Source organism: Streptomyces sp. NPDC050508, from assembly GCF_040655155.1.
In the GTDB taxonomy this organism is placed as follows: Bacteria; Actinomycetota; Actinomycetes; order Streptomycetales; family Streptomycetaceae; genus Streptomyces.
On the sequence record NZ_JBFAJJ010000001.1, the window covers coordinates 56,066 to 284,937 of the forward strand.

Sequence of the window (228,872 nt, forward strand, 5' to 3'; positions counted from 1 at the left end):
CAACGCGCCCACGGCCGACCGGAGTTCATCCGCCGTGATCGTCAGTGGCGGGGCCAGTCGGATCGTGGAGCCGTGTGTGTCCTTGGCCAACACGCCCTCCCGCATGAGGCGTTCGCTGATCTCGCGCCCCGTGCCGATCGCCGGGTCGACGTCGACGCCCGCCCACAGGCCGCGCGCGCGGAAACCGACCACGCCCTTGCCGACCAGCTCGGTCAGTCCGTCCCGCAGGATCACGCCCAACTCTGTTGCCCTGCGCTGGAATTCGCCGGTCTCCAGCAGTTCGACGACCGCTGTGCCGACCGCGGCGGCCAGTGGATTCCCGCCGAACGTCGACCCGTGCTCGCCCGGATGCAGCACCCCGAGCACCTCCCGGCGCGCGACCACCGCCGACACCGGCACGATCCCACCGCCCAGTGCCTTGCCGAGCAGCAGCACGTCCGGGACGACAGCCTCGTGCTCGACGGCGAGCGTGCGGCCCGTGCGGCCGAGGCCCGACTGGATCTCGTCCGCGATGAACAAGCAGCCCTTGCGGGTGGTGAGTTCGCGCACACCGGCCAGATAGCCGGCGTCCGGGATGATCACCCCGGCCTCGCCCTGGATGGGCTCGATCAGCACCGCCGCCGTGGTCTCGTCGACCGCCGCCTCCAGTGCGGCGAGGTCGTTGTACGGCACGATCCGGAAGCCCGGCGTGAAGGGACCGAAGCCCGCCCGCGCCGTCTCGTCCGTGGAGAAGCTGACGATCGTCGTCGTACGGCCGTGGAAGTTCTCCGCCGCGACGACAATGGTGGCCTGGTCGGCGGGGACGCCCTTCACGTCGTAGGCCCATTTGCGGGCCACCTTGATGCCGCTCTCGACCGCCTCCGCGCCGGTGTTCATCGGCAGCACCATGTCGAGCCCGGTCAACTCCGCGAGCCGCTCGGCGAATTCGGCGAGCTTGTCGTTGTGGAAGGCGCGGGAGGTGAGCGTCAGCTGGTCGAGCTGGCGGTGCGCGGCCTCGATCAACACCGGGTGCCGGTGGCCGAAGTTGAGGGCGGAGTAGCCCGCGAGCATGTCGAGGTAGCGGCGGCCCTCGACGTCCTCCACCCAGGTGCCCTCGGCGCGGGCGACGACCACGGGCAGCGGGTGGTAGTTGTGCGCGAGGACCGGCTCCTCCGCACGGATCAGGTCGGCGGACGTACGGGCACTGGCGGGTGCGGTCATGAGCGGATCTCCTGGGTACAGCACTTGATGCCGCCGCCGGCTTTGTGGAACTCCGACAGGTCGACGGGGACGGGGACGTAACCGTGGTCGGCGAGGCGCGAGGCGAGGTTCTCGGCCCGGGGCGCGATGAAGACGTGACGGCCGTCGGACACCGAGTTCAGGCCGAACGTCATCGCGTCCTCGCGGGTCGCGAGCACCGCGTCCGGGTACAGCCGCGCGAGCACCTCGCGGCTGCCCGGCGAGAACGCCTCGGGGTAGTAGGCGATGTTGTCGTCGTCGAGCACGAACAGCGCCGTGTCGAGGTGGTAGAAGTACGGGTCGACCAGCGTCAGGCTGATCACCGGGACGCCGAAGAACTCCTGCACCTCGCGATGCGCCTCGCGGGTCGTACGGAAACCGGTGCCGGCCAGCACATAGCGGCCGGTCGGGATCAGGTCGCCCTCGCCCTCACTGACCGACTCGGGGCGGTAGACGTCGTAGCCCGCCGCCTTGAACCACGTGTCGTAGTGCACGGACTCGGGGCGCCGCTCGGGCGCGTGGAAGAGGGAGCCGAAGACGCGGCCGGCGACGACGACCGCCGAGTTCGCGGCGAAGACCATGTCCGGGAGGCCGGGGGCCGGGGGCACGGTGTCCACGGTGTGGCCGTGGGAGCGGTAGGCGCCGATCAGCGTCTGCCACTGCTCCTGGGCGAGATCGACGTCCACCTGGGCGTCGGGATGCATCCAGGGGTTGATCGCGTACTGCACGGCGAAGTGTCTGGGTTCGCAGACGAGAAAGCGCCGCCGGCGCCGCACACGGGTGTCGGGCACAGAGGGGTCCCTCCGCTTCCTGTGATGACGACTGGGGTTGACACCACGGTAGGAAACGACCCATACGCCCGACAAGCGATGAGCGCTGCGTGTCTACGCAGGAATGCTGCGTCTTTCCTGCCCTCAACGCACGTCTGATGCGTCTCCCGGTGCCGGATGGGGTGCCGGATGGGTGGCGCCCGCTTCCGGGCTTTCCGGGAGGAGGTGGGACAGTACCATCACACTGATCGTCTTCCGGATGAACGGCTCCTGCCGGATGCGCTCCAGCACCTCCTCGAAGTGGTCCACATCGGTCGCCCGTACGTGCAGCAGCGCGTCCGCACCACCGGTCACCGTCATCGCGGCGGTGATCTCCGGATGGTTGCGCACGACCTCCGCGAGCCGCCTGGGGGGCGCGGCGCCCTCGCAGTACACCTCCACGTACGCCTCCGTGCGCCAGCCGAGCGCGGACGGCTGCACCGTCGCCGTGAACCCGGTGATCACACCCGTCTCACGCAGCCGGTCCACACGCCGCTTCACCGCCGTCGCGGACAGCCCGACCGCCGTGCCGATCTCGGCGAAACTGGTCCTCGCGTTCGCCATCAACGCGGTGATGATCTTCCGGTCGAGTTCGTCGAACGGGGTGGTCCTGCTGTTCATGCCCGCACTGTATCCAGCGCGAACGTCCACGCCCGGTACATGTCCAGCCGTACGAATTACTCCTACACTCCACGTTCATGCTGCGCGCCCTCGCCGTCGACGACGAACGCCCCTCGCTGGAGGAGTTGCTCTACCTGCTCAACGCCGATCCACGCATCGGCAGCGCGGAGGGCGCGGGCGACGCGACCGAGGCGCTGCGCCGCATCAACCGCGCCCTGGAGTCGGGGCCCGACGGACCGGAAGCCATCGACGTCGTGTTCCTCGACATCCAGATGCCCGGCCTCGACGGACTCGACATGGCGCGGCTGTTGACGGGATTCGCGCAGCCGCCGCTCGTCGTGTTCGTCACCGCGCACGAGGACTTCGCCGTACAGGCCTTCGATCTCAAGGCAGTTGACTACGTGCTGAAACCCGTCCGCAAGGAACGGCTCGCCGAAGCCGTGCGCCGGGCCGCCGAACTCGGCGGCGCCGCACCGCGGATACCCGTGCACGAACCCGACCCCGACCACATAGCCGTCGAACTCGGCGGTGTCACCCGCTTCGTGGCCGTCGACGACATCACCCACGTCGAGGCACAGGGCGACTACGCCCGCCTGCACACCGACAGGGGCAGCCACCTCGTACGCATCCCGGTGTCCACCCTGGAGGACCGCTGGCGCTCCCGCGGCTTCGTCCGCATCCACCGCCGCCACCTCGTCGCCCTGCGCCACATAGGCGAACTCCGCCTGGACGCGGGCACGGTGAGCGTCCTGGTCGGCGGCGAGGAACTCCAGGTCAGCCGCCGCCACACCCGCGAACTGCGGGACCTGCTGATGCGGAGGTCCTGACGGTGCCTCAGGAACCCACCGAACGCAGGGTCGTTGTCACCGCCCCGCCCCGTCGTACCCGACGCGCCTCCGGCTACTCCCGCCCCCGCACCGAGATCGACGAACAGACCACCCTCGGCCACACCTACGTCCGCTCCCTCATGCGCACCCAACTCCGCGCCGCCCTCACGGTGTTCGCGGTCCTAGTGCTGCTCGTCGGCCCGCTGCCCCTGGTCTTCGCGGCCACCCCGGGCTCCCGCCGCCTCGAATGGCTGATCCTCGGCTTCTGCCTCTACGCCCCGCTCGTCCTCCTCGCCCTCTGGTACGTCCGCCGCGCCGAACGCAACGAACGCGACTTCGTGCGCCTCGTCGAGGACCGCTGAGCCGGTGAACTCCAGTTACGCGGTACCGGCGGTAGCCCTCGTCGTCGTGGTCACGGTCCTCGTCGGCGCCTTCGGCCTGCGCATCTCCCGCACCACCTCCGACTTCTACGTCGCCTCCCGCACCGTCGGCCCCCGCCTCAACGCGGCGGCCATCAGCGGCGAATACCTCTCCGCCGCCTCGTTCCTCGGTATCGCGGGACTGGTCCTCGTCCAGGGCCCCGACATGCTCTGGTACCCGGTCGGCTACACGGCCGGATACCTGGTCCTGCTCCTCTTCGTCGCCGCCCCGCTGCGCCGCTCCGGCGCCTACACCCTCCCCGACTTCGCCGAGGCCCGCCTCGCCTCGCACGCCGTACGACGCCTCGCGGGGGCCTTCGTCGTCGGGGTCGGCTGGCTGTACCTGCTGCCCCAACTCCAGGGCGCGGGGCTCACGTTGACCGTCCTCACCGGCGCGCCGGACTCGCTCGGCGGGCTGATCGTCGCCGTCGTCGTGGTCGCGACCGTCGCCGCGGGCGGCATGCGCAGCATCACCTTCGTGCAGGCCTTCCAGTACTGGCTGAAGCTCACCGCGCTGCTCGTCCCCGCCCTCTTCCTGGTCCTCGCCTGGCAGAGCGACGGAGCACCCCGGCACGCCTTCGAGGAACCGGCCACCTTCCGCGAACAGCGCGTCGTCCGCGTCGACGACACCCTCGACCTGAAACTCGACCACCCCCTGACCGTCACGGTGAACGGCACGGTCGACGGCCACCACTACAGCGCGGAGAAGCTCCAACTCCCCACCGGCACCCACCACATCGAGCGCGGCACCCGCCTCACCTTCGCCAAGGGCACCCCCGTCCCCGTCGCCGACCGCGGCACCAACGGCGGCATGTCGACCTCCCTCGCCGCCAGCCGCGAGGAACGTCCGCTGTACGCGACGTACGGCCTCATCCTCGCCACCTTCCTCGGCACCATGGGCCTGCCGCACGTCGTCGTCCGCTTCTACACCAGCCCGCACGGCGTCGCCGCCCGCCGCACCACGGTCGCCGTCCTCGGCCTGATCGGCGCCTTCTACCTCCTGCCGCCCGTCTACGGCGCCCTCGGCCGCATCTACACCCCCGAACTCACCATCACCGGCGACGCCGACGCCGCCGTACTCCTGCTGCCCGACCGCATGATCGGCGGCGCCGGCGGCGATCTGCTCGGCGCGCTGGTGGCGGGCGGCGCCTTCGCCGCGTTCCTGTCCACCGCGTCGGGACTGACCATGGCCGTGGCAGGGGTCCTCACCCAGGACGTCCTTCCGTCGCGCGGAGTACGGCACTTCAGACTCGGCACGGTTCTCGCCATGGCCGTACCGCTGGTGGCGAGCGTCCTCGTCGGCGGGCTGCCCGTCGCCGACGCGGTGGGACTCGCGTTCGCCGTATCGGCGTCCTCCTTCTGCCCGTTGCTGGTCCTCGGCATCTGGTGGACCCGGCTCACCCCGCCCGGCGCGGCGGCCGGGATGCTGGTGGGCGGCGGGTCGGCGTTCGTCGCCGTGGCCGCGACCATGGCGGGCTTCCCGGGCACGGGCCCGCTGCACGCCCTGCTCGCCTGGCCCGCGCTCTGGTCGGTACCGCTCGGCTTCCTCACCATGGTGCTGGTGTCCCTGGCGACGCCGGGCCGGGTGCCGACGGGAACGGCGGCGATCCTGGCGCGGTTCCATCTGCCGGAGGAACTGCGGGCGGAGGTGAAGGCGTGAGAACCCTTCAAAGGGCGGTGGTGGGCGCATGAGCGGATTCCTGGCCGGCCTCTGCGTCGCCGTACTCCCGCTGCTCGCCGCCGGTTTCTGGCTCGGGCGGCGCACCGCACGGACCGCGAGCCTCGGCGGGCTCGGCACCCCCGTCGAGCACGCCACCTTCCAGACCCTGCACACCGCCTCCCTCGCCGCGCCCCCGCTGCGCGCCGGCCTCACCGAGGAGACGGCCCGCCGCTCCGCCCGGAGACTGCGCACCCTGCTCGGCACCGACGCGCTGTGCCTGACCGACCAGAAGCAGGTCCTCGCCTGGGACGGTGTCGGAGACCATCACCGGACCGAGATCATGGAACGGCTCGCGGGACCCCTGGAGACCGGCCGCGGTGAGGCGTTCCGGCTCAACTGCGACGCCCCTGACTGCCCGTTGCGCTGGGCGGTGGTCGCTCCGCTCACCGTCGACGACCGGGTCCATGGCGCGCTGGTCGCCTGTGCACCGCGCGAGTCGGCCGTCCTGGTCCGGGCTGCAGGGGAGGTGGCCCGCTGGGTCTCCGTACAACTTGAGTTGGCGGATCTGGACCAGTCCCGCACCCGCCTGATCGAGGCCGAGATCAAGGCACTTCGGGCCCAGATCTCCCCGCACTTCATCTTCAACTCGCTCGCGGTGATCGCGTCCTTCGTCCGCACGGACCCCGAACGAGCCCGCGAACTGCTCCTGGAATTCGCCGACTTCACCCGCTACTCGTTCCGCAGGCACGGCGACTTCACCACCCTCGCCGACGAACTCCACGCCATCGACCACTACTTGGCGCTGGTCCGGGCCCGCTTCGGCGAACGCCTCTCGGTCACCCTGCAGATCGCCCCCGAGGTACTGCCGGTCGCGCTCCCGTTCCTCTGTCTGCAACCACTCGTCGAGAACGCCGTCAAGCACGGCCTGGAGGGCAAGGCCGACAAGAGCCGTATCAGCATCACCGCGCAGGACGCGGGCGCCGAGGCACTCGTCGTCATCGAGGACGACGGCGCCGGCATGGACCCCGACCTGCTGCGCCGCATCCTGGCGGGCGAGGTCAGCCCCTCGGGCGGCATCGGCCTGTCCAACGTCGACGACCGGCTCCGCCAGGTCTACGGCGACGACTACGGCCTCGTCATCGAGACCGCCGTAGGAGCGGGCATGAAGATCACCGCCCGGCTGCCGAAGTACCAGCCGGGCGTGCACTCGGCGAGCCGACGGAGTGAGGAGTAGCCGGCGTCAGGTGCTGCGCGTCGCCACCATCCCGAGAGTGATCAGCCCCAGCACGACCCAGCCGAACCACAGCCAGCCGTTACTGCCGAGCGCCACCGTGTAGGCCGTCACCACCACGAGTCCGCCGACGGTGATCACCCCCATGGTCTTCGTGGAACCGGGCATCGCAACACCCTCCTCATGGTTCGTTCCCCTCCATGGTGCCCCCGTTCTGCTTCCGCACGGCGCACACGACGAAATGAGTGCCCGACTTCCACGGGCCCTTGCTGGTCCAGGAGGCGGACTCGTAGACCGACGGATCGAAGCCGTAGTCGGCCGGAGGCACGTCCCGGGCACACGCCGCGTCCGACTCCGTACGGGCCTGGGCCAGCGTGACGCCCGCGCCCAACCGGGTGAACCCGACGACTTCCTGGTCATGCTTGCCGGTGCAGGAGACCAGGCTCGCGGCCCGGTCCGAGGGCACGTCCAGACAGTCCCGCTTCTGCATGGTCGACGTGTCCGCGAACGCCGACCCGAGAGCGCGATGGCTGCCGAGCGGCCCGTAGACCGGCCCGTGCGCGCCCAGCACCAGGCACGCGGTGCGGTGTCCGGCGGTCCCGAAACCCGCGTCGGTCGGTACGACGGCGAAGCCCCGCACGTCCGCGAGCTTCTCCCGGATCTCCTGCGTCCGCTGCGCACACCGGTCCGCCCCGACCTTGCGTGCCTCGCCCGCGGACGCCGTGGAGACGAACGCCATCACCTGACCATCGGGCACCGTGCTCCGGCAGGCGGGGTCGACGGCGAGCCGCGGTGTCCCCTGGAACCGGTTCCCGCCGGGCCAGTCGGCGGTGACACAGTCGCCGTCCTTGAGCGGCGCGGAGAGCCCGACGGCCGTGCCGTACGGCCGGCTGTCCTTGCCGGTACTCGTGCTCGTGTCCGTGTTCTTGCCGGGCGGCTGGTGGGCCATCGCGTACCAGACGCCGCCCAGGGCGAGGGCCAGCCCGAGCAGACCCGCGAGGACGGCCTGGCGGAGACGGGGGCGCGGGCGGCGGCGCCGGCCGGTGGGGGAGGACGGGGGTGGTGGGGCGTAGGGCCCGTATCCGTCGGAACCCGAGGCCGGGGTCGAGGGGGCCGGCCCGAATCCGTACGGCCCCGCGGTCGACGTCGGTGACGACGGCGACGGCATCGGCCCCGCCTGGCCCTCCCACGGCGACTGCGAGCCCAGGTCCGTCTGGGTCCGGGCATACGCCTCGGCCTCCGTCTGCGGCGTCACGATCCGCGACAGCGCCGCCTCGGCCTCCGCCGCCGGAATCCGCCGTAGCGGATCCTTCTCCAGCATCGTGTCGAGCACCGGCCCCAGCGCGCCCGCACGGACCGGTGGCAGCGGGTCCTCCATGACCACCGCGGTGACCTCCGCGAGCGGCGACTCGCGCGTGAAGGGCCCGTGGCCCTCGACGGCGTGGTAGAGCGTGCAGCCCAGCGAGAACAGGTCGGCGGCGGCCGTCGGCGGCCCGCCCGTGGCCCGCTCCGGCGCCAGGTAACCGGCCGTGCCGACGAGCACGGACGTCAGCGTGTACCGCGTCTCCCCGGCGTCCGGCTGCACCGAGATGCCGTAGTCGGTGAGCAGGACGCGGGCGTACGGCGAACCGGTGCGGTCCGGCGCGAGCAGGATGTTCGCCGGCTTCACGTCCCGGTGCATGACGCCCCGTTCGTGCCCGGCGGTCAGCGCGTCGAGCACGGCGAGCCCGATGCGGGCGCACTCCGCGGGGGCCAGCGGGCCGCCCCGGCCGACCAGGTCACGCAGGTCGACGGCGTCCGCCACGTACTCCATGACGATCCACGGCAGCCCCTCGTGCTCCAGCACGTCGTGCACGGTCACCACATGCGGATGCCCGCGCAGCCCCGCCGCGTTCCGCGCCTCGGCCCGGGCCCGCGCGACCCGGGCCTCCCGCTCGGCGTCCGCGGAGGCCGGGTTGCTGAACACGATCTCCTTGAGCGCGACCTCACAGGCCAGTCGCTGGTCATGTGCGAGCCACACATGTCCCATACCGCCACTGCCCAGCCGGTTCAGGAGCAGATAGCGGCCGGCGATGACCCGGCCCACGCCCGACGTCGGTGATCCCTGTGGCATCCGGAGTCCCCCTCCCGGGTCCGCGTCACGTCTCGGTCGTGGTGGGTGAGTCGGTCACCGGGTCTCTGCTGGTCGACGCACTGCTCGTCACGGGCGCGCTGCTGGTCACGGGAACACTCGTCACCGGCGCGCTGCTGGTGACCGGTGCGCTCGTCGGGGGCGACTTGGTCACCGACGAAGGCGAACCGGTCGTGAAAGTGGCTGTGGCTGTGGCTGTGGAGGGGGTCGCAGTCGTAGGCGAACTGCTCGACGGAGGCGGCTCGTTCGTGGGCGAGGAAGGTGGCGGCGACGAGGACGTGGGCGGCGGTTTCGTGGGCGTCGAGTGAGGTGGCGTGGATGTCGGCGGGCCAAGCGTCGGCCCGGTGGTCGTCGGCCCGGAGGACGGCGAACTCGGGGGAGTGGAAGTCGCCCCTCCGCTCGTCCCGCCGGAAACGCTCAGCATCACGTACGCCCCGAACCGCAGCTCGGTCCCGGCCGGCGGATCGGTCGCCGTGACCTGCGCGTCGTCGGGCGGCAAGGTGCTCCCGCCGTACCCGACGGCCAGACCGCTGTCGACCAGTTGCCGCCGCGCCTGCCCGAACGTCGACCCCGCGAGGTTCGGCACCGCGTGCTGCTTCCGGGTGTCGAAGGCGGTGTCGTGCCTGCCCGTCGAGCCGACCGGACGCTCGATACCGCGGTTGGGATCGCCGACGTCGACGAGGGCGAGCCGCTCCATCTTCCGCGGCGCCGGACGCACGGCCACGACCGAGGACGCCTCATATCCGTGCCACTTCTTGTTGCCGTCCGCGAACTTGACGGAAATCCTCCCCGCGTCGCCCTTGAAGGGGCGCAGTGGATTTCCGCACGAGCACTTCGCGGCGGGTTCCCCCTGCTCGTCGACGAGAATCGCGATTCCCGCCTGGAGAAGGGAGTTGTAGGGCGTGGCCTTTCCCTTTTTGTAGTCGTGGTTCTGTACGAGAGTGTCGTGACGCAGGAGTACGGGTGTGAGTCGGTCCAGATAGGCCGGGATCCCGTCCGTGGTGATACCCAGCACGCTCGACCACGCGACCGCCTTCTGATGGTTCGCGGGATCGCTCAGGAACCTCTTGAGTTTCGCCACGTCACAGACGGTCGGTTTCTTGGTGCCCCCGTACAGGCCAGGCGTGTCCCCCTGCTGCAAGCTGCCCTGCACGGGCATCGAGCGGACGTTGGCGTCCTGCCCCAGTCCCTGTTTCTCGTCGAAGAAAGGCGCGAGCGACGGAACTGCGGCGGCGACCGCCTTCACGGCGAACATATGTGCGCCCCCGCCGCATCCACCCAGTCCACTCACGACCAGGACACAGACGAGCAGCGCGGCGATCCTGCGGATCACCGAAATTCCGGTCCTTTGCACAACTGCGCGAAATGTCATTACCGCTCCCCCCGCGGTTCCCCCATCGCGCTTTATGCTACTGAATGAAATTGCCGTTCAGTTGCCGCGTGTGTTCAATGAGGCCAAATAGGCGTTGTACGCCTGGAGTTCCTTGTCGCCGTCCCGGTCGGCGGCCCGGTCCTGACGCTTCGCCTGCCGCTGCTCCGAGCTGTACCACTGGAACAGCAGGGCGACCAGCACCAGCACGGACGGGATCTCGCTGAACGCCCAGGCGATACCACCGGCCGCGTTCTGGTCGGACAGCGCGTCGATGCCGAGCGAGGCGGGCGGGTGCTTGAACGTCTCGACCATCGGCTCCGACGCCATCATCAACGCGATGCCGAAGAACGCGTGGAACGGCATCCCGGCGAACAACTCCAGCATCCGCATCAGATAACCGGGCCGGTTCGGCCCCGGATCCACACCCATGATCGGCCAGAAGAACACCACGCCCACGGCGAGGAAGTGCACCATCATCGCGATGTGCCCGGTCTTCGAGCCCATCAGGAAGTCGAAGATCGGCGTGAAGTACAGCGCGTACAGGCTCGCGATGAACAGCGGGATCGTGAACGCGGGATGCGTGATGATCTTCATGTACCGGCTGTGCAGGAACATCAACAGCAGTTCACGCGGCCCCTTGCGACCCCGAGCCGCCGGAGGCAGCGCACGCAAGGCCAGGGTGACAGGAGCGCCGAGCAGCAGAAGGATCGGCGACAACATGCTGATGATCATGTGCTGCACCATGTGCACGCTGAACATGACCATGCCGTAGTCGTTCAGCCTGGTGCACATCACGAGCCCGATGGTCAGCACACCGATGACGAAAGAGATCGTCCGCCCCACGGGCCACGAGTCCCCGCGCCGCAGCAGCCGCACGACCCCCAAGGCGTACAGCCCGAGCCCGACCAGACAGGCGGTAAGAAAGAACGGATCGGCCGACCACTCAAGCCCCCGCCCCAGCGTGAACGGCGGCAGATCCATGGTCATACCGTGCCCGCCGTGATCCATCGAACGGCTCCTGATTCGTGGGGTTGTGCGTCGTCTGTCCGCACCAGAGTAGAACTGCCCCCGGTCACTTCTACGACCGGGGGCAAGCGCACCCACCCAGGGGCGCGGGGAACTGCGCGACCAGCCCCCACGCACCCGCACCCAACGAATCACCTAAAAGACGCTCAGAGCACGCACTCAGCCTCTTCATACCGATCAGCAGGCACCGTCTTCAGAGTCTCGACCGCATCAGCCAACGGCACCATCAAAATGTCGGTCCCCTGAAGCGCGGTCATCTTCCCGAACTCCCCCCGATGCGCAGCCTCCACCGCATGCCACCCGAACCGAGTAGCAAGCACACGGTCGTACGCAGTGGGAGTACCACCACGCTGCACATGCCCAAGAATCACCGGCCGCGCCTCCTTACCGAGTCGCTCCTCCAACTCAAGAGACAGCTGCCGCGCGATCCCCGCGAAGCGCTCGTGACCGTAGACGTCCTTCTTGCCCTCGTCGAAGTCCATGGACCCCGCACGCGGCTTCGCACCCTCAGCCGCCACGACAATCGCGAAGCGCTTGCCCGCCTCGAAGCGTTCGCCGACGCGCGCCGCCAACTCCTCGATGTCGAAGGGGCGTTCCGGGACGACGATGGCGTGGGCGCCGGCCGCCATACCGGAGTGGAGCGCGATCCAGCCGGTGTGGCGGCCCATGACCTCCACGACCAGGACGCGCTGGTGGGACTCGGCGGTCGTCTTGAGGCGGTCGAGCGCCTCGGTCGCGACACCGACGGCGGTGTCGAAGCCGAAGGTGACGTCGGTGACCGCGATGTCGTTGTCGATGGTCTTGGGGACGCCGACGATCGGGAGACCGGCGTCGTACATCAGCTTGGCCGCCTTGAGTGTGCCCTCGCCGCCGATCGGGATGATCGCGTCAAGGCCGAGCTCCTCGACATGGCCCTTGGCCCGCTCGACGCCGTCCCGGAGTTGGGAGGGCTGGACGCGGGAGGAGCCGAGAATGGTGCCGCCGCGAGCAAGGATGCCGCTCACCGCGTCGAGGTCGAGCTTGAGGTAGTCGCACTCCAGGAGGCCCTTCCAGCCGTCCCGGAAGCCGATGACCTCGTCGCCGTGGTCCACGACGGCGCGGTGCACGACGGACCGGATGACGGCGTTCAGGCCGGGGCAGTCGCCGCCGGACGTGAGGACACCAATGCGCATAGCCCGAAAGAACCTTCTCAACGTGGGCCGAAACCGGACCGCGTTGTCCGGTATGAACCCCGCCACCCTAGCGGCAGGAGGGGGCGGGGTCGTAGCGTGCGTCCGCCTGCTGGACGACCCCGCTCACCTGCGCGGACGTGCCGTCAGACGGGCTGGTTTCCGGTATCCGAAGAGAAGATGGACACCTGGTTCAGGCAGGCTGCTGAGCTGCGCCGATGCGCTCGTTGCGGAGCGCCTCGTACCAGCGGTCGTCGATCGGCGGCAGCGCGTTCACATCGAGGGCCAGCTTCAGCAGCAGGTCCGCGATCAGCGGGTTGCGGGCGAGGACGGGCCCGTGCATGTACGTCCCGAACACCGTGTCGTTGTACGCGCCCTCGGTGCCGTCGCCCGTGCCGTTGCCCTTGCCGAGACGGACGGTGGCGAAGGGGCGGGCGGTGGGGCCGAGGTGGGTGACGCCCTGGTGGTTCTCGAAGCCGGTCAGCTGGGGCAGGCCCAGGCGCGCGTCGATGTCCCCGAGGACGTCGCCGACGCACCGCTCGCCCTCGCCGCGCACCGACACCACGTCGAGCAGGCCGAGGCCGGGCTCGCGCTGGCCGAGGTCGTTGATGAACTCGTGGCCGAGGATCTGGTAGCCGGCGCACACCGAGAAGACGATCGCGCCGTTGCCGACCGCCCGGTGCAGGCCGCCGTCACGGCGCAGGCGCTCCGCCGCGAGCCGCTGCGGACGGTCCTCGCCGCCGCCGATCAGATAGATGTCGCCGGAGGTCGGGATGGGCTGGTCGCTGCGCACGTCCAGCCGGGCCACGTCGAGGCCGCGCTGCCGCGCCCGGCGTTCCACGACAAGGGCGTTGCCCTGGTCGCCGTAGGTGCTCAGCAGGTCGGGGTAGATCCACACCAGACGGAGCTGGTTGTCGCTCATGGTCATTCGTCCTCTGGGGGTTCTGGGTCTCAGTTGCCGACGCGGCGGCGCAGGTCCTGGAACGCGGTGTAGTTCGCGATGACCTCGATACGGCCGGGCGGGGCCATCTGCACGGCCTGGTCGAGGTTCTCGCAGACCTGGAAGTGCTGGTTGGCCACTTCCAGGCGGACCGCGAGGTCCAGCTTGCGGTCGCCCACGACGAAGATGGGGTGGCCGGTCAGTCGCGTGTAGTCGACGTCCCACAGCCACGAGGTGTCGGTGCCGTCGGCGCCGCGCGCGTTCACCGAGAGGATCACCGGGGTCGGCGGCGGGTCGATCAGGCTGAACGTTTCGAGCCAGCCCGCCGGGTTCTTCGCCAGCAGCAGACGCAGGTCGCGCTGCATGAACTGGACGACGTCATAGCGCCCGGCGACGGCCTGCACCTGGTACATGCGTTCCAGGGCGACTTGCGGAGGCACCCCGAAGACGGCGGCGACCGCGGCCGAGGAGGCGGCGTTGGCCTTGTTGGCACGCCCCGGCAGCTGGAGGTGGATGGGCCAGGCGGAGCCGTGCGGGTCGAGGACGTGGTCCCCGGACAGCGCCCAACTCGGCGTAGGCCGCCGGAATCCGCACTCGCCGCAGAACCAGTCGTCGCCCGGCCGCTGCATCACGCCACCGCACGAAGGACACGACCAGGCGTCGTCCTTCCACATCTGCCCGGCGGCGACCCAGATCACGTTGGGGGAGGAGGAGGCGGCCCACACGACGAGCGGGTCGTCCGCGTTGGCGACGACGACGGCCTTCGAACCGGCAAGCCCTTCACGCCAGTTCTCCGCGAGCATGCGGGTCTCGGCCGCGCGGTCCAGCTGGTCGCGGGAGAGGTTGAGCAGGGCGATGCACTTGGGGTCGGTGTCGCGGGCGACGCCGGCGAGGTACTTCTCGTCGACCTCGATGACACCGAACTTGGAGTCGGAGCCGCCGGCCAGTGCCGAGGTGATACCGGCGGGCATGTTGGCGCCGAGCGCGTTCGAGACGACGGGCCCGGCGGCGCCGAGGGCCTCGGCGATGAGCCGCGTCGTGGTCGTCTTCCCGTTCGTCGCCGAGACCAGGATCACGTCCAGGCTCTGGGCGAGCCGGGCGAGCAGGTCGGGGTCGAGTTTGAGTGCCACTCGGCCGCCGATCACCGATCCGCTGCCCCGCCCCGCGGCACGCGATGCCGCCGCGACCGCCTTGCCCGCCGTCACGGCCAGCTTGGCCCGCGGCGTGAGCGGGTCCGAGTTGCCTGCCATCAGTTCTCGATCCTCCTTGCGTACGCGCCGCGCCTCTGCCTCCGGCAACGTGGTGTGGACCTCAGCCTATCGAGATCCTTATCGGTGCCCGAACCGCGGCACCGCGAACCCCTCGTGGCGGGCGTGCGCCGTAGAGAACCGTACCCTTGCGGCCATGCGATACGGCTCCATCCCGGGCGCCCACGGGCGAGTCCGTCCCCTCACCCTGCTCGGCGACCCATTGCTTCACACCTCCTGCGCGGAAGTAACAGACTTCGGCCCAGAACTCGCCCGCCTCGTCGAGGACTTGTTCGCGACGATGTATGCGGCCCAGGGGGTGGGCCTGGCGGCGAACCAGGTGGGGGAGCCGTTGCGGGTATTCGTCTACGACTGTCCCGACGACGAGGAGGTCCGCCACCTCGGCCATGTGGTGAACCCACGCCTCGTCGAGACGGACGGTGTGGTGGTGAGGGGGCCGGAGGGGTGTCTGTCCCTGCCCGGCCTGGAGGCGGGAACCGAGCGCTACGACCATGCCGTGGTCGAGGGCTTCACGGTGACCGGGGAGCCGATCACCGTGCACGGGACGGGGTGGTTCGCGAGGTGCTTGCAGCACGAGTGCGACCACGTGGAGGGAAAGGTGTACGCGGACCGCGTGACGGGCTGGCGCCACAGCAGGTTGATGCGACAAGTCGGCCGAGCTTCTTGGTCCCGGTGAGCGAGGTTTTTCAGGGGCGCGGGGCTGTGTCGATCTGCGGCTCCGCCGCGTGGCCGCGACCAGCTCTCAGCACCGGTGAGCGAGGTCTTTCAGGGGCGCGGGGAACTGCGCGACCAGCCCCCCACCGGACGCGCACCCGAAACACAACCGGCTAAAACCCCGGCCCGCCAACCTTGTCCCCGGCGGCAGCCAACCGCCCCCACAACAGATCAGCCAAACTCCGCACCAACTCGGCCCGGGAGCAAGGCCGTTCGCCCAGCCACCAGTCCCCGGCCGCATGCATCATCCCGACGATCCCATGCCCCCACACCCGAGCCAACTGCTGGCTGTTGGGCCCGAGATCCACCCGCTCCTCGATGACCTGAGCCAACTCCTCGCCCATCCGCCTGAGCAGCGGAACGGAGTGATTGCCGGTGTCGAACCCCTGGTCCGCGGTCTGCCCACCCTCCACGGGATGCATCAGAAACCGATACACCTGAGGCAGCGCCTCAATCGCGGCGAGGTACGTGTCGAGCGTGGCCTCGACCCGCTCCCGCCGCTCCGCAGGCGCGTCCAACGCGGCCCGCAGCGAGGACAACAGGGCATCCGTATGCCGCTTGGCGAGGGCGGCGTACAGTCCACCCTTGTCCCCGAAGTGCCGGTACAGAATCGGCTTCGTAATACCCGCTTCCGCGGCGATCGCGTTCATCGAGGCCTGCGGACCATCACGCAGCACCACTCTGTCCGCGGCCTCCAACAGCTCGCGCCGTCGGCGATCGGCGGACCGTTGCTGATCGGTCCGCTGCGTGGTGTCCATGATCTCTCCCCACCCGTGCTGAATCGGTGACGCCTGCGCAAAGTAACACTCAATGCCCCCAACGCCTCGAACGGGCTGCCGAGTGGTCATCGGGAGTTGACTTTTCTTACCCGTCGGTAACAGACTCTGTCGTTACCGCAAGTAACATGCTAGTGCGCTGCTGGAGGAGTCATGGCCGAGTTCACCATGGAACTCAACGACGAACAGAAGGAGGTGCGGGACTGGCTGCACGGCTTCGCCGCCGACGTCATCCGCCCCGCCGCCGCCGAATGGGACGAGCGTGAGGAGACTCCCTGGCCGGTCATCCAGGAGGCCGCGAAGGTCGGCATCTACTCCCTGGACTTCTACGCCCAGCAGTACTTCGACCCCACCGGCCTCGGCATTCCGATGGCCATGGAGGAGCTGTTCTGGGGCGACGCGGGCATAGCCCTCTCCATAGTCGGCACCGGTCTCGCCGCGGTCGGCGTCCTCGCCAACGGCACCGAGGAGCAGATCGGCACCTGGATTCCCCAGATGTACGGCGACGCCAACGACGTCAAGGTCGCCGCTTTCTGCTCCTCCGAGCCCGACGCCGGTTCCGACGTGGCCTCCATGCGCACGCGTGCCGTGTACGACGAGGCCAAGGACGAGTGGATCCTCAACGGCACCAAGACCTGGGCTACGAACGGCGGTATCGCCAACGTCCACGTCGTCGTGGCGGTCGTCGACGCGGACCTCGGTTCCAAGGGGCACGCCTCCTTCATCGTCCCGTCGGGCACGCCCGGTCTGTCCCAGGGGCAGAAGTTCAAGAAGCACGGCATCCGCGCCTCGCACACCGCCGAGGTCGTCCTGGAGAACGCGCGCGTCCCCGGTTCCTGCCTGCTCGGCGGCAAGGAGAAGCTGGACGAGCGCCTCGCCCGTGCCCGTGAGCGCGCCAAAGCGGGCGGTGGCGAGCGGGTGAAGAACGCCGCGATGGCCACGTTCGAGGCGAGCCGCCCCGCGGTGGGCGCCATGGCGGTCGGTACCGCGCGGGCCGCTTACGAGGTCGCCCTCGACTACGCGATGACGCGCGAGCAGTTCGGCCGGCCGATCATCGACAACCAGGGTGTCGCCTTCCAGATCGCCGACATGCGTACGTCCATCGACGCGGCGCGGCTGCTCGTGTGGCGGGCGTCCTGGATGGCCGTCAACGGCAAGCAGTTCACCGCGGCCGAGGGGTCGATGTCGAAGCTGTTCGCGAGCGAGACGGCGAAGAAGGTGACCGCGCAGGCGATCCAGATCCTCGGTGGGAACGGCTACACCCGTGAGTATCCGGTCGAGCGGATGCACCGGGATGCGGCGATCTACACGATCTTCGAGGGCACGAGTGAGATCCAGCGGCTGGTGATTGCGCGGACGTTGTCTGGGATGCCGATTCGTTGAGTTTCGGGTGCGGGCCGGTGGGGGCTGGGCGCGCAGTTCCCCGCGCCCCTAGGGGCGCTCGTGGGCGCCGGAGTTCCAGTCCTCGGCCAGCAGCCCGAAGATCACCTCGTCCACGAACTCGCCGTTGACCCACGCCGCACGGCGGAGCCTCCCCTCCTGGACGAACCCGGCGCGGGAGGCGGCCCGGATCATCGCCGTGTTGTCGGCCAGGGTCTCCAACTGCAGCCGGTGCAGTCCGCGAACGGTGAAGCCGTATGCGCACAGCACCTCGACGACATCGACGGCCAGTCCGCGGCCACGGAACCCCGGCCGCAGCGACATGCCCAGGTGGGCGCTCCTGTTGTGGGTGTCGATGCCCCACAGCCCCGCGGTTCCCGCCAACTCGTCGTCGTCGAGGGAAACGACAGCGAAGGGGGCGGCATCGTCGTCAGGTTCGGTGACCGCGAAGGGTGAGGCCTCGGAGCCCGGTGAGACGGGGCGCCAGGGCCGTGAGTCCACTCGCGATCTCGTCGCCACGTCGTCGTACAACTCGGCGTGCAGGACCGGGACATCCGACTCGTGCCGGGCCCGGAGCCCGATCTTGGTTCCTCGTAGCATGGACCGTTCCTAGCCGACCCGCTCGGCGCCGATCAACTCGATTACCGCCCGCGTCGAACGGTCAACGGTGCTTGAGGGGCGTCAACTGCTCGATGTCGTACCGCCCCCGCAACTCCTCGATCGCCGCGTGATCCGGCGGCCCCCCGCTCCCGAGGATCTCCAACAGCTCCTCGAAATACCGCTCGTGGTCCGGCGGCGGGGACGCCTGGAAGAACATCTTCGCCGGCGTCTCCGTCGGGTTCGCGAACGCGTGCGGGCACCCGGGCGGTACGACGATCACCGTGCCCGGTGTCGCCCGTACCGCCCGGGTGCCCGAACTGGACTCCCAGCGCTGCCAGTTGTCCGGCGTCCGGATCCGCGGCTCGAAGGCGAGCACGTCCAACTCGCCTTCGAGGACGTAGAACAACTCCTCGCTGCGCGTGTGCACATGGGCGCCGACGTCGAAGCCCGGCGGCACCACCACCTCGAAGGTGGACGCCGTCCGCGAGTGCGAGCCGGTCACCTTGAACGTCACGTGCTGCGCGGGTGTCTGCACGACCCGGCCGTGGCCCGGCGGCACCAGCAGCCCCTCCGTCGCCGTCATCGGCACCTCACCACGTCACGGGCAGTGCCTCGGGCCCGCGGATCAACGCGCCCTTCTTGAACGGCACTTGATCGGCGGGGACCGCGAGCCGCAGCCCCGGCAGCCGGTCCAGCAGGGCGTCCACCAGCAGCTCGGACTCCAGCCTCGCCAGCATGTTGCCGGGGCAGAAGTGCGGGCCGAAACCGAAGGACACATGCGGGTTCGGGCTGCGCGAGAAGTCGATCCGGTCCGGGTCCGGGAACACGTCCGGGTCCCTGTTCGCGGCCAGGTACGACACGTACACCGGGTCGCCCGCCCGCATCCGTACCCCGCGGATCTCCACGTCCTCCATGGCGATCCGGGACAGTCCGACCGCGTTGCGGTGCGGGATGTAGCGCAGCAGCTCGTCGATGGCCTGGGGCCTCAACTCCGGCTCTGCGCGCAGCCGTTCGACGAGATCCCGGCGGGTCAGGAGCAGGTAGAACATCTGCCCGCTGTTGTTGGTGACCGCTTCGCCACCGATCTGCAGCAGCACCGCGAGCCCGACGGCCTCCTCCAGGGTGATCTCCTCCCGGCCCACGGCGGCACCGAGCAGCGAGGCGACGTCCTCGCCGTCGCTGCCCTCCCGGAGACCGATGAGATCAGCGAAGTACGCGCCCATCTCCTCCTTCGCCTTCTCGCTGACCTTGGCGCCGTGCGAGGAGGACAGGATGAGCTGGGTCCAGGTGTGCATGCCGTGCCGGTCGGCCGCCGGGACGCCCATCAGCTCGCAGATCACCGCGATGGGGAAGGGGCTCAGCACGGTCTCGGTGAGATCGGCGGGCGGTCCGTCCTGGAGCAGCTCGTCGATCAACTCGTCGAGCAGCAGCCGGGATTGCTCCCGTACCCGCTCCACCCCGCGCGCGGTGAACGCCGGGGCGACCGAGCGCCGTAGCCGGGTGTGGTCCGGCGGATCGAGGAAGCCGACCGCGCCGCGGGCCGGGATGAAGTGCGGGGCGAGCCTGGTCACCGGCTGGTCCATCACGGCCTCGCGGCTGAACCGGGGATCGTTGGTGACCATGCGCACGTCGTCGTGGCGGGTGACCAGCCAGGCCCAGCCCTCGCCGTTGGGCAGCTTGATCCGATTGACCGGACCCTCCCGCATCAGCTTGGCGAGGACCGGGTCGAAGTCCACCCCGGTCAGATCGAGGGCCGGCCAGGGCCGGACCGGGGGCAGGGTCTCGGTGAGCGTCTCTTCAGTCATGCCGTACTCAAGCCGTCTCTCGGTCGTCGCTGTGCCAGCGGCCCAGGGCCATCTCGGCGGTGATACCGGGTCCGAACCCGGCGAGCAGCCCGCGCGCCCGGTGCTCGGCGCCGCCCTCGTCGAAGAGCCGGCGCAGCGCGTCCAGGACGACGGCGCTGGCGATGTTGCCGTACTCGGTGAGGGTGGCCCGGCTGAACCGGAACGCGTGCGGGTCGACCTGCAGGAACTTGCTCAGGTCGTCGAGTATTCGGGGCCCGCCCGCGTGGACTATGTAGAAGTCCAGGTCGGCCGCGTCCCAGCCGTGCAGTCCCGCGAGGTCCTGGAGCGCCGGTGCGAGGGGCTCCATGGTGGCCGGCACCCGCTTGTCCAGCAGGAAGTGGAAGCCGGTGGCCCGGACGTCGTACATGATCCACTCTTCGGTCTTGGGGATCAGGTACGACCCGTTGCGCTCCAGCTGGATGCCGGTGCCGCCCCGCCCGCGCACGACTGCGGCGGCGATGCCGTCGCCGAACAGCCCGTTGGAGAGCAGGGAGCCGATGCCGAGGTCGGTCGGCTGGTAGCAGAGCGAGCAGAACTCGCAGGCCACGATGAGCGCGTTGGCGTCCGGGTAGGCCGTGCAGAAGTCGTGCGCCCGGTTGATCGCCGCGCCGCCGGCCGCGCAGCCCAGCTGGGCGATCGGGATCTGGCGGGTGGTGGCGTCGAACGCCATCTCGTTGATCAGCCAGGCCGTGAGCGAGGGCATCATGAAGCCCGTGCACGAGACGTAGATGATCACGTCGATGTCGGTGGTGAGGAGCTCCGCCTCGTCGAGCGCGCGCTGCACGACCGACGGGACACGGGCCTTCGCCTCGGCCGTGTAGATCCTGTTGCGGTCCTCGAACCCGGGGTGCTTGAGGGTCTCCTCGATGGGCTGCACGATGTGCCGGGTACGCACACCGGTGTTCTCGATCAGCCGGAGGGCCAGCGGCAGGTTGGGGTGGTCCGCGTGACGGGAGCGCGCCAGCTCCAGCGTCTCCTCCATCGTGATCACGTGCTCGGGAACCGACACCGAGGGCTTGCACAAAGTCGCCATGAACCGTCCCTGCTTTCGCCTTCCGGAAGGCCTTCGCCCGCCGGTCAGAAGGTGGTTCACCTCAGAGGGTGGTGCACCCACGATCACCCTTGAGAGCGACGATCTCTCGGTGGACTACTCCAATTCAGGGACCCTGTGTAAAGGTCGGATCAGTATCCGGACCCCCACCGACGGAGCACGCGATGACCACGAACCCCCTCGTAGCCCGGATCGCGACCGGCACCGCCCCCCGCGAAACCCTCGCCACCCTGGCCCTGGAACAACACCGGGTCATCCCGGCAGACCGCCGCGCCTTCCTGCATCTGGCGCAACGCGAGACGGCCACTCCGGAAGCGGCGGCGTTCTTCGAGTTTCTGGCGGAGGGCGAGGCAATGGCGGGGGAGAAGCTCATCGCCTTCGCGGAGGCATGCGGCGTGGACGAGACCCGCCTGCGCACGTACGAGCCTCTGCCCGGCTGCCAGGCCTATCCGGCATACGTCGCGTGGCTGGCCCTCAACGCCGAACCGACGGACGTGGTAGCGGCGTTGACATCCAACTTCGCGGAATGGGGCGGCTATTGCGCAACAATCGCCGGGGCACTCCGCAACCACTACGGCTTCACGGACGAGGCTTGCGGCTTCTTCGACTTCTTCGCGGAACCGGCACCGGAGCTGGAACTCGGGGCGACGGCGGCGATGCGGGCGGGCAAGGTGAATGAGGGTTCGGTGACCACGTACAGCACCCTGCTCAAGGCCTACGAGGCGAGCTTCTGGTCCACGCTCAGCGATCTCACCTAGGGGCGCGGGGAACTGCGCGACAAGCCACGACGTACCCGCACCCGCCGGACTACGACGACCCCCCACTGCTATGCGCAATGCACGCAACGTCAATACGATCCGCCAGCTTCGCAAGCTCGATCGTCAGGGCAGCCACCGTGTCCTCATCAAGCCCCTCCTCCCCGGCCTCGACAAGGTGCAGCCACCGCCCACCCACGGTACGCAAAAGCTTGCTGACATCGGCGGCAGCCACCTGCAAGGTCCCGCGGTCGTCGACGATCAGAGGCAGAGTCACTTCGCGGTTCACAGAGGGGATCGTAGCCGCGGAATGCTCACGCTCCGTGCCATACCGTGGTGATGTTGCAGAACTCGCGGATTCCGTGCCCCGACAACTCCCGCCCGTACCCGGACCGTTTCACCCCGCCGAACGGGAACGCCGGATGGGACGCGGTCATCCCGTTGAAGAACACGCCACCGGCCTCCAGGTCCCGTACGAACCGGTCGACCTCGGCGTCGTCCCGCGTCCACACGTTGGAACTCAGCCCGAACGGCGTGTCGTTGGCGACGAGGACGGCCTCGTCGAGATCGGCGACCCGGTACAGCGTGGCGACGGGCCCGAACGCCTCCTCGCGGTGGATGCGCATCTCGCGGGTGATGTCGGCGAGGACGGTCGGCGGGTAGTACCAGCCGGGCCCGTCGGGCCGCTCGCCGCCGCACAGCACGGTCGCGCCACTCTCCACCGCGTCGTCGACGAGTTCCTCCAGATCGCTGCGGCCCTGCTTGCTCGCGAGTGGTCCGACCTCGGTCTCCTCCGCCAGCGGATCACCGACCGTGAGGGCCTTCATGCCTGCCACGAACCGTTCGGTGAACGCGTCGAAGACGTCCGTGTGCACGATGAACCGCTTGGCGGCGATGCACGACTGCCCGTTGTTCTGCACCCGCGCGGTCACCGCGATCCGCGCGGCCCGGTCGATGTCGGCGGACGGCATGACGACGTACGGATCGCTGCCGCCGAGCTCCAGCACCGTCTTCTTGACCATGTCCCCGGCGACGGAGGCGACCGCACGCCCGGCCGGCTCGCTGCCAGTAAGGGTGGCCGCCTTCACCCGCTCGTCGCGCAGGATCTCCTCGATCGCGCCGGAACCGACGAGGAGGGTCTGGAAGGCGCCCTCCGGGAAGCCCGCGCGGTGGAACAGGTCCTCCAGGTAGAGGGCGGTCTGCGGGACGTTGGACGCGTGCTTGAGCAGGCCGACGTTGCCCGCCATCAGCGCGGGAGCGGCGAAGCGGATCACCTGCCAGAGCGGGAAGTTCCACGGCATCACCGCGAGCACCGGGCCCAGCGGCCGGTACCGCACCAGGGCCCGCGAGGCGCCGGAGTCCTTCACGTCGGACGCGGCGGGTTCCTCGTCGGCGAGCAGCTCCTGCGCGTGGTCGGCATACCAGCGCATCGACTTCGCGCACTTGGCCGCCTCCGCGCGAGCCTGCTTGACCGGCTTGCCCATCTCCGTGGTCATGGTCCGGCCGATGTCCTGCTGGTCCTCGTCGAGCAGGTCGGCGGCGCGGTGCATGAGGCGGGCGCGCTCGGCGAAGGCGGTCGTCCGGTAGGTGCGGAAGGTGGCCTCCGCGAGCCGGAGCCGGCGCTCGATCTCCTCGGCTCCCATGGCCTCGTACGTCTTGAGCGTCTCGCCGTTCGCCGGATTCACCGTCGCGATGGGCATGGCTGACCTCCTGGAGCGGGCTGTGCTTCGACCTTCCCGCGTGGCACGGGGGACCGCAACGCGTACGCGTACGCGGTTGCTCAGCCCGAGTGCTCCGCCAACCGGTCGAGAAACGTGGCCTGCGCCGTGACGACGACCTCCCGCGCCCGTTCGAGGCCCAGCCACTCCACCCGGTCCAGCTCCGGGAACTCCTGGATCTGCCCGGACTTCGGCGGCCACTCCATTCGGAAGGTGCCGGGAACCATGGTCGCCGGATCGAGATCGGCCTCGATCGCCCACGCGGTGACGACCTTCCCGTTGCTCTGCCGCACCTCACCGAGCTCGATCGCCTCGCCTTCGGGCGGCGCGAGCCCCAGCTCCTCCTGGAACTCGCGCCGGGCCGCGTCCCAGGCGGTCTCGTCGGGCTCGTACTCGCCCTTGGGCACACTCCACGCCCCCGCGTCCCGTCGCGCGAAGAACGGGCCACCCATATGGCCGAGCAACACCTCCAGCCCACGATCGGTGTGCCGGAACAACAACAGCCCGGCACTCCGCTTCCCTCTCGCGTCCCCCCTCACGGTTTCACCTCCGGATGCGCCGCCAGCAACGTCTCCACCGAGTCCGCCTCCTCCGCCCGCTTGTCCTCGCGATACCGCACGACCCGCGCGAAGCGCAGCGTGACGCCTGCCGGATACCGGGTCGACCTCTGCAGACCGTCATACGCGATTTCTACGACGAGTTCGGGCCGTACGGTCACCACGTGGCCGTCGCTCTCCACGGCCAGCTCCTGGAGGCGCTCGGTCTGCCAGGTCAGCATGGCGTCCGTCATTCCCTTGAAGGTCTTGCCGAGCATCGCGAAGGAACCGTCCGAACTCCGGGCGCCCAGATGGAGGTTGGAGAGCTTGCCGGTGCGGCGGCCGTGGCCCCACTCGGCGGCCAGGACGACCAGGTCGAGCGTGTGGACGGGTTTCACCTTCAGCCAGGAGGCACCCCGACGGCCCGCGCTGTAGGCCGCGTCGAGCCCTTTGACCACGACCCCCTCGTGGCCGCGCTTCAACGTCTCGGCGAGGAAGGCCTCCGCCGCCGGGACGTCCTCCGGGCCGGACACGAGAGTCCGGCGGACGCGCATCGGCTCGGGCACCAACCGGGCCAGTTCCGCGTGCCGTTCGGCGAACGGCAGGTCGAGCAGGTCGCGGCCGTCGACGGACAGTACGTCGAAGAACACGGGGGAGACGGGGACGGTCTCGGCGGCCGTGGCCACGTCCACCCGGGAGCCGACCCGGCCCGCCGTCTCCTGGAAGGAACGGGGCCGCCCGTCCTCGTCGAAGGAGATGACCTCGCCGTCCAGGATGAATCGCTCCCCTCTCAACTCCATTGCGGCGGCGGTGAGTTCGGGCAGGCGATCGGTGATGTCGTCGAGCGTGCGGGTGTAGAGCCGTACGACCTCGCCGTCGCGGTGGACCTGGACGCGGATGCCGTCGAGCTTCTCCTCGACCGCGCAGGCACCCAGCTTCTCGACCGCCTCCGCGACGGAGCCGGCGCTGTGCGCGAGCATCGGCAGGACCGGGCGGCCCACGGTCAGTTGGAAGCGGTCGAGGGAGGTCGGGCCGTCCGTGAGCAGGGCCTCGGCCACGGTCTGGAGCGAACCGGCCAGCATCACGGCGCGTCGAACATCCGTCGCGGGTACGCCCGTTGCCTCGGCCAGTCCCTCCACGGCGACCGCGTCCAGCGCGCCCTGCCGGACCTCGCCGGTGATCAGACCGAAGAGGAAGCGCTGTTCGTCGGCGGTGGCCGCGCCCATCAACTCGCCGACCAGACGGCCGCGTTCGGCCTGTGAACCGGCGCCCGACACCTTGCCGAGGGCGGTGAGGCGGGCGTCCACCTCGCGCACGGTCAGGGCGGGCTCCGGGGCCGGGTCGACCTGTCGGCTCAGCACCTTCCAGCCGATGCCGAGGCGGCCCTGCGGAAGGCGGCCCGCCAGATAGGGGATGACGATCGGGACGTCGTCGGCCTCCGCGTCCCGGAAGAGCTCCGCGAGCAGGGCGATCTTCCGGGACCGCGCCGAGGTGGCGGCGACCTCCTGGGACACATGCGCGAGCCGGGTCAGCAGCATGCAGCCATCGTGCAACGGAGGCGGGCGGTCTACACCCGGGCGACGGCGTCGAGGTCGGTCATCAGCAGCTCCCCGTTGATCGTGGCGCCCGCCCGGTAACCGGCGGAGGCCGCGTTCACGACCTGCTCCGCGAAGCCCATCGCGTTGCCGACCGCCCACACGCCGGGCACGGTCGTCAGACCCGTCGGATCGACCACGGGGTACGCGCCGAACAGGGTCTCCTGAAGCTCGGCGCCCAGCTTCTCCAGCAGCCCGGTCTGCGGGACGGCCCGAGGCGCTACGAACAGGGCCTCGCGGGGGTGCGTGGTGCCGTCCGTGAGGCGGACGCCGGTGAGCCGGTCGTCGTCGACGGTCAGTTCCGCGACCTCGCCGGGCACCACGGCGACCCCGGCGGCGGCCAGCCTGCGCAGGTCCTCGTCCGTCAGCTCGGACTCGGCGAGCGTGTGCAGGAACAGGGCTACGTCCTTGGACCACTGCGAGACCATCAGCGCCTGGTGCACGCTCATCGGCGTCGTCGCGAGCACACCGAAGGCCTGGTCACGGACCTCCCAGCCGTGGCAGTACGGGCAGTGGATCACGTCCCGCCCGAAGCGCTCGGCGACTCCGGGGACGGTGGGCAGCTCGTCCTTGAGACCGGTGGCGACGACGATCCGCCGCCCGTGCACGGTCTCCCCACCGGCAAGCGCTACGGCGAAGTCCTCGCCCTTCGTGACGTCCACCGCGCGGTCCCGGACCAGGTCGACGCCGTAGCGCGCGATCTCCTCGCGGCCCACGGCCAGGAACTCGGCGGGCGACATGCCGTCCCGGGACAGATAGCCCTGCATGTGCGCGGCGGGTGTGTTGCGCGGCTCGCCCGCGTCGACGACGAGCGTGCGGCGCCGGGCTCGGCCCAGGACCAGCGCGGCGGAGAGCCCCGCGGCTCCTCCGCCGATGACGACCACTTCGTAGGTTCCGGTGTGTGTCTCGGCCATGGTGACCACCTCCACCCCCGAATGTCGCCCCATCCCTGCCGTATTGACAAATGCCTTTGCCGAAACTGCAATATCGGTCATGAACGACGACACGGACGAGGTTCTGGCGGAGGTCGGCCCGCGACTGCGGCGGATCCGGAAGGAGCGGGGCGCGACCCTCGCCGGGCTGTCGGAGACGACCGGCATCTCGGTGAGCACGCTGTCCCGGCTGGAGTCCGGGCTGCGCAAGCCCAGCCTGGAGCTGCTGCTGCCGATCGCGCGGGCTCACCAGGTACCGCTGGACGAGCTGGTGGGGACGCCACCGGTGAGTGATCCACGGGTCCGGTCCGAGCCGATCCAGCGGCACGGCCGCACCTATTGGCCGCTCACCCGTCAGCCGGGCGGACTCCAGGCCTTCAAGGTGCTGGTGCCTCAGCGGGAGGAGGAACCCGATCTGCGAACGCACGAGGGCTACGAGTGGCTGTACGTGATGTCCGGACGCCTACGGCTCGTGCTCGCCGAACACGACGTGGTGCTCGCGACGGGGGAGGCCGTCGAGTTCGACACCCGGGTGCCGCACTGGTTCGGGTCGACGGGGGAGGGTCCCGCGGAGTTCCTGAGCCTGTTCGGCCCACAGGGCGAACGAATGCATGTCAGGGCAAGGCCCAAGCGAGGCCGGTGAAAAACGCCGCTCCTTGGAGCGCCCCTTTAGGGGCGCGGGGCTGTATCGATTTGCGGCTCCGCCGCGTGGGCGCGACCAGCCCCCACCGGCCCGCGGCCAAAGAACGACACGCACCGACCGGACCGTGACGAACCCGACTGTTCCCTGATCGACAAGCGACCGCTTAGTATGCGATCGACCCCGGTCAGACAGAGCAGTCCCGTGGAGGCCCCGCATGCAGGCATGGCAAGTGCACGAGAACGGCGAGCCGAGTGAGGCAATGCGCCTGGCGGAGGTGGAACGACCCACGCCGGGCGACGGCCAGGTCCTGCTGAAGGTGCGTGCCGCGAACATCAACTTCCCGGACGTCCTGATGTGCCGAGGCCACTACCAGGTCAGGCCCCCGCTCCCGTTCACCCCGGGTGTCGAGATCTGCGGCGAGACCGAGGACGGCCGCCGCGTGATCGCCAACCCCGCGCTGCCGTACGGCGGTTTCGCCGAGTACACCGTCGCGGACGCCGCTGGACTGCTGCCCGCCCCCGAGTCGTTGGACGACGCGGAGACGGCCGCACTCCACATCGGCTACCAGACGGGCTGGTTCGGGCTGCACCGGCGCGCCCACCTGGAGGCCGGCGAGACCCTGCTCGTGCATGCAGCCGCCGGCGGCGTCGGCAGTGCCGCCGTACAACTCGGCAAGGCGGCCGGTGCCACCGTCATCGGTGTCGTCGGCGGCGCCGAAAAAGCATCCGTCGCACGGGAGTTGGGCTGCGACGTCGTGATCGACCGGCGCACCGAGGACGTCGTCGCGGCCGTCAAGGCGGCCACCGACGGGCGCGGTGCCGACGTGATCTACGACCCGGTCGGCGGCGACGCCTACACGCAGTCCACGAAGGTCGTCGCCTTCGAGGGCCGGATCGTGGTCGTGGGCTTCGCGAGCGGTACCATCCCCAGCCCCGGTCTCAACCACGCCCTGGTGAAGAACTACTCGATCCAGGGCCTGCACTGGGGCCTGTACGCCACCAAGAACCCGAAGCTGATCCTCGACTGCCACGAGCAGTTGACCGAACTGGCCGCACGCGGCGCCATCAAGCCGCTGGTGAGCGAGCGCGTCCCGCTCGCCGGTGCGGCCGCCGCCGTGCAGCGGGTCGGCGACGGTGTCACCACCGGCCGGGTCGTCGTCGTACCGTCCTTGGAGAACGGAGCCGCCGTATGAGCGAGGAGACCACGGGAGCGGCCTCGGCCGCGGCCGAACTGCGCCGCCGCGCCCAGGAGTTGCTGGCCGCGCACCCGCCCCTGGAGACCGACCCGCTCGACTTCCTCAAGGCCCGCTTCGACGCGGGGCTCGCATGGGTGCACTACCCCGAGGGGCTCGGCGGTCTCGGCGCCCCGCGTGCCCTGCAGGCCGTCGTGGACGCCGAGTTGGAGGCGGCCGGCGCCCCCGACAACGACCCGCGCCGGATCGGTATCGGCCTCGGCATGGCCGCCCCGACCGTCCTTCGCTTCGGCACCGAGGAGCAGAAGCAGCGCTTCCTCAGGCCCCTTTGGGTGGGCGAGGAGGTCTGGTGCCAGCTGTTCAGCGAGCCGGGCGCCGGGTCCGACCTGGCCGCGCTCGGCACGCGAGCCGTACGGGAGGGCGACGACTGGATCGTCAACGGGCAGAAGGTGTGGACGTCCAGCGCCCATCTCGCCCGCTGGGCCATCCTCATCGCGCGCACCGACCCGGACGTGCCCAAGCACGCGGGCATCACCTACTTCGTCTGCGACATGACCGACCCCGGTGTCGAGGTCCGGCCGCTGCGCCAGATCACCGGCGAGGCCGAGTTCAACGAGGTCTTCCTCACCAACGTCCGTATCCCCGACGCCCATCGCCTCGGTGAGATCGGCGACGGCTGGCGGGTCGCGCAGACCACGCTGATGAACGAGCGCGTCTCCATCGGCGGCATGCGCATCCCGCGCGAGGGCGGCATGATCGGCCCGGTCAGCAGGACTTGGCGCGAGCGTCCGGAGTTGCGCACGCACGACCTCCACCAACGCCTCCTGAAACTCTGGGTGGAGGCCGAGGTCGCCCGGCTCTCCGGCGAGCGGCTGCGCCAGCAGCTCGTGGCGGGCCAGCCGGGCCACGAGGGCTCTGGCATGAAGCTCTCCTTCGCCCGCCTCAACCAGGAGATCAGCGGCCTGGAGGTCGAACTCCGGGGCGAGGAAGGCCTGTTGTACGACGACTGGACCATGCGGCGCCCGGAACTGGTGGACTTCACCGGCCGCGACGCCGGTTACCGCTACCTCCGCTCCAAGGGCAACAGCATCGAGGGCGGGACCAGCGAGGTCCTGCTGAACATCGTCGCCGAGCGCGTCCTGGGCCTCCCGGCCGAGCCGCGCACCGACAAGGACGTCGCCTGGAAGGACCTCGCGCGATGACGGATCTGCTGTACTCGGAGGAGGAAGAGGCGCTGCGCGCCGCCGTCCGGGACCTGCTCACCGACCACTGCGACGCGGCGGGTGTCATCGTTCGCACCGAGTCGGACGCCCCGCACGACCTGTCCCTGTGGAAGTCCCTCGCCGACGGCATGGGCCTCGCCGGTCTCCTGGTACCCGAGGCGCAGGGCGGCCAGGGCGCCACCCACCGCGAAGTCGCCGTCGTGCTGGAGGAGTTGGGCCGCGCGGTCGCTCCCGTCCCGTACCTCACGAGCGCGGTCGTCGCCACCGAGGCGCTGCTCGCGTGCGATGCCGAGGATCTCCTCGCCGAGCTGGCGTCGGGCCGGAAGATCGGTGCCCTCGCCGTCTCCCTGAGCGTCGCCCCGGGCGGCACCTACAAGGCGGTACGGCACGAAAACGGTTCCCTGTACGGGGAGTTGACCGGGATCGCCGACGCGGCCGCCGCCGACGTGCTGCTGGTGCCGGGTGAGGACGGCGGGTTGTACGCCGTCGACGCGGGCGCTGTGACCGTCGTACCGCAGGTGTCCCTGGACCTGACCCGGCCCCTGGCGCGCGTGGTGCTCGACGGGGCCGCGGGGCGCCGGATCGGCGACGCCGAACCTGCCGTACGACGCGCCCTGCGGGCCGGGGCCGGGCTGCTCGCGTCTGAGCAACTCGGGCTTGCCGACTGGACGTTGACCGAAACAGTCCGGTACCTGAAGGAGCGCAAGCAGTTCAACCGGCCCGTCGGCGGGTTCCAGGCGCTCAAGCATCGGCTCGCGCAGTTGTGGCTGGAGGTCGTCAGCCTGCGGGCCGCCGCGCGCAACGCGGCCGACGCCCTGGCTACTGGTGAGGACGCCGACGTGGCGGTGGCCGTCGCACAGGCCTACGCGGCGTCCGTCGCCGTCCACGCGGCCGAGGAGGCCGTCCAGTTGCACGGCGGCATCGGCATGACGTGGGAGCACCCCGCCCACCTCTACCTGAAGCGGGCCAAGGCCGACTCGATCGCCTACGGCACGGCGGGCGCCCATCGCGAGGCCCTGGCGGAACTGGTCGATCTGCAAGCCCCCTGACGCCAGTCGTTCATCCGGTGAAGCCCGTCCCACCTGGGGCGGGCTTTTCCGTGCGCCCCCGCCGAAGGAGTGAACAAGCGAGGGCGGTCCGGCCAACTCCTGGCATGTACAGGTTCGTTGGAGTCCCGGCAGACTCATACTCCCTGTGGTTCGGACCCGCCCCACAGGGAGGAACACCATGTCCTTCGTCACCCGCCGCAGAGCCCTCGCCACGTTCGGCGCCGCGTTCGCGGCCGTGCTCGCCCCGCCCGCGGGCAGCGCGTTCGCCGGCGAACAAGGGCACCACCGGCGCCCGTTGTGGCGCGCCCACGCCCACAACGACTACGAGCACCCCCGCCCCCTCTTCGACGCCCTCGACCACCGCTTCGGCAGTGTCGAGGCCGACATCTTCCTCGTCGGCGACCAACTCCTCATCGGTCACGACGCATCCGAGCTCGACCCGAGCCGCACGCTCGAATCCCTCTACCTCGACCCGCTGGCCGCCCTCGTGAAGGCCAACCACGGCTCGGTGTACCGGGGTTGGCGCAAACCGCTCCAGCTCCTGATCGACATCAAGACCGAGGGCTCCTCGACGTACCTCGAACTCGACCGCCATCTCCAGCGCTACCAGCACCTGTTCACGACCTACGCCCACGGACGCATCCACCCGGGCGCGGTCACCAACGTGATCTCCGGCGACCGCGCGGCCCGTACTCCCATGGAGGCGCAGACCGTCCGCCGCGCCTTCTACGACGGCCGGCTCACCGACCTCGGCAGCTCGGCGCCCGCCTCCTTCATCTCGCTCATCAGCGACAACTGGCAGACCAACTTCACCTGGCTCGGCGACGGCGCCTTCCCCGACGCCGAGCGGCAGAAGCTGCGCGACATCGTCCGGCAGGCGCACGCGAACGGACAGACCGTGCGGTTCTGGAACACCCCGGACGTGGCGGGCCCCACCCGTGACGCGCTGTGGGGCGAACTGTTCGCCGCCGGTGTGGACTTCCTCAACACCGACGACCTGGCCGGCCTGGAAGCATTCCTCGACGCGCACCGGTCGGCGTGACGGTGTGACACCACACGTTCGGGGGACACGTCAGTAGCCCGGACGAACCCTCCGCTACGCCACACTTGCGGCCGAACGCCGTGAACCAGACATGGCGGCGTGGCGGAGGAGGGTGACGATGGCCATTTCCATCTCTGTGGTGCTGCTGCTCCTGATCCTTGCGGTGATCTTCATGCGCAGCGGCGGGCTGAAGATCTCCCATGCGCTGGTCTGCGCACTGCTCGGGTTCTTCATGGCGAGCACCAGCATGGCGCCCACGATCCACAGTGGCCTCACTGCCACCGCGGATCTGGTGAGCGGCCTGCACCCGTGAGATCAGCCGGTTGAGAAGACCCCGACGCCGTTCGGTACGGGGCGCTCGGCGCCGCCGCTGGGATGGTTCCGTACCGTGACGGCGCTCGCGCCGGGTGCGCGGGCGACCAGGGTCGTCGAGCCGCCGCCGTCCAGGCTGAAGGCGTCGACCGAACCCAACTTCCGCATCTGGGCGGCGACTTCGGCGATCGTCAGGCCGCTGCGGTACGCGACCGCGCCGTCCGTCGCGAACAGCAGCAGACGACGGCCGCCGTTCGCGATGCCCACGGCGGTGCGCACGGCCGACGTCGAGTTGTCGAGACCGGCCAGCGGCTGTCCGTTCCGCAGGACCGGGTAGCCGCCGAGGGCGAAGCGGTACGCGATCCCGCTCCTGGACGCCACCAGCCGGTGCCGCACCAGCACCCGCTCGCCGGTGACCAGCTTCCGCAGCCGCTGCGCACCCGCCTCCCGGCCGACGAGGACGGTGGTGCCCGCGGCGATGGCACCACCGCCGGGAGTGTGGGACGCCGACACGACCCGGCCCCCGCGGACCGTCACCTCATAGGTGTCCGCACTACAGGCGCCGGCCCGGTTTGTGTCCGTGCCACATGTGGCACGCACCCGGGAGACGCTGCCCCACTGTGTGGTGAACGCACCGATGGAGTTCTCCGGCAGTGCGTACTGATTGAACCCGCCGAGCTCCGTCGACCCATGCGAGGTGCGGATCCACCCGTTGAGGGTGAGGCTGTCCAGCCGGGCGACACGGTCGACACCCACGCCCAGGACGTTTCGCGTGTTCGTGCCGGGCGGCAGCGCGGGCCCGAAGCGCTGGCCGTCCGGCACCGCCGCCTTGAGCGCGACACCGCTCGCGACGGCCGGTCCGTCGGTGGAGCCGGTGGCCTCGACACCCGGGTGCTGGGTCTCGGTGATGTTGAAGAAGTCACCGTTGACGCCTGCGACGGCACCCGCGGAGTCGGCCAGCTCGGAGACGGGCTCCCGGGCCGCCACCGCGCCCGGGTAAAGCAGGTTGACGCGCACATGGGTGTTGCGCAGATCCACGATGACCACATGGGCGTGGGTCACACCCTTGGCCGCCGTGATGTCGAACTGCCGGTAGGTGACACCCGGCGCGAGCTGTGTGGTGCCCGGCACGGCGCCGGCCGGTGCTGCCCCCACCAGGGCCGCACCGGCCAGCGCGCCGAATGCCGTGAGATACGCGAGTGCCGATCTCCCTGCTCTGAAACGCTCTGCTCTGAAACGCCTTTGACGGTGCGTCACAGTGCCCCCTGATGTCTCGTCAACTCTCTCAGGACTCAGGGGAAGTGCATCAGATGACGATGGCCGACGGGGCGGCTAGCCGCCGACTACACGGGAACGGGTGAGAAAACGCACCCCCTCGGGTGCCTCCAGCGAGAAACCGCTGCCGCGGCCTGCTACGACGTCCACGATCAAGCGCGTGTGACTCCACAGCTCGTACTGGTTGCGCGCGATCCAGAACGTCACCGGCTCCGGGACGCCCTCGACCTCCAGCTCGGCGAGCAGTACGTCCGAGCCGCCGGTGCGGAACTCGCCCTCCGGGTAGCACATGGGCGCACTGCCGTCGCAGCAGCCGCCCGACTGGTGGAACATCAGCGGGCCGTGCTGTGCGTGCAGTTGGCGCAGCAGGTCGGCCGCCGCGGGGGTGAGTTCGACGCGCGGGGTGTTCTCGTCCATGTCAGCCGTCCCCAGGAAGCCGGATGCGGGTCACTGGGCCTCGCCGGCCCGGTGACCCAGCCCACCACACGCAAGGTTGCGAGAGGGTTGCGCGTCCATTCGGCCCGCAGTGCGGTAGCCGTGCGGATGCGTGCCGCCCACCCGGCCGGCAGCAGCGAGCCGAGGACGACACCGCCCAGCACACCGAGTCCGGCGACGCACACCAGCATCAGGGTCAGCAGTGCCGTGAGCGAGTCTAGGACGGTGTCGGTGCCGTTCGAGTACTTGGTACTGGTCGCGCCGACTCCCAAGGGCTTCAACTCGGCGTCGAGCGCGGTGACATACGCGTCCGTGTCCGTGCCCGGCTTCAGATCGACGTACTGGACATGGGGGAGTTGCCGTTCCGGAAACACGCTGTGTGCGTTCGGCCGCAACCGGGCGTTCGCGGACCGCGTCGTAGGCGGGTGGGATCGGTGGCGGTGGGGCCGCTGTGCTTTGCAGACGGGCGGAAGCATCAATGAGCGGGATTCTTCGCACAGGGGCCGTGATGGCAGTCTGTGCGGCGGTGGTGGCTGTCGGCGGGGTGGCGGGGGCGTCGGGTTCCGCGCGGACGGCGTCGGTTGACGTGGTGCCCGGGTCGGTACCCGCCGCGGTGGGCACCGCCACGCGGGTGGGAACCGCGCCCGCGTCGCAGCGGCTGACGGTCCAGGTGTGGCTCGGGCCGGACGTGACGCACGCTGCCGCGTCCGCGGACGCGGTGGCTACGCCGGGCAGCCTCGAATTCCACCACTACCTGAGCCCGGACGCCTACACCGCCAGGTTCGGCCCTTCCGCCGCGCAGGCCAGCGCGGTGGCGGCGTGGCTCACCGGCAAAGGGCTGACGGGGGTCCAGGTCGACGGCGGTCGCGACTACGTGTCGGCGACGGGGCCGGTCGCGGCGGTCGAGTCGGCCTTCCAGGTGCGGATCGGGCGGTACCGGACCAGGGATGCCGCAAGCGGGTCTGCCGGCCGCTCGTCAGTGTTCACCGCGAACGACCGAGAGGTGTCGGTGCCCACCTCGCTGGCCTCCGTCGTGCTGGGTGTGACGGGGCTGAGCAGCGCGTCCGCCGCGTCGCGGAGCACCACGACGTCGGTCCCTCAGAGCCGCGCGGCGGCCAAGCCGGCGACGTGCTCCCGGTACTGGGCGCAGCACGCACATGCCCTGCACCCCGCTTACCGGGGGCTGACCCGGGTCTCGCTGCCGGTGTGCGGATACTCCGCCGCGCAGCTCCGCGCCGCCTACGGGGCGACGTGGCGGGACACAGGCAGGGGCCAGACCGTGGCGCTGACCGAGAGTGCGTCGCCGACCGCGATGTTCCGGACGTTGACGGCGTATGCCCGCAGCAACCGCCTGCCGCTGCCGAAGCGTTCCCAGTTCCGGCAGATCCGGGCCGGAGCCTGCGAAGCGTCCTCGGCGGCGGTGGACCGTGCGGCGCAGTCGCCCTCTGTGGACGTCGAGGCGGAGATGGACTCCGAGGCCGTGTACGCCATGGCGCCGAGCGCGAACCAGGTGATGGTGGTGGGCGACGGCTGCGACGAGGACCAGGCGTTCCTGAACGCGGCTTCGGCCGTGCTGACCGGGGACGGCCACCACCCCTTGGCCTCCATCGCGTCGAACTCGTGGCAGATCCCACTGGGATCGGTGTCGCCGCGGATCGTGCACGCCATCGACGTGCGGGCCGCGGCCGAGGGGGTCGGCATGTACTTCGCCTCCGGCGACACCCCGGGCCTCACTGTCACCGACTCCGACCCGTACGCGGTGGCCGTCGGCGGTACGACCCTGGGCATCGGGGCCGCGAACAACCGGGTGTTCGAGACCGGCTGGTCCGACGACTTCGGCTCGCTGAGCAGCGGCCGGTGGACCGACCTCGGCGTCAGCGGAGGCGGCGGGGGCGTCAGCGACGTCTACCGGCAGCCGTCCTACCAGAAGGGCGTCGTCCCGGCGTCGATGGCACGCGTCAAGGTGGCCCACAAGACGGTGCTCGGCCGGACCGTACCCGACATCGCCGCCGACGCCGACCCCGACACCGGCATGCTGACCGGCTACACCGAGACGGACAGCCACGGGAACCCAGGGCCCTACCGCACCGTGCCGAGCGCCGGCACCAGCCTGGCCACCCCGCTGGTCGCGGGCCTGGTCGCCGACGCCCAACAGGGCCAGAAGTCGCCCTACGGCTTCATCAACCCGCTCTTCTACCGGCTGGCCCGCACCCACGCGTTCCACGACGCCCTGCCCATGAACACGTCCACGCCGCAGCACAACCGGGCCGCGTACATCGCACCCGACGACACCTCCACCAGCGCGAACGTCGACGTCTTCGACGCCCAGAAACGCTCCGACACCCAACAGGTGACCGCCAAGGGCTACGACACCATGACCGGCATCGGCACCCCGAACGGTGCCGCTTTCGTCGCAGCCCTGCGCCGCGGCCGGTGATACACCCCGGCAGATCCGGCCACCGGGGTGCAGTCGGCGAGTGAGGTCATGCGCCGGGGCGATGGCGGCGTCGGCGGCCTGCAGCGCGGCGCCGCTTGCGGCCACCACGTGTGCGTGGGTCCTGTGCCGGTAGCAGCAGGACCTCGATCAGCGTGCCCATGCCGGTGCCCTGAAGCCGGGCGCTGAGTGGGTTCAGGCGGCTCGGGTGGCTCGCCGTCTGGCGGCAGCCCTACGAGAACTGGGCCTGGCCCTTGATCGATCCTGGGCGTTCAGTCCTGGGCGAGCGTGGGCGTAACCCCCTGCCCTCGCCACAGCCGACGGCGCACGCCTCCAGGCCGGACGTGACTCCGTACGCCGTATCGGTCGATGCACCACGTGGGGACAAAATGGACCATACCCACGGGAGGTTGCGTCATGGGCCACTACGCCCTCGACAACGTGGCTGCGCAGACAGCCGACCGATTCCTCGCCCTGGAGACCTGCTACGACCCGGTGACCCGGGCGCATCTGGCAGCGACGGGGCTGGGGCCCGGGTGGTGCTGCCTTGAGGTCGGTGGAGGCGGTGGCTCAGTGGGTACCTGGCTGGCCGAGCAGGCCGGCCCGGAGGGCAGGGTCACGGTCACCGACATCGCACCGGACCGGATGGCCGACGCACCGCTGCCCGACAACCTGCGGGTGATCCGGCACGACATCGTGCACGACCCGCTTCCCGAGGATACGTACGACCTGGTGCACGCCCGACTGGTGCTGCTGCACCTCCCCGAGCGGCTCGACGTGCTGGCCAGGCTGGTGCGCTCGCTGCGGCCGGGCGGTCGGCTGGTCCTGGAGGAGTTCGACTGCCGGTGGACCCCGGTCCTGGCCGCTCCCGACCCCGCGGCGGCTGACCTGTTCCACCTGGTGCACGACGCATTCCTGGCCCGGCTCGCCCACGCCGGAGCCGATGTCCAGTGGGGCAGCCGGATATACCAGGCGCTGCGCGATGCCGGACTGCACGAGGTCGCGGCGACCACCTACAGCCAGGCATGGCCCGGCGCGAGCCCGGCCATCGCCCTGCACCGGGCCAACTCTGTCCAACTGCGCGGCGAACTCCTCGACTCGGGCATCAGCGCACAGCAACTCCAGGACTTCTGGAACCTGTTGGAGAACCCCGCCTTCGCCGTCTCCTCCTACCCGCTCACCACCGCCAGTGGCCGCCGGGCCCCCTGAACAGCCCCCAGGAGACAGCTCCATGTTCACCGACACCGAAACCACCTCGTACCGGGAAGTGCGCCTGCCCGCGCCGGAGGACCCCCTGCGCGCCGTCACCGCACTGGCCGGATCCGGCCTGTTCGACCAGTACGTCGTCTACGAGAGCGAGGCCGAATGGTCGTTCGCCGGCGGCCGGCTGGCCGACCTGCGGGCGTCGCGCACCGGTGCCGTCGTGCGGCACGGAGGCGACAGCACCACCCTGTCCGACGACGAGAACCTGTCGGCCACCGTGCGCGGCTTCCTGGCCGCCGTGCCCGTGTCCGGATGGCGCGCCTATGGCTGGGCCGCATTCGAACTCGCCTACCTCAACAGCGAGTTGGCCCCTTTGGCCGGGGACGACGTACTGCTGCACCTGCTCATCCCGCACACCGAGGTGCGGATCACCGCTCAGGACGTCCTGCTGCGCTCTGCCGACGAGGCGACCCTGGAGCGGGTGGCCATGACGCTGCGCGACCCGCCCGACGTGCCATCCGTCCCCTCGGTCCGCTTGGAGGTGCCGGTCGAGGACACCGGCAACTACCGCGCCGTCGTCGCCGCGGCCGTTGCCGCGATCCGCGCCGGCGACCTCCAGAAGGTCATCCTGTCCCGCGTCCTGCCGGTTCCCGAGCCCGTCGACCTGATCGCCACCTACGCAGCCGGACGCGCCGCGAACACCCCGGCCCGCTCCTACCTGTTGAACCTCGGGCGGATCCGGGCGGCCGGCTTCAGTCCCGAGACCGTGGTCGAGGTCGGCGCGAACGGACGCATCGCCACCCAGCCGCTGGCCGGCACCCGCGCCCTGACCGGCAGCCCGGCCCAGGACCTGCGTCTGCGTGCCGATCTGCTCACCGATCCCAAGGAGATCTACGAGCACGCGGTCTCCGTCAAGACCGCCTGCGACGAGCTCTCCGCGCTGTGCGAACCCGGCAGCGTCCAGGTCGGGGAGTTCATGACCGTGCGCGAACGCGGCACCGTCCAGCACCTGGCCTCGACCGTCACCGGCCGGCTGCCCGCTCCTGCCGACACCTGGCACGCCTTCGACCGCGTGTTCCCGGCCGTCACCGCGAGCGGCATCCCCAAGCCCGCCGCCTACCGGCTCATCCACGACCTGGAGAACCAGGAACGCGGCCTCTACGCGGGCTCGGTCCTCACCTGCGACCACCTCGGCCAGATGGACGCCGCCCTGGTCCTGCGCACCGTCTTCCAACACGCGGGCCGCACCTGGCTGCAGGCCGGAGCGGGCATCGTGAGCCAGTCGCTCCCCGAACGCGAACACGAGGAAACCTGCGAAAAGCTCCGCAGCGTCGCCCAGTACCTCGTCCCCGCGGACGAACCCGGCCAGGTCTGCATCTGACGCCGACATGTCCGTCGAAGGAGTCCCGTGCGCGTCAAGGCTAGGGACAGCAGCAAGGCGGTGGACGATGAGTCCGGGTCAGGAGGGTGTCGTAGCCGGTGGGGAGCATGTCGATCGGGGCCGCTCGGTGGCCAACTTCGTCACCCCGTAGGGGGAAGAGGGCCGGGCCGAACCGTTCTCCCTCAGCAGCCCGCGCCCTCGATCACGGCTGCCAGCGGCATGACGGCCAGATCGCCGGGGGCGAAGGTGAAGGCGTCCGTGCCGAGGCAGGGGGCGAGTTGATCGGCTACGGCGGGGTCGTGCGCCGGGTCCCGCCGGTCCACGCCGCTCACATGCCGTCCCTCGGCGAGCAGTGCCTCCGCGAGAGGGGAGCCGATGAACCCGGCCACGCCGGTGGCCACCACATGTCTGCCGATCATGGCAGAGCCATCTTCGCCTCGATCATCCACTCCCACCTACCGCCTCGCGCAGCGCGGGCAGCCCGAGTTCCTCCTCGCTGACCTCCGCCCTCAGCACCCGGGAACAGCCGACGGTGCGCGCACCTCCGGGCCGCCGGCGAGCATCCGGGCCAGGCTCGCCCGGCGTCGCATACCGCCGGACAGCTCGCGCGGGTAGTGGCGACCGAAGCCGGTGAGGCCGACCCGCTCGATGAGATCCGTCGCCCGCTCCCGCCGCTCCTTCGCCTCAACGCCCTTGATCTCCATGGGCATTTCGACGTTGCGGCGGACGTCGCGCCAGGGCATGAGGGTGTCGGACTGGGTGAGGTAGCCGACCTCGGTGCGCGGTCCCGTCACCGGCTGGTCCCGGAACCTGACGACACCCGAAGTGGGCGCCATGAGCCCGGACATCACGTTCAGCATGGTCGACTTGCCGCAGCCGCTGCGGCCGAGCACCGTGACGAAGCGTCCTTCCTCGATCTCCAGGCTCAGGTCGCGCAGCGCCACGATCCCAAGGTCGTCCTTGACGAACTGCTTCGTCAGGTCGCGGACTTCGAGGACGCTCTTCACCGGACCGGCTCCGCCCCGGCGAGCCGGCGGGTGTTGTGCACCGCCATGGTCCGTATCTCCCGCTCGGTGAAGCCCGCGGCGAGCAACCGGTCGGCGAGCAGCGGCAGGCCGTCCTCCACAGGAGGGTTGAAGGGCTGGCCGAGATCGCTGGAGAGCACGGAGTGCTCCGGGCCGACCGCCCTGATGTTCTCCAGCCACAGGTCCCAGGAGACCTTGCCGGTGTACGGGGTGGTGAAGCACCGCTCCAACAGGGCGCCCCGGGCGGCGAGTTCACGTTGCCGCTCGACACCCACCCGCTGGGAGGTGAACTCAGGGTGGGTGACCACGATCAGGCCTACGCCCTCCTCCACCGCGGCGTCCACGACGACGGCGATCTCGTCGGCGCCGAGATGGCCGGTGGCCAGCGTCATGTCGTGCGCCGCGATCACCCTGAGCACCTGACGGGTGATCTCCAGCGCCTTGCCGTCGGGCCCGACCACCTCGACCGGGTCCGCGGCCATGCCGGCGGCCCGCAACTCGTCCTGGAGTTGGACCCACATGGGTGGCGTGGCGCCTTCCGGATCGTTCGCCGTACAGGCTCGCTGGTTCGCGCTGTCGACGGTCGGCAGCCAGACGAACTGCGCGCCGCCCCGACCGGCGATCTCCACGGCGACCGGATTCATGCCCCCTACCGAGGCGTTGAGGGTGATCGCCCCGACCGCGCCGAAGCCGGGCACCGCGCTGCGCACCACCCCGGCCCGTTCCGCCGTCGGCACGTAGTGCGACTTGAGCACGAACCCGCTGAGGCCGACTTCGGCGAAACGGGACGCGAGGGTCAGATCGTCGACCCGGCGCTTCATCAGGTCGGGTGCGATGTGGACATGGATGTCGTAGGCCCCCGCGACCAGGTCGCGGGCGAGGTTCGACGGTGTCGGATGCGTGGCTGGTCGGTCGGTCATACCCGCCCTCCCTGTTGCCAATTTGGTGACCCAGATTGTTAACAGTTGGTGAGAAGGCGTCAATGGGTTGCGCAACAGCGGTGACTGTGAGGTTTTTTGACGGATCTTCAGGTGAGTGCGGTAGGCGCGCTCGCGTCGCGGAGGGCTTCGATCACACTGCCCAGGTGGCTCCGGGCGGTCCGCTCCGCGGCGACCGGATCGCGACTGCGGATGGCGTCGATGATCGCGAGGTGCTCGGGCAGCGAGACGTACGGCCGCCCCGGACGCAGGGCGAGCCGGAACTGGTGCCGCACGGACTGGCCGCGCAACCGCTTGATCACGCTCCCGGCCGTGCCCTGCCCGCTCATCTCCACGATGCGCCGGTGCAGTCGGTTGTTCAGCCCCGAATACGCCATGACCGCCCCCGTGCCGACCGCCGCGATCATCTGCTCGCGGATCTCGCGCAGTTCGTCGATCTCCGCCTCGGCCACCCGCTGCGCGGCCTTGGCGGCGCACAGCCCCTCGACCGCCATCCGGACCTCGGTGATCTCGATCGCCTCGGCCGGCGAGACGGCGCGCACCCGGGCGCCCCGATGGGGGACGCGTTCCACCAGCCCTTCGTTGTCCAGTTGGAGGAGCGCGGAGCGCACGGCCCCGCGGCTGACCGAGAACCGCTCCGAGAGATCGGCCTCCACGAGTCGTTGGTCCGGTACGTAGTCCCCGCTCACGATCGCCGCACGGATGGCCTCGACGACCGAGGCTGACTCGAACGGGTCTTTTCGGGTAGCGGGCACGTGGTCCTCTTCCGTTTGCGGACAGCTCAATTGGCAACGATATTGTTGTCAATTTTGCACTGTGCTGTGGCTGCGCCGAAGACGGCGGGCAGGACGGAAACCGAGGAGAGGGGGAGCGCCCATGAGTTCCACGAGTTCCACTCCGGTCCAGGGCCCCCACATCGCCGTACTCGGCCTTGGAGAGGCGGGCGGCGCCATCGCGAACGATCTGGTGGCCGCGGGCGCACGCGTACGCGGCTACGACCCGAAGGTCCCGGCACCCCCGGGCGTGGTGGACACGGGCAGCGAGGCGGAGGCGGCCCGGGGCAGCGACCTCGTGCTGAGCGTCAACAGCGCCTCGGCCGCCGTGGACGCCCTCCGAGCGGGCCTCGCCGGCACGCCTCCCGGCTGTCTCTGGGCCGACCTCAACACAGCCTCTCCCGCGGTGAAGCGTCGGCTCGGCGTGATCGCCGAGGAGGCCGGGATCGACTTCGTCGACGTGTCCTTGATGGCGACCGTGCCCGGAAGGGGCCTGCGGACGCCGATGCTCGTCTCCGGCCCCGGAGCCCGACGGTACGCCGAGTTGCTCCGTCCGCTCGGCGCGCGAGCCGACGTCCTCGACGGACCGCCAGGGCTGGCCGCCGAACGCAAGCTGCTGCGCAGCGTGTTCTACAAGGGCCTGGCGGCGGCCGTCGTCGAGGCGCTCGAAGCGGCCAGGGCCGCGGGCTGCGAGGACTGGCTGCGCGAGAACATCGCCGAGGAGCTGACCCGCGCGAGCGCCGCGACCCTGGACCGACTCGTCGAGGGCAGCCACCGGCACGCCGTACGCCGGACCGTGGAGATGCAGGCCGCCGCCGACATGCTCGACGACCTCGACGTGCCCCCGCTGATCGCCACGGCCAGCAGGGACCTGCTGCGTCGGCTGGCCCGGGCGGTGGAGTCACCCGGGCCGCCGCAGTGACGGTCCGCGCGGAGCGGGACGGGCTCAGCTCTTGCCGGGACGAGTCACCCACTTCCCGTCGCCCCAGCCGCTGACCGTCTCGTACCCGGAGCGGAAGGATAGGAGAGGCTGGCGGCCTCGCCGTAGAAGCGCTCGACGATGTCCTGGGCGACGACGGCGAGTTGGTGCTCCGACTTGCAGCCGAAGCCGACCTTCAGGGTCGGGTCGGTGCCGAACAGGCCGGAGCTCATGGTGGTGCCGTAGTGGCCTTGGTTGTCCTTGGCCACCGCGAAGGTGCCGCTGTCGGCGGCGGCGAGGACGGTCGCCGAGGCGATCTGCATGGGGGCGCCGGAGATGCCGCCGAGATCGAGCGCGGCAACGCCGGTGCAGTCCATGGCGGTTGCGATGCTGGTAGCGGTGGTGGTCGCGTCCGCTTTCGCGGCGCTGCGCCGGGCGCGCGGGCGGGGATGGATGACGTCACGGGGGGTCTCCAGATCGTCCTGGGGTCACTGCGCGACGGTGAGGGTGAGCGCCCCGCTGTAGGTGGCGCCCGGGGTGAGAGCCGTGACCGTGCCGTCGACGGTGAGGGTGAGGCGCTTGCCGGAGGGTGCCCGTACCGCCGCGTCCGCGTCGACGACCAGCTTCGTCAGGTACGACGTGCCGGTGACCGTCCAGACCGATCCGGCGCCCAGCTTCACGATCACGCCGTTGTTGACCGTGGGCTTCGGGGTGTTGGTGACGTGGTTGATCTGCCGCCAATCGGCCGAGGTGATGGTGGAGACCGCGTGCCGTGACGTCGAGGAGGAGATGACGCCCTCGACGCGGCTGCGGCGGAAGGTGGCGACCAGGTTCTTGCCGGTGCGCATCGCGTTGTAGAAGTCGCCCGACAGGGAGATGTCGGTGAAGGAGGCGGTGGCGTCGGCGGTGTGCTCCGCGGTGGTGTCGAAGCCCGTGTCCCTGGCCGGATCGCCGGTGGGCTCGGTGTAGACGCCGGTCATGGAACCGGGGTCGTCGGTCTCCATGATCTGCACGAGGACGCCGTTGCCCGCGTGCAGGCGGGCGTCCTGCGAACCGTCCACGACGATCGACATCTGCTTCCCCTTGTCGAGGAACATCGTCTCGGCGGTGGTGAAGCGGGTGCCGCCGCCGACCGTGACCGAGCCGCCGTCGCCGCTGTGCCACATCACGCCGAACCCACGGGAGTCGACGACCGACGGCCGTGGCTCGATCGCGGCCAACTCGCCCTCGCTCAGCCGCAGATCCGCCTCCGTGTTCAGCGCGGCCACGGCCTCGCGGGTGCTGTCGGCGAAGGCGACGGAGCCGCCGGTGGAGATGGCGGCGAAGGTGGCCACGTCGAAACGGGTACCGAGGAAGACGTCCTGCTGGCTGCCACCGTCCGCGTAGGTGCCGTAGCCGGAGTCACCGGTGATGGTGACGGTGGAATTGACCGCAGTCAGCACCGAGTTGCGTACGGAGTCGGTGGACAGGACACCCCAAGCCTCGGAGGAAACACGGGAGTTGAGGTAGGTGGCCGTGGTGTTCTCGCCCAGGACGTTGGTGGCGCGCACGTTGCCGGACAGACCGAGCATCCACGGCACCGTCATCATGTCGGCGCCGAAGCCCGGTTCGTAGTCGGCGGGCAGCACGCCCTCGTGGGTGCGGATGCGGGAGTTCTTGACGATCACGTTGGCGCCGTCGCGGGCGATGAGCCCGGTGCGCACCGCGCCCCGGTTGTCGATGTCCGCGCCGTCCACGACCAGCCGCGTGCCGGTCCCCGCGCCGGTGACGGCGGCGCCGTAACTCGCGAAGTCCAGACGGCCGTTGCCGTCGAAGGCGATCCGAGGGCCCTCCAAGGTGTACGAGGCGCCGTCGGCGACGAAGAAGCCGTTGAACGCCTCGCCGGTGGAGGTCAGGGTGACGTTCTTCGCGTACGCGTCGGTGAGGCGGCCGCCTCGCACGTTCGAGAGCACCGAGTTCTCGGTGACGACGCCGTCGGCGCCGACGTAGACACCCTGACGCAGGTGGAAGGTGGCGCCCGCGAAGGACTCCAGGTGCTCGACGGCCGGGGTGAGGACGACGGCACCGCGGTAGACGCCCGCCGCGATCAGCGTCCACCAGCCGTACGTGCCGTCGAGGACGGAGCCCGTCTCCACACCGTCCACGGTCAGGGACAGGCTGTACCCCTCCGGGGCGGTGAGGACGGCACCGTCCTCCACGACGAGCTCGTCGAGCCGGGTGATCGCGGCGACCTCCCAGGTCTCCCCGGAGGCAACGGTCTTCCTGCGCAGGGCTGTTGCGGCCGGTGTCGCCGCGTGTGCGGTGCTCGGTGAGAGCAACGAGGGTGCCGCGACGATGCTCCCGACGGCGATCAGCGCGCGCACCCGCGACCGCATCGTCACGCCGCGCTCCGCGAGGGCCTGCTCCCTGGTGTGGGTGGTGACTTTGGACATGCACAACTCCCTTGCCGCCCATGGCTGTTCATGGGGCGATCGATCGAGGCGGTGTGGGAGGGAGTGAATCAGCGCCCCTGAAGCCGCAGAAGTGCGTGGCTCCTGTGAATCCGCCGACGGGGCATGGCAATTCGGGATACGAGCCATTTCGGGGCCGGACCGACGCACGGCAGGCCGTTCGCTACGACCGCGACATCCGCCGCGGTCGCAACGAAAAGCGCCTGACGCTGAAAGCCAACGTCAGGCGCCCTTTGTCGTTGCTCTAGAAGAAGCCCAGCTTCTTCGGCGAGTACGACACGAGGAGGTTCTTCGTCTGCTGGTAGTGGTCCAGCATCATCTTGTGGTTCTCACGGCCGATGCCGGACTGCTTGTACCCGCCGAACGCCGCGTGCGCGGGGTACGCGTGGTAGCAGTTGGTCCACACCCGGCCCGCCTGGATCGCCCGGCCGGCGCGGTACGCCGTGTTGATGTCGCGGGTCCACACACCGGCGCCGAGACCGTACAGCGTGTCGTTCGCGACCTTGATGGCGTCGTCGAAGTCGTCGAACGACGTCACCGAGACCACCGGCCCGAAGATCTCCTCCTGGAAGATCCGCATCCGGTTGTCGCCCTCGAAGATCGTCGGCTGGACGTAGTAACCGCCCTTCAACTCGCCGTCGTAGTCGATGCGTTCGCCGCCCGTGAGGACCTTCGCGCCCTCCTGCCGGCCGATGTCCAGGTAGGAGAGGATCTTCTCCAACTGGTCGTTGGACGCCTGGGCGCCGATCATCGTGTCGGTGTCGAGGGGGTGCCCCGGCTTGATCGACTCCGTGCGGGCGATGGCAGCCTGGAGGAAGTCGGAGTAGTGGCCGCGCTGGATCAGCGCCCGGGACGGGCAGGTGCACACCTCGCCCTGGTTGAGCGCGAACATCGTGAAGCCTTCGAGCGCCTTGTCGAGGAAGTCGTCGTTCGCCGACGACACGTCGTCGAAGAAGATGTTCGGCGACTTGCCGCCGAGCTCCAGCGTGACCGGCTTGATGTTCTCGGAGGCGTACTGCATGATCAGCCGCCCTGTCGTGGTCTCGCCGGTGAAGGCGACCTTCGCCACGCGCGGACTGGACGCCAGCGGCTTGCCCGCCTCGACGCCGAAGCCGTTGACGATGTTCACCACGCCCGGCGGCAACAGGTCCGCGATCAGGCTCATCCAGTAGTGGATGGACGCGGGGGTCTGCTCGGCGGGCTTGATGACGACCGCGTTGCCCGCCGCGAGCGCCGGAGCCAGCTTCCAAGTCGCCATCAGGATGGGGAAGTTCCACGGGATGATCTGCGCCACGACCCCGAGCGGCTCGTGGAAGTGGTACGCCACCGTGTCGTCGTCGACCTCGCCCAGCGAACCCTCCTGTGCCCGGATCGCCCCCGCGAAGTAGCGGAAGTGGTCGATGGCGAGCGGGATGTCGGCGGCGAGGGTCTCGCGGACCGGCTTGCCGTTCTCCCAGCTCTCCGCGACCGCGAGGGGCTCAAGGTGCGCCTCCATCCGGTCGGCGATCTTGAGCAGGATGTCGGAGCGTTCGGTCACCGACGTGCGGCCCCAGCCCGGAGCCGCCGCGTGCGCCGCGTCCAGCGCCCGCTCCACGTCCTCCGCGGTGCCGCGCGCGATCTCCGTGAACGGCAGCCCGTTCACCGGGGACGGGTTCTCGAAGTACTGCCCGCGAGCCGGCGGCACGTACTCGCCGCCGATGAAGTGGTCGTAGCGCGCCTGGTAGGAGACGATCGCGCCCTCGGTGCCGGGTGCCGTGTAACGGGTCATGCTGGTGTGCCTCCCGGAGCAGCGCTGCCCGCCGTTGGGCAGCTCTCGGCGCGAGGCTAGGGAGCGGGACGTTGCATGTACGTTGCGCCGGTGTCCCGGTTCCCGGCCGGATCCCAAGTGCCTTGGCCCAAGGGTGAGTTGCGTCAGCGGCTCGCCGGGCGCGACCAGATGGCCGGTGCCGCCAGCTCGGACTCCAGTGCGGCGAGGCGGGAACGCACCGGTGCCGTCGGACGAATCGCCGCGAGCGCCCGCCATACGTCGAGGTCGTCCTCGCCCCACGGCGCGTGCGCCCAGTCCGCCAGCAGATCGGGATCGCGGCGGGCGATCAGCGCCGTACGCAGGCCGTCCGCGAGGCGGGTCCTCAGCCGGACCACCGCCGGGGCCTGCGAACCGGGCAGCAGCGGGCCCGTGTACGCCGCCGCGGCTCTCGTGACCGCGCCCCCTTCCAGCCGCCGTTCTACGATCGCCACGTCGGACTCGACCGGCAACGTGAGCCGGTAGGGACGCGAGGCCAGCAGGCCGGGGCCCAACAGCCTGCGCAGCCTTGCCAGTTCGGCCCGCAACGTCACCGGTGGCACCGACTCGTCCTCGTACAGCGCGCACAGCAGCTCGTCGCCGGACAGCCCTTCAGGATGCCGGGCCAGCAGCACCAGGATCTCGCTGTGCCGACGGCTCAGCCTCATCTTGCGTCCGCCGACACACAGTTGGGCCTCGTCCCGGCCCAGCGCGGTCAGCTCCGGTCCGTCGACGGAGGTCTGCTCCGGGGCGAGCAGCGCCAGTTGGGACTCGGCGGCGCGCGCCACCGCCTGGACGAAGCCCAGGCTGTGCGGATGCGCCAGCCCGTCCCCACCGGTGATGTCCACGGCACCCAGCACCCGCCCGGTGCGCGGATCGTGCACCGGAGCCGCCGCGCACGTCCACGGCTGCACCCGCCGGATGAAGTGCTCGGCCGCGAACACCTGCACCGGCCGGTCCACGGCGACGGCCGTACCCGGCGCGTTCGTACCGACCGCGCTCTCCGCCCAGCGCGCCCCCGGCACGAAGTTCATCAGGCCCGCCTTCCGCCGGGTCGCCGGATCCCCCTCGACCCACAACAGCCTGCCCTGCGCGTCGCACACCGCGAGCAGATGCGCGCCGTCCGCGGCGAACGTGCCCATCAACTCCCGGATGAGAGGCATCACCCGCGCCAACGGATGCTCCGCGCGATAGACCCCCAGGTCGCCGTCCGTGAGCTCCACGTCCGCCGTGCCCTCGGGCCCGACACCGGCCCGTGCGGAACGCCGCCAGGAATCGGCCACCACCGACCGCACCGGCTGCGGCACCGTGCCCGCCAGGGCGAACGTCTCGTGCGCCCGGCGCAGCACCCGCACCCGCTCGGCAGGGTCGGCCCCCGGCTCCAGGGCCACCCATGGATCGGTCAACTCGACCTCCCGGAAGGCGATACAGCGGCGCCGGCACCGCGATACAGCGGTGACACGACCGCGATACGGCGGCGAAACGCCTGCGGACATCGTCACTCCGGGGAAGGGTACGGACAACCGTTTCGACCGGGGACGATCCGAACGAGGCGCATCCCGTTCGGGTCAGGCACGGACCAGACTCGGATCAGGCGAGATTGACCAGCCTTATGTAGCGCGCCCAGTCCCAGTTCGGCCCCGGATCGGTGTGGTCGGTGCCCGGCACCTCGTAGTGCCCGATGATGTGGTCCCGGTCCTTGGGAAGCCCGTACTTCGCGCAGATCGCCGCCGTGAGCCTGGCCGACTGCTCGTAGAGCGCGGCGGTGAAGTACGCGGGCTGATCCACCCAGCCCTCGTGCTCGATACCGATGCTGCGGGTGTTGTAGTCCCAGTTCCCCGCGTGCCAGGCGATGTTGGCCTCCCGCACACACTGCGCCACATGCCCGTCGGCCGATCGCACGAGGTAGTGCGCGGACACCTTCTTCTTCGGATTCTGGAAGATGGACAGCGTCGAGGGGTACGTCTCCTGGGTGACGTGGATGATCACGTAGTCGACGGAATAGGCCGTGGGGCGGTTGGACGCCGTGTAGTTGGAGGAGGTCGCCGGCTGCCACTCGGCCGACGGATAGTCGACGGCCTGCGGCTGTGCGTCGGCCTGTGAGGCGGGGAGTAACGCGTAGGGGACGGCAGCGAGGGCGGCGCCCTTCAGGAGCCATCGCCTGCTCGGGAGCGGTTTTGCCCGTTCCATGGTCGGGTTGCCTTTCGGTTCAGTGCCGGAGGGCCGAAGCGGTCTCACGCAACCGCGCGTGCAGCCCGCGGTGAGTTTCGCGCGCGGGCAGCCATTCCTTCCGGATCTTCGCCACACAGGTGTAGTTCGTGTCGCACACGTTGGCCAACGGCGATTCGACCGCCTGGGTCGCGAATTGGTAGGCGTCCAGTTCACTGAACCCGTAGTCGCGCACCAGCCACCGCACCAGGTCCAGCTGGGAGATCCGGAACGCGTCCTCCAACGGGCGTGCCGAACCCGTCGAGATGATGTGCGTGTCCGACTCGATGCGCGGCCAGGGCGTGGCGACCCCCTTGAGCAGCTCCACGATCACCACGGTGTTCATCGCGCACTCGACGGCGACTCCGCAGGTCTCGCCCTCGCCCTGCCGGGCGTGCCCGTCGCCGAGGCTGAGCAGCGCGCCCTCCACGTTCACCCCGAGATAGCAGGTGACCCCGGCCCGCATCTCCGGCGTGTCCATGTTCCCGCCGTGCGCGTCGGGCACCAGCGCCGAACGCACCTCCAGGTTGGCGGGGGCCACGCCCACCGTGCCGTGCATCGGGTCGAGGGGCAGCTCGATCTCGATGTCGCTGTCCCGCGCGCGGAACAGCGCCGTACGGCGGGTCCGGTCCAACTGCCAGATCCAGACGGTCTCCGGAAGCGGCGGCTGGAGTGTCGCCGTGGTGTGTGTCGAGGTGAGCGCGCCGAAGAGGGGAACCGTGGTCGAGGCCGCCCAGTCCCGTGCCGGTTCGATCGACACGAAGTGCACGGCGACCGTGTCGCCCGGCTCCGCACCCTCCACATGGAACGGGCCGGTCTGCGGGTTGAGGAACGGGAACTCGCACACCTCGGACACCAGGTCCTTCTCGGACCGTACCCGTCCGGCGAAGCAGTCCTCCGTGTACAGGTCGAGGACCGTGCCGGGCGCGATGCGGGCGATGGGCGGGGCGCCGCCGAACGTCCAGGCGTACTCGCCCGGTTCGGGCCGCACCGTCAGGATCCGGGGGTCGTTCATGGCTGTACTGCTCCGTTCTGCGGATGACCGGTTGAGGCGGATTCGTCGAGATGGACACGGGCGGTTTCGGCTATTCGCTCGGGGTGGCGTCGCAGCAGCACGAACAGCACCACGACCCCGGCCGCCATCCAGACGCCGACGACGGGTCCGGCGTAGGACACGGGAGCTGTTAGCTCGGTCACGAAGTCGAAGACCGGGAGGCCCGCCGCGGTGAGCAGGGCGGGGACGAACGCGACGATCCCGAGAAGGGGGACCAGCAGGTGCCGTACCGGCTTGAGCAACTCGCGCCTGCGGCGCAGGAAGTAGCCGGCACAGGCCAGGTTCACGACGATGTAGACGCCGATGACGACGGTGACGATCACCGTGGCCAGGAGGAGGAACGCGGTCACCGGGTCGTAGCCGAGGCCGAGTCCCAGTACGGCTCCCACCGCGACGACGGTCTGCACGGCGATTCCGGCGACGGGGGAGCGGTGCCGTGGGTGCAGTGTGGCCAGGACGCGGGGGAGTACCCGGATGCGGGCCAGGGCGAAGGCGGTGCGCGTCGAGACGGTGGCGCACGCGTTGGCGTTGGCGATCGTCGAGTTGACCACGGCCAGGAACACCAGCACCCAGAACAGTCCGAAGGATGCGCGTGCCACCCCCTCCCAGGACGCGGCGCCGGAGGCACCGAATCCGCTGAAGCGGTCCGGCCCGAAGTACACCGTCATGGCGTAGGTCGTCAGTACGTAGAACAGGCCGATGCCGAGGGCCGCGCCGAGCACCGCGCGGTGCATCGTGCGGCGTGGGTCACGGGTCTCCTCGGCGAGCGGTGCCGCGGCCTCGAATCCGGCGAACGCGAGCACGGTGTAGACCGAGCCGGCGAAGACCCCACCCAGACCTGAATACTCCTTCGCCGTGTGCGAAGTGCCGAACACCGACAGGGTGTTGTCGCCGCCCGCCTTGCCGATCAGCCAGATGGCGAACACCAGGAAGACCAGGATCTCGAAGACCCCGAGGACCGTCCCGAAGCGGGCGGAGGCGCGCGCTCCGAACCAGCCCGCCGCCGCGATGATCGCGGCGCCCGCGAGCGCCCACGGCCACCACAGGTTCTCCGGATACGAGGGCCATTCCTGGTGCAGGGTGCCCGCTGTGGTGAAGCCCAGTTGGAGGAGCAGCAGTGGCGGGACCAGTGCCTCCACGAAGACGTAGCCCCAGCCGACCAGGAAGCCGACGGCCGGATGCAGTCCCTGCGCGGCGTACGTGGCGACCGAGCCGGCGGCGGGCAGCTCGCGGGCCAGCTCGGCCACACAGGAGGCGGTGAACAGGCAGGCCACCAGCGCGATCAGCACCGACAGCGGCAGACTTCCGCCCGCGAAAGCCGCGCCCGACGGGATCGACGCGGCGACCGCGGCGGCCGGCGCCATCGCCGTGACGCTCTGGAACAGCACCTCACGCAGCCCGACGGCATCCCGCCGCAGCTCCCCAACCGTCTCCGGCCCTCGAACTGTCTCCCCCGACACGTGAATCCCCCCTCGGCCACCCGCGTTCACATCCACACCCGCACACCGTCGTCACGACACGACGGCTGCGCCTCGCGTGAATCACGGTACGGCGCTTGCGGGTTGGGCAGTAGGGCGTGGCGTGCTTCCGTGGACGACGGCGGAACTGTGGAAAACCCGGCCACTCGGACGAGTGACGGTCGAGTGAAGTCGGCTGTGTTTCAGGCCTGTTCGGCCACGATGTCCCCAGCCCGTTCGGCCACCGCCGCCGGATCGTCCAGGACGGCCCGCACCACCGAGTGCGCGGCGCCCAACAGCGGACCCTCGGGCCCCAGCCGTGACACCGACACCGGACAGGCGGGCCCCGCCGTGCGTCGCGCCAACTCGGCCTCCAGCGACGGCAGTAGCCAGGGTGCGAGCCCGGACAGAGCGCCGCCGAGCACCACCAACTGTGGATCGAGCAGGTTGACCGCGCCGGTCAGCGCGATACCGAGCGCCGTACCGGCGTCGTGCAGGGCGCGTCGTACCGCCTCGTCGCCGTCGGCGGCGCGCGTCGCGAGGAGCCCGACCCGGTCCGCGCCGGGCTCCAGACCGGCGGCACGCAGCACCGCCTCCTCGCCCGCGTACTGTTCGAGGCAACCACGCCCGCCGCACGCGCACTCCGGCCCGTCAGGACGCACCGGGACATGCCCCAACTCGCCCGCGAATCCGCGGGTTCCGCGCAGCAGCCCCCCATCGACCACGACCGCGGCGCCGATGCCGATCTCGGCCGACACATGAAGGAAGTCGCGCGGAGTGGTCTCGCCCAGCCAGAGTTCGGCGAGCCCGCCGAAGTTGGCCTCGTTGTCCACAGTGGGCGGGAGTTCGGCGGGGAGCAGGGCGCCGAGATCCGTGTCGTGCCAGTCGAGGTTCGGGGCGCGGACGACGGTACGGCCGTCGCGTGCCACCAGACCGGGTACGGCGACCGCGAGCCCGGCCGGCCACAGGCCCTCCGCGTCCGCCTCGGCGACGACCTGACGTACCAGCGCGGTGAGTTCCGCGAGCACCGGTTCGGGGGAGCGACCGCGGTTCACACCGTGTCGCACGGCCCGGGCCCGTATCTCGCCGCGCAGATCGACCGCGCAGACCGCGAGGTGGTCGACCCCGACCTCCGCGCCGATCCCGGCCGGACCGCGCCCGCTGACGGCGAGCGCCGATCCGGGCCGGCCCACCCGGCCGGGCCGCTCGGGGCCCAGCTCTTCGAGCAGGCCCGACCGGATCAGCTCGTCCACCAGCGTCGACACCGCCGCACGGGTCAGCCCGATGCGCGAGGCCACTGCCGCACGCGACAGCGGACCCTCGGCGCTCACCGCGTGCATCACCCGGGCGAGGTTGCGGCGGCGCATGCCCTGCTGGGTGTCGGGCAGGGCGCGGCCGGGCCCGGCGGGGTGCGCCTCGTGCAGCGGTGCGGTCATGCCTCCGTCAGTCCTCGGTCGGTGTGTGTCAACGGGCTTCCGGCCGCCGTTCGAGCAGCGGAGCCGCGTCGGAGAGTACCCCGGAGATCCTCGCCAGCGTCTCCTCGTCGCGCTCCACGGCGTCCAGCACCGGCCCGGCGGCCGTGTTCCAGCGCCGGGCGACCGCAGCCGGGTCCTCGCCGGTCAGCAGGCCCGCGGCCTGCGCAGCGGCACCGAGCGCAACCAGCTCCTTCGCCTCCGGCACCTGCACCGGACGCCCCGACAGCCGCCGTACGGTCTCCTGCCAGGCGGTGCCCCGGGCGCCCCCGCCGATCAGCAGCAGGGGCGTGGTGCGGTCCGCGTCCTCGTCGAGGACCAGGTCGAGCGCGCCCAGCAGCGCGTGCACGGCACCGTCGTATGCGGCCTGGAGGAGCTGGCCGCCGGTGGTGTCGTGGCGGAGGCCGTGCAGCAGGCCCGAGGCGTTGGGCAGGTTCGGGGTGCGCTCGCCGTCCAGGTACGGCAGCAGCGTGACCGAAGTGCCGGGCTCCACGGCTTCCCGGTCCAGGCCGAGCAGGGCCGCGACCCGGTCGACGGCGAGGGTGCAGTTCAGGGTGCAGGCCAGGGGCAGCCAGTCGCCGTGCGCGTCGGCGAAGCCCGCGACCGTGCCGGACGGGTCGGCGGGGCGGTGCTTCGACACCGCGTACACCGTGCCCGACGTGCCGAGGCTGAGCACGGGGACGCCGGGGCGCAGCCCGAGACCCAGCGCGGCGGCGGCGTTGTCGCCGGTGCCGGGGGCGACCAGGGTGCCCTTCGAGAACGGCAGGTCGTGGCCGTCGCGCACCGTGCCCGCCACCTCGCCCGGCCGTACCACCCGGGGCAGCAGCGCCGGGTCGAGCCCGACATGCCGGAGGATCTCCTCGTCGTACGACTCGGTGCCCGAGGCCCACCAGCCGGTGCCGGAGGCGTCGCCGCGATCGGTGGTGCCCTGCCCGCTGAGCCGCTCGGTGAGGTAGTCGTGGGGGAGACGTACGGCCGCGGTGGCGCGCACGGCTTCCGGCTCGTGCTCGGCGAGCCAGGCCCACTTCGTGACCGTGAAGGAGGCGCCGGGCACGCTGCCGGTGCGCTCCGCCCAGGCCTTCGGACCACCCAGCTCCTCGATCAGACGACGGGCCTGCGGCGCGGAGCGCACGTCGTTCCAGAGCAGCGCCGGGCGTACCGGCTCGCCCTGGGCGTCCAGGGTGACCAGGCCGTGCTGCTGGCCGCCGATCGACACGGCCGCCGCCTCGTGGGCCGCGTCCCCGCACTGGCGCAGGGCCTCGCACAGGGCGTCCCACCACTGGCGGGGATCGCTCTCCCGGCCCGCCCCCGAGGAGACGGTGTGCGGCGCCTGGCCACTCGCGACGATCTGTCCGGTGGACACGTCGACGACCAGTGCCTTGGTGGACTGGGTGGACGTGTCCACGCCGACGACGAGCGGACCCTCGGCTGCTGACATCGGGCTCTCCCTTTTTTCCGCGGCTCCGCGGGCTCTGACCTGGTGTTCTCAAGGCTGTCCGGGGTGCGGTGACCCGTACCCCACTCTTTCAGGGACACCTTGTCCCTTCCCAGAGCTGCGTGTGCATACTAATTTGTAAACCGCCATGACGAAATAGTCGCAGCGAAGCAACAAGGAGCCGCGTCATGAACTACCAGCCCACCCCCGAGGACAGGTTCACCTTCGGCCTTTGGACCGTCGGCTGGCAGGGAAGGGACCCGTTCGGCGACGCCACCCGCCGTGCCCTCGACCCGGTCGAGACGGTGCAGCGCCTGTCCGAGCTCGGCGCCCACGGTGTGACCTTCCACGACGACGACCTGATCCCCTTCGGGTCCTCGGACACCGAGCGCGAGTCGCACATCAAGCGCTTCCGTGAGGCCCTCGACGCGACCGGCATGAAGGTGCCGATGGCGACCACCAACCTCTTCACGCACCCGGTCTTCAAGGACGGCGCGTTCACCGCCAACGACCGTGACGTGCGCCGTTACGCCCTGCGCAAGACGATCCGCAACATCGACCTGGCGGTAGAACTTGGCGCCGAGACCTACGTCGCCTGGGGCGGCCGTGAGGGCGCCGAGTCCGGCGCCGCCAAGGACGTGCGCGTCGCTCTCGACCGCATGAAGGAGGCCTTCGACCTCCTTGGCGAGTACGTGACCGACCAGGGCTACAGCATCAAGTTCGCGATCGAGCCCAAGCCGAACGAGCCCCGCGGCGACATCCTGCTCCCCACCGTCGGCCACGCCCTCGCGTTCATCGAGCGCCTGGAGCGCCCGGAGCTCTACGGCGTCAACCCCGAGGTCGGCCACGAGCAGATGGCCGGGCTCAACTTCCCGCACGGCATCGCCCAGGCCCTGTGGGCGGGCAAGCTCTTCCACATCGACCTCAACGGCCAGTCCGGCATCAAGTACGACCAGGACCTGCGCTTCGGCAACGGCGACCTGCGTGCCGCCTTCTGGCTGGTCGACCTCCTGGAGAGCGCCGGTTACGCCGGCCCGAAGCACTTCGACTTCAAGCCGCCGCGCACCGAGGACCTCGACGGTGTGTGGGCGTCGGCCGCCGGCTGCATGCGCAACTACCTGATCCTCAAGGAGCGTTCGGCCGCGTTCCGCGCCGACCCGGTGGTCCAGGAGGCGCTGCGCGCCTCGCGTCTGGACGAGCTGGCGCAGCAGACCGCGGCGGACGGCCTCAAGGCGCTGCTCGCGGACCGCTCGGCCTTCGAGGACTTCGACATCGAGGCGGCCGCCAAGCGAGGGATGGCCTTCGAGCAGCTCGACCAGCTCGCCATGGACCACCTCCTGGGAGCACGCGGCTGACCGCACGCACGCGTGCGTCACTCAAGTCGCCGACTGTGACCGGCCCCCGTGCGGAATGCTCCGGAATCATGCGATCCATGGCATGAGCCCGTATCAACCACCGCGCGGGGGTCGCGTCATGACCTTCACGAGGCGACTCTTGACGGTATGGCCATGCCGCCCGTACCGCCTCAACCGCCCGGGCCACCGGGCGCCACCCCGCCTCAGGGAGGCGGCTTCGGACCGCCTCCCGCAGACTTCGGGCACGGATCGGGAGGGGACTACGGGGACTACGGACCGCCTCCCCGCAGGCGCCCCCGATTGCTGTTCATCCTGCTCGCCGTGATCGTGGCCGCGGGAGTCGTCGTTGCCGTCGTCGCTGTGCTGATGACCTCCGGGGGGCATGACTCACCGGACAAGAAGTCGCCCGCGGCGAGCACGAGCCGGAGCCCGTCCCTCACCCTCCCGACGAAACTCCCCAGCAGCCTGCCGACCAAGCTCCCGACCGCGCCTCCGTCGAACCTCCCCTCGGAACTGCCGAGCGGGGTTCCCAGCGACATCGGGTCCCTGCTCCCGTCCCTGTTCGGTTAGCCGCCTCAGGAGCCGACGGACGCTCAGATGCCGTGCGGCAGCTTCAGATACACCACGGTCGTCTTGATGCCGCTGTCGATCAGGCGCCCCTGCGCGTCGAACGCGCCCGCGCCGTCCGTCATCCCGAAGTCGTTGTCATTCACGAGGGCGAGCGTGCCGTGGTCCACGCGCGCGATGCCCTCGATCTTCTGCGGCACCCCGGAAACAGTCCCCAGGTCGACGACGAGCTTCTTGGCCAGCACCGGGACACCTGCGGCGGCCGGGTCGTCGAGCTGCTCCAGCGACGGGGACGTCGTGTCGTCGTCGTAGGGTCCGCCCAGGATGTTCGACTTGTGCCCCAACTTGACCAGTTGGAGCCGGGCCGCCTTGTCGGTGCGCTCCTCGACCAGCAGCCGGTCGTCGCCCACGGCGACCACCGAGGAGATCTTGAGTTCGGAGGTGTCGTCCTCGCTGGGGTCGACCACGTTCACCGGGTCGAAGCGGTACGCGTACTCAGCCGTGACTGCCTTCCGCTTCGGCGAGAAGCGCAGCAGACGGGTGTTGAGCGACGCGTCCCCGGCGTCCCCGTCCGGCAGCGACAGCGGGCTCTGCAGGGCCATCACCAGGTCACCGCCGGGCAGTTGGGCGAGCCCCTCGAAGCCTCGGTTGATCTTCCGGTGCAGCAGGACGGCCGGCAGCGCCTCCACCACCGGGTAGTCGGCGCCGGTCAGGTTCAGCCCCTTGGGCACGTACCGCGTGAGCACCTTCCCGCGCGCGGAGACATGCACCAGGGAGGGCCCGTACTCGTCGACGAGCCAGAACGAGCCGTCCCCGGCCCGCACGATGCCCTCCGTGTCCAGCCCGTTCGGGTTGTACGACAGCGCCGTCTGTGCGTTGTAGGAGTACGGCGCCTCGTCGCGTCCCTGCTGGTTCGGCAGCCCGGTGACCGCCTTCCCGGAGGACGTGGTGATCGGGATGGCGTCCAGGACCTTCACCGTGTCCCCGGAGACACGGACCTTGACGATCGCCGGGTCGAAACCGGGCACGGGGAAGGTACGGCGCTTCGTCCCGCTCACCTTGATCTGGCCGTTGGGCCCGCGGTCGGTGATCGTCCAGTACTCGCCCTTGCGGCCGGCTGGGTAGATGTCGCTGCCGATGCCCCCGAGGTCCACTCCCCGGTCGTTGTCCACCGTCCCGGGCAGCAGCGCGTTGCTGAACGCGCCGAGCGGGATGTCGCCGAGCGTCGCCGTACGCGTGACATGGGCCGCCTCGTCCCCGGAGGGGGCTCCGGCGGCCGTACCGGCCGCCATGAGGGCGACCACCATGGCGAGCGGAACACCCGCCGCGACGGGACGGACGCGGCGCCGGACGGGGGCGTGCGGGGACATCGGACCTCCTGAGGACAAATTCGTTGACAGCGGCCAGAGTTGGTCCCCATGAGGAACTGCGTTCGGCGGCCGGGTGAATCCAGGGTGTCGACCGCTCGTCGGGCAGGCGCCACCCGCAACACGCCGACCGTAATGCGATCGCGCCTCCACGCCACTGGCGGCGTTCCGTGCGGACCGGGAGCCGTTCTATCCGGGTGGCTGGCGTTCCCGGCGTACTGACCACAGTGGGTCGGGGAGCGTTCAGGAGGCGGCCCGGATCTCAGTGGCAGCGCCGAACCACTTGGGCAGCAGACCGAGCAGGTCCTCCTGGTCGTCACCGATCCACGCCACATGGCCGTCCGGCCGCAGGAGCACCGCAGGCACGTCCAGTTCCTCGCTGACGTCGACGACGTGGTCGACTCGATCCGCCCAGCCCGCCACCGAGAGCCGGCCGGTCTGGTCGAGCAGCAGCCCCCGCCCGCCGTGCATCAGCCCGTAGAGGCGCCCCTGCTTCAGCTGCACGTCCCGCAGCCGTCGGCCGAGGAGTTCATGCCCCTCGCCGAAGTCGTAGCGGATCCCCACCGCGGTGATCATCTCGGTCACGTACCGGTTCACCTCCTCGAAGTCCATCAGCGTCGCGAACAGCTCCCGGAGCGCGGTCGCGCCCGAGTCGGTCCCCAACAGGGTGATCTGCGCGCGCGTGTTGTCCAGCACGCGCGCGCCCACCGGATGCCGCTCGGCGTGGTAGCTGTCCAACAAGCCCTCCGGAGCCCACCCGTTGACCGCGGCGGCCAGCTTCCAGCCGAGGTTGAACGCGTCCTGCACACCGAGGTTGAGGCCCTGCCCGCCGGTCGGCGGATGGATGTGCGCCGCATCGCCGGCGAGGAGTACCCGGTCGACCCGGTAGCGCTCGGCCTGCCGGGTGGCGTCGCCGAACCGGGACAGCCAGCGTGGCGAGTGCACGCCGAAGTCGGTGCCCGCCACGGCCCGCAGCTGCTGCTTGAACTTGTCGAGGGTCGGCGCGGTCGCACGATCCTCGGCCACGCCGTCGGCGGGCACCACAACGCGCCACACGCCGTTCTCGCCGGGGCTGACGCCGAACCGCAGTTGGGTCTTGCGGACTTCCTCGACTACGGCGGCGATCGTGGTCGGATCCTCGGTCACCTCCATTTCCCCCAGCAGCGTCTCGACCGTCGCCGGCTCGCCGGGGAAACCGACGCCGAGCAGCTTGCGCACCGAACTGCGGCCGCCGTCGCACCCGACGACGTAGCGCGAGCGCAGGTGAGTGCCGTCCGCCGACTCGACGGTGACCCCGGCCTCGTCCTGGCTCAGCCCGACGACTTCCCAGCCGCGCCGAATCTCGGTACCGAGTTCCACTGCACGCTCGTGCAGCAGCCGCTCGGTCACCGGCTGCGGGGTGGCGACGCCGTACGGGTGCGCCGTGTCCAACCGGTCCGGCCACGGCTTGACGATGCCGCCGAAGAGACCACCGGCCTGGAACTTCTCACTGACCGCGAGAAACCGGTCGAGGAGACCGCGCTGGTCCATCATCTCCACGCTGCGCGCGTGCAGGCCCTGCCCGCGGGACTCCCCGGTCGGCTCGGCCAGCTTCTCCAGTACGACCACGTGCACGTCGTGCAGCCGCAGCTCGCAGGCCAACATCAAGCCGGTAGGTCCGCCGCCGACCACGATCACGTCAATCATCAGAACGCCCATCCAACGAGATTGGTTTCCGGCCGGCCGCCCTGCGGGCCTGCGCTTCGCGAGTCCACTGTTTCCGCAGGTCCTGGCCTCGGTCGGTCATTCTGAGGTACGACCCGGGCCTTGCCGCAAGCCCCCCGCTGCGCTATACCTTGGGTGTGGCAAGGAGTGGATGATCTCCTTGCCATCGCTCTTTTCCGAGTACTTCTCCGCCGACTCGATTTCTGCGGATCCGGTCGGCGAGGGTGTCGTCAACCCCCCTGGGAGGACCCGGGTGACCCCCGTACGGACACGGGGGGTGCCGCCATGGTCGCGACCGGTCACCGATTCGTACGTTTGCTCAGGTCACCCCGTCACCTGAGAGAGCCGGAGACCGGACATGTCCCAGACCACCGCAGTCATCGGCGTGCACGATCCCGGGGATGCCGTCGCGGCATCTCCGGGAAGCGAGTTCACGCCCCTCCTGCGCACGGTCAAGGACCGAGCCCTTCTGGAGCGGCGGCATGCCTGGTACGTACGCTGCATCTCCGTCAACGCCCTCGCGCTGGCCGGCATCGTCACCGGCATCGCCCTGATCGGCGACTCCTGGCTGACCCTGCTCCTGGCCCCGCTGCTCGCCGTGTTCGGCGCCCGCACGGCCTTCATAGGCCATGACGCGGGCCACTCCCAGATCGCCGGCGGCAAGGCCGCCAACCGCCTCATAGGCCTGATCCACGGCAACCTGCTGCTGGGGATGAGCTACTCCTGGTGGAACGACAAGCACAACCGCCATCACGCCAACCCCAACCACATCGACAAGGACCCGGACGTCGTCGCCGACATCCTCGTGTTCACCGGCGAGCAGGCCAAGGACCGTGCCGGCTTCCGACGCCGGCTCACCCGCAACCAGGCCTGGCTGTTCTTCCCCCTCACCCTGCTCGAAGGCATCGCCCTCAAGGTTCACGGTTTCCAGGATCTGCGACGGCAGCCCCGTCGTGAGCGGGCCGTCGAAGGCACTCTTCTGGTGGGCCATGTCGCGGCCTACGCCACGCTGCTGCTGACCTCGATGTCTCCAGGGAAGGCACTCGCGTTCGCCGCCTTGCACCAGGCCCTGTTCGGCCTGCACCTGGGTCTGGCCTTCGCCCCCAACCACAAGGGCATGGAGATGCCGGACCCGAACGGCGAGCGATGGGGCCATCTCCGTCGCCAGGTGCTCACCTCACGGAACATCCGCGGCGGCACCCTGACCGACTGGTTCCTCGGCGGCCTCAACTACCAGATCGAACACCACCTCTTCCCGAGCATGCCGCGGCCTAATCTGCGGCTCGCCCAGCCCCTGGTGCGCGCCCACTGTCAGGATGTGGGTATCCCCTACGTGGAGACCGGGCTCGTCGACTCCTACCGGCAGGCCCTGCGCCACCTCCACGAGGTGGGGGAGCCGCTGAGGCCGGAGTGGACGGAGTGACGGAGTGGCCGACGGTCCGGGTACCAGTAGGGGAAGCGCCTCAGGGAAGTCTCAGGGTCGCGATCCGGAACTGTGGGAAGCGCGGACCCGTTTTCAGATCAGAGAGCGGCCGTGGCCGCGGAGGAGGCGACACATGTCGATGAACGCGAAGATCGCTGTAGGAGGTGTGGCGGTCGGACTGATCCTGTTGATCTGGCTGCCCTGGTGGGTCGCATTCCTGATAGTCGTGGGAGTGCCGACAGCCGCGTATCTCACGCTGGACCCCTCGCAGCGGCGTCGGCTGCGCCGCGTCGCAGGCAAGGAGATCGGCCGCTGACACACCGATGCCCCACCGCGCTGTCGACCGGCGCACAGGGGCAGAGCACAGCACCGCCCGCGGGGCTGCCGGCAACGGTCCCGCGGACGGCGCCCGGCCGAGGAAGGTCCTCGGACCGAACAAGGTGAAGACCGGCGAGCCGCGCCAAAATCGATTGCGCCATGGATCACTCCGACCCCACCATGACGGGCATGACGTACCGAAAGGAGGCCCAGCGACTCCACGGTGAGCGCTGATGGCCGGACATGAGGCGTCCCGGATGCCCTCCCGACAGCCCGAAACCCCGCCGGCGCCTCTGACGCCCGCCTGGCTGAGGGCCCACTTCGCCCCCCTGCCGTTCCCGGCGCGCATGAGCGCCCTGGCCCGCTACGCCCGCACACTCACCCCGCACGCCTACGAGACCCTGCACCGCGCGCTGGACGCCGGTGACTCGGACGAGCGGCACACCGCCCTGTTCCTGGCCGTCGTACGACGCGACCTGGACCGCGTGACCGAGGCTCTCGACGATCCGCTGCTCGGCCGGCGTGCCCGCTCGGCCGCCGTCCGACTGCCCCTCCCCGAACAGGCCCTGGAACAGCTCGCCTTGAGCGACATCAGGGCGACGCGCCACGACACCTTCCGGCTCCTCAGGCTCAGCCGCCGCCACACGCTCGCCGACAGAATCCTGCCCCAGATCCACGAACGCCATGGAGCGCGGGACGCTGCCGCCTTGCTGCCCGCCTGTTCCACCCGGACCGCGAGAGCGTGGCTGCACCGCATCGACCCACCCCTGGGCGTGCTCAACTCCCTTGCCCGCACGGCACCCCGCGCCGTGGCCGAACACGTGGCCGCTCAGTACGAACGGTGCCCACGGCACGAGGCGTACCGCTTCACAGGTCAGTACCGCGCCGTCGCCTCGCTCGCCGCGCAGCGCGACCAGCACGCGGCACTCCTCCTGCTGGAACGCGCCCCGGACCTGCTCACCCCGCGCGGGGTCCTTTCGGCGCTGCGTCGGCCCGGCGAAGCACTGACCGTCCTGCGCGCGGCGAAGCCCGGCACGCACTGGGACACGACCTGGCGCACCGAACTCGACGCGCTGCGCGACCACGGCGACTCCGACACCGCCTTGGGAGCCCTCCTCGTCGACCCGGACGAGCGAGGGTGACCCCGGCCGCCCCCTCGGACGCCCGGAGTGACACCCAAGGGCTCAACTCGGCCGTACGGCCAGCTTGTCGAGCGCCTCCAGGAGACCGGGCAGCTCGGGGCCCCGGCCCACCGGCAGCACCTCGCCGGGCTCGTCGTCGAGCAGGACGAACGCGATGTCGTCGGTCCGGGCCACCATCGACCAGCCGGGGCCGTCGGCACGCAGCGTGCGCGCCTCGCCCGGCGCGAAGGACGATCTGACGCGGCCGAGAGGCGGCGGGGTGTCCACGTACGCGCGAGCCTCCGTCAGCACCCTGCGGACCCCGCTGTGGCCCGCCTGCGGGCCTTCCCCGGTGCGGTCCGACGTGACCTCGGACGCGCCTTCGGAGCTCTCCGCGTCCGGCTCCGGCTCCGAGGTCTCGCCCGCCTCGCCCTGAACCGGAAAGGCCGCGTCGTCGATCTGCTCCCGCCACAGGGCCCACTGCAGCGCGATCTCGTCAGCACCCAGACGGCGTTGTGCCGGACCCCAGGCGGTGGTGTCCGGCGGCGCCAGCGGGGGACGGTCCACGAGTTCGGGGTCCGGATCGTGCGGAGCGGGCACGTTGGGAGCCGCGACGGCGACCGCGAGCGGCCAGCCCGGCAGGGCGGCGACCACCGTGCGCTCGCTCGGCGACAGGTCGTACTCCATGCCACAGTCCCAGGACGCGATGGCGACCGCGACCAGCGACACGTCGTCGATGACGACCGTCCACCGCGCACCGTCGCCGTCCTGGCCGAGCACCAGGCCGTACCCGTCGGCGAGTGGCGCCATGCCGAGCGCCGCACAGGCCTCGGGATAGTCGTCACCCAGCACACTCGGGAACTTCGCCGGTGTCAGCAGCACCGCCGTGAGCACATAGAGCGCATCGTCCTCGGCGGCGACGGCCTCTTCATCCGTGTCGGCCATCCCAGCCTCCCCATCGTTCGTCCAACCGCGCGCACCCTAGTGTGCGCGGAAGGCGCTTGTCACGACTCCCAAGTACACCCGGAGCTGCAGTTTTCCGTCTGGACGGGGCGAAATGACCGCCGGTAACCCGAAGTGTCAGGCCGCGGGGAGCCCAAGAAGGGCACGGGCCACCGTCCGCGGCGACTCGTCACGCTCCCTCGCGAGCGCGACAACGGCCCGGCACGCCAGCTCACTCACCCCGAAGGACAACGCCTCCGGCGACACCCATCCCGTGGCCTCGTCGATCCGGTCCTGGTCGTCCTCCGCACGCGCCGAGACGTAGACGGCCGCAGCCTCGAACAGGTTGTGCGGGCGCCGCTCCGGGTCTCTGGCCGGCTCCGCGCGCGTGGCGGTGAGAAATCTGGCGAAGGTCTTGCGGGGCCTGTCGAACATGCTGACCACCTTCCCCCTGCGTGGTTCTCTGTCGCTGACCGTCCATCTACTGCTACCCAACGTAGAGTTGGAGCTGCGGCGACAGAAGGGGAACGGCGCGGTGAAGCGTCAGGAGCGGCCCGCGCGATGGTGAGGATGCCATGCACGCCTGCCCTCTTCGGTGAGTTTCAGGACGTGGCGCGGATCCGACCCTGTGATGCGCACGATCCTCGAAGGACTCGCGATCGACCGTGTGTATGTCCAGGGCGAGCTGAGCGGTGAACTTCCGGACAGTGAGGGCCTGGAGGCGGCGGGAGTGCGCGTGGTGACCGTGCCGGGTGCCGGTCACCACGTCATGTTCGACAACTCCGAGGCCACTCAGCCCTCGCGCACGGCCAGCGCCAGGAAGCGGGCGTCCTCGTCGGCGTACGACGTCATGCGCCACCCCGAACCGGCCAGCAGCGGACGGAGATTGGGCTCCGCACGCAGGTCGTCCGGGGTGATCTGCCGCCCCTGGCGCGCCGCGAGCGCCGCCCGGCCGATCGGGTGGAACAGGGCCAGCGTGCCACCGGGGCGCACTACACGCGCCAACTCCCGCAGATCCGCCTCCGGTCGGGGCAGGTGCGCGATCAGGCCCGCCGCGAACACGGCGTCGAGCGACTCCGAGCGCAGCGGCAGCGCGGCGACGTCGGTGAGCAGCAGGCGCCCGTCACGGCCGCGTCCGGCCCGTACGGCGGCCTCCAGCATGGCCGGGGTCAGATCGGCCCCGACCACCACCCCGGACGGTCCTACGGCCGCACGGAGCGGCGGCAGAGCACGCCCGGTCCCGCAGCCCGCGTCGAGCACGCGGTCTCCCGTGCGCAGCCCGAGTTCGGCGACCGCGGCGGCGTAGGCGGGGCCGTCGTCCGGGAAGCGGCTGTCCCAGTCCGCGGCGCGCGCACCGAAGAACTCCTGGACATGTGTGTGGTCGTCGCTCATGCTCCGCATGATCCCTCACCGACACGGATGACGCCTCGGTGCACATGTTCGAGCGGGACGCGGTCGTTCCCGTACATCTCTGCGTCATATTGCAACACCTTTCGAAATGCGCCCCCTTTGTGCGCCCATGCCCCCACTAGCGTCCCCTGGTCATGGGACACCTGGACCACGCAACCTTCGGCTGGCTGACACCCGTGCTGTCATACGTGATGGCCTGTATGGGCTCCGCACTCGGGCTGCGCTGTACCGTCCGCGCGCTCGGTGCCACCGGCCGGTCGCGCCGCAACTGGCTCGTCACCGCGGCCTCCGCGCTCGGCACCGGCATCTGGACCATGCACTTCGTGGCCATGCTCGGCTTCGGAGTCAGCGGCACCGACATCCGCTACGACGTGCCCCTCACCATGCTCAGTCTTCTCGTCGCCATCGTCGTCGTCTGCGCGGGAGTCTTCGTGGTCGGCTACGGCCGCGACCGGGGCCGCGCGCTCTTCCTCGGCGGCCTCACCACCGGACTGGGCGTCGCGAGCATGCACTACCTGGGCATGGCGGCGGTGCGGTTGCACGGTGACGTGAGCTACGACCCGATGCTCGTCGGTCTCTCGGTCCTCATCGCCGTCGTCGCGGCGACCGCGGCCCTGTGGGCGGCCCTCAACATCAAGTCGCCCATCGCGGTCACCGTCGCCTCGCTCGTCATGGGGGCGGCCGTCGCCAGCATGCACTACACCGGGATGTTCGCGGTCCGCGTGCATGTCACACCCTCCGGCGCGGTCCTGCCCGGGGCGACGGCGATGCAGTTCATCTTTCCCCTTGCCGTCGGCCTCGGGTCCTACCTGTTCCTGACCTCGGCGTTCGTCGCACTGTCGCCGACGACGGGAGAACGCGAGGCAACCGCCTCTGCCGAGCGGCCGGTCGAGAGTGTCGCCGGCTGACAGGCGGGCCGGGACCGACCACGGCCCACACGGCACGCCCCGAACCACTTCCGAGCGAGGAGGCCATGCGTAACCCCCGTAGGACCCCCAGAGCCGGCGCCGAGACGCCGCCGCCCGTGCGCGGTCGTCGCGCACATGCCGGACCACCCGCCGACGAGCTCTTCGACGAGCCCCTCGACGCCGCGTCGGACGAGGTGCCCCCGCGCGCGGGCCGATGGCGGATGCGCCCCCGCACCGTACGAGCCAAGATCGTCTGTCTGCTGATGGTGCCTGTCGTCTCCCTGCTCGCCCTGTGGGCGTACGCCACCGTCAGCACCGCCCAGGACGTCGCCCGGCTACGGCAGTTGCAGCGCGTGGACTCCGCGGTGCGCAGCCCCGTCGCGGCCGCCGTCGCCGCGCTGCAGGCCGAGCGGTCGGCCGCGGTCCGCTACGCCACCGACCCCGACGCCGAACCGAGCGCAGACCTGAAGAAACTGGCGGCGAACACGGACCGGGCGGTCGCCCGGTTGCGCCTCGGCGACAACAACACCGTCGCCGACGGCGAGGAACTGCCGGCCGGAGTCGCCCAACGCTTGAAGACCTTCGTCACCGGAGCCGAGCAACTGCGCTCACTGCGGGCCGACGTGCTCGGCCACCGCGCGGGATGGGACGAGACGTACGGGCAGTACACGAAGACCATCTCGACGGCCTTCGCCGTGGGTGGGGCGCTCACCGGAATCCAGGACGCCGACCTCGGTTCCGACGCGCGCGTGCTGCTTGAGTTCTCCCGGGCCGGTGAATCGCTGTCCCAGGAGGACGTGGTGCTCGCCGGGGCCCGGCTCGACGGCCGCCTCGACGGGGAGCGGCTGAGGCTGTTCACCGGTGCCGTCGACACGCGTCGTACCCTCACCGACTCCGCCGTCGCGGATCTGCGCGGTTCCGAAGGTGCCGCCTGGCGGAACCTCGCCGGCACCAGCGCTTACAGTGCGGTCGGCGCCGTCGAGGACAAGGTCCTCACCACCAACTCGCGTACCCGGGCAATCGATGCGGCTCCGGAGACCACCTGGAATGCCGCGCACGCACGCGTGCAGGACGGCATGCGCGCCATCGAGGCGGACACGGGCAGCGGGGTCGCGGACCGCGCCGACCCGTTCACGCGAGGACTGCTCACCCCGGCCGGTGCAGCGGTGCTGCTCGGTCTCGCCGCCGTCGTCGCGTCGCTCGTCATCTCGGTGCGCATCGGCCGCGGTCTCGTCGTCGAACTGGTGAGTCTGCGCAACGACGCCCTGGGGATCGCCCGCCACAAACTCCCCGAGGCCATGCGGAGGCTGCGCGCGGGGGAGGAGATCGACGTCAGGGCGGAGGCCCCGCCCGGGTCGCCCTCGGAGGATGAGATCGGACAGGTCGCCGAGGCTCTGGGCACCGTGCACCGAGCCGCCCTGCGGGCCGCCGTCGAACGTGCCGAACTCGCCAGCGGTATCTCGGGGGTCTTCGTCAACCTCGCCCGCCGCAGCCAGGTCCTGGTGCACCGTCAACTCAGCCTTCTGGACAGCATGGAGCGCCGCTCCGAGGACCCGAACGAACTGAGTGACCTCTTCCGCCTCGACCACCTGACCACCCGTATGCGACGGCACGCCGAGAGCCTCATCATCCTCTCCGGAGCAGCACCCGGCCGGGCCTGGCGCATGCCCGTCTCCCTGACCAACGTCGTACGCGCAGCCGTCTCCGAGGTGGAGGACTACGCGCGCGTGGAGGTACGCCAACTCCCCGAGTCGTCCGTCGTCGGCGCGGCCGTCGCCGACCTCACGCACCTGCTCGCCGAGATCGTGGAGAACGCCGCCCAGTTCTCGCCGCCGCACACACGCGTGCGTGTCACCGGTGAACCCGTCGGCAACGGCTATGCCGTCGAGGTCGAGGACCGGGGCCTGGGCATGGGCACGGAGTCCCTGGCCGAGGCCAACCGTCGTATCGAGCAGTCCGAGGCCCTCGACCTCTTCGACAGCGACCGACTCGGCCTCTTCGTGGTCAGCAGGCTCGCCGCCCGCCACGGCATCAAGGTGCACCTTCGGACCTCGCCCTACGGCGGCACGACGGCGGTCATTCTGCTGCCGACGGCCCTGCTGCACGGCGGCGCGGCGGAACGTTCCCCCCGCGCGGCGGTGGGGGACGGAGAGCGGGCCGTGGAACGCGAGTACGCGCGCGTGCCCACCGCGGCTCAGCACCAGGAGTCCGTCTCGGGACCGGCCGACCGACCCGCCCTGGCGTCCTCCCCCCGGGCTTCGGCGGAGCCGGCGAGCGACACCCCGCCCCCCGGAGTCACCACCTTGCGACTGCACCGTCCTCCAGAGGACACCGAAGGGCCCGAAGAAAGCGACGACCTCCCTCGCCGCGTACGGCAGGCGAACCTCGCCCCCCAACTCCGCGAACAGCCCACCGCGGACCGGGAACAGGCGCCCGCCGCCCCACGTGACGAGCACCGCACCCCGGAGGTCGTACGGGACCGGATGGCTGCCTACCGCGAAGGCTGGACGCGCGGCGGCGGCAGGCACCCGGGCCGTGGTGCCACCCCAGGCCCCGCAACGGGCAGTGACAGCAGCGAAGGAGACCCCGCATGATCCAGGACCCGAGTATGAGGGCCGCTCAGCGGTCCGGTGAACTCGACTGGCTGCTGGACGACTTGGTGCTGCGCGTGAGCGAGGTACGGCATGCCGTGGTGCTGTCCAACGACGGCCTCGCCATCGGTGCGTCCACCGACCTCAAACGCGAGGACGCGGAACACCTCGCCGCCGTGGCCTCCGGATTCCACAGCCTGGCCAAGGGCGCGGGGCGGCACTTCGGCGCCGGCGGAGTACGGCAGACCATGGTGGAGATGGACGACGGTTTCCTGTTCGTGGCCGCGGCCGGAGACGGCTCCTGCCTCGCCGTCCTCACCGCCGTGACCGCCGACATAGGCCTCGTGGCGTACGAGATGGCACGGCTGGTCAAGCGCGTCGGCGAGCACCTCTACACGCCGCCACGTGTCGGCGCGCGGCCACCCGCCGCCGGATGAGGCGAGAGGGTGGTCCGTTCCGATGACCGAAGACATGACCGGCGCCCAGCACGAGCCGGGCAGCCAGTGGTACGACCAGGAAGCCGGTCCCCTTGTCCGCCCCTACGCCATGACGGGCGGACGTACCAAACCAGGGCCTACGGGAGTGCGGTTCGACCTGATCGCGCTCGTCACGCTGGACAAGGGCGCCCCCGACTTCGACGACGACACCGGGCTCGGACCGGAACACCGGGCCCTCATCGACCTGTGCCGTACGGAAACGCAGTCCGTCGCCGAGCTCGCCGCCGGAGCCGACCTTCCTCTCGGAGTGGTCAGGGTGCTCCTCGGCGACCTCCTGGAACTCGGCTGCGTCACCGTCAGCCGCCCGGTGCCGCCCGCGCAGCTTCCTGACGAACGGATTCTGCGCGAGGTGATCGAGGGACTACGGGCACTGTGATGAAACTTCAGAACCACTCGAACGCGTACGACGCCGACTTGTGCACCCTTTCGCACACCGAACGGGTGCGAGGCGATCACATCGGGCAAATAGTGGTCCAACCCTCCGGGGTGAGGCCGCACTTGCCAAGATGCACACCTACGGACGTCGACCGTTGCCGGCACTCCCGAGAGAAGTGATCGATGGTCTCCGAGCACTCCGAGCACTCCGACGCCGAGGGCGGCGAGACGACCGCCCTGGCGTTGAAGATCCTGGTCGCCGGCGGATTCGGCGTGGGCAAGACCACCATGGTGGGCGCGGTCAGCGAGATCAGGCCGCTGCGCACCGAGGAACTGCTCAGCGAGGCCGGCCAGTTGGTGGACGACACCGACGGCGTGGACCAGAAGGTCACGACGACCGTCGCCATGGACTTCGGCCGCATCACCATCAGGTCCGGTCTCTCCCTCTACCTGTTCGGCACACCGGGCCAGGACCGCTTCTGGTTCCTGTGGGACGAACTGTCGCAGGGCGCCCTGGGAGCGGTGGTCCTCGCGGACACCCGGCGACTTGAGGACTGCTTCCCCGCGGTCGACTACTTCGAGCACCGGCACATCCCGTTCGTGGTGGCCGTCAACTGCTTCACGGGGGCCCGCAGTTACGGCGCCCACGACGTCTCCCGCGCCCTGGACCTCGACCGGGGAACACCGGTCGTCCTCTGCGACGCCCGGGACCGCGACTCGGGGAAGGAGGTGCTGATCCGACTCGTCGAGTACGCCGGGCGGATGCACACCGCCCGGATGCTCGACTCGGTGGGCTGACCGTCGGCGGCGGTCCTCAGTCGGCGATGCCCTTCTGTGCCAGCACCTTCTCGACCGGGACACGGACCAGGAGTTCGCCCGGCACCCCGTTGCGGGCGCCGAACTCCTCTGCGCGCTCCTCACCCATGTACCGGGCCGCGATCCGGGCGGCCCAGTACCGGAGTTCGGCCGGATCCTCCGACAGCCGGGCGCGCCCCTGCAGCACCACGAAGTCGAACGGCGGCCGATCGTCGTCCACACACAGGGCGACTCGCCCGTCACGGGCAAGATTGCGCCCTTTTACCGTTTCCTTCGCGGTGTTGAACACCACATCGTCTCCGTCCAGCAGGAACCAGATCGGCGCGACATGTGGGCTCCCATCGGCGCGGACGGTCGACAGCTTGCCGGTGCGCGTGCCGAGCGAGACGAACGCCCGCCACTCCTCGTCGGTCATCTTCTGTGCCATGCCCCTATCCTCCTTGCCCGGGCGACGGAGGTGGTGAAGGCTGACGGGAGATCCTCCGGCCAGGGGGAGACGCGACACGGGGAGCCGGAACATGGCGCAGAACCAGGGACTGAGCTGGCTGTTGGACGATCTGACCGAGCGCGTCGAGCACGTACGCCACGCTCTGGTCCTGTCCAACGACGGACTGGTGACGGGCGCGAGCACCGGGCTTCGCCGCGAGGACGCGGAGCACCTCGCCGCCGTCTCGTCCGGACTGCACAGCCTGGCCAAGGGCTCGGGACGCCACTTCGGCGCGGGTCAGGTGCGGCAGACGATGGTCGAGTTCGACGACGCCGTCCTGTTCGTCACCGCCGCGGGCAGCGGCAGCTGTCTGTGCGTTCTCAGCGGTGCGGAGGCGGACATCGGCCAGATCGCCTACGAGATGACACTCCTCGTCAACCGCGTCGGCGAGCACCTCGGCGTGGACGCCCGGCAACCCGAGCGAACCCCCGTCACAGACCTCTGACCTGCGAGTTCGTCAGTCTTCGTGGAGTTATCCACAGGCTCGCCACGAGATCCGCCGAACCGGTTACGGTTTGTCCATCGCGAACGCACACAGCGTGAGCAACGGACTCCACGGGGGAGATCGACCATGGCAGGCAACACCATCACCAAACCGTCCGGCCTCTCGTGCACGCCGAGTCGCGCGGCACGGGAACTGGGGCTCAAGCGAGGCGAGTTCGACCTCGCGGTACATCTCGGGCGCATTCGCACCACGCCCGACGAAGGAGGCGGCGGCCGACGCGTCGCCCGCGACGAGATCGACCGACTGTGCTCGACGGACGGGTTCCCCGAAGCGCTCCTGGAAAGCGTCAGGACCGTGGGCACGACCGACGGCGCGGCCCTCATGGAGGTCAGCTCCGCCAGGTTCACCCGCTTCGCCCGGCTCGGGCTGGTGGTGCCCGTGACGTTCTACCTCAACCGGTACCGGGCCGTGGTCTGGCTCTATCTCGCCGAAGAACTACGGCAGTTCGCAGCCGACAAGAACCACACCTCGCTGTTGAACGGCCGTACGCCCGAGGGGCTGCGGGACCAACTCCAAGCGGGCCTGGATCTGCGAGCCCGCAACTGGCGCGGACGACACCTGGGATTCCTGCTCCACCAGGCCGTCGATCCGTGGGAGCGCGCCGGAGCCCTGGCCGCTCTGCTCGACCCCGTCCAGGTCGCCGAAATCGTCCAGGACCCCTACGAGCGCGCCCACCTGAACCGGTTCCGGCCGGGCCCGCCCGCCCACGGGGCACCCGGCTCGCCCGCCGCCCACCTCGCCGAGCGGATCATGACAGCGGACGATCCGGACGAGATCAGCTGGCTGCGGGCGGATCTGACCCAGGTACTGGACGAGGCACGCCGCCATCGCCCCGCACCACGGCCGACCTCCGAACCGGCCGGACCACCACCGTCCCTGAGCGAGCACCCGCCCGAGCCGGCGCCGGAACCCGAGCGATCACGCGGCATGCTGGGCTGGCTGCGCCGCGGAAACGCCTGAGCCGCAGCGCACATCCACCGGTTACAGCGCTCTGAACAGCCCTTCCTGGACGACCGAGACGAGCAGGCGTCCCTCCAGGTCGTAGATGCGCCCGCGGGCCAGACCGCGCCCGCCCGTCGCGATCGGGGACTCCTGGTCGTACAGGAACCACTCGTCAGCGCGGAACGGCCGGTGGAACCACATGGCGTGGTCCAGCGACGCCATGTCGAAGCTCCGAGGACCCCACAGGGGTTCGACGGGGATCCGGACGGCGTCCAGAAGCGTCATGTCGCTGGCGTACGTCAGCGCACAGGTGTGCACGAGGGGATCGTCACCGAGCGGCCCGACCGCACGCATCCACACGGCGCTGCGCGGCTCGGCGTCCTTGATCTCCTCGGCGCTCCAGCGCAGCCCGTCCGCGTACCGGATGTCGAAGGGCTGACGGCGCGCCATCCGCTCCAACTGCTCCGGCAGCGCGCCCAGATGATCCCGGACCTCCTCCGACACCGTCGGCAGGGACTCCGGGTCCGGGACCTCGCGGGCCGGCGGCAGCTGGTGCTCGAAGGGACCTTGCTCAGGCTTGTGAAAGGAGGCGGTGAGATTGAAGATCGTGCGGCCCTGCTGCACGCCGGTGACCCGACGGGTGGTGAACGACCGCCCGTCCCGCACCCGCTCGACCTGGTACACGATCGGCACGCCCGGCCGGCCCGGGCGCAGGAAGTACGCGTGCAACGAGTGCACGGGCCGGTCGCCCTCCGTGGTGCGCCCCGCGGCGACCAGCGCCTGGCCCGCGACCTGGCCGCCGAAGACCCGCTGCAGGGACTCGTGCGGGCTGCGACCACGGAAGATGTTGACCTCGATCTGCTCCAGGTCGAGCAGGTCGACGAGCCGCTCTGCCGGGTTCGTCATGGGTGGGATTCTCCTGTGCTCACAGCTGGCCGACGTCGGTGACGCGGACGACCGCACGGCCCTCCTCGTCGGAGGCCGCGAGATCGATCTCCGCGCTGATGCCCCAGTCATGATCGCCGTTCGGGTCGGCGAAAATCTGCCGAACGCGCCACAGGCCGTGCTGCGGCTCCTCCTCGATGAGCAGGAGCTTGGGCCCGCGGGCGTCCGGGCCGGTGCCGAGGTCCTCGTACTCGTCCCAGTACTTGTCCATCGCCTCGCCCCAGGCATCCGCGTCCCAGCCGGACTCGGCGTCCATCTCGCCCAGTTCCCCGACGTGGTCGAGGGCGGCCAGCTCGACGCGGCGGAACATCGCGTTGCGGACAAGGACCCGGAAGGCACGCGAGTTCGCGGTGACCGGCTTGACCTGGTCGGCCTTCTCCTGGGCCTCCTCGGCGGTCATCTCCGCCGGGTTGGCCAGCTGCTCCCACTCGTCCAGCAGGCTGGAGTCGACCTGGCGCACCATCTCGCCGAGCCAGGCGATCAGATCCTGCAGGTCCTCGGACTTGAGGTCGTCCGGGACGGTGTGATCGAGGGCCTTGAAGGCGCCGGCGAGGTAGCGCAGCACGATGCCCTCGGTGCGGGCCAGCTCGTAGTAGGAGGTCAACTCCGTGAAGGACATGGCCCGTTCGTACATGTCCCGGATCACGGACTTCGGGGACAGCGGGTGGTCGCCGACCCACGGGTGGCTCTTGCGGTACGTGTTGTAGGCGTGGAAGAGCAACTCCTCCAGCGGCTTGGGGTAGCTGACGTCCTGGAGGCGCTCCATGCGGTCCTCGTACTCGACGCCGTCCGCCTTCATCGCGGCCACGGCCTCGCCGCGTGCCTTGTTCTGCTGGGCGGCCAGGATCTGCCGCGGGTCGTCCAGCGTGGACTCGACGACGGACACCATGTCGAGCGCGTACGACGGCGACTCGGGGTCCAGCAGCTCGAACGCGGCGAGCGCGAAGGTCGACAGCGGCTGGTTGAGGGCGAAGTCCTGCTGCAGATCGACCGTGAGACGCACGATGCGGCCCTCGGCGTCCGGGGTGTCGAGCTTCTCGACGATGCCGCCGTCCAGGAGCGAGCGGTAGATCGCGATCGCACGCCGGATGTGCCGCAACTGCTGCTTGCGCGGCTCGTGGTTGTCCTCCAGGAGATGCCGCATCGCGTCGAAGGCGTTGCCGGGGCGGGCGATCACCGACAGCAGCATCGTGTGCGTGACCCGGAACCGGGACGTCAGCGGCTCCGGATCGGAGGTGATGAGCTTCTCGAAGGTGCCCTCCGACCAGCCGACGAAGCCCTCGGGCGCCTTCTTGCGGACGACCTTCCGACGCTTCTTCGGGTCGTCGCCCGCCTTGGCGAGCGCCTTCTCGTTCTCGACGACGTGCTCGGGAGCCTGGGCGACCACGAGCCCCGCCGTGTCGAAGCCGGCGCGTCCCGCGCGGCCCGCGATCTGATGGAACTCGCGGGCGCGCAACGTGCGCACACGAACGCCGTCGTACTTGGCCAGCGCCGTGAACAGCACAGTGCGGATGGGCACGTTGACCCCCACCCCGAGCGTGTCCGTACCGCAGATGACCTTCAGCAGACCGGCCTGCGCGAGCTTCTCCACCAGACGCCGGTACTTGGGCAGCATGCCGGCGTGGTGCACGCCGATGCCGTGCCGTACGTAACGGGAGAGATTGCGGCCGAACTTGGTCGTGAAGCGGAAGCCGCCGATCAGCTCGGCGATCTGGTCCTTCTCCTCGCGCGAGCACATGTTGATGCTCATCAGCGCCTGCGCCCGCTCCACGGCCTGCGCCTGGGTGAAGTGCACGATGTAGACCGGCGCCTGCCTGGTCTCCAGCAGTTCGGTCAGCGTCTCGGTGAGCGGGGTCAGCCTGTACTCGTAGGACAGCGGCACCGGCCGGACCGCCGAGCGGACCACCGAAGTGGGGCGCCCGGTACGGCGGGTGAGGTCCTTCTCGAACATCGCGACGTCGCCGAGCGTGGCCGACATCAGGATGAACTGCGCCTGCGGCAGCTCCAGGATCGGGATCTGCCAGGCCCAGCCGCGGTCCGCCTCCGCGTAGAAGTGGAACTCGTCCATGACGACCTGGCCGACGTCCGCGTGCTTGCCGTCGCGCAGCGCGATCGACGCGAGGACCTCCGCGGTGCAGCAGATGATGGGCGCGTCGGAGTTGACGGACGCGTCGCCGGTCAGCATGCCGACGTTCTCGGTGCCGAACATCTTGCACAGCTCGAAGAACTTCTCCGAGACCAGCGCCTTGATCGGAGCGGTGTAGAAGGTGACCTCGTCCCGGGCCAGCGCGGCGAAGTGCGCACCGGCGGCGATCATGCTCTTGCCGGACCCGGTGGGCGTCGACACGATCACGTTCGCACCGGAGACCACCTCGATCAGCGCCTCCTCCTGATGGGGGTAGAGCGTGAGACCGCGCTCCTTGGCCCACGACTCGAAGGCTTCGTAGAGGGCGTCGGGATCTGCGGTCGGCGGCAACTGGTCGATGAGGGTCACGACCCCATCTTGCCTGGCGCCGTGGCCGATGGGGGAATCGGCTGCGGGGACGAAGATCGCTACCGCTACGCTGTGTCGCCGACAGAGTGTCAGAGCGCCCGAGCAACTGACCGGCGGCGTAAGAGGAATGGGGCGGGGAACGGCCATGATGGGACCAGCACACTCACTGTCGGGAGCGGCGGCCTGGCTCGGCGTCGGAGCGGCGACCGCCGCGGCCGGGCATCCGATGCCCTGGCCGGTGATCCTGGTCGGCGCCCTGATCTGCGCCGGCGCCGCGCTCGCCCCGGACCTCGACCACAAGGCGGCGACTATCTCCCGGGCCTTCGGACCCGTCTCCCGAACCGTGTGCGAGGTCGTCGACAAGCTCTCGTACGCCGTCTACAAGGGGACCAGGAAGCAGGGCGACCCGCGCCGCAACGGCGGGCACCGCACGCTCACCCACACCTGGCTGTGGGCGGTCCTGATCGGGGCGGGGAGTGCGGGCGTGGCGATCCTGGGCGGTCGCTGGGGAGTGCTGGCGATCCTCTTCGTGCACATGGTGCTGGCCATCGAGGGCCTGCTGTGGCGGGCGGCCCGCGGCTCCAGCAGCGACATCCTGGTGTGGCTGCTGGCGGCGACCAGCGCGTGGATCCTCGCCGGAGTGCTGGACAAGCCGGGCAACGGCTCGAACTGGCTGTTCACGGACCAGCACCAGTACCTGTGGCTGGGACTGCCGGTCGTGCTGGGTGCGCTGGTGCACGACATCGGGGACGCGCTGACCGTCTCCGGCTGCCCGATCCTGTGGCCGATCCCGCTGGGCCGCAGGCGCTGGTACCCGATCGGGCCGCCGAAGGTGATGCGGTTCCGCGCGGGCAGCTGGATCGAGCTCAAGGTGCTGATGCCGGTGTTCATACTGCTCGGGGGAGTGGGCTGCGCGGCGGCACTCAACGTGATCTGAGGCTCGGCCCCGGTTCCGGCGCGGGCAGTGGCCTACGCCCCGCCGGAATCCTGGCCCGCCCCGCCGCCGTAGCGTCGCTCGAACTGGGCGATGCGGCCTTCCGTGTCCACCGTCCGGGCCTTGCCGGTGTAGAAGGGGTGGCTCTCCGAGGAGATCTCCACGTCCACGACGGGGTAGGTCTCGCCGTCGTCCCACTCGATGGTCCGCTCGCTGGTCGCGGTGGACCGGGTCAGGAAGGCGTATCCGGCGGCGCGGTCGCGGAAGACCACGGGGTGGTAGTCGGGCTGCTTGTCCTGCTGCATGGCTGCTCCTCGTGCGGCGGGGGTGTGGGTGACGGCCAAGGGGCGGCGAGGTCAGCCGTAGAGGGAGTCCTCGTCCTCGTCGACGATGTGCATCGCGGCCTCCTCGGCGGAGGCCGCCGCGCCGTCGATGCCCACGTCCGTGGCGATCAGGCCGCTCTCCTCGTCCTCGTGTGCTCCTTCGTCGGGTGCCACGAGCCGGCCGGAGCGGGTGTCCCCGACCTCGATGTCGCGGAGCTCGCCGTCGGTGTCCTCGGAGTCGCCGAGGCCGTCTCCGTCGGACATGGCGAGATCCGGGACCTCGTCGGCGAGGCGCTGGTCGAGCGACTCCCCGTGCTGACGCACCGCGGCCGTGACATCGGCGCGTTCCACCGCCCAGGGGCGGTCCGGTGGGGACCAGCCGCGGTCGAGAGGATCCTCGACACCGTCCGCCACCAGGGTGTCCTCCGCGTCGAGCAGACCCGCGTCGTCCTGTACCTCGGATCCGTCGGGCTGGTAGACGTCGTCTCCCCATCCGTCGGCGCTGTTCACGGGTACCTCCAGGTGGTGGGGACCGGCCCGTACTCACCGCGGTCGGCGGCGGGCTGCCGCTGCACGGGGCACAGGCGGCGCCCGGCACGAACCGTGTGGTTCCCGGGCACTCCCCGAACCGGTGCCGCTCCCCAGCCTTCCACCCCTTTTCCCTCGCGCGCAACGGCACGGGCCCGGGCCGGGGGCGACGGTGCGCAAGGACCGTGCCCCGTCAGGGGCGCGGGGAACTGCGCGACCAGCCCCCACCGACCCGCAGGTACTCACCGACCGAGCCCAGTCACCGCTCGACCAGCGGAGCTACCCGTGCCACGACCGCCACAGCGCCGCGTACGCCCCCTCCGCCGCCACCAACTCGTCGTGGCTGCCCAACTCGCTGATGCGGCCGTTCTCGACGACGGCGATGACGTCCGCGTCGTGGGCGGTGTGCAGGCGGTGGGCGATCGCGACGACCGTGCGGCCGTCGAGGACGCGGGCCAGGGAGCGTTCGAGGTGACGGGCCGCACGCGGGTCGAGGAGCGAGGTCGCCTCGTCCAGGACCAGGGTGTGCGGGTCGGCCAGCACCAGCCGGGCCAGCGCGATCTGCTGGGCCTGCGCCGGGGTCAGCGCGAGCCCGCCCGAGCCGACCTCGGTGTCCAGGCCGTCGTCCAGCGCCCGCGCCCACCCGTCCGCGTCGACCGCGACCAGTGCCACCCACAGCTCGGCGTCCGACGCGTCGGTCCGGGCGAGCAGGAGGTTGTCGCGCAGGGAGCCCACGAAGACGTGGTGTTCCTGGTTGACGAGGGCCACGTGGGAGCGGACGTGTTCCGCGGTCATCCGGGACAGTTCGGCGCCGCCGAGGGTGATCCGGCCGTCCCGGGGCGCGTAGATCCCGGCGAGCAGCCTGCCCAGGGTGGACTTGCCCGCGCCCGAGGGGCCGACCAGGGCCAGTCGGGTGCCCGGCGCGACCTCCAGGGACACCTTGCGGAGCACGTCGACGCCCTCGCGGTAGCCGAAGTGCACCCGGTCCGCGTGCACGTCCCGGCCCTCGGGGGACAGGGCGGAGTCCCCGGCGTCCGGCTCGATGTCCCGGACGCCGACCAGCCTGGCCAGCGAGACCTGGGCGACCTGGAGCTCGTCGTACCAGCGCAGGATCAGGTTCACCGGGTCGACGAGCATCTGCGCGAGGAGGGCGCCCGTCGTCAGCTCACCCACCCCGATCCAGCCGTGCAGGACGAACACCCCGCCGAGCATCAGGACCGAGCAGAGCACCGTGACATGAGTGACGTTGATGACCGGGAAGAGCACCGACCGCAGCCAGAGCGTGTAGTTCTCCCAGGCGGTCCACTCCTTGACGCGGCGCTCCGAGAGGGCGATGCGCCGGTCACCGAGGCGATGGGCCTCGACGGTCCGGCCGGCGTCCACGGTCTCGGTGAGGGCCGCGGCCACGGCGGCGTATCCGGCGGCCTCCGAGCGGTAGCCGGCCGGTGCCCGCTTGAAGTACCACCGGCAGCCGATCACCAGCACCGGCACCGCGACCAGCACGGCGGGCGCCAGCGGCGGCACGGTCACGACCAGACCGCCGAGCAGCAGCACCGCCCACACCACACCGATCGCCAACTGCGGTACGGCCTCGCGCATCGCGTTGGCGAGCCGGTCGATGTCGGTGGTGATACGGGACAGGAGGTCGCCGGTGCCGGCCCGTTCGAGGACACCCGGAGGCAGCCCGACCGACCGTACGAGGAAGTCCTCGCGCAGATCGGCCAGCATGCGTTCGCCGAGCATCGCGCCGCGCAGCCGTACCTGCCGGATGAACACAGCCTGGACGGCGAGGGCGACCACGAACAGCCCGATGGTCAGGCCCAGATGGAGTTCCCGCGCTCCGTCCGACACCCGCTCGACGACGTCGCCGAGCAGATAGGGGCCCACCATCGACGCGATCACGGCGACCGTGTTCACGGCGACGAGGAGGAGGAAGGCACGGCGATGCCGACGGAACAGTTCGGACACGTAGGCGCGTACGGTCGCGGGGGCGCCGACCGGCAGGGTGTTGGCCGTGGTCGGGGCCGCGGGGTCGTAGGCCGGGGGCGCCACGCCGATCATGCGCTCTCCTCGATTTCTTCCAGTGCGCTCCGCAGAGCGGCTTCGTCGTGGTCCAGTGCCTCGCGCAGCGCGGACTCGTCCTCGGTCTCGCGCGTCACCACGGCCCGGTACCGGGGGTCGTTGTGGAGCAGGTCGCGATGTGTGCCGACCGCGACGACCTCGTCCTCGTGGACGAGCACGACCCGGTCCGCGTGGTCCAGGAGCAGGGGCGAGGTGGTGAACACCACCGTGGTCCGGCCGGTCCTCAACTCCCGTACGCCGTCGGCGATCCGGGCCTCGGTGTGGGAGTCGACGGCGGAGGTCGGCTCGTCGAGGACGAGTACTTCCGGGTCCGTGATCAACGACCGGGCCAGGGCGAGCCGTTGGCGCTGGCCGCCGGAGAGGGAGCGTCCGCGTTCGGTGATGCGGGCGTCCATCGGGTCCTCGGTGTCGAGCGACCCCTGGGCGAGGGCCACCAGCACGTCCCCGCACTGCGCGGCGGCAAGGGCTTCCTCGGCACCGACCGCACCCGAGGCGGGCACGTCCAGCAGTTCGCGCAGGGAACCGGACAGGAGTACCGGATCCTTGTCCTGGACGAGGACGGCGGTGCGTGCCGAGGCGAGGGGGAGTTCGTCGAGTGGTACGCCGTCCAGGAGCACGGAGGTGCCCGCCTCGGCGGGGTGTCCGCCGAGGCGTTCCGCCAGCCGCCCGGCCGCGTCGGGGTCACCGCACACCACGGCGGTGAACCGGCCGGAGGGTACGAGCAGTCCGGTGGCCGGGTCGTACAGATCCCCGGTGGGCAGCTCCTCCGCGCGCGTCCCCGCGGTGTCGGTGACCCGCTCCAGGGACAGCACGCGCGCGGCGCGTTTCGCCGAGGGACGGGAGAAGGAGTACGCCATGGCGATCTCCTCGAAGTGCCGCAGCGGGTAGGACATGACCATCACCGCGCTGTAGACGGTGACCAGTTCGCCCACGGTGATTCGGCCCTGGCGGGCCAGCTGCACACCGTGCCAGACGACCACGATCAGCAGCAGGCCCGGCAGCAGCACCTGGATCGCGGAGATCAACGACCACATCCGGGCACTGCGCACGGCCGCGTGGCGCACCTCCTGGGAGGCCCGGCGGTAGCGGTCGAGGAAGAGTTCCTCACCGCCGATGCCGCGCAGCACCCGCAGTCCGGCGACGGTGTCGGAGGCCAGTTCGGTGGCGCGGCCCGCCTTCTCGCGCTGCACGTCCGCGCGCCGGGTGGCGCGGGGCAGCAACGGCAGGACGGAGACCGCCAGCACGGGCACGCCCACGGCGACGACGACACCGAGCGCGGGCTGGTAGACGAACAGGCCGACGCACACGATGACGATCGTCAGCGCGGCGGCCAGGAAGCGCGACAGCGCCTCCACGAACCAGCCGATCTTCTCGACGTCACCGGTCGACACGGCCACGACCTCACCGGCCGCCACCCGCCGGGTCAGCGCCGAGCCGAGGTGGGCGGCCTGGCGGGCCAGCAGCTGCTGGACGCGGGCGGCGGCAGTGATCCAGTTGGTGACGGCGGCCCGGTGCAGGAAGGTGTCGCCCACGGCGATGCCCGCTCCGCACAGCGCCATCAGCCCGCCGGTCAGGGCCAGCCGACTGCCGGAGCGGTCGACCACGGCCTGCACGGCGAGGCCCACGCAGAACGGCAGCGCGGAGACGGACACGAAGTGCAGCAGCCCCCAGGCCAGGGACTTGAACTGTCCACCGAGCTGATTCCGGCCGAGCCACCACAGGAATCGGGGCCCCGAGCGCGCGTCCGGCACACCCGGGTCGGGATACGGAAGGTCTTGAATCTGCATGACGTCCCAGTGGCTCTTGTTCAGGCGGGAAGGGGGAGGAGGGAACCGCGGAGTGCGGCGACGAACCGCGAGCGGAGTGCGGCAACAAACCGTGAAAGGTTCGCGTCGCAGCGTGGTCGGAAGCAAGCGGTTTTCCCCGCCGGGGGTCGGAACCGGCGTTCACCCATCAGGGGTGAGATGTCCGTGACCTCACTCAATGTGGCTGAATGCGATGTGAGCATGGGCCGATGCAGAGTGGCGGCACACGACGTGCGACGGTCGCGATGGCGGCTCTCGGTTCCCTCCTGACGATGACGACCCTGTCCGCGTGCGGAAGCGCGCACACCGGACACCCCGGCGGCCAGAAGGGGAGACCCGGCGCACAGGCGACCCACCCGAGACCGGCGACCGCCTCCGCCGTCCCGGACCCGACCCGCATCCCGGACGTCGGGGACCGGCTCCAGCGCGGCATCCCCGCCGACACGAGCCAGGTCCTGACGGTCTACGGCGACGGCAAGGACTCCCCGGACTCCACAGCCGTACTGTTCACGAAGCACGGCTCCACCTGGGACCGGACCGCCAGTTGGCCCGCGCACAACGGCAAGAGGGGCTGGACCACCGACCACCACCTCGGCGACAGGCGCAGCCCCGTCGGCGTGTTCACGCTGACCGCGGCGGGCGGTGTGCTCGACGACCCGGGCACGGCACTCCCGTACTCCCAGGACGAGTCGTACGAGGCGCCGCGCGACTGGGACGAGTCGCACTGGCACGACTTCGACTACGTCATCGCCATCGACTACAACCGCGTCCCCGGCACCCCGCCCGACGACGCGGAACAGCCCGACGGCGAGGACAAGGGTGGCGGGATCTGGCTGCACCTCGACCACGGCAGCGGAACGTCGGCCTGTGTCAGCCTGTCCAAAGGGGCGATGGAGTACCTGCTGCGCACGCTCGACCCGGACAGGCATCCCGTCGTGCTGATGGGGGACAGGGCGGACCTCAAGGGGTAGAACACCGCCCATGAGAAACCGGATAGTCATGTCCATGCTCGCCGGGGCGACCCTCCTGGCGAGCACCCTCCTCGGGGCCGGCCCCGCTCAGGCCGCCGATGCGAAGGCCCAAGTCACCGACGTCCCCGCCGAGTTCGGCACCGACTGGCACGACCCCCTCACCGCCGCCCCGCCCATCTCCAAGCCCGCGACGAAGTCCTGCCAAGTCACCCTCGCCGACACCGAGTTCCGCGACTTCACCCCGTACAAGGGCACTTACACCCCGCCCAAGGACTGCGGCGACCGCTGGAGCAAGGTCGTACTGAGACTGGACGGGACGGTCGCCGGACGGCAGTACGACCGACTCGGCTATCTGCACGTCGGAGGGGTCGAGATCCTGCGTACGTCCACGCCGGAGCCCTCGCCCGACGGCATCACCTGGTCCGTCGAGAAGGACGTCACGCGCTACAGCGCCACCTTCCGCAGCGCGCAGGACGTCGAGATGCTCATCGGTAACGTCGTCGACGACACGTACACGGGTGTCATCGGCGTCAAGGCCACGCTGACGTTCTACGAGGGCAGACCCGCGGCGGCGCAGACACCCGACCGCGTCCTCACCCCCGCCGCCGACTCGACCGTCACCACTCCGCGCAACAGCGAACGCATCGTCGCCGAGGTCTACGCCACCGGGTCCGGCGGCGGCTGCGAGGAGTTCTGGTATCTCGCGGTGCCCGGCTCGGCACCGTACTCCTGCCAGGCCGACAAGGGCCCCTACCGCGAGGTGCAGATCAAGGTCGACGGCCAACTCGCGGGAATCGCCGCGCCGTTCCCGAACGTGTGGACCGGCGGCTGGTCCGACCCCTTCCTCTGGTACGTCATTCCCGGCCCGCGTGCCTTCGACGTGAAGCCGATCGAATACGACCTCACGCCCTTCGCCGGACTGCTCAACGACGGCCGACCGCACCACATCGACGTCTCCGTCGTGGGCGTGCCCGAGGGGCAGAGCGGTTGGAGCGCGCCGGTGAACGTGCTCGTCTGGCAGGACGCGAAGCGGGCCCACGTCACCGGGAAGCTCACCCTCGACCGGGCGGGTGAACTCGCCAACTCCTCGACGTACACGCCCGGTTCGGAGGAACGCGTGGACACCGACGCGGGCCATCGGCTGACCACTGCCGGGTACGTCGACACCTCGCACGGCCGGGTGCGGACCACCGTCGACCGGACGCTCGCGAACACCTCCGTGCACCGTTGGATCGACGGCGAGAACATGGACGGGCTCGACGCGACCTGGACGGACGACGAGTCGGTGACCGTCGACGGGCGTGGACCGGCCCGGACGACGGCCACGCATCGGACGTACACGATGAACGGCGCGACGACGATCGGGACGGACGACCGGCTGCGTACCGTTCTCACGCTCGGCGACCGTGCGGCGGTCGTCGACACGCGGGACGGGCGCCGGACGGGGTGGTCGCGGCTCGACGACACCTACAGCGGGGACGCGACCTACACGCTGAACGTGCCTCGTGACCAGCGGCACGCGGTCGGGACATCGAGCGAGCGCTACCGGCTGTACGGCTCGGGTGGCTGCTACGACCGTTCGCTGAGTACCGCGCAGGGGGTGCTCACCGAGGACCGCAGCGGCTGCTGAGGCGTTGTGCGTGCGATGCGTCACTCAGGTGCGTGATTTACACGGCCGTCACACGGAGGTTTTCCGGACGATCAACAACGGCTTCAAAGTGTCCACTCGGAAGCCGCTTTCCGTATCGCAGAAGTCGCCCCCCATCGACTTCCGCGAACGACCGTCCCCCCTCAAGGAGTGCCCGTGCCGCCGTCCGTCCCGCCCCTGCCGCGACGCGTCGCACGCATACTGCGTACCTCACTCTTCGCGCAGGTCGCCTGCGCGCTGGTCCTCGGAATCCTCGTCGGAAAGCTGTGGCCCGACGTGGCCACGGACCTTCAGCCCCTCGGCGACGGATTCACCCGGCTCATCAAGACGATCATCTCGCCGCTCGTGTTCTGCGTGGTCGTCGTCGGCATCGCCAAGGCCGGTGACCTCAAGGCCTTCGGCCGGATCGGCCTCAAGGCGCTGATCTGGTTCGAGGTCGCGAGTACTGCTGCGCTGATCATCGGTCTGGTCCTCGCCAACGTCGTCCAGCCCGGTTCCGGGATGCATGTCGACCCGGCCACGCTGAACACCTCGGCGGTGGACGCGAAGACGGGCGGCGCCGCGCTGCCCTCGACGACAGAGTTCATCGTCAACGCGCTGCCCACCAGCTTCGTCGGCGCCTTCGCCGAGAACTCCCTGCTCCAAGTCCTCATCCTGGCCTGCCTGGTGGGCGCCGCGCTGCTGCACCTCGGCAACACGAAGGTGCCGAAGGTCCTGCCCGCGATCGAGCAGGCCCAGGAGATCATCTTCGCGATCGTCGGCTTCGTCATGCGGCTCGCCCCGCTCGCCGTGTTCGGCGCGATGGCCGTCCTGGTCGGCCAGTACGGGCTCGGCGTCATCAAGACCTACGCGAAGCTGATCATCCTCTGCTACGTCGCCGCCGCGCTCTTCGTCGCACTGCTCTCCGTCGCGCTGCGGCTGGTCACCGGGCTCAGCCTCTGGAAGTTCCTCCGTTACATCCGCGAGGAGATGCTCCTCGCGCTCGGCACCGCCTCCACCGAGTCCGTCATGCCGCGCGTGATGCAGAAGCTGCGCAAGGCCGGCGCCCGGGACGACGCGGTCGGCCTGGTACTGCCCACCGGCTACTCCTTCAACCTCGACGGCGCCTCGCTCTACCTCTCCATCGGCACCCTGTTCATCGCCCAGGCCGTCGGCGTCGACCTCAGCCTCGGCCAGCAGATCACCGTGATCCTGGTGCTCATGCTCACCAGCAAGGGCATGGCCGGCATCCCCGGCTCGGCCTTCCTCGCCCTGTCCGCGACCGCCTCCTCGCTGGGAGCCATCCCGGCCGGCGCGGTCGCCCTGCTCCTCGGCGTGGACCGCATCATGGACTCGATGCGCGTCGTCACCAACCTCCTCGGCAACTGCGTCGCCGTCTTCGCGGTCTCCCGCTGGGAGGGTGCCCTCGACATCGAGCGGGCGAAGAGGGTCCTCGACGGCGAGATCACGGACGTAGAGGAAGAAGCCGTAGAGGAAGCCGTAGAGGAAGTCGTAGCGGAAGACGTGGACGAAGAAGTCGTACCGGAAGAGGCGGGGATTCCCGCTCAGGTCGTCAAGGAGACTGCTTCCGAGGCCAGTTGACCCCGTTGTGGCGGGCCGTGGCTCCTGTGTCCATCGGTACGGTGGGGGAGTCGCGGCCCGTTTTCCTATGCCTGGTCGACGAGGTCGACCGGGTAGTCCTGGTCGAAGTCGGCCGACCGGCTCACCTGTTCCCATGCGGCCGCCTGCGCGATCTGGTCGCGTGAGTAGCTCTGAGCCAGCTCGACGGCGGCGACTCCCAGGAGGAGATGGGAGGGGAGGTTCGGCTGCTTGACGATGCGGACCAGGATCTCCCCGGCGCGCTTCGGGTCGCCGGCGGCGGTCACGGGACCGTCGAAGTAGCGGATCAGCGCGCCGACGGTCTCGTCGTACTCCGGCGCCACCTCCGGGATCTCCATCGACGAACCGGCCCAGTCGGTCGCGAACCCGCCCGGTTCCACGACGAGGTACCTGATGCCGAACGGCGCGGTCTCGGCCGCGAGCACGCGCGTGAAGCCGTCGACCGCGAACTTGGCCGCCTGGTAAGAGCCGAGCCCGGGATTCCCGCCGACCCGGCCGCCGACGGACGAGAACTGTACGACCGTGCCCCCGCCCTGCGCCCTCAGGAACGGGAGCGCTGCCGTCGAGACGTTGTAGACGCCCCAGAAGTTCGTGTCGAACTGTCGACGGAAGTCGTCCTCGGGTGTCGTCTCGACCGGGGAGAGGTTGGCGTACCCGGCGTTGTTGACGACCACGTCGATCCCGCCGAAGCGGTCGACCCCGGCCTGTAGAGCCGCCGTTGCGGCTGCCCGGTCGGTGACGTCGAGTGCGACGGGGAGTACGTGGTCGCCGTACTTCTCCACGAGGTCTTCCAGCTGTTCCGGTTTGCGCGCCGTGGCGACGACTCGGTCGCCGGCCTCCAGGGCCGCGACGGTGAGGTTGCGGCCGAAGCCGCGGGACGAACCGGTGATGAACCATGTCTGAGTCATGCATCTAGCAAAACACTGTTTCGTTATTAGTGCAACCCGGTTGCGCTAAATTAATGCAACCGGGTTGCGCTATGCTCTGGGTCATGAGCACGCCCAGTCCCCAACGCGCCCGCAGCGCGGCGGCCAAGCAACAGCGCGAGCGGGCGATCCTCGACGCCGCACGATCCCTCGGTGCCGAACGCAGCGTGCGCGAGGTCACACTCACGGACATCGCCGCCGCCGTGGGCATGCACAAATCCGCCATGCTGCGGTACTTCGAGACCCGGGAGCAGATCTTCCTGGCGCTGACCGCCGAGGGCTGGGAGGACTGGTCGGCGGCGCTTCGGGTGCGGTTGAGTGAAGTCGCCGACGGAGATTCCGACGCGGTCGCGGCCGTCGTCGCGCAGACGCTCGTCGCGCGGCCGTTCTTCTGCGATCTGCTCGCTCAGGCGCCGTTGAACCTGGAACGCAACGTCTCACTCGACTCGGTGTACGAGTTCAAGACGGTCGTACTCGGTGAAGTCGCTTCGGTGGCAACCGAGTTGTGCCGGATGCTCGCGATCACCGAGCGTTCGGCCATTGATGTGATCGCCACGGCGACGAGCATGGCCGGGGCGCTGTTGCAGATGGCAGCCCCCGGTACGCGTCTCCGCACGCTGTATGAAACCCACCCCGAGTTGGCGCATGCGCTGGTCGACGTCGAACCCCAACTCGCCCGCATCCTGGCTGCGTTGCTGACAGGGCTGCGCGCTACTGCCACGCCGACGCAGCCTTCAGTGGAGGCGTGAGCGAAGCCGACAGTCCACGGCTACGGCATCGATGACTGGCGGTGCGTGCTGGCGAACCGGCTGCGATAGTGCGTCGGAGTCGTGTCCAAGTGGCGGGCGAAGGCGCGGCGGAGGGTCTCGTCGGTGCCGAGCCCGCTGTGGTGCGCCGCGGAGGTGACGCTGTGGCCTTCGAGGAGGAGATGCTGGGCGCGGTCGAGGCGGACCCGTTCGACCCAACGGGCGGGCGTGGTACCGAGTTCGGTACGGAAGAGCCGCGTCAGGTGCCGCGGGCTGACGGCGACGGCCGCCGCCATGGCGGACAGGCTGTGGTCGGCGGCGGGGTCGGCCAGCACGGACGCGATCAGCGACCGTAGCGGATCGGTGCGCGGTGGTGGGGTGGCGGTGGCCGTGGAGAACTGCGACTGCCCGCCCGGGCGTTGCATGAAGACGACCAGTTCGCGCGCGATGTCCCTGGCGACGTCCGCTCCGTGGTCGTCCTCGACGAGGGCGAGGGCGAGATCGATCCCGGCGCTGATGCCGGCCGAGGTGACGAAGTGCCCGTCGCGGACGTGGATGGCGTCCGGCTCGACGCGCACCCGGGGGTAACGGCGGGCGAGTGTCTCGGCGTGCCGCCAGTGCGTCGTGGCCGAACGGCCGTCGAGCAGGCCGAGTTGGGCGAGGACGAAGGCGCCCGTGCAGACGGACGTGACCCGTGCGGAGTGGGCGGTGAGGGTGCGGGTCGTGGTCAACAGTTCGTCCTCGGCGGGCTGTTGGGCCAGCCGGTCGCCCCCGGCAACCACGACGGTGTCGACCGGCCCGGCGTCGACCGCGGTCACCGTGCCCGTCAGCGTCAGCCCGTTGGACGCGGTGACCGCGCCGCCGCGGGGCGAGACCAGCACCAGCTCGTAGGGATGCCCCAGCTGGCCCGACTGGGCCAGCACCTCGGCGGGGCCGCTGACATCGAGCATGGTCACGCCGTCGAAGACGATGAACCCGACCCGATGCGTCATGCCGGAAGCCGCGTCTGAGGCCACGCCTGGAGCCATGTCCGAATCTGTGGTTTTCCTGGCTGTGAGGACATGGCTCCAGCGTACGCCGCTGACGATCCTGGAGGCATACGGCATCCAACGGCATCCAGGAGAGGCAAGAACGATGAGTGAAGTGATCGCAGGAGTGGAGATCCCGGACACTGCCCTGGTGCGGGAGGCGACCGAGCTGGTGCGTGAGGCGGCGTCGCCGTTGCTGTTCGACCACTCCCGGCGGGTGTTCCTGTGGGGAGCCCTGCGCGGCCGGGAGCAGGGGCTCGACTACGACCCCGAACTGCTCTACGTGGCCGCGATGTTCCACGATCTCGGGCTCACCGAGAAGTTCCGCCGCACCGACCAGCGCTTCGAGATCGACGGCGCCGACGAGGCCCGCCGGTTCCTGCACGCCCATGGCATCACCGGTGAGTCGGCCGACCGGGTCTGGACGGGCATCGTCCTGCACACCACACCGGAGATCCCGCTGCACATGTCGGCCGAGGTCGCCCTGGTCACCCGGGGGGTGGAGCTGGACGTCCTGGGTATCGGCTATGACGTCGTCTCCGACGAGCAGCGCGCGGCCGTCGTGGCGGCACACCCCCGCCCGGACTTCAAGAACGGGATCCTCGCCGCCTTCACCGAGGGCATCGAGGACCGCCCCGAGACCACCTTCGGCAACATAAAGGCGGACGTGCTGGCCCACTTCGTACCGGGCTTCGTGCGCGGCGACTTCGTCGAGCGCATCAAGGACTCGGACTGGCCGGAGTGACACCGGTCCGGCCTCCGGAGGGAACCCCGGCGCGGGTCAGCAGGAGTGCCCGTGCCCCTGTCCCGCATGCTCATGTCCCTCATGCGCGCCGGGCGCCCCGTCCACCAACGTGTCCAGCAACCCCCGCAACACCTCACGCTCCACATTCGTGAGCGGCGCCAGAATCTCGTCCACCGCCCCCCGCCGCGCACCCCACAGCTCCTGCAATGCCTTGCGGCCGTCGTCCGTGATCTCGATCCGGATCACCCGCCGGTTGGACGGATCGGGCACGCGCCGGACCTTGCCGCTCGCCTCCAGGCCGTCGACCAGCGTCGTCACGGCGCGCGGCACCACCTCAAGCCGCTCGGCGAGGTCGGCCATGCGCGGCGGGGAGCCGAAGTGTGCGAGGGTGCGCAGCAATCGGGACTGGGCGGGGGTGATGCCGAGGTCGCGCTGCTCCAGATGGCGCTTCTGGATGCGGCTCACCCTGCGGGTGAGCCGCAGCAACTGCTCCGCGAGCAGGCCGTCGGAATCGGGGGTGGTCATGCGGGAACAATATCAGGACCTGGTTCATTGTGAGTATAGGTAACAATGAGCTATGCTCCACCGGTCTTCATTGCTCCACCAGTCCTGATCGCCTCACCATCCGTAGGAGACCATGCCCCGCGACGAAATCAAGTGGACACCGTCCCCCGGCGCCTCGACCGACCAACCCCGGCAGGTGCGCCGCATCCTCAAGCTCTTCAAGCCCTACCGCGCCCGGCTCACGGTCGTCGGCCTCCTGGTCGGCGCCGCGTCCTTGGTCACCGTGGCGACCCCGTTCCTGCTGAAGGAGACGCTGGACGTCGCCATCCCGCAGGGCCGCACCGGCCTGCTGAGCCTGCTCGCGCTCGGCATGATCCTGAGCGCCGTCCTGACCAGCATCTTCGGCGTGCTGCAGACCCTGATCTCCACGACGGTCGGCCAGCGCGTCATGCACGACCTGCGCACAGCGGTCTACGGCCGCCTGCAGCGCATGTCGCTCGCCTTCTTCACCCGGACCCGCACCGGCGAGGTCCAGTCCCGCATAGCCAATGACATCGGCGGCATGCAGGCCACCGTCACCTCCACGGCCACCTCCCTGGTCTCCAACCTCACCAGCGTGGTCGCCACGATCATCGCGATGATCGCCCTGGACTGGCGCCTGACCGTCGTCTCGCTCCTGCTGCTCCCGGTCTTCGTATGGATAAGCCGCCGCGTCGGCAACGAGCGCAAGAAGATCGCCACCCAGCGCCAGAAGCAGATGGCCGAGATGGCCGCCACCGTCACCGAGTCGCTGTCCGTCAGCGGCATCCTGCTCGGCCGCACCATGGGCCGCTCCGACTCGCTCACCCGGTCCTTCTCCGAGGAGTCCGAGGGCCTGGTCGATCTCGAAGTCAGGTCGAACATGGCCGGGCGCTGGCGCATGGCCGTCATCTCGATCGTCATGGCCGCGATGCCCGCCGTCATCTACTGGACGGCCGGCATGACCCTCCACCTGGGTGGCCCGGATGCCTCGATCGGCACCATCGTCGCCTTCGTCTCGCTCCAACAGGGCCTGTTCCGCCCGGCCGTCAGCCTGCTGTCGACCGGCGTCCAGATCCAGACCTCGCTGGCGCTCTTCGCCCGCATCTTCGAGTACCTCGACCTGCCGATCGACATCACCGAGCGCGACAACCCGGTCCACCTCGACACCATCAAGGGCGAAGTCCGCTTCGAGGACGTCGAGTTCCACTACGACGACAAGAGCGGCCCGATCCTCGACGGCGTCGACATCACCGTCCCGGCCGGCAACAGCCTCGCGATCGTCGGCCCGACCGGCGCCGGAAAGTCGACCCTCGGCTATCTCGTGCCCCGGCTCTACGACGTGACGGGCGGCCGGGTCACCCTCGACGGGGTCGACGTCCGCGACCTGGACTTCGACACGCTCGCGCGTGCCGTCGGCGTCGTCTCCCAGGAGACGTACCTCTTCCACGCCTCGGTCGCCGAGAACCTCCGCTTCGCCAAGCCGGACGCGACCGACGAGGAGCTGTACACGGCGGCGCGCGCGGCACAGATCCACGAGCACATCGCGGGCCTGCCCGACGGGTACGACACGGTCGTCGGCGAGCGCGGCCACCGGTTCTCCGGCGGTGAGAAGCAGCGCCTGGCCATCGCGCGCACCATCCTGCGCGACCCGCCGGTCCTGATCCTGGACGAGGCGACCAGCGCGCTGGACAACCGCACCGAGGCGGCCGTCCAGGACGCCATCGACGCCCTGTCGGCCAACCGCACCACGCTCACCATCGCCCACCGGCTGTCCACCATCCGCAGCGCGGACCAGATCGTGGTCCTCGACTCCGGGCACGTGGCGGAGCGGGGTACGCACGAAGAACTGCTCGAACAGGACGGGCGGTACGCGGCCCTCGTACGCCGGGATGCCCAACTGGAACCGACAAGCTGAAGATATGCCGGGTTTGTGACGTTATGCGGGTTACCGTGCCCGCATGCAGATGAACACTCCGCCACGGAGCACGATTCGACTGACCCGCAGGGGCCGGGTCGCCCTCATCGCGACGGGGGCCGTCGTGGCCGGCACCGCCGTGGCGGTGCCGCTGCTGAGCCTGGAGGGTGAGGGGGACGCGCGGCCCACGTCACTGGTGATCCCGGAGGGCTGGCGCTCGGGCCAGATCTACGAAGCCGTGGACAAGGTCCTCGCGCTGCCGGTCGGCACCACCAAGAAGTCGATCGCGAAAGCCGGCCTGAAGCTGCCGAACGACGCGGAGGGCAACCCCGAGGGCTATCTCTTCCCGGCGACGTATCCGCTGGAGAAGAAGTCGACGCCCGCGTCGCTGCTGTCGTTCATGGTCAACACCGCGAACCAGAAGTTCAACGGCGCCCCGGTCGCCGCCGGTGCCCAGCGCAACGCGATGAACGTCTATCAGGCGGTCACCATCGCGAGCATCGTGCAGGCGGAGGCGGCGTCCAAGGCCGACATGGGGAAGGTGGCCCGGGTCATCTTCAACCGGCTGGAGCGCGGCATGCCGCTGCAGATGGACTCCACCATCAACTACGCCCTGAACCGCGCCACGTTGAAGACCACCAGCAGCGACACCCGGCTCGACAGCCCCTACAACTCCTATCAGCGCATGGGTCTGCCGCCCACCCCGATCGACAACCCAGGCGAGGACGCGATGCGCGCCGCGATCAACCCGCCCCCGGGCGACTGGCTGTACTTCGTCACGGTCAAGCCCGGCGACACCCGCTTCGCGGCCACCTACGAGGAACACCAGCGCAACGTCGCCGAGTTCAACGCGGCCCAGAGGAACAGCGCGTCGCCCACGAAGTGACCGGCGCGGGACGAAGTGGGGCGGCGCTCGGCTTTCCGGCCGGCGCCGCCCGATGTGTCGCGGGACCGTGCGGAGTTGATCTCGGACGGTCTGTGCGGTGGGCGGGGTGGCGTCAGACCCCTGTGCGCCTTTTGGGGTGGGTGACTTGTGTTTCGTTGGCGGGTGCGGGTTAGCTGTGGCTGGTCGCGCAGTTCCCCGCGCCCCTTAAAGGCCTTTGGCCGGCCGGTACCTTCCGGTTCTGCCGTGTTCGAAATCGCCTCGAACGGGATCGTGAATCCCACCGCTCGCGCGAGCGCCCCCTAACAACCTCAGATCGATACCGGCTCCCCGGCCAGCAACCGCCTGATGTCCCGTACGGCAGCCCGCCCCGCCCGGTTCGCGCCGATGGTGCTCGCCGACGGGCCGTAGCCCACGAGATGGACGCGCGGGTCGGCGACCGCCCTGGTTCCCTCGACTCGGATGCCGCCACCCTGCTCGCGCAGCTTCAGCGGTGCCAGATGGTCGATCGCGGCTCGGAAGCCGGTCGCCCACAGGATGACATCGGCGTCCACATGGCGGCCGTCGTTCCAGTCCACCCCGTCGGGCGTGATCCGGTCGAACATCGGCTGCCGGTCCAGGACCCCGTCCGCGAGCGCCTGCCGGATCGCGTCGTTCAGCGGCAGCCCGGTCACGGAGACGACGCTCTTCGGCGGCAGCCCCTGCCGCACCCGCTCCTCCACCAGCGCGACGGCCGCCCGGCCCACGTCCTCGGTGAAGGGACCCTCACGGAACACCGGCGGACGCCGGGTCACCCACGTCGTCGCGGCCGCGTACGGGGCGAGCTCCATCAGATGCTGCGTACCGGACGCACCCCCGCCCACCACGACCACCCGCAACCCGGCGAACTCCTCGGGCCCCGGATATTGCGCGGTGTGCAACTGCCGCCCCCGGAACGTCTCTTGACCCGGATAGCGAGGCCAGAACGGCCGGTCCCAAGTCCCGGTCGCATTGATCACCGCCCGCGTCGGCCACGTACCGTCCGACGTCTCGACGAGCAGCCGCCCGTCCACGCCCTCCCGGACCGCCTTCACGTCCACCGGCCGCCGTACCCGCAGGTCGAAGGCCCGCTCGTAGGCGGCGAAGTACTCGGCGATCACCTCGGCGGACGGTCGCGCCGGATCGGCGTCAGTGAGTTCCATGCCCGGCAGCGCGTGCATCCCGTGCACCTTGCCGTACGTCAACGACGGCCACCGGAACTGCCAGGCCCCGCCCGGCGCGGGCGCGTGGTCCAGCACCACGAAGTCGCGCTCCGGCTCGAAACCGGTGCGCCGCAGGTGATAGGCACCGGCCAGTCCTGCCTGCCCGGCGCCTATGACGACCACGTCGACCTCACGCGTGTTGTTCACGCTTCTACGAACAGCACCGAGGGCATGGATCTTCCCGCGCCCTCAGCGCCCGCTTCCCACGAGGAACGGCGAGCCGACCTTGGCGCCCTCGACCAGCCCGCGCGCCGCCAGCTCGGGAATCACGCCCTCGCCGAACCAGTACGCCTCCTCCAGATGCGGATAGCCGGAGAGCACGAAGTGCTCGACGCCCAGCGAGTGGTACTCCTCGATCAGGTCGGCGACCTCGGCGTGGCTGCCCACCAGTGCGGTGCCCGCGCCGCCCCGGACGAGGCCGACCCCTGCCCACAGGTTCGGATGGATCTCCAGTTCGTCCCGCGAGCCGCCGTGCAGGGCCAGCATCCGCTGCTGGCCCACCGACTCACTGCGCCCGAGCGCCGCCTGCGCAGCCGCGACGGTGTCCGCGTCGAGGTCGTCGAGCAGCCGGTTCGCGGTCGCCCACGCCTCGGCCGACGAGTCCCGCGAGATGGTGTGCAGCCGCACCCCGAACCGCACGTCCCGCCCCTCCCGCTCGGCGAGCCCGCGAATCCAGTCGATCTTCTCCTTGACCTGCGCCGGAGGCTCTCCCCAGGTGAGATACACGTCCGCATGCCGAGCGGCGACCGGCCCGGCAGCCGCCGACGACCCACCGAAGAACACCTGCGGCACCGGATCGGGCGGCAGCGCCGTCAGCCCGCCCTCGACCTGGTAGTGGACACCGTCGAAGTCGTACGGCTCTCCCCGCCACACCCCTCGTACGACCGACAGGAACTCGTCCGTACGGGCATACCGTTGGTCGTGGTCGAGATGGTCGCCGAAGCGTCGCTGCTCGGCCGAGTCGCCGCCGGTGACGACGTTGAGCAACAGCCGCCCGCGCGTGACGCGTTGATAGGTCGCCGCCATTTGCGCGGCGAGCGTCGGCGAGATCACTCCCGGCCGGAAAGCCACCAGGAACTTCAGCCGCTCGGTGTGCTGGGCCAGTGCCACCGTCGTCAACCAGGCGTCCTCGCACCACGTGCCGGTCGACGAGCGTACCGCCGTCGCCGCCGGTCGGCAGGAACCAGTGGAGACGGACGGTCATGTCACTTCTCCTTGTAGACGCGCGGCGCGGTCGTCGAGGTCGGAAGGCTGCCGTTGAAGCGGGTGTCGACGAACTTGGCGAAGTCGACCTTGCGCGGAATGAGCTTCAGACCGGTGAAGGTGTCCGCGATCTGCTGCTCGGAGGCGATCAGCGACGTGTCGACGGCGACCGCGACCCGGGAGGCGTTGGTCCGCTTCACCGAGGCCAGTGCCACCGCGTACGGCAGCCCGGTGTCCTTCGCCCACACCTTGGCCCACGCCTCGGGGTGGTCGTAGACCCAGTCCTGGGCGCGCCGCAGCCGCTCCAGATAGTCCTTGATGGCGGCGGCCTTCTTGCTGTCCTTGAGGGCGGAGAGCGCCGCCACCTGGAAGTTGAGCCCGTTGACCAGACCCTGACCGGTCGTCAGGATGCGGCCCTGCTTCGCCTGGAGGACCTGTGAGGTGTAGGGGTCCCAGACCGTCCACGCGTCCACCTTGCCGCTGGTGAACGCGGCCAGCGCGTCGGCCGGCTGCAGGTACTTGACCTTGACGTCGTTCAGGGTGAGCCCGGCCGCCTTGAGGGAGGCGATCAGCTGGAAGTGCGCGGACGAACCCTGCGCCACGGCTATGGACTTGCCCCTGAGCTGCTCGGGCTTGGTCAGCTTGGAGTCCTTCGGTACGAGGATGGCCTCGCCCTGGGAGTTGCCGTGCCAGGCGGCCACCACCGTGATCTTGGAGTTGGCGCCCGCCGCGAACACCGGCGGGGTGTTGCCGACGCCGCCGATGTCGACGGCCTTGGCGTTGACGGCCTCCAGCAGGGGCGGGCCGGAGGTGAACGTGGACCACTTGATCTTGTAGTCCAGGTTCTTGAGTTCACCGGCTGCCCGCAGCACCGCCTCCGAACCGCCTTTCTGGTCACCGACGTTGAGCGTGAGGGAGCCCTTGCCGTCGGTTCCCGTCGAGGTCTCGGCGGCCGAGTTCCCGCCGCAGGCGGTGAGCAGGAGGGCGAAGGGGAGGAGCAGGGCGGCGGGGACGAGGCGTCGTCGCATGACGGATGTTCCGTTCTCGGTAACTGGGTTGACGTGTGGGGGAGTTCAGGCAGCTTCGGCGGCCGTGTCGACGCCGAGGCGTTCCAGGAGTCCGGCGCGGAGTTCGGCGAACCGGGGATCGGTGATGTCGCGCGGCCGGTCGAGGTCGATGTGCCGCTCGTGCGCGATGACGCCGTTGTCCATCACCAGGACACGGTCCGCGAGCAGGACGGCTTCCTCGACGTCGTGGGTCACCAACAGGACGGCGCAGCCCCGCCGTTGCCACAGCTCGCCCACCAGTCGCTGGGCCTTGATGCGGGTGAGCGCGTCGAGCGCCCCGAACGGCTCGTCGAGCAGCAGCAGATCGGGTTCGCGCACCAGGGCGCGGGCCAGCGAGGCACGCTGGGCCTCACCGCCGGACAGCGTCTTGGGCCAGGCGTCGGCGTGGTCACCGAGTCCGACCTCCGCCAACGCCTTTTCCGCCACGGCCCGTTCGGGTCTGCCGGGGAGTCCGAGCAGGACGTTGCGCCACACCTTCTTCCACGGCATCAGCCGGGGTGCCTGGAACGCGACGGCCTTGCGACGCGGTACGAGGACGGTGCCCTCGATGTCCCGGTCGAGCCCGGCGAGGATGCGCAGCAACGTGGACTTGCCGCAGCCGCTGCGGCCGAGCAGCGCCACGAACTCGCCCTGTTGTACGTCGAGTTGGAGCTTGTCGATGACGGGACGGCCCTCGAAGGAGCGCGTCAGCCCCTCCACCCGCACCGCCTGCGAGGTCACCGGTGATTGCGTCACCGGTTGGGTGGTCACCGGCCCGTGAACGTCGGTCGCCATTGCAGCAACAGCCTTTCGAGGGTTCGGACGACGAAGTCGGCCAGCAGGCCGAGGAACGCGTAGACGATCAGGCAGACCACGATCACGTCGGTCTGCAGGAAGTCCCGCGCCTGCACCATGAGGAAGCCGATCCCGGCGTCCGCGTTGATCTGCTCGGCGAAGACGAGCGCCAGCCAGGCGATACCGAGGGAGTAGCGCAGCCCGGTCATCGCGTTGGGCAGCGCCCCCGGCAGTACCACATGCCGTACGAGTCCCCAGCGGGACAGCCCGAGCGACTCCCCGGCCTCGATCAACTGGCTGTCCACGCCCCGGATTCCGGCGTAGACGTTGAGGTAGAGCGGGAAGGTCACCCCCAGCGTGATGATGGCGACCTTGGGGGCCTCGCCGATGCCGAACCAGATGATGAACAGCGGGATGAGCCCTACGAAGGGGACGGTCCGCAGCATCTGCACAGGGGCGTCGACCAGGTCCTCGCCGATCCTGAACAGACCGGAGACGAGGGCGAGTCCGGTGCCGATGACGGTGCCGAGGAGTAGCCCGATGGCGACCCGCTGCAACGAGGTGGCCATGGCCGAGGTCAGCGAGCCGCTGTCGATCTGGTCCCAGCCGACCTGGGCGATCCGCCCGGGTGAGGCGAGTACGTCGGAAGCCAACACCCCTGTGCTGCTGAGGAGTTGCCACAGCGCGAGCAGCACGAGCGGGCCGGTGGTGCGGCGCAGCCAGCGGGGGACACGGGTGCGGCGCGAGGAGGTGGGGACGAGGGGGACGAGATCGAGCGCGGAAGGCTCGTCCGCGTCGGCCTTCGAAGCGGATATAGGGGAAATATCGGGCCAGGAAGAGTCGGGCGGGGCATGGCTGATGCTCATGGGTGCTCCACGGGAGGAGAGCGGCCGGTGAGGTGGGGGATACGCCTCAACGCCGCCGCGTCACGACGATGTGCACGGACGCGGCGGAGCGCAGAAAAAAGGAAGGGGTGAGGCGGAAGAAGACGTCAGCAGCCGCGGCGACACGCGGCGGAAGCCACCCGCAGCAGGTCGATGTGACCGCGCGTGGTGAGCAGAACTGAACGCAACATGCGGCCGAAAATAGGTCAGATGGCGTGGCACGGTCAACGGTGTCTCGCGGACTGGACCTCTCGTATCACAGGCCGGGCGATGGATCGGGTGGGGGAGCCGACGTATGGGTCAGGATGGGTGCATGCCAGCTGCCTTCACCACCCGTGTACTGAGCGTCGCCACCGGTTCCAAGGAGCGGGTCATGGACCTGACCCGCGACTGCGAGGCCTTCCTGCGGGAGGCGGCGGCCGGCCGTGACGGCCTCCTCAACATCTTCGTTCCCCACGCCACCGCGGGCGTCGCGATCCTCGAAACGGGCGCCGGCAGCGACGACGACCTCCTCGCCGCCCTGCACACCCTCCTCCCCGCCGACGACCGCTGGCAGCACCGCCACGGCAGCCCCGGCCACGGCCGCGACCACGTCCTCCCGGCCTTCGTACCGCCGCACGCGACGCTGCCGGTGCTGGGCGGGCGGCTGGAGCTGGGGACGTGGCAGTCGGTGTGTCTGGTCGATACGAACCGGGACAATCCCAACCGTCAGGTGCGGCTGAGTTTCCTGGGGTGAGCCGGGCCGTGACGTGGACCTGCTGGTGAGCCAGTGCCGGGACGGTGCCCAGGGGCGGGTGGCGACAGTGGCGCCACCCGCCCCGCACTCACCCCCGCTCTACCGCAGCAGCCAGCCGTCGGCCCAGTGGGCGGTGGCGCGGATGTGTCGGCGCATGCCGGGCGGAAGGTGGCGCAACAGCTCGCGGACGCTGTGGCGGATGCGGTGGTCGGCGGTGGTTCGCAGCAGGAGGCGGCGGGTGGGGCCGATCCGGCCGGGGCCGCTGACGGTGAGTCGGAGCTGGCCGCCGGGCCCGGCCCAGGTGGGGGAGACGAGGCGCGGGGGTGCGCCGACGGCGACCGTGCCGAGGGAGACGCGGGTGCGGTCCCGGGCGGGGGCCAGCCGGGGGCGGCGGCCGACGCCGAGCACCTGTGCGCTGGCCCAGACCTGGTGGGCGCCGGGGGCCATGGGCTCGTCGCCGGTGAGCGTCAGCGGGTCGATGACCGTCTCGCCGGTGACCACGACCCGGTGGCGGCCCCCGCCGAGCGGTTCCAGCGCGGGTGCCAACTCCCCGTCGGGGTACCACCAGTGGTTGTGGGTGGTGTCGTGAACGATGAGTTCGCCGTGCGCGTGCGTGAAGGGGTCGGGAACCTCCCAGCCCTCCGCTCCCCTGATGCCGTCGAGGAGTTCGGGGTCGAGCAGCATCCGTCCGCCACGCTCCACGACGGTCAGCGGCTCGCCGTCGGCACGGACCATGCCGATCCGGGTCCGGATCACCAGCTTGTCGTTCCGCCAGCGCATGTCGTCCACCTCGACGTGCGCCCTGATCTGCTCGGTGCGGCGGGCGAGTTCGACCAGGGAGTCCAGCCGGTCCTGCACGAGCAGCTCCGCCCGCAGCCGGCTGATCGCCGGGAGTCCTTCGCGTACCCCCGGCGGATAGCTCGTCATCGCCATTCGGCGGACGGTGGTGAAGTATTCCTCCAGGTCCTTCCCGGTACGCCGGAGTACCCGCGGTTCGCTCACCGGGCGCAGCAGCTCCACACGGTACGAGCGGCGCAGCAGCCGGTCCTGGAGGTCGCCCGGCCGGGTGCCCTCCTTGATCGCCTCGACGACCTTGCCGAGGTGGCCGTAGTAGTCGTCGGCGGTGATCCGGCGGCTGCTGTTGTTGCCGCCGTCCTCACGCCGATTCCACTGGTAGCAGGGGTAGTTGCCGAGTATCGACACCGTCTTGGCCCGCACGTAGGTGCGGGCCATGAACAACTGGTCCTCCAGCCTGACCCGCCCCTCCGGGAAACGGATCCCGTGCTCCTGGAGGAAGTCCCGGCGGAACATCTTGTGCGGCGTCAGGCTCTCGAAGAGCGGTGCGTCGGCGGCGGTGCACCGCTCGACCGTCCGCTTGAACACATTGCTGGGCCCCTGCATCGTGCCGTGGACCTTGCCCAGCACGATGTCCGACCTGTTGCGCTCCGCCATGGCGTACAGCCGTTCCAGCGCCTCGTACGACAACTCGTCGTCCTGGTCGACGAACTGGACGTACTTCCCCCTGGCCCGGTCGACCCCCACGTTCCGCGGCTTGCCCGGCCAGCCGGAGTTCTCCTGCCGGAAGACCCGGACGTGCGCATGCGCCTCGGCCAGCCGTCCGAGGCGTTCGGCCGAGTCGTCCGTCGACCCGTCATCGACGTACACGACCTCGTACGCGTCGGCGCCGAGGCTCTGGTTGACGAGTGAGGGTGCGCAACGGTCCACGTAGGAACCGGCGTTGTAAATGGGCACGACAACGCTGACCTTGATCAAAACATCCCCCCCGGGACAAGTGTTGTTGCCCAAACAGACACCTGTTGTTGGGGATAAGTTGTACGGCTCTTGGTGCGCATCTTGCGAAGTGCGGGCGGCGTGGAGGCCGTCGGGACACGCGACGCATCCGGCGTCGGCCGCCACGGTGCGCCGCCGACTCCCTTGCGGGCAAAGGAAGTTGTGAAGTACGAGCGATGATGCGAGAGGCTTCCGCATAGTGGTTCGCGCAGGCGTCGCACCGCACGTCTGCATCAGGGCAATACGTACAAGGGAAGATCCTTGCAGCAATCCTCGCGTAGAAGATCCCCCCGGAAGGTGCTGGCCGGGATCCTGGCCGGTGGCATCGTGACCGCAGGCTGTCTCGCCGCTCTGCCGTCGATGGCGCAGGCCGCCCAGACCTCCGCCGCCGACCGGCAGTCCTCCTTCGCCGACGCGGCCAGGGAGTTCGGCGTACCGCTGCCCGTGCTCCTGGCCGTGTCGTACCAGGAGTCGCAGTGGGACGACCACGACGGGCAGTACAACACCTCGGGCGGATACGGTCCGATGAACCTGACGGACGTCACCGCCAAGATGGTGTCCGGGGGCGCGACCGGTGCCGCCGGCCGCGGTGACCTCGCCGAGCTGACGTCCGACCCGGCCCTGCACACCCTCGACGCGGCGGCCGACCTCACCGGCACCCCGGCGGCGAAGCTGCGCACCGACGACGGCGAGAACATCCGAGCGGGTGCCGCTCTACTGGCCTCGTACCAGAAGGAGTTGACGGGGAAGGGATCCGCCGACCCGGCCGACTGGTACGGAGCGGTGGCCAAGTACAGCCAGTCGTCGGACAGGAAGGCCGCACAGCTCTTCGCCGACCGTGTCTTCAGGACCGTGTCCTCGGGCGCCTCGCGCACCACCGTCGACGGACAGCACGTCCGGCTCGCGGCGCAGCGCGCGGTCCACCCGGAGACCGGGCAGCTGTCCGAACTGAAGCTGAAGGCCGCCGCGACGGCCACCGACACGGAGTGCCCGGCCACGGTGGACTGCACCTTCCTCGCCGCGGCCGCCTCCAACGGACAGGTGGCGGGCCGGCCGGGCGACGGGGTGCAGATCAAGTACATCGTCCTGCACGACACCGAGTCGTCCTACGACGCCGCGATCGCGACCTTCCAGACAGCGGGTTCCGGCGACTCGGCGCACTACGTCATGCGGGCCTCGGACGGTGCCGTGACGCAGATGACGCACACCAAGGACATCGCGTTCCACGCCGGCAACTACTGGTTCAACATGCACTCGATCGGCATCGAGCACGAGGGCTACGCCGCGCACGGTGCCACCTGGTACTCGCAGACGCAGTACCTGGCGACGGCCGATCTGGTGAAGTACCTCGCCGCGAAGTTCGACATACCGCTCGACCGCGAGCACATCATCGGTCACGACAACGTGCCCGGCCCGCGGGACAGTTACCTCGCGGGCATGCACTGGGACCCCGGCCCCTACTGGGACTGGACGGCCTTCATGAACATGCTCGCCCCGGCGAACGCGGCCCGTGCGGACAGCGCCGCCCGACGCGTCCCGACGGTGGGTTCGGCGGTCACCATCAGCCCTGACTTCTCGACCAACCAGCAGACCGTCCAGGTCTGCCCGGCCGACGATCCCACCGGCGCCACCACCGCGTGCACCGACAGCACCGCACCCTCGAACTTCCTTCCCGTGCGCACCGCCGCCAGTGCAGACGCGCCCCTGTTCGCCGACCCGGCCATCCACCCCGGCGTCAGCGCGGGCACCGACTCGATCCACGACTGGGGCAGCACCGTCTCGGCCGGCCAGCAGTTCGTGGTCGCCGACGTCGACGGAGACTGGACCGCCATCTGGTTCAGCGGTGCGAAGGTGTGGTTCTACAACCCCGGCGGCGCCAACACCTGCGCCGCACCGGACGCCGTCGTCGTCCACTCCGGCGACCAGGCCGCGACCCTCTACGGCTCCGGCTACCCACAGGCATCGGAGTACCCCTCCGGCCTGTCCCCGTCCACGCAGAAACCCCTGACCCTCTACGCCTTCCCGGCGGGCCAGGCCTACGTCGCCACCCAACCCCCGGTCAGCGCCGACGACTTCTTCGTCTCGGGTGACACCTACGTCACCGGCGCGGCCAAGTACTACACGATCCAGTACAACCACCGCGTCGTCCTCGTCGACGCCTCGCAGGTCTCCTGAACCGGCCGGTGCGGGCAGCGCGGACACGCCCTGCCCGCACTGGTGGACGTCGAGATCCGGCGGAGCTCTCTGGAAGGATCTCCGCCATGAGCGAAAACTCCCTGCGCCTCGTCACCGTCGACCGCACCGGCCCCGGCCGGTTCACCGTGACCAACGCCCGCGGCGGCACGATCGACTTCGGTACCGCGGCCGACGGCGGCACCGAGTTCACCCCCGTCGAGCTGCTGCTCGCCGCGATCGGGGGCTGCACCGCGGCCGACGTCGATGTCGCCACCACTCGGCACACTGAGCCGGACGGGTTCACCGTCACCGTGACCGGCAACAAGGTCAGCGACGAGCTCGGCAACCGGATGACCGACCTCGCGGTCACCTTCGCTGTGACCTTCCCGGACGGCGAGGCCGGGGACCGGGCCCGCGCCATCCTGCCCCGAGCGGTCACGGTCTCCCACGAGCGGCTGTGCACGGTGAGCCGTACGGTCGAGACCGGCACGCCCGTCACCGCGACAATCAAGGACGCCTGATCGCGTCGGCTGTTCTCTGCGGGCCGGTGACAAGGGCGCCGTCGCACGCTGCGTTCTTGTGAGCACTGCCTGATCCCGCGGTCCCGGCCGTCCTACGGTCCGGCCATGAACACGAGTCGCAGCAAAGGAAGTTCGTGGCGCGGTGGCGCGCTCGCGGTGTTGTTGACCGCGGGCGCGCTCACCGTGGCCGCCCCACAGGCCCAGGGAGAGAGCGCCCGCACCGAGACCCCGGTCGCGTCGACGCATCCCGCCGACGGTGTGGTCGAGTCGGTGGTGCGGGTGAAAGTGCCGTTACCGCAGTCGTTCGGTGCCCGTCCGGCGGCGTGCGACTGGCTGTCGTATCTGCGCTACCGCGCCGCCGACGGGCCGAGCGCGTCGGCCGACGCCGACCGGATCCTCGTCGCCCAGCCGGGCATCCTGGAGGGAGCCGGAGCGTTCGACAGCGTCGCCCGCGACACGGTCGCCCAAGCCGCCGCGCAGGGGCGGCACATCGAGTTCTGGGCCCTGGACCGACGCTCCAACTGCCTTGAGGATCCGACCGGTATCGCCTCCGGCGACCAGCACACGGCCGTCGACTACTACTACCGGGGCAAGGCCGTCGGCGGCCGGACCTTCGCCGGGTTCGTCGGCAACGACCAGCTCGGCTGGATGGCCAGGCTCGGCATCGAGCAGACCGTCCGCGACGAATACGATCTGCTCGTGGCCGAGTTGCCCGACCCGACCCTGCGCAAGAACAAGGTGCTGTGCGGCGGGCACTCACTCGGTGGCGTGATCACCGGGTACTTCGCGGCGGCCGACTTCGACGGCAACCCGGCCACCACGGCCGACGCCGGACAGAAGCAGTGCGCCGGCTACTTCGCCCTCGACACCACGATCTCCACCGACCTGACAGACCTGAGCGGCAGCATCCCGGACGACACCAACCTGCCTGACATCGGGCTCGGTTACGCGGTCGTCCAGGCCGGGCTCGACAGCGGCGTCCTGTCCCGCTCGCTGTCCGCGCCCGTGCTGCTGAACCCCGAGACCATGATCCTGCTCGCCATCGCCGGCCTGGGCGCCGTACAGAACCCGGACGGTGAGGCGGACCTGCCGTCCTATCTGCCCTCCAACGTCAACATCGAGGCCACGAACCGCTTCCTGTTCTCCAAGGACGCCGCCACGTTCCTCACCGGCTCACCCGCGGTGAAGGACTTCCGGCTCACGAACGACGCGGTGCTCGGGTCGTTGATGGACGACAACTCCGTGCCCCTGGCCTTCCTGCAGAGCAGCGTCGGCTTCTTCGACGGCGGGCCCATCGTCGACAAGAACTTCCCTGCCGCCAACGGCAGTTCGGACCAGTCGCAGTTGTTCGGCGTCGAGTACAAGGCCATCCCGGCCCAGCCGCACGGGCCGCTCTACACCTGGCGCAATTACGACCGTGTCGGGGACGCCGACGACCCCGGGTACCGGTCGGCCGACGGCACCCCGTTCACCAACGCCTCCAAGGAGGTCACCGACATCCACGAGCTGGCCCGCAGTATGGGGGAGCAGCCGCTGGACTTCACCGAGCAGTACTTCCCGACCAAGCTGGTCACCGACATCGAGCTGGCCACCTCACCCCAGGTGAAGCAACTCCTCGTCCACCCGGGTGGGTTGACGGCCAACCCCACACTCACCGTGCTCGCCGGCGACGGCCTGCTCGCCGGACACATCCCGGCCGACCTGCACCCCGTGATCGCCCCCGGCTACCAGCACCTCGACGTGCTGACCGCGGCACCCGTCCAGAACGACGGCCGGCCCGAGGTCGTCTCCAGCAGCCTCGCGGCGTTCGCCCGGTCACCCAAGTAGCCGTCCCCGCAGCGCCGTTCCCGCACACCGGCAGGGCCCAGGAGGATCAACTCCCGGGCCCTGCAATGCTGTTACGGCTCAGATCCTGCCCGCGGCGAACGTCGCCGCCGCGTCGGCGTCGGCGGTGTAGCCGAGGTGCGCCCCCACGTCCGTTCCGCCGTTCTGGCAGATGGGGTCACCGTCGGCGCAGAAGTCGATGGTGCGGCTCTGATAGGTGCCGGTGACGCTCTTGCCGAGGGCCCGGATCGGGTTGCCGAACAGCAGCACCGCGGCGACCTTCGGCTCGACCGCGGCAGGGAGGGTCGCCACGATCGGACTGCCGACCACCGCACCGTCGCTGCTGATCCCTATGGAGTTGTCGATGACATTCGCGCCCTGCGAATACCCGACGAGAACGAAACGCTGATCCGGGCAGGCGGCGGCCTGCGCGTTCACATGGTTCACCGCATCTGCGTTTCCCTGCGCGGCTGATGTCAGGGAAAGGTCGGCGGGATAGTTCACCGCATAGCTGGAAAGGCTCTTTCCCGTGATTTTCTGCTGGAGTGCGGAGAACACCGGGTCGCCGACGATCAGGCCGAGTGTGCCCGGCTCGAAGGTGCCGCGAGCCGCCACGACGTCGATGTCCGAGCAGGTGGCGGCCGATGCCGTGGGTGAGGTGAGGGTGGCCAGCCCGGCTCCGCCGACCAGTGAGAGCGCGGCGAGGCATAAGCGGATACGCATGGGAATCCTTTGAGGGTGGGGCGCGTGAAGCGCCTGTGGAAAGGACATCCCGAAGGTATTCGCGTACCCGTGGCGGGTGTTATGGACGAGAATTCAGAAGTTCCCTCTGTTTTTGTCGGCGCGTGAGTCGTCGCCCTCTTCTCGCGACGCCGCGGAGCGCAGGGCGAGAATCAGGTTCAGGCGGGTCTCGGGATCGTGCAGGGACTCGCCGAAGAGCTTTTCCAGTTGGCGCAGGCGGTAGCGGACCGTCTGGGGGTGGACGTGGAGCCGGGCGGCGACGTCGGGGACGTTGCTGCCGCTGAGCAGCCAGGCGAGCAACGTCTCGGCCAGCCGGGCCCGTTGGCCCTCGGACGCGGCGTCGAGCGGCGCGAGGACCCGTGCCTCCAACTGGGCGAGCAGCGGCTCGTCGCTGTGCAGCAGCAGGGTCGACAGATGGTCGGCGCACAGCACCACGCCCTGCCGGGGCAGCACCCCGCGGCCCATCAGCCCCAGCGCCCGCGTGGCCCAGCGCAACGACCGGGCGGCCTCGGTCACCGGGACCGTGGGACCGATCGCCGCCGGGCGGCCGGCCAGGCCGAGGACGAACGACCGGCCGCCGAACCGGCCGTAGCCCTCCGGGTCCGGCACCAGCACCCGCGGCGGCCGTGACTCCATGTCCGCCAGCGCGCCGGGCATCGCCGGCGGCCGGTCGTCCGCGCGCGGGTCCGCCGGGCCCGCCAGCGCGACCACGGCGACCTGCGAAGGCACCCGCCACCGTGCTCCGTGCGCCAACTCCTGCACCGCCTCCGGGGACACCGGCCCCTCGCCCAGCAGCAGATCGAGCAGCCGTCCGCGCCGCCGCTCCAACTCGTCCGCGCTGCTCGACCGCGCCTCCGCGTAACCGGCCGCTGCCGCCTCCGCGACCTCGTGCACGGTCCGGAACGCCAACTCGCCCAGCGCGGCCACCACCTGGGAGTCCAGGCCGAGTTCCTCCGCCGTACGGCCCATCAGCCGCCAGGCGTGCAGCCCGCCCACCCGTAACGCGGACTGCACGGAGTCCAGGCTGCGGCCCTCCAGGGCCACGCCACGCCCGAGTTCGTAGTACGTCGTGGCCATCGCGGCCCGCTGGTCACGCGGGTCCGCGATGTGGTCGATGAACAGGGTGAGCGCCTGCACCACACCGGCCCTGAGGTTCTCGCGGTAGATCCCGCCGGACGGCAGCCCGTACTCGGGCACCTGTCTGCGGACCTCCTCCTCCACCTCGTCGGCGACGCGCGGCAGTTGGACGCGCAGCAGCTCGGCCAGCTCGGGCGGAACCGAGGTGGTTCCGGGATCGACGGGTACTCCGCGCGGGGTGGGGACAGCCACGACGGACACTCCTTTCCCCCGGAGGCGGCTCGCCCACGGACTGTTGCCCGTGGGACGAGGGGGACGTCCCGTGTTGGACGGTCGTCCCCTGCGCTCCGTTCCGTGCCCCGGCTGCACCGACATCACTCCGGCAGCCCCAGCGCACCGGCGAGCATCGGCCAGGAGGCCGTGAACTCCCCTTTCCAGTAGGCCCAGCTGTGTCCTCCTCCCGGGTAGAAGTGCGCGGTGACCGGAATGCCGAGCAGCGCGAGGATGCCGGTGAAACTGTGCGCGGAGGGCCACAGCAGACTCTCCAGCGCCTCGGGCAGCCAGTCACCCGAACCTCCGGCCACACCACTGCCGTTGGACACGTACAGGGGTGTGCCGCGCAGTCCGGCGGCCTGGGCGCGCGGGTTGAACGCACGCCAAGTCAGCGCGTCCAGCAGGGGGTTGCCCCAGAGGGAGCGGGGCGTCAGGTTCTCGCGGGCCACGATGGCGGCCACGAGGGAGGGCACTCCGGGGGCCGTGGTGTCGAGGATGCCGCTGTAGGACGCGGCGGCGGTGAACGCGCCCGGGTGGCGGGCCGCGTGCGCCATCGCGCCGTAGCCGCCGGTGGACACCCCGGCGACGGCCCGAACGCCGGACGCCCGGTAGTCGCGGGCCAACAGGGCCGGGACCTCCTGGAGTTGGAAGGTCTCGTAGTCGGGGCCGTCGCGCCAGGTGCTGGGGATGCCGGTGGGGCCCGCGTCCGGCATCGCCACGATCAGCTCGCGGCCCTCGGTGAAGGCCTCGATGTCCGTCTCCCGGGTCCAGGACGTGTAGTCGTCGTGCGCGCCGTGCAGCAGATAGAGCACGGGGTAGGTGCGGGCGGGCTGCGCGGCGAAGTCCGACGGCAGGATCAGCCGCACCGGTGCGCTGCGGCCCAGCGCGGGCGAGGACACGGACACGTCGAAGGTGCGCGCCGAGACCCGCGTCGCGGCGCGGGCGCGGCCGACGGAGGCCGTGGCGCCGAACAGGACGGCCAGTCCCGTGGCCGCGGTGGCCCTGGTGACGGCGCGTCGGGACAGTCCGCTGGTGTGGTGGTGCGACATGGCGGCTCCTCAGGCTGGTTCGGCGGGTCCGTCCGGCGTGGCCAGCACCCGCCGCAGATGGGCGGCGATCTCGTCGACGTGCGGCGGGTCGAGCAGCGACAGGTGATGCCCCGACACCGGTACGACCGTCAGACGCGGGCACACCTCGTCCCAGCCGAGCGCCTCGTCGTCCCGTTCGTAGGCCGGGTCACGCACGGTGTGCGGAGCCGGTTCGCCGGCCCGGTACAGGACCACCCGGCCCTCGTACCGGCCCGGACGGTGTGCCTCGCCGATCCTCAGGTCCAGGTAGGAGGCACGCTGGTGCTCCAGCGCGGCGGGCGGTACCCGCACGGCCCCGCGCAGGGCCCGCAGCACGCGGTCGATGCGCTCGTGGTCGTCGTCCAGTGCCACGAGATCGTCGTAGGGCAGGGGCAGTTGGACGCCGTACGTGTCGGCGACGTGCCGGGCGAAGCCCGTGAGGTGCGCGCGGATACGGTCGGCGGGGGTGCGGCCGGGCTGGGGGAGGGGGCGTACGGAATCGATGAGCGCGACGAGTTCGACGTCCCGTCCGGCGGCGGTGAGTTGACGTGCCGTCTCCTGGGCGACGAACCCGCCGAAGGACCAACCACCCAGCACGTAGGGCCCGTTGGGATGGAGAGCGGTGATCGTCTCGGCGTGGCGGCGCGCCTTCTCGGACACCGTACGGGCGTCCTCGATCCGGTCGAGGCCGTGCACCGGGCGGTCTTCGCCCAGACGCTGGGCGAGTGCGTGGTAGACGTCGGTGGTGCCGCCGGCGGCGTGGAAGAGGAAGAGCGGGGGACGGGTGCCGCCCTTGTGGAGCGTGCGGAGAGGGGCCGGCGCGTCGGTCAACTGCCTGATCCGGTCGGCCACTGCGTCGACGGTGGTGGCGTCGAACAGGTCGCGCAGGTGCAGTTCGATCCCGAACTCGCGGTCCAGGGCGGTACGGATACGGACGGCCATGAGGGAGTCCAGGCCGAGGTCGGCCAACGCCGTCGCGGGTGTGATGCGGGACGTCGGATGGCCGGTGACGGTGGCGATGTGGTGACTCAGGCGGGCGACCACCGAAGCAGGCGTGCTCACCACGGCAGGGGCAGGCTCCGTCGGCCGGCCCGCCGTGACGCGGCTTCGGCCGTCGGTCCACCAGTACCGGACGTGCCGCCAGCGCGGAAGAGGAAGGTCGATGACCCGGCCGGACGGCAGCGGCAGGTCCAGCCCCGCCGCGTACAAGGCGCCCAACTCCGAGAGGAACGCGGTGGATCCGTCCGCATCGCGGCGCAGCGTGCCGAGGGCGAGGGCGCCGGGCAGGTTGTCGGCGATGGAGCGGGTCAGTACCGGGTGCGGCGAGATTTCCAGGAAAGCGGTGTGGCCGTCGGCCGCGGCTGCCGCGAGGGCCAGGTCCAGACGCACCGGCCGGCGCAGGTTGGCGGCCCAGTGACCGGCGCCGAACTCGCAGGCGCCGCGCGGGTCGTCGAGGACGGTGGAGTAGACGGGGATGCGCGGAGGCCTGCCCCTGACGTCCGCGAGGGCCTCGATCAGCTCCGGCAGCAGCGGATCCACCTGGGGCGAGTGCCCGGCGCCGACGACCCGCATGGCCCGGGCGGCCCGCCCCCGCTCCTCCAGCCCGCGCACCAGCCGGGCGACCGCCATCTCGTCACCGGTGACGACCTTCTGCCGGGGCGAGGAGTGGACGGCGACCTGAACACCCGGGAAGTCCCGCTCCAGCGTAGGCAGTTCGGCGTCGTGCAGGTCGACGACGGCCATCGCACCCCCGTGCAGTCGACCGAGCAGCCGGGCCCGTACGGCGACGACCCGGGCCGCGTCCGCCACGTCCAGCGCGCCCGCGCAGATGGCGGCGGCGACCTCGCCGAGGGAGTGGCCGATCACCGCGGCCGGTTCGACACCGTACGACCGCCACAGCTCGGCGAGTGCCAACTGCACCCCGAACAGGACCGGTTGGGAGACATTGAGCGGATCGAGGTCTCCGGCGGAGGCCAGGTGGTCGTGGAGGGAGAAACCGAACACGTCGGCCAGCTGTGCGTCGAGTTTCTCCACGGCGGCGGCGAAGGCCGGTTCCTCCACGAGCAGTTGACGCCCCATGCCGGTCCACTGGCTGCCGTACCCGGAGAACACCCACACGGGACCGCGTCCCACGAGATCCCGGTCGCCGGTCACCACCCGCACATCCCGGCCGCCCTGCCCCAACGCGTCCAGTGCGTCGGCCAGTTCGCGCCCGTCGCGGGCGACGACGGCGCCGCGCACCGGCCCGCGCCCCGCACGTCCCGCGAGCGTGCGTGCCACGTCGGCGGGGCTGGCGGTGCTCCCCTCGGGCGTGCGGAGCCACGCCGCGAGACGGGTCGCGGTGTCGCGGACCCGCGCGGCGTCGACGTCCGAGAGGAGATGGAGGCGGGCGCCGGACTCCTCGACCGGCGGGGGCGCGGACCGCCATTCCTCCAGCACGGCATGGGCGTTGGTGCCGCCGAACCCGAAGCCCGAGACGCCGGCGGTGGCCGTACCGCCGTAGCGGGGCCATGGCTCGGGCTCGGTGACCACGCGCAGCCGTTCGTCGTCGAGCGGAGTGCCGTGCAGCGACGGTGGGAGGAGGTCGTGGTGGAGGGCGAGGACCGTCTTCACCAGGCCGGCGAGACCGGCCGCGCATTCCAGGTGACCGAGGTTCCCCTTCACCGAGCCGAGCAGCAAGGGCTGTTCGGGGTCACGGCCCGTGCCCAGCACCGCGCCGAGCGCGCCCGCCTCGATGGGGTCGCCGAGCGGGGTGCCGGTGCCGTGCGCCTCGACGTAGTCGATGTGGGCCGGAGAGAGTCCGGCCCGCCCGTACGCCGTGGCCAACAGGGCTTGCTGCGCTGCGGGGTTGGGGGCGAGCAGGCCGTTGGAACGGCCGTCGGAGTTGACCGCGGTGGCGCGGATGACCGCGAGGACACGGTCGCCGTCCCGCTCCGCGTCGGACAGGCGCTTCAGCAGCACCGCCGCGCAGCCCTCACCGCGGCCGATGCCGTCGGCCGCCGCGGAGAACGGCTTGCAGCGGCCGTCCGGTGCGAGTGCCCCCGCCCGTGCGAAGGCGACGCCGACGGCGGGCGACAGCAGGACGTTGACGCCCGCGACGACAGCGGTGTCGGTCTCGCCGCTGCGCAGGCCGACGCAGGCCTGGTGCAGGGCGACGAGGGAGGACGAACAGGCGGTGTCCACGGCCATGTTGGGACCGCGGGTGTCCAGGACGTACGCCAGCCGGCCGGACGTCACGCTCAGCGCCGCGCCCGCCGGGGCCCAGGGGTCGACGGCGTTCGCGTCGGCGCCGGTGAGCCGGCCGTACTCCGGGGCCGAGACGCCGACGTAGACGCCGGTGGCCGTGCCCGCGAGGGCCGTGGCGGGGACGGCGGCGTGGTCGAGCGTCTCGCGGACGACCTCCAGGAGGATCCGCTGCTGGGGGTCCATCACCGCGGCCTCGCGCGGGGTGATGCGGAAGAAGTCGGCGTCGAACCCGGCGATGTCGTCCAAGTAGCCGCCGTACAACGGTGTTTCGGGGGGTGGGAACGGCGTGAAGTCGCCCCATCTGTCCTCGGGGACGCGTCTGATCGCGTCGACGCCGTCGATCAGCAGGCGCCAGTAGTCGGCAGGTCCGCGCACCCCGCCGGGCAGCCGGCAACCGACCCCGATCACCGCGACGGGCTCGCCCGGCGCCACCGGCACGGGGGCGGCCTGCGTGACGTGCCGCTCCGCGGTACCGCACAGTCGAGCCACCAGCGCGTCCACGGTCGGTGCCTCCCACAGCAGGGTCGCAGGCAACTCGTGCCCCGTCAGGAGCGACAACTCGCCCGCCAGCACGACCGCGTTCCGCGAGGACATGCCGAGGTCGGCCAGCGGCCGGTCCAGCGGGACGTCGTGGACCGGAGTGCCGTTCCACTCGGCCACCCGTTCCGCTATCCGGCGGCGCAGCGCGTTCTCGTCGGCGGCCGTCATCCCGCGCTCTCCGGCGCGTAGACACCCTGGAGATACCGTGCGCGGGTCAGGGCCCGTGACACCTTGCCGCTGGAGGTGCGGGGCACGGTGCCCGGGGCGACCAGGACGACGTCGGCGAGCCGTAGCCCGTGCCGCGCGGAGACGGCCGCGCGCACGGCCCGCGTCAGGGCCGGTACGTCGATGTCGGCGAGGCTGGTGGTCCGCGCGTGCTCGGCCACCAGCACCACCCGCTCACCCGCGCCGCCCGGCACCCCGAACGCGGCGAGCCGGTCCCGCCGTACCGCCGCGTGCGCGTCCTGGGCGGTGGCCTCCACGTCCTGCGGGTAGTGGTTGCGGCCGTCGACGACGATGAGGTCCTTGAGCCGGCCGGTGACGATCAACTGCCCGTCCAGCACGGTCCCGAGGTCGCCGGTGCGCAGCCAGTCACCCGGCGCGTCCTCGCCGAGCGTGGCACGGAAGACGCGCCGGGTCTGCGCCGGGTTGTTCCAGTAACCGCGCCCCGCATTGGGACCCTGCACCCAGATCTCCCCGACCTCCCCCTCGGCCAGCACGGCGTGGGCGACCGGATCGACGATGCGCACGCGCTGCCCAACTGGCGTTCCGCAGCCCGCCAGTAGCACGGCCCGGGGGTCATCGGGCCGCGCGGGCAGGGCCTTCCCGGCGGCGAGGGCGTCCCGGTCGAGGGCGAACCGGCCGAGCGGTCGGCCGGGCCTGGCGGCGCTGACGAAGACGGTGGCCTCGGCGAGCCCGTACGACGGACAGTGCACCTCCGCCGCGAGCCCCTGGGCGGCGAACGCGGCGTGGAAACGGTCGGCGGTGCCGGGCCGGACGGGTTCGCTGCCGTTGATCAACGCGGTGACCCCGTCCAGCCGCAGCCCCTCCTTCTGCGCCCCGGTGACGGCGGAGGCGCAGAAGTCGTAGGCGAAGTTCGGCGCCGCACTCAGCGCGCGCGGATGCGCGGCCAACAGCCGTAGCCAGCGCGCCGGTTCGTGCAGGAATGCGGCCGGGTCCATGAGGACCGACGGCAGGCCCCGTACGACAGGGGCCGCGACGCTCAGCACGAGCCCCATGTCGTGGTAGAGCGGCAGCCAGCCCACACACGTCACCGGATGCGCGTCGGCGCCGTAAGCGGCAAGCGCCTGGCGGGCGTTGGCGACGACGTTGGCGTGGGTGATCTCCACGCCCGCCGGAGCGCGGGTGGACCCGGAGGTGTACTGCAGGTAGGCGGTCGCGGCTGAATGCAGCGCGGGTGCCTGCCAGTTGAGGGCCGCGGAGTCCGGTACCCGGTCCGCCGCGAGGACCGGCACCTGCGCGCGCTCGCAGAAGTCCGTCACCTCTTCCAAAGTGCGGCCGGTGGTCATCACGACGGACGGGCGCGCGTCGCCCAACACCCCGACGAGCCGGTCACCGTGCCCCGGCAGACCTGGCGGATACAGCGGCACGGCGACCATCCCGGCGGTCAGCGCCGCCAGAAAGCCGGCGATGTAGTCCGTCCCCTGAGGGCACAACAGGGCTACCCGCGCACCGAGTTCGGCCTGCTCCGTGAGCCTGGCCGCCAACGCCCGCACGCGCAGATCCAGCCGCTGCCAGGTCAGAGTGCGGTGCACACCACGGGAGCCGGGGGCGGGGTGGTCGACGAACGTGAACGCCCTGCGGTGCGGGGTGGTTTCGGCCCAGTGCCGTACGTACTCGGGCAGAGTCCGGTACGCGGGCGCGAGCGGGGGACGGCGGCTGTCCATCGGGCGTGGCTCCTCACATCGCGGTACGTCGCGGTGTCGACTGGAGAGCTGGAGAGGGTCAACAGGGCGGTCAGAGCGGGATGTTGCCGTGCCGCCGCTCCGGCATCGGGGAGCGTTTGCCGCGCAGTGCGCGCAGGGCGCGGCTGACGTGGGCGCGGGTGTCGCGCGGGACGATCACGTCGTCGACGTACCCGCGTTCGGCGGCCGGGTACGGCGTCCCGTGCGTGGCCTCGTAAGCGGCGACCAGGTCGGCGCGCAGCGCCTCCGGGTCGGCCGCGGCGGCGAGTTCACGCCGGTGCAGTACGCCCACGGCGCCTTCCGCGCCCATGACGGCGATCCGGGCGGTGGGCCAGGCGAGGTTGAGGTCGGCGCCGAGGTGCTTGGAGCCCATCACGGCGTACCCGCCGCCGTACGCCTTGCGCACGACCACGGTGACCTTCGGGACGGTCGCCTCGGCGTACGCGTAGAGGAGTTTGGCGCCGCGCCGGATGATGCCACCCCGCTCCTGGCGGACGCCGGAGAGATAGCCCGGGACGTCGGCGAAGGTCAGCAGCGGGATGCCGAACGCGTCGCAGAACCGTACGAACCGCGCGGCCTTCTCGGAGGCGTCGATGTCGAGGACACCGGCCGAGTGCAGCGGCTGATTGGCGACGACTCCGACACTCGCCCCCTCGACCCGGGCCAGCGCACAGATGATGTTGGGTGCGAACAGCTCCTGTACGTGCAGGAGTTCACCGTCGTCGACAACCGCGTGCAGGATGTCCCGCATGTCGTAGGCCTGCCCGAGCCGGTCGGGCACGACCTCGTCGAGCGGGGCGCCGTCGGCGACGGAACCGGGCGCGTACTCCGGTGGCCGCTCCAGGTTGTTGGCGGGAAGGTACGACAGCAGGTCGCGTACGGTGTCGAGCGCTTCCTCCTCGTCGGCGGCCAGGAAGTGGGCGTTGCCGTTCACGGAGTTGCTGGTGCGGGCGCCGCCCAACTCCTCGGCGGTGGTGCGTTCGCCGGTGACCGCCTCGATGACGTCGGGGCCGGTGACGAACATGTGCGAGGTGCCGTCCACCATCACGGTGAAGTCGGTGATGGCGGGGGAGTACGCGGCACCGCCCGCACACGGGCCCAGGACGACGGAGATCTGCGGGATCACCCCGGACGCCCTCACGTTCCTGCGCACCAACTCGGCGTAGAGCGCAAGGGAGTTGACCCCCTCCTGGATGCGGGCGCCGCCGGAGTCGTTGAGCCCCACGACCGGGCAGCCGGTCTTCAGGGCGAGCTCCATGAGGGCCACGGTCTTCTCGCCGAACGCCTCGCCCATGCTGCCGCCGAAGACCCTGGAGTCCTGGGCGAAGACACAGACCGGCCGTCCGTCGACCGTGCCGTACCCGGTCACGACCCCGTCGCCGTAGGGGCGTTGGGCACCGTCCCCGACGGACCTGGCCCGCACGAACCCACCGGTCTCCGCGAACGAGCCCGCGTCCAGCAGCCGTTCGATGCGCTCCCGCGCGCCGAGAGCACCATGTCTTCTCGGCGCGGCGGTGGCCACGGCCTGCGCCCGACGGTGTTCCAGATCGCCGATGCGTGTGGCGGTGCGGTCCGCCGTGGGTGTCACTGCCGTCAGGGATGTTGTCGCCTCTAGCGTCACAGCCACCTCCGAAGTGGTTCTCGAATATGGCAGCGATTCGGGAGCGGGCCGCGGGATCGCCGTTCTGTGTGCGGGAGTTGAGTCCCGCGCGACGGAGGTTCGTCCTGAGGTGACAAGGGAGTGACGGCGGCCCGGCACAACACATAGGCGTCCGCGGTCCAGACCATTAGTGTGGTCATGTCACTGGCAACGTTTCCATCCCGTCTTACGTGCCCCCACCGATGTGACTACAGGAGGACCCCGAATGAAAACGTCGATGAGATGGCCGTCGATCGCGGCCGAAGGAGCCGAGAGCCGCATACGGCGCCCGCTGGCCCTTGGGCTGACCGCTCTCCTGCTCGGCGTGGCGGCGTTCTTCGGAGTCCCCCAGACCGCGCAGGCCGCGGCAGGGGCCGTGACGGCGTACCCGGTCCCGTCCATCTACCCGGCGTCCACCGACTACAAGTTGACGGTCAACGGCACGTCCGTGCCCGTCACCAAGTACACCGGTTACGACATCGCCCAACTCGCCCTGGGGACCGGCACCGCCACCATCTCCGTGACCAAGACCAACAACACGGACATCGGCTCGTACAGCATCAGCCCGCAGAAGCTGGGCATCACGGGGACCGTCAGCGGCCCGACCCTCACCTTCACCGTCCAGAACGACGAGTACCTGATCGTCAAGCTCGACGGCCGCCCCAACCTGGTCATCGCCGCCGACCCGGCCGAGACCAACCGCCCGGCGACGAGCGGTACCGGCATCTTCAACGTGCAGAGCGCGCCCTACTCGGCCCAGCCGAACACCGGCGCCTACACCACAACTGCCTTCCAGGACGCCCTCAATGACGCCGCCGCGTACGGCTCCGCGAACGGCACCCAGGGCATCGTGTACGTCCCGGCCGGCGTCTACACCCTCGGCAACCTCTACCTGCGCAGCAACCTCGCGTTCTACCTCGCACCCGGCGCGGTGCTCCGCTACACGGGCGAGGCCAGCCACTATGTGGTGAACGGACACAAGACCTCGCAGGGTCGCGACCTCACGTGGTTCATCTCCACCCGCTACTCCTCGACGAACATCAAGATCTACGGCCGCGGCATCATCGACGGCAACGGCCAGGCCGCGCTCGCGCCCTCCAACCTCGGCGTGAACCTCCTCGCCCCGATCTACACGAGCGGCTTCACGGTCGACGGCATCACCTTCCGGGAGTCCAGCAGTTGGGCGGTCATCCCGGTGCGGTCCTCGGACATGACCTTCCGCAACATCAAGCTGTTCAACAGGTTCGACATGGGCGAGAACGACGGCATCGACGTCATGGAGTCCACGAACGTCACCGTCGACCACGCGATCGGCATCGGCCTCGACGACCCGTTCAGCACCAAGACCTGGCCCGACGTCGCCGACATCTACAACTCGGTCCCCGGCACCGCCCGCCCGCTGGACAACGTCACGTTCAACGACCTTGTCTCCTGGACCTATTGCTACGGCGTCAAGGTCGGCCAGGGCGTCTACGAGTCGCAGAACAAGGTCACCTTCCAGCACGTCGTCGTCTATGACGCGGCCGTGGGCATCGGCGTCCACCACAAGTACGGCACGGCGAGCGCGACGAACCTCAAGTTCGACGACATCGACATCGAACGGCTCAGCTTCAGCAACGACGGCAACCGGACCTGGCTCGCCATGATGACCGGCAACACGGCGGGCATCGGCCCGGTTACCGGCGTCACGATCTCCAACGTCCGGGTCCGCAACGCCGGTACGACCGCCGCACGTGTCAACGGCCTTCCCGGAGCGCCCATTTCGGGCGTCGCCCTGAGCCACATCGTGATGCCCGGCAGCACGACCGGCGCGACCACCCTGAGCCAGGCCAACCTCACCAACCTGTCGGACTACGGCAACCTGACCATCACTCCCTGAGGTCAGACAGCCAGGGGCGTCGCTCCCCAGGGTTCGGCCCAGTCGTAGACGAGGGTCTCCGAGCCGGACCGCCAGCGACGAGGTGCGGTGGTGGAGAGCCAGTCGAGCGGCTCGACACCACCGGGTGTCCCGCCGTCCAACGCGAGCTTGACGGCCGCCGCGAGGTCGGCGTCCGTACGGTCCGTGCGGGCGGCGGGATCCACCGACACGAACAGGGCGGTACCAGAGCGTGCGACCAGGTCGAGGAACTGCTGGTTGAGGTTCCAGTCGGTCTGCGGTGTGCAGGGCACGCAGTCCGCGTCCAGCGTGAAGAACCTGTTGTGCTGGGCCAGTCGGAAGGCGAGCGTGTTCACACCCATCCGCCGGGTCCGCTCCCAACTCCGCCCCGAGGTGTCGTCACCCGACCGCTGCACCCGCACCAGCCCCGCGGCCAGATGCCCGACCGTGTTGCAGCCGATCACCACGGTGTCTCCGGCGGCCTCGGCGATCGTGCGGTAGAGCCGGACCAGGATCTCGGCACTGGTACGGGACCTGTCGCTCAACGACCAACCGGGCAGGGCGAGTTCGGCGGGGGAGTGGGAGGCGAAGTGGCCGAAGACGTCGTACGTCGAGAAGTCGTGCTTGACGAGTTCGTACCCCCAGCGCCGGAACCGGGTCACATCCTCGGCGACCGTTTCGAGCGCCACGTCCAGCGAGGGATCGAGAGGGAAACCGGAGTCCCTGAGCATGCCGGGCCGCACGGCTGCGGTCTCGGTCCTGGACAGCAGCGGCCGGAACCACAGCCCGGGCCGGGCACCGGTCTCCGTGATCCGCGCAGCCACCTCCTCCATATCATCGAACACACCCGGCAGCCCGGTGTTCCAGGGACCGCCGGGCGCGGAACCGCCGCCCTCGGTCCAGCCGTCGTCGATCACGCAGTACGGCCGCACGGGATGCCCGTCGGCGTACTCCACGACCGTCCGCGCGTCCCGCAGCACCGCGTCCGGCGCGAAGCCGCGCCCGGTAGGCGTAGTACCAGTTGTTGCAGCCCACGACAGGGCCGATGGACGGCAGCGGGTCCGGACTCATGGCGGTGCAGAGCGCTTCGTGCGCGGTGAACGGTGTCGGGCCCGCGGCGGTCACCACCGTGGCCACGTCCAACTGGCGCTCGCCGAGCAGCACGGGCAGGCCACCGCTGCGGACGTCCGCCCAGAGGCTGACGCCGCCCTCGTCGACCGTCCAGGAACACAGGGCACCGGCCCTGGTCCGCACTCCCCACCCGGTGGTCGGGCCCCCGAACGCCCCACCGGTGATCAGCACATACCAGGGCAGCGCACGGTCGGGCTGCAGCGTCCGCCACTGAAGATCGCCGTAGCCGCGCTCCCAGGCATCCCCGAGAATCCGCGCGTCCTCGGGTGCGTCGAGCCGCCAGCGCAACACGATCCGCGACAAGCCCTCGGCACCCGCGCGGGCACGCACCCGTAGCCCATCGACCGTGCGCTCGACAGTGACCTGGGCCCCGCGCACCGTCCAGACACCTCCGGCGCCCCCGACCGCCGCATGCGGCCGGGTGCCATCGATCATCACGTGGACGGAGTCAGGCAGACACGTCACGGCGGGCTCCTCGGGGGTGGGACTACGACGGGTCGGGCGGCGCGGGGGGCCTATCGCGAACGGGCCGCGTGGCAACGGGAGTTTGCGGTGCTGCCTGTGGTCGTTCGGCCAGGCGCGGCTGGGCTGATGCCGGTGGTCGGACTTGGCGGCCGGTGCGTGGTCGGGTCGGGAATGGGTCGGGTGGCAACGGGATTTTGCTGAGCCGCAAGTGTCGTTCGCGTGGGCGCGATGGCGCCGATGCCGGCGGCGGGTCTCGGCGGTCGGGCGCAGCCGGGGCCGGTAGGGGTGGGTGTGGCAACGGGAGTTTGCGGTGCTGCGTGTGGTCGTTCGGCCAGGCGCGGGTGGGCCGACGCCCGCGGTCGGACTCGGCTCCCGGCGCGCAGTCCTGTCCGGAACGGGCCGCGTGGCAAGGGGAGTTCGCCGCCCAACGCGTGCAGTTTCATACGGCGCAGCCGATGCCCGGCCAGCAGCCCCCGTGGCCGACGACGCAAGGTCACGCTGGCCCGCTCCCCGCCCCCGACCCGCCGGGCAACGCCCGTGGATGTACCGGAAAAAGCTGTCGCACCCCGTCCCCGCACAGTTCCAGGGCAAGTTCGCAGAACATCGCGTTGGCCCAGCCGAACCAGTCCCGCGTGAACCGGCCCGGCGCGTCGACATGGAAGCTCTCGTGCATCAGGCCGGTACCGGCGGTGGTGGACGCGAGGGTCTCCAGGGCCCGCGCCGCCTCGTCCGTGTCGCCGGTCAGACCGGCCGTGGCGATCGCCAGCGGCCAGATGTGCCGGTCCGGGGTATGCGGACTGCCGATGCCGGACGCGTAACTCCCGCTGAAATAGGAAGGGTTCGCCTCGGAGAGCGCGAAGCGTCGGGTGGCCCGGTACAGCGGGTCGTCGGGTGTGCACCAGCCGCTCAGGGGGAGGCTCAGCAGACTCGGGAGGTTGGCGTCGTCGCAGAGCAGCGACGCGCCGAGGCCGTCGACCTCGTAGGCGAGGACGGCGGTGCCGTCGACCTCGACCACCGCGTGCGCCAGGATCCCGGCGTCGATCTCGTCGGCCAACCGCCAGCACTCATGGGCGAGTTCGGTGTCGTCGAGGACGGCGGCTGCGAGCTCGGCCAGGCCGTGCAGGCTCGCCGACGCCAGCGCGTTCGCCGGGATCAGGTAGCCGTGGGCGCACGCGTCGTCGCTCGGCCGGAAACCCGACCATGTCATCCCGGTCCAACCGGCCGCCGAGCCATGGCCGTTGAGGGGCAGGCTGTCTCCGGCGAAGGGGCCGGTCGGCCGGATGAACCGGTAGGGCGAGTGCGCGTGGGACTGCTCCGCCCGCCACAGCCGTACGATCGTCCAGGCCGCGCGGTGGAACGCCTCGTCGAGATGGTCCTCGCGGCCGGTCGCCCGCCGGATGGCGTACGCCAGCTGCAACGGCGCGCAGAGGGAGTCGAGTTCGTACTTGCGCTCCCACACCCAGTCGCCCGGCGTCGGCTGATCGGCGGGCTCGCCGTGCGCGCCGGTGGGACCGTCGTTGAAGGCGTTGGCGTACGGGTCGAGCAGCACGCAGCGGATCTGGCGGCGCGAGACGGCGGCCAGGACATCGCCGACCTCCGGGTCCGTGGCCACCGCGAGGTAGGGGCGGACCTGGGCCGTGCTGTCCCGCAGCCACATCGCCGGGATGTCGCCGGTCTTGACGAACACCTCCGAGCCGTACGACGGCGAGGTGCCCCAACTCATAGACGTGGTCCAGGTGTTGGTCAGGCACCGCTCGACGATGTCCGCCGCCGGACCGCCCCGCAGCTCGGTGGCCAGCCGTCGGCCGAGCGTGCTCAGCGACTCCGGAACTGCCCACACTGTTCCGGATGTTGATCCGGGAAACGTTACCATCGCGCCTCTTGACTCGCTCATGTGGCGTGGGCCACCGTGTGATCGCCAGGGAATGGAAACGTTACCTTGAGCGGGTCGACGACCACCAGACGGTCAGGTCCGCACGATCCGAGTGATCGTCAACTCCTCGGAGGAAGAAGGTGAGCGCGTGTGACAGCCGCTCCGCACCAAGAGACGCGAACCGCCGTACCGCCCGTGGACAGGCCGCCCGGCCGGGGGAGTCCGGGGCGCTTCGGACGGCCGTGGCGGCGACCGCCGAAGCGGTCCTCGGACACGCTGGCCGCGTACGTGTTCCTGGCACCGGCGCTCATCGGCTTCACGGCGTTCGTCGTCTACCCGCTGTTCCGGTCCGCGTACTTCGCGCTGACCACATACAACGGCCTGACCGACCCGAAGTTTGTCGGCCTCGACAACTTCCGCCGGATGTTCACCACCGACCCGTCCTTCTGGCCCTCGGTACGCGCCACGCTGCTGCTCGTCGTCCTGTACGTGCCGCTGTCGCTGGCCATCGGGCTGGCCCTGGCGGTGTTCTGCAACCAGCGGATGCGGGGCGTCGGCCTGCTGCGCACCCTGTGCTACCTGCCCGTCGTGCTGCCCGTGGTCGCCACGATCACGCTCTGGAAGTTCGTGTTCAACCCCCAAGTCGGCCTGGCCAACCAGGTGTTGAACTGGCTCCATCTGCCCACCAGTGAGTGGCTGTCCGGCGACAACTCGGCGATGCCCTCGATCGTGATCGTCATGCTGTGGAGCGTCGGCTCCACGATGATCATTTTCCTCGCCGCACTCCAGGCGGTCCCCACCGAGCTGTACGAGGCGGCCAGGCTCGACGGCGCAGGACCCCGCACCGTGTTCTTCCGGATCACCCTCCCGCTGATCAGCCCGATCATGATCCTGCAGGTGGTCCTCCAGATGGTGACCGCCCTGCAGGCGTTCAACCAGCCGAAGATCCTCTCGCCGGACAACCAGGGCGGTCCCGGGTTCAGCACCAGGACCCTGATGCTGTCGATCTACGACAACGGCTTCCCCAAGCTCGGGCAGGTCTCCCAGTTCGGCTACGCCTCCGCCCAGGTGTGGGTGCTCTTCCTCGTCATCGTCGTCGTGATCGCCGCCACCGCCCGCTTCTCGTCGATTTGGACCTACAGTGACCACGTCTCCTGACGTCACCAGGGCGCCGACGACCGCGCCGACACCGGCCACCCCACCGACGAAGCCGCCCCTCAGAGCCGTACGCAAAGCATCCTGGTACGCGACCGCGCTGCTGATCAGCTCGGTGATGATCCTGCCCATCCTCTGGATGCTCACCGTCGCGCTGAAGGGCCCCTCCGCGGTCTTCGAGGTCCCGCCGAAACTGCTGCCCCACGAGTTCCACTTCAAGAACTTCATCGACGGACCGAAGGTCATCCACTTCCCGCGCTTGCTGCTCAACTCCCTTGTCATCACCGGTCTTTCGGTGATCGGCGGGGTGATGACCTCGATGATGGCGGGCTACGCCCTGGCCCGGCTGCGCTTCCCCGGCCGGAAGGTGTGGTTCTACGTCTTCGTCGGCAGCATGCTGCTGCCCCCGGTGGTCGGCATCATCCCGCTGTTCCAGCTGTTCAAGGACATCGGCTGGTACGACACCTGGCTGCCGCTGATCGTCCCGGCCTTCCTCGGCGGCAATCCGCTCTTCATCTTCCTGGCCCGGCAGTACTTCCTGTCGATCCCGCACTCCATCGACGAGGCGGCCAAGGTCGACGGCGCGGGACACGTCCGGATCTTCTTCAGCGTGATGCTGCCGATCACGAAGCCTGCCTGGATAACGATGTCGATCCTGGCCTTCCAGATGTCCTGGAACGACTACCTCAACCCGCTCATCTACCTGTACTCGTCCCAGAAGTGGCCGCTGAGCGTGGGCATGGCCTCCTTCGTCAACCAGTTCGCCGGCCAGACCCCGGACTGGAACCTCTACATGGCCACCAACCTGCTCTACATGCTCCCCCCACTGGCCGTGTTCTTCGTCGCGCAGCGCTACTTCATCCAGGGCCTGAGCGCCCTGGGCACCGTCAACCAGCGCTGATCCGCATCCCGTCCCGACCCACCTACGAGCCGTATGCCAGCCAGGTATCAGGAGGCCACGATGAAACGATGGATCCGTTGCGCCGGAGTGTTGCTGTCGGCGGGGGGACTGCTCGCGACGGCGGCGTGCGGCGGCTCGTCCGGGAAACAGTCGGACGGCAAGGCCACGGTCACCATCATGACCTGGGAGACCGCCGTCACCAACAAGGCCATCGACCAGGCCCTGACGGGCTTCCACGACCCGAACATCACGGTCAAGCGCGTCGACACCCCCAACGGCAACTACGGCGACAAGCTCGCCGCCCTGACACAGGCCAAGAAGCTGCCCGACCTGTTCTGGTGCGGCAACGACACCGAGCAGCAGTACACCAGCCAGGGGCTCCTCACCGACTGGGCCTCCCGGCTCTCCGGCTCCAGCGACTTCGGCGCGAGCAGCTTCGTCTCCTCCACGATGAAGAACTGGAAGACCGCCGACGGCAAGATAGGCGGCGTTCCCTCGCTGCTGAACACCTACGGCATCTGGTACGACATCGACGCCTTCAAGGCCGCGGGCATCACCGTGCCCGCCGCCGGCTGGACCTGGGACCAGATGTTCGACGCCGCCGCCAAGCTGCACGCCAAGGGCGCCAAGTACGGCCTGGTCGCGGACGCCCTGACCTCCACGGACGGCCCCTTCTCCCTCAGCACGTACGCGCTGTCCGCGGGTGGCGCGCCCTTTGCCGACAACGTGCACCAGCCCAAGAAGACGACCATCGACGCGACGTACACCGAAGGCGTCCGCAAGGTCGTGGCCGGTATCAAGAGCGGAGCCATCGCGCCTCCCGGCTACGACATCAGCAACCAGCAGGGCCTGTTCGCCGCCGGGCAGATCCCGATGCTGTGGAGCGGCCAGTGGCTGGCCGCCGGCTTCCTCACCGACAAACCGAAGATCAAGTACGGTTTCGCGCCCCTGCCCCAGGTGAACAAGCCCGCCACCCTGTACGACGCCGTGGGCATCTGCACCCCGTCGTACACCCAGAACGCGGACGCCACCTTCAAGGTCCTGAAGTACCTCGACTCCACCGTGTGGAGCAAGGTGCTGCCCGACTCCCCGGTCGCGGCCCCGGCCTATCTCGGCTCCCAGAACGCCTACTTCGGTGCCCTGGACAAGGCCGGCCAGACGACCGTCGCGGCCACCGTCAAGGCGGGACTGAACACGCCGACCACCATCGGCGTGCGCTTCACCACCCAGTGGGCCAGCCAGTCAAATGACTTGATCACCGCCTACTGGCCGGACATCCTCAACGGCAAGAAGCCGCTCTCCGACCTCCAGACGATGACCGGCAAGATCAACGATGTGATCAAGAGCAACGGTTAGCGACCCGGGCCGAGCGGCGGGCCGGGACCCGATACGTATCCTGAGGGCGGTCCCGGCCCCGGTACGCGATGGAAGGTTGGTCTTCAACTCACGTGAGCAGTCGTCCCCCGCACCGTCAGAGCACCCGGCCCACGATGCGCGATGTCGCGGAGCGGGCCGGAGTCGCCGTCGTCACCGTCTCCCGCGTCGTCAACGGCATCGGCACGGTCCGCGAGGAGACGGCCGAGCGCGTGAACGCGGCGATCACCGCGATCGGCTACCAGCGCAACGAGATCGCGCGCTCCCTGCGCCCCGGCCAGAACTCCATGACCATCGGGCTGCTGCTCGGCGACCTCACCAACCCGTTCTACGCCTCCCTCGCCAAGGCCGCCGTCGAGGTCGCCAACGAGGCAGGCTACGCAGTCCTGTTGAGCACCGCCGACGAGGACCCCGAGGTCGAACGCCGGGCCGTCGGCGAGCTGATCGGCCGCCGGGTCGCCGGGCTCATCATCGTCCCCGACCAGGGCGACCACGCCTTCCTCAACGAGATCAACGGCCACGACCACGTGCCCATCGTCTTCGTCGACCGCCCGGCCACCGGCGCCGAGGCCGATGTCGTCCTGGTCGACAACGAGGACGGCGGCCACAAGGCCACCCAGCACCTCGTCGACCAGGGCCACCGTCGTATCGCGATCCTCGTCGCGCCCTCGTACTACAGCACCGGCCGACGGCTGCGCGGCTACCGCAAGGCCCTGCGCCGCAGCGGCATCGAGCCCGACAACAACCTGGTCGTCACCCTGCGCCGCGGCACCACCGAGGAAGCCGAGGCGGCCACCCGTACCCTGCTCACCTCCGCGAACCCGCCCACCGCGGTCTTCTCCACCACGGGCTTCCTCACCGAGGGTGTCCTACGGGCCTGCCGCGATCTTCAAGTCTCCATCGCCGTCGTGGGGTTCGACGATTTCAAGCTCGCCGACATGCTCCCCACCCCGGTCACCGTGGTCACCTCCGACACCGAGGAACTCGGGCGCCGTGCGGCCCACATCCTGCTGGACCGCATCGACGGCGACGACAGCCCGTCCCATCGGACCGTCCTCCCGGTGCAGCTGATCGCACGCGGCACCGGGGAGATCGGACGCCCGTAACGTCAGTACAGCGTCCGCCACTTGGCGCGCGGCCAGGCGAGCACGGCGTAGAGCTGTGCGAGGGCCGCCTGCTGGATCGCTTGCGTCCCGCCCGCCGTGTCGAAGTGCACAAGGCCGGTGGCGGGATCCCGCATCGTGTCCCACACTTGATCGGCGTAGTCGGCCATCGCCCGGTGGTAGGTGTCCTTCCCGGTCACCGACTCCAGGAGCAGCAGGTTCTTGAAGTAGATCGAGTTGAAGAAGATGGGCTGCGTGAACAGCCGTCCCTGCGTGACGTAGTAGGCGTGCGCGGCGGCGGCGACCCGCTCCGCCTGGCGCAGATAGGCGCGGTCCCGGGTGATCTCGTACAGCAGCACGGCGACGCCGACCGGCACGCCCTGGTTGTAGGACCAGAAGGTCTTCTCGACGGTGCCTTGCAGGTCAAGGTGGTCCCAGTACAGGCCAGTCGGGCTCTGCAGATGCGTGTTCGTCCAGTCGTAGAAGCGCTTCGCCCAGTCCAGGTAGTCGGCCTCGCCGGTGATCTGGTGCAGGCGCAGGGCGAGTTGGGCACCCGGCATGTTCGAGACGGTGTTGCGGTCGTGGCTCCAGTCGGCCTGCGTCCAGAAGACCCCGCCCGGGGCGGCATGGCTGCTGTCGGTGTCCCAGCCGGACCTGACCAGGGCGAAGATCTCCTTCGCGCGGGACAGCGCGGCGGTGTCGCCGGTCTGCAGATACCGCTGGACCTTCGCCAGCCCGACCCATTCGTTGTCGTCGTAGAACATGTCACCGCCGGAGCCGTACGGCGCGACCGGGTAGGAGGCGTAACCGGGCAGCCTGGTCGTCCCGCCGCCCGCGTTCCAGAAGTGCTCCTGCGCCGCTGCCCGTCTCGCGAGTTCCGGCTCGAACTCCGGGTCCACGACGGTGAGATCGAGCGCGGCGATGTGCACCTGCGAGAAGGGCCATTCGTACGAGTACGGGTTGTCGCCGGCCGCCGCCGGGATCTGCTCGCGGACCAGCCCGGAGCCGTCGGCCGCGTCGAAGTGTCTTCTCAGTGCTGAGTACGCGGCTGTGGCGCGGGACAACGCCCGTGCGGGGCTCGGGCGTTCGGCTGCGAGAGCGGGCGTGGCTGCCGTGGCCGTCAGCGCGGCCAGACCGGAGCCGATCATCACTCGCCGGGAGGGACGCAGGGACATGGAGGCCTCCAAGGGTGCGGGTGATGGAAACGTTGCCATCGACTCATGAGGCCGTCAACGCATCTGACGACACGGGTAGTTCACCCCCGGGACATTTTGGTCCGGACCATTGACGATGAAGCTTCGCTGATGGAACCTTCACGATGGTTACGTTTCCAAAGGTGAGTTCGTGCGGCCCCCCACGGCGAAGCAGGAGACCTCGACATGACCGTTCCGTCCCCCCTCAAGAGACACCTGAGCGCCGCCTTCACCATGGTGCTGCTGCTGGTCCTCGCCCCGGCCCTGCTGGTGCTGCGGGCGGCGCCGCCCGCGCAGGCCTTGGACAACGGCCTCGCCAGGACGCCCCCGATGGGCTGGAACGACTGGAACGCCTTCGGTTGCAACGTGACGGAACAGCTCGTCGAGCAGACCGCCGACTACCTCGTCTCCTCCGGGCTGAAGGACGCCGGGTACCAGTACGTCAACATCGACGACTGCTGGATGACCTCGGCCCGAAACTCGGCAGGCCAACTCGTCCCGGACCCGGTCAAGTTCCCGAACGGCATCAGCGGTACCGCCGCCTACGTGCACAGCAAGGGCCTCAAGCTCGGCATCTACGAGAGCGCCGGCACCGCCACCTGCGCCGGCTACCCCGGCAGCCTCGGCCATGAGCAGACGGACGCCAACAGCTTTGCCGCCTGGGGCGTCGACTACCTCAAGTACGACAACTGCAACCACCAGAACGTGCCCGACCAGCAGCGCTACACGGCGATGCGCGACGCTCTCGCCAACACCGGCCGCCCGATCGTCTACAGCCTCTGCAACTGGGGCCTCGCCGACGTGTGGACCTGGGGTGCGGGCGTCGGCAACAGCTGGCGCACCACCGACGACATCAACGTCAACTTCTCCACCGTGGTGTCCATCTACAAGGCCAACGTCAAGCTCGCCGCGTACGCCAAGCCGGGCGCCTGGAACGACCCCGACATGCTCGAAGTCGGCAACGGCATGTCGTTCACCGAGGACCGCTCCCACTTCAGCCTCTGGTCGGAGATGGCCGCGCCCCTGATCGCCGGCACCGACCTGCGCAAGGCCTCCGCCGCGACCCTCTCGCTCTACGGCAACAAGGACGTCATCGCCGTGGACCAGGACTCCCTGGGCAAGCAGGGCACCGAGATCTCCAACTCCGGTGGCCTGCACGTCCTTTCCAAGCCCCTCGCCAACGGCGACGTCTCGGTGGTCCTCTTCAACGAGAACTCCTCCGCCGCCACCATCACCACCTCCGCGACGGCGGCCGGCCTCCCCTCGGCGTCCTCGTACAAGCTCAACAACCTCTGGTCGCACGTCGTCAGCAGCACCAGCGGCGGCATCTCGGCGAGCGTCCCCGGCCACGGTTCGGTCATGTACCGGGTCTCCGTCGGCAGCGGCACCAGCGTCGGCACCACTCACCCGCTGATCGGCGCCTCCTCCAACCGCTGCCTGGATGCCTACAACGGCGAGACCACCCCCGGCACCAAGATCGAGATCTGGGATTGCGGCGGCGGCGCCAACCAGGCCGTGACCATCACCGCGGCCGGTGAACTCCGGCTCTACGGCGGCACCCAGTGCCTGGACGCCTACAACAACCAGACCAGCAACGGCACCAAGGTGCAGCTCTACGGCTGCAACGGCGGCGCCAACCAGAAGTGGAGCGTCAACCCCAACGGCACGATCACGGGCACCTCGTCGGGCCTCTGCCTCGACGTCACCGGCGGTGACCAGGCCGCCGGGAACGTCAACGGCACCGCGCTGGAACTCTGGACCTGCAACGGCGGCGCCAACCAGCAGTGGCGCCTGGGCTGACCACCCGCAATCCCCCCACACCCTTGGAGCCGGCATGAACTCAACAGCAAGACACATCAGGAGAGTCGGGACCGGTCTGATCGCCGCCCTGGCCCTGTTCATGCCGGTCTCCACCGGCGTCGCGAGCGCCGCCCCCGAGGCGTCGATCTGCAACAAGTACTGCGACGCCCGCGACCCGGCCCTCTCCCCGGGGGACCGGCAGCCGGTGAGCGCCACCATCTACTCCCGCAGCATCGCCCTGCACTTCGACGACACCGACGCGATGGGCTGGGCTTCGATCACCAACGGCAGCCCCGGCGACGAGGTCTGGCTCGACCGCTCCTTCGACGGAGGCCGCACCTGGGCCTCCGGCAGCAAGCTCGGTGACACCACCATCCCCTCGGGGCAAGGCGGTTGGCGCACCCTGATGTACAACGTCGACGACTGGGGCAACCTCGGTGTCGGCGCCCTGCGCGCCTGTGGCAAGGCCGGCGACCGTACCGAGATCGCCTGTACGGCGTGGGCCCGGACGACCTGGAACGCGGGCAGCCGGGCGACCGCCGCGGCCACCGCGCTGATGCAGTCGTACAACAACTCCACCGGCCTGTTCGACACCACCGGCTGGTGGAACTCGGCCAACGCCCTGACCGCCCTCATCGACAACGTCCGCGTCACCGGAATGGGCAGCTACAAGTACGCCGTCTCCACCACCTACGACCGCAACCTCTCCGCGCAGGGCGGCAACTTCACCAACGACTACATCGACGACACCGGGTGGTGGGGGCTGGCCTGGGTCGACGCGTACGACCTCACCGGCGACTCCCGCTACCTCAACACCGCCCGCGCGGACGCCGATTACATGGCTCGCTACTGGGACTCCACCTGCGGTGGTGGCGTGTGGTGGAGCACCGCCAAGACCTACAAGAACGCCATCGCCAACTCCCTCTACCTGGAGCTGAACGCCGCCCTGCACAACCGCATCGCGGGCGACACGACGTATCTCGGCCGGGCCAACGCCGAGTGGTCGTGGTTCAAGGGCACCGGCATGATCAACGGCTCCCATCTGGTCAACGACGGCATCAACCTGGCGACCTGCGGCAACAACGGCGACACCACGTGGTCGTACAACCAGGGCGTGCTGCTCGGCGGGCTGTCTGAGCTGTACCGGGCGACCGGGGATTCCACTCTCCTCACCACAGGTCGTCAGATCGGTGACGCCTCGACCACGTCGACGGCCCTCAACTCCGGTGGAATCCTTCGGGAGCCGTGCGAGACGAGCGGCTGCGGTGCCGACGGCCCGTCCTTCAAGGGCGCGTACGTGCGGGGGCTGAGCGCCTTCAACTCCCGCCTGTCCGACCGCCCTTACACGGCGTACATCAAACGCCAGGCGGACAGTGCGTACGCGAGCGACCGCAACTCCCTCGACGCGTACGGGCTGCACTGGGCCGGACCGCTGGACTCCACCGACGCGGCCCGGCAACAGAGCGCGCTCGACCTGATGAACGCGGCGAATTGACGCACCGTCACCCCTCCCCGGTGAGCAGCCGTCGCGGATTGGCGATGCGAAAGGCGTACGCGGCAGCCCCGCCCAACCCGTATCCCGGATGGCGGGGCGGCTCCGCGTAGGGGCGGTCCGAACCCTGGACCACGGCGTTGACGCCGAGCGCGCGCACGATCGCGTCGACGGCGGTCGGGCCGTAGGAGGACGTCTCTACGAACACGCCCTGATCGACCGCCTGTTGCTGTCCGCCACGAGCCGTCAGCCGCTCGCCGTGCAGCGGGGCCAGTCCGGCCAGCAGCGCGAAGCACACGCGGAGGCGTGGGTGGCGTGGCCGGCCGAAGGCCCGGAAGGCGAACCAGGCGGCGTGCATCTGCTGGACGTACGGCACCAGCGCGGGCCACCAGGAGGGGTCCGCCGAGGAGCCCACCGCGGGCCCCGGGTGCACGAAGAGCGGGAGGTCGCGTTCTTCGAGCAGGTCGAGGAGCGGGGCGCAGCGGGCGTAACCGGCCGCGTCGGCAAGGGAGTTGGCGGGGAGCTGGAGGCCGGCGAAGCCGCGGTCGAGGTCCTTGGCCGTCGCCTCCGCGTCGATGTCCCGTACGCAGGCCGCGGCCCAGGCCCCGAACGGCTCGGGCAACGAGGCCGCGCCGTCGTGGTAGGCGTCGAGCAGGGGCCGTGCCTCGGCGGCGGGCAGCCACTCCACGCCGATCGGGGCCGACAGCGAGACGAGCACCCGGTCGAGACCGTCGGCCGCGGCGAGGCTCGCGCGCAGGGCGACGTCGTGATCGGCAGGCGGTATCTCGAAGGGCGGTTCACCGTCCAGGAACAGGGTCCAGCCGTCCAGGTACGGCGGTTCGCGGCGGGCCCGCAGGGCCGTCACCAGCGAGGGGGTCCACAGATGCTGGTGTACGTCGACGTTGGTCATGTCGCTTCTCCCGCCAAGGCGTTCAGTGTGCTGCGGACGTCGTCGGACCCCAGGATGTCGCGGCTCACCGTCTCCACGTCCACCCCGTGCGGCCGGTCGTCGGTCAGGGTGGGCACGACCTCGCGGATCGCGCGGTGCAGGAACTCCGGCCCCCGTCCCAGCGCGGCCGGTGCCGCCAGATCCACCGCCTGCGCGGCCACCACAGCCTCCACGGCGAGCAGTTGGCGCAGCCGGGTGAGCATCGTCGTCAACCGCCGTGCGCCGAGCGAGGCGTTGGTCGAGTCGTCCTCGACGGCGTCCGCGCCCTGACGGGGGTCCGTGCACACCGGTGCGGACAGCAGACGGATCTCCGCGACGAGCGCCTGCGCCGTCTTGACCAGCGGAGCGAAGCCCGAGCGCTCCGGACCGTGGGGCGAGAGGTTCGCGGGCAGCCCGCTGACACCCGGGTCGAGCAGCCGGCGCATCCGTTCGGCGGAGATCGCGGCGGTCTGGGTCAGGGCCAGTGCGAGGGTGTCGAAGGCGAGGGCCAGAGCGGGGGTGTGGAAGTTCCCGGACGAGACGATCTCGCTGGTGCCGCCCAGTACTACCGGGTTGTCGCCGCAGCCGTTCAGCTCCGGTGCCAGCGCGGCGTCCGCGAAGTCCAGGGCCGCGTACCCGGCGCCGTGCACCTGGGCGGCGCAGCGCAGGCTGACCGGGTCCTGGACCCGGCGTGCGGCGCGGGGGTCGCCCAGATCGCCGCCGTCCAGCAGGGCGAGCAGCTCGCCCGCCGCCCGGGACTGCCCGGGAGCGGGGCGCAGGGCGAGTACCCGGGCGTCGAGCGGGCTGGTGTTGGCCCGGAAGCCCTCGTAGGTCAGCGCCGTTACCGCCTGCGCCAGCGCGAGAACCGCGCCCGCCTCGTGCAGGGCGAGAGCGCCGACGCCGGCCGCCAACGGGCTCGCGCTGCACAGCACATGGCCGTCCTTCGGGCCGAGTTCGGCGGGGGAGAGACCGGCCCGGCGCAGGGCCGTGGCGCCGTCGAGCACCTCGCCGCCGCACTCGGCGCTGCCCTCACCGATGACGACCAGCCCGACATGCGCCAGCTGGCACAGGTCGGAGGCGCCGATCGACCCCACCTCGGGGATCACCGGATGCACCCGCGCGTTCAGCAGGGCCACGAGCAGTCGCAGGATCTCCGGCCGTACCCCGCTGCCGCCGCCCGCGAGGCCGTTGACCCGGGCGAGGAGGGCGGCCCGTACGACGGGGACCGGCAGCGGATCGCCGACCGCGTTCGCCCGGCCCCGGACCGTACGGACGCTGAACGCGTCGAGTTCCGCGCGGGGCAGGGCGTACGAGGAGCGGGCGCCGAGTCCCGTCGTCAGGCCGTACGTCGGCACCTGCCGGTCGACCACGTCGTCCACGACGGCCCGTTCACGCACCAGTCGGGTCAACACCCCGTCCGCCAGGGCGACTTGGGCGCCGTGGCGGACGACGGCGACGACATCGCCGTAGGACAGCGTCCGTCCGTCGACGACGACCTCGGTCACCATTGGTTTCTCCCCATGTCCTGTCATGTGTGAACCTAGTGCCTGGGCTCGTGATGATCGAGTGGTGGGGAGCAGGGGCCGGGCGTACCGTCGAACGGTGAGTATGCAGTGGACGGAGCCGTTCACTGATCTCTCGTGAGTGCGAACCACCATGAGCAGCAGCCCTCAGGAAGCCTCCACCGCCCAGACCACCACCCGGGAGACGGGCGGTGGCGGAAGCACGATGGCGCTGCTCGTCATCGCGTCCTGTCAGTTGATGGTGGTCCTCGACATCACCATCGTGAACATCGCGCTCCCGCACATCCAGAGCTCGCTGGGGTTCTCCACCACCAGCCTGGCCTGGGTCGTCAACGCCTACACGCTCACCTTCGGCGGTCTGCTGCTGCTCGGTGGCCGGGCCGGTGACATCCTCGGCCGGCGGCGCGTGTTCGTGTTCGGCGTGCTGCTCTTCGTACTCGCCTCCCTGCTCGGCGGGTTGTCCCAGAACTCCGGTGAACTCCTCGCCGCACGCGCCCTCCAGGGCGTCGGCGGCGCCATCGCCTCCCCGACCTCCCTCGCCCTGATCAGCACGACGTTCCGCGAAGGCCCGGAGCGCAACCGGGCGTTCGGGGTCTTCGCCGGTGTCTCGGCCGGCGGCGGCGCGATCGGACTGCTCATGGGCGGGATCCTCGTCGAGTGGCTGAACTGGCGCTGGGTGCTCTTCGTCAACGTCCCGATCGGACTGCTCATCGTCCTCGCCACCCCGCGCTGGATCCGGGAGTCCGAACGCCACCCGGGCCACTTCGACATCACCGGCGCACTGACCTCCACCGTGGGCGTGGTCTTCCTCGTGTACGGCTTCATCAGGGCCGCGCAGGAGGGCTGGCGGGACTGGCTCACCCTGGCCTCGTTCGCCGCGGCCGTGGTGGTCCTCGCCGTGTTCGTCCTGGTCGAGCGGCGCTCCCGGCAACCGATCACTCCGCTGCACATGTTCCGCGACCGCAACCGGGCCGGGACGTACGGCATCATGCTGTGCCTCTCCGCGGCGATCTTCGGCATGTTCTTCTTCCTCACGCTCTTCGTGCAGGACGTGCTGGGCTTCAGCCCGCTCGCGGCCGGTTTCGCCTTCCTGCCGGTCAGCGCGGTCATCGCGGTCGGGGCCGGACTGGCTTCGCGGTTCCTGCCGACCTACGGCCCCAAGCCGTTCATGGTGGTGGGCGCGATCCTCGCCGCGGGGGGCCTGTCCTGGCTGACGCTGACGGACGTGCACTCCACTTATGCGGGCAGCGTCCTCGGCCCGATGCTGGTGTTCAGCCTGGGCATGGGCATGGAGTTCGTCTCGCTGACCCTGATGGCACTCTCCGACGTCCCCGTGCAGGAGACCGGGGCGGCCTCCGGGCTCCTCAACGTCACACAGCAGGTGGGCGGTTCGCTCGGCCTGTCCATCCTGGTCACGATGTTCGGTACGGCGAGCAGGAACGAGGCGAAGGACCAGATCCCCGCGTTCCTCGCCCAGGCGACCCCGGCCGAGCGGCTCCGCTTCCGGCGCACCGGCCAACTCCCGGGCACCTGGGGCCACGAGGTCCTCACCTCCGGGGTCTCGGCCGCCTTCGTCATGGCGGCGATCTTCACGGTGGTGGCCGCGCTGATCGCCGTAGTGGTCATACAGGTTCGCCCCTCCGACCTCGAACGCCTCAAGGGAGGGACGGGTGTCGGTCCGGTCTGAGCACCAACTCCCGTGACCTCAACGGCTCTTCGGGATCTGCTGCTCGAACCACACGACCTTGCCCGTGCTCAGCCGTGTCGCTCCCCAGCGCTGGGCGAGCCGGTCGACCAGGAACAGACCCCGGCCGCCCTCGTCGCCGGGCCCGGCCTGCCGCATCCGGGGCACCTGCGGCGAGTCGTCGGTCACCTCGCAGCGCAGCACGTCGGTGCGCAGCAGCCGTAGCGAGATGGGGCGCGAGGCGTACCGCACGGCGTTCGTGACGACCTCGCTGACCATGAGTTCCGTGCTGTCGAGCAGGGCGTCCAGGCCCCAGCGGCGCAGCACCCGGCGGGTCAGCCGGCGGGCCTGGCCCGCGGTGAGCGGGTGGGGGTCCAGGTGCCAGTAGCCGACGCTGTCCGGGGGGAAGCCCTCGAAGCGGGCGGTGAGCAGCGCGATGTCGTCGTCACGGGGGCCCGGCGCCAGCGCGACGAGGATCCGGTCGCACAGCCGTTCCAGCGAGGGCAGCCGGTGTCGGTGCGGGGTCGACTGGAGGTGGGTGCGCAGGGCCTCGACACCCGTCCCCACGTCCGTGTCGCGGGACTCGACCAGGCCGTCCGTGTACAGCACCAGGGTCGTGCCGGTGGGCGCGGGCATCTCCACGGACTCGAAGACGACGCCGCCGACACCGATCGGGGCGCCCGGCGGCACACGCAGGACCTCCGCGTGGCCGTTCGGGCGCAGCAGCACCGCGGGCGGATGGCCGGCGTTCGCCATGAGCAGGCGGTGCGAGATCGGGTCGTAGATCGCGTACAGGCAGGTCGCGATGTGGTCGCTGCCGAGCCGCTGGGCCTGTTCGTCGAGGTGGTGCAGTACCTCGTGCGGGGGCAGGTCGAGACCGGCGAGGGTCTGCACGATGGTGCGCAGCTGGCCCATGATCGCGGCGGACGTCATGGAGTGGCCCATGACGTCACCGACGATCAGCGCGACCCGGTTGCCGGGCAGCGGTATCGCGTCGTACCAGTCGCCGCCGACCTGCGCGGTCTTCGAGGCGGGCAGATAGCGGCTGGCCAGCTGGATGCCGGTCGGCTCGGGCAGCGACGACGGGAGCATGGTGCGCTGCAGGGTGTCCGCCACGGAGGCCTCGTGGCCGTACATCACCGCCTTCTGGACGCCGATGGCGGTGTGGGTGGCCAGCTGGGAGGCGACGAGCAGGTCGTCGCCGGTGAACGCGGACCGGTCGGGGCGGCGCAGGAGCACGACGGTGCCCATCACGTGGTGACGGCCGTGCAGCGGGGCGATGATCAGCCGGCGGCCCGGTGGCAGCGTCCCCGGCGCGCTCGCCGCGGGTCCGAGCAGCTCGGCCACCGCGGGGTCGATGCCCGGGGTGTCCCCGAAGGCCGGCCGCCCGGCCAGGAGCAGCTTCGCGAGCCGGCCGGTGAGCGTCGGCTGCACCCGCTCGGCCACGCTCGGGTACTCGGTGTGCGGCATCAGGAGGGCGGTCCTGGCCTCCGGCGCCCGGTCGATGCTGTGCAGCTGGAGGACGACGGGCGCGGCCGACTTCTCGTCCCCGACGGGCAGGGGGTCGTGCAGGTGGATGACGATCGCGTCGGCGAAGGCGGGGACAGCCGCCCACCGCAGCTCCCGCAGTGTCTCGTCCAGGTCCATCCCGCGGGCGATCCGCCGGGTGGCCACGTCGAGGTACTGGAGCCGGTCCAGCTGCTGCGCGGGCGTCCGGCCGAGCGGTACGACGGGCCCCGGGCCGCTCGACGAGGCGCCTCGCCGGGCGATTCCGGCGGGGCCTTCGCGGGGGCTCGGATGCTCCGTCACGCGCTTCGTTCCGTCCACTGGTGCGGCAGGGCCACCGTGTCGGTCCTACGACCTCAGTCGCGCCGTCGGCAGCAGAGGAAGACCTGTTCCTCGGGCGGGACGTCGGCGACCGCCGGAGCGTAGGTGTAGGAGGACTCCTTCACGATCTCGAATCCGGCGGTGTCCAGGATCTTGTGCAGGTCTTCGAGGAGGTAGCCGGAGACCCTGATCGTGTTGCCGAGGAAGGGGATCGCGAAGTCGTCCACATGGGCCTCCACCATCGACAGGGCGAACAGACCGCCCGGAGTCAACAGGTGGTGGATCGTGCGCAGGGCGAGCGGAATCTCCGCGCGCGGCAGCATCAGCAGGGAGAAGAACGCGGCGACACCGTCGAAACTGCCCAGGTCACTGGGGCCGCCGGGGCGCAGGTCGGCGAGGTCCAGCTGGTGGAACGTGGCGGCGGGGACGTACTCGCGGGCCAGCTCCACCATGCGGCGGGACAGGTCCACACCCACGACCTCAAGGCCGGCGTCCGTCAGCTGCCGGGCGGTCGGGACGCCCGTGCCGCAGCCGAGGTCCAGTACGCGGGAGCCCGGATCGAGGGCCTTGATCAGCCAGTCACCGGCTCCGACCTGGCCCTCCTTGTGCGGGAAGGCCTCGTCGTACCGGTCCCCGATGGCATCGAAGGCCTCGGCCTGACCTGAGCGGTCGAGCCGCAGGCTTCCGTAGTCGGCCCCGTCGTTCGCTCTGCTCACTGAAGTGGCCTTTCGTCCGCGCATAGAGGATTGTCCCACAAGTGTGTGAAGCGCGATTTGGGAGGAAAAGCGCCGTGAGGGGTGCCCTGGGGGCACCCCTCACGCGACGTCGAGGACGAGGAAGGCGAACGGACTGGATTGAATGCCAGAAGGCAGCAGCTGAGAAGGAAGCCCGTTCATGGCCTCGCCGTGGCCGACGCTATCAGTCAGTCGGGGATCAGGTCGCGCAGATTTTCGAGACTCACGATCCGCGAGCCCTCGGGCAGCTCGTCCGGACGGCGCAGGCCGATGTAGGTGACCGGACCGTCCGGGACGGTCTCGCCGTCCCACAGTGTCACTTCGGTCGCCTCCGCGGTCATCAGGTCGACGAGATGGCGCACGGTGAGCTGCCGCCGCTCCACGATGCCGCGCAGCAGGTTGGCCACCGTCACCCGGTTCTCCTCCACCCGGTTCGCCGAGGGGCTGCCCTTGAGGTACAGGTGCAGCCACTTCGCACGCCAACGGCCGTCGTCCCCGCGCAGGAACACCAGCGGCAGTGCGACCCGGCCCGCACCGCGCAGCTCCGACTTCACGCGCACGGTACGCGGCTCGAACGGACGCCCCCGCTGCTCGCTCTCGCGCAGCATGAACCCGAAGAACGACTCCTCGACCTCCTCGAAACCCTCCCCGGCGTAGATGTTGACCTGCGGCACGACGAACGCCCCCCGCACCGCACCCAGCCGCAGGTTGATGAACTCCGAGGCCCCGTCCGGCGCTTCGGTGATGTCACCCGAGTGCTCACCCTCGACCTCGGTGAGCGAGGTGTACGACAGCCAGGTGTTCGTCGAGTAGTCGGCGTTGAGCATCAGCGCCGACAGGTCGAAGTCGGTGCGCCGCTCGGTCTCCTTCCAGTACACGAAGAACCGCAGCAACTCGCCCTCCACCGCCGACAGCGACCCACGCGGCAGCACCCCGAGCCCGGCCGCCGTCGCCTTCCCGCTCAACGGCAGCGCCACGTCGAGCACCTCCGGGTCGATCAACAGCCGCTCAGGAGAAGGCAGTCGACGCCGCGTCTCGTCGTCGAGCACGCCAATCAGCCGCTCCCGCTCCACCGGCCCTACGACCGCCCGCGCGTCGTCGGTGACCCAGGCCCGGCCGCGCCGGTTCACGAACACCCGCAACTCCCCGGTCTCCCGGGCACGGTTGTGCAGGTGCTCGCGCACCGACAGCACGACCCGGCCGGACACCTCGGGCGCGACCTGCTCGGCCGCGGCCACCACCGCGTCCCGCTCCTCCTGCGTGAGTGCCGTGCGCAGCAGCCGGTCCAGCGCGCGGAACAGCTTGCCGGGCGCGGACTTCAGCAGCTTCACCGCGCCCAACACGTCGTTCTCGGCGAGGAGTTCCTCGACCCGGCCGTCGAACGAGGGCGCCTTCCGCTCGCCGCGCGCGACCGCGAACACCTCGGCGGCATGCGGCCACTGCGGGTACTCGTGCGGGTGCAGCCGCTCGCCGAGCCGCTTCCACTCCTCGCGGTGCACATTCACGTCGGAGAGCTTGGCGGGCGACGCGGCGACCACGGAGTCCAGCGCCGCGAGCAGCGCCCGCCGCACCGGCCGGGACAGCGACCGGAAGCGGGTCGGCTCCGCCAGCGTCACATCGCCGTCCGACAACGCACAGGCCAGCCGCAGCACATCCGTGACGGTGTCCACCAGAAGCGCCGAACCGACCGTCAGGCGGGCCTGGTTGACGAGCGCACGGTGCTCCCGCACCGGGATCACCTCGGGCTGCGGGCCGTCGACACACCGCTCGGCGAGTGCCCGCAGATCACGCTGGTGCTCCTCGTCCAGCGGTGTGCTGCTGCCTGCCAACGCCAGGTACAGGGCGGTGAGTTCGTCGGCCGGCTCGCCGCCCGCGTGCAGCACCGTGAGCCGGTCGCCCGCCGCCGCGATCAACTCGTCCTGGGCGGCGAGAAGTTCGGCGTACGTGTGCTGGTACCTGCCGTAGGCCGGCAGGCTGAGCAGGTTCACCACGCCGGTCGCCAGCTGGTCGAGCGTGTCGGCGCGCGTCTTCTCGTCGCCGAGCGCGTCGGCGACGCACGCCATCCAGAAGTCTTCCGTGTCGGGCACGTTGGCCGGGAAGTCGATGAAGTAGGCGTTGTGCTGCACGTGGTCGCCGACCAGCTCGCGGACGGTCCGCAGGGTGCTCTCGGCGATGCGGACGACGGTCTCCTCGGACAGCCCCGACAGCCGTTCCAGCAGGTCCGCGGAGAGCTTGAAGCCCACGGAGAGCAGCACGGCGTCGAACTGCCGCGCAGCGATGGCGCCTTCACCCACTGGGTCGGTGGGGAGGGGGACGCGGAACGTGTGCCGGATGACCAGCGGTTCGAGTCGGTCGATCATTCCGGCATGCTCCCAGAACCGAACAAGCGGGCGCATTCGGGTTTTCACGGTGCGGGAAGCAGGCAACCGAGGGGGTATGTCGTCGTCGTACACCTCCTTTGGCGGCCCGGAGTCCGCGGTGCCGCGGTGTTGTAACGGCCGTACGGCGGGGGGAGGTGACGCTCACGCTTCCGGGCCCCGCGCGCGATGAGCCGGTGACGTACACGATCACGCGCGCACGAACCCTTGGGCGACGCGGCTCAGCGCCCGGGTGCTCCCGCCCGCAGTCCGTCCATGACAAGGTTCAGGAGCCATTCGGCGCGGGTCTGCCAGTCGCCGTGGGGATCGATATGCCACAGGCCCGCGATGGCGAGGAAGAAGTCTTCGGGGGTGACGCCGGAGCGGATGGTGCCGGCCTTCTCGTTCGCCTTCAGCAGCAGCGCGACCGCCTCCGTCACCACGCCGTGCCCCGGCTTGGCCGGGCTGCCGGACCCGCCTGCCGCCTGCCGCAGTGCGTCGGCCAGACCGGCCTTGGCCATCGCGAACCGGGCGAGGCGGTCCATCCACTCGCGCAGCGCCCGGTCCGGCGCGCGGGTCTCCAGCAAGCGGGACGCCGCATCGGCGACCTGCTGCATCTCGTGGCGGTAGATCTCCAGCAGGAGTGCCTCGCGGTTGGGGAAGTTGCGGTAGAACGTGCCCTGCCCGACCCCTGCCTTCCTGGCGATCGCGCTCAGTGGGACGTCCGCCGCGAGCGTCAGCTCCGCGAGCGCCACTTCGAGGATGCGCTCGCGGTTCCGCTGGGCGTCCGAACGCTGAGGCGTGCCCAACTCCTCGCGCATTCCTCCTCCTTCCGGAAAGTACGGCAGAGCCGGCCTTGCTAAGCGGACAGCTGTCCGTTAGGTTCGACGGGTAGTGGACAGTTGTCCGTTTAGAGCTCACTCTACCGGCAGTACGGCCTGTTCGGACCGCCGGGATCGCGTGCCGACCGGCGCTTTCGCGCTCCCCGTGGGCTCAGGGATCTCCTCGTCCGGCTTCGACGCGCCCCATACCCGCGAGAGAAGGCTGATCATGGCCCCAGCGACGTCCAGCGTCATCACCCTCGACATCAACGGCGAGAAGTACACGCTGCCCGTCGACCACCGCACCACTCTGCTCGACGCCCTGCGCGAACGCCTCGACCTCACCGGCACGAAGAAGGGCTGCGACCAGGGCCAGTGCGGCGCCTGTACGGTGCTGCTCGACGGCCGCCGGACCGTCGCCTGCCTCCAGCTGGCGGTGGCCGCCGAGGGGCGTGCCGTCACCACCATCGAGGGCGTGGCCGACGGCGACCGACTGCATCCGGTACAGCAGGCGTTCCTCGAACTCGACGGCTACCAGTGCGGCTACTGCACCCCGGGCCAGATCTGTTCGGCCCTCGCGGTGATCGAGGAGCACGCGGCGGGCTGGCCCAGCGCGGTCACCGCCGACGTGCGGCCCGAGGCGGGGCCACCGCCCCTCACCGCCGAGGAGATACGGGAGCGGATGAGCGGCAACCTGTGCCGCTGCGGTGCGTATGTGTCGATCGTGCAGGCGGTCGCACGGGCGGCGGAGGAACGGCAGACCGAGGCGCAGCCGGCCGAGCTCAAGGAGGCCGCGGCATGAGGGAGTTCGAGTACCGGCGTGTGTTCGACGTCTCCGGCGCGGTCGCGCTGCTCGACGCGGATCCTGACGCCCGCTTCCTCGGCGGCGGTACCAATCTCGTCGACCTGATGAAGGCCGGCGTGGAACGTCCGGCGCGGCTCGTCGACGTACGCGAACTGCCCCTGGACCGCATAGAGATGACGGCCGACGGCACACTGCGCATCGGCGCCACCGTCACCAACAGCGACCTCGCCGCGCATCCCGAAGTCCGGCGCCGCTACCCGGCGTTGACCCAGGCCGTCCTGGCCGCCGCCTCCGGCCAGCTGCGCAACATGGCCACGGTCGGCGGGAACCTGCTCCAGCGGACCCGCTGCGCCTACTTCGCCGACGTGACCCAGCCCTGCAACAAGCGGACCCCGGGGGCCGGTTGCCCCGCGTTGAAAGGCGAGCACCACAACCACGCGATCCTCGGCGCCTCCGAGCACTGTGTGGCCACCCACCCCTCCGACATGGCGGTCGCACTGGCCGCCTTCGACGCGGTCGTGTCGTACGAAACCACTGACGGGCCGGGCGAGTTGGCGCTTGCCGACTTCTATCTCCCCGTGGGCGACACCCCGCACCGGGAGACCGCGCTGCCGCCGGGCGCGCTGATCACCGGCGTCACGCTGCCCGCCGCCCCGGTCGCCGCCAACTCCCGTTACCGGAAGGTGCGCGAGCGTGCCTCCTACGCGTTCGCGATCGGCTCGATCGCCGCCGCGCTCGACGTGCGGGACGGTGTCGTACACGAAGTGCGGCTGGCCTTCGGGGCGGTGGCGTCCCGGCCGTGGCGGGCGCGGGAGGCGGAGCGGTTGCTGACTGGGGGACCGGCGAGCGCGGAGGCGTTCGCGGCGGCGGCCGACGCCGAACTGGCCGCTGCCGAGCCCCTTGCGGACAACGCCTACAAGGTCACCCTGCTGCGCAATCTGGTCGTGGCCGTGCTGACCGAACTCGCCGAGGAGACCGCCCGATGACCACCACGACCCAGCCCGTCCGGGTACCGGGCGCCCACGGAACCGCCCACACCCGCGTGGAGGGACGGGACAAGGTCACCGGCACGGTCCGCTACGCGGGAGACATCCCCTTCGCCGAACTCGCCCACGGCTGGCTGGTGTTGTCCACCGTCGCCCGCGGCCGCGTCCGCGCGGTGCGGGCCGAACCGGTGCTCGCGATGCCCGGCGTCCTCGCCGTCCTGCACCACGCGAACGCGCCCAGAGTCAACACCGACTACATGAGCATCGTGGGCCCCCCGGACCCGGCCCTCGGCATCCTCCAGCACGACCAAGTGCCGTATGTCGGCTGGCCGGTGGCGCTGGTCGTCGCCGAGACGTCCGAGCAGGCCAGGGAGGCCGCCGAGGCCCTTGTCGTCGAGTACGACGAGGAGCCGCACGACATCGCGTTCTTCGCCGGACACCCCGACGCCTACACAGCGGCGGGCTCGCCCGCCGGGCCGCCCGAGGTGGTGAAGGGCGACGTGGAGGACGCCCTCGCCCGGTCCGCCGTGGTCGTGGACGAGGAGTACACGACCCCCGAGGAGCACCACAGCGCCATGGAACCCCATGCCGCGACGGCTCGTTGGGAGGGCGGCCGGCTCGATGTCGTCGACTCCAACCAGAGCACCGTGTGGGTGGCCGCCGAGCTCGCGAAGCTGTTCTCCCTCGACCCGGAGGCCGTGCGAGTGCGGGCCGAACACGTCGGCGGCGGCTTCGGGTCCAAGGGGGTCCGACCGCACCAGGTGGCCGCCGTGATGGCCGCGACCCTTCTGCAGCGCCCGGTCCGCGTGGTGTTGACGCGCCGTCAGCTGTTCTCCCTGGTCGGCTACCGCAGCCCCACCGCACAGCGCGTCAGGCTCGGCGCCGATCCCGACGGACGGCTGCGCGCCCTCGACCACCAGGCACTGAGCCGCACCTCCACCGTGCACGAGTTCGTCGAACCGAGCGCCGCGTACGGACGTCCGCTGTACGACGCCGACACCCACCGCAGTGTCTTCAAGGTCGTACGGCTCGACGTGCCGACCCCCACCTTCATGCGTGCCCCGGGCGAGGCCCCCGGCTCGTTCGCGCTGGAGTCGGCGCTCGACGAACTCGCGGAGAAGTGCGGCATCGACCCGATCGCGCTGCGCGTCCGCAACGAACCGGCCGTGGGACCCGTCTCCGGGCTGCCCTTCAGCAGCCGCAACCTGCTCGCCTGCTTCGAGGAGGGCGCCGGGCGCTTCGGCTGGGCCGACCGCGACCCGTGTCCCGGCGTGCGCCGCGAAGGGCGCTGGCTGCTGGGTACCGGCATGGCCGCGTCGACGTTCCACGTCGGGGTCGGCCCGTCCACAGCGGCGGTGACCGCGGAGGCGGACGGCACCTTCACCGTGCGGGTCAACGCGACGGACATCGGCACCGGCGCGCGCACCGCGCTGACCCTCGTCGCCGCGGAGGCGCTGGAGACGCAGCCGGGCCGGGTCCGGGTACACATCGGGGACAGCGACCTCGGAGCAGCGATGTTCGCCGGCGGCTCCATGGGCACCCGTTCCTGGGCCTGGGCGGTGATGCGGGCGGCGGCCGACCTGCGGGAGCAACTGGCCCTGGGCGGCGACATCCCGCCGGAGGGCATCACCGCGCGAAGCGACACTGCCGAGGCCGTCGCCGCCCTCAGCAAGAAGGAACGGCACTCCTTCGGCGCGCAGTTCGCCGAGGTCGCCGTGGACGTCACCAGCGGCGAGGTCCGCGTACGGCGCCTGCTCGGCATCTTCGCCGCCGGACGGATCGTCAACCCGCTGACCGCGCGCAACCAGTTCGTCGGCGGGATGACCTGGGGCATCTCCATGGCCCTGCACGAGGAGGCGGTCCGCGACCCGGCGTCCGGCGCCCTGGTCGGCCCGGACCTCGCCCACTACCACTTCTCCGCCAACGCCGACGTACCGGCCATCGAGGCGGACTGGGTCGACGACCCCGACCCGGACGACCCGGTCGGCATCAAGGGCATCGGCGAGATCGGGGTCGTAGGAACCGCGGCGGCGATCGCCAACGCCGTATGGCACGCCACCGGCGTCCGCCACCGCGACCTGCCGATCCGGCCCGACCGGGTCCTGACCGCGGGCGGGACGCCAAGTGCTTGACATCGCCGAGGAGTTGCACCGCTGGGTGCGGGACGGCCGGGACTTCGCGGTCGCGACCGTCGTCTCCGTCGGCGGCAGCGCACCGCGCCCACCCGGTGCCGCGCTCGCCGTCGACACCGACGGCACGGTCATCGGCTCGGTCTCCGGCGGCTGCGTGGAAGGCGCGGTGTACGACCTGTGCGTACAGGCCCTCCAGGACGGCGAGCCGGTCAGCGAACGCTTCGGCTACAGCGACGAGGACGCCTTCGCGGTCGGCCTGACCTGCGGCGGGGTGATCGAGGTCCTGGTCACGCCGGTGCGTGCGGGCGACCCGGTGTACGCCGCGGGGTTGGCCGCGGCGGCCAGGGGCGAGCCGGTGGCGCTCGCCCGGGTGGCCCGGGGGCCGGCCGAACTGCTCGGCAGGGCGCTGCTGGTGTATCCCGACGGGAGGCACGAGGGCAGCCTCGGCCCGAGGGACGCGGACAGCCCGGGCGAGGTCGGGGCGGACGGGAGCGGCCGCCACCGACCGCACGAAGGCCCCCGCGCCGGCCGGTCCCACCTGGACCGCACGTCGGCGGCCCAGGCCCGCGCGCTGCTGGACCTCGGCCGTACCGGAACCGTCGAGATCTCGGAGGACGGCTCGCACTGCCCCGGCGGCCTGACCCTTTTCGTCGAGTCCAGCGTGCCCCCGCCCCGCATGATCGTCTTCGGTGCCGTCGACTTCGCGGCGGCGCTGGTGCGGGCGGGCAGGTTCCTGGGCTATCGGGTGACCGTGTGCGACGCCCGGCCCGTCTTCGCCACCCGGAGCCGTTTCCCGGACGCCGACGAGATCGTCGTCGACTGGCCGCACCGCTACCTCCTGCGCACGGCGACGGACGAACGCACGGTCCTGTGCGTGCTCACCCATGACGCCAAGTTCGACATACCGCTCCTCCGCGAGGCCCTGCGGCTGCCCGCCGCCTTCGTCGGCGCCATGGGCTCGCGCCGCACCCACGAGGACCGGAACCGTCGGCTGCGGGAAGGCGGCGTCACCGAGCGGGAGTTGGCCCGGCTGCGCTCCCCGATCGGCCTCGACCTCGGCGGCCGTACGCCCGAGGAGACCGCGCTGTCCATCGCGGCCGAGATCGTCGCCGTACGGAACGGAGGCTCGGGTGTACCGCTGACCGACTCGGCGGCGCCGATCCACCGCGACCGGGACAAGCCCGTGCTGCGGGTGTCCTGACGCGTCCGGTCAGCTCCCGGTGAGCCAGTCGTACGCCCCCTGCGCGCTGAACTCCGCCTGGCCGCCCCGGAGTAGCAGTCCCGCCGTGGCGAACTCGGGGGCGTCGGCCTGCGCGGTCACGTACGGGATCGCGATGCAGCGCATTCCGGCCGCGTGCGCCGCAGCCGCGCCCGGAGCGGCGTCCTCCAGGACCACACAGTCGGCCGGGGACGCCCCGAGCCTACGGGCGGCCTCCAGGAAGACGTCCGGCGCGGGCTTGCCCCGCGCCACCTCGTCCGCCGAGACGACGGTCCGCAACGACGCGTCGAGCCCGGTGCCCGACAGGATCGCCTCGATCGCCTCCGGCGACGAACCCGAGGCCACGGCCATCGGCACGCCCTCGGCCGCCAGCAACTCCACGAACTTCCGCATCTCCGGGTACACGGGCGTGCCGGCCCGGGCCAGCGCCAGATAGCGGCGGTTCGTCTCCGCGAGCAGCTCCTCCACCGGCGCCTTCAGGCCGTGGCGTTCCTTCAGGAGGGTGAGTGTCTCCTGGGTGCTGATGCCGACGTAGCGCTCGTGCTGGGCCCACGTGAAGTCCGGGACGCCGTGCTCGGCGAGGGTCTGCCGGGTGGCTTCGTAGTAGTTCGGCTCGCTGTCCACGAGTGTTCCGTCGAGATCGAAGATGACCGAGAGGCCGCCGAGGTTGCTCATGGGTTCAGGATGCCAAGGGTCACTTCCCGGCCGCACGGCCGATCGACTCCACCAGCGGCAGCAACCGGTGCGGGACGCGCTCGCGCAGCGCCATCTCGGTACGGGTGCGGACCACGCCCGGCAGGCTGATCAGCTGCTGGATCACGTCCTCCAGGTGGCCGTTGTCCCGCGCCACGACCCGGGTGAGCAGATCTCCGCCGCCGGTGATCGAGAACGCCTCGACGATCTCCGGTACGGCGGCCAGCGCGTCCCCCACGTCGTCGAGATGCCCTTGTGTGACCTCGATGTGCACGAACGCGAGCACCGGGTGCCCGAGCGCGGCGGGGGAGAGGAAGGGGCCCGTACCGGTGATCACTCCGTCCCGCTCCATCCGGTCGAGACGGGCCTGGAGCGTGCCGCGGGCGACACCGAGCAGGCGGGCGTACTCACGCACGCTGGTACGCGGCTGCTCCAGGAGCAGCTTCAGGATGCGGGTGTCGAGTTCGTCCACGCTCATGACACAAGACTGTACCAATGGCTCAGTCCACTGCGATCGGGCCAATGGACCAGTAGATCGAGCGCCACTTGAGCCACTCGATCGGATGATGCTCTCATGGGTATGTCGATGGCGCTGCGGACCTCCGCGGCGCCTTTTTCATGCCGGTGTCCACCGGTGTCCAGGGGTATTCGCAGGGGGCGGGGAGCAGTGCGGGAAGCAGTGCTGAAGAGGGTGTTCGTGGCTCCGGACCCGGGGCGTACGCGGCTGCGCTTCGCCGGTCGGGCCGTCCTCGGTATCGGTCTGGCGGTCGTCGTCTGCGGGCTGACCGGGCAGTCCCTCGCGGGCGCCGTCACCGGCGGTCTCGCCGCGCTGCTGGCCCTCTTCACGGTCACGGACGCCACGGTGCGCGGGCAGGCCGTGACCACCGCACTGCTGCCCTGCGTGGGCCTGCCGGTGCTCGCCGCCGCGGCCGAACTGCACGACCACCCCGTCGCCCGGGACCTCACCTTCCTCGCCGTGGTCGGCGCCGGCGTCTACGCCCGCCGCTGGGGACCGCGCGGCCACAGCCTCGGCGTGTTCGCGTTCATGACCTTCTTCGTGGCCCAGTTCCTGCACGCGACCACCGCCCAACTGACCGCGCTGTACAGCGCAGTTGTCCTCTCCGTGCTCACCGCGGCGACGGTCCGCTTCGGCTTCTGGTGCTACGAACGCCGACTGCCCCCGACCGCCGTACCCGCTCCAACTGCCGCTCGCGGCTTGGCCCGTGTGACCACGCGGCAGGCGGTCCAGGCGACCGCCGGCGCCGGATTCGCCCTCGTCGTGGGTCAGTTGGTGTCCGGGCAGCGCTGGTACTGGGCCGTCGGCGCCACCTGGTGGATCTTCGTGAACACCGCCTCGCGCGGCGAGACCGTGGTCCGCGGCTTCCGCCGCGTCCTCGGCACGGTCCTCGGCATCGGCCTGGGCCTGCTGGTCGCCGTACCGGTCCACGGCGCCCCCGTCCCCACCGCGATCCTGGTCGCCGCCTGCGTGTTCGGGATCTTCTACTCGGCCGCCGTCTCCTACACCTGGATGATGCTCTCGGTGACCTTGATGGCCGAGCTGCTCTACGGCCTCCTCGGCGTCCTGAACCCCGGCCTGCTGGCCCTGCGGTTCGCGGAGACCGGCGTCGGCGCGCTCGGCGCCGTACTGGCCGTGCTCCTCGTGCTGCCGGTGACTACGCACACCACCACGGACGCCTGGATCCAACGCGCCCTGCGCTGCGTCCGCACCTGCACCGCCGAGGCCGCCGCCCGCCTCGCCGGTTCCGCGACCGCCGACCCCGCGGGACGCGTCGCCGAACTGGAGCAACTGCTCGGCCGGGTACGGCTCTCCGTCGCGCCCCTCGTACACCCGCTGAACCCCGTGCTCGGCCGCAAGCGCCGTGCCCGCCGGGTGGTCGCCCTGCTCGACGACTGCGCCCGCGAGATCCGTGGCCTCGTCGCCGTGGCCGCCGACCCGGAGGCCTCCCACGACGCCCGCCTCGCAGCCGCCTGCCGGCGCGTCGAGACCGCGGTCGAGGCACTCACCGACGGCGACGCCTCGCGGCTCGTCGCCACTTCGGCCCGGCCCCCGGCGTCACCCGCGCTGGCCCACCTCCACGGCCTGGAACGCGCCCTCGCGGAGCTTGCCGAGCCTCTGCGAGCAGGGTCAAGCTCGCGGCTCGTGGGAGCTTGAGCCGGTTCGGCCTGGTGGAACCGGAGGCCTCGCACAGCGCACCCCTGTCAGTCGCTTGCTGGTGGGCGACGCCTCGCGGCTCACGGCCACTTCCGCTCGGCCCCCGGTGGAACCCGCGCCGGCCCACCTCCACGGCCTGGAACGCGCCCTCGCCGAACTCGCCGAGCCCCTGCGCGCACGGTCCGGCATGCCCCGCTTCAACAGACTCGGCACTTTGGTCTAGACCGGTCATGATCGACTGCTATACCGTCACCCCGGACAGCACTGACCGAGAGGGGACAGCGGTGGCAGACGGCGGCAGGCGGGGACGGCGGGCGTTCATCGGGTCGTTCACAGCGGCGGGCGGCCCGGGTGTCGTCGGGGCGACCGTGGACGCGGACAGCGGCGCGCTGACGGTCCTGAGCAGCGTCGACGGCGTCCCCGACCCCTCGTACCTGGCGCTGGCTGCCGATGGCACCACCCTCTACGCGGTGAGTGAGACGGCCGAGGGTGCCGTGGCCGCGTACCGCGTGCACGGCGACAAGCCCGAGCTCGCGGGTCCGCCGGTGCGGGTCGGCGGCGCGGGACCGACGTACCTGAGCCTGTTCGCCGGGCACCTCCTGACCGCCGACTACGGCTCCGGCACCGTCACGGCCGTACCGGTCCGCGCCGACGGAACGCTGGCCGACTGCCCCTCGGGACAGCTCCGGCACACCGGCTCGGGCCCGCACGAACGGCGCCAGCAGGGGCCGCACGCCCACCAGATCCAGCCCGACCCGAGTGGACGTTGGGCGGTCAGCGTCGACCTCGGCACCGACTCCGTGCGGGTGTGCACGCTGGACGACGGACATCCCGTACTGCACCGCGAGATCGCCCTTCGGCCCGGTTCCGGCCCCCGCCACCTGGCCTTCCACCCGGACGGCACCCACGCGTACGTCCTCAACGAACTCACCCCGACCGTCACCGTCTGCCGCTGGGACGCCGAGAGCGGCTCACTGAAGCCGCTGACCGAGACACCGGTACTGCCGGGTGCCCCGGACGGCGACGCCGCCTACCCCTCGGGCATCGTGACCTCACCGGACGGCCGCTTCGTCTGGACGGCGACCCGCGGCGAGGACGTCCTGTCCGTGCTCGCCGTCGAGGACGAGGGACTGCGACTGGTCGGGACGGTGCCCTGCGGGGGCCACTGGCCGCGCGCCCTCACCGAGGCCGGGGGCAACCTCTACGTGGCGAACGAACGCTCCGGCGACGTCACCTGGTTCGCCGTCGACCCCGCCACGGGCGTCCCGCGACGCGGCGGTTCGATCGAGGTGACCGCCGCGTCCTGCGTGGTGTTCGACTGACCCCGCTGTTGTCTCCACGACATGCCGAAGGGCCCGCTCCCGCGTGAGGAGGGGCCCTTTCGGCGCTACGGCGTTACGCGTGCGGGGTGGGTCAGCGAACCGGAGCGCCCTGCGGCTGCGGCGGGGCGATGCCCAGCGCCGTCGTGTACTTGGCGAGCGCGAGCTTGCCGATCGCCGGGTACGGGCCGAGCGCCTCGGCGGCGGCACAGCCGGCCTCGGCGGCAGCCGCCTGCAGCAGAGCCGGGTCGATCTCCGGGCCGATCAGATACGGCGCGAGCGCCAGCTGCTGCGAGCCCGAGGAACGCAGCTGCTCGGCGATGGCCGCGATGGAACCTTCCTGGTCCAGAGCCGCCGCCATCACCGGCACGGCGAGCCGCGCGGCGAGCAGCATGCCGGTGATCCCGGCCGCCTGTACGGCCTCCTCGCCGCCCACAGAGGCGAGGATGATGCCGTCCGCGGCGGTCGCCACGGTGAACAGCCGGGCGCGGTCGGCGCGGGCCAGCCCCGCCTCGGAGAGCCGCACGTGCAGCGCCTCGGCGAGCAACGGGTGCGGGCCGAGCACATCGGTCAGGTCGGCCGCGACACGGCTGTCCATGACGGCCTGGCGGACCTGGCGCAGCAGCGCGCTGTCCGGACCGGCGAGGAGCGGCACGACGACCGCCACGGGACCGTCGGGCTCCTTGACGTCGGAGCCGGCTGCCCTGGCCTGCTCGAAGCGGGCGGTGCGCTCCTCGGCCGCGTGCGCGAGCACGGACGTCAGCGAGGGGAACTCGGCGTCGCCGCCGTCGAGGTAACCGATGCGCCCGTCAAGGCCGGGCAGCTCGGAGCGCGCGATGCTCACGACCTCCTCGGCGAGGCTGCGCGTGGCGGCGCTGGGCGTGCCCGGCACAGCGAGGACGAGCGCGGGCGCGCCCTCGGGAGCCGCCAGCTGCTCGGGGCGGCGGTGCCGCCCGGGCTGGCGAGGTCGCGGCATTCGTACTGGCAGGCCGGACGCGGGCCCAGTGGGGGAGCTCATGGCGACGCATGTTACTGGCTTCCTGGGCTCCCCTGTTCGGGGAGGGTGCAGGTGAGCGGTATCCGTCCTGTTTTGTCTGATGAGTTACGTACGGATCAGAAGTGATCACCTTGTCCCTTTGAGCTCGCCACGGACAACATCACGTCGTCACACGGCAGAGTGAGCGCGCCGGCAGCAAGATCCCGTGCGATCCGCACGGCACCGTCCAGCGGATCACCCTCCGCCGCAACCAGCCGCGCATGCGGCAGCCGTTTCGCCAACTCCTCGTGCAGGGGTACGAGGAGGGGGTCGCCCATCTTGAACAGGCCACCGGTGAGGGCTACTTGGGGCTCACCGGTCGCCGGGCAGACCGCGGCGGCCGACTCGACCATGTGCCGGGCCGCGGCACGCAGAATGCCCGCGGCCACCGGATCGTCCGGAGCACACCGGGCGACTCGGGGCGCGAAGGACGCGAGTACGGCGGGACGGTCCGGCCGTGGATAGAGCTTGCCGGGCAGCCCCGGCATCGGCCCGAACTGTTCCTCGGCGCAGGTCAGCAGCGGTCCGGAACCGCCGTCCCGCCCGTCGTGCGCACGCAGCGCCGCCTCCAGCCCGGCCCGCCCGATCCAGGCCCCGCCACCGCAGTCGCCGAGCAGATGGCCCCAGCCGTCCGCCCGCCGCCAGCCGGTGAGGTCGGTGCCGATCGCGATGAGTCCGGTACCGGCGGCGACCACGGCACCGGGCCGCGCCCCGAGGGCGCCGACGTAGGCGGTGACGGCATCGGCGGCGAGCGCGACCGTCCGCACCCCGAACTCCCGCGCCAGCGCGTCCGGCAGTTCGGCCCGCAACCCGTCCCCGAGGGTGGCGAGCCCGGCGGCCCCGATCACAGCCGTACCCACCTCGGCCACCCCGAACGCCTCGGCCTTGTCGGCCAACGTCCGCACCATCGGGACCAGTTGCTCCATGAGATGCCCGGCGTCGATCCCACGGGCACCGGTCCGAACAGGTTCCCCGGACGAGAGCGGGCCCGATCTTCGGCCACTACCGACCTCGCCCACGACGACCCGGAGCCCCGAGCCTCCCGAGTCCACGGCGAGGAACCTGCCCACGGCATCCGGTGAACCGTCCCCCGCAATCGTCACGGCAGGCGCCAGTCCACCGGTTGTCCTCCCTGCCGGACCAGCAGGTCGTTGGCGCGGCTGAAGGGGCGGGAGCCGAAGAAGCCGCGGTCGGCCGACATCGGGGACGGGTGGGAGGACTCCACCGAGGGCAGGTCGCCGAGGAGCGGGCGCAGGTTGCGGGCGTCGCGGCCCCACAGGATCGACACCAGCGGCTTGCCGCGCGCGGCCAGCGCCCGTATCGCCTGCTCCGTGACCTCCTCCCAGCCCTTGCCGCGATGCGCGGCCGGACTGCGCGGCGCCGTGGTGAGTGCCCTGTTCAGCAGCAGCACCCCCTGCTGGCTCCACGGCGTCAGATCGCCGTTGGACGGCTGGGGCAGCCCCAGGTCCGTGTTGAGCTCCCGGTAGATGTTCAGCAGGCTCGGCGGCAGCGGACGTACCTCGGGGGCCACCGAGAACGACAGCCCCACCGCGTGCCCCGGAGTGGGGTAGGGGTCCTGGCCGACGATCAGGACGCGGACGTCGTCGAACGGCTGTTGGAAGGCTCGGAGGACATTCGGTCCGGCCGGTAGGTAGGTGCGTCCCGCGGCGATCTCCGCGCGCAGGAAGTCCCCCATCTCGGCGACGCGTCCGGTCACGGGTTCCAGGGCTTTCGCCCAGCCCGGTTCGACGATCTCATGCAACGGTCGTGGTGCCACGGGCGTCACCCTACTGCCGTACCGGGCCCGGCGATCAACCGGTGGCCCGAGCCCGACCGAGAACGACCGAACCGTCGACTCCTCCGAACGAAGCCTCCCCGCCCGGGAGTTCGTGCCCTCATGCGATGACCGCGGCCCGGACGCACAGCACGTCGGGGAGGTGGGACGCCAACTGCTGCCAGCTGTCGCCGTCGTCGGCCGACGCGAACACCTCGCCGTTGCGATTGCCGAAGTACACGCCCGCCGGGTCCGCGCCGTCCGTGCACATCGCGTCGCGGAGCACCGTGCCGTAGTGGTCCTCGGACGGCAGCCCCGCCGACAGCGGCTCCCAGCTCCGGCCCGCGTCCGCCGTACGGAAGACCCGGCACCGGTGCTCGGCGGGCACCCGGTCGGAGTCGGCGTTGATCGGGAACACGTAGGCGGTGTCGCCGCGATGGGGGTGGGCCGCCGCCGCGAAGCCGAACGTGGACGGCAGGCCCTCGCCGATGTCCGTCCAGTGCCCGCCCGCGTCGTCGCTGCGGTACACCCCCCAGTGGTTCTGCAGATACAGCCGGTCCGGGGTCGCCGCGTCCTGCGCGACCTTGTGCACGCACTGGCCGAACTCCGGGTTCGGATCCGGCAGGAACACCGCGGCGACACCGGAGTTGGACGGTTCCCAGCTCGCGCCGCCGTCGCGCGTACGGAACACCCCGGCCGTCGAGACGGCCACCGTGACGGCCAGCGGGTCGCGCTCGTCGGTGAGGATGGTGTGCAGTCCCTCTCCGCCGCCGCCCGGTACCCACCGCGAGCGGGTGGGGTGTTCCCAGAGGGGGCGGACGAGTTCGAAGCTCTCGCCTCGGTCCTCGGAGCGGTACAGCGCCGCAGGTTCCGTACCCGCGTACACCACCTCCGGTTCCGCGGCTGCCGGGTGCAGCTGCCACACCCGCTCCAGTGAAGCCCCGGTGTCCTTGGGGAACTTGACCGCGGGCTGCGCCGGCTCGGCCCAGGTGCGGCCGAGGTCGTCGGACTGGAACACGGACGGACCCCAGTGAGCACTGTCACCACCGGCCAGCAGTCTCGGCGTGGCGCCGCGGGTGTCGACTGCGACCGAATACAGCGCCTGCGCGTTGAAGTACGGACTCTCGTCGAACTCCCAGACGCCACCCCGCCTACGCCCGATGAACAGGCCTTTTCGCGTACCCACCGCGAGCAGCACCTCAGTCATGCCGATCACCTCCGCTGCGATTTTGGCGACTTTGCCCCGCCACTGGCCAGTCTGCACCCCACCACTGACAGTCACCCCCGGAATCGGCGTCACCGCAGGTCAGGGCCGTGCCCCGGGCCTGGCGGACGGATCCGAGGGCCTTTCCCGTGAAGTCCCCGCGGACGCCTCGGAAATCATGGGACTGTCGAGTTGGGGTATTCGTCGTGAGCATCGAGGAGACGTCTCCCGTATGGGAGGGCGGTTCGGCATGTCAGTGCGTTCATGAGGAGGATGCCTTCGATGGCGTTCCGAGGTCCGAAGGTGTGGTTGTGGCGGTGGCGGCGCAATCCGCTCAAGCGTCGCGCCGATGCGATGGAGTCGTGGATCTTGCTCGGTGCTTGGCTGGTCACCGTCCTCGCAGGTGTGCTCGCCGGTCTGACGGCGACCCGGTCCGTCGAACACGAACTGGCCCAGGAACGCGTCACGTGGAAACCCGTGGTGGCACTGGTGACCCAGAACGCGCCCGGCCCGTCCCCGGCGGGCTCCGGCACGACGACCGGCGAACCCGTCTGGGCGAAGGTCCGCTGGGCGGCCGTGGACGGCTCCTCGCACACCGGCCAGATACGCGTCCCCGCCGGCAGCGCGATAGGCACTCCGGTGACCATCTGGACCGACCCACAGGGCCACTTGGTCACCCAACCCGCCACCGCCTCCCAGGCCCAGCTGCGCGCCACACTGATCGGCACCCTGCTGGGAGCGGGCGCCGCGGTGATTCCCTTCGTCGGCGCCCAAGCCCTGCGCGGTCGCCTGGAACGCCGGCGCATGGACCAGTGGGACGAGGAGTGGGCACGCTTCGGCCCGCTGTGGGGACGGAAGACGGGCTGACTGCCCGGGAAATGGCTTGAGCGCCCCCGGCATGCGGGTCGGCATGCAGGGGCCCTCGTCATGCCCGTCGCACCGACCTACCGGGTCCCACCCCTCCCGGCCACGACCGCCCGGCAGACCGCCAAGAGCCGCTCGTCCTCCAGAACGTCCTGGCTCCCATGCCCGCCCGACCGCGCCAAGTGCCGTCGCGGAGAGGCGAGTTCCGCCTCCACCAGGTCATGCAACGGCGCCCCGGCCATCCCCATGTCGACCAGACACGTGGCAACAGCGCCCCGTACGTACGGATGCTCTGCCCAAGCCGAGCGCAGCACCGGAAGCACTTGCTCCGCGTTCCCGGTGACCCGCCACAGCGCTTGCGCGCCCGCAGTCCGCTCCCCCTCGCACTCGGCCCCGAGCATCCGCGACAGCCCGGGCGACGCGACCCGCGCCGACGGCCCCATCCGCGCCAGCACCTCCGCGGCCCCCCGGCGCCGATGCGTGTCCGAACTCTCCAACTCCCTTACCAGAACGGGCAGTACAGCCGCCGGATCCCCCTCCACGGACCACAACGCACCCGCCGCGACGCCCGCGCAGTCGGACTCCAGCAGCCCCCGCAGCACCGGTACGACCCCGTCCGCGCCGCCCCCGAACGCGTCGAGGGCCAGGACCGCCGACTCCACGACCCGGTGCCTCGACCGCACTCCGTCCGGCATCCCGCGCAACAGCCGCAGCACCTCCGGCACGGCCTCCCGGTCGGCGAGCGCCGTCAGCGCGGACAGCAGCGGTACGGCACGGTCGAACGTCTCGGGGGAGTCGAGGGGTACCAGGCCGAGCCGGTGTCGTAGCGCCGGTGCGAGCGGTGCGGCGGACCGGCCCAGGTGGACGATCACCCGTCCCAGATCGTCGGGCACGACCGGCTGCGCGAGCACCTCGGCCAGCACCGGTGCGGCCCGTGGATCGCCGCTGCGGGCAAGGACCTTGAGCGGACCGCCCAGGGTCGGCGCCCGACCTTCCCAGCGGTGCACCCAGAGGTCGGGACGCGCGGTCACCAGCGCGTGGAGGTGGTCGGCGGCCGGTGCGGCCAGCTGGAAGAGATCCCCCAGGACCGACAACGCGGCATCGCGCAACTGGTCCGCCCCCGGGCCCAGTTGCCCACCGATCAGTTCGACGAGCGCCGCACAGTCGGCCCGCCACTCGCGGAACAGCCCCGCCGACATCCACACACCATTGCACCGGTCGGCCGGGTCCCGGCTGGTCAACTGCCCCTCCAGCAAGGCGATCCGGTCGGTCACCCGCCCGTCGAGCGCGGTGTGCAGGGTACGCAGCAGATGCGCGCCCTCCTCGTCCGAGGGCCGCAGGCGGCGTAACCGCCCGGCGAGCGTGCCCGGGTCCCGGTGATCGATGTCCGCCGGCCCGGAGAGGCCCGACCGGCGCCGCTCGGACCGCTCCCCGAGCAGTCCGACAACGGTGGGGACCAGGTCGGCGGGGAGCCGATCGGGTGCGCAGCCCGCGAGTTGACCGAGGGCTGCGAGCCGTAGCGCGGGGTCGTACGGTGGAACACTGTGCGCTGCCAGGACGTCCACCGCCTCGGCGGCCTGCGCCGGGTGCTGTCGTACGAACAGGCCGAGGCTCTCGGTCAGGGCGAGCAGGACCCGGTCGTCGCGCTCGACCGCGATCCGCTGCCGCAACAGGCCCAGCACACGCGCCGGTTGATCGAGAAACCGTACGAGCGCCTCCGCCGCTGCCCCGCGCACGCCGGAGTCCCGGTCCCCGACGAGCACGGCGAAGACCTCGGCCCCCAAGCGGACGGCGGCGTCCGCCGGTCCACGCCCGCCACCCGCTTCCCCCTCCGGCCGGTGTCCCTGTCCGATGCTGACCAGAAGTTCCACCAACCCGCCCCGGTCCGCGACCTCCTCACAGGCGACGAGCGCGAGCAGAAACGGAACGCAGGCGAGCGTCGAGTCGTACACGATCCCCTGGTGGTGCACCGCGCCGTACATCCCGTCGAGCGCGTTCGCCCGCTCGACGGGGTCCGCTGAGGCCAGTCCCCGGAGCAATCCGGGCACGTCCTCGGCACTGCCGTACGCATGTCGCAGTGAGGCCCAGTCGACCTCGTCGATCCCCGTGAACACGTTGCCCTCCCCAGACGAAGTGCCCGACTGATCGCGAGTCTGCACCACGCCACTGACAACGAAGCGGAATCGGGGGGTGACCGAGGGTCAGTCTTCTTCGGGCAGAGCGCGGGCGAGGATCGTGTCGAGGTCGGCGGAGTCGGGAAGTGTGCCGAAGGCGTACCCCCAGTCGCCGCCCAGCCGGGTCGCGCAGAAGGCGTCGGCGACCGCGGCGGGGGCGTGCCGTACCAGGAGGGAGGCCTGCAGGGTCAAGGCCATCTGCTCGACGAGACGGCGGGCACCCGTCTCGGTGGCCTCGCTCAACCCGTTCTTCAACCGGCTCACAGCGGCGTCCAGGCGGGTGTCCGCGCCCTGCGCCAGGGCGAGTTCGGCGAACAGCGCCTCCGCCGTGCCGGGGTCCCGGGTCAACGCCCGCAGTACATCGAGGGCGTTGACGTTTCCCGAGCCCTCCCAGATCGAGAGGAGGGGAGCCTCGCGGTAGTGCCGGGGCATGCCCGAGTCCTCGACGTAGCCGTTGCCGCCGAGGCACTCCAGGGCCTCCGCCGTGAAGGCCGGGCCGCGCTTGGTGACCCAGTACTTGCCGACGGCGGTGGCGATCCGGCGGAACGCCGACTCGGCGCCGTCCCCGCGCACCGCACGGTCGGCCGCGCCCGCCAGCCGCAGCGTGAGCGTCGTGGCGGCCTCCGACTCCAGCGCCAGATCGGCCAACACGTTGCGCATCAGCGGCTGTTCGAGCAGTCGCGCGCCGAACGCGGACCGGTACCGCACATGGTGGCCCGCCTCGACGAGCGTCTTGCGCATCAGCGTCGCCGACATCATCACGCAGTCCAGACGCGTGCAGTTGACCATCTCGATGATGGTTTTGACGCCGCGTCCCTCGGGACCGACGAGCCAGGCGACGGTCCCGTCGAACTCGGGCTCCGAGGACGCGTTGGAGCGGTTGCCCAGCTTGTCCTTCAGCCGCTGGATACGGAACGTGTTGCGGCTGCCGTCGGGCAGCACACGCGGCACGAGGAAACACGACAGACCGCCCGGAGCCTGCGCCAGGACGAGGAACACGTCGCACATCGGCGCCGACGTGAACCACTTGTGCCCGCGCAGGGTGTACACACCGGGTTCGGCGGTGGGGGTGGCCGCCGTGGTGTTCGTACGGACGTCGGAGCCGCCCTGCTTCTCGGTCATCCCCATCCCGGCCAGCAGCCCGCGCTTCTCGGTCGGGACGCGCAGCACCGGGTCGTACACCCGGCTGGTGAGCAACGGCTCGTAGACCGCGGCCAGTTCGGGTGTGGCGCGCAGGGCGGGGACGGCGGCGTACGTCATCGACGTCGGGCAGCCGTGCCCGGCCTCGGTGTGTCCCCACACCAACCCCCGTGCGGTACGGGCCACATGGGCGCCGGGGCGCTCGTCCGCCCAGGGCGCGCCTGCCAGGCCCTCGGCCACGGCGACGCCCATCAACCGGTGCCAGCTCGGGTGGAACTCGACCTCGTCGATCCGGTTGCCGTAGCGGTCGTGCGTGTGCAACTCCGGCTCGTGCCGGTTCGCCTGCTCACCCCACTCCTGCGCCTCCTCGCTGCCCGCCGTCCGGCCGAGCCGCCGCACGTCCTCCTCGGCCCAGCCGGCGCCCTCCCGGCGCAGCCCCTCCAGCAGGGCCGCGTCCTCGGAGGCGTCGTACGGGGACAGGGGTGGGGGCTGGTTGGTGACGTCGTGCGTGGCGTTCCGCGGCTGCGGCGGTATGTGCGCGAGTGTCTGGGCCATGCGGCCAATGTTGCACTATCCGTGCGATCGTATCAATGATGTAACAAGGGTATCGCCACGTAGAGTACGAGGCCATGCGGATGAACGTGTCAGAAGGGCCCGGCGAGGTGGACCTGCGCCCGCTGTCCGCGCGATCGGTCGTCCTCAGCCTGCTGCTGGGCACGCATCCGCCCGAACTGCCCGTACGGGATCTGCTGCGCGCCGTCGAACCCCTCGGTGTCGCCGGATCCACGCTCCGTGCCGCACTCAGCCGGATGGTGGCCGCCGGAGACCTGCGGAGCACGGACGCGGTCTACCGGCTCAGCGACCGCCTGTTGGACCGCCAGCGCCGCCAGGACGCGGCCGTACACCCCGAGACCCGCCCCTGGGACGGCGACTGGGAGATGACCGTGGTCACCGCGACAGGCCGCGGCCCCGCCGAACGCGCCGACCTGCGCGGCAAGTTGACCGCCCTCCGACTCGCGGAACTCCGCGAGGGAGTCTGGCTCCGCCCGGCCAATCTCCTACGACCCCGACCGGACGAACTCGGCGCGGTGACCCGGCACTTCACCACCCGCCCCGAGGAACCCGCCCGCCAACTGGCCGCGACCCTCTGGCCACTTGACGCCTGGGCGAAGACGGCCGAGTCGGTGCTCGCCCGGATCACCGCCACCACGGACCGCCCGACCGACCGTTTCACCGTACTCGCCGCCGCCGTACGGCACTTGCTCGCCGACCCGGTCCTGCCCCCCGAACTCCTGCCCGCCGACTGGCCCGGACCCGCCCTGCGCACCGAATACACGCGCCACCGACGGGAGTTGACCGCTGCCGTGCTGGGGAACCCGGCATAGGCAGCTCCGCTCGGTCGGGTTCGCCTCTCTGTTAGCGTGCGCGGATGGAAGATCTGGGACTCGTGGCCTGGCCGCCCGAGCCGGTCAAATCCGGGCGGCTCGTGCTCCGTGAGTCCGAGACGCGGGACCGTGCGACGTTCATCGAACTGCTCGCCTCGCCCGAGGTGCACACCTACCTCGGCGGTCCCCGCCCGCGTGACGAGCTTGAGCGCGAGACGCCTGAGGTGCCCGAGCACCGGCCCGGGAGCTTCGTCGTCGATCTCGACGGGGCGATGATCGGCCTGATCCTGCTCAGGAGAGCGACCGGGCACCGTCGCCCCGCTGCCGCAGGGAAGGTCGATCTCGGCTATCTGTTCCTGCCACGGGCCTGGGGATTCGGATACGCCGCCGAGGCGTGCGCGGCGGCACTCGGCTGGCTCGACGGCGTCCTTCCCGGCGAGCCCGTGGTGCTAACCACCCAGACCGCCAACGCCCGTTCGATGCGCCTCGCGGTGAAGCTCGGCTTCACCGAGGTGGAGCGGTTCGAGGCCTGGGACGCCGAGCAGTGGCTCGGCATGCGGTCAACGGCCGTGCTGCCTGGCTGAGTTCGTGCCGGAGCGGCCGTGCGAAGCGTCGTGCGGGGACGCTTCGTACGGCCGCCGTCACCGTGGCGGGCTCACTTGTACGTGATGTCCGACGACGCGTACTTGCAGTAAGTCCCGTCCGCGCCCGTGCCGTTGGTCGTCGGCTCCGCGCCCGTGTTGTTCCCGATGTACTTCTGGCAGGGGATCATCTTCTTGTTGGTGTCCCCGACGATCGTGATGCCCTTCAGGGTCGCGCTGTCACCGTAGTTGGTGTTGATGCCGACGATCCGGCTGCCCTTGTACGTCGCCTCGATGGTGTTGAGGTTGATCGTGCGCTTGTACTGCGTCTTGCAGTTGCCGCACGAGCGGACGAACGTACCGAAGGTCTGCGCCGCGAAGTTGGAGACGTTGAGAGTCCCGGCGCCGTTGAACTGGAACACCTTGTCGCTCGCCTCCTTCGCGCCACCGCCGGAGACGGTGTACACGTTGGACGACGAGGAGCCCAGGAAGGTCGCCGCGTCCTCGCCGACGTCCTCCCACCACACGTTCTGCAGCGTGCAGGCGCCCAGGCAGTGGATGCCGTCGGCGGCGGGCGAGCCGATGATGACGTTCTTGACGACGGCACCGGCCGCCAGCTCCAGGATGGGGCCCTGGTCCTCGTCCTGGCTGCCCGTGCCCAGGTCACCGCTGCCGTACAGGCGCAGCATTTTGTAGTCCTTGGTGCCCGAGACCGAGATCGTCGAGGTGACGGCCTGGCTGCCGCTCGCGGTCGGCCAGGTGGCGGCACTGGCCGACGAGAGCGTGCCGGATGCCATGATCATGCCAACGGACAGGCCGAAGGCGGCCAGCGCGCCGGTCAGTACGCGCGGTCGTACGGAAGAAGTCATGTCCCGATTCCTTCTCCGAGGTGGGGGAGTGGTCAGAGCTTTCCGGTGCCGGCGCCCGCGGTCACCGAGGCGACGACGGTCGAGGCGGGCTCGGCGGTGTAGCTGTACGGCGGGCTGGTGAACGTGCCGACCTGCGAGATCTCGGTGGCGGCTCCACCGAGGTCGTTGCCGCTGAGGTTGGCGTAGCCGTCCACGTCGCTGTCCCGGCTCGTCGTGACGGCGACCTCCGTGTCCCGGAAGACGTTGTTCTGGACGAACATCTGGGCGCCCATGCGCGAGTGCACGGCCGTCTCGGCGCCGACGACGTAGTTGTCGTAGAAGTGCCCGGTGCCGAAACGCAGGCTGGGGATACGGGAGTTGACCTGGTCGAACCAGTTGTGGTGGTACGTCACCCGTAGATGCCCGGTGTCCTCGCCGGCGTTGTTGTCGCTGTGGCCGACGAGCGAGCCCTTGTAGTGGTTCTTGAACGTGTTCCAGGAGACGGTGACGTAGTCGGAGGCGTGGCTGATGTCGACCAGGCCGTCGTAGAAGTCCTTGCCGTGGTCGAGGTCGGACGAGAAGGCGTTGTGGTCGATCCACACCCGCGTCGAGGCCTGCACGGTGATGCCGTCGGCGGGTGCGACCGGCTTGCTGATGTTCAGGTTGCGGACGACGACGTTCGTCACCTTCTTCAGGCGTAGCCCGCCGCCGGTGAACCCGGACGCCGAACCGACGCCCAGGACCGTCGTGTTGGACCCGATGTCGACCTGACCGCTCAGCGAGATCAGGCCGTTGACCTTGACCACGTTCGAACTGCTGCCGGTGACCGCCGACTTGAAGGCGTCCAGCGTCGAGACCGTGACGGCGGTGGCGCTGCCGCCAGAGCTGATCTTCGAGTACGCATGCGGGTGTGTCCCTTCGAGAGGGTGGGGTGATCGTGTACGTGAACGATGTACTCCGTGAAGGACCGTGCGGTCACACTCCTGAACGGAACGTAGGGTGCAAGCGCTTTCTAGTCAACGCTTGTGCAGAAACTATTCGAGGCGTGGGAGCGCTTCCATGGAGCTCATGTCCATGTCACGATGCCGATTGTTCTCCCCCGATTGCTTTGCCTGAGTGATGCCGCACGAGCCGCGATCAGGAAGGGGCGAAGTCATGGCACCCGCAGCCGCCAACACCCTCAAGTCCTCCAGAAAACCCCCGCGTTCGGTGCTCGTCGCCCTCTTCGCAGCGCTGGTGCCGTTACTCGCGGCGCTGACGCTCGTGGCACCCCCGGCCGCAGCCCGCACCGAGGCCGTCCCCACCGCGACCCTCACCGAGGTCACCGGCTTCGGCGCCAACCCCAGCAACCTGCAGATGTACGTGTACGTCCCGGCGGCCGTCACCGCGCACCCCGCGGTCCTGGTGGCGGTGCACTACTGCGGGGGATCGGGCCCGGCGATGTACTCCGGCACCGAATACGCCTCGCTGGCAGACCAGTTGGGCTTCATCGTCGTCTACCCGTCGGTCACCCGGGCCAGCAAGTGCTTCGACGTCTCCTCTTCCCAGGCCCTGCGCCGCGGCGGCGGCAGCGACCCGGTCGGCATCAAGTCCATGGTCGACTGGGTGACCTCGACCTACTCCGCCGACACCTCCCGCGTGTTCGCCCTGGGTATCTCCTCCGGCGCGATGATGACGAACGTCCTGCTAGGCGACTATCCCGACGTGTTCGCGGCCGGCGCCGCCTTCGCCGGAGTGCCGTTCGGCTGCTTCGCCACCACCGACGGCTCCGAGTGGAACACCGCCTGCGCCAACGGCACGGTCATCCAAACCCCGCAGGAATGGGGCGACTTGGTCCGGGGCGCCGACCCCGGCTACACCGGCCCCCGCCCCCGCATGCAGCTCTGGCACGGCACCGCCGACGACACACTGCGATACCCCAACTTCGGCGAGGAGATCAAGCAGTGGACGAACGTGCTCGGCGTCCGCCAGACCCCGGCCGCCACCGACTCCCCGGCGACCGGCTGGACCCGCACCCGCTACGGCGCCACCGGTGACCGGGCCCCCGTCGAGGCCATCAGCCTCCAGGGCGTCACCCACAACCTCTACACCTACGGCATGGGCGCCCGCGTCCTCACCTTCTTCGGCCTCGACTCCGGCTCCGTGCCCCAACCCCCTGCGGGCGCCTGCAAGGTGACCGTCACGACCAGCGCCTGGAACACCGGCCTCACCGCCTCCGTGACGATCGCCAACACCGGCACGAGCACCGTCAACGGCTGGCAGCTCGGCTTCGCCCTGCCCACCGGTCAGACCATCACCAACGGCTGGGGCGCCACCTACAACCCGGCCTCCGGCACGGTGACAGCCACCAACGCGTCGTACGACGGCACGATCGCCCCCGACGCGAGCGTGACCATCGGCTACCAGGCGAACCACACCGGCAACAGCGCGGCGCCGACGGCCTACATGCTCAACGGGACGGCCTGCACGGTCGGTTGACCTGCACTGGGCGCGCAGCTTGCCCCTCATCCCTCCCGATTCCCTCCCGAGGAAGGCGGATTCCGTGCAGCCCACGAGACGGACCGCGCTCATCGCCACGACATCGGCGCTGTCGGCCCTGGCCGCCCCCAACTCCGCACGTGCCGACGGACGTTCGTCCTCCGCCGCGCACTGGGTGACCAGCTGGACGGCGATGCCCCAGCTCACCGAGCCCGCCAACCTGCCACCGGCGCCGTTCACCGGGACCAGGTCGGTCCTGGTCGACACCACCCTGAGACAGACGCTCCGCGTCACCACAGGAGGCCGGAAACTGCGGCTGCGCTTCTCCAACGCCTACGGCGACACCCCGCTCCCGCTCACCGCGGTGACGGTGGCACTCCCTCAGGACGGCAGAGCGGGAGCGAGCGCGATCGTCGCCGGCAGCAGCAGACCGGTCACGTTCGCCGGACGCAGATCCGCAACCGTCCCCGTCGGCGCCCAACTGGTCTCCGACCCCTTGGACTTGGCCCTGCTCCCCGCGTCCGTCCTGACCGTGACGACCTACCTGGCGACTGGCCAGCCCTCGCTCGCGCTCACCTCGCACCCGGGCTCCCGCACGACGTCGTACCTCCGCACCGGCGACCACACCGAGGCCCAGGACCTGCTGCCCGGGGCGACCCCGGTCGACCACTGGTATCTGCTGAGCGACGTGGAGGTCCTGGCCCCGCGCGCCACCACGGCCGTAGCCATCCTGGGCGACTCGCTCACCGACGGCCGGGGCTCCACGACGAACGCCGACGACCGCTGGCCGGACCAGCTCTACGACCGCCTCCGCACCCGCCCCGACACCGCGGCCGTAGCCATCCTCAACCAGGCCGCCGGCGGCAACCGCGTCCTCAACGACGGCCTCGGCCCCAACGTCCTCGCCCGGCTGGACCGCGACGTCCTCTCCCGCAGCGGAGTCACCCGTCTCATCGTCTTCGAGGGCGTCAACGACATCGGCACCGCCGACGCGACCCCCGCCGCCCAACACCAGGTCACCGAGGACCTGTTGGCCGCCTACGGCCAGATCGTCGTCCGCGCCCACGCCCAGGGCATCCGCGTCTACGGCGCGACCCTGCTCCCCTTCGGCGGCAACACCTACGACGACCCGGCGGGCGAACGCGAGTCCTCCCGCCGGGCGGTCAACACCTGGATCCGCACGGCGGGTTGTTTCGACGCGGTCCTCGACTTCGACCGTGCCGTGCGCGATCCCGCCGACCCGCGCCGTCTGCTTCCGTCCCTCCAGGTCGGGGACTGGCTGCATCTCAATCCGGCGGGGTACGGGGTGCTGGCGGGGGCGGTGCCGGCGGGACTGCTGCGTCGCTGAGGGCGGTCGGTGCGGACGCGCGTGTGCCGGGTGCATTTCGGGTGGTACGGGCGGGTCTCATTTGTCGGCGCCGGGCTTATTCTCGCGCCAGGGCCGACTCGGGGGAGTGCTATGCGGTACTGGCGGCTTGTGGTCTGGGGCGGGGTGGCCGTGGCCACGGGGACGGTGTTCGCCGTCGCGGCCGGAAGCGGTGAGTTGAGCGACGCCGCGATGCTCACGACCGTCCTCGGCTTCGGTATCTCGGCATCGGGACTGGCCCTGAACTTGGCCCGCGGACCGTCCCGCGCACCCGAACCCCCGCCCCCGGACGAGGTGTTGGGCGCCCGCGCGGACCGGCTCGCCGACGCCGTACGGCGCCAGTGGCAGACCGAGTGGCGGCTGCGGCGCCTCCAGGACCCCGAACCCATGGCGATCCACTGGACCTCGGCGGAACCATGGCTCGCCGACGAACTCGACCACGACGACGGGGAGTTGCCCGACGCGTCCGACGGCATCGCCACCGCTCTGGAACAAGCGCCGTCACAACGCCTGGTCGTCATCGGGGAACCCGGCAGCGGCAAGACGGTGCTCTGTGTCCGGTTCCTTCTGGAGGTGTTGGAGGGCAGGGAGCCCGGAGGTTCCGTCCCCGTCCTGTTCCCGTTGTCCGACTGGCGCCCGCAGAGCGAGAGCCTGGACACCTGGCTGGCGAGATACACGGCCGACCACTACCCGGGTGCCTCCTGGGCGCGTGAACTGCTCGACGCGGCACGGGTGATACCCGTATTGGACGGGTTGGACGAACTGCCCGGGTCACTGCGCACGACGGCGCTGCGCCGCCTCAACGCCGACCTCGACGACGGCCGCCCTGTCCTGCTGACCTGCCGGAGCGACGTGTACGCCGAAGTGGTCCGGGCCGGCGACGTCCTCACCTCCGCCGCCGTAGTCGAACTGCAAGCCCTGTCCTTCGAGACCGCGACCCGGTATCTGCTGCGTACCGCCCGGCCGGTCAGGGGCGCCGACGGTCGACGCGCCACCCGATGGCACCCGGTGGTCGAACGGCTGCGGGCCACCCCCGAGGACCCGCCCTGCGCCATGCTGCGCGCCGTACTGCGCACACCGCTCATGGTGACCATGGTGCGCACGGTCTACGAGGACTCGGACGCCGACCCGATGGAACTCCTGGACCGGCCGTGGCCCGACCTCGCCGCGCTGGAGGCCCACCTGCTCGACGCGTTCGTACCGGCGGCGTTCCGGGACGACACACACCGGCTCGACCGGACCCTCGACGCCCTCGTCTTCCTGGCGCGTCACCTCGAACGGCGGCACACCCGCACCCTCGCCTGGTGGGAGCTGCGCCGCGAACTGCCGTGGCCGCTGCGGGAGTGGGGGCCGCTGCTGCTCTTCGGCTCGGTGCTGCTGGCGGTGGTTCTGGCGGCGACGGGACCTCGGGGCGGATGGACGTTCGCGTTCATCGGGGCACTTCTCGTCCCTGTTTGCGTAGGTCAGACGGTGTTCCTGAAGGCCGGCGGGTGGCGATCGAACCGATCCTCGACGGCACGACTGGGGCGTGTTCCCCGTGAGTTGGTGCTGCTGACGGCGGGCGCCGTGACCCTGGGCGCCGCCCTCGGTGTGTGCAGCAGTCTGGACGGACGGTCGTTCTCCTCCGATCCGGTACGGTTCCCACACCTGGGGGCGATGGCTCTGGCCCTGACCGCGGGTCTGGCACTGGCCACCGTGCTGGCGGTGCTGGGCCTGCTCGGCGATCCGGCACCCGTCATCGTGCCGTTGAGCGTCGGCCGGGCGAGCCGTCCCTGGCGGTGGGGCCTGGGGATTCTGCTGGTGCTCCTGGCCGCGGGGCTCGGCGCACTGCTTCCCGCCGCCTTCTTCCTCGGCGTGCAACTCATCGTGGTGTGCGCCGTGTTCGGGGGACTGGGCGCGGCGCTCGCGATCTGGCGGTACCCGCGCGCCGACGTACGTCCTCCGGGCGGGGGAGTCGGCGCGCGGCACCTCCCGAGCCACGGTCGGCGGCGCGCGTTCGCCGGGCTGAGCCGGGGACTGGCTGCCGGACTCCTGCTTGGCGTGGCGTTCGGCGCCGCGGACGCCGCCACGCTCGCGGGCCGCTCGGCCACCTACCCGGAGTTCCCGTCCGGCGGTGTGTGGAGCTCCGCCGCGGACGGCCGTTCCGTGCTGGTGACGCCCGACGGCTGGAAACACCTCCGGCTGCCGGACGGGACCCGCGTCGCGATCACCCCGGGAGCGATCGACTGGACCGTCGATCGGTGGCACGACGGCTCGCTCTACGCCGAGACGACCGACGAGCCTTGCTACGGCCCATGTGACGAAAGGTTTCATCGACCGGTCGAACTGGAGATACGCCCCGGGCGCGAGGACCTGCTGGCCAAGTTGCCCGACGGCACCCTCGTGCTGAGCTCCGACCTGGAGAACGAGATGCCGCTCGCCACCGCGGAATGGCTGCTGAGGGGCACCCCCGGTGCTCTCTTCGGGCAGGCCCTCGGCGCGGGTGTCCTCTTCGGCCTGTCCCTCGGGCTCGTCGGCGGAGCGACGGCCGCTCTGCACCGGCGGCTGGTGACTCCCGCCGAAGTCACGCAGGTCGGTACACCGTTGGACGGTCTGCGGGCCGACCGTGCCACGGCGGTCAGCCGAGGCGTTCTCTTCGTGCTGTGCGGCCTTCTCGGCACCACGTTGGTGACCTATGCCGCACAACCGCTGCGTCTGGACGTGTGGGACGCCAATGGGAACATCTCGGGGACAGCGACCTTCGTCCTGCCGGCCGTCGCCCCCTTCGCCGTGGTCCTCAGCGCCTGGGGCTGGTTCCTCGTCACCCGCCTGTGGTTGTGCGGAGCCGGCCGGCTGCCCTGGCGGCTCATGGCCTTCCTGGAGGAGGCGCATCGCCGGGGCGTGCTGCGGCAGACAGGTGCGGTGTACGAGTTCCGGCACGCGCGCCTTCAGGAACGGCTGGCCGCGTGGCCGGTCGCCGACCGGCCCACGTGACCACCGCTCCGCTCATATCCGTGTCTAGGCCACCCCTTCCGGCGACTTCTCGACGACCACCGCGGGGGTCGTCGAACTGCCCTTCACAGGAAGGTGGTTGAAGATCAGGTTCAGCACGATTGCGGTCAGGCAGCCCGCGCTGATACCGCTGTTCATCACCGTCTGGAACCAGTCGGGGAACTGCGCGTACACCGTCGGCACCCCGACCGGGAGCATGCCCACGGCCACCGAGACGGCGACGACGGTGAGGTTGTGGTTGTCCTTGAAGTCGACCTGGGTCAGCGTGCGGATGCCGCTCGCGGCGACCGTGCCGAACATCACCAGGCCCGCACCGCCGAGCACCGGTGCCGGTATCGCCGCGACGACCGCGCCGAGCTTGGGCAGCAGGCCGAGCACGACGAGGATTCCACCGGCGACGGCGACGACCCAGCGGCTGCGGACCCGGGTCATGCCTACGAGGCCGACGTTCTGCGCGTACGCCGTGTAGGGGAACGTGTTGAAGATGCCGCCGAGGACGGTGGAGAGGCCGTCGGCACGCAGACCGTCGGCGAGCGAGCGCGGCTCGATCCTGCGGTCGGTCATCTCACCGACCGCGATCAGGTCGCCGGTCGTCTCCGTCATCGTCACCAGCGCCACCACCAGCATCGACACGATCGCCGAGGCGTGGAAGGTGGGCGTACCGAAGTGGAACGGCGTGCTGATGCCGACCCAGTCGGCGTCCCCGACCCCGCTGAAGTCCGTGAACCCGAACACCACTGCGGCCACGAGCCCCACGGCCATACCGATCAGTACCGCGATCCGGCTGAGGAACGCCGGCGCGAACCGCTGCACACCGAGGACGACCACGAGGACGAAGGCCGCGAGCGCCAGGTTCTTCGGCTCGCCGAAGTCCTTCGCGCCCTGGCCGCCGGCCGCCCAGTTGCCAGCCGCCGGCAGCAGCGACAGACCGATGATCAGGATCACCGTGCCGGTGACCAGCGGCGGGAAGAAGCGCAGCAGCCTGCCGAAGACGGGGGCCAGGAGCGCGATGGCGAGCCCCGCGATGATCACGGACCCGTAGATCGCGGGCAGTCCGCCGCCCGTCGTACCGATCAGCACCATCGGCGACACGGCCGCGAACGTACAGCCCTGCATGATCGGCAGGCGCACGCCGAACCGCCAGAAACCGATGCACTGGATGAGCGTCGCGATACCGCACACCAGCAGGTCCGCGGTGATCAGATACGCCAGATCGGCGGCCGACAGCTTCATCGCGCCGCCCACGATCAGCGGCACCGCCACCGCGCCCGCGTACATCGCGAGCACGTGCTGGAGCCCGAAGGCGGCCAGTTGCCGTACGGGTGGGACCTCGTCGACGGGATGCACGGGTGTGGTCGTTGCCATGGGCACTCCTGAGCGGCGGAGAGGGAGAAAGGGGGAGAACATGCGGACAGCACGAGACCGTAAGCGCCTTGAACAGTTTGTTGATTTCTGGGTTGTTGCCGCTGTGTGTCATGCCCTTCTGCTACGTGTGCGACCCACGTACCGCCGCCAGCAGCGCCTCCCAGTCAGGCAGTTTGACCACACCACCCCGCCCCAGCGAGGCCCCCAGCTCGGCCTCGGCCCGCTCGATGGCCTCCCACCCGGCCCACTCGACCGGCTCGATCCCTTCCGCACGCAGCACGGCGAGGAGGTCTTCGGGCGGTTCGTGCCGTACGAGCAGGGAGGCGTCCTCCAGCAGGGACGTCACCGTCTCCTTGGCGTCCGGGCGGTTGGTGCCGATGACGCCTGTCGGGCCCCGCTTGATCCAGCCGGCCACGTACTCGCCGGGCACGGTCCTGCCCCCGCGCACGACGCGGCCCGCCCGGTGCGGCACGGTGCCGTGCTCGGCGTCGAACGGCAACCCGTCCAGCGGCACCCCGCGATAGCCCACCGAACGCAGCACCAACTGCGCCTCGATGTCCTCGAATTGACCCGTCCCCAGCACTCCGCCCCGCCCGTCCGGCGCGGTGCGTTCGAAGCGCACGGCGCCCACGTGCCCCGCTACGGTGAGGAGTTCGACGGGGCGGAGGAAGAAACGGAGGTGGATACAGCGCGGGGCACCCTGGGGAGGCAGCGCGGCCCAGTGGCTGAGTGCCTCCACGTTGCGGCGCCGGGCAGGGGGCAGGGCGGAGGGGTCGAGACAGTCCGGGTCGAGCGCCAACTCGGCCGGATCCACGGTCACTTCGGTCTCCGGGAGGCCGCCCAGCTCGCGCAGTTCCTTGGTGGTGAAGCGGGCCTGTGAGGGGCCGCGCCGGCCCACCATGTGGATGTCCGCCACCCCGCTCGCGGCCAGTGCGGTGAGCGCTGCCTGCGGCATGTCGGTGCGGCTCAGCTCGGCCGGGCCGCGCGCCAGCATCCTTGTGACGTCCACCGCGACATTGCCGACGCCGATGACCACGGCCGAGCGTGCGCCGAGCACGAAACCGTCGCCGGTGGAGTCCGGATGGGCGCTGTACCAGGCAACGAACTCGGTCGCCGACCAGCTGCCCGGCAGCTCCTCGCCGGGAATTCCGAGGTGACGGTCGGTGGCGGCGCCCACGCAGTACACGACCGCGTCGTACAGCTCCCGCAGCCGCGCGGCCGACAGCCCGCCGGGCCCCACCGGCACCCCGCCGAGGAACCGCACCCGCTCGTGCTCCAGGACCGACCGCAGGCTGCTCTGCAGCGACTTGATCTTCTCGTGGTCCGGCGCCACGCCGTAGCGCACCAGACCGTACGGGCACGGCAGCCGGTCCAGGACGTCGACCAGCACTTCCGGATCCTGTTGGACGAGGCTCTGGGCGGTGTAGACCCCGCTGGGTCCGGAACCGACGACGGCGACACGCAGCACGGCGGAACTCCTCACCCTTCAGGCACACAGGAGATCGCTGAATCGCCAGACCACTGACAGCTCCAGGATCGCACTACTGGTGCTCCGCTGACAGGGTGCCGTGCGCACCCGTACGCGCCGGGGGCGTGCGTGTCCGTTCGTATGGAATGTGATCATGCGGTTACTTTGCGTGTGTGCTAGAAGCATCCTTTGTTAATCTTTCCGATCGCTGCCCGGCGGACGGTGCGGTGTCCGTGTGGCCCGCGTGGGAAGTGCAGGAGCACGACGGGGCCACCTCGTGGTTCCACGTCCGGCTGGCCTTCGCCGACGGCGCCCGGGTCGACGCACTCGCCGTGGTGTCCGACCAGTGCGTCTCCGTCGAGGACGTGCGGGCCCAACCCGCCCTCTCCCTCGACGACTTGACGGTGCTGGCCGACTGGATCGAGGGGCCTCTCTTCGAGGCGTGCGGACTGGAACCGGAGGCGGTGGAGGGAGAGGAGTCGGGCGGAGCGCGTCGAGCCCGGCCGGCCTGGCCGCGTGGCATCGAGGGGCGCTGGCTGGTGGCTCAGGAGTACCGCGCCGCCCAGGAAGAGGGTGTCGATCCCGTCCTCGCGGTGATGTGCGCGACCGGACACAGTCGGCGCCGGTCTCTCCGGCTCATCTCCCAGGCGCGCGACGCGGGTTATCTGACGCCTCGTCACGCCCGGCGCTGAGCGGGTCCGTTACGCGCCGGAGGACGTGGTCGGGCGGTCGTCGGTCGGGCGGTTGTCGGCGGACTCCTCGCCCGACGACCCGTTGTCCACTGGCCCGTCACCCGCTGACCTGTCGTCCGTCGCGAAGAATCGCGACAGATCCGTGTCGGCCGTCCCGCTCGGCGCACCCGCATCCGGCGGAACCCCCAACTCCCAGTCGAGTCCGTACCGTTCGAACAACTCGGTCCGCAGCACCGGAATCGACATCGGTACCCCTGGCACGAGCGCCGCGTACACCGCACCCATGAGGAGCGCCCGCAGCATCGGATAGTCGGACGGGACGTTCCCCGACCCGTACCCCGCGATCGTCTCCCCGAGCAACTCTTGCAGCCGCCGCTGCTCCGGGCACTGCACGAAGCCCTCGCCCTGGAGGAGCCCGGCCATGTGCTGGCGCATCAGCACGGGCCGGTCGTGCGCGAGGCCCAGGATCGCGTCGATGGCCCGCGCCATCCGCTCCCGCCCGTCCGTGGTCCGCGGCTCGCGCTCCAGCGCCTCCTGCAGGGTGCAGTGCATCAACCGGTGCACCGCGGACTGTACGAGCTGGCGTTTTCCGGGGAAGTAGTACGACACCAGCCCGCGCGCCGATCCGGCCCGGTCCGCGATGTCGCCCAAGGTCGTGGCCTCGAATCCGCGCTCACCGACCAACTCGACCGCCGCCTGCAGGAGCCGTTCCCGGGAACGCCGTCGCAACTCTTCATTGACCGAGGCGCTGCGCGGGGACATGCTGTAACTCCTGCGTTGACTGGCTATCAGCCAACTATACTCAGGACGTCCGGGTCCCCTGCCATAGGGGCCTGGCGAATGCTGCCGTCCGTCTGGGGCGACGCGGGGGATCGTCTCAGGCGGGCGGCTCCTTTTCACCCCAATGGTTTCCTTGGGCGACTTTTGACCGGGCCTCCGGCGCCGCCTTCCCGCACATCTGTCGCACGGCACGTGATCCGTCCCTAGAGTGGGCACGGGTGACGAGCCGAGGAGGCACACGGGCATGGAGCAGGACCAGCAGATCTTCGCGCGGATCAACGAGATGGTCGACGACGAGCGCAAGCTCCGGGAGGCACTCGCGTCCGGCACGATCGACGCCACCACGGAACACCAGCGACTCGGGCAACTGGAACGCGAACTCGACCAGTGCTGGGACCTGTTGAGGCAGCGCCGCGCCAAGGCGGAGTTCGGGGAGAACCCGGACGAGGCGCGGGTGCGCCCGGAGTCCGAGGTGGAGGGGTATCAGGGGTGACCGGTCGGGCCGGGTGCAGGGGTGGGGCCCGGCTCACGCCCTCAGGCCGGCTGACGCCCTTGGGTCGGCCCTGGCCCTGAAGTCAGCCCTGGCCCTGAGGCCGACCTGGACCGGCCAGGTCCAGCACCGGTCGTATGCTGTCGGGCCGTTCGGTCACCGGTCGGTGGTCCACGAAGTGCACTCCGCACCCCAGGGCCGCCGCCCCGCCGTCCGCCCGTCGGTCGTCGCCGACCATCAGTACGTCCTTCGGGTCGACGCCGAGCGCCTCGCAGGCGACCGCGAACAGCCGTGGGTCCGGCTTCTGGACGCCGTGTTCGTACGACAGGACGTAGGTGTCCACGTATGCGTCGAGGCCGTGCTCGCGGAACACCGGCCGCAGATCCCAGCCGATGTTGCTGACCACACCCACGCCGATCCCGCGCTCGTGCAGTGTTCGCAGCACGGCTTCCGCGTCCGGGTACGGCGTCCAGGCAGCCGGCGTCATGTGCCGCTCGTACAGCGCTTCGTGCAACGCCGGGTCGGGGAGCGGGACTTGGCGTGAGACGCCGGTGTACGCGGCCCGGTGCAGTGCGGAACTCTCGTCCCGGATCGCCCACATCTCGGCGAACTCCGCGGGTAGTTGCTCCGGCTGCGCTCCACCCGGCATCGCCCCCGCCGACTCCAGCGCCCGCGCCGCCTCGGCCAACTCCGGCTCGGGCAGCGCCGTCCCGGTCTCGCGCAGCACGGCACGCAGCCAGGACTCGGTGGACTCGATACGGAAGAGGGTTCCGGAGAAGTCGAAGAGGACGGCACTCATGTGGTGATCTTACGCAGCCACGTTCCACTGGACCGGAAGCTCACTCCCGCAGAACACGCAGACGAACTCGTCCTCACGCACGATGTTGATCTCCCGGCACGTTGTGCAGCGGCGGAACACCACGGCGTGGGTGAAACCGGCGGGACGGTCGATTCCGACCCGGTCGAGAGCGCGCGCCACCGCAGGCCAGGAGTCGAGGTGGGGACAGTAACCGGTGGACTGGTTGCTGACCTCCCGGACGACCCGGAGCCCCGCCGCGCGCCCGAATCCCATCTCACCCGCGCCCAGCACGTCGGCGCCCCCGGCACACGCCACATGCTCACTCCGGCGAGGCGCCAGGCGCAGCAGTCCGTCCAGGCCGACGACGTGGGTGAAGGGCTCGGCGAGTTCGTCCTTGTCCCGTCCGCTCAGCCAGGCGTCCAGATCGGCGGCCGACCGCACGACCCGGCCCTCCGACCCCGGCCGCACGAGGTCCAGCAGCTCGGCGGGTCCGACATAACGGTGCCGCCGCCCGGCCGTGCTCACACCCACCGCCGTTCGTACGCCCCGACAGCCACCGCCACCACGAACGCCCCCAGAACCCATCCGCCCACCACGTCCGACGGCCAGTGCACGCCCAGCCACACACGGGTCAGACCCACACCCGCCACGGAGATCACCGCCAAGATCATGGCCGTACGCCACACAGCGCGTCCGGCGCCATAGTGGTGGAGCAGCCACAGGAGCAGGCCGCAGACCACCGTGGCGGTCATGGCGTGGCCCGAGGGGAAGGCCGCGTAGTGGGCCGAGTCGACGGGGTCGGGCCACACCGGGCGGGCGCGGCCGACCAGTGCCTTCAGTGCCTGCTGCAGCAGTGTGCCGAGCGCACATGTGGCCGCCAGCCATAGGGCCGTCCACCATGCCGAACGCCGCCACACCAGCCACACCATGGCGACCGCACATACAAGGCGCATGGTCAGTGGATCCCAGACCCAGTCGGTCAGGATGCGGCACGCACGTGTCACCCCGTTGTCCTCGACCGCCCACCTGTGGGTGGTCCTGGCGATCCGTTCGTCGACGTCGATCAGCGGGCGCCATTCGACCGCGACCAGGGTGAGGAGAAGCGCGGAGCACAGCGCCAGGAAGATGCTGGTCTGCCGGAGAGTCGGGCGGGGCGGGTAGCGCATGGAAAGATCCTCGCCGACTCACGGTGAGCGGGGCCGGCCCGCCCCCACGGCGACCTCTTCCTCAGCGCTCAGTGCTTCCTCCTCGTCGGCTCTTCCTCAGCCGAGCGCCCGCAGCCCCGGTACGAACGCCACCAGCACCGGAACCACCGGGACGAGCGCCGCCGTCGCGGTCAGCCCGAGGCGGCGCGTCGCCGTGAGCCGGTCCGGGGGAGTGAGCAACCGGTGCACCCGCTGCGGGACATGGGCCTGCGGCGTGGGACAGGGCCCGAACACCCCACGGTCCTCGTTGAGTTCGACCAGTGCGAGCGCGGTCGTGAGGCGGCCGAAGCGGCGGGAGGCCATGTCGTCGGCGGCGAGTTCGACGAGCCGGTGCATCTCGTCCCGGAACGCGGCGAACACCGGTACCTGCGGAAAGCCGTTGGCGAGCGCGGCCGAGCAGTGCAGCAGCCAGTCGTGCCGGGCCTGCGCGTGCCCCTGCTCGTGCGCGAGCAGTGAGTCCAGCTGCCGGCCCTTGAGCCGTCGCAACGCGGCCGTGGTGATGACGAGTTGGGGCGCGGGGCCGGACATCCACCAGGCGTCCGGCCGCTCGCCCTCCAGCACGACCAACGGCTCGGCGCCGGGCTCCTCACCGGGCAACACCGGCGCGCGCACGAGGAGTTCGGCTCTCCGTAGCCGACGCCGCGACCGGGCTCGTACGACTTCACGGACCAGCATCGCCACGGTCCACGCCCCGCCGCACGCGAGGGCAACCGCGGTCGCCGCCGCCCAAGGCCCGGCCGTTACGAGGGGATAGGCGTCGAGAACAGCGTGCGGGGCGTTGGCGAAGACATGGCCCCGCACCGCCTGCCACGCGGCGGCGGCGCTGAGCGTCATCGAAAGGGCGCAGCACAGAAGGACGGCCGCCACCACGCACTGCCACACCCACAGCGCGACCACCGGCTCATGGTCCGGCCAGTCGGCCCGGGCGAGCAGCCGTGGGGCGACGACGGCGGCCAAGGCGCCGAGCAGCAACAGTGCCGCGGGGACCATCATGGGAGCACCCTACGAGCGCCGCGGTGATCAGGGGTACGGCTTGTTACGGCAAAGTGACGCAGACCACGATTTCGTACAGCGTCAGAGCGTCAGCAGCATCGCGACCATGGCGATCCCCATCGACAGCCGGCACGCCCGCGCCAACTCCGGCCGGTCACCCCATCCGACGCTCCCGCTCCCGTTCCTGTTCCCGCCTCCGCCCCCGGCTGCCGTCGCGGTGACGGGCACCAGCCGGACGCCGGACAGCAGCACGTATCCCACGAAGTAGAGGAGCAACAGGCCGGTCACGAGCGGGACTCCGGAGGTGCCGTGCTCGTGGTGGTGTCCGGGGGAGGCCCCCATCACGAGCGCCATGTAGACCATGGCGGCCGTACCCAGCAGATGGTGCACATGATGCGGGCTCCTGCGCGCCGCCCACAGGGCGCGCAGCGCCGCCGCGCCGAACACCGCCGCGTAGCCGGGCCACGCCCACGACGGTGGTGCGAACACCGCGGCGGGCACGGCCATCGCGGCCATGCCGAAGCCCATCAGCGCCTCGCCGCCCGCGGCCCGGCGCTGTTCCTCGACGGGGCTGCGCATCCGCAACAGGCAGTAGGCCCCGGTCGCCGCGCACAGCGCGACCAGCAGCCAGCCGGGCGAAGCCGGTCCACCATGCACGCGCATCCCCCCGCACTCGGCTTCACTCTCCGTCGACAGTCGGTCACAGGATGCCCGTGCCGCACGGGGCGCAACCAAGCGCAACGGGGTACACGGGGAGCACTCGGCGGAGCGCGGCAGGTCGGAGGTGTGCCGAAAGCGTGCTCGCGCAAAATATTTCACGAGTAAAACACCTGTTAAGCTTGTTTCTCATGAGCAGTGCGACCCCCGCCCCCGCCCCACGCGTCCGACGCCTTCCGCTCGCCGGCGTCCTGCGCCTCGGCAGGCCCTCCGACATCTGGTTCAAGCCCGCGCTCAGCGCGGTCGCCTCGGTCGCGCCGCCCAACCTCACGCTGCTGGCCCTCGGCCGCCTCGACCTGGCGATGTACGCGATGGCCGGCTCCCTGTGCGCGCTCTACGCCCACAACAAGCCCTACGCCGCCCGGGCCCGCGCCCTGGGGTGGGTGGTGCTCGGGATGATCGCCGGTCTAGCCGTAGCGCTGGTCACCGCCTCCCTCGCCACCAACGCCGTCGTGCTGGTCACCGTCGGCGCCGCCCTGGCCGCCGTACAGAAGGGGCTGTGCGACGTGACCCGGATCGGTCCGCCCGGCAACGTCGTCCTCACCTTCATCAGCTCCGCCTCGCTCTTCGCGCCGCAGACACTCGGCCAGGTTCCCGGGCACCTCGCGCTGGCCGCCGCCGCGGGTGTCTGGGCGTGGCTCGTCGGCATGGCGCCAGGGCTCGTCCGGCCGTACGGCCCGGAGCGCCGTGCCACGGCCCAGGCCCTGAACGCCGCCGCCGCGTACGCCGCCACGCACGGCACCGGCGACGGCCACGCAGACGGCCCCGGAGGCGGTGACGCACGCGCGCGTGCCGCTGCGGCAGCCGCCGTCCACGCCGCCTGGCAGTCCCTGCTCGCCACCGGTACCCGCGCCGCGCCCCGGCGTGCTCTCGAACGCCTCGTCGTTCGCGCCGAGGTCGCGCTCGCCGCGCCCGTGGACGCCGACCCGGAGCGGCTGCGCACCTGGGCCCGCGAACTGCGCGGCAGAGGGCCGGTCCCGGGGACCGACGACCCGGCAGGCGCCGTAGCGGAACTCCTCGGTGTGGACGCCGAACTCGCCGCCCCCGCCCGCCCGTTGTGGACCAGGTTCGGCCCGCTCACCCCCCTCGTGCTGCGCACGGCGATCGGGTGCGCGCTCGCCGGATACGTCTCCCTCGCCCTCGGTGTCGGCCGCCCCTACTGGGCCCTCGTCACCGCGGCCTCCCTCTACCAGGCCAACATCACCCTCACCTGGGGCCGGGGCGTGCAGCGGGTCGTCGGCAATCTCGTCGGGGTGCTGGTCTTCGCGGTAGTCGCCCCGCTGGCCCACGCGCACCCGGCGGCCCTCGTGCTGTGCTGCCTGGCCTTCAACTTCGGCGCCGAGGCGCTGATCGGCCGCAACTACTGGCTCGGCAGCGTCTGTGTGACCCCGATGGCGCTGCTCATCACGGAGTTCGCCCGAACCCAGCAGCCCGGCGAACTGATCACCGAGCGGATCGTGGACACCCTCGTCGGCGCCCTGGTCGGCCTCGTGGCAGCGGCCGTCGTCACCAACCGCCGCGCGACCGACCGCATCGAGGAGGCGCTGACCGCGGTCGAACAGGCCCGCGAACGGGCGGCGCGCCTCCTGGCGGAACCGGCTCCCGCGCGCGGGACACTGGAATCCGCGCACCGCGCACTCGCCGCCGCGCTGGTCGAACTGCGCGCCACCGTCGACGCGGCATCCGGCGAGTGGTGGCAGCGCGCACTGCCGCAGGAGCGGGTCGTGCTCGCCGAACAGTCCGGACACCGTACGCTCGCCGCGACGGTACGACGCCAGGAGTCGCACTCCTGGCCGACCGGTGATGGGCGCACGGGCAGGAAGACGGAGGGCGTACGGGGATGACGGCAACGAATGGACGGCCGGTGGACGGGGACGGCGCGGCCCGCCCAACCCCTCCGAGTGCGACCCGGCGCGACACAGTCGCCGCCGTCGTCGGACAGTGGCAGGCCGTGCACCCCGACCTCGACACCGGCCCGATGGAGATCATCGGCCGCATCAACCGGTGCGCCGCCCTGCTCCAGCAGGCCGAGGACGCGCCCTTGCGTCGGGCCGGGCTCAGCCGTCCCGAGTTCGACCTCCTCGGCGCGCTCCGGCGCACCGGGCACGAGCTGACGCCGAGCGAGCTGACCCGGGAGACCTTCTCCTCGGGCGCCGCCGTCACCAAGCGCCTCAAGCTGCTGACCGAACGCGGGCTGGTCGAGCGCCGCGGCGACACCCGCGACCGCCGCGTCGCCCACGTCCGCCTCACGGACACCGGCCGTGACCTCGTCGACGCGATCCTGCCCGAGCAACTCGCCTACGAGACCACCGTGCTCTCCGGGCTGGACAACCCCGGACAGGGCGAACTCGCCTCCCTGCTCGGCGAGTTGCTGGTCCAGCTGGAAGGCCGGCTGGGCATGCTGCGCGTCTGAGCCGCCGTACGAGGGCGCCGACGGACCGTTGACGCGAGTCGCGTGATCTCCCTACGTTCGATCAAGTCGGTTCGGGACACCGGCTGGCGTACGACATGTCGAACAAGGGATTGATGCCGTGGCAGCCGCAGCCTCCGCCGCCCCCACCTCCGGGAAGCTCACCATCGACCTCGGCACCGACACGGGCCCCTTCCACGGAGGCGCCAGCGGCACGCTGTACGGCCTCTACGGCGACGGCGTCCCCAGCCGCAACGCCGTCGAGGGCATGTACGTCCGCACGGTCTCCACCAAGGCCCAGGACGGCACCCAGCACCCGGGCGCCGACGCCCTGGAGATCCTGCGGCCCTTCGTCGAGGCCGGCGGCCAGGACGTCTACGTCTACATGACCGACATCTACCGCGGCTTCCCCTACGAATGGCCCGGCGCCACCGGAGCCGAGCGCCTCGCCGACTTCACGGCGCGCGTCCGCAGGCAGGTCGAACAGGTGCTGACGCTCGGCGCGTACAAGTCCCACGTCGTCTACGTCCCGTTCAACGAGCCCGAGGGCAACATGTTCGGCACGGGGGAGTGGAGCTACGACCAGATCTCCTGGCGCACCGAACCAGGTCACTACTTCACCGCCTGGCGGCACCTCTACCGCCTCATCAAGGAACTCGACCCGGGCGCCCGGATCGCCGGCCCCAACACCTGCATCCTGTACGACGAGGTCAAGAGCTTCCTGGAGTTCGCCAAGGCCGAGGACGCACTGCCCGACGTCATCACCTGGCACGAGCTGTCCTCGCCGGACGAGATCCGCACGAACGTCGCCAAGTACCGTGCGCTGGAACGCGAGTTGGGCATCGGCCCGCTGCCCGTCAACATCAACGAGTACGCCCACAACTACCACTTGTCCGTCCCGGGGCAGATGATCCAGTGGATCGCCGCGATCGAGGAGTCCAAGGTCGACGCCGACATGGCGTACTGGAACATCGACGGCAACCTCAACGACTCGGTCGTGGAAGCCAACAAGGGCAACGGGCAGTGGTGGCTGTTCAACGCCTACGGGCAGTTCACGGGCAACACCGTCAGGGTCACCGCGCCCCACCCCAACGTCCAGTACACGCTGCAGGCCGTCGCCGCGCTCGACCGGGGCAAGCGGCAGGCGCGGGTGCTGCTCGGCGGTACGGGCGGATCCGTGGACGCCGTGTTCGAGCACGTCGACCCCGAAGTCTTCGGTACGACCGTCCACCTGCGGATCCTGGAGATCCCCTGGACGGGCCAAGTCGGCGCCTCCGCAGAGCCGTTGCGGCTCGCCGATCACCAACTGCCCGTCGTGGACGGCAAAGTGACGCTGCGTCTGACGGAGCTGGAGGAGATGTCGGCGTACCAGGTGATCCTGTCCCCGGGGGGCGAGGGGGCCGTAGCGCTGCCGCCCTCGGTCGGCTGGCGGCGTTCGTACCAGGCGGAGGACGCGGCCTACATCGGTGACGGCCATTCCCTGAACGGGCCCGAGGGATCCCCGTCCGACGTCGACAGGTTCGCCACGTCGACCGGCTACCACGTGGGCGGACTCCGCACCGGTTCCGACGGCGTGCTCGCCTTCTCCGTGGAGGTCCCGCAGGACGGGACGTACGACGTGAGTGTCTTCGCCAACTCGTACAACCTGGCCGACGCGGTGCGCGAGCAGGGGCCCACCAACGTCTTCCTCCGCGTCGACGGCAGGCACCCGCAGGAACTCAGGCTGCCGCTCGGCTACAAGTGGGCGGTGTGGGGCCACACCGACACCCGGGTCGAGCTGACCGCCGGCGCGCACACCATCACCCTCGCCGCCATGGACCCCGACCTCGGCGCCACGCGCGGTGACGCGGTCGTCGACAAGATCGACCTCGCCCTCCGCGGCGACCAGGTGACCGGGCCCGCGCTGTACGACGCCGAGTTCGCTGCCCTGGGCGGCGGTGCCCGCGTCGACTACGCGCAGCGCGGAGCCTCCGGCCCCGGCGTCGCCGTACTCCCGCGGGGCGGCACCGCCACCTTCTGGGTGCACGCGGTGGGCGACGGGGAGGCGGCGGTGACCGTCGATCGGATCGGTCCCGGGGAGGGTGTGGTGACGATCAACGGTGAGGACGTGGGGATCATCGGCGGAGACGACATGAGGATTGTTGAACGATCCCCTGCTCCCCTGTTCCTCACGTCAGGCATCAACAAGGTCACCGTCACCGCCACTTCGGACCAACTGGTCCTGGACCGCCTACAGGTAGGGCCGTCACGCGGGCTCCTGCCCACCTCGACACACCCGGGAGAGGAAGGCACCACGACCGGCAGTGCCCGGGTCACCGGCGCCCATACGTTCGCCACCGGCGGCAAGGCGGTAGACGGGATCGGCGGCGGACCCGCGAACGCCCTCACCCTCACCGTGACGGCACAGCGGGCCGGCCGGCACGCGCTCACGATCCGCTACTCCAACGGCGAGCAGGCGCCCGCCACCCACTACAACCCGGACCCGGTCTGCCGCCACGCGGACATCGCGGTCAACGGGGCCGCCCCTCGACGCGTCCTGTTCCCGACCACCTTCCACTTCAACAACTTCCACGACCTCTCCGTCCCCGTCACCCTCGAACAGGGCGCCAACACCCTCACCTTCACCGCCGACGAACTCCCCGACCACGACGGCCATTCCAGGAACCAGTACGGCCAACGCTCCGCGTACGCGCCGGTGATCGACCAGGTGACGGTGACGGCGCTGGCGTGACACAGATGGTGCCGGGGTGTCACAGGACCTCGGTCGCCGTACGCCGGTAGCCGGACCGTCGGTCGTCGATGTCGGCCCAGCGGTCGCCGTAGATGGTTTGGACGACGGCCGGCTCCCGTACGAAGTCGTGCGGGAAGCCGAGGGCCACCGCGCTCACCTCGTCGAGTCGCGCGACGGCGTCGGCGTCGAGGCGGACGTCGACGCAGCCGAGGTTGTCGGCGAGTTGGTGTTCCTTGGTGGCCGCGACGATGGGGACGATGTTGCCGGCCCGGCCCAGCAGCCAGGCGAGCGCGACCTGGGCCGGACTCCAGCCGCCCTGTTCGGCGATCTCCAGGACGGCGGTGACGACGTCCTCCTCCCGAGCGTCCGGCTTGTCGCTCCAGCTGTCGAGCCGCCCCGCCTCACCTCGGCGGTACTTGCCCGTGAGCTTCCCGGCCGCCAGCGGCGCCCACGCCAGTACCGCCTGGCCGAACGCCCGTGCCTGCGGGAGCAGTTCACGCTCCGGTGTCCGCTCCAGCAGGTTGTACCGCAGCTGCGAACCGGCGAACGCGGTCCAACCCCTCAGCTCCGCAAGCGTGTTGGCCTGAGCGATCTCCCACGCGGGCCAGTCCGAGACACCGACGTACAGCACCTTGCCGGAACGGACGAGGTCGTCGAGCGCCCGCATCACCTCGTCGACCGGGGTGAAGTTGTCGCGGGCGTGCACCCACAGGACGTCGAGCCGTTCCGTGCGCAGCCGTTCCAGGCTCGCCTCCACCGACCGCACCAGGTTCTTGCGGTGGTTGCCGGCCGAGTTGACGTCCCCCGTGCGGGTCCCGCACGTGTACTTGCTGGCCAGCACGAACTCCTCGCGCCGCCCCTCCAGCAGTTCGCCGAGGATCCGCTCCGAGTCGCCGCCCGAGTAGATGTCCGCCGTGTCGATGAAGTTGCCGCCCGCGTCGGCGTAGGCGTCCAGGAGCCGGGCGCTGGTCTCCTTGTCGGAGCCGTGGGCAGAGTCGTCGCCCATGACCATCGCACCGAGGCTCAGCTCGCTGACGCGCAGACCGGTCTTGCCGAACAGTGTGTAACGCACGATCAGTTCCCCTTCAGGCAGGTCGTGCGTACGACGCTAGGAGCTGGAGCGCACTTCAGCGCAAGGACCCGTCTCAGCCCTCCCCACGGTCCGCGTACACCCCGAACACCGCCCCCTGCGGATCCCGCAGCACCGCGATCCGCCGTACGTCGGCGATGGACGTGGGTTGCATGAGGACCGTGCCGCCCGCCTCCGTCGCCGTCGCGGCCGTGGCGTCGACGTCGGTCACGGCGAAGTACGGCAGCCAGTGCGGGGACACCTCCGGCGGGAACTTCTCGTCCATCGTCATCATGCCGCCGAAGTCGGCCCCGTCGACGCCCCATTGGGGGTAGTGCTCCGAGGGGCGGACGGTCCAGCCGAACACCGTCGTGTAGAAGGTCTCCGCGCGCTCGGGGGCCCGGGTCAGCAGCTCCACCCAGCCCAGCGAGCCGGGCGCGTTGAACAGCCCGGCGCCGGGGAAGGTCCGTGCCTGCCACATCTGGAACGCGGCGCCGCCCGGATCCATGGCGACCGTGAAGCGGCCGATGTCGAACACCTCGATCGGTTCCATCAACACCGTTCCGCCCGCCGTGCGCACCTTCTCCGCGGTCGCGTCGGCGTCCGCCACCGCGAACGACACGTTCCACGCCACTGGTTGAGTCTCCTGGTACAGCGGCGTCAGCGCGGCGACCGCCGCGTCCCCGATGTGCGCGACCGTGTAGCCGCCCGCCTCCTGCCGGGGATCGGTCTCCGGACGCCAGCCGAGCACGTCCGCGTAGAACCGCTTGGCCGCCTCCAGATCACTGGTCCCCAACTCGGTCCAGCAGGGTCCACCGGTCACCGGCCTGTCGAGCTTCATGGCGTTCCTTCCGCAGAAAGCTCCCCTCCCAGCACGCTAAGCCCGGGCTGCGACCCGGGCCATCCGGCACGGAAGGGCACCCGGCCCACCGTAGGCCTAGATCCCCGGCCGATACCGCAGCGGATGATCCGCGGGCACCTCCACCAGTACGATCCGCGTCCCGTCCGGATCCGAGACCCACATCTCCACCAGCCCCCAGGGCTCCTTCACCGGCGGCCGTACGATCTCCACCCCCTTGCTCCGCAACTCCTCGTACACGGCCCCCGCGTCCGCGACCTGCAGCCACAGCTGTACGGCGGGGGAGGGCGGGACGTCCGCACGCCCCGAGACCTCCAGGAACCCTCCGCCGAGGAAGTAGACGGTCCCGCGCTCCGTCCCCGTGCCGAACTCCCGGTAGACGGGCAGCCCCAGTTGCTCGCCGTAGAAGACTCGGGAGCGTTCGGGATCGGTGGGGCGCAGCAGGATACGGCTGCTCAGTACGTGCACCATGCGGCCGGAGCCTAGGGCCTGTCCGGCGGATCCTGCCGCAGACGCGGGGTCTGGCACGCCCACCTGCGGCGTTGTCGTCGGTCGCCGACGGCTCCGCGTCGACTCCCTCCTCCGCCTTGCAGCTGCACGCACCAGACCCCGCTCAGCGGCGCTGATCAGGTGCCGTTGCTTTCCTGCGACCTGATCCGCCGGACAGGCCCTAGCCCCCGGGGTCGCGTTACTCTCGTCTCTGCCCGAGCCGCGCCCTGATCGGAGTTGTGCACCATGGACACCGCTGCCACCGGACTGACCTTCCGCGACGCCACCGACGCCGATGTGGACGCCTTGGTGGTGTTGATCGAGTCGGCCTACCGGGGCGACGACAGCCGGGCCGGCTGGACCACCGAGGCGGACATCCTCGAAGGGCAGCGGACCGATCCCGAGGGTGTGCTCGCGGTCATCAAGTCGCCCGACGGCCGACTGCTGGTCGTCGAGCGCGACGGCCAGGTCGTCGCCTGCTGCCAGCTCGAACACCGCGGCGACCACGCCTACTTCGGGATGTTCGCGGTCAGCCCGCAGCTCCAGGGCGGCGGCCTCGGCAAGGTGATCATCGCGGAGGCGGAGCGCACGGCCCGGGAGACCTGGGGTGTGCGGGAGATGCACATGACCGTGATCTCCGTACGGAACGACCTCATCGCCTGGTACGAGCGCCGCGGCTACCGCCGTACGGGCCGGATGACCCCGTTCCCGTACGGCGACGAGCGGTTCGGCGTGCCGCAGCGCGACGACCTGCAGTTCGAGCTGCTGGTCAAGGAACTCGCATAGCCGTCATGCCGTGAAGCGGCCCGTGCGTTTGATCTCCGGGTAGTCGGTGGTCGCGCCGTCCAGTCCCAGGGCGCGTACGAGCCGCAGCTGGTCCTGTGTGTTCACCACCCAGCCGATGATCTTCAGGTCCGCCTTGCGGGCCGCTTCGACGACCTCCAGGGTCAGCCTGCGGATGTTGAGGCAGACCGTTTCGGCACCGGCCTCGGTGGCGCGCTCCACCACGTCGGGACCGAAGCGGCTCGCGATCAGCGCGGTCCGTACGCCGGGTACCAGACGGGCGATCTCGGTGATCGCCTCGTCGTGGAACGAGGACACCTCGACCCGCCCCACCAGTTCCCGCCGGTGCATGACCTCGGCCAGTGCCCGGGCCGCCGCCAGGTCCTTGATCTCGGCCTGGAGCGGTGACCCGACGGCGTCCAGCACCTCCTCGAAGGTGGGGACACGCTCGCCGCGGCCCGCGTCCAGGGTGCGCAGTTCGCCGAGGGTCCGCTCGGCGATCGGACCGGTCCCGTCGGTCGTACGGTCCACGTCGGCGTCGTGCATGACGACGAGGGCACCGTCCTTGCTCAGATGCAGATCGAGTTCGATGACATCGAGGCCGGCCTGCTCGGCGGCGACGAAGGAACGGAGAGTGTTCTCGGGTTCGAGACCCATGACTCCGCGGTGACCGATGGTAAGGAAGTTCAAGGTTCAACTCGCTTCCGTCGACGGCGGCTGGGGGTCCCCCCGCTCGAGCGAAGCCGAGAGTGGGGGAACGCGAGCGTGGCGCGGCCGGACACCGGCGTCCACGCGGCAGAGCCGCAGCCTAACGGCCGGGCCCGGCGATGTACCCGTGCGTACACGGGGGATTGGGGGTGACGGGAGCGGCCGGCCTGCGCGGCGCCGGTCGGGGCGGTCACCCGCAGGTGGGCGAGTCCCCGGGGGATTGACCGGTGGCCGGTTTCACCGCTCCGGACCCCGGGTAACCGCGCGATGCCCGTATCGGCGGCCGTCATGGTTTCCGGCAGGAAAAAGTTCGGTCACAGGGAGGGGTCGGCAGGATAATTTCCCGAGGGTCCCCTTGCTGGGAGAAAGCACGTATGTATACGGTTTCCTGACGCGCGGTTCTCCTGTGGAGGGTGAGGCATGACGGAAATTCTTGTGCAGGTGGGTTCGGAGGAGCGGGTTCCTCCCGTGGTCGGGGTGGTGGAGCATCCGGCATGGCCCGTGCTCAAGGATGCCGTGGAGCGGATCCGGCCATGGCAGGCCAAGGACGGATCGATCGATTTCGAGGCGGAGGGCGCGCCGGACCGTACGACCGCGGAGAGCGCCGTACGCAGTGTCGTGGCGGCCGTGGCGGAGCTGTCCCCGCTGCTTCCGCACGACCGCGCCTACCACGAGGCCCTGGCCGCGGACCTGCGCCGCTGGGCCGACGGCGGCTTCCAGGTGCCCGACTTCCTCGACTCACTGCTGGCCTTCCAGCCCGCCGCGAACCGCCGGGACGGACTCCAGCACCTGGTCGTCTTCCCCATGTACACGCAGAACGGCAACCCGGACCGCAACCTCGAAGCGGTCGTCCTGCGCATGGTCTGGCCCGAATGGCTGGCCGAGCTGGAGGCGACCCGCTACGACAACCCGCTGTTCTGCGGCATCACCTTCGAGGACTTCACGTCCGGCTACGACACCAACTCGGCCGTGCTCTTCCCGGAGACCATCGCCGTACGCCAGGCGCCGGAACGGTTCTCCTGGGGTGGCATCTTCTGCGACCGCGAGGCCGCCCGCTTCCGCCGGGTCACCGAGGCCGCCGTCGACATCCTGGGCATGCGACTGCCCGAGGACATCGCCACGATGGTCGACGACCAGAAGCGCTGCGAGGAGGCCTTCGTCCTGTGGGACATGGTCCACGACCGCACCCACAGCCACGGCGACCTGCCCTTCGACCCGTTCATGATCAAGCAGCGCCAGCCGTTCTGGATGTACGGCCTGGAGGAGCTGCGCTGCGACCTCACCGCCTTCAAGGAGGCCGTGAAGCTGGAGGCCGACGGCGTCCCGCAGGCCCGTGACGTGCAGTACGCGGTCCTCTGCGACCGCATGTTCCGCTTCCCGGTCACCGGCGAGCGCGTGCGCAACTACGACGGTCTCGGCGGCCAGCTCCTCTTCGCCTACCTGCACAAGCACGACGTCGTCCGCTGGACCGACAACAAGCTGCACATCGACTGGCAGCGCGCCCCCGAGGTCACCAACCAGCTGTGCGCCGAGATCGAGGACCTCTACCGCGCGGGCATCGACCGCCCCAAGCTGGTCCACTGGTTCAAGGCCTACGAGCTGGTCGCGACGTATCTCGCCCCGCACCCGGGCTCCCGCTGGGCCAAGGGCCCGGACGCCCTGGACCTGACACAGCCGCCGCGGAAACTCGTGGATGACGTGCTTCCGGACGAGTTTCCGCTGAGCATGTTCTATGAGGCCCTCTCCAAGAAGCTGAAGAACGTGATCGCCTCGACCAAGGGCATCACCGCGGAGAGTGCAGAGCGGATCGCCGCGTGAGCGACCGCACGACGAAAGTGGCTCAGGAGGCGAGGACCATGGGGAACGGGGCGCTCAACGGCGCGGTGATCGCGGTGGCCGGAGCAGGCGGGCCCGCGGGCCGTGCCGTGCTGCTGCGGCTGGCCGAGGCGGGCGCGACCGTCGTCGGGGCGGACGCACATCCCGAACGCCTGGCGGAGGCCGTGGACGCGGCCCGCTACGCGCACGGCGGCGCCACCGTCGTCGGCGACACGGTCGACCTGCTCGACCCGCAGGCGACCCGCGACTGGGCCGAGCACATCGAGAAGGACTTCGGCCGCGTCGACGGCCTGGTCCACCTCGTCGGCGGCTGGCGCGGCAGCGCGTCCTTCACCGAGACCGACCTCGCCGACTGGGACCTGCTGGAGAAACTCCTCATCCGCACGGTCCAGCACACCTCCCTGGCCTTCTACGACGGCCTGGAGCGCAGTGACCGCGGGCGCTATCTCCTGATCAGCGCGGCCGGCGCCAGCAAGCCCACCGCGGGCAACGCGGCGTACTCCGCCTCCAAGGCCGCCGCCGAGGCCTGGACCCTCGCGATGGCCGACGGCTACCGCAAGGCGGGCGGCGCGGACGGGCCCAGCTCCGCCGCCGCCATCATGGTGGTGAAGGCACTGGTGCACGACGCGATGCGCGCCGAACGCCCCAACGCGAAGTTCGCGGGCTTCACCGACGTCAAGGACCTCGCCGAGGCCATCGCCGGCGTCTGGGACAAGCCCGCCACCGAAGTGAACGGAAACCGTCTGTGGCTGACCGAGAAGCCGTGAACCCTCCGAAGACCGACGCCCGTCGCCACCACGACCCGGAGATCCGCGGCTTCGCCAGCGACAACTACGCCGGCGCCCACCCCGAGGTGCTCGCCGCCCTGGCCCTGGCCAACGGCGGCCACCAGGTCGCGTACGGCGAGGACGACTACACGGAGAACCTCCAGGGCATCATCCGCAGCCACTTCGGCGCCACGGCGGAGGCCTTCCCGGTCTTCAACGGCACCGGCGCGAACGTCGTCGCACTCCAGGCGGTCACCGACCGCTGGGGCGCGGTGATCTGCGCCGAGAGCGCCCACATCAACGTCGACGAGGGCGGCGCCCCCGAACGCATGGGCGGCCTCAAGCTGCTCACCGTGCCCACCCCCGACGGCAAGCTCACACCCGAACTGATCGACAAGCAGGCCTTCGGCTGGGACGACGAGCACCGCGCGATGCCGCAGGTCGTCTCGATCACCCAGAGCACCGAACTCGGCACGCTCTACACGCCCGACGAGATCCGTGCGATCTGCGACCACGCCCACGCACGCGGCATGAAGGTCCACCTCGACGGCTCCCGGATAGCCAACGCGGCGGCCTCACTTGACGTCCCCATGCGGACGTTCACCAACGCGGTCGGCGTCGACATCCTGTCCCTGGGCGGGACGAAGAACGGCGCGATCTTCGGCGAGGCGGTCGTCGTGATCAACCAGGACGCCGTCAGCCACATGAAGCACCTGCGCAAGCTGTCCATGCAGCTCGCCTCCAAGATGCGCTTCGTTTCGGTGCAGTTGGAGGCGCTGCTCGCCAAGGACCTGTGGCTGCGCAACGCCCGCCACGCCAACGAGATGGCCCAGCGCCTCGCCGAGGGCGTGCGCGCGGTGCACGGTGTCGAGATCCTTTACCCGGTGCAGGCCAACGGCGTGTTCGCCCGCCTCCCGCACGACGTGAGCGAGCGCCTGCAGCAGCGCTTCCGCTTCTACTTCTGGAACGAGGCCGCCGGCGACGTCCGCTGGATGTGCGGCTTCGACACGACCGAGGACGACGTGGACGCGTTCGTGGCGGCGCTCAAGGAGGAGATGGCGCACTAGCGACAGAGTGTGCATAGGTATGCGGTCACCTGAAAAGTAATTGACTCTCGGGTGATCGCTTTCCTATGCTCTGCAGGCATGGAGCTGATCCAGAACACCCCCGACCTGTCCGCCTACTTGGCCGCCGACGAGGTCATCGACCACGACCATCCCCTCGTACGGGAGACGGCCGCGCGTCTCGCCAGGAGTGCCGCGGACTCGTATGGCTATGCGCGGCTGGCGTTCGAGTTCGTCCGCGACACCATTCCCCACTCGCAGGACTCCGGTGACCCGCGTGTCACCTGGCGGGCCTCCGACGTCCTGGAACAGGGCACCGGCGTCTGCTACGCCAAGGCGCACGCGCTGGCCGCGCTGCTGCGGGCCGAGGACATCCCCACGGCGCTCTGCTACCAGAAGTTCGACGTGGTCCACGGGCTGGTCGCCGTGCGGTTCAACGGGGCCTGGCACCGGCAGGATCCGCGCGGCAACAAGCCGGGCGTGGACGCGCAGTTCTCGCTCGACGGCGAGCAGTTGGCCTTTGTGCCCGACCCCGAGTTCAATGAGCTGGACTATCCAGACCTGTACGCTGAACCGCACCCGGTCGTGCTGAGCGCCCTCAAGGCCGCCCCGGACCGGCCGCACCTGTGGCAGACACTCCCGACCGCACTCTGAGGCAGACCATGACCCTCACCCTGACCGTGTCCGACGAAGTCCGTGCCCTCGCCCCCGGGTTCACCCATGTCGTGATCGAGGCGCACGGACTGGTCAACGGGCCGAGCACCGACGCGAGTTCGGCGCTCCTCGACGACGCGGGCCGCCGCCTGGCCGTACGACTGGACGGTCGCGCCCCGCACGAGGACCCGCACATGGTGGCCTGGCGCGAGACGTACACGGCGTTCGGATCGAAGCCGTCGCGCACCCGCAACTCGGCGGAGGCGCTGGCCAAGAGGGCGCTCACGGACGCCGGACTGCCCCGGATCAATCTGCTGGTCGATCTCTACAACGCCGTCAGCGTCGCCCACTTGATCCCCGTGGGCGGTGAGGATACCGACCGCATCCAGGGCGGGATGACCCTCGTACGGGCCACCGGGGACGAGGACTTCGTGACCGTCGCGGGCGGCGAGGAGGTCGTCGAACACCCCGACGCGGGTGAGGTCGTGTGGTGTGACGCGGTCGGTGTCACGTGCCGCCGCTGGAACTGGCGGCAGGGGCCGCGGACGAGGCTCACGGAGGAAACGACCGCCGCCGTCTTCCTGTTGGAGAGTCTGGCGCCGATGCCGGTCGCCGAGGTCGAGCGTGCGGGTGCCGAACTGGCCGAACTGCTGGAGAAGTTCAGCCCCGGGGCGCGGATCACCGTCCACGCCCCGGCGTGACGATTCAGCGAGCCTCGGCCGCCTTGACCTCTTCGGGGGTCGGTGCCGTGCCGCCGAGATGGGCCGGCATCCACCAGGTGTCGTCCGGGCCGTTCGGGCGCACCGGATAGGCGCGCTGGGCGGCCTCCAGGAGTTCCTGGATGCGCTCGCGCAGACGCCGGGTGATCGCACCCGCGTACTGGTCCTGGGGGGCCTCCACCGGCTCGCCGACCCGGATGGTGATCGGGGTGTGGCTGCGCTTGAAGTTCTTCGGGTGGCCCTTGGTCCACAGGCGCTGGGTGCCCCACAGCGCCATCGGGATCAGCGGTACGCCGGCCTCCTGGGCCATGCGCGCCGCACCGGACTTGAAGCTCTTCAGGGTGAAGGACTGGGAGATGGTCGCCTCGGGGAAGACGCCGACGATCTCGCCGGACCGCAGCGACTCCAGCGCGTGCTGGTAGGCCGTCTCGCCCTGCTTGCGGTCCACCGGGATGTGCTTCATGCCACGCATCAGCGGGCCCGAGATCTTGTGCCGGAACACCGACTCCTTCGCCATGAAGCGCACGAGGCGCTTCTGCGGCAGGGCGGCGAGACCGTCGAAGATGAAGTCCAGGTAGCTGATGTGGTTGCTGACCAGCACGGCGCCGCCCGAGCGCGGAATGTTCTCCGACCCCTTGCAGTCGATCTTGAGGTCCCAGGCCTTGAACAGCGTTTGGGCGAGACCGATGACGGGGCGGTAGACAAGCTCAGCCATGGACGGGGTGGACCCTTCTCTCTGCCTGGAAGGGGTTCTCCGGGCGGGAAAGTTACGCAGCCGTAGGTTTACGGCATTGCGCAGATCGTGCCCGAAGAACGGACGAGTGGCCAGTCCTCGTGCCGCAGAACGGCGAGATCCTCGTCACGTCCATCACTTGATCCACCTCGGCCTTTTAAGTTTCCTTTACTCTGCGCGAACCGTCACCCGGCGCACGAGCAGGTACATCTCGCACCCGAGGCAGTACCCGAACGCGGCATTGAGGAACGCGGCGGCGAGTGCGGCGCCGGTCGCCGCGAGCCCCAGCCAGTCCGGCCCGAGGCCGAAACCGACCAGTCCCACCACGGCGAAGCCCAGCCCGACCGCCTGCGCGAACCGCGGCGGCTCCGGTGCCTCGAACTCGGTCGGCGGCCCGATCCGGGGCCGTACGGCCGTCCGGAACAGCCAGCCGTACGGCGAACGGCCCACGCCGCCCACCGCGCCCAGCGCGAACGCCAGGGTCTGCCAGGCCAGCAGCCAGAAGCTGCCGGTGATCAGCACGACCGCCAGTACTACGGTCGTCATGGCCGCCCCGAAACGCGGCCCTCTCGCATCGATGTCCATGAATCAAGGATTCCGCAGCAGAAACGATTCGTAGTGCTGGGAATCTTTGCAGTCTTGTGAACGCTGGAGCAGTGGATGACCGGACTCGTGGTGTGCGTGGTGGTGCTCGCGGCGGCGAGCGCCTACGGAGTGCTGCATCGGCGGCGGAGCGGGAGAGTACGCGTGCGCGGGCGCGACGGCGGAAAACGGCTCGGCGCCGCCGAGTTGGGCGGCGATCTCGGCGAGAAGGCCACCCTGGTGCAGTTCTCCAGCGCCTTCTGCGCGCCCTGCCGGGCCACGCGCCGGGTGCTCGGCGAGGTGGCCGGCATGGTCCCGGGCGTGAGCCACATCGAGATCGATGCCGAGGACCACCTGGACCTCGTACGGGAACTCGACATCCTGAAGACCCCCACCGTGCTGGTTCTCGACGCCGACGGGCGGGTTGTACGGCGCGCCACCGGCCTCCCCCGCAAGGCGGATGTCATCGCGGCTCTGGGGGAGGCGGTCTGACGGTCGTGGCGACGACGGTGAGTCATCTCCCATATGCCGGAACGTACTTGACTGCGCGCACCACCTATCGTCAACCTGACCGTATGCCTTCGGAACTCCTTCTCTACGGGCGGGTGCACGTCGACCTGGCCCGCACCGCGAGCGCGCGCTGTCCGGGCTGTTGAGCAGCCACGGACCCCGCTCGTCCACTCCCCAGAAGGACACGTCCATGACGGCCACGCCCGACCTCGGCACCCGTACCCCTCAGCTCGCCTCTCCCGACTTGCTGCGTTCCGTCTTCCGGCAGCACGCGGCCGGTGTGGCGGTGATCACCGCGCGCGGTGAGAACGGCCCGGTCGGCTTCACCGCCACCTCGCTCAGCTCCGTCTCCGCGCAGCCCCCGATGCTGTCCTTCGGGATCAGCACCGGTGCGTCCAGCTGGCCCGCGATATCCGGGGCCGGCCATGTCGGCGTCCACATACTCGGCGAGCACCAGGAACAGTTGGCCGCCACCTTCGCCCGCAGCGGCGCCGACCGGTTCGGGGCTCCGACCGCATGGCGCGAGGGTCCCGAGGGCGTGCCGGTTCTCGACGGTGTGCTCGCCTGGCTGGTGTGCCGGGTCGTCGCGCGCGTGCCCGCGGGGGATCACCGCGTCGTGCTGGCCGAGGTCGTCCTCGGTGACCCCGCGGGCTCCGGCCGCCCGCTCCTCTATCACCAGGGGCGCTTCAACGGGCTGCGTGACTGAGACCACTCCGCGTGGGTGACGGGCCACCCTGCGGAAGCGTCGAGTTCCGATTACGCTGCGTTGCACAGGTCACAGTTCAAAGCGCTTGCTTAGCGGGCACCCCCTGGGGGAGCGTAGGAGTGCGTACTGGCGAGTAATATTTCGCTCGGAGCACCGGTCGCCCCCACCGGGAACGGCCGTTCAGGGCGCCTATGCTGCCTGGAAGTAGGCAGCCGAAAATGACGATGCAGTAGGAGAGCCGGCGTGAGCTTGAGGATCGTTGTCACTGTGAAGTACGTGCCCGACGCCACTGGCGACCGGCACTTCGCCGATGACCTGACCGTCGACCGGGACGACGTGGACGGTCTGCTCTCCGAGCTCGACGAGTACGCGGTCGAGCAGGCGCTGCAGATCTCCGAGAACTCGGACGACGACGTGGAGATCACCGTCCTGACCGTGGGCCCGGAGGACGCCAAGGACGCCCTGCGCAAGGCGCTCTCCATGGGCGCCGACAAGGCGATCCACGTCGAGGACGACGATCTGCACGGCACCGACGCCATCGGCACCTCCCTGGTCCTGGCCAAGGCGATCGAGAAGGCCGGCTTCGACCTGGTCGTCTCCGGCATGGCCTCCACCGACGGCACCGCCGGTGTGATCCCCGCCCTGCTGGCCGAACGCCTGGGCGTCCCGCAGGTCACGCTGCTCTCCGAGGTCTCCGTGGCGGACGGCGTCGTCAAGGGCCGCCGTGACGGCGACACCGCCAGCGAGCAGCTGGAGGCCTCCCTGCCGGCCGTCGTGTCCGTCACCGACCAGTCGGGCGAGGCGCGTTACCCGTCCTTCAAGGGCATCATGGCCGCCAAGAAGAAGCCGGTTCAGGCCTGGGACCTCTCCGACCTGGAGATCGACGCCGACGAGGTCGGCCTCGAAGGCGCCTGGACCGCCGTCGACTCCGCGGCCCAGCGCCCCGCGCGCACCGCCGGCACGATCGTCAAGGACGAGGGCGAGGGCGGCAAGCAGCTCGCCGAGTTCCTCGCGGGCCAGAAGTTCATCTAAGGCCCACAAGGGTCACGGCCCAACTCGCTTACCTCCCCTCAGACTTCGCACGCACGCAGGAGACCATTCCCATGGCTGAAGTTCTCGTCTACGTCGACCACGTGGACGGCGCCGTCCGCAAGCCCACCCTGGAGCTGCTGACCCTGGCCCGCCGTATCGGCGAGCCCGTCGCGGTCGCCCTCGGCCCCGGTGCCGAGAACACCGCCGCCGCGCTCGCCGAGCACGGCGCGGTGAAGGTGCTGACGCACGACGCCGCCGAGTACGCCGACTACCTCGTCGTCCCGAAGGTGGACGCCCTGCAGGCCGCCGTCGAGGCCGTCTCCCCGGCCGCCGTCCTGGTGCCGTCCTCCGCCGAGGGCAAGGAGATCGCCGCCCGCCTCGCGGTGCGCATCGGCTCCGGCATCATCACCGACGCCACCGACCTGGAGGCCGGTGACGAGGGCCCCGTGGCCACGCAGTCGGTGTTCGCCGCCTCCTTCACCACCAAGACCCGTGTCTCCAAGGGCACCCCGGTCATCACCGTGAAGCCGAACAGCGCCGCCGTGGAGGCCGCCCCCGCCGCCGGTACCGTCGAGGCCCTCGCGGTCACCTTCTCGGACAAGGCCACCGGCACCAAGGTCACCGCGCGCACCCCGCGCGAGTCGACCGGCCGCCCCGAGCTGACCGAGGCCGCCATCGTCGTCTCCGGCGGCCGTGGCGTGAACGGCGCGGACAACTTCGCGATCATCGAGGCTCTCGCCGACTCCCTCGGCGCGGCCGTCGGTGCCTCGCGTGCCGCCGTCGACGCCGGCTGGTACCCGCACTCCAACCAGGTCGGCCAGACCGGCAAGAGCGTGTCCCCGCAGCTGTACATCGCCAACGGCATCTCCGGCGCGATCCAGCACCGCGCCGGTATGCAGACCTCGAAGACGATCGTGGCCGTCAACAAGGACGCCGAGGCCCCGATCTTCGACCTCGTCGACTACGGCGTCGTCGGCGACCTCTTCGACGTCGTCCCGCAGCTCACCGAAGAGGTCAACTCCCGCAAGGGCTGATGCCTTTGAGGTTGTACGAGGCTCCCGTGACCCATGTGGTCGCGGGAGCCTTCGTTCATCCCAGGGTGATGGTGGACTGCACGGGCAGATGGTCGCTCGGGAACTGGCTGTTCTCGGAGAAGGTGTTGAGGGCCGTCCGGCGCACGGTGACTCCCGGGGAGACCAGGATCCAGTCGATGCGGGGACCTTCCGGCACGAGTGCGCGGTAGCCGTGGAAGCTGCCGTAGAGCTGCCCGCGCGCCGCCGCCGCGTCCCAGGTGTCCCTCAGGCCGGCGCCCGCGCCCAGCATCGTGGAGTAGACCGAGGTGGTGTACGCGGCGGTGTTGAAGTCGCCGGTCACCACGAGCGGCAGGGAGCGGTCGAGGCGGGCGATCCGTTCGGCGATGAGCGTGGCGGCGCGCTCGCGCGCGTACTGGCTCGCGTTGTCCAGGTGGGTGTTGAGGACGTAGAACTCCCGCCCGCCGTCGCCGAGATCGCGGAAGCGGATCCATGTGACGATGCGCGGGTGGGCGCCGCCCCAGGTGTTCGACCCGATCACGGCGGGCGTGTCGGAGAGCCAGTACTGGTCGTACTCGACGGGGGCGAGGCGGCGGGTGTCGTAGAAGATCGCCGTCTCCTCGTCGTGGCTGCCGCCCTTGCGGCCGCCGCCGATCCAGTCGTAGTGCGGCGCGAGGTCGTGCTTGATGTCCTGCAACTGGCCGTAGAGGCCCTCCTGGGTGCCGATGACGTCGGGGGCCGCGCGGAGCAGCAGGTCGCGCATCACCGGGCGGCGGACCTTCCAGCTGTTGGGCTCGTCGCTGCTGGCGTAGCGGAGGTTGAACGTCATGACGTCCAGCAGGCGGGTCTCGTGCCGGGCGGAGGCGGAGCGTACGGTTCCGATGAGTGGCAGGGCGATGGCGGCCGCCACCAGCGTGGTCAGCCCCGCGCGGCGGGTCACCGTTCTGACAGTCGACATGTGCACCCCTCCCCTTGCGAGTCAGGATGATGGGGCGAGGCGCTGGGCGGAAGAGGGCCTCGGGGTCGCAGTGAACGCCCGGGTTCAGGCGTGGACAGGGTGTTGACCGGCGGGAAGCTCCATGGATAACTTCGTTCTACGGATTGTTGATTCCGTAGAGCGGAAAACTGGAGGCTGTGGGATGGGTCAGGGCGAGCAGGAGAAGGTGGCGACGAGCCTCGCGGGCGCGGTCAGCGAGGAGATCAGCGCCTCCCTGGCACCGGTCGACGCCGAACTGGAGCGCCGCTACCCCGGCGACCCCGGCACCCGCCAGCCCGTCCACACGGTCTACGTCCCCGGTGACGTCTTCGCCGCCGACACGATCCGCTCCTGGGGCGACCGGGCCCTCGCCGCCCTCGACGAGCACGCCCCCGACGCCGCCTCCTTCGCCGCCGTCCTCGGCCTCTCCGACGATCTCGCCGAGCCCGTCCACGCGCGCGTGCGGGCCAAGTTGGAACGCGAGCCCATCGAGGACCTGCGCGTCGACTTCGAGGACGGCTACGGCCCCCGCCCGGACGCCGAGGAGGACGAGGCCGCCGCCCGCGCGGCCCGGCTGATCGCCGAGGCGTACGAGAAGGGCACGGCGGCGCCGTACATGGGCATCCGGATGAAGTGCATGGAGGCGCCGGTGCGCGACCGGGGCATCCGCACCCTCGACATCTTCCTGACCGGACTCATGGAGGCCGGCGGACTGCCGGACGGCCTGGTCCTGACCCTGCCCAAGGTCACGTACGCCGAGCAGGTCACCGCGATGGTGCGCCTCCTGGAGGCCTTCGAGAAAGCACGCGGGCTGGAGCCGGGCCGGATCGGCTTCGAGATCCAGATCGAGACCAGCCAGTCCATCCTCGCCACCGACGGCACCGCCACCGTCGCCCGCATGATCCAGGCCGCCGAGGGCCGCGCCACCGGCCTGCACTACGGCACCTTCGACTACAGCGCCTGCCTCGGCGTCTCCGCCGCCTACCAGGCCAGCGACCACCCGGCCGCCGACCACGCGAAGGCGATCATGCAGGTCGCCGCGGCGGGGACGGGCGTACGCGTGTCGGACGGTTCGACCAACGTGCTGCCGGTCGGCCCGACGGCCAAGGTGCACGACGCCTGGCGGCTCCACTACGGCCTCACCCGACGCGCCCTGGCCCGCGCCTACTACCAGGGCTGGGACATGCACCCCGCTCACATCCCCACCCGTTACGCGGCCGTCTTCGCCTTCTACCGCGAGGGCTTCGAGCAGGCCGCCGCCCGCCTCGCCCGCTACGCCAACCACGCCGGCGGCGACGTCATGGACGAGCCCGCGACCGCCAAGGCCCTCAGCGGCTATCTGCTGCGCGGCCTGGACTGCGGCGCGCTCGACCTCGCCGAGGTGGCCGGGGCGACCGGGCTGACCCGGACGGACCTGGAGGGCTTCGCGTCGCCCCGGCGAGGCGACCTGACGGCGTCCGCCAAGTAGCGGACCTGTCACAGGTGTTGGCGCCGGGTTCTGTTGTCACTGCCGCCCCGTAGGCTGTACGGCGGTCATGGATGTGCCACAGGGACGGAGCGGCGGTGCCTTCGGGGGAGAGCGGACACGTGGACGGGGTCGGCCGACTGCTGGCCGGGCGCTATCGCGTCGTGGCCCGACTCGGGCGCGGCGGCATGGGCGTCGTCTGGCGGGCCGTCGACGAGGTCCTCGGCCGTGAGGTCGCCGTCAAGGAACTGCGCACCTTCACCGACTCCTACGGGCCCGAACTGGCCGACCTGCGGCTGCGGATGCAGCGCGAGGCACGGGCGGCGGCACGGGTCCGCCATCCCGGCGTGGTCGCCGTGCACGACATCGCCGAGGTCGACGGACGCCCGCTGATCGTCATGGAGTTGATCGACGGCCCGTCCCTGGACGACGTACTGGGGGAGCGCGGCCCCATCGGCCCCCGCGAGGCGGCCGGCATCGGCGCGAAAGTGATGGAGGCGCTGGCCGCCGCGCACGCCGTCGGTGTCCTGCACCGCGATGTGAAGCCGGGCAACATCCTGCTGGACCGTTCGGGCCGCGTCGTCCTCACCGACTTCGGCATAGCGACCATGGACGACCCGGGCGACGGCTCCGCCACACACCTCACGCGCAGTGGCGAACTCATCGGCTCCCTGGACTACTTGGCCCCTGAGCGCGCCCAGGGCGCCGACCCCGGCCCGGCCTCCGACGTCTGGGCGCTGGGCGCGACGTTGTACGCGGCGGTCGAGGGCGCCTCACCGTTCCGGCGTACGTCCACGTACTCCACCCTCACGGCGATCGTCTCCGAGCCGCTGCCGGAACCCCTCAGGGCCGGTCTCCTCGGCCCTGTCCTGCGCCAACTGATGGACAAGCGACCGGAGTTGCGCCCGGACGCCGAGCGGGCGCGGGGGATGCTGGAGACGGTGGCGAGAGGGCCGGCGACGGATACGCCCACGGCTGCGTTGCGTGGTTCGCACGGGGTGGCGGAGGGCGGGGCTGCCGCGGTGCCGCCCGGAGGAAGCGCGGCGACGGGAGCCGAGGCTCCGGAGTCGAAGGAGGCAACGGAGGCTGGGGGAGCGGGACTTGAGGCCTCGGAGCCCGCTCGGGCCGGGGAACCGGGTACGGATGCCGTTGAGCCGACGGCACCCGAGGAGAGCGCCGGGGCCGTAGACGCGGCCGGGAAGGGCTACGCATCCGCAGCGTCCGGAGCTCCGGACGGACAGGGCGTCGGACCGGGGAAGGCCTCCGATTCGGCCGAGCCGGGATTCGGTGGTGCGGCGTCGGACAGCGGCGGCCCGTCCGAGCAGTCGGGAGCGCGGGCGGCTACGAGCGGTTCTGCCGACGGGCCCGGGCCGGAGGATGTACTGGCACCTGGGTCGCCGAGGAATCCTTGGGCGTCGGCGTACCGGGCGGAGACAGCGGGGGAGCAAGGGCCAGGAGCTCCAGGACAGCCCAGGGCGGCCGTGCACGCAGCGAACTCCGCGCCGTGGTCCGCGGCGGACGCGCAGGGGCCTGGTTCCACGGCCCCTTCCCCAGCCGTACCCCAGGGCTTCGGCCCGCCTCTCGCACCCGTACCGCACACGTACGCCCCTACCGGTCCCGCCACTCCGTCCCGCCGAAGGGCGCGCGTCCTGATCGCCGCCGTGGCCGGCGCCGTCGTCCTCGTCGGCGCCGGAGTCGCCTATGCCCTGCACAACGCGCACGACAACGAGGCCGCCACCCGGCCCTCGGTGGCGTCCGCTCCGGCCGGTGCCGTCTCCTCGCCCACCGGGCGCACCGACGCCGGTCACTCGGACGGTCCCAAACCCACGGGCCAGGGCGAGGAGAAGACTCCGGCCCCGGCCGGGACGCCGGGCGGGAACAGCGAACCCACGCCCTCGGACCGGGGCTCCACCTCTTCCCCGACCAAGCCCACGAGCGGCAGCACGGCCGGTGGCGCCAACGGCGGTTCGGGCAACGGCGGTTCGACGGGCAGCTCCAGCTCGCCCAGCCCGGCACCGGCCTGCCAGTCCATCGGCGGCGGCAAGTACAACTGCCAGGTGTGGCGCAGCGCCAAGTCCTACACAGCGTCCGGCACCGAAGTCGGTGTCCTCGGCGCGGGTACCAACTACTTCTTCTGCCAAGAGAACCTGGGCCGCCGCGAGACGTACGGTCAGTGGACCAACACCTGGTGGGCGAAGACGGACGACGACAGCGGCAACACCAACGTCTATGTCAGCGACGTCTACCTCAAGGGCGGGGACAACGACGAGCCGGTGCCGGGCCTCCCGGTCTGTTGAAGTCTCTCTCCCGGAACTGTCGGAATTCCCGGAGTCGCTCGCACGAGGTGACGGTGGTGGACAACGTCCCATCCGCAGACGCGGATCGGCAGAAGCAGGGCACCATCGTGGTGTCCAGGGCACCGGACAGACCCTGCGCTTCGACTTGCCGGCCGGACCTCTGCGCCCCCGGTGGTGAGCCGTCCGAGGCGCTGAGCGCCGTGACCGTGGGCACAGCCGACTACATCGCGCTCCAGCAGACCGACGAGCCGATGGAGGCGGCCGGGGCTCCCCCTCGGCCCCGCCGACGCGACCTCACGAACGCAATGCCAACGACGTGCACGAGGCGCGCGCAATCGTCGCTCACCGTTCCAGGCCCGACGCCGTCACCAGCCCCTCCTCCCGGAACAGCCTCGTACCCCGCTCGCACAACTCCCGGTCCCCGCGCGCCCGTTCGCAGAACTCCTCCGGTGTTCGCCCGAACAGCGCCCTCAACGCCGCCGAGCTACCCAGCAGTTCGGTGAGCAGCGCCCGCTCGCCCGGGTGTCGACGCGGCACGCCCGTGCCGTCGTGCAGGACGCCATGCCGGTTGACGTAGACGTACGCGCCTCGCAGCAACGTCCCGGAGTCCGGCTCCAAACGGAACTCGGGCCCGACCAACCACATCCGGTCGTACGCCCCCTCGCTCGCGTCCACCACCGCGAGCTGTCGCGCGTCGAACCACGTCATGAACAACTCCCGTACGACCCCCGGTGCCTTGACGGGGGACGCCGACACGTACCCCACGCGGCTCACATGCGCGGAGACGCCGACATCGATACCCGTGACGCGTGTCTTCAGCATCGGGACGGGGGACGTGATCCCGAACTCGGCCATCTTGTGGCGCAGTTGGCCGGGGCAGGCGTTGGAGCCGATGGCGAGTACCGGGGTGCGGTTCTCGTACGTGACGTGGTCGTCGAGGGGCAACAGCCGGTCTCCGACGAGGAGTCCGGACGTGTAGGGCCACGCACCCGGGTAGGTGAGGGGATACTCGCGCGGCGCCCGAGCCAGCCCCAGTGCCTCCAGCGTACGGTCCACGTGGTCATCCACCCGGTCGTTCACGCGGCGCTCAGTCCGTCGGCGGCAGCTCGCCCGAGCCCCGGGTGATCAACCGGGTCGGCAGCTCGATCCGCTCCGGAGCGATCAGCGTGCCGTCCAGCTGGCGGAAGAGACGGTCGGCGGCCGTACGGCCGAGGGTCGCCGCGTCCTGGGCGACGACGGTCACGCCCGGCTGGAGCAGGTCGGCGAGTTCGAAGTCGTCGAAGCCGACGAGGGCGATCCGGCGGGACTGTTCGGCGAGGACCCGGACGACGGTGACCGTCACACGGTTGTTGCCGGCGAAGATCGCGGTGACGGGGGAGGGGCCGGTCAGCATCTCCTCGGCCGCCCGGCGCACCCGGACGGGGTCCGTCACACCGAGGGACATCCAGGCGTCCTCGACCGCTATGCCCGCGTCCTCCATGGCGGCCCGGTACCCGCGCAGTCGCTCGGCGGCCGTGTGGATGCGGGGCATGTCGCCGATGAAGCCGATGCGGCGGTGGCCGTGGGAGATCAGGTGGGTGACGCCGTCGCGTGCGCCGCCGTAGCTGTCGGACAGGACGACATCCGCGTCGATCTTCCCGGCCGGACGGTCCACGAACACGGTCGCCACACCCGCCTTGATCTCCGGCTCCAGGTAGCGGTGGTCGTCCCCGGCCGGGATCACCACCAGCCCGTCCACGCGCCGGGCGCACAGCGCGAGCACCAACTCCTGCTCGCGGTCCGGGTCTTCGGCGCTGGAGCCGTTGATGAGCAGGGCACCATGGGCGCGGGCGACCTCTTCGACGGCGCGGCTGAGCGGGCCGTAGAACGGGTCCGCGAGGTCCTCCAGGACGAGGCCGATGCTGGCCGTGCGGCCCTTGCGCAGGACGCGGGCGCTGTCGTTGCGGCGGAAGCCGAGGGCGTCGATGGCCTCCTGGACGCGGCGCTCGGTGTCCGGGGTGACGCCCGGCTCGCCGTTGACCACACGCGACACCGTTTTCAGGCCGACACCGGCGCGGGCGGCGACGTCCTTCATGGTCGGACGGTTGCCGTAGCGGTTCTCGGGGCGGCGGGCGGTCTCTGGCACGATGCGCTGTCCTGTCCTGTCGTCCACGGGGGATGCATAGGTCCATGGGTTTGTATGAGGATGTGGCGTCGAGCATAGAGCCTGGACAACGTTGTCATATGCGAGAGAGACTGTCCACCGATATCAACGGCCTGCGCCCCCACCGCGAGACCGGCCCAACTCACCTTCTGGTGGTTCTCATGTTTGACGGGGAGATCTGACACTGATGCACACCGACCTCGTGGCCGCGCTCGACATCGGCGGCACCAAGATCGCCGGGGCGCTGGTGGACGGCCACGGCAAGATCCTGGTGCGAGCACAGCGCCCGACGCCCTCGCAGGACGACGGCGACACCGTGATGCGAGCCGTGGAGGAGGTGCTCGCGGAGCTCACCGCATCGTCCTCGTGGTCCCGCGCGAGCGCCCTCGGCATCGGCAGCGCGGGTCCCGTGGACGCCTCCGCCGGCACCGTGAGCCCGGTCAACGTGCCCGGCTGGCGCGACTTTCCGCTGGTCGAGCGGGTGCGTGCGGCGGCCGGTGACCTGCCCGTCGAGCTGATCGGCGACGGCGTGGCGATCACGGCGGCCGAGCACTGGCAGGGCGCCGCGCGCGGGCACGCCAACGCGCTGTGCATGGTCGTCTCCACGGGAGTCGGGGGCGGCCTCGTCCTCAACGGGCAGTTGCATCCCGGGCCGACCGGCAACGCGGGCCACATCGGCCACATCAGCGTGGACCTGGACGGCGACGCCTGTCCGTGTGGTTCGCGCGGCTGCGTCGAGCGGATCGCCAGTGGTCCCAACATCGCCCGGCGGGCGGTCGAGGGCGGCTGGCGGCCGGGCCCCGACGGCGACGCCTCGGCCGCGGCCGTTGCCGCCGCCGCCCGTGCCGGTGACCCGATCGCCGTGGCCTCCTTCGAGCGGGCCGCGCAGGCCCTCGCCGCCGGTATCGCGGCCACCGCGACCCTCGTCGAGATCGACATCGCCGTGATCGGCGGGGGCGTCGGCAAGGCGGGCGACGTGCTGTTCACGCCGCTGCGCAAGGCGCTGAGCGACTACGCGACGCTGTCCTTCGTGCAGCGGCTGAAGGTGACGCCGGCTCAGATGGGCACGGACGCCGGGCTGGTGGGAGCGGCCGCGGCCGCGCTCGCCGGGCAGGCGAGCACGACCTCGGCCGGGGTGTGAGCAACCGAGCGGCCGAAACGTTCGTTCAGCGGCCTACGCACCGGTTCGGCACGTGGGTTCCGCCTTGTTCGGCGTTGCTCAGCACGTGAGTTGAGCGTCCGCCCAGTCCGCGTGGTCCGAGTCGATCCCGTCACCGCCGTCGGTGACGACGAGTCGGACCACCTGGGCGCCGGTCACGTCCGCCGTGATCGGCTGGGCGGGCATCGCGTTGGTGAGGACGCCGGTCGAGGCGACCTTCGTGCCGTCCGCCCAGATCTCGAAGGCGACGGTCCCGTTGGCGCCCTTCTCGTCGTCCACACCGACGTCCGCGGTGACCTTCTCGCACGCCTTCCCGGCGTAGTAGTCGACCTCGCTCTCGGCGTGCACACCGAGTCCCTTGGCGTACACCACTCCGCCGAGGGTGATCGGATGGCCGTCCCCCGCGGCACTCTCCCCGTTGCTGGTGTTGCGCTCAACGGGCCCCCATCCATTGGCCGTTGACATCCAGGGAAGGTCACCGAGGTAAGAGGTCCCCGCAGGGGGAGCGACCACCACGGACGCGGTGAACGGCAGGGTGTCGGTGACGCGCGTACCGCTCGGCGAGCGGTAACTCGCCTTGAGCGTCAGGTCGTACGGCCCCGTCGGCGTCCCCGCGGGAGCGGTGACCGTCCACTTCGTGCGCAGCGCCCGGCCCGTCCGTACGGCCTTCGCGGTCGTCGACGACTTGGCCCGCACCTTCCAGCCCGCGGGCCCGGTCAGGCTCACGGAGACCTGCTCGGCGGTCGTGCGGCCCAGGTCGGTGACCGTCGTCGTGAGCGGGGTCGGGGTCGCTGCTTGGACCAACGGGTCGCTGTCCAGGCCGAGTTCGACGGCGGGCGGGTTCTTCACCCAGTTCCGGTCGGCGGAGACCCGTACGAGGACCGTGCCGTGGGCCGGGACGGTCGCGGAGATCGCGCCCGCGGTGTTGTAGCTCTTGTGCTGCCACAGATCGCGCAGGGTGTAGGCGCGGGCGCCGGGGAGGCCGACGGCTGCCGCGGTGGTGGCGATGCGCTGGGCACCGGCAGATTCGTTGAACAGCGCGACCGTACGGCTGCCGTCCTGCATCTCCTTGGCGACGACCCAGCGTCCGCCCTCGGACGTGACAACGTTTCCCTGCTTGCCCAGCGGGTCCTGGTCGACCGCGATGACCTCCTTGTTGTCGAGGATGTCGAAGGTCGCGGGGGTCGCGGTGCGCAGGTCCGAACCGATGAGGAGCGGTGCGGCCATGATCGACCACATGGAGAAGTGCGAGCGGTACTCGGTGTCCGTCATGCCGCCGTTGCCGACCTCCAGCATGTCGGGGTCGTTCCAGTGCCCGGGTCCTGCGTACTGCGCGAGCGGCAGGTTCTGCTTGAGGATCGACAGCATCGAGCCCCAGTTGTCGCTGATGTCACCGGTCGTGCGCCACAGATGTCCGACGTCCGAGGCCCACTCCCAGGGCTTGTTCTCGCCCCACTCGCAGATGCTGAAGACAATGGGCCGGCCGGTCGCCTTCAGCGCGTCGCGCATGGTGTTGTAGCGCAACTTGGCGTCCACGCCTTGGTTGTTGCAGTTGTCGTACTTGAGATAGTCCACGCCCCAGTCGGCGAACTGCTGTGCGTCGCTGTACTCGTGGCCCAGGCCACCCGGGAATCCGGCGTCGTTGCACGTCTTCGTGCCGGCGCTGGTGTAGATGCCGAGCTTGAGCCCCTTGGAGTGCACGTAGTCCGCGACGGCCTTGATCCCGTGCGGGAAGCGGACCGGGTCGGGGACGAGCTTGCCGTCGGCGTCGCGGGACGGCAGGGCCCAGCAGTCGTCGAGGTTGACGTACTGGTAACCGGCCGCCTTGAGGCCCTTGTTGACGAAGATGTCCGCGATTCCCTCGACCATGGACTCGTTGAACTCGGCACGGCAGTTGGTCGAGTTCCAGTTGTTGAAGCCCATGGGCGGGGTGAGCGCCTGGCCGTCGGCCAGGGCGGGGGAGGCGGGGGTCTGCGCGGGGGCGGCGACGGCGGGCGCGGCGAGACCCGCCGTGCACAACAGCCCTGCGGCGAGCACTCCGACCACTCTTCGGCGGGTCGTGCGGGTGTGAGGTTGACGCATCGTTACGTTCCTCCGGACTCGCGAAAGATGGGATCACTTCCTGTGCATGTCATGTGCGCGATTACGTTAGGACGTGTCGGACTCTGTTGGAAGGGTTGCGTATTGGTTGTTCGATATTTCGCTGAATGGGTTTTGAACACGTTCAACTTTCTGCGTTAGGCTCACTCCGAACAGAAGGGGGAGCCCGGTGAAGATCGTCATTCCCGGTGGTACCGGACAGGTGGGCGCGGTCCTGGACCGCGCCCTGAGCGCGGCCGGTCACGAGGTCGTCATCCTGACCAGGCGGCCGACACGCGACCGCGAGGTGTGGTGGGACGGCGAGCACCTGGGCTCCTGGGCCCGCGAGATCGACGGCAGCGACGCCGTGCTCAACCTGGCGGGCCGCAGCGTCAGTTGCCGCTACACCCCCGCCAACCTGAAGGCCATGATGGACTCGCGCGTGCACTCCACCCGGGTCGTCGGCGAGGCCGTCGCCGCCGCGGCGAGTCCACCGCGCGTCTGGCTGCAGATGAGCACCGCCACCGTCTACGCCCACCGCTACGACGCCCCCAACGACGAGGCCACCGGCGTGCTCGGCGGCGCCGAACCCGACGTACCCGACTACTGGTCGTACAGCGTCGAGATCGCCAAGGCCTGGGAGCGCGCGCAGGAGCGCGCCGAGACCCCGCGCACCCGCAAGGTGGCGCTGCGTGCCGCCATGGTGATGAGCCCCGACCGCGGCGGCGTCTTCGACGTCCTGCTCGGGCTGGCCCGGCTGGGCCTCGGCGGTCCGGTCGCGGGCGGCGCCCAGTACGTCTCCTGGATCCACGACGAGGACTTCGTCCGCGCGGTCGAGTTCCTGCTCGACCGGGACGACATCGCCGGGCCGGTGAACCTCGCCGCCCCCGTTCCGCTGCCGCAGCGCGCCTTCATGCGCGTCCTGCGCGCCGCCCGGGGTGTCCCGGTGGGTCTGCCCGCCACGAAGTGGATGGCGGAGCTGGGCGCGTTCGCGCTGCGCTCGGACACCGAACTCCTGCTGAAGAGCCGACGGGTCGTCCCGGGACGGCTGCTGGCGGAAGGGTTCACCTTCGACCATCCGCAGTGGCCCGAGGCGGCCGTGGACCTCCTGCGACGGGCGCGGGACGGGGCGGCTTCCACCCCGCGGGCCGTTCGGGCGTGACCCCGGCGCGCTTCGTCAGTTGAACGGGGCATGAAGAAGCGCAGCATGCTGGCCATCGCCTCCCTCGCCACCGGTTTCGTCGTCGCCGCGATCACTCCGTCGCACTCCCACGACCACGACGTACTCGGTGATCTGAACGTCAAGGACACCGTGGGCGCCATGGATCACCTCGTCAGCGACGGCAGCTTCGCCGTCGACGAGGGTGCCCTGGGACAGAACAGCTGATACCCGTCGGAAGCGTGCGGCGCCGGTGCCTCGTCGGAGGGGGCACCGGCGCCGTCGTATGTGCCCTCTCACCTGGGGCTGGTTTCCGTGGCAGGGTGGAACGGGCAAGCCACAGGGGGCCAATAGAAGAGGGGGAACTGTCCGTGATCGTCTGGATCAACGGCGCGTTCGGTGCAGGAAAGTCCACCACCGCACGGGAACTGATCGACCTGATCCCGAACAGCACGTTCTTCGACCCCGAGATCATCGGCGGAGCACTCCCGAACCTGCTCCCGCCCAAGCACCTCGCGGAGGTCGGCGACTTCCAGGACCTGCCGATCTGGCGACGGCTCGTGATCGACACGGCCGCCGCCATGCTCGCGGAGCTCGGCGGGACCCTCGTCGTCCCGATGACCCTGCTGCGCCAGGAGTACCGCGACGAGATCTTCGGCGGCCTCGCGGCCCGCCGGGTCACGGTCCGGCATGTCCTCCTGGCTCCGGCGGAAACGATCCTGCGCGAGCGAATAGCAGGCCGGGAGGTCCCACCGGACCTCCCCGACGGCGAGATCCGGATGCGGCAGTGGGCGTACGACCACATCGAGCCGTACCGCGCCGCGCTCGCCTCCTGGCTCACCGCCGACGCGCACCTCGTCGACACCAGCGCGCTCACCCCGTACGAGACGGCCGCCCGGATCGCCGAGGCCGTCGGCAGCGGCACCGTGCCCGTCTGCGACATCGTGCAGACCCCGGAGCCCACCTCCGAGACCCTCGCGGCCGGTGTGCTGCTCTTCGACGAGCAGGACCGGGTCCTGCTCGTCGACCCCACCTACAAGGCCGGCTGGGAGTTCCCCGGCGGCGTCGTCGAACCCGGCGAGGCACCCGCCCGGGCCGGCATGCGCGAGGTCACCGAGGAGACCGGCATCGTCCTCGACGACGTACCCCGACTGCTAGTCGTGGACTGGGAACCGCCCGTGCCACCCGGCTACGGCGGTCTGCGCCTCCTCTTCGACGGGGGCCGGCTGGAGGCGGCCGAGGCCGATCGACTGCTGCTGCCAGGACCGGAGTTGCGCGGCTGGTGCTTCGCCACCGAACAGGAGGCCGCCGACCTGTTGCCGCCGGTCCGCTACGAGCGGTTGCGCTGGGCGCTGCGGGCCCGCGAGCGCGGGGCCGCGCTGTATCTGGAGGCGGGCGTACCGGTTGGCTGACGGCACGTCAATTTGCGGTCTGATCAACGATGTTGGAGGGGACTTTGCCTTTTCGGGGACGCGACCTGGCGATTTTGCGGGGTGCGGGTCATTCCGATAACAAAGCGAGGGCGAATTGTCGCCTTCCCGGTATGAACAAGAACGTGAAGAAGGTACATCGGACCTCTAACGTCTTTGCGCAGCTCAGTTCTCTCGCGGCCGCCGGCCGCCTTGACGGGACCGGACCTTTCGCCGGTCGAAGGAGAGGAACATGCGCGCGCCATCCTCGGCCCTCACCCGGGCCCTCACCCTCGCCGCCGGGCTCACCCTGGTGCTCTCCGCCTGCAGCAGCGGCGGCGGGGGCGGCGGCTCCAACAAGGGCAGCTCGGCCGGACTCACGTCCTGCAACACCGTGGGCAAGGCCAACACCTGCAACTCGGCCGCCACCAAGTCCGGCGGAACGTTCACCTATGTGCTGGAGAAGAACATCCAGCAGTGGAACGTCCAGGACGTCAACGGCAACACCTTCGAGAACGGGGAGGCCCTGGAGGTCGTCCTGCCGCAGGTGTTCGTACCCCAGCCCGACTTCACCGTCGCCCTCAACACCAACCTGGTGACCTCGGCGACGCAGACCAGCGTCAGCCCGCAGACCATCGTCTACAAGATCAATCCGAAGGCGGCGTGGAACGACGGCACGCCCATCACCGCCGACGACTTCATCTACTACTGGCGCACCAACAACGGCAAGGACTGCCCGCCGCCGCCCGCCAGCGACTCCACGCAGACCCACGGCTGTCTGCCGCAGAGCACCGCGGGCTACGACCGGATCAAGTCCCTCACCCCGTCCGACGGCGGCAAGACCTTCACCATGGTGATGACCAAGCCGTACTCCGACTGGAAGTCGCTGTTCGGCTCGGGTTATCCGCTCTACCCGGCCCACACCGCCGAGAAGGTCTCCGGTGCCAAGGCCGGTGACGCCGCCGCCATGACGGCCACTCAGATGGCGCAGGCCTGGCAGTACTTCCTGAAGACGCCGCCCACCAAGTACCCGACCGCGGGCGCCTACAAGATGCAGCAGTGGGTCGACAACGACCACGCCACCTATGTGCCCGACCCCAAGTGGTACGGCACGAAGAAGGCGACCCTCCAGCGGCTGATCTTCAAGGTGATCTCGGACGCCACCCAGGAGCCGACGGCCCTGAAGAACAACGAGGTCCAGGGCATCTATCCGCAGCCCGAGGTGGACCTCGTCAACCAGGTCAAGGACATTCCCGGCATCACTTACAACATCGGCAGCGGGCTGACCTGGGAGCACTTCGACCTCAACCTGCACGACCCGGTGATCGGCAAGTATCTGGCGCTGCGCCAGGCGATGTTCACGGCGATCAACATCAAGGACATCATCGCCAAGACGGTCGGCCAGTTCGATCCGGCCGTGAAGCCGCTCGGCAACCACAACTTCGTTCCCGGGCAGGCCGGTTACAAGGACGTGGTCACCGGTACCGGCCAGGGGTCGGGTGACCTGACCAAGGCGAAGAAGTACCTCACGGATGCCAAGTTCACCGGTGTGGGTACGGCGTTGAAGACGCCGGACGGCAAAGCCGTCGGACCCTTCAACTGCCGCTACACCACCGGCAACCAGATCCGGCAGAGCGAGTGCCAGATCCTGCAGAGCAACCTGGCGAGCCTCGGCATCAAGATCACCATCAAGCCGATCGGCGCCGCCGACCTCGGCACGGTCCTCGCCGGGCACCAGTACGACATCATCGTCTTCGCCTGGGTCGCACCGCCGTTCCCGAGCAGCGGTGCCCAGCAGAACTGGTTCACCGGCGGTGGCGGCAACTACGGCGGGTACAGCAACAAGACGGCCGACTCCCTGATCTCCCAGGCCATCGGTGAGACCGACGCGACGAAGGCCGCGGCGCTCCTCAACCAGGCCGACCAGCTCATGGTGAACGACGCCTACGTCCTGCCGCTCTACCAGAAGCCGACGTTCCTCGCCGTGCAGACGCGGTTCGTCAACATGCGGAACAACTCGTCGGTCGTGGGCCCCGCCTACAACACCGGCGAGTGGGGCCTGAAGAAGTAGCCCCACCGCCCGAGGAAGCAGTTCCACCGGCACGCCCGTCGAGCCCGGCCCCGGAGACACCGGGGCCGGGCCCCGACCACGGACGGCATCCCCGACCCGCCGGCCTCCGAGAGAAGACCGCATGCTCGCCTACACCGTGCGCCGCATCCTCGTCTCCATACCCGTCCTGATCATCTCGACGTTCATCGTGTTCCTGGTCGTCATCAACTCGGGCGACCCGGTGGCCAACTTCGCCACCTCACGGCAACCCGTGCCCAGCAAGGCGGCGGTGACCGCCTTCGCCCGGCACATCCACGCCAACCAGCCTGTCATGGAACGCTATTGGAACTGGATCACCGGCGTCCTGCACGGTGACTTCGGCCCGTCCGTGCAGGCCAACCTGAACATCGGGCACGACCTGTTCACCCGGTTCAAGGTGACCATCACCCTGGTCGCCGCCGCGATGATCCTCGCGCTGATCCTGGCCGTGGTGTTCGGCGTGTTCAGCGCCATCCGCCAGTACTCCGCCGCCGACTACACCATCACCTTCTTCGGCTTCCTGTTCCTCGCCATGCCGGTGTTCTGGTTCGCGGTGCTGCTCAAGCAGGCCGGGATCTGGTTCAACGAGAAGACCGGCAGCCAGTTCCTCGGCACCATCGGCGAGAAGTCGCCGTACCTCGAAGTCGACACCACCTGGAACCAGTTCACCGACCACGTGGGCCACCTCATCCTGCCCACCATCACCCTCGCCCTGGTCTCCTTCGCGTCCTGGACCCGCTACACCCGCGCCTCCATGCTGGAGGTCCTCAACAGCGACTACGTACGGCTCGCCCGCGCCAAGGGACTGCGCCGCGGCCGGGTCATGACGCGGCACGCCCTGCGCACCGCCCTCATCCCGCTTGCCACCGTCACCGCGCTCGACATCGCGATCATCCTGGGTGGCGCGGTGATCACGGAGACGATCTTCCAGTGGCACGGCATGGGCGAGATGCTGGTCCAGGCGGCGACCACCCTCGACGTCTACCGCACCATGGCCTGGCTCCTCCTCTCCGCCGTCGTCGTCATCGGCTTCAACCTCATCGCCGATCTGCTCTACGCCGTACTCGACCCGAGGATCCGCTATGACTGACATCGAGGCACCGGGGTCCGCGGGCACACAACTGCCGCCCGGCGACCCCGAGTTCACCGTACGGCAGCGCAGCCAGACCCAGTTGGTGCTGCGCCGTTTCGTGCGCCACCGGGCCGCGATGGTCAGCCTGGTCGTGTTCGTGCTGATCCTGCTGTGGGCGTTCATCGGCCCGCACCTGTGGCACTACTCGTACGAGAAGTACACCGAGGACAACTCCAAACCGCCGTCCTGGAAGCACCCCTTCGGCACCAACTCCTCGGGATACGACGCCTACGCACAGGTCATGCGTGGCACCCAGACTTCACTCAAGATCGCCATCATGATCGCGCTCGGCTCCACGCTGGTCGGTGCGATCTGGGGAGCCATCGCCGGCTTCTACCGGGGTGTCGTCGACGCGATCATGATGCGCATCGCCGATCTGGTGCTGACGCTGCCCCTGTTCGCCATCGCCCTGGTCATCTCCTCCCGCACCGGCGGCTCCTGGTACTGGATCGCGATCGTGATCGCCGGACTGACCTGGGCGTACGTGTCCCGGGTCGTGCGCTCGTCCGTACTGGCGCTGCGCGAGAAGGAGTTCATCGAGGCGGCGCGGGCGCTCGGTGCCTCGGACGCGCGGATCATCTTCCGGCATCTGCTGCCCAACGCCCTCGGCCCGATCATCGTCAACGCGACGATCCTGGTGGCGACCGGCATCCTCACCGAGACCGCGCTGTCCTTCCTCGGCTTCGGCGTCCAACCCCCCGACACCTCCCTGGGGTTGCTGGTCTCCCAGGCCCAGACGGCGGTCGACACCCGGCCCTGGCTCTTCTACATACCCGGCGCGTTCATCATCGCCATCGCGCTGACCATCAACTTCATCGGCGACGGACTGCGCGACGCCTTCGACCCCCGGCAGCAAAGGGTGCGACAGTGACGACCACGAGTCATGGAGTGCGCGAGGTCCCCGTCACGTCCGCGGTGCTCGAAGTCGAGGACCTCAGCGTGGAGTTCGGCACGGAGGACGGGACGGTACGGGCCGTCCGCGGCGTCGGCTACCGGCTCGACCGCGGGGAATCGCTCGGCATCGTCGGCGAGTCCGGGTCCGGGAAGTCCGTGACCGCCCTCGCCGTGATGGGGCTGCTGCCGAGCGGTGCCCGGGTGCGCGGCTCGGTCCGCTTCGAGGGCACGGAACTGCTCGGACTGTCCGACGCGCGCCTGTCCGACCTGCGCGGCAGCGGCATCGCGATGATCTTCCAGGACCCGATGACCTCCCTCAACCCCGTCTACGACGTGGGCTACCAGATCAGCGAGACTCTGCTCCGCCACAACCCCGAGATGAAGCACAAAGACGCCCGCAAACGCGCGATCGAACTCCTCGGCACGGTCGGCATCCCCAGCCCCGAACGGCGCGTCGACAGCTACCCGCACGAGATGTCGGGCGGCATGCGCCAGCGCGTCGTCATCGCCATCGCGATGGCCAACGACCCGGACGTGATCATCGCCGACGAGCCGACCACCGCCCTCGACGTCACCGTGCAGGCCCAGATCCTGGAAGCCCTGGAGACCGCCCGCGCCGAGACGGGCGCGGCGCTCGTCCTCATCACCCACGACCTGGGGGTGGTGGCCGGCCACACCGACCGGGTCGCGGTCATGTACGCGGGCCGGATAGTGGAGACCGGCTCCGTCGAGGACATCTTCTACACCCCGCGCATGCCCTACACCCTGGGCCTGCTCGGCTCCCTGCCCCGCCTGGACCGGGAGGAGGCACGTCTCACCCCCATCACCGGATCACCGCCGAGCCTGCTCAACCTGCCACCGGGCTGCCCCTTCGCCCCCCGCTGCCCGATGCGCCGGGACGTCTGCGACACGGACGAACCGGCCCTGCGCAGGGCCGGAGGCGACCTTCACCTCAGCGCCTGCCACTTCGCGGACGAACTCGTCGACACCGGTGCCGACCAGGTCTTCGACGCCGTCGGCGCGGACACCGAGGCCCTGGCCCGCTTCGCCGACGCGGCCCCCGCCACGAACCCCGAGGAGGACGCCGTATGACCGCGCCCGCGCAGGCCGTCACCCCCCTGCCGCCGCTGCCCGGCCACGGCGGCACCGGCGAACCGGTCCTCCAGGTACGGGACTTGGTCAAGCACTTCCCGGTGATGTCCAAGGGCGTCATCCGGCGCCGCGTGGGCGATGTGCACGCCGTGTGCGGGGTCTCGTTCGACCTCCACGAGAACGAAACCCTGGGCCTGGTGGGCGAGTCGGGCTCGGGCAAGACGACGATTTCCCGCACCGTCCTCGGCCTGGAACGGGCCACCTCGGGCCAGGTCCGCTACCGGGAGCACGAGCTCACCCAGCTGAGCAGACGTCAGATGCGGCCCCTGCGGCGGGAGTTGCAGATCGTATTCCAGGACCCTTACGCCTCCCTCGACCCGCGGATGACCGTCCACGAGATCGTCGCCGAACCCCTGCGCATCCACGGCCGGTACGGGCCCGGGGCCGGCGGCGAGGTGAGCGAACTCCTGCGTCTGGTCGGACTCAACCCCGAGCACGGCAACCGCTTCGCCCACGAGTTCTCCGGCGGCCAGCGCCAACGCATCGGTATCGCACGGGCGTTGGCCCTGCACCCGAAGGTGATCATCCTCGACGAGCCGGTGTCGGCCCTCGACGTGTCGATCCAGGCGGGCGTCCTCAACCTGCTGATGGACCTGCAGAGCGAACTGAGCCTGTCCTTCCTGTTCGTGGCCCACGACCTGTCGGTGATGCGACACGTGGCCGGCCGGGTGGCCGTCATGTACCTGGGGCGGCTGGTCGAAATCGCCCCGGCCCGACAGCTGTTCGCCCGCCCGGCCCACCCGTACACGCAGGCCCTGGTCTCGGCCATCCCGCTGCCCGACCCGCGCAAGGAACGCGCCCGGAAACGGATCACCATCCAGGGCGACGTCCCGAGCCCGGTCCGCCCGCCCAGCGGCTGCCGCTTCCGCACCCGCTGCCCCAAGTTCGCGAACCAACTCACCGACAGCGAACGGACGTCGTGCGTTGAGGAGATACCGGCGCTGGTGGACCGGGGTGGTGGCAATCCGGTCGCCTGTCACTACGCGGAGAGCGTGGAGTTGCTGTAGTCGAGGCCGAGTTGCTCGGCGGACGGGTATGGGGTCAGTCTGCTTTCGTCGCACAGACGGCGGTTGAAGTCGCCCACCGTCGCGCCGAGTTGGGCGTACCGGGAGATGAGTTCCGCGGCTGCCCCGGGGATGCCCTCGGGCCGCTTGCCGTCGACGCACGCCCGGATGAAGTCCTCGCGCTCGTCCCTGCCGTAGCCGTACTGGTCCACGACGAGCCAGTGCACCAGGTAGGAGAAGGCGTAGGCGCGGTCGTAGTGCCGGTGACGGTTGTAGAAGTCCTGTTCGTCCGCGGCGAGTTGGAAACGCGGGGAGAGGGCGAGGCCGTAGTCGGCGAGGAAGAGCTGCTGTCCGTCGGTGAGGATGTTCCTGAAGTGGACGTCGAAGTGCGTGAGTTGGTGCTCGCGGAGGAAGCCGGTGACGGTTTCGAGGCCCCGTTCCACCAGGGCGCAGGCGGTGTCGGCGTCGTCGGTGCGCAGTTGGGCGGAGAACCAGTCGTGGAGGGTGTGCGGCAGAAGTTCCATGAACAGCGTGAGACTCGCGGATGCCGTGCGCAGGGCCTCGATGTGCTCACGGCCGGTGCCCCAGTAGGCCACGTTCCGCTCCACGTCGGCGAGTTCGTCGGGCAGTGACTGTTCCGGGTCGGGCAGTACGCGCCAGTGGTGCAGCAGCGGAAAGCCCGGAAAGCGGCCGGAGAGCACCCAGTTGGTCGTCATCTCGTGGACGGCCAGGTCGCGCCAGACGCTGAAACCGGCGTTGGGGACGGCACCGATGCCGTAGTGGCAGTAGGCCGGCGCCCCGAACACGTTGGCCGTGGATCGCACGTTCTCCGGTCGCCGCTCCACATCGGTGAGCGGCATCCGCTTCACGAACACCTTTCTCCCGTCCACCTCGATCAGCACGGAGCGACCGCCGACGCTGGATCCCAACGGCGTGCCGGTCTCAACCAGTTCGGCGAGTTCGTGGTCGGAGAGCAGGGCGAGGGAGGTGGCGATGTCACTGTGGGCGACGAGGCGTGAGGTGCGGGACATGCCCCCATCCTCCTTCAGGCAGCGCCGAGCCGGACGGTCATCTCCACGGTCACTTCGTCGTCTGCGCCGAGACCGCCCGGCTTGCGCACCGCAGTCTTGAGCGGCAGCAGATAGCCGCCGTCCTTGGGGAAGAGCGACGTGCTGAACACCACCTCACCGATCCTGGCCTCGACCGGGATGACACCCCAGCCGTACGAGGCCAGGGCGGCGACCTCACGGATGTCCGCCGACTCCTCGTCCGGCACGGGGACGAAGTAGTACGGCGAGGGCCCGCGCCACTCGATCACCCGGCCGGTGAAGACGAACCGCATGGGCGCGCTCAGCTGCCCGCGTAGTTCTGCAGGAACAGCGCCTCCGCCACCGACAGCCGCTCCAACTCCTGCGGGGACACGCTCTCGTTCAGCGCGTGGATCCGGGCCTCCGGCTCGCTGAGGCCGATGAGGAGGATCTCCGCCTGCGGGTAGAGGGCCGCGAGGGTGTTGCACAGCGGGATGGAGCCGCCCTGGCCGGCGTACTGCATCTCCTGGCCCGGGTAGGCGACCGCCATCGCGTCGGCCATCGCCGTGTACGCAGGGCTGGTCGTGTCGGCGCTGAACGGCTGGCCCTGGCCGATCTGTTCGATGCGGACGTGGGCGCCCCACGGGGTGTGGGCCTCCAGGTGGGCCTGCAGCAGCTTGGTGGCCTCGGCCGCGTCGATGCCCGGCGGCACGCGGAGGCTGATCAGCGCGCGGGCGCCGGCCTGTACCGACGGGGTGGCGCCGACGACCGGCGGGCAGTCGATGCCGAGGACCGTGACGGCCGGACGCGCCCAGATACGGTCGGCGACCGAACCCGAACCGATCAACTCGACGCCGCTCAGCACCTTCGCGTCCTTGCGGAACTGCTCCTCCTCGTACGTCAGCCCGTCCCAGGACGACCGGGCGTCGAGCCCGTCGACCGTCGTCGAGCCGTCCTCGGCGCGCAGCGAGTCCAGTACGCGGATCAGCGCGGCCAGCGCGTCGGGCGCGGCGCCGCCGAACTGGCCCGAGTGCAGGTTGCCTTCGAGGGTGTCGACCCGCACACGCATCATGGTCATGCCGCGCAGGATGGAGGTGACCGTCGGCAGGCCGACCCGGAAGTTGCCCGCGTCGCCGATGATGATCGTGTCGGCCCGCAGGAGGTCGGGGTGTTCCTCGGCGTACCGCTCCAGACCGCCGGTGCCCTGCTCCTCCGAGCCCTCGGCGATCACCTTGACGTGCACCGGGACACCGCCGTTGGCCTTGAGGGCGCGCAGCGCGAGCAGATGCATGATCACGCCGCCCTTGCAGTCGGCGGTCCCGCGGCCGTACCAGCGGCCGTCGCGCTCGGTCAGTTCGAACGGCGGGCTCGTCCAGCCGGCCTCGTCCAGTGGCGGCTGCACGTCGTAGTGGGCGTACAGGAGAACGGTCTTGGCACCCTCCGGGCCGGGCAGGTAGCCGTAGACCGACTGGGTGCCGTCCGGGGTGTCGAGCAGGGCCACGTCCTGGAAACCCTCGGTGCGCAGGGCGTCGGCGACCCAGTTCGCGGCGCCCTCGCTCTCGCTCTTCGGGAACTGGTCGAAGTCCGCCACCGATCGGAAAGCCACCAGCTCGGTGAGCTCCGTCCTCGCCGTGGGCATCAGCGAGGCGACGGTCTCGGCGACCGGATTCGACGGCATGGGCACGCTCCTGGTGGGTGCGACGTTGTACGAATGATGCCGTCGATCCTCCCACAGCGGTCTGTGGCGATGTCCGCCGTAGGATGCGGGGGACAGGTGCGGCAGCGGCTTGATCGGGAGCAGTAGACCATCGTGAGCAGCGAGAACTCTTCGGCGGACGACGACCAGCGGGTGTGGGACGTCGTCGTGGTGGGCGCGGGACCCGCGGGGGCTTCGGCCGCCTATGCGGCGGCGGTCGCGGGACGGCGCGTGCTGTTGCTGGAGAAAGCCGAGCTGCCCCGCTACAAGACATGCGGCGGCGGCATCATCGGACCCTCACGCGACTCCCTCCCGCCCGGCTTCGACCTGCCGTTGAAGGACCGGGTGCACGCCATAACGTTCTCGAACAACGGGCGTTTCACGCGCACCCGCCGCTCCCGGCAGATGCTGTTCGGGCTGATCAACCGGCCCGAGTTCGACCAGCAGCTCGTCGAGCACGCCCAGAAGGCGGGCGCCGAGCTGCGTACGGGCGTCACGGTGACACGAGTCGAGCAGCACGGCTCCGCGGTGCCGGACCGGCGGACGGTCGCCGTGGTCCTCCAGGGCGGTGAGACGGTCCTCGCGCGGGCCGTCGTCGGCGCCGACGGCAGCGCCAGCCGCATAGGGGCGCACGTCGGGGTCAAGACCGACCAGGTGGACCTGGGCCTGGAGGCGGAGATCCCGGTGCCGGAGACGGTCGCCGAGGACTGGAAGGGGCGGGTGCTCATCGACTGGGGCCCGATGCCCGGGAGTTACGGCTGGGTCTTCCCCAAGGGTGACACGCTCACGGTCGGGGTGATCTCCGCGCGCGGTGAAGGCGCCGCGACCAAGCGGTACTTGGAGGACTTCATCGCCCGGCTCGGCCTCGCCGGCTTCGAACCGAGCATCTCCTCCGGGCACTTGACCCGCTGCCGGGCGGACGACTCGCCCTTGTCACGCGGGCGGGTGCTGGTGTGCGGAGACGCGGCGGGACTGTTGGAGCCGTGGACCCGTGAGGGCATCTCGTTCGCGCTGCGGTCGGGGCGGCTCGCGGGGGAGTGGGCGGTCCGGATCGCCGAGGCGCACGACGCCGTGGACACCCGCCGCCAGGCCCTGAACTACGCGTTCGCGATCAAGGCGGGGCTAGGCGTCGAGATGAGCGTCGGCAAGAGCATGCTGGCGATCTTCGAACGGCGCCCCGGCCTGTTCCACGCCGCCCTCACCGGCTTCCGGCCGGCCTGGAAGGCCTTCATGGACATCACCCGGGGCTCGACGACGCTGGGCGAACTCGTACGCAGCCATCCGATGGCGCAGCGCGCGCTGACCGCGATCGACCGCAGGAACGCGGAGCCCGTGGCGTCCGTGGAGCCCGAGGAGGGCGCGGTCAGCTCCTGACCGTGACGTGGAACACCGGGTGGTCGGGGGCGATCCGGCGCAGCTCGTCGTCGGAGGAGTCCGGGCCGACTCCTCCGAAGAACACCCCGACCTCGGCCTTCCACCGCTTGAGGTAGGCGCGCAGCAGCGGCACCTTGTCGTCGCCGGTGACCTCGGTCGCGGTGAACGCGTCGACCTTCTTGCCGAGCCGCAGCTCGCCGCCGCCCGCCGCCCGCATGTTGTGCGTCCACTGGACGTGCCCGCGCGGGGCCACGAGGTACTGCTGGCCGTCCACCGTCAGCAGGTTCACCGGGGTGGTCCGCCACTCGCCGCTCTTACGGCCGCGGACCGCCAGCACTCGTGAGCCCCACACGCTGAGACCGCGGCGGGTGAACCAGGCGACGGCGCGGTTGAAGACGTTCACGGTGAACCAGCCGGGCTTCTGGACGTGCGTGCTCATGACGACTCCTGGGTTTTGGAGAGCGCGGCTCGCTTTTGTGAGCACTGCTCTCGTTCTCGGGAACAGTCTGCATCCGCTGGGCGATCCAATGCAAGAGCGGTGCTCTCTTTTTTGTGCGCCGCTCTTGTTTGTGTGCGGTGCTCTGATTCCGTGCCACACTGGCTCGCATGAGCACCACACAAGGCGCCCGCGCCCGAGCCAGGATCGAGGTCACCGCGGCCATCAAGGACGAGGCGCGCAGACAGCTCGCCGCCGAGGGCGCCGCGAAGCTCTCGCTGCGCGCCGTGGCCCGTGAGCTGGGCATGGTGTCCTCCGCCCTGTACCGGTACTTCCCCAGCCGGGACGACCTGCTGACCGCTCTCATCATCGACGCGTACGACTCCGTCGGGGAGAGTGCGGAAGCGGCGCACTCCGGTGTCGTGGACGCGGGCCCGTTGCGGCGGTGGGTCGCTGTGTGCGAGGCGGTGCGGGGGTGGGCGCTTGCACATCCGCACGAGTACGCGTTGATCTACGGGTCGCCGGTGCCGGGGTACGTCGCCCCCGAGACCACCGTCCCGCCGGCCGCCCGTGTTGCCCTCCTGCTCATCGGCATCGCGCGTGACGCCCACCAGGCCGGTGCCCTGACCGAGCCTCCGTTGCCGGCCGATCTCCACCCCGAGGCGGAGCGTATGGTCGCGGATTTCGCCGGTGACCTTCCGCCCGCGGTGGCCGTGGCCCTGGTGGCTGCCTGGGCTGAGCTGTATGGACTGGTCAGCTTTGAGCTTTTCGGTCAGTTCCGGCGGGTGGTGGAGGATCGGGAGGCGTTCTTTCGGCATGCGGTACGACGGCTTGCGCTTGGGGTGGGGCTCGCGGACGTGTGAGTGTGCTGATGGATAGGTGGTTCGTTGGCTGCGAGCCGGTGGGGGCTGGTCGCGCCCACGCGGCGGAGCCGCATATTGATACAGCCCCGCGCCCCTTTCAGGGGCGCTGTAGTGGAGCGGCGTTCATGGGGCGTACTCCCCGGGAAGTACGTGTGATCACCCCGTCCGGCTGACGCTTTCGACAGCGCTCGGCGTCTAGCGTGACGTGCATGGACGAGCAGTGGGTACGCGGCGGGGGACCGCCCTGGTGGCGCCACGGACCGCCGTGGGGCGGGGTGGCGGCCTCGGCGCGGTTGCCGTGGCGTTCCACGCTGCTGGTCACCGTGTTCGTGCTGGGCGGCAGCAACTTCGCCTCGCACAGCCAGCCCGACCGCGTCCACCTCGACTTCTACGCGCGCGTGCTGCTCGTCGCCGGGTCGGTGCTGCTCCTGTGGCGTCACCGGTACCCCGTGTGGGTGGCCTTCGGCACCGTGTTCGCCACCGTGCTCTACTTCGGCGCCGGATATCCGTACGGCCCCGTCTTCCTGCCCGTCGCGATCGGCTGTTTCAGCGCGGTCGTCGCCGGTCGGCGCCGGGCCGCTTGGGCCGCGCTCGGTGTGCTGTGGGTCGCGCATCTCCTGATCGCGCACTGGCTCTACCGGTGGCTGCCCCCGCAGCACGACCACGGAATGCCGTGGGGTCGTGAACTGGCCGTCGCCACCTGGATGGTGGCCATCGCCGCGATCTCCGAACTGGCCCGCACCCGCCGCGAACAGTGGGCCCGGGACCGGGCCGAGCGCGCACAGGCGGCCCGGCGGCGCGCCGACGAGGAGCGGTTGCGGATCGCCCGCGAACTGCACGACGTCCTCGCGCACAGCATCTCCGTCATCAACGTCCAGGCGGGCGTCGGCCTCGCCCTCCTCGACTCCGACCCCGAGCAGGCCCGTACGGCCCTCACGACCATCAAGGCCGCCAGCAAGGAGGCGCTCGGCGAGGTCCGCCAGGTCCTCGACACCCTCCGCACCCCGGGCGACGCACCGCGCGCTCCTGCACCCGGCCTCGACCGGCTGCCCGAACTGGTGCAGCAGGCAGCGAGCGCGGGTCTCACGGTCGCGGCCGACGGAACCCCGCCCCACCTGCCGCCCGGCACCGACCTCGCCGCCTTCCGCATCGTCCAGGAGGCCCTCACCAACGTCGTACGGCATTCGGGCTCGCGGCACGCGCGCGTGCACGTCGAGCACGACCCCCGGGAGCTACGGCTGCGGATCGACGACGACGGGCCCGCGACCGGCGCGGACGCCGGGGGCAGCGGCAACGGGCTGGCCGGAATGCGGGAGCGGGCCGCAGCGCTCGGTGGCACGATCGAGGCGGGCCCGCGCCCGGACGGCGGCTTCCGGGTGCTGGCCGTACTGCCGTTGAAGGTCACGCCGAAGGAGGACGACCGGTGATCCGCGTACTGCTCGCCGACGACCAGGCCCTGGTCCGGGCCGGATTCAAGGCGCTGCTGGACGCCCAGCCGGACATCGAGGTGGCGGGCGAGGCATCCGACGGCGAGGAGGCCGTGGGCAAGGTGGGCGAACTGCGCCCCGACGTCGTCCTGATGGACATCCGCATGCCGCTGCTCGACGGCCTCGCCGCGACCCGCCGCATCACCGGCGACGGCGACCTCAAGGACGTGAAGGTGGTCATGCTGACGACCTTCGAACTCGACGAGTACGTCTTCGAGGCGATCCGCTCGGGCGCCTCCGGCTTCCTGGTGAAGGACACCGAACCGGACGAACTCCTGCGCGCCGTAAGGGCGGTGGTCGACGGCGACGCGCTGCTGTCACCCGGAGTGACCCGCCGTCTGATCGCCGAGTTCGCGGCCCGCTCCAAGGAACCCGCGGCGGCCGACGCCCTCACCCGACTCACCGAGCGGGAACGGGAGGTGATGGCCCTGGTCGGCATCGGCCTCTCCAACGAGGAGATCGCCCGCCGCCTGGTCGTCAGCCCGCTGACCGCGAAGACCCACGTCAGCCGCACGATGGTGAAGCTGGGCGTCCGAGACCGGGCCCAACTGGTCGTGCTGGCCTACGAGTCGGGGTTGGTCCGCCCCGGCTGGCTGGGCTGAGCCGCCCCCTGCCGATACCGGAACAGCACGCTCGCCACACGCACGAAGAACACGACGGGCACGAGCACGAGCCCCGCACGCACGAGCAACGTCTCGACAGTGCCCGGCAGTTCGAACAGCAACGCCGGACCGGCGACCGCCCCGAAGACGACCGCCGCCGCGAACACCGCACTGACCAGCGCATACCCGATCTCGACGGTCATCGCGTCCCGCTCGGCCTGAGTGCGCCGTCCCCCCGTCATCGTCATACCGGAAGTCTCACACGTGTGCGCCCGGCGGGACGAACAACCCCGCCGGGCGCACACTCAGGGAGGCGTCCCCCTAGTCACGCAGCGCCACGCGCTCCGCTTCCGCCTCCGTCACAGTGGACTTGGCTACGACGATGGACTCCTGGGTACGGCGCGTGCGCAGCCCCGGCAGTGTGATCAGCAGGCCGGCGAGCGCGATGAACGTCACCACGACCAGCCCGGGACGGTAACTGTCCAGCACCGCCTGCGGGGTGGCGTGTGCAGGGGCGTGGGCCGTCACCACGGCCGTGACGACGGCCAGGAAGATCGCGCCGCCCACCTGCACCGAGGTGTTCAACAGCCCGGAGACCATGCCCTGTTCGTGGTCGTCGACCCCGTTGGTGGCCTGGATGTTGAGCGAGGGGAAGACCAGCGCGCAGGCCGCGCCGATCAGCAGCATCGACGGCAGGATCACCGCCGCGTACACCGGATCGAGGCTGACCCGCAGGAACAGCGCGTACCCGACGACCATCAGCGCGAAGCCCACCGCGATCAGCCGCTGCGTACCGAACCGGTCGACGATCGAGCCGACCTTCGTCGAGGACACCGCCACCAGCGCACCGGCCGGCAGGAACGCGAGCGCCGTGTGCAGCGCTGACCAGCCCAGCAGCGACTGCATGTACAGCGTGACCAGGAACTGGAAGCCGACGTACGACCCGAAGAACGCCATCGCGCCGAGCTGGGCGCGGATCTGGTTGCCGGAGCGCAGCACCCCGAGCCGGATCAACGGGCCCGCGGAGCGCCGCTCGACGAACACGAAGACGGTCAGGAGTATGGCAACTGCCAGGAAGGACAGGAGAGTTCGGGCCGACGCCCAGCCGGCCTCCGGCGCCTGCACGACGGTGAAGACCAGCAGCAGCATCGACGCGGTGCCGAGGACGGCGCCGGGGATGTCGTAGCCGTTGTGGTCCTTCTCGCGTTCGCTGCGCGGCAGCAGCTTCAGGCCGGTGAGCAGGGCGAGCAGCGCGATAGGTGCGGGCAGGAGCATGGTGAGGCGCCAACTGGCCTCCGTGAGCAGGCCGGAGAGGACCAGGCCCATCGAGAAGCCGGTGGCCGCGCAGGTGGTGTAGATGGACAGGGCGCGGTTGCGCAGCGGGCCCTCGGCGAAGGTCGTGGTGATGATCGACAGGCCGGCCGGTGCGGTGAAGGCCGCGCTGAGGCCCTTGATGAAGCGGCTCGCGATCAGCAGCGGGCCCGAGTCGACTAGGCCGCCGAGCAGGGAGGCCACCGCGAAGACGCCCAGGGCGACCAGGAAGACCTGACGGCGACCGAGCAGGTCGGCGGTCCGGCCGCCGAGGAGGAGCAGCCCGCCGTATCCCAGGATGTAGCCACTGACGATCCATTGGAGCGTCGAGGTGGAGAGGTCGAGTTCGGAGCCGATGGAGGGCAGGGCGACACCGACCATCGACACGTCCAGCGCGTCCAGGAACATCGCGGCGCAGAGCACCAGCAGGGTGCCCCACAGCCGGGGGGTCCAGCGGACCGCCGGGGACGGGGCCGCGGGAGAGGTGAGCGGAGAGGTCATGCCGCAGACACTACATGCGCATGCATCGAATGCAAGAGCATTTAATTCCGATGCAACAAACTCGCTTCTCTGCTACGGTGCGCTGTCATGGCGGCGAAGAAGGCCGAGCAGGCGCTCGTGGACCAGTGGCGGGAGATGCTGGCGCTGCACGCCCGCACGCAGTGCGAACTCGACCGCGCTCTGCATCAACACGGGCTGTGCGGCAGCGACTTCGAGGTGCTGGACGTGCTGTCCGGTGAGTCCTGCGCATTCCGCGTCCAGGAGATCTCCGAGCGCGTCCACCTCAGTCAGAGCGCGCTGTCCCGTCTGGTCGCCCGGCTGGAGAAGGACGGTCTCGTCGAGCGCGGCATGTGCGCGGAGGACCGGCGGGGCGTGCGCGTGACCCTCACCGACAAGGGGCGCACCCTGCACGGCGAGGTACTCCCGCTGCAGCGCGCGGTGTTGACGAAGATGCTGTCCGGCTGACGCACCGTCAGCTCCAGGTGACCGTGGACCTCTCCCGCCACAGCGCGGCGAGCGACGCGTCCCCGGTCACGCTCGGGAACGGCGCCCGGTTCCACAGCGCCAGATACAACTGCCCGGCGGGACCGGCCAGTTCGCAGTCGGCGTCCCCGGAGCCGTCCCGCTCGGCGGCGGGCGGTTCCTGAGACAGCCGTACGGTCCACACGGCGCCGTCCGTGTCCGTCGCCTGCACCCGGAGCACTCGGGGCTCCTCGCTGCGGACCCTGCTCTTGCGGCGGCCGTGGAAGCCGCGCAGCAACTCGTCGATGCCGTCGGCCGCGAAGTCCGGGGCGATCTCGGTGGGCGTCCCGCCGCGTGCCGACTCGGCGTCCACCCGGTGCACGGTCGTCTCGTGCGCCTGTCGCCGGGCCCAGAACGCGAGCGGCGACGGAGCCGGGAAGAAGTGCCAGCACTCCACGTCGGGCGGGGCGGCGGCGAGGGTGTCCACGAGGGCCCGGTGCCCCTCCCGGAACCAGGCCACCAACTCCGCCCCGTCGAGGTCCGGCAGGCCGCCGTCGGGGTGGTGTGCGGTGTACCCCTCGGCGACGTACGCGGTCGCCCAGCGATGCACCATCCCCGTGTGCCGCAGCAGATCCCGCACCTGCCACTGCGGGCAGGTCGGCACCGTGGCCTCGACGCCCGCCGCCTCGGCGGCCGAGGCCAGCAGACCGCCCTCCCGGTCCAGGGTCTCCACGAACGCATCGGTGTCCATGCGGCCGAGTGTGCCGTATTCGGCTGGGTGACGACCGTCGGTTACGCCGGCTGGGCAACGCCTGCGGTCAGGTGGGCGTGCTGTCGTTCTCCAACGCGGGGGCGAGGAGATGACAGAGGGAGTCGGCCAACAGAAGCAGGGGGTCGGCGGTCTCCAGTGGCCACTCGACGGCGATCCAGGCGGAGAAGAACGACTCGGTCTGCAGCACGGCCATCAGCGCCCGTTGACGAGCCTCCGCGGGATCGACACCCCGCCAACGCTCGGGGCGACCGACCAGCATGCCGACATAGCGCTCATGCGCCTCGACGTACTGCACCCGGCCCTCGCCGAGGCTGCGGAGTGCCGCCGGGGCCGCCGCGTTGGCGACGCGGCGGATGGGCGCCATCTCCCGCCAGCGGGCCGCGGCCTCCTCCAGCCACGCCCGGAGGTCCGCCGGGGTCCACCGCGGCAGGGCGGCCAGATCGGCGTACGCCTCTCCCATCAACCCGTACAGACGCTCCACCAGCGCGTCGACGATCTCGGCCTTGCCGGGGAAGTGGGCGTAGACCGTGACCCGGGTGACCCCCGCGGCCTGCGCGATGTCCTCCATCCGCGCATCGAGAAAGGGCTTCTCGGTGAACACCGTGACGGCCGCTTCGAGCAGCCGGCGATGCGTGAGGATCTTCTGTTCCTCGCGCAGGTTCCTGCGGGGTGTCGGCTCCATCCGCCCAGTGTCCTGCATGAGTTGACCATACGCCGTGTGTGGCACACCTCGGTTGCCGCTGAGGCTCTGACCAGGCCTTTTGGGGTGGTTGCTCCCCGGGATCCGGCCGGGGAGGGCGATGTCAGTGGTCACCACTACGTTGGAGTCACTGGAGATCGGCCGTACTGGCCGACCGGGCCTTTGGGGAGGGGTGTGCTGTGTCCGCTGCGCAGACACGACAGTCGGGGAACACGACGTACCTGGAGCTGTCTCAGGAGAGTGGTGGGGCCCACAAGTTCTACGAGGTGACTGTCGAGGGGACCATCGTCTCCGTGCGGTACGGACGGATCGGCGTGGACGGGCAGCACCAGAGTTCCGCCTTTCCGACCGTCGAGAAGGCGCGGGCGGCGGCAGCGAAGAAGATAGCCGAGAAGGTGCGCAAGGGGTACGCGCCCGCCGTCCAGGGACAGCGGGCGGCCCGCCCCGTGACGCGCCGTCAGGTGACGTCCGCCCCGTCGACGGCGCGGGCGACCGCCCCGGTGCTGTGGCGGTTCCGTACCGGCGCTTCAGCGTTCGGCATCCACGTGGACGAGGACCGCTGCTGGGTCGGCAACCAGCACGGCAGTGTCTACAACCTGAGCCATGACGGCGAGGTGCTGGCTCACTACTCCCTGCCCGACGGCGTGAAGTGCCTGGTGGCCGATGACTTCTGGATCTACGCGGGCTGCGACGACGGCCGGGTCTACGACCTCTCCTCGAAGGTGCCGTTCGCGGCCTACGACATCGCGGCCGAGGTCGACATCTTCTGGCTGGACATCCACGCGGGCGTCCTGAACGTCTCCGACCGCAACGGCGGTCTGACGGTCATCGACCACGAGGACGAGCTCCAGTGGTCCCGCAACTCGTCCGGGGACAACGCGTGGATGGTGCGGGCCGACGACCACGCCGTCTACCACGGGCACAGCCACGGTGTGACGGCCTACGCGGCGGACGGCGCCAGACAGCTCTGGCACACCGCGACCAACGGCAATGTGCTCTTCGGCTGGCAGGAGGAGAACGCGGTCTACGCCGGGACGGGCCGACGGGTCGTCCAGCGCCTCGCGAAGTCCTCCGGAGCCATCGAGGCCTCCTTCCAGTGCGATGCCGCCGTGTACTCGTGCGCCACGTCCGCCGGTGGACGGTACGTCTTCGCGGGCGACTCGGCTTCCTCCGTCTACTGCTTCACCGCTGACGGCACCCGGCTGTGGAAGCTCGGCACGGGTGGTGGCTCGGCGCTCTCCATGCAGTACCACGACGAGAGGCTGTACATCGTCTCCACGGACGGCTCACTCGCCTGCATCGATGCGAGTGAGGCCGCGATCAGTGCCGCCCAGTCGGGCACCGTCCCGGTCGCCGCGGACATCAAGCTGGCGGCTGCCCTGCCGACGTACGCACCGCTCACCGCCGCCGCGTCCGTCGCCACGGTCAGCGTTGTCCCCGCAGCGGGGAACGGAGTCGTGGTGGAGTGCTTCGAACAAGGAGGCCGAGTGCGTGTGCATGTGGTCTCCGAGGGCTATGAGCGGGGCTGGAACGTCCAGTTCCCACGCGCGATACGCGAGCCCGGCGCACGCTATGTGGTGGACGCGTTGCATTCCTCCTCGGCCGGTTTCTACCGAGTGCGCGGAGAGATCAGACGTCTGGTGTGACAAGCCAAGCCATGTGCAATGGCAGGGAATTGAGGAACAAAGCCCCCTTGGTAGGGTGCGCCGATGTCATCGATCAAGCAGTTCCAAGTCACCTTCGACTGCGCGGAACCCGAGCGTCTCGCCCGCTTCTGGTGCGAGGTGTTGGGGTACGTCGTACCGCCGCCACCGGAGGGGTTTGCGACGTGGGCCGATTACAAGCACTCGCTGCCGGCTGAGCAGCGGGACGCGTGGTTTGCGTGCGTTGATCCCTCAGGTGTGGGCCCGCGGCTGTACTTCCAGCGCGTGCCCGAAGGCAAGGTCGTCAAGAACCGGGTGCATCTTGATGTGCGGGTCGGCACCGGACTCGTGGGGGAAGAGCGCCTAGCCGTACTTGAGGCCGAGTGCGCACGACTGGTCCCGCTCGGCGCGGTACACGTGCAAACGCTGTACGACGGCAATGACGCGTGCATCCCGATGCTGGACATCGAGGGCAACGAGTTCTGCATCGACTGAACATCCGCACAGGCCTCCCCGACCCCGGTGCATCGTGGTCTCCGTCGGCTCGTCGCCGGTGTCGACGTCCGCCTACGAAGGGGCGGGCAGCCGCAGCGTGAAGACCGAGTTGCCGGGCCAGGTCACCGTCAGTCCCCCTCCGACGCGCTCGCCACCGAGTCCGTGGCCCTGTCCGGCCTGGGCGGCCTCGTCGGAACCCTGCTGGGCGTGCTGGCCACGATCGGCTACGCGACCTCTCAGGGCTGGCCGCCCGTCGTCCCCCTCGTATCGGTCGCGGGTGGCTGCTTCGGGGCCCTCGTGGTCGGCATGGTGGCCGGCGTCTACCCGTCCGTCCGCGCTTCGCGCCTGACTCCGACCGATGCCCGGTCGACGACATGACGCGGGTGGAGGCCGACGCCCCCCCGTGACGTGCGCGCGGGGTTCCGTTCGGGACCCGTCCCAGGGGGCCGGCTCCGACGACTGTTGCCTCGGCCGGTCCCGCCCGCGTCGGTGGATCCGGTGATCCGGCGGGTGGATCCGACGGACGGCCTACGTACGGCAACACACGCGTGGCCCGGCCACGTAGGACTCGCCGGAGCCGTCCGTCCGGAGTGCTACGGCGCGGTGGGCAGGTGCGGGGAGCGGAGCACGAGGAGGGTGATCTCGCTGGGGGCGAAGACGCGGAACGGCGGGCCCCAGAAACCGGTGCCGCGGCTGGTGTAGAGGAGGGTGCGGGTGCCGTGCCGGCTGAGACCGGCGAGGGCGGGCTGGTCGATGCGGACCAGATGGTGGAAGGGCCAGATCTGGCCGCCGTGGGTGTGTCCGGAGAGCTGGAGGTCGATGCCGGCGGCTGCCGCCCGGTCGACGAACTTGGGCTGGTGTGCCAGGAGCAGGACAGGCAGGTCGGGGTCGGCGCCGTTCAGGGCTCCGGCGAGGTGGGCGCGGTGGCCTGCCAGGCCGGAGGACTCGGCGGTGACGTCGTCCACGCCGGCGACCACGAGGGTGTCGCCTCCACGTTCGAGCAGCAGATGGCGGTTGCGCAGCGGCTCCCAGCCCAGCTCGCCCATCAGGTCGACCCAGCCCTGGGCCTCGCTGTAGTACTCGTGGTTGCCGGTGACGTAGACCCGGGCCTGGGTGGCCCGCACGGTGCCGAGCGGGACGGCCTGGGCGCGGCGGCGTTCGGCCGTGCCGTCCGCGATGTCGCCGGTGTGGCAGACCAGGTCGGCTTCCAGCGTGTTCACCGTCTCGCACACCCGCGCCGACCAGCGGGCGCGATCGAGCGGGCCGTAATGGGTGTCGGTGATGAGGACGACGCGGAGACCGTCCAACCCGGCACCCAGCCGCGGGAGTTGCACGTCGAGGCGGCGCACGCGCGGCACGCGGCGGGCTTCGGCGTACCCCCAGGCGAGGAGTACGGCGGCTGTGCCGAGGATCGTCCAGGCGACGATCCGGGCCCGGTCCTGACTCTCGCCGACACCGGCCAAGGTCAGGGCGAGCCGCAACAGGACGCCGAGCAGAACGGACCAGCTGAACAGAATCCAACTGGCGCCCAGCAGCGTGTCCCCGACGATCGCCGCCCGGTCCTGCTGACGCCGGCCGTGGCCGCGCATCATCGCGAGCGGCATGCCGACGAGGCCGAGGACGAACAGGGCGGTTCCGGCCAGCGTGACGGGAAGCGGCCAGTGCTGGCCGCTGTACAGGAGCACCCCGCAGGGCACGGCCCACAGCAGGACGGGGGCGATCAGGGGGAGGTAGCGCATCAGGCGGAGCAGTGGGCTCCGCCGAGGGGCTTGCACTTCGCCGTCGGCGGGACGGGTGTTGTTGGTGTCGGTCACGCTTCCCCTATCTGACCGGGCTGCCGTCTCGCGCACTGTATCCGGTCGTCCTCGGGCCGGACGGACGGGCGTTGAGGGGGCAGCCCCGTGGGGAGGGGGAAGGGGTGTCTGCGGGAAGGCAGGACTCCGCCGTGGACACCTTGAGGACTTTGCCCGGGCGTCGACATAAGACGTGAGTCACCGAGGAGGTTCGCCCGTTCCAGCTCGTGCAGAGTGCCTTCGGAGAAGATGCCTCTTGAGCCGCCTCTCCGACCGATCGGGATTCCCCTCCGAGACGCCAACACCCGTCGTGAACCTCACTACCGTGGGGACCAGTTGGGGACCACGCGATGCCCGCGCCCCTGAACAGCACACACATGGGCGTACGTCCCGAACGGGGGTCGCAGGTTCAAATCCTGTCGTCCTGACGGTGCGAAGGGTCTTCGAGGTCGAGCACGCCGCTCATCGGCGCCCCTGCTCGGAGGCTCGCGAAAATGCCGCTGCCGGCCATACAGGGTTGATCTGAAGTCGTGCTGATCAGAGGCTGTTGTCCGTAGGGCGCTGATCGTGAGGTTGCGCCGGTCGGGAGCCGAGCACCTCAGCGGCCCCGACCGCATCCGGATGCAGAGCGTCTACCTGCACACCCCTGTCGTCGAGGCCTTCGACGGCATCGTCAGCACCCCTGCCTCCACCGTCACCGATCTGGAGAAGTCATGACCAGCAGGTTCACCGAGTTGGTAGTCGACTGCCGTGATCCGGAGCGGCTCGCGGCCTTCTGGTGCGAGGTCCTGGACTTCAAGGTGATCGACCGGAGCGCGGACATGGTCGAGATCGGTTCCTGGGAGCCGATCGTCGAGGAGGTCCGGGCCGGGCAGATGCCGCCCACCCTGGTGTTCATCCGGGTACCCGAAAGCAAGACCGTGAAGAACCGGCTCCACCTCGACGTGAGCCCGATCGACGCCGGCACCGACGACGAGGTGGCCAGGCTGCTCGGCCTCGGTGCCGCCAAGGTGGATGTCGGCCAGGGCCCCGCCCGGAGCTGGGTGGTCATGGCCGACCCCGAGGGCAACGAGTTCGATGTCGTGCACCCTGGCACCGCCCAACCACCCGACCGGGCCCAAGGGTTAGTGGCCGTAGGCGACCGTACCGGGCGGCCCATGCCGCTCGGCGGTGGCGTTGCTCGTCACCAGGGCGCGGTGGCGCCGCCGTCCTACGCCGATTCCCTGATCACCAGCTCCGTCGGCAGGATCAGGGGCGTCGGCTCCTCGCCGCCCAGTACGCGGACCAGCATCCGGGTCATCTCGCTGCCGAGGGCCACGATGGGCTGGCGGATCGTCGTCAGGGCGGGCTGGGTGTGCCGGGCGGTGAGGATGTCGTTGAAGCCGACGACCGCGACGTCCTCGGGGACGGCCCGGCCGCGTTCGCGCAGGACGTGCAGGGCGCCCGCCGCCATGGCGTCCGAGGCGACGAACAGCGCGTCCAGGTCCGGGTGTTCGTCGAGGAGACGGGCGGTCGCCGTGGCGCCGCCTGCCTCGCTGAAGTCGGCGTGGGCCACGCGGTGGTCTGCGAGTCCGGCCAGGGCGACCGCCTCGCGGAAGCCGAGGTAGCGGGAGACACCCGCGTGCATGTCGAGCGGCCCGGTGACGGTGGCGATGGCACGGCGGCCCGTCGAGATCAGGTACTCCACCGCCTCTCGGGCCCCGCCCCGGT

Annotated in this window: 204 protein-coding genes and 4 pseudogenes (2 of these 208 running past the window's edge); 97 read left to right on the plus strand and 111 right to left on the minus strand. The window is 70.4% G+C overall.

Features of this window, described 5'->3' with window-relative positions; translation table 11 throughout:
- The 3 genes from rocD to AB0I69_RS00300 form a co-directional block, all read right to left on the minus strand.
- Positions 1–1,200: the 5' portion of an ornithine--oxo-acid transaminase gene (rocD, locus tag AB0I69_RS00290; protein ID WP_363093190.1), read on the minus strand. It extends 27 nt beyond the left edge of the window; 1,200 of the gene's 1,227 nt are visible here — the first part of the coding sequence; the start codon lies at positions 1,198–1,200; the stop codon falls past the left edge of the window.
- Complete coding sequence (gene ddaH, locus AB0I69_RS00295) at positions 1,197–2,009, minus strand: dimethylargininase (protein WP_363093191.1); 813 nt, start codon at positions 2,007–2,009, stop codon at positions 1,197–1,199. The genes rocD and ddaH overlap by 4 nt, the downstream gene beginning before the upstream one ends.
- A gap of 123 nt (positions 2,010–2,132) precedes the next feature.
- The gene (locus tag AB0I69_RS00300; RefSeq protein WP_363093192.1) at positions 2,133–2,648 is read right to left on the minus strand and encodes an Lrp/AsnC family transcriptional regulator; all 516 of its coding nucleotides are present in this window, start codon (positions 2,646–2,648) and stop codon (positions 2,133–2,135) included.
- Positions 2,649–2,725: 77 nt separating this feature from the next.
- Between AB0I69_RS00300 and AB0I69_RS00305 the strand changes: the two genes are divergently transcribed.
- From AB0I69_RS00305 to AB0I69_RS00320, 4 genes are read left to right on the plus strand one after another with little or no spacing between them, the layout of a single operon-like run.
- Positions 2,726–3,475, plus strand: a complete 750-nt coding sequence (locus tag AB0I69_RS00305; RefSeq protein WP_363093193.1) for a DNA-binding response regulator — start codon at positions 2,726–2,728, stop codon at positions 3,473–3,475.
- A 2-nt stretch (positions 3,476–3,477) separates the two neighbouring features.
- Positions 3,478–3,837 (plus strand): hypothetical protein, encoded by a 360-nt coding sequence (locus AB0I69_RS00310; RefSeq protein WP_363093194.1) that lies wholly within the window; start codon positions 3,478–3,480, stop codon positions 3,835–3,837.
- A gap of 4 nt (positions 3,838–3,841) precedes the next feature.
- Positions 3,842–5,554: a cation acetate symporter gene (locus AB0I69_RS00315; protein ID WP_363093195.1), complete on the plus strand. Its 1,713-nt coding sequence runs from the start codon at positions 3,842–3,844 to the stop codon at positions 5,552–5,554.
- 28 nt (positions 5,555–5,582) lie between these two features.
- A complete protein-coding gene (locus AB0I69_RS00320) occupies positions 5,583–6,788 on the plus strand; it encodes a histidine kinase (RefSeq protein ID WP_363093196.1) in 1,206 nt (401 codons plus the stop codon).
- Between the two features lie 6 nt (positions 6,789–6,794).
- Here AB0I69_RS00320 and AB0I69_RS00325 read toward each other — a convergent pair whose 3' ends face one another.
- From AB0I69_RS00325 to AB0I69_RS00355, 7 genes are all read right to left on the minus strand, one after another.
- The gene (locus AB0I69_RS00325; RefSeq protein WP_019070924.1) at positions 6,795–6,953 is read right to left on the minus strand and encodes a hypothetical protein; all 159 of its coding nucleotides are present in this window, start codon (positions 6,951–6,953) and stop codon (positions 6,795–6,797) included.
- Positions 6,954–6,966: 13 nt separating this feature from the next.
- The gene (locus AB0I69_RS00330; protein ID WP_363093197.1) at positions 6,967–8,898 is read right to left on the minus strand and encodes a septum formation family protein; all 1,932 of its coding nucleotides are present in this window, start codon (positions 8,896–8,898) and stop codon (positions 6,967–6,969) included.
- Positions 8,899–8,923: 25 nt separating this feature from the next.
- Positions 8,924–10,249 carry a PASTA domain-containing protein gene (locus AB0I69_RS00335; protein ID WP_363093198.1) on the minus strand — a complete coding sequence of 442 codons (1,326 nt, stop codon included), beginning with the start codon at positions 10,247–10,249 and terminating at the stop codon, positions 8,924–8,926.
- 96 nt (positions 10,250–10,345) lie between these two features.
- Entirely contained in the window at positions 10,346–11,296 is a 951-nt protein-coding gene (locus AB0I69_RS00340) for a cytochrome c oxidase assembly protein (RefSeq protein WP_363093199.1), read from the minus strand.
- Positions 11,297–11,460: 164 nt separating this feature from the next.
- The gene (locus tag AB0I69_RS00345) at positions 11,461–12,486 is read right to left on the minus strand and encodes a 6-phosphofructokinase (RefSeq protein ID WP_363093200.1); all 1,026 of its coding nucleotides are present in this window, start codon (positions 12,484–12,486) and stop codon (positions 11,461–11,463) included.
- Positions 12,487–12,676: 190 nt separating this feature from the next.
- Complete coding sequence (locus AB0I69_RS00350) at positions 12,677–13,405, minus strand: glutamine amidotransferase (protein ID WP_363093201.1); 729 nt, start codon at positions 13,403–13,405, stop codon at positions 12,677–12,679.
- A 29-nt stretch (positions 13,406–13,434) separates the two neighbouring features.
- The gene (locus AB0I69_RS00355; RefSeq protein WP_363093202.1) at positions 13,435–14,673 is read right to left on the minus strand and encodes a MurT ligase domain-containing protein; all 1,239 of its coding nucleotides are present in this window, start codon (positions 14,671–14,673) and stop codon (positions 13,435–13,437) included.
- A gap of 154 nt (positions 14,674–14,827) precedes the next feature.
- Here AB0I69_RS00355 and def point away from each other — a divergent pair, with 154 nt between their 5' ends.
- Positions 14,828–15,367 carry a peptide deformylase gene (gene def / locus AB0I69_RS00360; protein WP_363093203.1) on the plus strand — a complete coding sequence of 180 codons (540 nt, stop codon included), beginning with the start codon at positions 14,828–14,830 and terminating at the stop codon, positions 15,365–15,367.
- A gap of 151 nt (positions 15,368–15,518) precedes the next feature.
- Here def and AB0I69_RS00365 read toward each other — a convergent pair whose 3' ends face one another.
- Entirely contained in the window at positions 15,519–16,163 is a 645-nt protein-coding gene (locus AB0I69_RS00365) for a TetR family transcriptional regulator (protein ID WP_019070916.1), read from the minus strand.
- Between the two features lie 171 nt (positions 16,164–16,334).
- On the opposite strand from AB0I69_RS00365, the gene AB0I69_RS00370 reads away from it, so the two are divergent.
- Complete coding sequence (locus AB0I69_RS00370; RefSeq protein WP_363093205.1) at positions 16,335–17,564, plus strand: acyl-CoA dehydrogenase family protein; 1,230 nt, start codon at positions 16,335–16,337, stop codon at positions 17,562–17,564.
- A 48-nt stretch (positions 17,565–17,612) separates the two neighbouring features.
- Here AB0I69_RS00370 and AB0I69_RS00375 read toward each other — a convergent pair whose 3' ends face one another.
- The 4 genes from AB0I69_RS00375 to AB0I69_RS00390 form a co-directional block, all read right to left on the minus strand.
- Entirely contained in the window at positions 17,613–18,161 is a 549-nt protein-coding gene (locus AB0I69_RS00375) for a GNAT family protein (protein ID WP_363093207.1), read from the minus strand.
- A gap of 61 nt (positions 18,162–18,222) precedes the next feature.
- A complete protein-coding gene (locus tag AB0I69_RS00380; protein WP_363093208.1) occupies positions 18,223–18,744 on the minus strand; it encodes a cupin domain-containing protein in 522 nt (173 codons plus the stop codon).
- Positions 18,745–18,751: 7 nt separating this feature from the next.
- On the minus strand, positions 18,752–19,966 hold the full coding sequence (locus tag AB0I69_RS00385; RefSeq protein ID WP_363093210.1) for a cytochrome P450: 1,215 nt from the start codon (positions 19,964–19,966) through the stop codon (positions 18,752–18,754).
- 7 nt (positions 19,967–19,973) lie between these two features.
- Positions 19,974–21,038 carry a type III polyketide synthase gene (locus AB0I69_RS00390; protein ID WP_363093211.1) on the minus strand — a complete coding sequence of 355 codons (1,065 nt, stop codon included), beginning with the start codon at positions 21,036–21,038 and terminating at the stop codon, positions 19,974–19,976.
- 182 nt (positions 21,039–21,220) lie between these two features.
- Here AB0I69_RS00390 and AB0I69_RS00395 point away from each other — a divergent pair, with 182 nt between their 5' ends.
- Positions 21,221–21,814, plus strand: a complete 594-nt coding sequence (locus AB0I69_RS00395) for a transcriptional regulator (protein ID WP_363093212.1) — start codon at positions 21,221–21,223, stop codon at positions 21,812–21,814.
- A 49-nt stretch (positions 21,815–21,863) separates the two neighbouring features.
- Here AB0I69_RS00395 and AB0I69_RS00400 read toward each other — a convergent pair whose 3' ends face one another.
- From AB0I69_RS00400 to AB0I69_RS00420, 5 genes are all read right to left on the minus strand, one after another.
- Complete coding sequence (locus tag AB0I69_RS00400) at positions 21,864–22,100, minus strand: DUF6213 family protein (RefSeq protein WP_317880821.1); 237 nt, start codon at positions 22,098–22,100, stop codon at positions 21,864–21,866.
- Between the two features lie 25 nt (positions 22,101–22,125).
- Positions 22,126–23,511, minus strand: a complete 1,386-nt coding sequence (locus AB0I69_RS00405; RefSeq protein WP_363093213.1) for an NADP-dependent succinic semialdehyde dehydrogenase — start codon at positions 23,509–23,511, stop codon at positions 22,126–22,128.
- Positions 23,512–23,591: 80 nt separating this feature from the next.
- Entirely contained in the window at positions 23,592–24,068 is a 477-nt protein-coding gene (locus AB0I69_RS00410) for an NUDIX domain-containing protein (protein WP_363093215.1), read from the minus strand.
- Entirely contained in the window at positions 24,065–25,603 is a 1,539-nt protein-coding gene (locus tag AB0I69_RS00415) for an ATP-dependent DNA ligase (RefSeq protein ID WP_363093216.1), read from the minus strand. The genes AB0I69_RS00410 and AB0I69_RS00415 overlap by 4 nt, the downstream gene beginning before the upstream one ends.
- 29 nt (positions 25,604–25,632) lie before the next feature.
- Positions 25,633–26,574: an NAD(P)/FAD-dependent oxidoreductase gene (locus AB0I69_RS00420; RefSeq protein ID WP_363093217.1), complete on the minus strand. Its 942-nt coding sequence runs from the start codon at positions 26,572–26,574 to the stop codon at positions 25,633–25,635.
- Between the two features lie 79 nt (positions 26,575–26,653).
- Between AB0I69_RS00420 and AB0I69_RS00425 the strand changes: the two genes are divergently transcribed.
- The 6 genes from AB0I69_RS00425 (at position 26,654) to AB0I69_RS00450 (ending at position 32,054) form a co-directional block, all read left to right on the plus strand.
- A complete protein-coding gene (locus AB0I69_RS00425) occupies positions 26,654–27,235 on the plus strand; it encodes an XRE family transcriptional regulator (protein WP_363093218.1) in 582 nt (193 codons plus the stop codon).
- A gap of 214 nt (positions 27,236–27,449) precedes the next feature.
- Positions 27,450–28,427 carry an NADPH:quinone oxidoreductase family protein gene (locus AB0I69_RS00430; protein ID WP_363093219.1) on the plus strand — a complete coding sequence of 326 codons (978 nt, stop codon included), beginning with the start codon at positions 27,450–27,452 and terminating at the stop codon, positions 28,425–28,427.
- Positions 28,424–29,629 carry an acyl-CoA dehydrogenase family protein gene (locus AB0I69_RS00435; RefSeq protein WP_363093220.1) on the plus strand — a complete coding sequence of 402 codons (1,206 nt, stop codon included), beginning with the start codon at positions 28,424–28,426 and terminating at the stop codon, positions 29,627–29,629. The genes AB0I69_RS00430 and AB0I69_RS00435 overlap by 4 nt, the downstream gene beginning before the upstream one ends.
- On the plus strand, positions 29,626–30,699 hold the full coding sequence (locus AB0I69_RS00440; RefSeq protein ID WP_363093221.1) for an acyl-CoA dehydrogenase family protein: 1,074 nt from the start codon (positions 29,626–29,628) through the stop codon (positions 30,697–30,699). Before AB0I69_RS00435 ends, AB0I69_RS00440 begins: the two co-directional genes overlap by 4 nt.
- 178 nt (positions 30,700–30,877) lie before the next feature.
- Complete coding sequence (locus tag AB0I69_RS00445; protein WP_363093222.1) at positions 30,878–31,741, plus strand: phosphatidylinositol-specific phospholipase C/glycerophosphodiester phosphodiesterase family protein; 864 nt, start codon at positions 30,878–30,880, stop codon at positions 31,739–31,741.
- A gap of 118 nt (positions 31,742–31,859) precedes the next feature.
- Entirely contained in the window at positions 31,860–32,054 is a 195-nt protein-coding gene (locus AB0I69_RS00450) for a hypothetical protein (protein ID WP_363093223.1), read from the plus strand.
- Between the two features lie 2 nt (positions 32,055–32,056).
- Here AB0I69_RS00450 and AB0I69_RS00455 read toward each other — a convergent pair whose 3' ends face one another.
- The 3 genes from AB0I69_RS00455 to AB0I69_RS00465 form a co-directional block, all read right to left on the minus strand.
- A complete protein-coding gene (locus tag AB0I69_RS00455; protein ID WP_363093224.1) occupies positions 32,057–33,208 on the minus strand; it encodes a phosphodiester glycosidase family protein in 1,152 nt (383 codons plus the stop codon).
- A 177-nt stretch (positions 33,209–33,385) separates the two neighbouring features.
- The gene (locus AB0I69_RS00460; protein ID WP_363093225.1) at positions 33,386–33,745 is read right to left on the minus strand and encodes a DUF779 domain-containing protein; all 360 of its coding nucleotides are present in this window, start codon (positions 33,743–33,745) and stop codon (positions 33,386–33,388) included.
- Positions 33,661–34,137 (minus strand): hypothetical protein, encoded by a 477-nt coding sequence (locus AB0I69_RS00465; RefSeq protein WP_363093226.1) that lies wholly within the window; start codon positions 34,135–34,137, stop codon positions 33,661–33,663. Before AB0I69_RS00465 ends, AB0I69_RS00460 begins: the two co-directional genes overlap by 85 nt.
- Before the next feature lie 134 nt (positions 34,138–34,271).
- Here AB0I69_RS00465 and AB0I69_RS00470 point away from each other — a divergent pair, with 134 nt between their 5' ends.
- The 3 genes from AB0I69_RS00470 to AB0I69_RS00480 all read left to right on the plus strand — a co-directional run bounded on the left by AB0I69_RS00470 (position 34,272) and on the right by AB0I69_RS00480 (position 38,781).
- On the plus strand, positions 34,272–36,200 hold the full coding sequence (locus tag AB0I69_RS00470; protein WP_363093227.1) for a protease pro-enzyme activation domain-containing protein: 1,929 nt from the start codon (positions 34,272–34,274) through the stop codon (positions 36,198–36,200).
- 414 nt (positions 36,201–36,614) lie between these two features.
- A complete protein-coding gene (locus AB0I69_RS00475) occupies positions 36,615–37,406 on the plus strand; it encodes a methyltransferase (RefSeq protein WP_363093228.1) in 792 nt (263 codons plus the stop codon).
- A 22-nt stretch (positions 37,407–37,428) separates the two neighbouring features.
- Positions 37,429–38,781 carry a salicylate synthase gene (locus tag AB0I69_RS00480; protein WP_363093229.1) on the plus strand — a complete coding sequence of 451 codons (1,353 nt, stop codon included), beginning with the start codon at positions 37,429–37,431 and terminating at the stop codon, positions 38,779–38,781.
- Between the two features lie 182 nt (positions 38,782–38,963).
- Here AB0I69_RS00480 and AB0I69_RS00485 read toward each other — a convergent pair whose 3' ends face one another.
- The 4 genes from AB0I69_RS00485 to AB0I69_RS00500 form a co-directional block, all read right to left on the minus strand.
- Positions 38,964–39,200 (minus strand): GDP-mannose 4,6-dehydratase, encoded by a 237-nt coding sequence (locus AB0I69_RS00485; protein WP_363093230.1) that lies wholly within the window; start codon positions 39,198–39,200, stop codon positions 38,964–38,966.
- Positions 39,201–39,290: 90 nt separating this feature from the next.
- Positions 39,291–39,788, minus strand: a complete 498-nt coding sequence (locus tag AB0I69_RS00490) for an ATP-binding cassette domain-containing protein (RefSeq protein ID WP_363093231.1) — start codon at positions 39,786–39,788, stop codon at positions 39,291–39,293.
- Positions 39,785–40,726, minus strand: coding sequence for a DUF6282 family protein (locus AB0I69_RS00495; protein ID WP_363093232.1), 942 nt, complete (start codon positions 40,724–40,726; stop codon positions 39,785–39,787). The genes AB0I69_RS00490 and AB0I69_RS00495 overlap by 4 nt, the downstream gene beginning before the upstream one ends.
- Positions 40,727–40,833: 107 nt before the next feature.
- Entirely contained in the window at positions 40,834–41,499 is a 666-nt protein-coding gene (locus AB0I69_RS00500) for a GntR family transcriptional regulator (protein ID WP_363093233.1), read from the minus strand.
- A gap of 121 nt (positions 41,500–41,620) precedes the next feature.
- Between AB0I69_RS00500 and AB0I69_RS00505 the strand changes: the two genes are divergently transcribed.
- Entirely contained in the window at positions 41,621–42,439 is an 819-nt protein-coding gene (locus AB0I69_RS00505) for a DUF1932 domain-containing protein (protein WP_363093234.1), read from the plus strand.
- A 44-nt stretch (positions 42,440–42,483) separates the two neighbouring features.
- Here the strand turns inward: AB0I69_RS00505 and AB0I69_RS00510 are convergent, their stop codons facing one another.
- The 9 genes from AB0I69_RS00510 to xylB all read right to left on the minus strand — a co-directional run bounded on the left by AB0I69_RS00510 (position 42,484) and on the right by xylB (position 54,298).
- Positions 42,484–42,813: a hypothetical protein gene (locus AB0I69_RS00510; protein WP_363093235.1), complete on the minus strand. Its 330-nt coding sequence runs from the start codon at positions 42,811–42,813 to the stop codon at positions 42,484–42,486.
- Between the two features lie 111 nt (positions 42,814–42,924).
- Positions 42,925–44,868: a hypothetical protein gene (locus tag AB0I69_RS00515; protein ID WP_363093236.1), complete on the minus strand. Its 1,944-nt coding sequence runs from the start codon at positions 44,866–44,868 to the stop codon at positions 42,925–42,927.
- A gap of 262 nt (positions 44,869–45,130) precedes the next feature.
- Positions 45,131–46,654 (minus strand): aldehyde dehydrogenase family protein, encoded by a 1,524-nt coding sequence (locus AB0I69_RS00520; protein WP_363093237.1) that lies wholly within the window; start codon positions 46,652–46,654, stop codon positions 45,131–45,133.
- Positions 46,655–46,797: 143 nt separating this feature from the next.
- Positions 46,798–48,075 (minus strand): GAF domain-containing protein, encoded by a 1,278-nt coding sequence (locus AB0I69_RS00525; RefSeq protein ID WP_363093238.1) that lies wholly within the window; start codon positions 48,073–48,075, stop codon positions 46,798–46,800.
- Positions 48,076–48,259: 184 nt separating this feature from the next.
- Positions 48,260–48,859, minus strand: coding sequence for an N-acetylmuramoyl-L-alanine amidase (locus AB0I69_RS00530; protein ID WP_363093239.1), 600 nt, complete (start codon positions 48,857–48,859; stop codon positions 48,260–48,262).
- Positions 48,860–48,878: 19 nt separating this feature from the next.
- Positions 48,879–49,892 carry an acetamidase/formamidase family protein gene (locus AB0I69_RS00535; RefSeq protein WP_363093241.1) on the minus strand — a complete coding sequence of 338 codons (1,014 nt, stop codon included), beginning with the start codon at positions 49,890–49,892 and terminating at the stop codon, positions 48,879–48,881.
- Entirely contained in the window at positions 49,889–51,391 is a 1,503-nt protein-coding gene (locus AB0I69_RS00540) for an APC family permease (protein ID WP_363093242.1), read from the minus strand. The genes AB0I69_RS00535 and AB0I69_RS00540 overlap by 4 nt, the downstream gene beginning before the upstream one ends.
- Positions 51,392–51,591: 200 nt before the next feature.
- Positions 51,592–52,824 carry an ROK family transcriptional regulator gene (locus AB0I69_RS00545; protein ID WP_363093244.1) on the minus strand — a complete coding sequence of 411 codons (1,233 nt, stop codon included), beginning with the start codon at positions 52,822–52,824 and terminating at the stop codon, positions 51,592–51,594.
- Positions 52,825–52,852: 28 nt separating this feature from the next.
- Positions 52,853–54,298 (minus strand): xylulokinase, encoded by a 1,446-nt coding sequence (gene xylB / locus AB0I69_RS00550; RefSeq protein ID WP_363093245.1) that lies wholly within the window; start codon positions 54,296–54,298, stop codon positions 52,853–52,855.
- Between the two features lie 185 nt (positions 54,299–54,483).
- On the opposite strand from xylB, the gene xylA reads away from it, so the two are divergent.
- Positions 54,484–55,650 carry a xylose isomerase gene (gene xylA / locus AB0I69_RS00555; protein WP_363093246.1) on the plus strand — a complete coding sequence of 389 codons (1,167 nt, stop codon included), beginning with the start codon at positions 54,484–54,486 and terminating at the stop codon, positions 55,648–55,650.
- A 300-nt stretch (positions 55,651–55,950) separates the two neighbouring features.
- Complete coding sequence (locus AB0I69_RS00560) at positions 55,951–56,220, plus strand: hypothetical protein (RefSeq protein ID WP_363093247.1); 270 nt, start codon at positions 55,951–55,953, stop codon at positions 56,218–56,220.
- 23 nt (positions 56,221–56,243) lie between these two features.
- Here the strand turns inward: AB0I69_RS00560 and AB0I69_RS00565 are convergent, their stop codons facing one another.
- Positions 56,244–57,587, minus strand: a complete 1,344-nt coding sequence (locus AB0I69_RS00565) for an esterase-like activity of phytase family protein (protein WP_363093248.1) — start codon at positions 57,585–57,587, stop codon at positions 56,244–56,246.
- Between the two features lie 240 nt (positions 57,588–57,827).
- On the minus strand, positions 57,828–59,270 hold the full coding sequence (gene rox / locus AB0I69_RS00570; RefSeq protein ID WP_363094138.1) for a rifampin monooxygenase: 1,443 nt from the start codon (positions 59,268–59,270) through the stop codon (positions 57,828–57,830).
- Positions 59,271–59,646: 376 nt separating this feature from the next.
- Here rox and AB0I69_RS00575 point away from each other — a divergent pair, with 376 nt between their 5' ends.
- The 3 genes from AB0I69_RS00575 (at position 59,647) to AB0I69_RS00585 (ending at position 62,171) form a co-directional block, all read left to right on the plus strand.
- On the plus strand, positions 59,647–60,711 hold the full coding sequence (locus tag AB0I69_RS00575) for an acyl-CoA desaturase (RefSeq protein WP_363093249.1): 1,065 nt from the start codon (positions 59,647–59,649) through the stop codon (positions 60,709–60,711).
- A gap of 133 nt (positions 60,712–60,844) precedes the next feature.
- Positions 60,845–61,027: a hypothetical protein gene (locus AB0I69_RS00580; protein ID WP_363093250.1), complete on the plus strand. Its 183-nt coding sequence runs from the start codon at positions 60,845–60,847 to the stop codon at positions 61,025–61,027.
- A gap of 235 nt (positions 61,028–61,262) precedes the next feature.
- Positions 61,263–62,171, plus strand: coding sequence for a hypothetical protein (locus AB0I69_RS00585; protein ID WP_363093251.1), 909 nt, complete (start codon positions 61,263–61,265; stop codon positions 62,169–62,171).
- A gap of 42 nt (positions 62,172–62,213) precedes the next feature.
- On the opposite strand, the gene AB0I69_RS00590 is transcribed toward AB0I69_RS00585, so the two are convergent.
- The gene (locus AB0I69_RS00590) at positions 62,214–63,095 is read right to left on the minus strand and encodes a hypothetical protein (RefSeq protein WP_363093252.1); all 882 of its coding nucleotides are present in this window, start codon (positions 63,093–63,095) and stop codon (positions 62,214–62,216) included.
- Between the two features lie 135 nt (positions 63,096–63,230).
- Entirely contained in the window at positions 63,231–63,527 is a 297-nt protein-coding gene (locus AB0I69_RS00595; protein WP_363093253.1) for a hypothetical protein, read from the minus strand.
- A gap of 178 nt (positions 63,528–63,705) precedes the next feature.
- On the opposite strand from AB0I69_RS00595, the pseudogene AB0I69_RS00600 reads away from it, so the two are divergent.
- Positions 63,706–63,882, plus strand: a pseudogene (locus AB0I69_RS00600) (alpha/beta hydrolase); the annotation flags it as partial.
- A gap of 2 nt (positions 63,883–63,884) precedes the next feature.
- On the opposite strand, the gene AB0I69_RS00605 reads toward AB0I69_RS00600, so the two are convergent.
- Positions 63,885–64,484, minus strand: a complete 600-nt coding sequence (locus tag AB0I69_RS00605) for a class I SAM-dependent methyltransferase (RefSeq protein ID WP_363093254.1) — start codon at positions 64,482–64,484, stop codon at positions 63,885–63,887.
- A 152-nt stretch (positions 64,485–64,636) separates the two neighbouring features.
- Here AB0I69_RS00605 and AB0I69_RS00610 point away from each other — a divergent pair, with 152 nt between their 5' ends.
- From AB0I69_RS00610 to AB0I69_RS00630, 5 genes are all read left to right on the plus strand, one after another.
- The gene (locus AB0I69_RS00610; protein WP_363093255.1) at positions 64,637–65,410 is read left to right on the plus strand and encodes an MHYT domain-containing protein; all 774 of its coding nucleotides are present in this window, start codon (positions 64,637–64,639) and stop codon (positions 65,408–65,410) included.
- A 65-nt stretch (positions 65,411–65,475) separates the two neighbouring features.
- Positions 65,476–68,004 carry a nitrate- and nitrite sensing domain-containing protein gene (locus AB0I69_RS00615; RefSeq protein WP_363093256.1) on the plus strand — a complete coding sequence of 843 codons (2,529 nt, stop codon included), beginning with the start codon at positions 65,476–65,478 and terminating at the stop codon, positions 68,002–68,004.
- Positions 68,001–68,438 (plus strand): roadblock/LC7 domain-containing protein, encoded by a 438-nt coding sequence (locus AB0I69_RS00620; protein ID WP_363093257.1) that lies wholly within the window; start codon positions 68,001–68,003, stop codon positions 68,436–68,438. The genes AB0I69_RS00615 and AB0I69_RS00620 overlap by 4 nt, the downstream gene beginning before the upstream one ends.
- Positions 68,439–68,460: 22 nt before the next feature.
- Positions 68,461–68,874, plus strand: a complete 414-nt coding sequence (locus tag AB0I69_RS00625; protein WP_363093258.1) for a DUF742 domain-containing protein — start codon at positions 68,461–68,463, stop codon at positions 68,872–68,874.
- A 182-nt stretch (positions 68,875–69,056) separates the two neighbouring features.
- Positions 69,057–69,671 (plus strand): ATP/GTP-binding protein, encoded by a 615-nt coding sequence (locus tag AB0I69_RS00630; protein WP_363093259.1) that lies wholly within the window; start codon positions 69,057–69,059, stop codon positions 69,669–69,671.
- Positions 69,672–69,687: 16 nt separating this feature from the next.
- On the opposite strand, the gene AB0I69_RS00635 is transcribed toward AB0I69_RS00630, so the two are convergent.
- Positions 69,688–70,116 carry a PPOX class F420-dependent oxidoreductase gene (locus AB0I69_RS00635; protein WP_363093260.1) on the minus strand — a complete coding sequence of 143 codons (429 nt, stop codon included), beginning with the start codon at positions 70,114–70,116 and terminating at the stop codon, positions 69,688–69,690.
- Positions 70,117–70,207: 91 nt separating this feature from the next.
- On the opposite strand from AB0I69_RS00635, the gene AB0I69_RS00640 reads away from it, so the two are divergent.
- Both AB0I69_RS00640 and AB0I69_RS00645 read left to right on the plus strand, forming a co-directional pair.
- Positions 70,208–70,621 (plus strand): roadblock/LC7 domain-containing protein, encoded by a 414-nt coding sequence (locus AB0I69_RS00640; RefSeq protein WP_363093261.1) that lies wholly within the window; start codon positions 70,208–70,210, stop codon positions 70,619–70,621.
- A gap of 126 nt (positions 70,622–70,747) precedes the next feature.
- Positions 70,748–71,641, plus strand: a complete 894-nt coding sequence (locus tag AB0I69_RS00645) for a DUF6397 family protein (RefSeq protein WP_363093262.1) — start codon at positions 70,748–70,750, stop codon at positions 71,639–71,641.
- Between the two features lie 21 nt (positions 71,642–71,662).
- Here AB0I69_RS00645 and AB0I69_RS00650 read toward each other — a convergent pair whose 3' ends face one another.
- Positions 71,663–72,529 (minus strand): acyl-CoA thioesterase II, encoded by an 867-nt coding sequence (locus AB0I69_RS00650; RefSeq protein ID WP_363093263.1) that lies wholly within the window; start codon positions 72,527–72,529, stop codon positions 71,663–71,665.
- Between the two features lie 19 nt (positions 72,530–72,548).
- On the minus strand, positions 72,549–75,062 hold the full coding sequence (locus AB0I69_RS00655) for a DUF3516 domain-containing protein (RefSeq protein WP_363093264.1): 2,514 nt from the start codon (positions 75,060–75,062) through the stop codon (positions 72,549–72,551).
- A 145-nt stretch (positions 75,063–75,207) separates the two neighbouring features.
- On the opposite strand from AB0I69_RS00655, the gene AB0I69_RS00660 reads away from it, so the two are divergent.
- Positions 75,208–75,999 carry a metal-dependent hydrolase gene (locus AB0I69_RS00660; RefSeq protein WP_363093265.1) on the plus strand — a complete coding sequence of 264 codons (792 nt, stop codon included), beginning with the start codon at positions 75,208–75,210 and terminating at the stop codon, positions 75,997–75,999.
- Positions 76,000–76,031: 32 nt separating this feature from the next.
- On the opposite strand, the gene AB0I69_RS00665 is transcribed toward AB0I69_RS00660, so the two are convergent.
- The 4 genes from AB0I69_RS00665 to AB0I69_RS00680 form a co-directional block, all read right to left on the minus strand.
- Positions 76,032–76,301 (minus strand): type B 50S ribosomal protein L31, encoded by a 270-nt coding sequence (locus tag AB0I69_RS00665; protein ID WP_363093266.1) that lies wholly within the window; start codon positions 76,299–76,301, stop codon positions 76,032–76,034.
- Between the two features lie 51 nt (positions 76,302–76,352).
- Positions 76,353–76,829, minus strand: coding sequence for a DUF5709 domain-containing protein (locus tag AB0I69_RS00670; RefSeq protein ID WP_363093267.1), 477 nt, complete (start codon positions 76,827–76,829; stop codon positions 76,353–76,355).
- 297 nt (positions 76,830–77,126) lie between these two features.
- Entirely contained in the window at positions 77,127–78,908 is a 1,782-nt protein-coding gene (locus AB0I69_RS00675; protein WP_363093268.1) for an ABC transporter ATP-binding protein, read from the minus strand.
- A complete protein-coding gene (locus AB0I69_RS00680; RefSeq protein WP_363093269.1) occupies positions 78,905–80,716 on the minus strand; it encodes an ABC transporter ATP-binding protein in 1,812 nt (603 codons plus the stop codon). Before AB0I69_RS00680 ends, AB0I69_RS00675 begins: the two co-directional genes overlap by 4 nt.
- A 227-nt stretch (positions 80,717–80,943) precedes the next feature.
- On the opposite strand from AB0I69_RS00680, the gene AB0I69_RS00685 reads away from it, so the two are divergent.
- The 3 genes from AB0I69_RS00685 (at position 80,944) to AB0I69_RS00695 (ending at position 84,934) form a co-directional block, all read left to right on the plus strand.
- Positions 80,944–81,705 carry a L,D-transpeptidase family protein gene (locus AB0I69_RS00685; protein WP_363093270.1) on the plus strand — a complete coding sequence of 254 codons (762 nt, stop codon included), beginning with the start codon at positions 80,944–80,946 and terminating at the stop codon, positions 81,703–81,705.
- A 10-nt stretch (positions 81,706–81,715) separates the two neighbouring features.
- Positions 81,716–83,335 (plus strand): peptide-N4-asparagine amidase, encoded by a 1,620-nt coding sequence (locus AB0I69_RS00690; protein ID WP_363093271.1) that lies wholly within the window; start codon positions 81,716–81,718, stop codon positions 83,333–83,335.
- Positions 83,336–83,509: 174 nt separating this feature from the next.
- Entirely contained in the window at positions 83,510–84,934 is a 1,425-nt protein-coding gene (locus tag AB0I69_RS00695; protein ID WP_363093272.1) for a cation:dicarboxylase symporter family transporter, read from the plus strand.
- 65 nt (positions 84,935–84,999) lie between these two features.
- Here AB0I69_RS00695 and AB0I69_RS00700 read toward each other — a convergent pair whose 3' ends face one another.
- Complete coding sequence (locus tag AB0I69_RS00700) at positions 85,000–85,860, minus strand: SDR family NAD(P)-dependent oxidoreductase (protein ID WP_363093273.1); 861 nt, start codon at positions 85,858–85,860, stop codon at positions 85,000–85,002.
- 83 nt (positions 85,861–85,943) lie between these two features.
- Between AB0I69_RS00700 and AB0I69_RS00705 the strand changes: the two genes are divergently transcribed.
- Positions 85,944–86,627: a TetR family transcriptional regulator gene (locus tag AB0I69_RS00705; protein ID WP_363093274.1), complete on the plus strand. Its 684-nt coding sequence runs from the start codon at positions 85,944–85,946 to the stop codon at positions 86,625–86,627.
- 20 nt (positions 86,628–86,647) lie between these two features.
- Here the strand turns inward: AB0I69_RS00705 and AB0I69_RS00710 are convergent, their stop codons facing one another.
- Entirely contained in the window at positions 86,648–87,616 is a 969-nt protein-coding gene (locus AB0I69_RS00710) for a DJ-1/PfpI family protein (protein WP_363093275.1), read from the minus strand.
- A gap of 142 nt (positions 87,617–87,758) precedes the next feature.
- Between AB0I69_RS00710 and AB0I69_RS00715 the strand changes: the two genes are divergently transcribed.
- Entirely contained in the window at positions 87,759–88,397 is a 639-nt protein-coding gene (locus AB0I69_RS00715; protein WP_363093276.1) for an HD domain-containing protein, read from the plus strand.
- A 36-nt stretch (positions 88,398–88,433) separates the two neighbouring features.
- Here the strand turns inward: AB0I69_RS00715 and AB0I69_RS00720 are convergent, their stop codons facing one another.
- Positions 88,434–88,922: a MarR family transcriptional regulator gene (locus AB0I69_RS00720; RefSeq protein ID WP_363093277.1), complete on the minus strand. Its 489-nt coding sequence runs from the start codon at positions 88,920–88,922 to the stop codon at positions 88,434–88,436.
- Between the two features lie 112 nt (positions 88,923–89,034).
- Between AB0I69_RS00720 and AB0I69_RS00725 the strand changes: the two genes are divergently transcribed.
- Both AB0I69_RS00725 and mltG read left to right on the plus strand, forming a co-directional pair.
- Positions 89,035–90,837, plus strand: a complete 1,803-nt coding sequence (locus AB0I69_RS00725) for an ABC transporter ATP-binding protein (protein ID WP_363093278.1) — start codon at positions 89,035–89,037, stop codon at positions 90,835–90,837.
- 43 nt (positions 90,838–90,880) lie between these two features.
- Positions 90,881–91,723, plus strand: a complete 843-nt coding sequence (gene mltG / locus AB0I69_RS00730; protein WP_363093279.1) for an endolytic transglycosylase MltG — start codon at positions 90,881–90,883, stop codon at positions 91,721–91,723.
- A gap of 308 nt (positions 91,724–92,031) precedes the next feature.
- On the opposite strand, the gene AB0I69_RS00735 is transcribed toward mltG, so the two are convergent.
- The 6 genes and pseudogenes from AB0I69_RS00735 to AB0I69_RS00760 form a co-directional block, all read right to left on the minus strand.
- Positions 92,032–93,108, minus strand: coding sequence for an NAD(P)-binding domain-containing protein (locus AB0I69_RS00735; protein ID WP_363093280.1), 1,077 nt, complete (start codon positions 93,106–93,108; stop codon positions 92,032–92,034).
- A gap of 42 nt (positions 93,109–93,150) precedes the next feature.
- Positions 93,151–94,165, minus strand: a pseudogene (locus AB0I69_RS00740) (LLM class flavin-dependent oxidoreductase).
- A gap of 1 nt (position 94,166) precedes the next feature.
- Entirely contained in the window at positions 94,167–95,192 is a 1,026-nt protein-coding gene (locus tag AB0I69_RS00745) for an ABC transporter substrate-binding protein (RefSeq protein WP_363093281.1), read from the minus strand.
- A 45-nt stretch (positions 95,193–95,237) separates the two neighbouring features.
- Complete coding sequence (locus AB0I69_RS00750; protein ID WP_363093282.1) at positions 95,238–96,005, minus strand: ABC transporter ATP-binding protein; 768 nt, start codon at positions 96,003–96,005, stop codon at positions 95,238–95,240.
- On the minus strand, positions 95,978–96,871 hold the full coding sequence (locus AB0I69_RS00755; RefSeq protein ID WP_363093283.1) for an ABC transporter permease: 894 nt from the start codon (positions 96,869–96,871) through the stop codon (positions 95,978–95,980). Before AB0I69_RS00755 ends, AB0I69_RS00750 begins: the two co-directional genes overlap by 28 nt.
- 125 nt (positions 96,872–96,996) lie before the next feature.
- A complete protein-coding gene (locus tag AB0I69_RS00760; protein WP_350495123.1) occupies positions 96,997–97,080 on the minus strand; it encodes a putative leader peptide in 84 nt (27 codons plus the stop codon).
- A gap of 122 nt (positions 97,081–97,202) precedes the next feature.
- Here AB0I69_RS00760 and AB0I69_RS00765 point away from each other — a divergent pair, with 122 nt between their 5' ends.
- Complete coding sequence (locus AB0I69_RS00765) at positions 97,203–97,625, plus strand: YjbQ family protein (RefSeq protein WP_363093284.1); 423 nt, start codon at positions 97,203–97,205, stop codon at positions 97,623–97,625.
- Positions 97,626–97,724: 99 nt separating this feature from the next.
- Here AB0I69_RS00765 and AB0I69_RS00770 read toward each other — a convergent pair whose 3' ends face one another.
- Complete coding sequence (locus AB0I69_RS00770; protein ID WP_363093285.1) at positions 97,725–99,377, minus strand: glycosyltransferase family A protein; 1,653 nt, start codon at positions 99,375–99,377, stop codon at positions 97,725–97,727.
- Positions 99,378–99,776: 399 nt separating this feature from the next.
- On the opposite strand from AB0I69_RS00770, the gene AB0I69_RS00775 reads away from it, so the two are divergent.
- The 3 genes from AB0I69_RS00775 (at position 99,777) to AB0I69_RS00785 (ending at position 103,939) form a co-directional block, all read left to right on the plus strand.
- On the plus strand, positions 99,777–101,591 hold the full coding sequence (locus tag AB0I69_RS00775; protein WP_363094139.1) for an N-acetylmuramoyl-L-alanine amidase: 1,815 nt from the start codon (positions 99,777–99,779) through the stop codon (positions 101,589–101,591).
- An 86-nt stretch (positions 101,592–101,677) separates the two neighbouring features.
- Positions 101,678–102,112, plus strand: a complete 435-nt coding sequence (locus AB0I69_RS00780) for an OsmC family protein (RefSeq protein WP_363093286.1) — start codon at positions 101,678–101,680, stop codon at positions 102,110–102,112.
- 105 nt (positions 102,113–102,217) lie between these two features.
- Entirely contained in the window at positions 102,218–103,939 is a 1,722-nt protein-coding gene (locus AB0I69_RS00785; RefSeq protein WP_363093287.1) for a hypothetical protein, read from the plus strand.
- A 78-nt stretch (positions 103,940–104,017) separates the two neighbouring features.
- Here AB0I69_RS00785 and AB0I69_RS00790 read toward each other — a convergent pair whose 3' ends face one another.
- The 6 genes from AB0I69_RS00790 to AB0I69_RS00815 form a co-directional block, all read right to left on the minus strand.
- The gene (locus tag AB0I69_RS00790) at positions 104,018–104,659 is read right to left on the minus strand and encodes a cutinase family protein (RefSeq protein WP_363093288.1); all 642 of its coding nucleotides are present in this window, start codon (positions 104,657–104,659) and stop codon (positions 104,018–104,020) included.
- Positions 104,660–104,752: 93 nt separating this feature from the next.
- Entirely contained in the window at positions 104,753–106,006 is a 1,254-nt protein-coding gene (locus AB0I69_RS00795; RefSeq protein WP_363093289.1) for a helix-turn-helix domain-containing protein, read from the minus strand.
- Positions 106,007–106,128: 122 nt separating this feature from the next.
- Positions 106,129–107,076 carry an alpha/beta hydrolase family protein gene (locus AB0I69_RS00800; RefSeq protein ID WP_363093290.1) on the minus strand — a complete coding sequence of 316 codons (948 nt, stop codon included), beginning with the start codon at positions 107,074–107,076 and terminating at the stop codon, positions 106,129–106,131.
- 9 nt (positions 107,077–107,085) lie between these two features.
- On the minus strand, positions 107,086–111,048 hold the full coding sequence (locus AB0I69_RS00805; RefSeq protein WP_363093291.1) for an acyltransferase domain-containing protein: 3,963 nt from the start codon (positions 111,046–111,048) through the stop codon (positions 107,086–107,088).
- Positions 111,045–112,787, minus strand: a complete 1,743-nt coding sequence (locus AB0I69_RS00810) for a fatty acyl-AMP ligase (protein ID WP_363093292.1) — start codon at positions 112,785–112,787, stop codon at positions 111,045–111,047. Before AB0I69_RS00810 ends, AB0I69_RS00805 begins: the two co-directional genes overlap by 4 nt.
- A gap of 70 nt (positions 112,788–112,857) precedes the next feature.
- Positions 112,858–114,393 (minus strand): acyl-CoA carboxylase subunit beta, encoded by a 1,536-nt coding sequence (locus AB0I69_RS00815; RefSeq protein ID WP_363093293.1) that lies wholly within the window; start codon positions 114,391–114,393, stop codon positions 112,858–112,860.
- A gap of 289 nt (positions 114,394–114,682) precedes the next feature.
- Between AB0I69_RS00815 and AB0I69_RS00820 the strand changes: the two genes are divergently transcribed.
- Positions 114,683–116,323 carry a glycosyl hydrolase family 28 protein gene (locus AB0I69_RS00820; protein WP_363093294.1) on the plus strand — a complete coding sequence of 547 codons (1,641 nt, stop codon included), beginning with the start codon at positions 114,683–114,685 and terminating at the stop codon, positions 116,321–116,323.
- 2 nt (positions 116,324–116,325) lie between these two features.
- Here AB0I69_RS00820 and AB0I69_RS00825 read toward each other — a convergent pair whose 3' ends face one another.
- Both AB0I69_RS00825 and AB0I69_RS00830 read right to left on the minus strand, forming a co-directional pair.
- Positions 116,326–117,276, minus strand: coding sequence for a hypothetical protein (locus AB0I69_RS00825; protein WP_363093295.1), 951 nt, complete (start codon positions 117,274–117,276; stop codon positions 116,326–116,328).
- 1,133 nt (positions 117,277–118,409) lie between these two features.
- Positions 118,410–119,756 (minus strand): glycoside hydrolase family 125 protein, encoded by a 1,347-nt coding sequence (locus tag AB0I69_RS00830; protein WP_363093296.1) that lies wholly within the window; start codon positions 119,754–119,756, stop codon positions 118,410–118,412.
- Positions 119,757–119,939: 183 nt separating this feature from the next.
- Here AB0I69_RS00830 and AB0I69_RS00835 point away from each other — a divergent pair, with 183 nt between their 5' ends.
- From AB0I69_RS00835 to AB0I69_RS00850, 4 genes are all read left to right on the plus strand, one after another.
- Entirely contained in the window at positions 119,940–120,947 is a 1,008-nt protein-coding gene (locus AB0I69_RS00835; RefSeq protein WP_363093297.1) for a sugar ABC transporter permease, read from the plus strand.
- Positions 120,931–121,845: a carbohydrate ABC transporter permease gene (locus AB0I69_RS00840; RefSeq protein ID WP_363093298.1), complete on the plus strand. Its 915-nt coding sequence runs from the start codon at positions 120,931–120,933 to the stop codon at positions 121,843–121,845. Before AB0I69_RS00835 ends, AB0I69_RS00840 begins: the two co-directional genes overlap by 17 nt.
- Positions 121,846–121,905: 60 nt before the next feature.
- The gene (locus AB0I69_RS00845) at positions 121,906–123,201 is read left to right on the plus strand and encodes an extracellular solute-binding protein (RefSeq protein ID WP_363093299.1); all 1,296 of its coding nucleotides are present in this window, start codon (positions 121,906–121,908) and stop codon (positions 123,199–123,201) included.
- A gap of 92 nt (positions 123,202–123,293) precedes the next feature.
- Entirely contained in the window at positions 123,294–124,325 is a 1,032-nt protein-coding gene (locus AB0I69_RS00850) for a LacI family DNA-binding transcriptional regulator (protein ID WP_363093300.1), read from the plus strand.
- Positions 124,326–124,327: 2 nt separating this feature from the next.
- On the opposite strand, the gene AB0I69_RS00855 is transcribed toward AB0I69_RS00850, so the two are convergent.
- Complete coding sequence (locus AB0I69_RS00855; RefSeq protein WP_363093301.1) at positions 124,328–125,497, minus strand: glycoside hydrolase family 76 protein; 1,170 nt, start codon at positions 125,495–125,497, stop codon at positions 124,328–124,330.
- 204 nt (positions 125,498–125,701) lie between these two features.
- On the opposite strand from AB0I69_RS00855, the gene AB0I69_RS00860 reads away from it, so the two are divergent.
- The gene (locus tag AB0I69_RS00860) at positions 125,702–127,315 is read left to right on the plus strand and encodes an alpha-galactosidase (RefSeq protein WP_363093302.1); all 1,614 of its coding nucleotides are present in this window, start codon (positions 125,702–125,704) and stop codon (positions 127,313–127,315) included.
- Positions 127,316–127,349: 34 nt separating this feature from the next.
- Complete coding sequence (locus AB0I69_RS00865; protein ID WP_363093304.1) at positions 127,350–128,810, plus strand: glycoside hydrolase family 76 protein; 1,461 nt, start codon at positions 127,350–127,352, stop codon at positions 128,808–128,810.
- A gap of 7 nt (positions 128,811–128,817) precedes the next feature.
- Here AB0I69_RS00865 and AB0I69_RS00870 read toward each other — a convergent pair whose 3' ends face one another.
- Together AB0I69_RS00870 and AB0I69_RS00875 are read right to left on the minus strand one after the other, a co-directional pair.
- Complete coding sequence (locus tag AB0I69_RS00870; protein ID WP_363093305.1) at positions 128,818–129,717, minus strand: amidohydrolase; 900 nt, start codon at positions 129,715–129,717, stop codon at positions 128,818–128,820.
- Complete coding sequence (locus AB0I69_RS00875; protein WP_363093306.1) at positions 129,714–131,243, minus strand: aromatic amino acid lyase; 1,530 nt, start codon at positions 131,241–131,243, stop codon at positions 129,714–129,716. The genes AB0I69_RS00870 and AB0I69_RS00875 overlap by 4 nt, the downstream gene beginning before the upstream one ends.
- 220 nt (positions 131,244–131,463) lie before the next feature.
- Here AB0I69_RS00875 and AB0I69_RS00880 point away from each other — a divergent pair, with 220 nt between their 5' ends.
- Positions 131,464–132,945, plus strand: coding sequence for an MFS transporter (locus AB0I69_RS00880; RefSeq protein ID WP_363094140.1), 1,482 nt, complete (start codon positions 131,464–131,466; stop codon positions 132,943–132,945).
- Between the two features lie 18 nt (positions 132,946–132,963).
- On the opposite strand, the gene AB0I69_RS00885 is transcribed toward AB0I69_RS00880, so the two are convergent.
- From AB0I69_RS00885 to AB0I69_RS00900, 4 genes are all read right to left on the minus strand, one after another.
- Positions 132,964–134,589 (minus strand): SpoIIE family protein phosphatase, encoded by a 1,626-nt coding sequence (locus AB0I69_RS00885; protein ID WP_363094141.1) that lies wholly within the window; start codon positions 134,587–134,589, stop codon positions 132,964–132,966.
- 215 nt (positions 134,590–134,804) lie between these two features.
- Positions 134,805–135,485, minus strand: a complete 681-nt coding sequence (locus AB0I69_RS00890) for a class I SAM-dependent methyltransferase (protein WP_363093307.1) — start codon at positions 135,483–135,485, stop codon at positions 134,805–134,807.
- A 206-nt stretch (positions 135,486–135,691) separates the two neighbouring features.
- Positions 135,692–137,863, minus strand: a complete 2,172-nt coding sequence (locus AB0I69_RS00895) for a hypothetical protein (protein WP_363093308.1) — start codon at positions 137,861–137,863, stop codon at positions 135,692–135,694.
- 239 nt (positions 137,864–138,102) lie between these two features.
- The gene (locus AB0I69_RS00900; protein WP_363093309.1) at positions 138,103–138,681 is read right to left on the minus strand and encodes a TetR/AcrR family transcriptional regulator; all 579 of its coding nucleotides are present in this window, start codon (positions 138,679–138,681) and stop codon (positions 138,103–138,105) included.
- Positions 138,682–138,910: 229 nt separating this feature from the next.
- Here AB0I69_RS00900 and AB0I69_RS00905 point away from each other — a divergent pair, with 229 nt between their 5' ends.
- The 4 genes from AB0I69_RS00905 to AB0I69_RS00920 are packed head-to-tail and all read left to right on the plus strand — an operon-like array spanning position 138,911 to position 143,805.
- A complete protein-coding gene (locus tag AB0I69_RS00905) occupies positions 138,911–139,483 on the plus strand; it encodes a 2Fe-2S iron-sulfur cluster-binding protein (protein WP_363093310.1) in 573 nt (190 codons plus the stop codon).
- The gene (locus AB0I69_RS00910; protein WP_363093311.1) at positions 139,480–140,472 is read left to right on the plus strand and encodes a xanthine dehydrogenase family protein subunit M; all 993 of its coding nucleotides are present in this window, start codon (positions 139,480–139,482) and stop codon (positions 140,470–140,472) included. The genes AB0I69_RS00905 and AB0I69_RS00910 overlap by 4 nt, the downstream gene beginning before the upstream one ends.
- The gene (locus AB0I69_RS00915) at positions 140,469–142,604 is read left to right on the plus strand and encodes a xanthine dehydrogenase family protein molybdopterin-binding subunit (RefSeq protein ID WP_363093312.1); all 2,136 of its coding nucleotides are present in this window, start codon (positions 140,469–140,471) and stop codon (positions 142,602–142,604) included. The genes AB0I69_RS00910 and AB0I69_RS00915 overlap by 4 nt, the downstream gene beginning before the upstream one ends.
- Positions 142,597–143,805, plus strand: coding sequence for an XdhC/CoxI family protein (locus AB0I69_RS00920; RefSeq protein ID WP_363093313.1), 1,209 nt, complete (start codon positions 142,597–142,599; stop codon positions 143,803–143,805). Before AB0I69_RS00915 ends, AB0I69_RS00920 begins: the two co-directional genes overlap by 8 nt.
- Positions 143,806–143,814: 9 nt before the next feature.
- Here the strand turns inward: AB0I69_RS00920 and AB0I69_RS00925 are convergent, their stop codons facing one another.
- Both AB0I69_RS00925 and AB0I69_RS00930 read right to left on the minus strand, forming a co-directional pair.
- Positions 143,815–144,498 carry an HAD family phosphatase gene (locus AB0I69_RS00925; RefSeq protein WP_363093314.1) on the minus strand — a complete coding sequence of 228 codons (684 nt, stop codon included), beginning with the start codon at positions 144,496–144,498 and terminating at the stop codon, positions 143,815–143,817.
- Positions 144,499–144,517: 19 nt separating this feature from the next.
- Complete coding sequence (locus AB0I69_RS00930; protein ID WP_363093315.1) at positions 144,518–144,994, minus strand: Lrp/AsnC family transcriptional regulator; 477 nt, start codon at positions 144,992–144,994, stop codon at positions 144,518–144,520.
- Between the two features lie 201 nt (positions 144,995–145,195).
- Here AB0I69_RS00930 and AB0I69_RS00935 point away from each other — a divergent pair, with 201 nt between their 5' ends.
- Both AB0I69_RS00935 and AB0I69_RS00940 read left to right on the plus strand, forming a co-directional pair.
- Positions 145,196–146,689, plus strand: a complete 1,494-nt coding sequence (locus AB0I69_RS00935; protein WP_363094142.1) for an FUSC family protein — start codon at positions 145,196–145,198, stop codon at positions 146,687–146,689.
- A 284-nt stretch (positions 146,690–146,973) separates the two neighbouring features.
- Positions 146,974–148,011 carry a lactonase family protein gene (locus AB0I69_RS00940; protein ID WP_363093316.1) on the plus strand — a complete coding sequence of 346 codons (1,038 nt, stop codon included), beginning with the start codon at positions 146,974–146,976 and terminating at the stop codon, positions 148,009–148,011.
- A 91-nt stretch (positions 148,012–148,102) separates the two neighbouring features.
- Here AB0I69_RS00940 and AB0I69_RS00945 read toward each other — a convergent pair whose 3' ends face one another.
- The 4 genes from AB0I69_RS00945 to AB0I69_RS00960 form a co-directional block, all read right to left on the minus strand.
- A complete protein-coding gene (locus AB0I69_RS00945; protein WP_363093317.1) occupies positions 148,103–149,026 on the minus strand; it encodes a hypothetical protein in 924 nt (307 codons plus the stop codon).
- A gap of 95 nt (positions 149,027–149,121) precedes the next feature.
- Positions 149,122–150,147, minus strand: a complete 1,026-nt coding sequence (locus AB0I69_RS00950) for a BadF/BadG/BcrA/BcrD ATPase family protein (RefSeq protein ID WP_363093318.1) — start codon at positions 150,145–150,147, stop codon at positions 149,122–149,124.
- Positions 150,144–150,821 carry a uracil-DNA glycosylase gene (locus AB0I69_RS00955; RefSeq protein WP_329244629.1) on the minus strand — a complete coding sequence of 226 codons (678 nt, stop codon included), beginning with the start codon at positions 150,819–150,821 and terminating at the stop codon, positions 150,144–150,146. Before AB0I69_RS00955 ends, AB0I69_RS00950 begins: the two co-directional genes overlap by 4 nt.
- 118 nt (positions 150,822–150,939) lie before the next feature.
- Positions 150,940–152,025: an exo-alpha-sialidase gene (locus AB0I69_RS00960; RefSeq protein WP_363093319.1), complete on the minus strand. Its 1,086-nt coding sequence runs from the start codon at positions 152,023–152,025 to the stop codon at positions 150,940–150,942.
- Between the two features lie 279 nt (positions 152,026–152,304).
- Here AB0I69_RS00960 and AB0I69_RS00965 point away from each other — a divergent pair, with 279 nt between their 5' ends.
- Positions 152,305–152,889: a hypothetical protein gene (locus AB0I69_RS00965; protein ID WP_363093320.1), complete on the plus strand. Its 585-nt coding sequence runs from the start codon at positions 152,305–152,307 to the stop codon at positions 152,887–152,889.
- Positions 152,890–152,966: 77 nt separating this feature from the next.
- Here AB0I69_RS00965 and AB0I69_RS00970 read toward each other — a convergent pair whose 3' ends face one another.
- Both AB0I69_RS00970 and AB0I69_RS00975 read right to left on the minus strand, forming a co-directional pair.
- Positions 152,967–155,000, minus strand: coding sequence for a HEAT repeat domain-containing protein (locus AB0I69_RS00970; protein WP_363093321.1), 2,034 nt, complete (start codon positions 154,998–155,000; stop codon positions 152,967–152,969).
- Between the two features lie 87 nt (positions 155,001–155,087).
- On the minus strand, positions 155,088–156,755 hold the full coding sequence (locus AB0I69_RS00975; RefSeq protein WP_363093322.1) for an acyl-CoA dehydrogenase family protein: 1,668 nt from the start codon (positions 156,753–156,755) through the stop codon (positions 155,088–155,090).
- Between the two features lie 74 nt (positions 156,756–156,829).
- Between AB0I69_RS00975 and AB0I69_RS00980 the strand changes: the two genes are divergently transcribed.
- Positions 156,830–157,585, plus strand: coding sequence for a PaaX family transcriptional regulator C-terminal domain-containing protein (locus AB0I69_RS00980; RefSeq protein WP_363093323.1), 756 nt, complete (start codon positions 156,830–156,832; stop codon positions 157,583–157,585).
- 44 nt (positions 157,586–157,629) lie between these two features.
- Positions 157,630–158,169, plus strand: a complete 540-nt coding sequence (locus AB0I69_RS00985; protein ID WP_363093324.1) for a GNAT family N-acetyltransferase — start codon at positions 157,630–157,632, stop codon at positions 158,167–158,169.
- A gap of 71 nt (positions 158,170–158,240) precedes the next feature.
- Here AB0I69_RS00985 and AB0I69_RS00990 read toward each other — a convergent pair whose 3' ends face one another.
- Both AB0I69_RS00990 and AB0I69_RS00995 read right to left on the minus strand, forming a co-directional pair.
- Complete coding sequence (locus AB0I69_RS00990; RefSeq protein ID WP_363093325.1) at positions 158,241–159,035, minus strand: pectate lyase; 795 nt, start codon at positions 159,033–159,035, stop codon at positions 158,241–158,243.
- Between the two features lie 32 nt (positions 159,036–159,067).
- A pseudogene (locus AB0I69_RS00995) lies at positions 159,068–159,895 on the minus strand (polysaccharide lyase family 1 protein); the annotation flags it as partial.
- A gap of 274 nt (positions 159,896–160,169) precedes the next feature.
- Here AB0I69_RS00995 and AB0I69_RS01000 point away from each other — a divergent pair.
- The 3 genes from AB0I69_RS01000 (at position 160,170) to AB0I69_RS01010 (ending at position 165,831) form a co-directional block, all read left to right on the plus strand.
- A complete protein-coding gene (locus AB0I69_RS01000) occupies positions 160,170–161,492 on the plus strand; it encodes a PHB depolymerase family esterase (RefSeq protein WP_363093326.1) in 1,323 nt (440 codons plus the stop codon).
- Between the two features lie 64 nt (positions 161,493–161,556).
- The gene (locus tag AB0I69_RS01005; protein ID WP_363093327.1) at positions 161,557–162,840 is read left to right on the plus strand and encodes an SGNH/GDSL hydrolase family protein; all 1,284 of its coding nucleotides are present in this window, start codon (positions 161,557–161,559) and stop codon (positions 162,838–162,840) included.
- Positions 162,841–162,951: 111 nt separating this feature from the next.
- Positions 162,952–165,831, plus strand: a complete 2,880-nt coding sequence (locus tag AB0I69_RS01010) for an NACHT domain-containing protein (protein ID WP_363093328.1) — start codon at positions 162,952–162,954, stop codon at positions 165,829–165,831.
- A 24-nt stretch (positions 165,832–165,855) separates the two neighbouring features.
- Here the strand turns inward: AB0I69_RS01010 and AB0I69_RS01015 are convergent, their stop codons facing one another.
- Together AB0I69_RS01015 and AB0I69_RS01020 are read right to left on the minus strand one after the other, a co-directional pair.
- Positions 165,856–167,214: a nucleobase:cation symporter-2 family protein gene (locus AB0I69_RS01015; RefSeq protein WP_363093329.1), complete on the minus strand. Its 1,359-nt coding sequence runs from the start codon at positions 167,212–167,214 to the stop codon at positions 165,856–165,858.
- 121 nt (positions 167,215–167,335) lie between these two features.
- The gene (locus AB0I69_RS01020; RefSeq protein WP_363093330.1) at positions 167,336–168,682 is read right to left on the minus strand and encodes an FAD-dependent oxidoreductase; all 1,347 of its coding nucleotides are present in this window, start codon (positions 168,680–168,682) and stop codon (positions 167,336–167,338) included.
- A 227-nt stretch (positions 168,683–168,909) separates the two neighbouring features.
- Here AB0I69_RS01020 and AB0I69_RS01025 point away from each other — a divergent pair, with 227 nt between their 5' ends.
- On the plus strand, positions 168,910–169,374 hold the full coding sequence (locus tag AB0I69_RS01025) for a DUF6214 family protein (RefSeq protein WP_363093331.1): 465 nt from the start codon (positions 168,910–168,912) through the stop codon (positions 169,372–169,374).
- Positions 169,375–169,383: 9 nt separating this feature from the next.
- Here AB0I69_RS01025 and AB0I69_RS01030 read toward each other — a convergent pair whose 3' ends face one another.
- Entirely contained in the window at positions 169,384–170,136 is a 753-nt protein-coding gene (locus AB0I69_RS01030; RefSeq protein ID WP_363093332.1) for a helix-turn-helix domain-containing protein, read from the minus strand.
- Positions 170,137–170,398: 262 nt separating this feature from the next.
- Here AB0I69_RS01030 and AB0I69_RS01035 point away from each other — a divergent pair, with 262 nt between their 5' ends.
- Positions 170,399–170,647, plus strand: a complete 249-nt coding sequence (locus AB0I69_RS01035; protein WP_363093333.1) for a DUF2630 family protein — start codon at positions 170,399–170,401, stop codon at positions 170,645–170,647.
- A gap of 82 nt (positions 170,648–170,729) precedes the next feature.
- Here the strand turns inward: AB0I69_RS01035 and AB0I69_RS01040 are convergent, their stop codons facing one another.
- The 5 genes from AB0I69_RS01040 to AB0I69_RS01060 all read right to left on the minus strand — a co-directional run bounded on the left by AB0I69_RS01040 (position 170,730) and on the right by AB0I69_RS01060 (position 174,298).
- Positions 170,730–171,443: an HAD-IA family hydrolase gene (locus tag AB0I69_RS01040; RefSeq protein WP_363093334.1), complete on the minus strand. Its 714-nt coding sequence runs from the start codon at positions 171,441–171,443 to the stop codon at positions 170,730–170,732.
- 9 nt (positions 171,444–171,452) lie between these two features.
- On the minus strand, positions 171,453–171,968 hold the full coding sequence (locus AB0I69_RS01045) for a hypothetical protein (protein ID WP_363093335.1): 516 nt from the start codon (positions 171,966–171,968) through the stop codon (positions 171,453–171,455).
- A complete protein-coding gene (locus tag AB0I69_RS01050; protein WP_363093336.1) occupies positions 171,965–172,609 on the minus strand; it encodes a phosphatase PAP2 family protein in 645 nt (214 codons plus the stop codon). Before AB0I69_RS01050 ends, AB0I69_RS01045 begins: the two co-directional genes overlap by 4 nt.
- Positions 172,610–172,705: 96 nt before the next feature.
- Complete coding sequence (locus AB0I69_RS01055) at positions 172,706–173,641, minus strand: M56 family metallopeptidase (RefSeq protein ID WP_363093337.1); 936 nt, start codon at positions 173,639–173,641, stop codon at positions 172,706–172,708.
- A gap of 81 nt (positions 173,642–173,722) precedes the next feature.
- The gene (locus AB0I69_RS01060; protein WP_363093338.1) at positions 173,723–174,298 is read right to left on the minus strand and encodes a DUF5134 domain-containing protein; all 576 of its coding nucleotides are present in this window, start codon (positions 174,296–174,298) and stop codon (positions 173,723–173,725) included.
- Positions 174,299–174,489: 191 nt separating this feature from the next.
- Here AB0I69_RS01060 and AB0I69_RS01065 point away from each other — a divergent pair, with 191 nt between their 5' ends.
- From AB0I69_RS01065 to AB0I69_RS01075, 3 genes are all read left to right on the plus strand, one after another.
- Complete coding sequence (locus AB0I69_RS01065; protein ID WP_363093339.1) at positions 174,490–176,202, plus strand: FUSC family protein; 1,713 nt, start codon at positions 174,490–174,492, stop codon at positions 176,200–176,202.
- On the plus strand, positions 176,199–176,771 hold the full coding sequence (locus AB0I69_RS01070; RefSeq protein ID WP_363093340.1) for a MarR family transcriptional regulator: 573 nt from the start codon (positions 176,199–176,201) through the stop codon (positions 176,769–176,771). Before AB0I69_RS01065 ends, AB0I69_RS01070 begins: the two co-directional genes overlap by 4 nt.
- 118 nt (positions 176,772–176,889) lie before the next feature.
- Positions 176,890–179,499: a cellulosome protein gene (locus AB0I69_RS01075; RefSeq protein ID WP_363093341.1), complete on the plus strand. Its 2,610-nt coding sequence runs from the start codon at positions 176,890–176,892 to the stop codon at positions 179,497–179,499.
- Between the two features lie 19 nt (positions 179,500–179,518).
- Here the strand turns inward: AB0I69_RS01075 and AB0I69_RS01080 are convergent, their stop codons facing one another.
- The 3 genes from AB0I69_RS01080 to AB0I69_RS01090 form a co-directional block, all read right to left on the minus strand.
- On the minus strand, positions 179,519–180,571 hold the full coding sequence (locus tag AB0I69_RS01080) for an aldo/keto reductase (RefSeq protein WP_363093342.1): 1,053 nt from the start codon (positions 180,569–180,571) through the stop codon (positions 179,519–179,521).
- A 73-nt stretch (positions 180,572–180,644) separates the two neighbouring features.
- Positions 180,645–181,409 (minus strand): VOC family protein, encoded by a 765-nt coding sequence (locus AB0I69_RS01085; protein WP_363093343.1) that lies wholly within the window; start codon positions 181,407–181,409, stop codon positions 180,645–180,647.
- 96 nt (positions 181,410–181,505) lie between these two features.
- Positions 181,506–181,898 carry a VOC family protein gene (locus AB0I69_RS01090; RefSeq protein ID WP_363093344.1) on the minus strand — a complete coding sequence of 131 codons (393 nt, stop codon included), beginning with the start codon at positions 181,896–181,898 and terminating at the stop codon, positions 181,506–181,508.
- A 264-nt stretch (positions 181,899–182,162) separates the two neighbouring features.
- On the opposite strand from AB0I69_RS01090, the gene AB0I69_RS01095 reads away from it, so the two are divergent.
- On the plus strand, positions 182,163–182,702 hold the full coding sequence (locus AB0I69_RS01095; protein WP_363093345.1) for a GNAT family N-acetyltransferase: 540 nt from the start codon (positions 182,163–182,165) through the stop codon (positions 182,700–182,702).
- 3 nt (positions 182,703–182,705) lie between these two features.
- Here the strand turns inward: AB0I69_RS01095 and AB0I69_RS01100 are convergent, their stop codons facing one another.
- Positions 182,706–183,389 (minus strand): glycerophosphodiester phosphodiesterase family protein, encoded by a 684-nt coding sequence (locus tag AB0I69_RS01100; protein ID WP_363093346.1) that lies wholly within the window; start codon positions 183,387–183,389, stop codon positions 182,706–182,708.
- Between the two features lie 438 nt (positions 183,390–183,827).
- Here AB0I69_RS01100 and AB0I69_RS01105 point away from each other — a divergent pair, with 438 nt between their 5' ends.
- The 5 genes from AB0I69_RS01105 (at position 183,828) to AB0I69_RS01125 (ending at position 188,429) form a co-directional block, all read left to right on the plus strand.
- Positions 183,828–185,225 (plus strand): DUF6421 family protein, encoded by a 1,398-nt coding sequence (locus AB0I69_RS01105; protein ID WP_363093347.1) that lies wholly within the window; start codon positions 183,828–183,830, stop codon positions 185,223–185,225.
- Positions 185,226–185,263: 38 nt separating this feature from the next.
- A complete protein-coding gene (locus AB0I69_RS01110; RefSeq protein ID WP_363093348.1) occupies positions 185,264–186,010 on the plus strand; it encodes an SDR family oxidoreductase in 747 nt (248 codons plus the stop codon).
- Positions 186,007–187,077: a low specificity L-threonine aldolase gene (locus tag AB0I69_RS01115; RefSeq protein WP_363093350.1), complete on the plus strand. Its 1,071-nt coding sequence runs from the start codon at positions 186,007–186,009 to the stop codon at positions 187,075–187,077. The genes AB0I69_RS01110 and AB0I69_RS01115 overlap by 4 nt, the downstream gene beginning before the upstream one ends.
- Positions 187,078–187,155: 78 nt before the next feature.
- On the plus strand, positions 187,156–187,728 hold the full coding sequence (locus AB0I69_RS01120; protein ID WP_363093351.1) for a transglutaminase family protein: 573 nt from the start codon (positions 187,156–187,158) through the stop codon (positions 187,726–187,728).
- 8 nt (positions 187,729–187,736) lie between these two features.
- Positions 187,737–188,429, plus strand: a complete 693-nt coding sequence (locus AB0I69_RS01125) for a phenylalanine--tRNA ligase beta subunit-related protein (RefSeq protein ID WP_363093352.1) — start codon at positions 187,737–187,739, stop codon at positions 188,427–188,429.
- A gap of 4 nt (positions 188,430–188,433) precedes the next feature.
- Here AB0I69_RS01125 and AB0I69_RS01130 read toward each other — a convergent pair whose 3' ends face one another.
- Both AB0I69_RS01130 and AB0I69_RS01135 read right to left on the minus strand, forming a co-directional pair.
- Positions 188,434–189,162: a lysophospholipid acyltransferase family protein gene (locus AB0I69_RS01130; protein WP_033278392.1), complete on the minus strand. Its 729-nt coding sequence runs from the start codon at positions 189,160–189,162 to the stop codon at positions 188,434–188,436.
- Between the two features lie 186 nt (positions 189,163–189,348).
- Complete coding sequence (locus tag AB0I69_RS01135) at positions 189,349–189,765, minus strand: DUF4395 domain-containing protein (RefSeq protein ID WP_363093353.1); 417 nt, start codon at positions 189,763–189,765, stop codon at positions 189,349–189,351.
- Between the two features lie 75 nt (positions 189,766–189,840).
- On the opposite strand from AB0I69_RS01135, the gene AB0I69_RS01140 reads away from it, so the two are divergent.
- From AB0I69_RS01140 to AB0I69_RS01155, 4 genes are all read left to right on the plus strand, one after another.
- Positions 189,841–190,254, plus strand: coding sequence for a thioredoxin family protein (locus AB0I69_RS01140; RefSeq protein ID WP_262062821.1), 414 nt, complete (start codon positions 189,841–189,843; stop codon positions 190,252–190,254).
- A 208-nt stretch (positions 190,255–190,462) separates the two neighbouring features.
- On the plus strand, positions 190,463–190,978 hold the full coding sequence (locus AB0I69_RS01145) for a flavin reductase family protein (protein WP_363093354.1): 516 nt from the start codon (positions 190,463–190,465) through the stop codon (positions 190,976–190,978).
- Between the two features lie 243 nt (positions 190,979–191,221).
- Complete coding sequence (locus tag AB0I69_RS01150) at positions 191,222–192,010, plus strand: electron transfer flavoprotein subunit beta/FixA family protein (protein WP_363093355.1); 789 nt, start codon at positions 191,222–191,224, stop codon at positions 192,008–192,010.
- A gap of 71 nt (positions 192,011–192,081) precedes the next feature.
- A complete protein-coding gene (locus AB0I69_RS01155; protein ID WP_363093356.1) occupies positions 192,082–193,044 on the plus strand; it encodes an electron transfer flavoprotein subunit alpha/FixB family protein in 963 nt (320 codons plus the stop codon).
- Positions 193,045–193,099: 55 nt separating this feature from the next.
- Here AB0I69_RS01155 and AB0I69_RS01160 read toward each other — a convergent pair whose 3' ends face one another.
- Positions 193,100–193,999 carry an endonuclease/exonuclease/phosphatase family protein gene (locus AB0I69_RS01160; RefSeq protein ID WP_363093357.1) on the minus strand — a complete coding sequence of 300 codons (900 nt, stop codon included), beginning with the start codon at positions 193,997–193,999 and terminating at the stop codon, positions 193,100–193,102.
- A gap of 181 nt (positions 194,000–194,180) precedes the next feature.
- Here AB0I69_RS01160 and AB0I69_RS01165 point away from each other — a divergent pair, with 181 nt between their 5' ends.
- Both AB0I69_RS01165 and AB0I69_RS01170 read left to right on the plus strand, forming a co-directional pair.
- Positions 194,181–195,485, plus strand: coding sequence for an aldolase/citrate lyase family protein (locus tag AB0I69_RS01165; protein ID WP_363093358.1), 1,305 nt, complete (start codon positions 194,181–194,183; stop codon positions 195,483–195,485).
- A 95-nt stretch (positions 195,486–195,580) separates the two neighbouring features.
- Positions 195,581–197,779, plus strand: coding sequence for a protein kinase (locus AB0I69_RS01170; protein ID WP_363093359.1), 2,199 nt, complete (start codon positions 195,581–195,583; stop codon positions 197,777–197,779).
- A gap of 342 nt (positions 197,780–198,121) precedes the next feature.
- On the opposite strand, the gene AB0I69_RS01175 is transcribed toward AB0I69_RS01170, so the two are convergent.
- Positions 198,122–198,835 (minus strand): hypothetical protein, encoded by a 714-nt coding sequence (locus AB0I69_RS01175; protein ID WP_363093360.1) that lies wholly within the window; start codon positions 198,833–198,835, stop codon positions 198,122–198,124.
- Between the two features lie 31 nt (positions 198,836–198,866).
- On the minus strand, positions 198,867–199,931 hold the full coding sequence (locus AB0I69_RS01180) for a LacI family DNA-binding transcriptional regulator (RefSeq protein ID WP_363093361.1): 1,065 nt from the start codon (positions 199,929–199,931) through the stop codon (positions 198,867–198,869).
- Between the two features lie 178 nt (positions 199,932–200,109).
- On the opposite strand from AB0I69_RS01180, the gene AB0I69_RS01185 reads away from it, so the two are divergent.
- Entirely contained in the window at positions 200,110–201,063 is a 954-nt protein-coding gene (locus AB0I69_RS01185; RefSeq protein ID WP_363093362.1) for an ROK family protein, read from the plus strand.
- 78 nt (positions 201,064–201,141) lie between these two features.
- On the opposite strand, the gene AB0I69_RS01190 is transcribed toward AB0I69_RS01185, so the two are convergent.
- Positions 201,142–203,163 carry an NPCBM/NEW2 domain-containing protein gene (locus AB0I69_RS01190; RefSeq protein ID WP_363093363.1) on the minus strand — a complete coding sequence of 674 codons (2,022 nt, stop codon included), beginning with the start codon at positions 203,161–203,163 and terminating at the stop codon, positions 201,142–201,144.
- A 187-nt stretch (positions 203,164–203,350) separates the two neighbouring features.
- Here AB0I69_RS01190 and AB0I69_RS01195 point away from each other — a divergent pair, with 187 nt between their 5' ends.
- The 8 genes from AB0I69_RS01195 to AB0I69_RS01230 all read left to right on the plus strand — a co-directional run bounded on the left by AB0I69_RS01195 (position 203,351) and on the right by AB0I69_RS01230 (position 212,002).
- Positions 203,351–204,322 carry a TIGR01777 family oxidoreductase gene (locus tag AB0I69_RS01195; protein ID WP_363093364.1) on the plus strand — a complete coding sequence of 324 codons (972 nt, stop codon included), beginning with the start codon at positions 203,351–203,353 and terminating at the stop codon, positions 204,320–204,322.
- A gap of 30 nt (positions 204,323–204,352) precedes the next feature.
- Positions 204,353–204,547: a hypothetical protein gene (locus AB0I69_RS01200; RefSeq protein WP_363093365.1), complete on the plus strand. Its 195-nt coding sequence runs from the start codon at positions 204,353–204,355 to the stop codon at positions 204,545–204,547.
- Positions 204,548–204,690: 143 nt separating this feature from the next.
- The gene (locus AB0I69_RS01205; RefSeq protein WP_363093366.1) at positions 204,691–205,731 is read left to right on the plus strand and encodes an NUDIX domain-containing protein; all 1,041 of its coding nucleotides are present in this window, start codon (positions 204,691–204,693) and stop codon (positions 205,729–205,731) included.
- A 250-nt stretch (positions 205,732–205,981) separates the two neighbouring features.
- The gene (locus tag AB0I69_RS01210) at positions 205,982–207,799 is read left to right on the plus strand and encodes an ABC transporter family substrate-binding protein (RefSeq protein ID WP_363093367.1); all 1,818 of its coding nucleotides are present in this window, start codon (positions 205,982–205,984) and stop codon (positions 207,797–207,799) included.
- Positions 207,800–207,920: 121 nt separating this feature from the next.
- Positions 207,921–208,907 carry an ABC transporter permease gene (locus AB0I69_RS01215; RefSeq protein WP_363093368.1) on the plus strand — a complete coding sequence of 329 codons (987 nt, stop codon included), beginning with the start codon at positions 207,921–207,923 and terminating at the stop codon, positions 208,905–208,907.
- Positions 208,900–209,820, plus strand: coding sequence for an ABC transporter permease (locus AB0I69_RS01220; protein ID WP_363093369.1), 921 nt, complete (start codon positions 208,900–208,902; stop codon positions 209,818–209,820). Before AB0I69_RS01215 ends, AB0I69_RS01220 begins: the two co-directional genes overlap by 8 nt.
- A complete protein-coding gene (locus tag AB0I69_RS01225; protein WP_363093370.1) occupies positions 209,817–210,935 on the plus strand; it encodes an ABC transporter ATP-binding protein in 1,119 nt (372 codons plus the stop codon). The genes AB0I69_RS01220 and AB0I69_RS01225 overlap by 4 nt, the downstream gene beginning before the upstream one ends.
- Complete coding sequence (locus AB0I69_RS01230) at positions 210,932–212,002, plus strand: oligopeptide/dipeptide ABC transporter ATP-binding protein (protein ID WP_363093371.1); 1,071 nt, start codon at positions 210,932–210,934, stop codon at positions 212,000–212,002. The genes AB0I69_RS01225 and AB0I69_RS01230 overlap by 4 nt, the downstream gene beginning before the upstream one ends.
- On the opposite strand, the gene AB0I69_RS01235 is transcribed toward AB0I69_RS01230, so the two are convergent.
- From AB0I69_RS01235 to AB0I69_RS01245, 3 genes are read right to left on the minus strand one after another with little or no spacing between them, the layout of a single operon-like run.
- A complete protein-coding gene (locus AB0I69_RS01235) occupies positions 211,975–213,030 on the minus strand; it encodes a protein kinase family protein (protein ID WP_363093372.1) in 1,056 nt (351 codons plus the stop codon). The two genes, AB0I69_RS01230 and AB0I69_RS01235, sit on opposite strands and share 28 nt — an antisense overlap.
- A gap of 14 nt (positions 213,031–213,044) precedes the next feature.
- Positions 213,045–213,341, minus strand: a complete 297-nt coding sequence (locus AB0I69_RS01240; protein WP_363093374.1) for a DUF1905 domain-containing protein — start codon at positions 213,339–213,341, stop codon at positions 213,045–213,047.
- Between the two features lie 8 nt (positions 213,342–213,349).
- A complete protein-coding gene (locus AB0I69_RS01245) occupies positions 213,350–214,705 on the minus strand; it encodes a dipeptidase (RefSeq protein WP_363093376.1) in 1,356 nt (451 codons plus the stop codon).
- 132 nt (positions 214,706–214,837) lie between these two features.
- Between AB0I69_RS01245 and AB0I69_RS01250 the strand changes: the two genes are divergently transcribed.
- Positions 214,838–216,097 carry a geranylgeranyl reductase family protein gene (locus tag AB0I69_RS01250; protein WP_363093377.1) on the plus strand — a complete coding sequence of 420 codons (1,260 nt, stop codon included), beginning with the start codon at positions 214,838–214,840 and terminating at the stop codon, positions 216,095–216,097.
- Here the strand turns inward: AB0I69_RS01250 and AB0I69_RS01255 are convergent.
- A complete protein-coding gene (locus AB0I69_RS01255) occupies positions 216,087–216,536 on the minus strand; it encodes a nitroreductase family deazaflavin-dependent oxidoreductase (RefSeq protein WP_019065153.1) in 450 nt (149 codons plus the stop codon). The genes AB0I69_RS01250 and AB0I69_RS01255 overlap by 11 nt on opposite strands.
- 167 nt (positions 216,537–216,703) lie before the next feature.
- On the opposite strand from AB0I69_RS01255, the gene AB0I69_RS01260 reads away from it, so the two are divergent.
- The 3 genes from AB0I69_RS01260 (at position 216,704) to AB0I69_RS01270 (ending at position 219,485) form a co-directional block, all read left to right on the plus strand.
- Positions 216,704–217,396, plus strand: a complete 693-nt coding sequence (locus AB0I69_RS01260) for a TetR/AcrR family transcriptional regulator (protein WP_363093378.1) — start codon at positions 216,704–216,706, stop codon at positions 217,394–217,396.
- 209 nt (positions 217,397–217,605) lie between these two features.
- A complete protein-coding gene (locus AB0I69_RS01265; protein ID WP_363093379.1) occupies positions 217,606–218,823 on the plus strand; it encodes a sensor histidine kinase in 1,218 nt (405 codons plus the stop codon).
- On the plus strand, positions 218,820–219,485 hold the full coding sequence (locus AB0I69_RS01270) for a response regulator transcription factor (RefSeq protein WP_363093380.1): 666 nt from the start codon (positions 218,820–218,822) through the stop codon (positions 219,483–219,485). Before AB0I69_RS01265 ends, AB0I69_RS01270 begins: the two co-directional genes overlap by 4 nt.
- Here the strand turns inward: AB0I69_RS01270 and AB0I69_RS01275 are convergent.
- A complete protein-coding gene (locus AB0I69_RS01275; RefSeq protein ID WP_363093381.1) occupies positions 219,446–219,733 on the minus strand; it encodes a DUF6332 family protein in 288 nt (95 codons plus the stop codon). The two genes, AB0I69_RS01270 and AB0I69_RS01275, sit on opposite strands and share 40 nt — an antisense overlap.
- 73 nt (positions 219,734–219,806) lie before the next feature.
- On the minus strand, positions 219,807–221,297 hold the full coding sequence (locus tag AB0I69_RS01280) for an MFS transporter (protein ID WP_363093382.1): 1,491 nt from the start codon (positions 221,295–221,297) through the stop codon (positions 219,807–219,809).
- Positions 221,298–221,384: 87 nt separating this feature from the next.
- Between AB0I69_RS01280 and AB0I69_RS01285 the strand changes: the two genes are divergently transcribed.
- Positions 221,385–221,762, plus strand: coding sequence for a MarR family transcriptional regulator (locus AB0I69_RS01285; protein ID WP_363093383.1), 378 nt, complete (start codon positions 221,385–221,387; stop codon positions 221,760–221,762).
- A gap of 7 nt (positions 221,763–221,769) precedes the next feature.
- Here the strand turns inward: AB0I69_RS01285 and AB0I69_RS01290 are convergent, their stop codons facing one another.
- Together AB0I69_RS01290 and AB0I69_RS01295 are read right to left on the minus strand one after the other, a co-directional pair.
- Positions 221,770–222,510 (minus strand): maleylpyruvate isomerase family mycothiol-dependent enzyme, encoded by a 741-nt coding sequence (locus AB0I69_RS01290; protein ID WP_363093384.1) that lies wholly within the window; start codon positions 222,508–222,510, stop codon positions 221,770–221,772.
- A 67-nt stretch (positions 222,511–222,577) separates the two neighbouring features.
- Complete coding sequence (locus AB0I69_RS01295; RefSeq protein WP_363093385.1) at positions 222,578–223,231, minus strand: helix-turn-helix domain-containing protein; 654 nt, start codon at positions 223,229–223,231, stop codon at positions 222,578–222,580.
- Positions 223,232–223,410: 179 nt separating this feature from the next.
- Here AB0I69_RS01295 and AB0I69_RS01300 point away from each other — a divergent pair, with 179 nt between their 5' ends.
- The 3 genes from AB0I69_RS01300 (at position 223,411) to AB0I69_RS01310 (ending at position 225,747) form a co-directional block, all read left to right on the plus strand.
- Positions 223,411–224,877 (plus strand): WGR domain-containing protein, encoded by a 1,467-nt coding sequence (locus tag AB0I69_RS01300; protein WP_363093386.1) that lies wholly within the window; start codon positions 223,411–223,413, stop codon positions 224,875–224,877.
- A 63-nt stretch (positions 224,878–224,940) separates the two neighbouring features.
- Positions 224,941–225,369, plus strand: coding sequence for a VOC family protein (locus AB0I69_RS01305; RefSeq protein ID WP_363093387.1), 429 nt, complete (start codon positions 224,941–224,943; stop codon positions 225,367–225,369).
- Positions 225,370–225,396: 27 nt separating this feature from the next.
- Positions 225,397–225,747 (plus strand): hypothetical protein, encoded by a 351-nt coding sequence (locus tag AB0I69_RS01310; RefSeq protein ID WP_363093388.1) that lies wholly within the window; start codon positions 225,397–225,399, stop codon positions 225,745–225,747.
- Between the two features lie 215 nt (positions 225,748–225,962).
- On the opposite strand, the gene AB0I69_RS01315 is transcribed toward AB0I69_RS01310, so the two are convergent.
- Positions 225,963–227,183, minus strand: a complete 1,221-nt coding sequence (locus tag AB0I69_RS01315; RefSeq protein WP_363093389.1) for a metallophosphoesterase — start codon at positions 227,181–227,183, stop codon at positions 225,963–225,965.
- A gap of 692 nt (positions 227,184–227,875) precedes the next feature.
- Between AB0I69_RS01315 and AB0I69_RS01320 the strand changes: the two are divergent.
- A pseudogene (locus AB0I69_RS01320) lies at positions 227,876–228,247 on the plus strand (VOC family protein); the annotation flags it as partial.
- A 125-nt stretch (positions 228,248–228,372) separates the two neighbouring features.
- Here AB0I69_RS01320 and AB0I69_RS01325 read toward each other — a convergent pair.
- Positions 228,373–228,872, minus strand: partial view of a LacI family DNA-binding transcriptional regulator gene (locus tag AB0I69_RS01325; RefSeq protein WP_363093390.1) — the 3' portion only. Its footprint extends 502 nt past the window's final position; the window shows 500 of its 1,002 coding nt (coding positions 503–1,002); its start codon lies off the right edge, out of view; its stop codon occupies positions 228,373–228,375.

Coding starts and splice junctions, on each gene's coding strand:
- AB0I69_RS00300 (WP_363093192.1), bottom strand. CDS start 2,648: ATGAACAGCAGGACCACCCCGTTCGACGAACTCGACCGGAAGATCATC.
- AB0I69_RS00305 (WP_363093193.1), top strand. CDS start 2,726: ATGCTGCGCGCCCTCGCCGTCGACGACGAACGCCCCTCGCTGGAGGAG.
- AB0I69_RS00320 (WP_363093196.1), top strand. CDS start 5,583: ATGAGCGGATTCCTGGCCGGCCTCTGCGTCGCCGTACTCCCGCTGCTC.
- AB0I69_RS00325 (WP_019070924.1), bottom strand. CDS start 6,953: ATGCCCGGTTCCACGAAGACCATGGGGGTGATCACCGTCGGCGGACTC.
- AB0I69_RS00330 (WP_363093197.1), bottom strand. CDS start 8,898: ATGCCACAGGGATCACCGACGTCGGGCGTGGGCCGGGTCATCGCCGGC.
- AB0I69_RS00340 (WP_363093199.1), bottom strand. CDS start 11,296: ATGGATCACGGCGGGCACGGTATGACCATGGATCTGCCGCCGTTCACG.
- AB0I69_RS00345 (WP_363093200.1), bottom strand. CDS start 12,486: ATGCGCATTGGTGTCCTCACGTCCGGCGGCGACTGCCCCGGCCTGAAC.
- AB0I69_RS00350 (WP_363093201.1), bottom strand. CDS start 13,405: ATGAGCGACAACCAGCTCCGTCTGGTGTGGATCTACCCCGACCTGCTG.
- AB0I69_RS00355 (WP_363093202.1), bottom strand. CDS start 14,673: ATGGCAGGCAACTCGGACCCGCTCACGCCGCGGGCCAAGCTGGCCGTG.
- def (WP_363093203.1), top strand. CDS start 14,828: ATGCGATACGGCTCCATCCCGGGCGCCCACGGGCGAGTCCGTCCCCTC.
- AB0I69_RS00365 (WP_019070916.1), bottom strand. CDS start 16,163: ATGGACACCACGCAGCGGACCGATCAGCAACGGTCCGCCGATCGCCGA.
- AB0I69_RS00370 (WP_363093205.1), top strand. CDS start 16,335: ATGGCCGAGTTCACCATGGAACTCAACGACGAACAGAAGGAGGTGCGG.
- AB0I69_RS00375 (WP_363093207.1), bottom strand. CDS start 18,161: ATGCTACGAGGAACCAAGATCGGGCTCCGGGCCCGGCACGAGTCGGAT.
- AB0I69_RS00380 (WP_363093208.1), bottom strand. CDS start 18,744: ATGACGGCGACGGAGGGGCTGCTGGTGCCGCCGGGCCACGGCCGGGTC.
- AB0I69_RS00385 (WP_363093210.1), bottom strand. CDS start 19,966: ATGACTGAAGAGACGCTCACCGAGACCCTGCCCCCGGTCCGGCCCTGG.
- AB0I69_RS00390 (WP_363093211.1), bottom strand. CDS start 21,038: ATGGCGACTTTGTGCAAGCCCTCGGTGTCGGTTCCCGAGCACGTGATC.
- AB0I69_RS00395 (WP_363093212.1), top strand. CDS start 21,221: ATGACCACGAACCCCCTCGTAGCCCGGATCGCGACCGGCACCGCCCCC.
- AB0I69_RS00405 (WP_363093213.1), bottom strand. CDS start 23,511: ATGCCCATCGCGACGGTGAATCCGGCGAACGGCGAGACGCTCAAGACG.
- AB0I69_RS00415 (WP_363093216.1), bottom strand. CDS start 25,603: ATGCTGCTGACCCGGCTCGCGCATGTGTCCCAGGAGGTCGCCGCCACC.
- AB0I69_RS00420 (WP_363093217.1), bottom strand. CDS start 26,574: ATGGCCGAGACACACACCGGAACCTACGAAGTGGTCGTCATCGGCGGA.
- AB0I69_RS00425 (WP_363093218.1), top strand. CDS start 26,654: ATGAACGACGACACGGACGAGGTTCTGGCGGAGGTCGGCCCGCGACTG.
- AB0I69_RS00430 (WP_363093219.1), top strand. CDS start 27,450: ATGCAGGCATGGCAAGTGCACGAGAACGGCGAGCCGAGTGAGGCAATG.
- AB0I69_RS00435 (WP_363093220.1), top strand. CDS start 28,424: ATGAGCGAGGAGACCACGGGAGCGGCCTCGGCCGCGGCCGAACTGCGC.
- AB0I69_RS00440 (WP_363093221.1), top strand. CDS start 29,626: ATGACGGATCTGCTGTACTCGGAGGAGGAAGAGGCGCTGCGCGCCGCC.
- AB0I69_RS00445 (WP_363093222.1), top strand. CDS start 30,878: ATGTCCTTCGTCACCCGCCGCAGAGCCCTCGCCACGTTCGGCGCCGCG.
- AB0I69_RS00450 (WP_363093223.1), top strand. CDS start 31,860: ATGGCCATTTCCATCTCTGTGGTGCTGCTGCTCCTGATCCTTGCGGTG.
- AB0I69_RS00460 (WP_363093225.1), bottom strand. CDS start 33,745: ATGGACGAGAACACCCCGCGCGTCGAACTCACCCCCGCGGCGGCCGAC.
- AB0I69_RS00470 (WP_363093227.1), top strand. CDS start 34,272: ATGGCAGTCTGTGCGGCGGTGGTGGCTGTCGGCGGGGTGGCGGGGGCG.
- AB0I69_RS00475 (WP_363093228.1), top strand. CDS start 36,615: ATGGGCCACTACGCCCTCGACAACGTGGCTGCGCAGACAGCCGACCGA.
- AB0I69_RS00480 (WP_363093229.1), top strand. CDS start 37,429: ATGTTCACCGACACCGAAACCACCTCGTACCGGGAAGTGCGCCTGCCC.
- AB0I69_RS00485 (WP_363093230.1), bottom strand. CDS start 39,200: ATGATCGGCAGACATGTGGTGGCCACCGGCGTGGCCGGGTTCATCGGC.
- AB0I69_RS00495 (WP_363093232.1), bottom strand. CDS start 40,726: ATGACCGACCGACCAGCCACGCATCCGACACCGTCGAACCTCGCCCGC.
- AB0I69_RS00505 (WP_363093234.1), top strand. CDS start 41,621: ATGAGTTCCACGAGTTCCACTCCGGTCCAGGGCCCCCACATCGCCGTA.
- AB0I69_RS00510 (WP_363093235.1), bottom strand. CDS start 42,813: ATGGACTGCACCGGCGTTGCCGCGCTCGATCTCGGCGGCATCTCCGGC.
- AB0I69_RS00515 (WP_363093236.1), bottom strand. CDS start 44,868: ATGTCCAAAGTCACCACCCACACCAGGGAGCAGGCCCTCGCGGAGCGC.
- AB0I69_RS00520 (WP_363093237.1), bottom strand. CDS start 46,654: ATGACCCGTTACACGGCACCCGGCACCGAGGGCGCGATCGTCTCCTAC.
- AB0I69_RS00530 (WP_363093239.1), bottom strand. CDS start 48,859: ATGGAACGGGCAAAACCGCTCCCGAGCAGGCGATGGCTCCTGAAGGGC.
- AB0I69_RS00535 (WP_363093241.1), bottom strand. CDS start 49,892: ATGAACGACCCCCGGATCCTGACGGTGCGGCCCGAACCGGGCGAGTAC.
- AB0I69_RS00545 (WP_363093244.1), bottom strand. CDS start 52,824: ATGACCGCACCGCTGCACGAGGCGCACCCCGCCGGGCCCGGCCGCGCC.
- xylB (WP_363093245.1), bottom strand. CDS start 54,298: ATGTCAGCAGCCGAGGGTCCGCTCGTCGTCGGCGTGGACACGTCCACC.
- xylA (WP_363093246.1), top strand. CDS start 54,484: ATGAACTACCAGCCCACCCCCGAGGACAGGTTCACCTTCGGCCTTTGG.
- AB0I69_RS00565 (WP_363093248.1), bottom strand. CDS start 57,587: ATGTCCCCGCACGCCCCCGTCCGGCGCCGCGTCCGTCCCGTCGCGGCG.
- rox (WP_363094138.1), bottom strand. CDS start 59,270: ATGATTGACGTGATCGTGGTCGGCGGCGGACCTACCGGCTTGATGTTG.
- AB0I69_RS00575 (WP_363093249.1), top strand. CDS start 59,647: ATGTCCCAGACCACCGCAGTCATCGGCGTGCACGATCCCGGGGATGCC.
- AB0I69_RS00580 (WP_363093250.1), top strand. CDS start 60,845: ATGTCGATGAACGCGAAGATCGCTGTAGGAGGTGTGGCGGTCGGACTG.
- AB0I69_RS00585 (WP_363093251.1), top strand. CDS start 61,263: ATGGCCGGACATGAGGCGTCCCGGATGCCCTCCCGACAGCCCGAAACC.
- AB0I69_RS00590 (WP_363093252.1), bottom strand. CDS start 63,095: ATGGCCGACACGGATGAAGAGGCCGTCGCCGCCGAGGACGATGCGCTC.
- AB0I69_RS00595 (WP_363093253.1), bottom strand. CDS start 63,527: ATGTTCGACAGGCCCCGCAAGACCTTCGCCAGATTTCTCACCGCCACG.
- AB0I69_RS00605 (WP_363093254.1), bottom strand. CDS start 64,484: ATGAGCGACGACCACACACATGTCCAGGAGTTCTTCGGTGCGCGCGCC.
- AB0I69_RS00610 (WP_363093255.1), top strand. CDS start 64,637: ATGGGACACCTGGACCACGCAACCTTCGGCTGGCTGACACCCGTGCTG.
- AB0I69_RS00615 (WP_363093256.1), top strand. CDS start 65,476: ATGCGTAACCCCCGTAGGACCCCCAGAGCCGGCGCCGAGACGCCGCCG.
- AB0I69_RS00620 (WP_363093257.1), top strand. CDS start 68,001: ATGATCCAGGACCCGAGTATGAGGGCCGCTCAGCGGTCCGGTGAACTC.
- AB0I69_RS00625 (WP_363093258.1), top strand. CDS start 68,461: ATGACCGAAGACATGACCGGCGCCCAGCACGAGCCGGGCAGCCAGTGG.
- AB0I69_RS00630 (WP_363093259.1), top strand. CDS start 69,057: ATGGTCTCCGAGCACTCCGAGCACTCCGACGCCGAGGGCGGCGAGACG.
- AB0I69_RS00635 (WP_363093260.1), bottom strand. CDS start 70,116: ATGGCACAGAAGATGACCGACGAGGAGTGGCGGGCGTTCGTCTCGCTC.
- AB0I69_RS00640 (WP_363093261.1), top strand. CDS start 70,208: ATGGCGCAGAACCAGGGACTGAGCTGGCTGTTGGACGATCTGACCGAG.
- AB0I69_RS00645 (WP_363093262.1), top strand. CDS start 70,748: ATGGCAGGCAACACCATCACCAAACCGTCCGGCCTCTCGTGCACGCCG.
- AB0I69_RS00650 (WP_363093263.1), bottom strand. CDS start 72,529: ATGACGAACCCGGCAGAGCGGCTCGTCGACCTGCTCGACCTGGAGCAG.
- AB0I69_RS00660 (WP_363093265.1), top strand. CDS start 75,208: ATGATGGGACCAGCACACTCACTGTCGGGAGCGGCGGCCTGGCTCGGC.
- AB0I69_RS00665 (WP_363093266.1), bottom strand. CDS start 76,301: ATGCAGCAGGACAAGCAGCCCGACTACCACCCCGTGGTCTTCCGCGAC.
- AB0I69_RS00675 (WP_363093268.1), bottom strand. CDS start 78,908: ATGATCGGCGTGGCGCCCCCGGCCTACGACCCCGCGGCCCCGACCACG.
- AB0I69_RS00680 (WP_363093269.1), bottom strand. CDS start 80,716: ATGCAGATTCAAGACCTTCCGTATCCCGACCCGGGTGTGCCGGACGCG.
- AB0I69_RS00685 (WP_363093270.1), top strand. CDS start 80,944: ATGCAGAGTGGCGGCACACGACGTGCGACGGTCGCGATGGCGGCTCTC.
- AB0I69_RS00690 (WP_363093271.1), top strand. CDS start 81,716: ATGAGAAACCGGATAGTCATGTCCATGCTCGCCGGGGCGACCCTCCTG.
- AB0I69_RS00700 (WP_363093273.1), bottom strand. CDS start 85,860: ATGACTCAGACATGGTTCATCACCGGTTCGTCCCGCGGCTTCGGCCGC.
- AB0I69_RS00705 (WP_363093274.1), top strand. CDS start 85,944: ATGAGCACGCCCAGTCCCCAACGCGCCCGCAGCGCGGCGGCCAAGCAA.
- AB0I69_RS00710 (WP_363093275.1), bottom strand. CDS start 87,616: ATGACGCATCGGGTCGGGTTCATCGTCTTCGACGGCGTGACCATGCTC.
- AB0I69_RS00715 (WP_363093276.1), top strand. CDS start 87,759: ATGAGTGAAGTGATCGCAGGAGTGGAGATCCCGGACACTGCCCTGGTG.
- AB0I69_RS00720 (WP_363093277.1), bottom strand. CDS start 88,922: ATGACCACCCCCGATTCCGACGGCCTGCTCGCGGAGCAGTTGCTGCGG.
- AB0I69_RS00725 (WP_363093278.1), top strand. CDS start 89,035: ATGCCCCGCGACGAAATCAAGTGGACACCGTCCCCCGGCGCCTCGACC.
- mltG (WP_363093279.1), top strand. CDS start 90,881: ATGCAGATGAACACTCCGCCACGGAGCACGATTCGACTGACCCGCAGG.
- AB0I69_RS00745 (WP_363093281.1), bottom strand. CDS start 95,192: ATGCGACGACGCCTCGTCCCCGCCGCCCTGCTCCTCCCCTTCGCCCTC.
- AB0I69_RS00750 (WP_363093282.1), bottom strand. CDS start 96,005: ATGGCGACCGACGTTCACGGGCCGGTGACCACCCAACCGGTGACGCAA.
- AB0I69_RS00755 (WP_363093283.1), bottom strand. CDS start 96,871: ATGAGCATCAGCCATGCCCCGCCCGACTCTTCCTGGCCCGATATTTCC.
- AB0I69_RS00760 (WP_350495123.1), bottom strand. CDS start 97,080: ATGTTGCGTTCAGTTCTGCTCACCACGCGCGGTCACATCGACCTGCTG.
- AB0I69_RS00765 (WP_363093284.1), top strand. CDS start 97,203: ATGCCAGCTGCCTTCACCACCCGTGTACTGAGCGTCGCCACCGGTTCC.
- AB0I69_RS00775 (WP_363094139.1), top strand. CDS start 99,777: ATGGCGCAGGCCGCCCAGACCTCCGCCGCCGACCGGCAGTCCTCCTTC.
- AB0I69_RS00780 (WP_363093286.1), top strand. CDS start 101,678: ATGAGCGAAAACTCCCTGCGCCTCGTCACCGTCGACCGCACCGGCCCC.
- AB0I69_RS00785 (WP_363093287.1), top strand. CDS start 102,218: ATGAACACGAGTCGCAGCAAAGGAAGTTCGTGGCGCGGTGGCGCGCTC.
- AB0I69_RS00790 (WP_363093288.1), bottom strand. CDS start 104,659: ATGCGTATCCGCTTATGCCTCGCCGCGCTCTCACTGGTCGGCGGAGCC.
- AB0I69_RS00800 (WP_363093290.1), bottom strand. CDS start 107,076: ATGTCGCACCACCACACCAGCGGACTGTCCCGACGCGCCGTCACCAGG.
- AB0I69_RS00805 (WP_363093291.1), bottom strand. CDS start 111,048: ATGACGGCCGCCGACGAGAACGCGCTGCGCCGCCGGATAGCGGAACGG.
- AB0I69_RS00810 (WP_363093292.1), bottom strand. CDS start 112,787: ATGGACAGCCGCCGTCCCCCGCTCGCGCCCGCGTACCGGACTCTGCCC.
- AB0I69_RS00820 (WP_363093294.1), top strand. CDS start 114,683: ATGAGATGGCCGTCGATCGCGGCCGAAGGAGCCGAGAGCCGCATACGG.
- AB0I69_RS00845 (WP_363093299.1), top strand. CDS start 121,906: ATGAAACGATGGATCCGTTGCGCCGGAGTGTTGCTGTCGGCGGGGGGA.
- AB0I69_RS00855 (WP_363093301.1), bottom strand. CDS start 125,497: ATGTCCCTGCGTCCCTCCCGGCGAGTGATGATCGGCTCCGGTCTGGCC.
- AB0I69_RS00860 (WP_363093302.1), top strand. CDS start 125,702: ATGACCGTTCCGTCCCCCCTCAAGAGACACCTGAGCGCCGCCTTCACC.
- AB0I69_RS00865 (WP_363093304.1), top strand. CDS start 127,350: ATGAACTCAACAGCAAGACACATCAGGAGAGTCGGGACCGGTCTGATC.
- AB0I69_RS00870 (WP_363093305.1), bottom strand. CDS start 129,717: ATGACCAACGTCGACGTACACCAGCATCTGTGGACCCCCTCGCTGGTG.
- AB0I69_RS00875 (WP_363093306.1), bottom strand. CDS start 131,243: ATGGTGACCGAGGTCGTCGTCGACGGACGGACGCTGTCCTACGGCGAT.
- AB0I69_RS00880 (WP_363094140.1), top strand. CDS start 131,464: ATGGCGCTGCTCGTCATCGCGTCCTGTCAGTTGATGGTGGTCCTCGAC.
- AB0I69_RS00885 (WP_363094141.1), bottom strand. CDS start 134,589: ATGGACCTGGACGAGACACTGCGGGAGCTGCGGTGGGCGGCTGTCCCC.
- AB0I69_RS00895 (WP_363093308.1), bottom strand. CDS start 137,863: ATGATCGACCGACTCGAACCGCTGGTCATCCGGCACACGTTCCGCGTC.
- AB0I69_RS00900 (WP_363093309.1), bottom strand. CDS start 138,681: ATGCGCGAGGAGTTGGGCACGCCTCAGCGTTCGGACGCCCAGCGGAAC.
- AB0I69_RS00905 (WP_363093310.1), top strand. CDS start 138,911: ATGGCCCCAGCGACGTCCAGCGTCATCACCCTCGACATCAACGGCGAG.
- AB0I69_RS00910 (WP_363093311.1), top strand. CDS start 139,480: ATGAGGGAGTTCGAGTACCGGCGTGTGTTCGACGTCTCCGGCGCGGTC.
- AB0I69_RS00915 (WP_363093312.1), top strand. CDS start 140,469: ATGACCACCACGACCCAGCCCGTCCGGGTACCGGGCGCCCACGGAACC.
- AB0I69_RS00925 (WP_363093314.1), bottom strand. CDS start 144,498: ATGAGCAACCTCGGCGGCCTCTCGGTCATCTTCGATCTCGACGGAACA.
- AB0I69_RS00930 (WP_363093315.1), bottom strand. CDS start 144,994: ATGAGCGTGGACGAACTCGACACCCGCATCCTGAAGCTGCTCCTGGAG.
- AB0I69_RS00945 (WP_363093317.1), bottom strand. CDS start 149,026: ATGAGCTCCCCCACTGGGCCCGCGTCCGGCCTGCCAGTACGAATGCCG.
- AB0I69_RS00960 (WP_363093319.1), bottom strand. CDS start 152,025: ATGACTGAGGTGCTGCTCGCGGTGGGTACGCGAAAAGGCCTGTTCATC.
- AB0I69_RS00965 (WP_363093320.1), top strand. CDS start 152,305: ATGGCGTTCCGAGGTCCGAAGGTGTGGTTGTGGCGGTGGCGGCGCAAT.
- AB0I69_RS00975 (WP_363093322.1), bottom strand. CDS start 156,755: ATGGCCCAGACACTCGCGCACATACCGCCGCAGCCGCGGAACGCCACG.
- AB0I69_RS00980 (WP_363093323.1), top strand. CDS start 156,830: ATGCGGATGAACGTGTCAGAAGGGCCCGGCGAGGTGGACCTGCGCCCG.
- AB0I69_RS00985 (WP_363093324.1), top strand. CDS start 157,630: ATGGAAGATCTGGGACTCGTGGCCTGGCCGCCCGAGCCGGTCAAATCC.
- AB0I69_RS00990 (WP_363093325.1), bottom strand. CDS start 159,035: ATGACTTCTTCCGTACGACCGCGCGTACTGACCGGCGCGCTGGCCGCC.
- AB0I69_RS01000 (WP_363093326.1), top strand. CDS start 160,170: ATGGCACCCGCAGCCGCCAACACCCTCAAGTCCTCCAGAAAACCCCCG.
- AB0I69_RS01010 (WP_363093328.1), top strand. CDS start 162,952: ATGCGGTACTGGCGGCTTGTGGTCTGGGGCGGGGTGGCCGTGGCCACG.
- AB0I69_RS01015 (WP_363093329.1), bottom strand. CDS start 167,214: ATGGCAACGACCACACCCGTGCATCCCGTCGACGAGGTCCCACCCGTA.
- AB0I69_RS01030 (WP_363093332.1), bottom strand. CDS start 170,136: ATGTCCCCGCGCAGCGCCTCGGTCAATGAAGAGTTGCGACGGCGTTCC.
- AB0I69_RS01035 (WP_363093333.1), top strand. CDS start 170,399: ATGGAGCAGGACCAGCAGATCTTCGCGCGGATCAACGAGATGGTCGAC.
- AB0I69_RS01040 (WP_363093334.1), bottom strand. CDS start 171,443: ATGAGTGCCGTCCTCTTCGACTTCTCCGGAACCCTCTTCCGTATCGAG.
- AB0I69_RS01050 (WP_363093336.1), bottom strand. CDS start 172,609: ATGCGCTACCCGCCCCGCCCGACTCTCCGGCAGACCAGCATCTTCCTG.
- AB0I69_RS01055 (WP_363093337.1), bottom strand. CDS start 173,641: ATGATGGTCCCCGCGGCACTGTTGCTGCTCGGCGCCTTGGCCGCCGTC.
- AB0I69_RS01065 (WP_363093339.1), top strand. CDS start 174,490: ATGAGCAGTGCGACCCCCGCCCCCGCCCCACGCGTCCGACGCCTTCCG.
- AB0I69_RS01070 (WP_363093340.1), top strand. CDS start 176,199: ATGACGGCAACGAATGGACGGCCGGTGGACGGGGACGGCGCGGCCCGC.
- AB0I69_RS01085 (WP_363093343.1), bottom strand. CDS start 181,409: ATGAAGCTCGACAGGCCGGTGACCGGTGGACCCTGCTGGACCGAGTTG.
- AB0I69_RS01090 (WP_363093344.1), bottom strand. CDS start 181,898: ATGGTGCACGTACTGAGCAGCCGTATCCTGCTGCGCCCCACCGATCCC.
- AB0I69_RS01095 (WP_363093345.1), top strand. CDS start 182,163: ATGGACACCGCTGCCACCGGACTGACCTTCCGCGACGCCACCGACGCC.
- AB0I69_RS01105 (WP_363093347.1), top strand. CDS start 183,828: ATGACGGAAATTCTTGTGCAGGTGGGTTCGGAGGAGCGGGTTCCTCCC.
- AB0I69_RS01110 (WP_363093348.1), top strand. CDS start 185,264: ATGGGGAACGGGGCGCTCAACGGCGCGGTGATCGCGGTGGCCGGAGCA.
- AB0I69_RS01120 (WP_363093351.1), top strand. CDS start 187,156: ATGGAGCTGATCCAGAACACCCCCGACCTGTCCGCCTACTTGGCCGCC.
- AB0I69_RS01125 (WP_363093352.1), top strand. CDS start 187,737: ATGACCCTCACCCTGACCGTGTCCGACGAAGTCCGTGCCCTCGCCCCC.
- AB0I69_RS01130 (WP_033278392.1), bottom strand. CDS start 189,162: ATGGCTGAGCTTGTCTACCGCCCCGTCATCGGTCTCGCCCAAACGCTG.
- AB0I69_RS01135 (WP_363093353.1), bottom strand. CDS start 189,765: ATGGACATCGATGCGAGAGGGCCGCGTTTCGGGGCGGCCATGACGACC.
- AB0I69_RS01140 (WP_262062821.1), top strand. CDS start 189,841: ATGACCGGACTCGTGGTGTGCGTGGTGGTGCTCGCGGCGGCGAGCGCC.
- AB0I69_RS01145 (WP_363093354.1), top strand. CDS start 190,463: ATGACGGCCACGCCCGACCTCGGCACCCGTACCCCTCAGCTCGCCTCT.
- AB0I69_RS01155 (WP_363093356.1), top strand. CDS start 192,082: ATGGCTGAAGTTCTCGTCTACGTCGACCACGTGGACGGCGCCGTCCGC.
- AB0I69_RS01160 (WP_363093357.1), bottom strand. CDS start 193,999: ATGTCGACTGTCAGAACGGTGACCCGCCGCGCGGGGCTGACCACGCTG.
- AB0I69_RS01165 (WP_363093358.1), top strand. CDS start 194,181: ATGGGTCAGGGCGAGCAGGAGAAGGTGGCGACGAGCCTCGCGGGCGCG.
- AB0I69_RS01185 (WP_363093362.1), top strand. CDS start 200,110: ATGCACACCGACCTCGTGGCCGCGCTCGACATCGGCGGCACCAAGATC.
- AB0I69_RS01190 (WP_363093363.1), bottom strand. CDS start 203,163: ATGCGTCAACCTCACACCCGCACGACCCGCCGAAGAGTGGTCGGAGTG.
- AB0I69_RS01200 (WP_363093365.1), top strand. CDS start 204,353: ATGAAGAAGCGCAGCATGCTGGCCATCGCCTCCCTCGCCACCGGTTTC.
- AB0I69_RS01210 (WP_363093367.1), top strand. CDS start 205,982: ATGCGCGCGCCATCCTCGGCCCTCACCCGGGCCCTCACCCTCGCCGCC.
- AB0I69_RS01215 (WP_363093368.1), top strand. CDS start 207,921: ATGCTCGCCTACACCGTGCGCCGCATCCTCGTCTCCATACCCGTCCTG.
- AB0I69_RS01220 (WP_363093369.1), top strand. CDS start 208,900: ATGACTGACATCGAGGCACCGGGGTCCGCGGGCACACAACTGCCGCCC.
- AB0I69_RS01230 (WP_363093371.1), top strand. CDS start 210,932: ATGACCGCGCCCGCGCAGGCCGTCACCCCCCTGCCGCCGCTGCCCGGC.
- AB0I69_RS01235 (WP_363093372.1), bottom strand. CDS start 213,030: ATGTCCCGCACCTCACGCCTCGTCGCCCACAGTGACATCGCCACCTCC.
- AB0I69_RS01240 (WP_363093374.1), bottom strand. CDS start 213,341: ATGCGGTTCGTCTTCACCGGCCGGGTGATCGAGTGGCGCGGGCCCTCG.
- AB0I69_RS01245 (WP_363093376.1), bottom strand. CDS start 214,705: ATGCCGTCGAATCCGGTCGCCGAGACCGTCGCCTCGCTGATGCCCACG.
- AB0I69_RS01255 (WP_019065153.1), bottom strand. CDS start 216,536: ATGAGCACGCACGTCCAGAAGCCCGGCTGGTTCACCGTGAACGTCTTC.
- AB0I69_RS01260 (WP_363093378.1), top strand. CDS start 216,704: ATGAGCACCACACAAGGCGCCCGCGCCCGAGCCAGGATCGAGGTCACC.
- AB0I69_RS01265 (WP_363093379.1), top strand. CDS start 217,606: ATGGACGAGCAGTGGGTACGCGGCGGGGGACCGCCCTGGTGGCGCCAC.
- AB0I69_RS01275 (WP_363093381.1), bottom strand. CDS start 219,733: ATGACGATGACGGGGGGACGGCGCACTCAGGCCGAGCGGGACGCGATG.
- AB0I69_RS01280 (WP_363093382.1), bottom strand. CDS start 221,297: ATGACCTCTCCGCTCACCTCTCCCGCGGCCCCGTCCCCGGCGGTCCGC.
- AB0I69_RS01285 (WP_363093383.1), top strand. CDS start 221,385: ATGGCGGCGAAGAAGGCCGAGCAGGCGCTCGTGGACCAGTGGCGGGAG.
- AB0I69_RS01290 (WP_363093384.1), bottom strand. CDS start 222,510: ATGGACACCGATGCGTTCGTGGAGACCCTGGACCGGGAGGGCGGTCTG.
- AB0I69_RS01295 (WP_363093385.1), bottom strand. CDS start 223,231: ATGCAGGACACTGGGCGGATGGAGCCGACACCCCGCAGGAACCTGCGC.
- AB0I69_RS01305 (WP_363093387.1), top strand. CDS start 224,941: ATGTCATCGATCAAGCAGTTCCAAGTCACCTTCGACTGCGCGGAACCC.